We start from the raw sequence: 230,686 nt of genomic DNA, 5'->3' as shown, positions 1-230,686 counted from the left end.
ATCGTTATTATTAGATAACTTCCATTTTCCTTTGTGGGTTTTGTCACCAACAAGACTTTGAAAAAGATTATTATCTTCAAACACCTGATAAACCTGATCTGTTTTGTAGTATTCCTGAATATTTTTTTCTTTACCTTTTTGTGTCCATTTTACTAATTTCCATTTTCCAATAAGTTCAGTAGATGTTTGCGAATAGGAGGTAAGGCCATAAATGCAAAACAATAAAAGAATTAGTTTTTTCATAATTTTTTATTTTGATATGATTTTTAATTCAAAAATTATTTGATATTCTAAATTAAGAAAAATCCTTTTATCTATTAAAAAAAAGATGATTTTTTCTATTTAAAATTCCCATCTCATAAATGCTTCCATAGCAGCATAACCAGACAAACGTATTTAAATCTTAAATACTTTTTTATAAATCAAATATTTTTGACGTAGTTTTATACCTTGATTTGTCTAATCCTTTGGCATGCGAAAAAATAAAAATAAGATACCCGTTAATACTATGGATAATACCTTTAGTCTGGGTATTTCCATTGATAAAAACAGTATTGAAAAGTCTGATTTTAAAACTTCGAAACAGCAAGAAGAAGCAAATCAGGCGCATCGGGATGAAGGATATACATTTCATATCCTTGAAAAAGGCGAGGTTACAATAGAAATCGATTTTCAAACCTATTGTATTTCGTCTCCGGCAGTAGTATATCTTCATCCGGATCAGGTACATAGAATCCTGGATATTGATGATATTATTGTTTGTACAATGTCTATTAGCAGTGCAAATCTCAATGAAGGATACCTTAAGATATTAGAAGATCTTAGTCCAACGGCTCCACTATCCTTAAGCTGCGAAGATTCCTTAACCATATCGAGCATCTTTTTACTTTGTCTTACGTTTTACAGACAGAAGGAAAATAAAATGTATTATCCACTCTTAAAAGACAGTTGTAATACATTGGTTGGTTTTTTACTATCACAGTTTTTAAATATAAAAAAATTAGAAGATAATTTTTCAAGATTTGATAAAGTAGCCAAAGCTTTCAAAAAATTGCTTGAAAAAAATTACTCTACTTTAAAACGTCCCGGTCAATATGCTGCTCTACTGCACATTTCTACATCGTATCTAAACGAGTGTTTAAAAGAAAGTACCGGCTATTCTGTTTCGTACCTTATTCAGGACAGAATCATTTTAGAAGCGAAACGTCTTCTGTATCATACTGATAAGTCTGTAAAAGAAATTGCCTTCGAACTTGGATATGCTGATTATCCTTATTTCACGCGATTATTTTCTAAAGTAACCGGAATTTCGGCAATAACATTCAGAAGAAAAAACCACGATTAGTCCAATTATTGCTTTGGTTAACCATTTTTTGTATGCAGTAAATCGATGAGCTTTGCAGTGTAATAATTAATTAATAAAAAAAATGGAACCAAATAAAAAAGTGTTGATCTCAGGAGCAAGTTTTGCGGGGTTGACTACAGCGTACTGGATGAATAAATTAGGTTACAAAGTAACTATCGTAGAGCTTGGTGATGCGCTTAAAAAAGGCGGAACACCTGTTGATATAAAGGGTCAGACAGTGGAGATTGTAAAACGAATGGGACTTTTTGAAGAGATAAAGAAACAGCGAATTGGTCCTGAAAAGTGGGAGTTTAAAAATGCCAATGATCAAACAGGCTACAGCTTTATATTAAGGCAGCCAGGAGAAGAATTGCCTGAGGATGAATTTGAAATCGAAAGAGATTCATTACTGATCATGATGTATGAACAGATAAAAACAAATGTAGAGATCCTGTTCAATAACAGTATTGAGGCACTATATGAAACTCAGGATAATATCGAAGTATCTTTTAAAGATGGCGCTACAAATCAGTATAATTATGTCTTTGGATGTGATGGAATACATTCTGCCGTCAGGAAAATTTGGTTTGGACACGAATCAGAATACGCTCACTACTTAGGGCAGTATTTTTCTATTGCTGTGGTCGATAAACTATTGGTGGAGAATGGCACGTATCAAATGTATGCGGAACCAAATAAAGGTGCGGCGCTTTATGCCCACAGTAACAAGACGGATGTGATTTTTACTTTCAGGTCTGAAAATGAGATTGTGTATGATTTTCGAAATCAGAAAGAGAGCAAAGAAATTGTATCGAACCAAATGAAAAGTATGGGCTGGCGATCTGCAGAACTTCAATCGGAATTATTGAACTCCAATGCGTTTTATTTCGATAAATTCTGCCAGATAAAAATGCCGTCCTGGACAAAAGGCAGAGTTGCTTTGGTTGGTGACGCAGGATACTGCGCTTCGCCAGCTGCAGGAATGGGTGGATCATTGGCAATAATAGGAGCAACTGCTTTGGCTGACGCATTTTCTCTATATCAGGATGATTATCAACAGGCGTTTGATACCTACAACAAGGATCTCAGATCATTTATAGAAGAGGTACAGGCAGATGCTGTGCAGACTTTAGATAAATTACTACCGCGCAGTGAAGAGGAAGTAAAGACAATGTGGAAAGAGGGGATTTCATTTTGACTACACTTTTGACCAATCAGGCTAATTTTCTGTAAATGCACTCTTTTACCTTTGTTTAATAAAATTTATAAAGATGAAAGATAGTATAGAAACACAAAATCAGATCTTATCAGATCGAAAAATGAAGGCCATTTTGCAGTATGAATTTGGAGGTCCTGAAGTAATGAAATATGAAGAAACTCTAATACCGGACTTAAAACCGGGAGAAGTCCGTGTTCGTGTGCATGCAATTGGTGTTAATCCGCCAGATTGGTATCTTCGTGATGGATATAAAATGCTGCCTCCGGAATGGCAACCTCAGGTAGCTTTTCCTGTAATTTTAGGTACAGATATTTCAGGTGTAATTGAGGCTTTGGCAGATGATGTGAATGAATTCTCTGTTGGTGAAGAAGTATATTCAATGGTTCGTTTTCCTAGTTACGGTCCTAGCAGAGCTTATGCTGAATATGTTACTGTACCAGCATCTGAAGTTGCCCGCAAGCCTTCCGGAATAAGTCATCTGGAAGCGGCAGCAGCGCCTATGTCTTTGCTTACAGCATGGCAGTTTATGATCGAACTAGGTCATAATGAACCAAATCCGCTTCAAGCTAATACGCATCAGCCGGTTCCTTTAAAAGACAAGAGAGTTTTGGTAAATGGAGCCGCAGGAGGAGTAGGTCATTTTGCTGTACAATTAGCCAAGTGGCAGGGCGCATATGTGATTGCGGTGGCTTCGGGAAAACATGAAGCTTTCTTGCGCGATCTGGGTATTGATGAATTTATCGACTACACCAAAACAAAACCAGAAGATACTGCCCGGAATATTGATTTGGTAATTGACGCTGTTGGAGGTCCAGCCAGTGACCGTTTTTTACGTACTTTAAACAAAAATGGCGCCTTATTTCCAATATTTCCACTAGGATTCTCGGGAAATGAGGAAGCCGAGGAACTTGGAGTTGTAGTATCGGCGACTCAGGTAAGATCAAGCGGCGCTCAGCTTGCAAAAATTGCCCCTTTACTATCAAATGGAACAATTCGTGTTGCTATTGATAGCATATTTCCACTAGCAGATGCCCATCTGGCTCACAAGAGGGCAGAACAAGGACATATTCAGGGTAAAATTGTTCTTACAATAGACTAAAGCAGCACAAATTTAAGGCTGTCCAACTTAAGGACAGCCTTAAAATTTATTGATTCACTTAAACCAATTACAATGCCTATAAAAGACCTTGCAGATAAGATTTTATTAAAGGAACTTATTGATAACATCTCCATTTATGGAGACAAAAAAGATTTTGACAAGCAAGTGCAGTTATTCTCCTCAGATGCAATATCGGAAACATTTATGAATGGTAAGTCCTTGCTGAAATTGAAAGGTAGAATTGAAATGAAAGCTGCTTTTGCGGAGTTTTTAAAAGACTATGATGTGGTTTATCATTTTAATGGACAGCAGAAACTCACTATAAATCAAGATAAAGCTACAGCTACAGGAGTTATTTATTGTCTGATCACGCTGATAGGAATTGAAAATCATAAAAAAATTAAAACCTCTATTGGAGCGACTTATCAAGATGAGTATGTTTTTGAAAACGGGCAATGGCTTATCGCAAAAAGAATTGGAAATTTTGAATGGCAGGATAAAATCGAAGTAGTTTAAGTATTTTTATAATTTGTAAATTAGCGGACTATGAAAGCAAAAGCAGAACCTGATTTTTTTAACAGTATTTCATCCTATTTACGAGCTTTGGGACTGCCTAAACCTTTGCATCCATTAATAGCACTTATAAAATATGATGGCGATACGGTAAGCCGCGAAAATGCAGGACGAAGTTTTCTTGTAGATTTCTATAAAGTTTCTTTTAAGGAGAATTTTACAGGTAATGTAAAATACGGGCAAGGCTATTTTGATTTTGAAGAAGGAGGTCTTGCTTTTTTTGCTCCTAATCAAGTGATAACCATGTCGACTGATGAAAGCTGTTATGAGGATGGCTATAACTTATATTTTCATGCTGATCTTATTAGAAATTATCAGCTGGGAAAAACGATACAACAGTACGGTTTTTTTTCCTATGCTGTAAATGAGTCACTTTTTGTTTCTGACAAGGAGAAAAAAATACTGATAGGACTTTTCGAAAACATTGCCGCAGAGCTCGATAATAACACAGATAATTTTAGCCAGAATGTTTTGGTCTCACAAATTGAGTTACTATTAAATTACAGCAACAGATTTTACAATCGGCAGTTCCTAACCCGTAGTGCTGTCCATAATGATCTGATCACTCAAATGGATATCTATTTGGCTGATCGATTTGCAGATCAGCATGCAGGAATACCTACTGTACTGGAGGCTTCAATACATCTGGATGTTTCTCCCCGATATCTAAGCGATATGCTAAAGTCCTTAACCGGATTGAGTGCCCAGCAGTATATACATAACAGGCTAATCGAAAAAGCAAAAGAAAAATTAGGTTCGACGAGGCTTACAGTAGCAGAAATTGCTTACCATTTAGGATTTGAACACCCGCAGTCTTTTAATAAACTCTTTAAGCGCTACACGGAAATGACTCCTCTTTCTTTCAGAAAAAAATTTTAACGGATCAATACTATTAAAATAACCTAAAAGACTGTCTAAATTCAAGCGGAGAAAAATTAGTTTTCGTTTTAAAAAGGCGGCTAAACGACTGAGGATGCTCAAAGCCTAATTCATATGCAATTTCTGCTACTGACAAATTAGAAGTAGATAATTTTTCTTTTGCCTTATCAATAAGTTTATTGTGAATATGCTGTTGGGCACTTTCTCCCGTAAAGGAACGCAGCATATCACTTAAATAATTAGCCGAGGTATTAAGTTTGCCTGCAAGATAATGAACAGTTGGAATTCCTTCTGTCAATGATTTTTGATTGTTAAAATGATCGTCTAAAATTTCTTCAAGTTTTTGAAGCAGAGTGTTATTAGCAACTTTACGAGTGATAAACTGGCGTTTATAAAAACGATTGCTGTAATTTAGTAATAATTCAATTTGCGCAACAATTACATCCTGGCTTAGATCATCTATTCTGCTGTTTAATTCATCATCAAGAATTTCAAAAATAGTCATGATAGTTGTTTTTTCCTTATCTGATAAATGAAGTGCCTCATTGGCAGAATAAGAAAAGAAACCGTATTCCTTGATTTTTTTTGCCAACGGATAAGACAGAAAAAAATCAGGATGAATAAGCAATAAATGACCTGAATTTGCTTGCTCTGACGGAGATTCAAATATTTGTCCCGGAGCGGTAAAAACCAATCCGCCTTCACCAAAATCATAGTAGTTTTGCCCATATTTGGCTTTACCGCAAAGAAGCGTTTTATAGGCAATTTTATAAAAATTTAAAACGATAGAATGGGGTAATCCATGTGCTTCAATTTTCATGTCTTTTATGTCAATAAAACTAATCATAGGGTGTAAGGGCTTTTTGAGCCCAAACACCTCATGAAAATTGGATAAAGATTCGAATTTGTATAAATTATTTTCTTCTTTCTTCATTTTACAAATTTACACTTTTTAGGTTTACTGTTTTTTACCAGAGAGTTTCTCGAGTTTCAGGATTATGCGTGCAGTTTCAAAACCAATACTTTTGTTGGCTCCTGTTATTAATGCTTTTTTCATTTTAAATTAATTTGATTCGTTATAAACCTTTGCAAAATCTTTAGCAAAATCTACTAGTTTTACTTTTCCTAAGGTTGGTTTATGAAGGTAATAATCAGCATACAGGCTTCCGTCTCTTTGTGCCGCCTGCATTTGCACAAATCCGTTAGCAATCCATTCATTTACTCCGGCTGATAGCATACCATCAAGAGTTTCATCATCTGAAATGACAGACCATTCTAAGTCTGGTTTACCAATCGCCTGACCAATAATTTGGGCAACTTCATTAGGCGACACTTCATCACTTGCCAAATAGCGAACCGTTCTGCCTTCAAAAGGCTTATCCATTTCTTCAGCAATAGCGTTAGCTATATCAAGAGGCGAAACCCAGGGCTCTTTTTGGTCGCCACCATAACTTTGAATTATTTTATCATGCGTTTTGATGGTCTGCATATACCTGAATATGTTATTGAAAAAGCCTACAGGTCTCATAAATTTAATAGAGACATTTTCTGGCAGTTGATTCAGGATGGTTTCAACAGTGTTATGAAGATACAGACTGCCAGTTCCTTTATTGGTATGGGCTCCAATACTGCTTAAGTGTACCACTTTTAGAACCCCGCTTTGTTCTAAAGCTTGTTTGTAGTTGTTTCCAATTTTTTTAAATGCAGCAACAAAATCTACATTTTGATCAAAGATGCTTCCTATTCCTTCCCATGCTTCCATTAGATAAACAATATCAGCACCTTTAAAAGTTTGAGTTAAAAAAGAAACATCCTGCATAGTACCAATTGCGGCTTTGGCACCAAGCGCCTCAATATCATTTTGTCTGTTGTTTTTGCTTGAGATAACCGTTACCGAATGTCCTTTTTGCACCAACTCAATAACTAATGGTTTTCCAATGTTTCCCAACGAACCTGTAAGTACAATATTCATAATTTTAAGTATTTGTTTGTTCAGACAAAGGTCATCATCAATACAAACAAACATTTAACTGAAATCAGGAATTTTGTAACCGAAATTAGGTTTAAGTTTTAATTATAAAAGTTTCTCTTTTAATTAAACGACTTTCTAAATTCTAAAGGAGACAGGTTCGTTTTCTTTTTGAATAAATTACCAAAAGTCTGTGGATATTCAAAGCCTAGTTGATACGCAATTTCACTCATCGATAAGTTGGTTGTAGATAATTTTTCCTTTGCCTTGTCTATTACTTTGTCCTGAATATGCTCTTGTGTACTTTTACCTGTCAAAACTTTGAGCACACTGCTTAAATAGTTAGGAGATACAGCTAGTTTTTCTGCCATAAATTGAACAGTCGGTATTCCTTTTAAGAGCAAATCATCGTTATTAAAATAAGCAATAAGAATATCTTCAAGGTCATTCAAAATTTGATGATTTATTTTTTTTCGCGTAATAAACTGACGATTGTAAAAACGATCAGCGTAGGTAAGGAGGGTTTCGATTTGAGTAATTATAATGGTTTCGGTAAATTTATCCAGATTGTTATGATATTCCTGCTCTATATTTTTGATTAGGTTTTCAACAATAGTTTCTTCTTTTTGGGAAAGATGCAACGCTTCATTTACACAATATCTAAAATACTCGTATTTTGCAATATTTTTTGCTAAGGCTGTATTCCATAAAAAATCCGGATGTATGAGTAGCATCCAGCCTGTACTTGTAAAATCGGTATCGGCCTCAAAAGAGAAAACCTGATTTGGAGCAATAAAAAATAAAATACCCTGATCAAAGTCATACGGTTGCTGGCCATACAAATAATTGATATTTCCTGTCAAATCCCGTTTTAAGGAAATCATATAGAAATCGAATACAACACTAATTTTACTTACAACCGGCTTAAAATTGTCCAGGTTTATTAAGCTGATTAGCGGATGTTGTGGCTTGGATATTCCTAGAATGTTATGATATTCGATAATCGTTTTAATTCTGTAGGGTGTAATTTTTTCCATGCTGTTATTTGATAAATGGTTTTCCCTGCAAGGCCTGAGCTAAAGTAAGGGTAACAAAAATAAAATACAGCCCACTTATTAAGTAGACCTCTTTTTTAGTGTTTGCCAATACAAATGTAAGAAACGGAATAATCTGCAAGGCGTGTATTCCTAAAAAATGAGCCACTCTCAAATCGCCATAATTTTTACTCCAATTCAAAATAGGGATTCCCTCAGTACTATCTTCTGCGCCAATGGTATGTTTAAAAAAGCTGATCATTGCATATCCCTCGAGCATAAATACAACCATTATCAGTAGACTTAACTTTATTGCGAGAATCATTTCATCACTTGTACTAAAGTGTTTTTGACTAAAAAAAAGAGTGATAATAAACAGCGTATGAATTAAAATGATCAGCAGCGACAAACCCATTAAGGCAAAAATAATTCTGTCCAATGGCGTATCTATGTTATAATGCGATTTTCTGCCACGTGATGCTTGCAGGGTAATCAGAAACAATTCAATAGAAAAAAATAGAATAAAACTCCAGCAATAATTAGTTACTTGTTTTTGATTATCTAAATACACTAAATACAAAGCCATTGTAAAAGCAAATATACCAATTGAAATGAAAAATTTGAACGGCTTTGTCCAGGCACTAATTCCTGCAACCTGGAGCGTACTGTATTTACTTACTACCAGACAAATAAATCCGCCAACAAAGCAAAATAGGGTGAAGGCTAATAATGATTCGGTTTTATCTTTAAAATATTCAAAAAAGGTATTCAACATGTTCCTGTTTTTTAGTGTCACAAAGTTGGGAAACATACCTAAAAAGGGTTTAACAAAATCTACTGTTGTTTTATGAATATATAAGGTTCCTTAAATTTAGTTAAGTAGTATATACTTTATGTCTCAATTTTTTTTAGGCTCTAATTATATAATATCAATTGTAAAAGATATAATTATTACGTAACAAGCTTACAGACATTTGTATTAAATAATATGGTCTTTTATAATTATTTAAAATTAGAAAATCATGGAGAGCAAAAATACTAAAAAACGCATCGCAATTTTGGGAGGTGGACCAAGCGGACTTTTTGTTTATAAAAGATTGGTTGAATCCGGATCAAATGATTTCGAAATTGAGATCTTCGAAAGAAAGGGAGAGCTTGGATCCGGAATGCCGTACAGCATCGAAGGAGCAAATGATGAGCACATTACGAATGTATCAGACAATGAAGTGCCGGAAATTGTTACCTCAATGTCTGATTGGATCTATACCGCACCTGCCGAATTACTGCAAAGATTTAATATTAAACCGGATCAATTTAACGAATATAAGGTTGTGCCGAGACTGTTTTTTGGACATTATCTTGCTGCACAATTTGAAATATTACTCAAAGCAGGATCAAAAGCAGGAATTGACACAAAAGTGCATTTTGAGAGTAGTGTTACCGATATTAAGTACGATTCTAAAAATGAAACTGTTACTGTTGAAACCTTAAATAATACTACTAAAAATAATACTACTAAAGAATTTGATTATGCTGTGATCTGCACCGGACACAACTGGCCGGTACGATACGAAGGCAAAGTATCCGGTTATTATGATGCGCCTTATCCGCCTCAAAAATTAGTGCAACATTTTAATCATCCTATTGCTGTAAAAGGCTCTTCTTTAACAGCGATTGATGCCATAAGAACACTGGCAAGAAATAACGGAAAATTTGAAAAAAGGTCCGATGATACACTTTATTTTGAATTAAATCCGGAAAGCCCTGATTTTAAAATAATGATGCATTCCAGAAGTGGTATGCTCCCTGCAGTTCGTTTTCACTTAGAAGATTCCCATCTTTCTAATGACTCTTTATTAACTAAAGAAGAAATAGAAGAACACAGAAAAAATAATGATGGATTCTTGTCGCTTGATTTTATTTTTGAAAAGGATTTTAAAGAAATATTTCGCGAGAAAGATTCTGAATTTTATCAGCGCATTAAAGATTTTTCAATTGAAGATTTTGTAGGCAATATGATGGAACTGCGGGAACGTCTTGATCCGTTTCAACTCTTAAAAGCGGAATATGTGCAGGCCGAAAAATCTATTAAAAGAAAAGAATCGGTTTATTGGAAAGAAATGCTGGCAGTACTGAGTTTTGCTATGAATCATCCCGCTAAATATTTTTCGGCAGAAGATATGCATCGGCTTCAAAAAGTACTTATGCCGCTTATTTCGATAGTAATTGCATTTGTTCCCCAAAAATCCTGCGAAGAATTGCTGGCATTGCATGAGGCTGGTGTACTCGATCTTGTTTCTGTTGGCGATGATAGTACAGTTGAACCGCAAAATGGAGGAGGAGTTCTCTATAATTTCACGGAGAACGAAAATAATAAGCAGTCCGTATATTATAAAACATTTGTAGATTGCGTGGGACAGCCGCATTTATCTTATCATGATTTTCCTTTTAAGAGTCTGCTGGCTCAAAAAGCAATTAGTCCTGCCCGTTTAAAATTTCAATCGGCTCAGGCAGGTCATGATGCCTATATGAAAGACTCCGAGGCAGTTGCGAAAGAGGAGAACGGAGATTATTTTTTAAATGTTTCGGGAATAGCTATAAATGACAATTTTCAAATTATGGATCAATACGGCGCTTACAATAATAATTTATATATTATGGCTGTGCCTTATATTGGAGGCTTAAATCCCGATTATTCCGGTTTGGATTTTTGTGAAGCCGCTTCTCTGCGCGTAGTTAATGATATTTTAGAAAAATAAACCATAATAGACTGAAAGGTTACAGTACTTATTGATTACCCACAAATTGCACAAATTAGCCCTAATTAATTTTTGAAAATTTGTGTAATTTGTGGTTCAATTATTTTTAGAAGCTAAAGCAAAACGGACTAAAGTTAGCTAGTATTAAACGATCTACACTTTTATGCATTGGGATGAACGCAGTTTTTCCAGTATTCAATGGCTGTATTGATTATTAGTTTTGTTTTATGATAGTCATTTTGTTTTTTAAAAAAGCCCTGAATACTAAGCGTCGTATAAGCCTCTTCAATCGCCTGATCTGATGCTGCCGTAGAATAAAAAATGAATGGGATACTCTTTTTTCTCAAAATTTCGTGAGCATCAATAAGACGTTTTAGTTCCAGTCCGTTCATGATGGGCATATTGATATCACAAAAAATAATCAACATTTTTTCATCAGTTTCAGCCAGGTAAGAAAGTGCTTCGGCTCCATTTACTTTCCATACAATTTTGTTCGTATAGCCAAGAGAGGTAATTACATCTTCCAAAATCTCCTTGTCATCAATATCATCTTCTACTATAAGGATATTTGAGTTCTTCATTATTTGATTAATTTAAATTGCCTAAATATATACCTTTTTTTAAGTGTTTTAATGATTATGAGAGAATTTATTGCATTATAATGTTGGGATATGCTGCACAAATCATAATCTATGAGCTGCTGCACTATAACGCCAGTCCAGTGCCAGATCGGTACATAAATAACTTGCTACATTCTGGCGTCCGCGGTTGCTCATAAAACCTGTTAATTTAATTTCGACCATGTTAGCATCAGTTTCATTATCCGTTATTCGTAAATCTGTTTTAAACCAAACTATTGCTGTTTTCATAAGCTATTTATATTTTTCAGATAATAATCGGCTTGTTTTAATAAGGCTGTTTTATCTTCGGGTTTCATTTTATGCCATACTTTATACATCATACCAATTCTTGGATTTTTAGCCAGTTTATCTTCATGTTTGTCGTAAAAATTCCAATATAAACTATTAAAAGGGCAGGCTTTATCGCCTGTTTTTTTTGCTTTATTATAAAAACAGGTACCACAATAATGACTCATTTTGTCAATATAAGTGGCCGAACTTACATACGGTTTTGTGCCCACAATTCCACCGTCTGCAAACTGGCTCATGCCTCGTGTGTTGGTAATTTCGACCCAATCCAGCGCATCGATATAAATGCCCAGATACCACGCATCAACCTCGTCAGGATCAGTACCGGCAAGAAGCGCAAAATTTCCGGTAATCATAAGACGCTGAATATGATGTGCGTAAGCAAAAGTTAAAGATTGTGTTATGGCGTTTTTTAAGCAGTTCATTTTTGTTTTCCCTGTCCAATACCAGTCTGGTAGTTTTTCACGATGGTTAAAAAAGTTCAATGCCGCAAATTCAGGCATTTTGAGCCAGTAAATACCACGCATATACTCCCGCCAGCCAATAATCTGGCGTACAAAACCTTCCAATTGATTGTAGGCTATAATTTCCGGCTCCTTTTGCCACGCTTCAATTGCTGCCTGAATAACTTCGGCAGGAGAAATTATTTTTGTGTTTAACGAAAAAGACAATCTCGAGTGATACAGCGACCATTCGTCAGGAGCCATAGCATCCTGATAAGAACCAAATAAAGGCAGACATTCGGTAACAAAAAAATCAAGCATTTCCAGAGATTGTTTGCGATTTACAGGCCAGATAAAATGAGCACTGTCAATGGTTTCCATAGTTTTAATATCGGTTTTTAAAATCTCCTGTTCGATTTCATACACATTATTATTAAAAACTAAAGGTGGAGTAGGTTTATGATTTTTAGGCAGTTTTTTTCGGTTTTCTTCGTCATAATTCCATTGGCCTGTAGTTGGAGTATCTCCCGCCATAAGCACGTGATGTTTTTTTCGCATGGCGCGGTAAAAATTTTCCATGAGGAATGTTTTTTTTCCTTCAAAGAATTTGCCCAACTCATCCCGCGTACTAAAAAAATGCTCAGTATCATAAACGTTAAAAGGAATAGAAAGCTGGGAACAAAAGTTTTTCAATAGCAAATCGACCCGATATTCATCCGGCAATTGATGCTCAAAAGTTGTATAATGCTCTTTTGAAATAATAGCAGACAAATTAGCTTCCAGAGACTGCAGATTATGGTTGTCGTTTAATTTTAGATAAATACAATTATGGTTTTTACCTTTTAAATCTTTAGAAAACTCGCGCATTGCGGCAAAAAAACCTGCTATTTTTTGAATATGATGTGTGGCATAATCGGTTTCTGTTCGAATTTCCATCATGATATACGTGACCGAATCGTCTGTTTTTTCAAACCAGGAATGATTACAGTTCAACTGGTCACCAAGAATCAGCCTTAAAGTTTTATGCCCCATATTATTTATTCATTCTGCATTTGTCACTGCAATATTTAACTTCATCCCACACTTTTTCCCATTTCTTCCTCCATGAAAAAGGACGATTACAAACCGGACAAATTTTAGTGGGCAGATTTTCTTTTTTTACTTTTCGCATTAGAATTACTGCTATATCAATTACTGGACTTTAATTTCTTCTTTTTTTCGGATACTCCAAATAGCGACGCTGGCCTTTTTTCTAGTCTCTTCAATATCTACTATCGGAAACGGATAATCCTTTCCAATCTCACACTGGTACAATTGCTGATCAATCAAACCTAATTTCCACGGCTCATGAAGTAAATGCGGCGGAATATTAGCTAATTCAGGAATCCATTTTTTAATAAAAATTCCTTCGCTGTCATGTTCTTCAGAGTTTTTAATAGGATTATAAATTCTAATAGTTCCGGTGCCAGTCACGCCCGCCTGCATTTGTAACTGTGGATAATGAATTCCGGGTTCATAATCGAGAAACTGCCGTGCTAAAAAATGAAGTTCGCGCCAGTCCTGCCAGAGATTAAAAACAAAAAAAGAAACCACCAGAGCGCGCATTCTAAAATTGATAAAACCCGTTACGGCTAAACACCTCATGCAGGCATCAACAATAGGAACGCCGGTTTTTCCTTCCTGCCATGCTTTTATATAGATTTCGTTTTTAGGTTTTACGAGTGCATCAAAACTGTGATCTATGTTTTCAAACTCAATTCGGCAGTCGCTTTCAAATTTCTGCATAAAATGACAATGCCAGTGCAGTCTTGAAACAAAATTAAGCATCGCTTTTTTATTGGATGATCCTTCATAAAACTGATTGGTATAATGATACACCATGCGCATGCTGATGTTTCCGTAAGCCAGATAAGGAGAAAGTCTGCTGCAGCTTTTTCGGCTTAGACTGGGTTTAGAAATATGTTTGCTATAATTTAAATGTCGTTCTTCGGCAAAACTTTTCAAATAGCGCCACGCCCAATATTCGCCGCCTTGCTGAAAGTTTTCATTGCGTTCAGTAAGAGCTTTAGAAAGTGTTTTTCCTTTTAAATTTTGATAAAAATCAGCATTTAAACTTTCAAAAGTAATCGTATTCAAATCAATTATTTTAGGAGTTGCGCGCATTACTTTCTCCCAGCGTTCGTCCCAGTTTTGTCTGGATCGCAGTTTCCGGATTACGCCATGCAACTGCGATTGTTTCCACGATATATTGTGATTTTCAAAAAAAGACTGCATCGCAATATCGCGGTCAAATGTGATTTTAGTGCCAATTTCCTGATGCGAAAAAACGGTTTTAATGTCATAAATACTGTATAACTGCTCAAAAACAGACTGAACTTCATGATGAAAATAATAAAGCTGTGCTCCAAGCGGCTTTAGTTTACTCTGCATTTCTTGCAGAGATTCATAAACAAACCTCCAATGACGAACATCAGCATCATCGTACGCCATTACAGAAGGCTCAAAAAAATAAACCAAAAGCAGCGGAATATTTTCTTGTTGCGCCATAAAAAGAGGTTCATGATCTGTAAAACGCAGATCACGTTTGAACCAAATAATATTTATCTCTTTTTTATTCAATTTTTAGTAATGATGTAATTTCCTTATCAGGTTTTGCATACGATAATCGGTCGAGTTGTATCGTTTTATGATAACTGGCTAAACCGGTTATGGATGCCCATGGTTTTCCAGCCTGCCAAATCATCTGCTTTTATTACCGGCGCACCAACACTCGTGGCATACGGCAAGAGGCGCGCATTATAACCATACTCCTCAGAAAATACGATATTATCCGGTTTATCTTTTTTCATTAGCTGCAACTATTTTTCTCATCGTTTAGAGATTTTATTATTTGAAATGGCTCTTTGTCTGCTGCATTTAAAACGATCGATTTCCGCAGGGCGTTTTGCTGCATGCTTCGTTTTGCAATTCTCAACACGTTTGCGCCATAATTTATAACTGCCAAATTTCAGTTCTTTTTTCATTAAAGTTTTTACATCAGCTTCTGATAAATTAAATTGAAATTTTATGGCATCAAAAGTGGTTCTGTCTTCCCACGCCATTTCAATGATGCGATCCAGTTCAAGCACAGAGAAGTTACTATGTTTTACATTCATATAAATAATTTGTTAAGACAATTAGAAAGGAATAATTGTAGTGCTAAAGTACTTAATTAAATTTATTTTGTTTAACCTTATTCAATAAAAGTTAAACAATTTGCAAGATTTAAACCAGCTTATTATTAAAGTTAATTAGTAGATTGAATTTTAATTTAAAGAAAACATATTGGAGGCTACTCCAGACAGCTATAGCACCAGCCTTGGCAGGAATATAATAAACATCTGGTAATCAAATACTAATGGTTTTTTTAGATAAAACGGTCTGATTTATTTAAATAAAACCAAAAACGATGTATTTTTGCTGCAATTAAAAAAGCAGACAAATCATTTGAAAAGGTTTTTCATCATATTACTTTCCTTGCTGATCATGTTGCCATCCTTTGGCAGCCTGTTTGTATATGGTTTTTTTAAGATGAATCAAAAGGAGATTGCTCAGACCATCTGCGTACAGCGAAAAATGGTTTTTAATACCTGTAACGGACGTTGTGAACTTCAAAAAAGTCTAAAAAAATACGATGACAACGAAAAGAAAATGCAGAACAACCTGAAAGAAAAAACAGAGTTGGTTTACATTTTACATACTTCAAATAACACTTTCAAATTAATTGCACCTATCGGAATTAAAGCAGACTTTCCGGCTAGATTCGACAATAAACCTGTTTCTGTTTCAACCCAGACTTTTCGTCCCCCTTCTCTTTTTATATAAATTCTAATTTCAATTTCAATTCGTATTGAAATCATTTTCATTGTTGTGTAACAATGAAAGAGTGCTTGCACTTTAATAAAATTACAATTATATAAAATTACAAAATGAAAAAAGGGATATTTTTTGTGGTAGCTTTAGCTACTTCACTACAAATCTATGCACAAAAAAAGGACAGCACAGCCAACAAGTATACCATAATGGACGAGGTAATTATTGAAGGAGTCAGAAAGTCCAAAGATGTTTCGAGTGAATTAGCTTCGAAATTGTCACTCAAGAACTTAGAAAATCCTCAGGTGACCGCTTCGGTTTCCCCCCAACTTATTAAAAACAGAAATTTTTACACCCAGGATCAAATGCTGCAAAATGCCACTGGTGTTGCTCCTAGTTGGGCGGGAATTTCACCTTATTATTCCATTCGGGGATTTCGTACCCGTTCCAGCTTCAGAAATGGTGTAAACGGTTATGTGGCCTCAGATATGGATCCGGTCAACATCGCGCAGTTAGAAGTGATCAAAGGACCAAGTGCCGTAATTTTTGGAGGAGGCGGTTCTACTATGATTACTTTTGGCGGACTGATTAATCGTGTTACCGTTAAGCCTCAGCATACCACTTTTGCCGACATTAGTGTAACAGGCGGATCTTACGATCTGCAGCGGGCCACCCTTGATATCAACAGACCTCTTGACAAAGACGGTAAGGTTCTTGCCCGATTAACCGGCGCTTATACCTACAAAGGTTCTTTTCAGGACCAGGGTTTTTCAAAAACATTTTTTTTAGCTCCCAGTATTTCTTACAACCTTAGCGATGACTTAAAAATTCAGCTTGATGCCGAAATTTTAAATAAAACCGCTACGAACAATCCGCTGTATCAAGTGGCTTTAGGGACTGCTAAATCGGCTGATGAACTCCATTTAGATTATTACCGTTCTTTCAATGACAACTCGGTTACGCTCCATAATAAGGCGGTAAATATTTACGGAAAAATTATTTACAGGCTTTCAGAAAATTGGAAGTCGGAAACCAATTTAATTTCAGTTAATAATAAAACTCCGGGCGATTACATCCGGCTCAGATTAGATGATGACAGTAAAAATGTGACACGAAGAGTGTACAGAATGTATCCCGAAACGATTACCAGCCAGCAAATCCAACAGGACTTTGTAGGGAATTTCAAAATAGGCAGTATGAAAAACCGACTAATTGCAGGGGTTGAATATTATCATTATCTCTACGGTATTGCCAGTAAATCGATGAATTTTACTAAAGTTTCGGCTACTGCTCCAGATCCTGAAAATGCTTATTTTAATAATGAATATATTTCTGGTCAATTGGCTTCAAAACCGTATGGGGAGAATTATGAGGCAATTCAGGATCATTATTCCCTATATTTTTCAGATGTTATTAACCCGTTGGAGAATTTGAGTGTAATGCTTAGTGCCCGAATCAATTATATCAATAACAAAGGTACAGCCGATTTATTAACAGCAACAACTTTGGGGGATTATACACAAACGGCTGTTTCTCCAAAATTGGGAATCAATTATCAGATTATTCCGGAAAGAATAGCATTGTTTGCTAATTATATGAATGGTTTTCAGCCGCAGGCACCGCAATCAGTAAACGGGCAGATGACCAATTTCCAGCCCGTTTATGGAAATCAATGGGAATCCGGAGTTAAAGTTTCCTTGAAAAAGAACCTGTTGGATGCCGTTTTGAGTTATTATAATATTGATATAACCAATGTGGTCAGACAGGACCCAAATGATGTGGCTTCCTATTTGCAGAACGGCGAGCAGCGCAGTAAAGGTTTTGAAGCAGATTTAGAATCCAATCCAATCAAAGGACTGTTTTTGCATGCAGGTTTTGCTTATAATGACAGTAAACTTATTGTTTCGGATGTGCTTACTCAAGGTTTGAGACCTGTAGATGCCGGTCCTAAACTTTCCGGAACCTGGTACGTTAATTATGCTCCACAGTCAAAAGCTTTAAATGGTTTTTCGTTAGGTATAGGCGGTAGTCATTATGGTAAAGATTTGATGATTAATAACATAAATGGTTCTTTTTACACCAACCCTTATACGGTAATCAACTCGGTTATAAGTTTAGAGAAAACACGTTATGTATTTTCGCTTTCTGCCAATAATTTACTCAATGAGCACTATTGGTATGGCGGTCGTGGTATGATTACTCCCGGAACTCTTCGTCAGGTGGTTTTAGCTCTAAAATTAAAATTGTAATACTGTAATTCAGAACTTCCAGTGAAAAAAATTACAAAAACCTCATTTAAACTGCACAGTTACTTCGGATTGTTTTTTGGGGTGCTGTATCTGTTTTTTGGAATTTCGGGCGCTTTGCTTGTTTTTAAAAAAGAGATAGAATATTTCAATAATCCGCCAATGCATTACTGTGTTAAGGGCAGTAAAACCATTTCATTAAACGAGATGTATCATAAAGTCGCTGAGAGGTATCCTGACGCGCGGCAGATTATGCTGCATACTTTTCCGAGAAATAATTGTGACACCTATGAGTTTATGATTTTTAATTATCAGGATAAGGTGAGCGATAATTATCTCTATTGCTGTATGGTAGACCCTTATACGGGAAAAATTGTAAGAGAAGGCAGTTTTGGCTCTTTTCAATCCCCTTTTTTCCGCTGGCTTTATCTGGCACATTATTCACTTTTAATTGATAAACCAGGCAGACTTATAACAGCCATTGCCGCGATTGCTTTACTCTTAAACTTAATTACGGGTTTGATCATTTATCGTAAAAAAATATTTGCTGTACTTGTTTTTAGAGAGAAGTTAAACCGTAAATCTGCCAGAACCCTTTCTTCTTCACTGCACAGGATTATTGGTGTGTGGACTCTGGCGTTTAATTTCATTCTTTTTTTTACCGGTTTCTGGATGAATAAAAGCCTTTTTTTGCCTGCTGAATGGGAACTAATTCCGAAGAAAGAACAAAATTATCAGGCAAAGGCAAATATTGATCACGTTTTAAAGCATGCCCGGGGAATTCCGAATTTCAATCCAATTGCCGTAAAAATAGCTGCTGATAAAAAAACTGACATTATAGTAAGCGGTGAGTTTTCTGATACTGAAAACCCACTGTAATTTGGTAAAGGTAGCGACGTTTATTATGACAGTGATAATGGAAATTGGATAAAAACAATAAGGATTGAAGAGAAACCATTTTCTGACCGGTTTTACTGGATAATGAAACAGCTTCACAGGGGTGATTATGACAGTTTTTGGATTAAAATTTTGTATGTAATTGCCGGATTTAGTCCTGCAATACTTTCTATTACGGGATTTATTCTTTGGAAAAGAAAAGGGAGAAAAACAAATACCTAAAAAACATAAATGATACAATGTCTGTTTTTTGGTGTTTTTAAAACGGGTTTAAATTATGCTCTGGAACTAGCTATAATTAGTTATTAGATTTCATCGCTTTTTATTTCATATTTTCTATTTGTAATGAAATGAATTCTTTAAGGATTAATTATTCAAAATCAAAAACTATCTCCATTTTATTAAATTTATGTTTTTTAGTTTTTCCTTTTCTTAAGTTGAAATACATTTCCTTCCGGGTCATTTCCGTCACAAAGCCAAAAGTTATAATCTTCAAAAGTTTTTAGTTCTCGCATAGGAATATTTTTTTCAATAAACTCTTTTCGAATCACTTCTAAGTCGTCGTCAATCTCAAAAACGATTTTAGTATTATTGTCAAATCTGTGATTGGCGTCAATTTGTTCCATGTATTTTTTGCCAATTTTATGAAACCCAATATTTATATTCCCTGCGTTGAGTAAAATCCAGATCTCATCTTCTTCAACAACTTTCAAATTGAAGTTTTCGACATAGAATTTTTTAAGAATTTGAATCTCTTTTACATATAGAATTATTGTGTCAATTTTTGCATTCATATTAGTTATTGAATTTGTTGTTGTATTACATTGAGCTAGTTCAAAAATTGTTCCCGATATTCTGTTGGAGTTAATCCGACTTCTTTTTTGAATAATCTTGAAAAATAGGGTGGGTTCTCAAACCTTAATTGATAAGCTGTTTCTGCTACAGTATTGTCTGTGCTCACCAATAGATTTTTGGCCTCAGTAACCAAAGAAATATGAATATGCTCTAAAGCTGTTTTGCCTGTTTCCTGTTTTAATAAATCACTTAAATATCTTGCAGATAAAGATAATTTTGATGCCATATATTTTACGGTCGGCAATCCTTCTTTTTGAAGCTTTCCGCTTTCAAAATATAATTTAAGAATCTCAGTAAATTTGGTAATAATTGTTCCTGATAGCGAGGTTCTGTTTAAAAACTGTCGTTTGTAGTAACGCTGTGAATATTTTAGAATTGAATCGATATGAGTGAGCATGATATCTTTGCTGAAGTCGTCTTGATTGTTGTAATATTCCAATTTTATTTTATAGAATAAATCCCAGATAGTTTCTTCTTCTTTAGGCGATAAATGCAAAGCTTCATTAACTTCATAATCAAAAAAGCCATATTTTTTAATTTCGGAATATAGGTTTGTATTTACTAAAAAATCTTCATCGATATAAATCATAAAGCCTTTTTCGGTAAGTTCAATGTCACTCATTGTAATTTTCTGACCAGGTTTTACAAAAGCCATAGAGCCATTGTCATGATCATACTTTGTCTTTCCGTATAAAATAGTACCTGATTTTACTTTTTTTAAAGCTATTTTATAAAAATCCATTGTGAATTCTGTTTCAGCAAATGTGCATCCTTTCAACTCTTCAAAAGTTACCAGCCCCAGCAGGGGATTTTCTGGAGGCGGAAATCCGTTTGAGGTATAAAGCTTGCTTATCGTTTTATAATTTTTCATGCTTAACAATTTTAGGCATTATAAATTTACATTTAAAAAGTTTATGTGTCGTAAGCAATTTAAATTTCTTCAAGATAGGTCAATTCTGGTGGTGCAATCAGTTTCCCATTTAGAAAACTAAAAAAGCGTTTCACATAATCCTGTTCCAGATGCCAGTCATACAATTCTTTTGATGTATAAATGGCAAAAATTACTATGGTATTGGGCTCATCGGTTTTTCGCATCAGCACAAAATTCTCACATCCTTCTTCGAGTAAAATAGGAGCTTTTGTTTCAATTGCAAGCAGAAGCACTTCCTCGATGAATTCCGGATTAATTTTAAGTGCGGCATTTGTTATAATTTTAGTCTTCATTTTTTTCTTTTTTACTTAACAATTTTGTGGTTTCCAAACCAATTCATGAACTACTCAGATTGCTTTTATTATTTGATGCTTTTTAAGATTGAACTTTCAAACATTTTTGGAGCAAAATGCTGAAGAAACACTATCATACCAGACATTTTGCCAACCGGATTGCTAAATTTTGGTTCTTTTGTTCCAATTAGTTTGGTGATAATTTTTGCCACTGCGTCTGGGGATTCTGCTTCGTCTAAACCTTTTTGAGTAGCAGCATTGACTTTTTTTCTGTAAATATTGTAATCTGGAATATTTCCTGTTGAAGAAATGGCATTGTGCCCAAGATTGGTTTTAAACCAAACAGGTTCAACAACACTAACTTTAATATTAAAGGGATTTAGTTCGAAGCGAAGCGATTTGAAATATCCTTCAATTGCGTGTTTTGAAGCAGAATAGTAAGATAAATTTGGAGGTCCAATCAAACCAACAATAGAGCTTACGGTTATAATTTGTCCAAATTTTTGTTTTCTAAAATACGGCAATAATGCATTGGTAACCTTAACAGTTCCCCAAAAGTTGGTCTCAAATTGTTTTCTGGCGACATCTATAGGAGTTTCTTCTGCAATACCAGTAATCATAAAACCTGCATTGTTTACCAGTACATCGAGCTGTTTTGTTTCGGAAGACAGTTTTTCTTTAAAGGCAACAATTGAATTATCGTCATCTATATCCAGACGCAGCAATTTAAAAGGTACTTTATATTTTTCAGGTTCACGACTGGTTCCAATTACATTAAATCCTTTCTTGTGAAGATCGTTTGCCAACATCAATCCAAAACCTGATGATGCTCCTGTGATTAAAATTGTTTTGCTCATTTTTATTTCTTTATATGATTAATAATGAGGCAAAGTTAGCGTAGGAGTTCCTGTTACTGCTTATACAAAAGTAGGAAGACGTGATACATTTTTACGTCTATTTTTAAAGTTTGACTTTTTATAAAAAATGCAATGAATTGTATAGTATTGATCAATATTTTTTGTTTTAAGGAAACAAGAAGTTTCTCCCCAATAAAAACAAAATTAGTGTATTTTTGCATTTATAAACAAATTGACATTCTTGAAAAAGTATATTATCATACTACTTTGCGGTATTATTTTTTTGCCTTCCTTGGGTAGTATTTTTGTATATGCTTCATTCAAACTGAATCAGCAGGAAATTGCCAGAACAATTTGTGTACAGCGCAAACAGATTTTTAACTCTTGTAATGGTCGATGTGAACTTCAGAAGAGCCTTAAAAAATATTCTGATAACGAAAAACAAATGCAGGACAGTCTTAAAGAAAAATTAGAGATTGTCTATATCTGCAACTCTCAAGTAAACTTTACTTTTGTATCTCCTGTAGGATATCACAAAAATGTTTTTGCTTTTTTAAGCAGCAAACCAATTAAAATTTCCTCTACTACTTTTCGCCCGCCCGCCACTATTTTATACACCTAAAATTCTTTTCAAATTCATTAAGAAAAATTTGTCATTGCCTTTTGCAAAGTCATGTCCTTCATCAATCTATAGCAACAGTTTTATTTAACGCTGTTTGTTACTGGCTTGGCAATATCCTTATTTGAATACCAACAGAATTTTATTGATCAATCTTCATTGAAATTATACCTGCAAAAAAAGTCAGCAGTTTACAACATAATCTGCTGGATTAAATACTAAAAATATGAAAAAAATAGCTTTGATTCTTTTGCATTCTCTACTGGTAATATCATGTGAGAAAGCACAGGAGAAACTTCCAATATTAGGAAATCCGATAGTAAAAGGAAATGAAACGCAGTACCCGCGTATAAAAGACTTTTCGTTTATTAATCAGGATAGTCTGCAGATCAACAACAAGACTTTTGATGGCAAGATTTACATAGCCGATTTTATTTTTCTTTCCTGCCCTTCAATCTGCCCGAAAATGAACACACAACTTAAAAAAGTCTACGATGTTTACAAAACGAATGATAAGGTATTATTTCTTTCTCATACCATTGATCCTGATCATGATACAATACCGCGCCTTAAAGCTTATACGGTCGATAATGATATAAAAAAGAACTGGCATTTTGTGACTGGAAACAGAGACAGCATCTATAAAATTGCAACCGAAAGCTACTTTGCAACGGCATATCCGGATAAAAATGAGCCGGGAGGTTTTGTGCACAGTGGCGGATTTCTGCTTATTGATAAAAACAGGCATGTTCGCGGGGTCTATGATGGGACAAATCCAATGGAAACAACAAGACTAATTGCCGATGTAAAAACTCTTTTAGAAGAAAGTGAAGCCAAATAATAATTTACTAATGAAAAAAAGTATCACTTTATTTATTCTCATGCTGCTAGTGTTTCAAAATACCGGCAGTATCTGGATTATAGGTGATTTTTATATCAATAGGGATTATATTGCCAAAAATGTCTGCATCAACAGGTTTGATTCCATTCCGGTTTGTAATGGAAAATGTTATCTCGATACTAAATTAAAAGCTAATGATAAGCAGGAACAGAAATTGCCAACAATAACTTACAAAGAAGTTCAGCTTTTTTTTGAAAGTCCTCTTGAATTTTTATTCACACGGATACATTTTGTAATCAAAAAGAAATATCCGTTACTGCAGGCGTGCGGTCAAAAATCTAATTATGTTTTTTCGATTTATCATCCTCCCAGATGCGGTTAATACTCTCGTTTTAGTATTAATCATAAAATCAAAAAAATGCAAATATCAGAAATACCCGAGCGCGGCCTGAGTTTATTCACAGGTGATGAGAGTCATTTCTGGATGGATAACATGGCTAATCTGCTGCAAAGGTTTCCTTTATTGGAATACCCTCACAGGCAAAATTTCTTTATGCTTCTCTTTATAGATGACGCAGAAGGAGAAATTAGTATTGACAATCAAAAAATCCGTCTTGATAGCGCAAAAGTCATCGCTATAAAACCACGTTGTATAAGCTTTATAGACATTAACAGAAAAGCCAAAGGAAAAATAATATGTTTCACGGAAGATTTTTTTTCGCTGCGTTACAACAATAATATTTTAGACCAGTTTTCATTTCTGCACGATACTTCAAAGTTATTTGTCAGGCTTAGTGAAGAGGAAGCAAACAAATGGGAATATCTGCTTGAAATATTTTTCAAAGAGTTCAGTCTCCATAGAAAAGAATCGGTAAAAGTACTCCGATCTTATCTCAATATTCTGCTTTTTGATTTGGAACGGCTGTATGATCCCTCGGGATTTGTTGTAAACAATTCGCCTAAACAGCAAAAGGTAAAAGAATTTGAAAAACTCATTGACAAAGATTTCAAATTGAAAAAAATGCCTGCCGCCTATGCAGATCTGCTCCATGTAACGCCAAATTATCTGAACAAGATATGCAAGGAAGTAACCAATTATACAGCAGGTGACCTGATACGAAAACGTATCGTGATAGAAGCACAGCGGCTGATTCATTTTACCAATTATTCTATAAATGAAATTGCAGATCAGCTGGGTTTTGAAAATGCGTCCTACTTTGTTACTTTTTTTAAAAGACAGACTAGTAAAACACCCGAACAGTTCCGCAGATTATCGAATCAATAAAAATAAAACATATAATCGTCAAAAATAATATTATGAAAAAAATCCTTCTAATTGTTACCATTACAGCGGTGTTAAGCTGTAATAAAAAAGAAGAAAAATTACATCCTCATGATCATCCTCATACGATGGAATCAGAAACAACGTATAAAGATCCTAAAAACCCGCTCAATAAATTAACCTATGCCAGCAACATAGACTTTAGCTGTAAGATGGATGTCAGCAAGTATGGCGTTAGTGATACTGTTACTTATAAAGGGAAATTATACGGGTTTTGTTCGTCGCTCTGTAAAGATGACTTTATGAAAAAACCAGATGAATATCTGGCTAAAAACAAGAAGTAATTTCCCCTGAGAATTGCACAAAAAAGAAGGCTGAAAAATCAAATTTTTTCAGCCTTCTTAATTTATATGGACTATTTACTCTGGTTTTATTTATTCGTTTTCGTCAGGTCTAAGTTTAAATTAGTATGCAATATTATGGCAGTTTGTAAAACGGTGTTCGGCATGCCTGTTTAATATTTTTTAATACTTATATATAACAGGAAAAGAGGTTATTTCCCTGCCTGAAGAGCCTCTAAATTTAAATTTTACTTTGTTATTGTTGATATGTATTGGTTTAAAATGAGTTGTACTCTGACAATTTCAAACTAATGATGTATTTAGCAAATCTGGAAGATTGAAAAACTAAATTGAAAGGAATAAAATGCAGTATAAAAAGTAAAATTAACAAATCTTAAAGTACCGTTTTTTGAAACTTCCTGCTTTTTTGTTTTTAGCAATTTCTGGATTACTGACCGAAATTTGCAGAATAAAAACAGAAAATAATTTATGGACTTTCCAATTTTTCATTTAGACTGGCTCAACAATAGGATGCTTATCGCCATCATTGCCATTATTCACGTGATGATTAATCACGGTTTAGCTGTTGGTTTTATGCCTCTTATAACCTGGCTGGAACAAAAAGGCGTTAAGAACAGCGGCAGGGAACAAATTACCAATTTAGACTGGGACAACAGAATCTATAATATGATGAAAGTTGCGTTTATCATCACCACAACATTAGGTGCTATGACCGGAGTTGGAATCTGGTTCTCGGTTGCGCTTGTCAGTCCCACATCTATAGGAAGTTTAATCCGGGTTTTTTACTGGGCATGGTTTGTTGAATGGCTGGTATTTGTTACCGAGGTAATTTTGATTATGATTTATTTTTTGACATGGAAGAGCAGCAATACATCTCTAAGAGCTAAATTATTGCACATTCGTTTTGGATGGTTCTTAAGTTTGTTTTCCTGGATTACTATGGCAATTATTGTTTCTATTTTGAGCTTTATGATGGATCCCGGAAACTGGAATACACATAAGAGCCTGCTTAATGGTTTTACCAACCCAATTTATCTGCCTCAGCTATTGTTCAGAACGCCAACTGCTATGCTTGTGGCGGGAAGTTTTGGAATGATGCTCGTTACTCTGTTCTTTAAAAAAGGGACAGAAATAAGGTTTAAAGCGGTTAAATATGTTTCAAAATGGATTATTCTCTGGGCTCCAATTTCGCTTCTGGGAGCAGTAATTTACTATCGTGCTATTCCCGAGGCCATGACCGCCAATATGAGTACGGCTGTAGGAACGATGGATTTCAATAAGTATTACGATTTAATGAAATACTTCATATTATTTGGAATTTCCTCTTCTCTCATAATGGCAGTTTTAGGATTATTTAAAGCCAGATGGATTAAAAGTTATATGGTATTGTTTCCCGTAGTTATGGCTTTTGGATATCTTGGATTTTTTGAAAGAGTGCGTGAATTTGTCCGAAAACCTTATGTAATTGGAGGTTATATGTATTCTAACTTATTATTAGAAGAAGATTATCCTGTTTACCAGCAATACGGACTTCTTAAAAATGCTACTTACACCACAGTTACCGAAATAACTCCTGAAAATAAAATTGAAGCTGGCAGAAATGTTTTTGCAATTGCCTGCAGCCGCTGTCATACAACTCAGGGAGTCAATAGTGTGGTTGATGTTTTTGAGCGCATGTATGGAGTTGGAAAACCGTTGGATATTAATTCCATGGCATCCTATATACCCAATATGCATAACGGAAGAACCTATATGCCTCCTTTTCCAGGTACTCAAGAAGAAAGTGAAGCCTTGGCTGCCTACATCCGTAATATTCAGGAAACAGGAGATGTTCTCGAAGGAGCACAGTCAGAAGGTGTAGAGGTAAGTGCACTACAAGATGCACAGGCAGTTTTAGCAAATAAAAAATAACAAAAGTTTCAAAATGATCAATTTATATATTGCGTTGTCAAACAACGTTCCGGTTCCAAAAGATATTCCCTTGCCGCTGCCTATGCCTGAATGGTTTTTTGTAGTTGTTCTGGTACTGTCATTCCTGCTTCATATCCTTTTTGTTAACCTGATGCTTGGAGGTTCAATTCTAGCTTTGATTGCTCAGATTAAAGGTCTTAAAAATAAGGAATACGACATACTTGCCCATGAAATAGCCAAAACAATAACGGTCAACAAAAGTATAGCCGTCGTACTGGGTATTGCACCGCTTTTGAGTATTAATGTATTGTATACCATCTATTTTTACTCGGCAAACGCACTTACAGGCTTGATGTGGATTGCGGTTATACCGCTGGTAACAGTGGCGTTTCTACTTACTTATCTACACAAATATACTTGGGAGACACTGGAGAATCACAAAGCGGTTCATATTTCGATTTTGGCTTTGGCAACCGTTATCTTCTTGTTTATTCCCTTTATATTTTTGACTAATATTAATTTAATGCTTTTTCCTGAAAAATGGGGAGTAGTCAAAGGCTTTGTTGATGCATTGTTTCTACCAAATGTTTTGCCAAGGTATCTGCATTTTATTTTGTCCTCACTGGCTGTAACAGGATTGTTTCTATTTTGGTACAACAGCCGCAAGAGTTACCCATTTGAAGCTGTATATCAAAAGTTTACCCGATATGATATTCAAAAGAAAGGCTATTCGCTTGCGCTGACAGCCTCCATTTGCCAGTTTATAATTGGTCCGCTGGTATTGCTGACACTTCCTTCCAAAGGCATGGGGTGGAACCTGATTCTGATTATTTTCTCTGGAGTTGCTTTTGCTGTTCCCGCCATGTGGTTGATATGGAAAAGACTGACCGGGGAAAAGGAAAACATTGAAAAAGATTTTTATAAAATAGCCATGCTGCTTGGAATAACGGTTTTGTGCATGGGATCGGGTAGGCAGATATACAGAGCTAATGCCCTGAAAAAACATCAGGAGTTGGTAAAAATTAAAACAGACGAATTTCAAATTTTGAAAAAGAAGGCTGTAGCCAAAATGAAAGCAGAAGAAGCCGGAGCAGCTTCAGCAGATATGACAGAAGCAGAGAAAGGACAGAAGGTATTTGGCCAGTATTGCGCTTCCTGCCATAAAGTGGATGAAAAACTAGTGGGACCGCCAGTTTTAGAAATGGCAAAAATTTATAAAGGTAATGCGACCGATTTGCAGAAATGGATAAAAAATCCGGGTAAAAAACGTCCTGATTATCCACAAATGCCAAGTTTTGAATCTCAGCTGGATCAAAAGCAGTTAGATCAGCTTGCGGAATATATCCTGACAATTAAATAAATATAAAACGATTTACATGATACGAGTATACTATCTATTTCCAGTAATTGTTTTTTTGTGCCTTTTGGCTGCAATATACAGGAAGAATCAATCTGAAAAAGAAATTAAAGAAACTCAAAACAGCAGAGTTGAAACTGTTCAGAAAGTATCATCTGCTGCGGAAGACAGTAATAATTAACAGCATTTTTAACTTTTAAAAAAAAATAATATGATACAAGTTTTTTCGATTATGATTTTAATTTTTGTACTTCTTGCAATTGTTTTTCTGATAAAAATAAAATCGGTTACACTGCAGCTTGTTAAGTCAAAAGAAGTGAATAACAAAGAAAACCCACTAGAAAAGGATTATCAATTTATAAAGGGACTGTATTAGTTAAAAAGTGTCCACCAAAAGAAGTTTCTTTTAAATTTTGATAGTTTGGAGCCCTGTTGATGCTGACACACACAGGGCTTCTTTTTTATTTATAATATGACTGTCAATCTGAATAGCTTTAGCTCAGAGCCGTAATTTATTACTGCTCATTTTTTTTGGTTTGAAGTAATTTGTAAATGAAGTTGTAAATTTGCTTTAATTATAACAGTATAACAAATGCTAAAAGCAATAGAAACGGATTTCAATAGGTTGACTAATTAAAAAAAATGGAAACAGTTAAATTTCATAAAACAGAATGTGGTGTTAAAGTGCTTCTCAATATATTGCATGGCGATATACTGAGTAAGAGGTGTTTGGATAGAGATACTTACAATACTGAGTTGTTATGCTTTAAAGGAAAGTTTAAGCTATAATAATTTCAATACATTAATCTGCTTTAAGGCAGTTAAATTTTTAATATGTTAAAAAAATACAAATCCAATAAGATATATTACCAAAGTACAATAACACTTGCAGGACCTGTTGTAATTTCACAATTAGGCCATACCCTGGTGCAGACTCTTGATACCGTTATCATAGGGCATTATGCAGGAACTATATCGTTGGCAGCAGTCTCACTGGTTCATTCTGTTTTCATGGTAGTTTTAGTCATTGGATTGGGTGTTGCCTATGGATTAACACCTTTAATTGCGCAAGAAAATGGGAAATCAAATTTTAAGGAATGCGCTGAGCTTCTTTCAAACAGCTTATGGCTTAATGTTGCAGCGGCTATTTTTCTTTTTGTAATAGTATATTATGGCTCTATGTTTGCCATGCAGCATGCAGATCAGGATCCTCAGGTGGTAGAAACGGCAAAACCTTATTTACTTATTTTAAGTTTATCTATTCTGCCTTTAATGGTGTTTCAAACCTTTAAACAATTTGCAGAAGGGCTGGGTTTTACAAAACAAGCAATGTCTATAACAATATGGGGAAATGTACTCAACGTAATTATTGCAGTTATTCTGGTAAAGGGAATGTTTGGAATTGAGCCAATGGGAGTTCAAGGGGTAGGAATTGCAACATTGATAGATCGGGTTTTAATGATGCTGGTCATGATGTGGTATGTGCTTCGTTCAGAGAATTTTAGGGTTTATATAAAGCATTTCTCTGTTAAGTTTGTTGATTTTTCAAAAATTATAAAAGTGGTAAAAATAGGATTGCCTGTGGCGATGCAATATGTTTTTGAAATTGGAGTATTTGCAGTTGCGGCTTTAATGGCTGGTAATATAGGTGCAACGGAACAGGCTGCTCATCAGACAGCAATAACCCTTGCAGCAATGACTTACATGATGGCAGGAGGAATTGCATCGGCGGCAACTATTAAAGTCGGAAATAGTTTTGGAAATAGAAACTATAAAAGACTTCAGAAGTTTGCTTATGCATCTTATCATTTAGTTATCATTTTTATGATGTTCTTCGCTGTAATTTTTACACTCTTTAATCAATATTTACCTTATTTAATAACAAATGACGCAAGTGTTGTAGCGCTGGCAGCACATTTATTGATAATTGCTGCGGTATTCCAGCTCTTTGATGGTACACAGGTTGTTGGACTGGGAACACTAAGAGGAATGGGAGATGTAAACGTTCCTACTTTGATAACCTTTATTGCCTATTGGCTTGTTGGTCTGCCTGCGGCCTATATTTTAGGAATTCATTTCGATGCAGGAGTAAAGGGAATCTGGTATGGTTTGACTCTGGGGTTGTTAACATCATCTGCCTTACTGTATTTAAGATTTCGATATGTAATAAATAAAGTTTTGGAAAAATAATTTATAAGTCAATATAGATTTCTTAATTTAATCATTAAAGTACAAAGTCTGCTTAGAATTTAAGAATATTAAAAAAGGCCCATTTCTAACGAAATGGGCTTTTCAGTTTTTGACCTCAACGGTACAAATTCCTATACATTTTATCGAAGATTTGAAGAGATTGGCGCACTATATTTAGTATCTGTCCTTCATTGACTTTATGAATTTGGTTTGAATTTTCCTTTGGGGGATCCAGGCAAAATTGAGCAAGAAACGGATTTTTAATAAGAGGAACAGAATATAAATTTGTTTTGATTTAAAATATAAAAAATATGAAAAAATTTAAAATTGTTCCGTTGTCTAAAGAGTTTGTAAGCCAAATTCGGAAAACAAATATTGATAATTTTGGTAATCAGGTTTACGAGCAATTAGCAACGGGAAAAGGACCATGTCGAATTTCGTTGAAACCATTTAATGTCGGTCAGGATATTCGTTTGGTTTTATCATATAGTCCGTTTTCAGAAAACAATGCTTTTAATCAATCCGGACCTATATTTATTCACAAAAACGAAGTGGAGCAATATTCGGATATTTACAATTTCCCTAAAGAATTAAAAGCAGATAAAGAAAATTTTCCTTTATCGCTAATTGGTTATAGCAGAGAACAAAAAATGATTTTTACTAAATTAGTTGGCGACAATGATATCGATTTGCTAATTGCCGACATCTTTGAAACAAAAAGTGATGTTGAATATCTTCACGCAAGAAATTCAGAAGCTTGTTGTTTTATTTGTAAAATCGAAAGGGTGTAGTCTACGCTGACTTTGCGCAATTTTTTTGTTCCTTAGAAATTATAAATCTGATAGAAGTCTATACAACTCCAAATCAATCATATTTAAGTTCTCTACAGAAAAATTATCTGTTTTCCTCATTATTACATTTGTATAAAGATTAATTATCTTCAATAACACATTAAAAAAGAATGATTATCTGATTTTGATTATTAATTAAAATAATTCATCTTTTATTTTGAAATTTGCAAGGTAAAAAAACTAAACAATCTCATCAAATGAAAGCGAACATACAAGAAGATACAATATTGAACGAAAAGAAAGATATTGAAAACACCCGGAATACAATCAGGAATGATTTTGCATTCACATTAAAGAGTATTTATTTTAATGAAAGCTATATTCCATCCAACAGTACACGTGCAACAACCAACTTTGCTAATTTGGCAAGAGGAGCGAGTCGTCAGGAAAATTTACGCAACACTATTAATATGATTAACAATCGTTTTAATGCGTTGGCCAACTGGGATAATCCTAATAACGATCGCTATTCTGTTGAATTAGAAATTGTTTCTGTTTATATAGATATTGATGGCAGCGGTAAAACATTCCCATCCATTGAGATTTTAAAAACGCATATTATCGATCACAAAACAGGTAAACGCATTGAAGGCATTGTTGGAAATAATTTTTCTTCTTACATACGCGATTATGATTTTAGCGTATTGCTTTTAGAGCTTAACAAGGACAAAAATAACTTTAGCATTCCTGATAATTTTGGTGAATTACACGGTAATATATTTAAGCATTTTGTAAATTCAGAAACTTACAAAAAAAACTTTATCAAACCACCCGTTATATGTTTGAGTGTATCAGATAGTAAAACGTATCATCGTACAGAAAACCACCACCCGATATTAGGTTTTGAATATCAAACCAACGATTCTTCTTTAACAGAGCAATATTTCAAAAGAATGGGCTTGCAGGTTCGTTGTTTTATGCCGCTTAATAGTGTTGCCCCTTTGACGTTTTATTTCTTTGGCGACTTACTAACGGATTATACAAATCTTGAATTAATTAGCACCATTAGTACAATGGAAACGTTTCAAAAGATTTATAGACCCGAAATTTATAATGCGAATTCTGTCGCACCAGTTTGCTATAAGCCTAGTTTGAAAAACCAAGACTATTCTTTAACAAAAATTGTATACAACCGAGAAGAGCGCAGTCAGTTAGCAATTGAGCAAGGTAAATTTGCAGAAGAGCATTTTATTAAGCCTTACAAAAATGTATTAGAACAGTGGTCTGCCAATTTTGCTCTTTAATTAATACAACAACACATTAAAATTATTTTATTATGAAGAAATTATTATTACCCACCTCAATTGTTGGAAGTTTACCAAAACCTGCCTGGCTTGCACCACCTGAAAAGCTTTGGTCGCCTTGGAAATTAGAAGGAGACCAGTTATTTGAAGGGAAACAAGATGCTTTGCGTATTTCTTTGCAGGAGCAGCAATTGGCAGGGGTTGATATAATTAGTGATGGTGAGCAAACCCGTCAACATTTTGTAACGACTTTTATCGAGCATTTAAGCGGTGTAGATTTTGAAAATCGTAAAATTGTAAAAATTCGGGATCGTTATGATGCGAGCGTTCCGGTTGTTGTAGGTGAAGTTGCACGTCAAAAATCAGTTTTTGTTGATGATGCCAAATTTTTACGTAAACAGACTAATAAGCCTATAAAATGGGCATTGCCTGGTCCGATGACAATGGTAGATACCTTATACGATGACCATTACAAAAGCCGGGAAAAATTGGCGTGGGAATTTGCAAAAGCGCTCAACGAAGAAGCAAGAGAACTTCAAGACGCAGGAGTAGATATTATCCAGTTTGATGAACCTGCATTTAATGTGTTTTTTAATGAAGTAAACGATTGGGGAATGGCAGTATTAGAAAGAGCCATTGAAGGTTTAAAGTGCGAAACTGCTATACATATTTGTTACGGTTATGGAATAAAAGCTAATAATGATTGGAAAAAGACATTGGGTTCAGAGTGGCGTCAATACGAAGAAATTTTTCCGAAAATTCAAAATTCTAAAATTGATATTGTGTCATTAGAATGTCATAACTCAAATGTGCCTTTTGATTTAATGGAACTTGTTCGCGGTAAAAAAGTAATGGTCGGTGCAATTGATGTGGCAACCAACACTATTGAAACACCCGAAGAAGTAGCTGCTACCCTTCGTAAAGCGCTGGAGTTTGTAAATATCGAAAATCTTTACCCTTCTACAAACTGTGGTATGGCTCCATTATCTCGAAGCGTAGCTAGAGGTAAGTTAAGTGCTTTAAGCGCAGGAGCAGAAATTATACGCAAGGAACTTTCTATTTAGTACCAATGTATTAATTAGAAAATCGGTTCTTTTTTTGACTTCCTCTGTCCGTAGAGTTTAGCAGATTGACTCTACGGACTAACAAATAAATCTGGAGAATCCGCCTCGGATTGCTCTTTCAAACTTCTTTTCGTCGAGCCATACCCTGAGCGATGATGCTGGCAGCAATCAGTTGCAAGGCATGATAAAGCATAAGTGGCAACAATACGATGCCAGTGATGGTACTGTGCTGAAAAAGCACTTTTGACATCACGGTGCCGTGTACCAATGACTTTTTAGATCCGCAAAATAAGACCGTAATACGATCTTCATCTGAAAAACCAAGCAAGCGACTGAGTAGTCCGACACAAAGGAATACGGTAAAAAACAAGACCATCATTCCTGTGGCGAGTCCGGCAAGTTCAATTGCGGTGAAGCTTTCGAAAAGATGCTGGGAGAATGACTTACAAAACGACGTGTAAATGATGGTAAGGATGATTGCCTGATCGAAATATTTGAGCTGTTTCTTATATTTTTCAGCAATGGCGCCAAAACGGGAGTTCAGGCTGATGCCAATGATGACAGGCAACAAGACTTGAAGAACCAACTTTATAACGATATCAGTGATATCAAAATTGCCTGTTGCAGAAGCTATGAACAGCCCAACCCAGAGTGGCGTAACAATTACTCCGATCAAACTGGAAATGCTCGCATTGAAAATGGCTGCGGGAATGTTGCCCTTGGCGATAGAAACCATAACTACCGCAGAGGAAACTGTGGATGGTAAAGCTGCCAGAAAAAACACACCCAACCAAAGCAACTCGAAGCCGGCGTTGATAAACAAGGGACGAAACGCCAAAACGATGAGCGGAAAAAACAAAAAGGTTGTTAACTGGACTACAATGTGCATTTTCCAGTTGGCAAGCCCGGCTTTTAGTTTCTCAACACTCAGTCGCAAGCCATAAAACAAGAAAATAAACGACACGCCTACATTGGCAATGTCCTCCAGCGAAACAGGTTCTTTGACCATACCTGGCTTCGGCAAAAAATAAGCCAGCAGAATCATGGTGCCTATCATTAACAGGAAACCGTCGAAACCTGCTTTACTTAATACTTCTAATAACTTTTTCAATGTACTTTTAATTTTAATTTTTAGATTTATATACGGCAAAAATAAGTTTTGAAGGTCATTAAATCTTTGATATAGTTAAAATAAGGTTTTTGTATTGTTTTTTGTTATATTTGAAGATTATTATTCTTTTTTGTAAATTAATTCAACCTTTTTTAAGTAAAATATTCTATGGAGCAGATAGACGACATTGATCTTCAATTACTAAATATACTTCACGATAATTCTAAATACACGGTAAAAGAGCTTGCTAAGATGGTAAATCTTTCGGCATCGCCAGTTTTTGAACGAATTAAAAGATTGGAAAACAACGGTTATATTAAGAAATATATAGCACTCCTTGATGCAGAAAAATTAAACAGGGGATTCATTGTTTTCTGTAATATCAAACTTAAACAGCACGATCGTAATATTGGGAATCAGTTTGTTAGTGATATTATGAAAATAGAAGAAGTTGTAGAATGTTACAATATCTCAGGGGATTACGATTTTTTAATGAAAGTTTCTGCCAAAGACATGAAGCATTATCAGGATTTTGTGTTTAATAAATTGGGATCAGTTGAAAGCATAGGGAGTACCCAAAGTACCTTTGTTATGTCGGAGATAAAAAATCTCTACGGATAATAGTATTTCAATATTTTCCGGGCGATCCAGAAAATGCTGGTCTAATGTGTACGTTTCAGGTGCAATAAGCGAATCGTCTGAAGCGCCTTCATGATACTGAAACCAAGTAGATTCTTTAGAAACAAAATCCTTAAGCGCATCTACAAAAAAATTAGATCCTATTATGTACTTTACCTTAAAAAAAAAAAAATCTCAAAATTAAATTGTGCACAATTTAATTGTTCGTTATATTTGCAATGTTACTAGGATTCAAAAAATTTAAGGATCAGATTTTTAATTTATAAAATAAGAAAGAATGTCGTTAATAGAAGATTTAAACTGGAGACATGCCGTAAAAGCATACGATTCAACAAAAAAAGTATCAGAAGAAGATTTAGATAAAATTTTGGAAGTTGCTAGATTAGCGCCAACTTCATCTGGTTTACAGCCTTTTCGCGTGATTGTGGTTGAAAATCAGCAATTGAAAGAGAAGATGGTAAATGGGGCATTAAATCCGGAAGTTATGAGAGATTGTTCTCATGTATTGGTTTTTGCTGCATGGGAGAGTTACTCTAATGAGAAAATCGACAAAGTTTATGATCATCATACAGATGTAAGAGAATTGCCAAGAGGTCGTTTCAATAGTTACACAGATCAGATCAAACAAATCTATGGAGCCCAAACTCCTGAGCAGCATTTTGCACACACAGCAAGACAATCTTATATCGCATTAGGATTGGCAATGGCTCAGGCAGCTGAACTTAAGATTGATTCAACTCCTGCTGAAGGTTTTAGCAATGAAGTAGTAGATGAGATTTTGAATCTAAAGGAATTAGGTTTAAAAAGCGTTACGCTTTTATATCTGGGTTACAGAGACACCGAAAAGGACTGGCTTTCTCAAATGAAGAAAGTAAGAATTCCTATGGAGGAATTTATCATCAGAAAATAGTTTTTACTTTACTTTTTGTTAATAGATTATGGAAGATCATCACCCGCTCATACTGGGAAACCAGCTTTGTTTTCCGCTTTACGTTATTTCAAAAGAAGTTATCGGTTTGTACCGGCCATTTCTTGATGAACTTGATATTACCTACCCGCAGTATCTTGCGATGATGGTACTTTGGGAGAAAGATGGTTTGACTGTAAATCAGGTTGGCGAAAAACTGTTTCTTGACAGCGGTACGTTAACACCGTTATTGAAAAGACTTGAAGTTAAGGGTTTTATCATCAGAAAAAGAAAAAAAGAAGACGAAAGAGTCGTTGAAGTTTTTTTAGCGGATAAAGGAAGAAATTTGCAGCAAAAAGCATGTGAAATTCCTGCAAAAATGAAGGAAAAATTAAATTTAACAACAGAAGATTTATTCGAACTCAAAGAAACTGTTCAGAAAATTTTAAATAAAATTCAAAAATAAAATGAAAACATTATATACAACAAGCGTTACTGCAAAAGGCGGAAGAAACGGACAGGTAAAAAGCGAAAACGGAATTTTGAACCTTGAGGTAAGAATGCCGAAAGCTTTAGGCGGAACCAATGATGATTTTACCAATCCGGAAATGCTTTTCGCAGCAGGTTATGCAGCGTGCTTTGACAGTGCACTGAATTTGATCATTGGTAAATCAAAAATTCAAACTGGTGAAACTTCGGTAGCGGCAAAAGTAAGCATCGGACAGAATGAAGATGGTGGTTTTGGTCTTGCAGCAGAACTCGATGTCAATATTCCGGGAGTTTCTATTGAACAGGCTCAGGAATTAACAGAAAAAGCGCATCAGATCTGTCCTTATTCAAATGCGACAAGATCCAATATTGAAGTTAAGTTATCGGTGACCAATAGCTAAGATTAATTTCTTTAAATTATATAAATCTGCCTCTTTCGATGCAGATTTTTTTATGTTTGATTTTAAAAGTGACTTTAAGACCTGTTTATGCGATATATTATTTTTAGCATTCTCATTCAAAAAGCTAAATTTGCAAGTAAAAAATAATAGGTTAAATTTTAAAGAAATCATTCAATGAAACTTAAAATGACAAAAAAAAGTAAGGTTCAAAGCGTTCCTAAATTTATGATTGAAAAGCTTCGCTTTAATTCTATATTTTTCGTCAGTGGTTTGCTGTTTAATATTACATGGTGCATCTCTTTATTAATTACGCATTCTATAGAGTTTTACATCATTGGGTTTTCTGCTTTTTTACTGATTATAAATGGGTGCTGCGAGATTTTTTTCTCTCTTGCCAATAAAACAAAATTAGAGGCATGGGGATTGTTCATACAGTCCGGAATATTTACAATAATTACTGGAATTTTAATTTTATTTGATCTTGTGAATATTCTAAATATAAATGAAGTTCTTTTATCTTACTTTTTTATAGCCGGTTTCTTTAATCTTATCCTGGCAGGTTCACTGGTACAATACGGAATGATAGACTGGAGCCGTTTTAGGCATTTAAACTGGGTTGTAATTATAGTATCGGCATCAGCCTTATTGATGCTGGTAAGTGATTGGGGAAATACAGATATACTTCTTGGTATTACTTCTGTTTTGTTTGGATGCGGAAGAATGATCTTAACGGCTAATTTTTCAGAATTAAATACCTTTCCGGACAAAGTAAGCAGGGAGATTTATCAAAAAATTGATGGTGTGAAAAACGAATATTTTGAAGCTTTGGAGAAGAACTGGGATGCTGACAAAAATCTATTTCTTTAGGGATGATTTTTAGTATTTTTAAGAATTTTATAAGATTAGACAGATTAAATAGCAATAATTAGGTACAAAAAAAATCCCATTTCGTTAGAAATGGGATTTTTTGTGCCCCTTACTTAACAATTTACAAACTTTTAACTTTTCTTGAAAATTTGGTATTTTGGTTTTTCGTAATCAGTTATGTCCAAAATAATATCATAAACGCCTGTTAAAATTTCAATATTATTTCCTTTTGGCATTATTCCGTCGCTCATATCTTTTCCAAAATTTAAAGTCCAATCGTCATTAAATCGAAATTTAAGCTCTCCTGTTTTTAAAGTCACATTTTTAATTGTCCAAATTCCTTTTGTTTCAGTTTCAAAAAGTTTTGCATCAGGACCGTCCCAGCCTTTTTCTGTGGCAGTTCCTACAATTCCCCAAGAAGGAAATATTTTTGTTGCTTTTTTTAGTTGATTTCCTACATGAAAACTTAATGACTCTATTTGTGAAGTCTTGTTTCTTTCAAAAATTACATCACCCATTAATTCTTCAGCATAAAATAAATTTTCTTTTACAGGATATAGAATAGTTGTGGGCCCGTTTCCACTTTGCAATTTTAATTTATTGTTTTCAACTGTAAGGTAAATTACAAAATTGTCTTCTACTTGATAAGTTCCCACATATTGCTTTAAAGTTTCTGAGCTTATGTTGGCTACAACTGGAATTTTATAATCTTTATCATATAAATTATACAAAGTTTTCATAATAGCATAAGTGGCAGTGTTTAAACCTCTTTCTGTATTTGTAAGCAGTATAATGCAGATATCATCTTCGGGGATTTGGACAAAATTGCTGCAAGAACCAGCTCCATAACCACTATGGCCAACTGTCATTTTTTTAAACATTGGCATTGTAATCCAGCCATAACCATAATTTTTTTTGAAAGGTGTATATGCTTTTTCTAAACTTTCTTTGGAGATAATTTTGTAATTTTTTAGTCCATTATAATATTTGTTTAAATCTTCAACAGTTGAGTATATTCCACCAGCAGCAAAAGGCATAGGTGGATCATAAACAATCGATGGTTTTTGTTCTTTTTCAGAAAAAACCTCATAGCCAATGACTTTATTTTCACTTTTTAGATTTTTAAAAGCAAAACCACTTTGCTTCATTTTCAATGGTTTAAATATGTATTTTTCAACTGCTTTTTCGTAACTTATTCCAGTAACTTTTTGAATTACATAGCCTAGAAAATAATATCCTGAGTTAGAATAACTCCAATCAGTTCCAACTGGAAAATCCAAAGGTTTTGTTTTTTGAAATTCAATAAATGATTTTTCCGTTTGGTCTTTCATATCATTTCCTCTGGTATAGTCATAAACTCCAGAGGTATGGGTTAACAAACTTTCAATTGAAATAGCACTTGCATCGGGATAATCTGGATAGAACTTTGAAAGTTTATCCTGTAATGAAACTTTTTTTTCTTCTACTAATTTTAAAATTACCGTTGCTGTAAAAGTTTTTGTAATAGAATATATTTGAAAAATGCTGTTAGGGTTATTTTCCTTTTTTAAAGCTACATTTGATAATCCATAGCCTTTATCTAGTAAAGTTTCTCCTTTTTCAGAAATAAAAACAGAACCGTTAAATAGATTTTGTTGATTGTAAAATTCAAAAAGTTGTTCTAATTTTTCTTTCTTACTTTGTGCAAAACCCAATTGTGTTATAAATAATAAAATAAAAGTGATTGATTGAATTGATTTCATGTTTTTTTTGACTTTTTATTGAATTCTAACTAACGGTTTGCCCTTTGTGACAGTTGCGTAAATTTATAATAAAAGATTACATATAAAAATCCCTAACTGAATTTTCATGCAAAATTCAGTGCACAAGCTAAGCTAATACATCCAATAATATCACCCTCGCTCTCCGAAGTGTTCTCATGAAAAGCTGCGCAAATGTCTCTGACTTTGCGCAATTTTTTTTTGTTCCTTAGAAATTATAAATCTACTAGAAGTCTCCCGACTTTTTTACTGTTAGTTCTTATTATTGTCTTGGATTTTTTTTACATTCAGGAAAAATATTCTAAGAAAATTAGTTTTAAAGTCAGAGACTTTATGAAGTCTAGCTCTTTAAAATGTTCTCATGAAAAGCTGCGCAAATGTCTTTGACTTTGCGCAGGAACCAAAGATATTCTTTTGAAAAGGCAAAGGCGTAAATATTCTGTTTAGGCTTTAAAAATATTTTTAATATACTTTATCTTACTTTTCCGACTCTTGTAAATATAGTTAAGCTGACTTTTCTGCGACTAAAATAGGATCTAGTCCAAACACAAAAAAATAAGAATATTCATATATTCAGAGATTTTTTAAAAAAAATACGATTTTAATAATTTAGACTCTATTTGAATAAATTAAGTATAATTCTTACAATTTAAGTCTTTTTATTAAAAAAATAAAAATATATTTGGCATATAATTTAAGATTAATTTTTAAAAATATTCAGCAGCTGCGAATTGAAGGTTATTGTCTTTTTCCTAAAAAAAACAATTAAAGAATAGTGTTATATGCAGCACGATAAATAAGTGTAAGGTCAAAAAAATAACCGCTCAAGACCAAATGGGGTATAAAAACCAAAAATATGAGTACAGAAGAAAAAATGTTAGAAAATTTTCAAATTGAAGAACTTGAAATGCGTTACGAAATGGGCTGGCATGCCGCATCGGGAGAATATCCAGATGGTTCAGGAAATGTTGAGTATAGCAACTGGTATGGAGTAGGCGTTGGAGTAAGTTTCTAATCAAGTTTCATAGTCAAGTTTAAAAATTAAACTTGACTATGACCTCTTAACAATTTATAAATGAAAAAACATAATTTAAGCGTATTATTTATACTGCTGCCTATAATATTATTTTCGCAACAAAACTCTGTATTGTGGAAAATTGAAAAAGACTCTGTAGCATCGTACATCTTAGGAACCCAGCATCTTTTTGGAGGAAGTTTCATTGAGAATGATTCTGATATTTTTAATGCTTTAAAAAACAGTGTCTTGATTGTTACAGAAAATATAGATTCTCCATACACAATTGTTGAAAAAAGAAATTCGTTTAATTATATTGAGAAATTATCCTCTAGAGAAAAATCTAAATTAAATGAAATTCTGTATGAAAAAAAGAATATAAATAAGCTTACTTTAAAAGAATTGATAGGTCAGACCGATAAATATTGGGGACGTTTTTCATGTCTTGATGCTGGTGAAAAAAAAGATACTGTTTTGATGGACGAATTTGTGAAAAAATACGCCAGAAATAATCAAATCAAGCTTGAAGGACTTGAAACTGTTGAGCAGACTTTAGATGCAATCGAAACTTTTGTTTATCCAAATTTTTCAGAAAAACAATTAATATCAATTCTTAGAGATAAATTGGATAAGTTCTCTGATAATAAGAGCAATAAAAATTGTGCAATTGAAGAGGAGTATAGAACTAAAAAATATTCTTTTGACTTTAGCAAAAGTATTAATGTGCCTATTATTACCAGCAGAAATCAAAATTGGCTTCAGAAAATACCAAAACTTTTGGAAGATAATAAAAAGGTCTTCATAGCAGTTGGGGCAGGTCATTTGAATTTCAAAAACGGTCTCATAGAAGGACTTAAAAACCTTGGATATAAAGTTACACCCGTAAATCTGCAATGATGTTTTCAAATTTTTTTTTAGGAGCAATTATGCTGGTCATGAGCTCCAAGAATCTATATTCCCAAACTAATGACACAGTTTCTAAATTTAAGAAACCAAAGTACAGTTTTGTGGAAACTAATATCGATACCATCATTAAAATGAATAAATCATTAAAATGGACAAGTAAAAGAGCTGTAAAAACTGAATCTTTTTCAATTTATAATAAAACGACAAAATCTAATGATTTCTATATTTTAAACGCAGATAAATCTAATTATACTAAATCTGATATTTTAATAGAAAATAATTTTAGGAATAACAAAATTGATTCTTTCAACCCTTCTGGTGCCTCTAACATTCAGTCAGGTGTTTTGATGGGTATGTTTAACTTATTCACAAAAAAATAGCAGATGCAAGAATTTTATTTAAGTCAGTTCCAAGATTATGTAAAGAGCTTAAATGTTTCTAAAAATATTGAAAATGAAATCTTAGATCTTGAATTCATTAAAAAGAATCCTTCTTTTTATATATACTATCCGAGCTTATTTTCGGGAATGATGAAGATGTTTGATCAGGAGAAGATAAATAAGCTGTCAGCAGCTGGTTATTTTTATTATCAGTCTTCAATTATAATGGATACCATAATTGATGAAAAGCAAACTGATAAGTTTCCAATTGCATTAGTATGTCAGGAAGAAACCATAAAACTTTTAACTGAAATTTTTACAATTAAATCTGTTTTCTGGAATTATTGGAATACCCGTAAAAATGAATTTTTTAATGCTGTTTTACTGCAGCAGAAACTTTATAATAAAACAGAAGTTAATTTCTCTGAATATGAAGTATTAGCAGATTATAAATCTGCTTTTGGCAAAATCGCTGTCGATTCTATATTTGTTTTAACAAAACAAGCAGATGAAAGAAAATATAAGATTATATTAAAATCTCATAAATATTTTTCTGTTGGTTTTCAGCTTTTTGATGATATTAACGATTTTAGAATAGACTTTGGAAACAAGCAGTTTAATTGGGCTGTATATGAATTATCTAAAAAAATTGAGTTTGCAGATTACGGTAATGATCCTGTAAAACTCAATAAAATACTTTACATTAAAGAAATTGGACAAGGAATCTTAAGAAAAGCAATAGAATATTTTGAAACTGCTGAAAATCTTGTTTATAATTTAGAAAATAGTAAATCCTGGCTCAATGTAATTCAACAGATGAAGAACAAGGTAATACTGCAGCTTGATGCTACAAATGATTATTTAAAACAGGTAAAGTCAATACAATAAATGATTATGTCTACAAACCAAGATGATCTTATACCAGTTTTATCTGCAGATATCGAGATAACCGATTTCTCTAAGTCTAATTATGTATTAAGCAATAAGAAACACAAGCATTATCTTAAGATATCTAAAGAGGTGAAAGATTTATTATCTTTTATAGATAATAAGAAAAATATAGACGAGATTACACAGGAATATAATTCTTGTTTTAACACAACGATAAAATCAGATTTTACTTATAGTTTAATTTATGTAAAATTATCAAGATACGGACTTCTTGAAAATTATGGAGAGATAAAAACTAACGGCAAGCCAAATTATTTAAAATTGAGTGCAATATTTTTAAATGAGAGGAAAGTAGGTAAAATAGTGAAATATTTTTATTTTCTTTTTAATTTAAAAACAGCATTTATTCTTTTAAGTTTCTCATTAATAATATCTGCTTGGAAATTAATATCTTTTCTGGATACAAATAAAGAGTTCAATATTCAGGTAGGCTTAGTATCATTAATCTTGTTGACTTTTGTAAGTGCTGTTTTTCATGAAATTGGACATGCAACCAGTACAAGCCTGTTTGGTTCTAAACACGGAGGCATAGGTGCCGGATTTTATCTTTTTTCCCCAGTACTTTATGCTGATGTCACAGATGTTTGGAGGCTGCCTAAAAAAAAACGGATTGTAGTTAACTTATCGGGAATATATTTTGAAATCTTATTCTGTGCGGTTCTACTTCTTATTAACCTTGTCTTGAAAAGTGAATTGCTTGAAATGCTGGCGCTTATTGTTTTTATAAAAACATTTTTCAATTTAAATCCTCTGGTGAGAAGTGATGGTTATTGGGTTATTACAGATCTGACAAATCAGCCTAATTTATTCAGAAATGCATACCAGAAAGTCAACAATTTGTCCCTGTTCATTTTGAGAAGAAGACCGATAACTTGGAATTATGTCGATTTTATAGTATTCATTTATGGTATTTTGAGCATTGCTTTTATATCCTATTTTATAATTTATGCAGTAATTTTGAACCCGTCTTCAATTTTATATTTCCCAAAGAATCTTTTGTTGTTTTTTCAAAATATATTCACATTTAATAGTGCAATATCGATACAGAAGATAACAGAGTTAATATTGCCGATGATATTTTTTTATTTTATTTTTAACTTATCTAAAAATGCTTTTAAAAATATTCTAATGATGAAAAAGACTAAATAATTTTTTAGATTTTTATGCTTCAGTTTAAATTCTTTGTTTGAAGTAATTATTCATAAAAAAAATCCCATTCGTCGCGACGAATGGGATTTTTTGTGACCCCAACGGGACAAATTTCAACATTTTTTTTGGATGATTTGAAGAAATTGGCTTATTATATGTAGTTGTCTGTCTTCCAGTGGCTTTATAAATTTGGTTTGGATGGACTGTTGGGGATTGAAGGAAGATGTAATTAATATTATAAATGATTTTGAAATTCTAAAAAGATACATTCTTAACTTTTTGCATCAAGTTTTACATACATTTAGTTATTAAATTTAGTTGTTTTAAACGTTTCGAGTAATAGCCTCATTCCTTTGTCGTTTTTAATTATTAAAACTAATATTATCAATTAAAAAAGATAATACGGGAATTTTAGATCCGCTAAATTTCTAATGGATATGAGTATCTAAGTTTAGAATGTTTTTTTTTAATTTTAATAGTTACAGCTTATTTTTACTTTGTATTTTTAATTTTTAGGGCATAAGTTGTTACTTCAGTGAAATTGATTTTAAATAGATATTTTTATATCCGTATTGAAATATACTTTAATTAAAAAATACAGCCAACTATAAGACATTTCGTTCAAATATTTAAAGTTGACTGTATGGTATTTTTTAAATTTTTATAAGTTTTCCAATTTCTTTATTTGTTCCTGAGCATTGCTGTTTTTTGGATTTAGCTGGAAAGCTATTTTATAATATTTAATAGCTTCTTTTTTATTTCCCAAACCGGCAAGCGTTTCTGCATAACTATCATTTGCGTTTGCGCTTTGCGGATAAAGATCAACATTAAGTTTAAAAATTTTCACTGCTTCGGTCTGTTCGCTTTCGCTCAATAATTTATAGCCATAATCATTTAATTCGTTTTCATTCAAAGTAAAATTAGCATCATTCTTTTTCAGATTTTCTGCAATTTTTATTCCATTGTTGTAGTTCTGTTTTATCAATTCTTTTCGAAGTTTTTTTAGAGAATTCGACCATCCAAATCCATTTGATTCCTTCATTTCGGGAATATAAAAACCAGCGATTTCATCTATGAAAAATTCAGGATTTGCACCTTGAAAATTCGTTAAAACAACGATAGAAAGATCATCTTTTGGATACACAAAAAATGCCGATCTCATGCCGCCAATGGGTCCAACAGCAGGATGTTCTTCTCTTGTAACTGTTGGCCAGCCAAGTGCGTAACCATTTACCAGTTTATTAAATCCGCGTGTGCGTCCGTTGTTTAAAACTGCAGGTTGCCACAGTAAGTCTAAACTTGATTTTTGTTTTAATAGTTTTCCGTTTTGCAAGGCTATAATCCATTGTGATATTTCTCCCGAAGTTGAAACTATTCCTGCACATGTTCTAAAGTATTCAGGAAATTTAAAATAGTTGTTTTTGATTTCATTAGTGGTAACCCATTTTCCGTTAACCACTTGCTGAGTTGTGTAAGCACCGGCCGCATTTGCAATTATATCATTAGAATCTCCAAAACGGGTTTGTGTCATTCCGGCAATTTTAAACTGGCGATCTTCAATAAATTTAGTAAAATGCATTCCACTTACTTTATTAATAATTCTGCCAATAATCACATAACCAGTCTGGTTGTAGCGAAAACGATCACCGGTCTTAAATTCCATTGGTAATGTTTTAACCTTTTCCCAAGAAGCATCTTCGGTATTGCCTAAGAAATTTTCTGTTGCGTCAATAATATTGGGAAGCCCGGAAATATTAGAAAACAATTGCTGAATCGTCAACGCTTTCCAGTCAGCTGCCAAATCATCTAAATATTTCGAAATAGGATCATTAATGTTTAATTTTCCTTCTTCCTGAAGCTGCATCACGGCAACACCTACAAATGCTTTTGTACAGGAATTTATAGCAAACATACTTTCGTTTGTAACATTTACAGAATTTTCGATACTTGCAAGTCCGTAATTGTTGCGTTTTATTATTTGTCCATTTTTAACGATGGCAAGCTGAAGTCCAGGTATATGAAGTTTTTCCATTTTATCCTTTAGAAAAAGATCGATGCTGTCTGTTTGTTGTTGCTTTTGCGAATAAGCGCTAAAACCTGTTATGCTTAATAAAAAAGATATTGCAAGATATTTAGAGAATAATTTTTTCATGATTTTTATTATTTTAATTATTTTTATAGAATTCATAAAGTCAGTTTTATTTATAAAATTTAAGATTCTGATTACATAGAATCCGGCAATCGGTCTGCCTCGTTTTTTTTGCGGTTGAAACGGTATATTACTGTTAGATTTACGTATCGTCCTTGCGATTTATATTCAGATAATAAATAGTATGAGGGAGTTGTGGTTTCTCTTTTTCTTATCTGAGAATCAAAAAGATTATTCACATTTAGCGTTACAGACATTTTATCATCCAGGAAATCTTTACTTAAACCCACGTTTGCATTATATTGAGCTTCGGTAAGCGTTTGAACGCCCTGACTTTTTCCACGATATCTAAAACTGAAATCTCCCGAAATAATTTTAGGAAACTTCAACACCGAACGAAAACTGGATATCCAGGTTTGATCTTCGACATTGTAAGCGATATTCTTGTAACTTCCTTCTTGTTTAAAGGTGTAATAATTAAAATCCATTGATAAACGCAGCCAATTTGTGGGATTATAAGTGGTAGAAACTTCGGCTCCATACCGATTTTCTGTTCCCAGATTTACAGGAGTATTGATAAAATAATTCTCATCAGTACGCTCTACGATATATTCAAAAAAATTCATTGTATGTTGATAGTAAACGGACGGATTGATACTGAATTTTCCCGGTTTTGCCAGAACTGTAAGCTCAAACGAATTGGTAAACATGGGGTCGAGATCCGGATTTCCTACGGTTAAATTTCGTAAATCTGAAAGTCCTGAAAACGGATTCAATTGCCAAAATCTTGGTCGGTTAATGCGTTTGCTGTAGCTTAATTGTACATCTGTTTTTGGTGTTAGATTGTAAACCAAATGAACTGTTGGAAATAAATTGATATAATTCTTCGAGTTATTAAAGGTGTTTTTCGTATCGGCAATTTGTATGTCTGATACTTCAGATCTTAGCCCCAATAAATAATTGAACTTCTTGATCTTGCCCGCAAACTGAAAATAAGCACTGTACAGATTTTCGTCATATTTTAGTTTATTCGTAAATTGATTTTGCAGCATATCATCAAGAATCGTATAATAATCGCTTCTTATGGCTCTCAAATCACTTCTAATTCCCATTTCTATTTTAGAATTTTCATTAATCGGATTTACAAAGTCTGATTTTATAAAAATATCATTGCTGCTCTCAATATCATTGGTATATAAATTAGAAACCGGCGATTGATCCGGATAAATTCGTTTTTGGTCAATATATTGATTTTCATCATCATTCCAGAAAACATATTGCAGGCTCGAAGTCCACTTTTTATCTTTTTTATCAAATGTTTTTACATAATTTAACTCTATAGCATTGTAAATCTGTGGTTCCACATATTTTTGAGATCTCGAAATTATACTATCAGTCTCATTGTTTACGTTTGAGTAGTTATAATTGTATTTGGTGTTTTCTCTGTTGGTATTTTTAGAGCGGTAATAACTTCCTGTCAGTGTATTTTTATCGTTTATATAATAATCTCCCCCAATGTAAATATTTGTGGTCGAATAGTTTCCTTTGTTGTCATCATACTGATTTAAAAAACTCGTAATTTCGTTATTTATGTTTCTCTGAAATTGTTTATTGTAACCATAAATATTCATTTCGCGATATCCCAAATTGGCAAAAAGGTTTATTTTTTCTGTTTTATAACTTACATTGGCATTGCTATTGTAATTTTCAGGATTTCCAATTCCAGCCTGGAGCGAACCATTAAAACCTTTCATACTATTTTTTTTCAAAACGATATTAATGATTCCGCCACCGCCTTGCGCTTCATAAGCCGCAGAAGGATTCGTGATGACTTCGATTTTCTCTATATTGGCAGACGAAATTTGAGACAAACCATTATTAGCGGTTAGCATCGAAGGTTTCCCATCAATTAAAACGGTTACGCTGTTATTTCCTCTAAGACTCACAACACCCGCAACGTCAACATTTACTGAGGGAACATTATTTAAAATGTCATTGGCAGATCCTCCGCGGGACAAAATATCTTTTCCCACATTAAATACTTTTTTATCCAGTTTTAATTCTACCGCTGATTTTTCGGCAATAACATTTACGGCTTCTAATTCGTTGATGTTTTCATCCAGAGAAATATTTTGAACTAAATCCTGATTCAGCTCAAATGTTTTGGTTATCTGAGTTTTATAAGCGATGAATTCGACTTTAAGCTGATAATTTCCTGAACTGCTTTTTAGGATATAATTTCCATTTTCATCAGATGAAACTTCTTTTGGTTTTTGAGAAGAAGAAACCAAGATAACAGTTACATAGGGCAAAGGCTGATTTGTTTTAGAATCGATAACTTTTCCTTTAAGAGTAAATTGGGTTGATTGTGCAAAAACAGAGAATCCGATAAGAAAGGTGATTAGCAATGTGAACTGTTTCATTTTTTGATTGTGTTTATAAATTTTGAGCAAAATTCTTTTTTTTTTACAATCAAAATTTACACACAGGGCATAAGGACTATTTTGAGCGATAAACAGTCAAATTGGGTATAAAAATGGTGTTTAGGAGTATTTTTTATGTGTTCGTATCCTTTTTTTCTTTGTTTGTCTACAGCTGTTTTGTCTTTAGAAATAAATAGTAACTTTGACCACATGACACCATTTGAGAAAATTATAAAATTCGCTACAGCCCACAGAATAACTACTCACGTTATTTTCTGGGTGTTTGTTTTTATTATGTTTTTTAGTAAAAATACTTCTTCAGACTCGGAAGGATTATGGATTGATGTATTGTACACAGTATATTATGAAATCTGTTCGATGATAGCAGCTTATTTTTTATCCTATAGAATCCTACCTCGCTTAATGACGCCGCAAAAACACAATTGGGTTTGGGCAGAACTTTTTTTGGGAACCTACATTATTTCTCTCGCTGCAAGAATAACGATGATTTATGGCATTGAACCTATTACCCGCACACCGCTAATACCTCAGGAATCTATACAAGAAATTCTCACAGATTTGCCAACTTTGTTTGTCGTCTATTCGCTGCATATACTTTCTTTATCAGTATTTTTTATTTTTATAAAACTCATAAAAGATCAGCACATCATTCAAAAAAGAGCTTTGGAACTGGAAAAACAAAAAGCTGAAACCGAATTGAAAATCTTAAAAGCCCAGTTAAATCCTCACTTTCTGTTTAATACGCTTAATAATATTTATTCGCTTTCGATTATAAATTCGCCAATTACCTCAAAATCAATTGCTGTTTTATCAGAGATATTAGATTGTATTTTATACAGATGCAACAGTACATGTGTTCCGGTTTCGCAGGAAATAACATTGATCGAAAATTATATCTCACTTGAAAAACTGCGCTACGATGAACGTTTAAGTGTGATTTTTAATCATGAAATCGATCAAAACGGATTAATTGCTCCGTTGATTTTACTTTCTTTGGTCGAAAATGCCTTTAAACATGGAGCAGGTGAGGATGTTGGGATTGCTCCAAAAATTGAAATTGATTTAAAATTGGTAAATGATAATTTTGAATTCAAGATTAGAAATACCATCAATAAAGAGTTTGAAGCAGAAAGCGGAAAAATTGGACTGAATAATATCATCCAGCAACTTGATAAAATTTATCCCGAACATTATACTTTTAATGTCACTAAAACCGATGATGATTTTACGGCAGAATTAAAAATAAATTTAGCACCAAAATATAACTTAGCCTAACTATTGATATGAAAATTAAGTGTTTATTAGTCGATGACGAGCCTTTGGCAATTAGTTTATTGCAAAATCATATTAGTAAATTAGACTATTTAGAAGTGGTGGCGACGTGTCCAAATGCCTTAAAAGCTGCCGAAGTTTTAAGAACAGCTGCTGTAGATTTAATGTTTCTGGATATTAAAATGCCACAAATTACCGGAATAGATTTTCTAAAGACATTGAGAAATCCGCCCGCAGTTATTTTTACAACCGCTTATCGCGAATATGCTCTGGAAAGCTATGAACTTGATATTGTAGATTATCTTTTGAAACCCATTACTTTTGATCGTTTTTTTAAGGCTACTGATCGCTATTTGCGAATTAGCCGTCCTATAAACAATAAGATCATTATGCCGGCGCAAGAGGATTTTATTTATATTAAAAATGGATCAAAGTTTAATAAAGTCAACATTGATTCTATTTTATATATTGAAAGCGTTAAGGATTATATTATTGTGCATCAAAAAGAAGGAATAAAACTAAACGCCAAATATAAAATTAGCGATATCGAAATGGAGTTGCAGGATAAAAACTTTCTAAGAATTCATCGCTCGTTTATTATCAATTTAAAAAATATTACAGCATTTACAGCTTATGATGTTGAAATTGGTAATCTAGAAATTCCAATTGGAGCAAGTTATAAAGAGTATGTTTTTAAAATGCTAAAGAACAATTGAATTTTTATTGACTGGGAAGCTTAATAGGGATTTATAGAAAAATTGGTCAGTCAAACTATATATAGATTAATAATTTTTTAGATAAAAAATGACGCCAATTGTCTTCAATTGGCACCATTTGGCGTTGTGACCCCGAGGGGACAAATTTCTATAAATTTTATGGAAGATTTGAAGAGATTGGCGTACTACTGGTAGGGCATGACTTTCAGTGGCTTGAGAAATTTGGTTTGGATGTCCTGTTGGGGATTGATGGAAAAATTCTTGTAGTTTAAATTATTTAATTGTCTTTTCATTTAGTTTTAATTGTAGTTCCTTTAACAGTAAATAAAATTAATTAAGTATAGTTTCGTCAAATAAAAATATTGGTAATAACCAAAAAAAACAGAAGCAAGGCGTAACTAAATAACTATTATATAGATTGATCTTTACAATTTTTTTTAACACGGCAATTTTTCAAGGAATAGTTCTTGGGGCAATTATTTTAAAATCACCACTATTTAAGAGCAATGCAAATAAATATTTAGCTTATGCAATATTTACACTTTCTCTTCTTATTGCTAATCTTGTTTTTGAAATAATAGATATTTACAGCATTGCACCGTTGCTACTATTTCTTGATGATATTGAATGGGCATTTCTCTTCCCTGTTTTTATCTTTATGTTTGTGATACATCAGGTAAATCATCCCATTAGAAATTCGAAAAAAATTAGATGGCTATTTGTACCTTTCATTTATTCAGCCTTGGCAAATATTATTTATGATTGTGAGGTTGTGGCGCATATTTTTAAAATCCCAAATGTTCTCAAAACAGGTATAGAAACTTTAAAAGACTTTGATTTTTTTATTATTCTGATATTTCTTCCTTTCATGGCTGTATATACTTTCAGTTTTATTAAGTTTTCAAAGGATAAGCAAGAAAGGAAATGGATAACTTTCTTGTGGTCTTTGGTTTTTACATTATTGCTTTCCTGGCTTATTGCAGTTCTCATAGCACTTTTTTTCGAATATGATCTTTCTTTTTGTATGCGGATTCTCGCCTTATTTGCTACATTTTTAATTCATTGTACAGCTTATTATGGGGTTTTTAGGTACAGATTGGCTGGTAATAAGCAAGGAGTAGAGGGATTATTAAGTAAAAGTGTTTCATTACTTTCTGACGAATTTCCTAAAGATATAATTCTTAAAAGAGAAACCGAAACGACTAATTTAGATTCATTTACAAAAGAAAACGTTTATTTTAAAAAACTGGAAACACTTTGTGAAGTCCATCAAATTTATAGGGACAGTACATTAAACAGGGAAAAAGTTGCAGAACAATTAGGCATAAGTGCAGGATATGTTTCTCAATTAATTAATGTGATTACAGGAGATAACTTCGCCAATTTTATAAATAATTACCGTGTAGAAGCCGTTAAGGAAATGATTCTTGATTCCGAGTTTGAAAATTACAGTCTTTTGGCAATAGGCTTAGAATCAGGTTTTACTTCAAAGACGACATTTTATGATGCTTTTAAAAAAGCAACTGGCATGACCCCAAACAGCTTTCGCAATATGAATAAATAAGTTCGGATTTCTCCATTTTTAAGGTATTCGGACTTTGCCATTTTTTATTTCATTTAGGTTTGCTCAAGATAATCAACTTAATCATCTCAACTTTATATGAAATTAAATCGACTCCTTTTTACTACTGCGATTTTGTCTGTGGTATCTGTTCAATCACAAACCATTCAAAAAAAGAACCAGCTGGAATTTTCAGTAGGAAATGATTTTGGTTTTTTAAAAAATCTTGAATTTGCACCAGTAGCAATGTATGAGTATGAAGGTCTGATTTATAAATTAGGCTATACTCGGACTAGTAAAAAACAAAACTTATTTGAAGTTAAACTGGACTATCTTAAAGCGGAATTAAAAACAGATTTATTATCCAACCTAAACACAGATTATTCTAAAATTGGAGTCGGTTTTTCCTATCTCAAACAAGTTTATAACAAAAATCAATTTGCTGTACAACTAGGTCTTCAATCGCAAACGACTACTTCTACTTATCTTAATGGTGATTATTCTCCGGCTCATAATGAGAATTATTTTACTTTTCATCAGGAGTTTGGAATCAAAGCCAGATTTAGCTATCAGTTGGATGACAAGCATTATTTATCAACAAAACTAACGCTTCCTGTAGTATTATTAAGAGCTAACAATGCCGATGGCAAATTTTATACTTTAGACCGTTATCAAAGTATTGTATGGGATTTAGAATATGGCTACAAGCTTTCTGATCATTTTGACGTAAAGGCAGCGTATAACTTTAATTACGCCCGACTCCAAGTGCCAAGTGCATATAGAGAATTGCAGCATCAAATAAATCTTGGTATTAACTATAAATTTTAATTATGAAAATTTTCAAATATACAGTTTACACTTTGCTATTCGCTATTGTTCTTTTACTGACTTCTTGTGTCGATACTCTAATGGGAGATGAAGGTAAACTCGACGAAGATATTTATTTAAATTATAAGACAAAAACAGTATTAGAGTTGCCTTTCGATGGCGAATGGTACATAGTAGCAGGAGGAAAATCGCTAGAAGAAAATCATCATTTTGCCCCAAATCGTCATCAGCGATACGCATTGGACATTGTTAGAGTAATCAACAAGAGAACAAATACGGGAGATGGAACCAAAAATGAAGATTATTACTGTTTTGGCCAACGATTAAATGCGCCTGGTGACGGAAAAATAATTGCTGTTGAAAACTCTATTGATGATAATGTTCCAGGAGTTAAAAACACTAAAAAAGTTTTAGGTAATTACATTATAATTGATCATTTGAATGGAGAATATTCTTTTATGCTTCATTTTAAAAAGAATTCTATAAAAGTGGCGGTAGGAGATAATGTAATCAGGGGCCAAGAGGTTGGTTTGGCTGGAAACAGCGGTAATTCTAATGGACCACATTTGCATTATCATTTGCAGACAACAGCATCTCTTTCAACAGGTATTGGGGTTCCTGTACAATTTATTAACTACTATGCCAACGATATTTTTACAGAAAGAGGTGAGCCCGTTACATCTCAAATAGTAAGAAAAAATTAAATAATAATATATCAATCTTTCCGAGTCTTGATAAATGATATAGAAATAATATTATTGAACCAAAAAAAGCCTGATTAATCTAGATTTATCAGGCTTTTACTTATTTTCGTATTGGGAAGCATTAAAATATCCAACCAATTTATGCTTGATTTCTATAAAGTTGCAATAAAAATTCGACTTTTTTTTAGATTGAATTATTGATTTTACAAACAGATAGTTATTTTATAAGTTTTATTAAAATCTATAGCCTGCACTTATTCCAAATTTTGCAACAATAGTATGGTCAGTCTTATTTGCATTGATTAATATACCGCCATAACCAACATTTGCTTCAATAAGAAATCCACTTTTACTGACCCATTTCCAGCCTCCGCCGGCACCGAGAGCAAAATTAATAACGTCGGGATTCTCGGTATATATTGAATGATCTTCTGAAGCGTACATTTTTTTGCCATCTGTTGAAGCCAGCATTGAAAATCCTTCAACAAACCAGCCTGATGCGTATTTTTTACCAAAATATCTTCTGTAATACGGAGATATTGAATAATTTAAATCTTTTTCATTTTTGGTATTATCAAATACATAATAAAAAGAAAGCCCTAAGGAGGAATTATGATTTAAATGTCTTTCGTAACTAACCTGAAAAGATTGCCATAAAGGAGCCAGTGCATTTATTTTAATTTCATTGTTTTTCTGATAAGGATCAGTTTCATTTTGAGCATTGACAGAATAAAAAGCAGACAAAATGATAAGTAATAAAATTTTTTTCATAAAAAGTGATTTGAATTATTTTGCTCCAAAATTCACTTAAGAAAAAATAGAAAAGGTTTCAAAAGCTCAAAAATGTATAAAATGGCACCTATTTACTGTTGTTTTTATATTCATTTGGTGTTTGACCGGTAATTTTTTTAAAAGCTTTATAAAAAGTTGTTTTTGAAGAAAAGCCAGATTCCAGTCCCATTGCCAACAAATTATAGTTTTCGTATTCAGAATTGGAGATCATTTCCTTTACAGCTGCAACCCGATATTGATTAATGTAATTGGCAAAATTATCCCCCGTTATCGTGTTTACAATTAGCGAAACATATCCCGCACTTATGCCTAATTGTTCTGCAACTTTTTCCCTGTTTAATTTACTGTCGGTATAAATGTGCTGTTCTTTAAAAAGAAGTTCCAGTTTTTGAAAATAAAGATTATCTGGCGTGATAGATTCCCTGTATTCTTCAACTCTTCGGTCTTCTGAGATTTGAGTATTACTATATGAAATAGTTAAATCCTGGTTTAGAAAATTATAGACAGCCTCTTTGTTTTTTGCAAGTTTGTATCTGTATATACCCATATAAGACGTCCAGTGAATTATGAATGTTGCAGCTAAAGCCAAAATGCTCATAGTGGCAGAAAGGTCAAATTCAATAAATAGGCTGGTTAGGTAGATAATAAGAAAAGCAAATATCGATGAAGAAATGATTGTTAGTAAGGTAATGATCCATTTTTTTTCCTGTGGGTCTTTTAAATGTCTTATCAAAAAATAAGAATAACAAAGAAGAAATGGAATAAATGTAACTGCTAGGATAAGATGAATTAGACCAAGTATTTTGAATATATAAATGCTTGACTCAGGAATAGTATAAATTCCTGCAACATGATCAAGATCACGGGCAATATTAAGGATGGCAGAAAAAGCAAATGGAGTGAAATATAAATAGATTTTTTGCTTGCTTTTTGCAATTTTATCAATCCGGTTTATAATAAACAGGAATAGAAATGGCGGTAATAGAAATATCCACTCGATGTTATCAATAAAGTGTAGAAAAGGATGGGCGGTAAGCACATCTTCAATCTCAAAAACATGATTTAGTAAAATAATTGAAAGTGCAAATAGTAAGTAGGCTAGATATTTATTTGAATTACTATTGAATATAGATGACTTTAAAATAATTAAGCCTAAGACGATTCCTTGAAAAATCGCAATATTTAAAAGTGTTGTATAAATCAATTTTTTTAAGATAAAAGTTATTTTTGGATTTGCTTTTGAATATTAAGGTATTTAGTTACTCTTCAAAACATAGCTAATTTCACACGAAATAGCAAAGCGAATTTATAGTAATGTAAATGATTTTCTTAACGGATTAAGAAATGATTAACTAAAGTTATTTATTAATTGTATAAAAAAAATTAAGGAATTATTTAAGATTTTGATTTGAGAAATAAACCAGTTTTCTGCGTCAGTTGAGTAACGAATAATAATTCAAGAAGGGGAGTCGGATGATGAGAAAAAAAAACAATTGTAAATATGAGTTGTATCTTGTTTTAGAGTGATTCTAAAAAAGAAAAAATGATTCAAAGTTACCTTATTTAATAGTGTAAACGAAAAAAAGGCGCCAATAATCTTCAATAGGCTCCTTTTGGCTGTGATGAGCCGTAAAGGAAATATTTCACACCATTTTATGGAGGATTTGAAGAGATTGTCTTGCTATAAGCAGGTGCTGTCTTTTATTGGCTGTAGAAATTTGGTTTAGATGTACTGTTGGGGATTGAAGCAAAAATGTATTTCGTTTTATATATGATTTTGCTATAAAATGTAATCTTATAATTTTACTTAACGTACTAAGAGACAGCCTTAACTTTTTGTGGCAAAAAAGGTATCAACTTCAAATTTTATTTTATTTAAATATTTGAATTAATGGAATACAAATATTTAAAAATTTGCTTGTCATTTTTAAACAATTTAGATGGTCGGAATGCTTTAGTACGGACGATCAATCGTATGGATTTTTCGGCACATCAGACCTAAATAAATTATATGTTATATATCACATATTAAATGGATAAATATCATTTTCTTGAACTTCCTTTTATTCTACTTTTATTGTTGTAGTAATTTCTTGTACATCAATTGCAAATGTCTTTTTGCGATTTATAATTCCAGAGTTTCGTAGTTCTAGATAATTTTTGGAGGGAACTGAAATTCTTCAGAGATAGCATTTATAAATATTTAATAAAAGGGAAAATTTAATGAATAAACAGATGAAAACAAAGTTCAGCATGCTGATTGTCATGGTCACACTGTTATATTGCTGCCAACAAAAGGATTGGACAGGTTCTAATGACAATGGTGTTGACACAGATTCATCTGAAACTTCAGAAGTCAGTAATAGGATGGTTAGAAAGTGGTTCTTATTAAATAGGGAATCAGATAGTATAATGGATTCGGCGAAGCTCACTATAGAGCAGCAGCGAAAGGAAGTGGAATCTCATCCGCCAGATGAGCGCGAGTATATTAATTCATCTATTAGGAAAGCTCAACAGCATCTTGATCAATTGAAGAAAAAAGTAAAATATATTAGAGGGTTTGCAATTCATATTGAAAAATATGATCCAGCTCTACAGTATACAATTGACTCATTAAAAGAAGACTATCTTCAGGAGAAATATAAGTTAGAAGATGCATTAAAAGATTTCTGATAATATATAATCATGTAATAAAGTTAAAAAGCAACAGTTGATGACTACTGTTACTATTTGCTATATTTATTTAATAACAAAAGCCCTATTACTATAGGGCTTTTGTTATTAAATATGATTTTATACTCTATTTATATTTAATATTGATGCTAATAATATCCGAAGTCATATTTGTCGTTCTGGTATAATGACCGTAACGAATCTCCAATGTATTCCAGTGTTTAAGACCAAATATTCCGTTAAGGGGCGTGAATTTCATTCCCATCCCAAAGAAACTACTATCGAACTTAGACAAATCATAGTTGCTGGTGTAATATTCGTCCGCTGCTGTATGTTCACCATACGGTTTAAAATACTTCGTTCCCGTTTGAGTATAATACCTGTAAAACGGACTTATCGAAAAGGCCTGAGTTAATTTTACAGGAATTTCAAGATCGGCAGTATGTGCTTTGAGGCTCCAGTCATCAGTATAATATCTGTAATAAGCACGAATAATTACGTTATCTCCAAGGAAATAACTGGCCCTGATTCCCAGTGGAATTTTGAGTCTTGTATCCGGCATTTTTTCCTGATGCACTGAACCATCTGCGAAATAAACCCTGTGAAAAGGAAGACTTAAATAACCGTTTTGACTAATCACATCACCTACAAGCATCACCTGCAGATTTTTATTTACAACCTGAGAATAACTTAAAGTTCCTGCAAAAGTATTTCGGTTGGCGCTGCCATAACCTTCGCCTCCAGAAGTACGAAGTTCAACAGGTTCAATTAATTTTAACTGATCGATAAAGGTTTGAAATTTAGCTGTAAATTCTCCATTGCGGTCTCTCGTTTTTTGCGAGAAGCTGATATTGCCTCCAAAAGACTGGTAATCAAATTCAGTTGATGATGAAACGCCAATACCCAATGTTCTTCCTTTTTCTTCGTTTTCTCTCAGATAAGTTAAAGAAGGGTAGAAGCGGTTATCAGAAGATGATGCAGATGAATTGGCGCTCAGATCAATCATATCTGATGATGCCGAGGTATAATGATCAATACCAGCTTCAATATCAAAAGTATGCTTGATTCCGGTCTGGCCGTATTTTACCAATTTTACATCGATGGTATTGGCAATATCGGTAAGATGTTCAGAACCAATTCCGCCTGTAACGGCAGAATTGTCTCCGTTTTGCTTATAATAACTGGAAACCAGATTTACTTCTTCCAGTTTTAATTTTTTACTTTTATAACTGGTAGAATCTGTAGGAACATTTTGTGCTCTTGTTTGAAATAATGCCAGTAAGGCAAATCCTGTAATGAATATTCTTTTCATTTTTTAATGGTATGAAAATTAGTTACAACCACAGCCGCCGCCGCTTTTTCCTGAATTTGCTCCGGAAGCTCCTTCTCGGTAGGATTGAAAACTAAGTTCTGTTTTTTCGATTTTTCTGTTAGAAAGTACCATTTCAGAATCGTTGATTTTCCCTTTCTGGTATTCTTTTACCGATGTGCAGGAGGTGAGTAGAATGCCCGTAAAAGCAATGCTGCAGAATAGTACGAGCGCTTTTTGTTTTGGCTTTTTCATTTCAGGTTAATGTTTTTTGAAGTGTAAATTTTGTTGTTGTCGTCGATTATTATACAATATAGATCTGCTATCTGATCTATTAAAAACAAGCCTGCTTTAATGCCCATAACCGCTATTGGTGTTGCCATTGCATCTGCAAATTCTGCGTTTCCGCTAATAATGGTCACACTTTTAATTCCGGTTATAGGCAATCCTGTTTTTGGGTCAATGGTATGTGAATATTTTTTGCCGTTAATGGTTGCGAACTTTTCATAATTCCCGGATGTTGCCACCGCTTTATTGGATATTTCCATATAAGAAAATGCTGCATTTGGAGCATCAGGATCTGCTACGCCAATGGTCCATTTTTTTCCATCAGGCTGTAATCCCCAGGCAGAGAGATCTCCGCTGGCATTAATAATGCCGCTTTGAACATTATGTTTTATCAGAACTTGTTTTGCCATCTCGGCGGCATATCCTTTTCCGATTCCGCCAAAACCAATTCGCATTCCTTTTTCTTTTAAAAATACGGTTGTGTTTTCCTTGTCGAGAATTATGTTTCTATAATCAATAAGGTGTACCATTTTGAGGGCTGTTTCGGCATCTGGTAACTGGGTCATTGTCTTGTCAAAATTCCATAGACTTTTATTGATACTTCCGTATGAAATATCAAAAGCCCCTTGTGTAATTCTTGAAATTCCAATACATCTTTCGATAAGATTAAAAACTTCAGGATCTACTTTAACCGCTTTAATTCCTGCATTTTCATTAATCAGATTGGTCTGGCTGTCGTCTTTATACGTAGTCAAAAGTCTTTCGATGCGTCTTATTTCTTCAATAGCAAGATTAATATTCTCCTTTCCTGTTTTCTCATTTTCGGCAACAACCGTAATGGTAAAGTTATTTCCCATGAGTTTAAGGGACTCGGAATACTTCTGTTTTTTCAGTATGTTACTTTTTGCTGTCACAGATCGCTTTTATTTCGGCAGTCCATTCTTCGGGAGTAGTTTCTGGTTTTCCGTGCCAGGTTTTGATTACTTTACCATCAGCATCAAGAAGCAGGGTTAGGGGGAAACTTCCTTCTTTATTGTAAATCTCGGCTAAATCCTCGTTTCGCTTTATTTGCTGGGGAGTTCCAATGTTTTTCTTCTTTCTTGGAAAATCAGCATTAACGAGTACCAGATTTTCATTTGCCATTTGGGTGAATGTTTGACTTTCAAGATAGTCTCTGCGTGTTACGATACAAGGGCCGCACCAGTCTGAACCGGAGAAGTTCAACAGAATTAATTCGTGCTTTTCCTTTGCCACTTTTTTGGCATTAGTAAAGTCAGGTTCCCAGTTGATGGGAAGCACTGTCATTAAAAGGAATAATGTAATTAGTTTCATTTTACGGATTTGTTTTTAGGTATATACGAAATAACGAATTGTTGGGTATCTTATTTTTTTTGCTTTCTTAAGATTCGATTAAATTTTAAATCAAAAAAACTATTTTCTAAGCAGTCTGGACACCAAAAATATAGCCCACCAATGCCGAGGCTGCCATGGCAAAGGTGCCCCAGATACAGATACGCAATACTGCTTTAAAAGTATGTGAACCTCCTGCTTTAGCGGCAAGTATTCCCGATAATGCCAAAAAGAGTATGGAGAAACCATACTGATAAAATACCATTTCTTTGATAGGGGCAAAAATAGCCACCAAAAGCGGCAATAAACCTCCAATGATAAAGGATACTGCCGATGCAAAAGCTGCAGTTAAAGGATTGGCCTGTGTGATTTCATTAATTCCCAGTTCGTCCCGCGCATGGGCTTCAAGGGCATCATGAGCCGTTAATTCGACAGCAACCTGCCTGGCCAGTTCTTTATTTAAACCTCTTTGAATGTAAATATCGGTGAGTTCTTCCAGTTCTTCTTCGGGCAAGGTATCGAGTGCATTTTTTTCTCTTTTTAAATCAGCTGTTTCAACATCAGCTTGGGAACTTACCGATACATATTCGCCTGCCGCCATGGAAAGCGCACCGGCAACTAAACCTGCTACTGCCGCAAGCAAAATAGGTTCTCTGGTTACACTCGCCGCCGCAACACCAATCGCTAAACTGGTGGTCGATAAAATTCCGTCGTTTGCACCCAGGACAGCTGCCCTGAGCCATCCGCTTCTGTTAATATAATGAACTTCAGTCTCCATAATTCTAATTTATTTTAGTTTAACCCAGTCCGGACTTTTAGAGATTTTTTCAGTACCTCCAAAATTAGTTTTTAGAAACTGTCTTATTTGTAATGCTGTTTTGTTTTGTGCAGCACTTTTCCAGTCATTCATATCATAGATATGAATCTGCTTTGCATTTGTGTTTGTAACAAATGAAATTCGGGATATTGAATCCTTATATTTCTTAATCTCATTTAACATTTCGCGATCAGGCAATACAACAAGTATGGTTTGCCAATCAAGAAAATTCTTAGGAATATCCTCACGGTCTTTAAATCCTAAAAATTTGAAAAAGGCTATTATCTTTTGGTCGTTAAGTTTGTTAATACCTAAATCTATTTCTTCCAGTATAGAATGAAGCTTTGCCTCATTGAGAATTACACCCATATTAAAAATGTTTGTTTTTTTATAAAATTAAATTAACCTACTATAAAACAATGTGTTAAAACCCGTAGAATGATTCTGAATTTTATAATACTATTTTAGGTCCGTAAATATTTAATGAAATAATCAGTTAGAAATTATCTAATTTCAGAATGTCTGATTTCTCCGCCTGTAGTTCCTGTTTGCTGACCAAAGTATAAAACTGCCAGAGAGTACACCAGTATAGCCAATGCAATATAATTAGCATACAATTTCTTTTTCCAATTGCTCCATAAAGCAACTATCGAACTTATGCCCAATACATAGGATAGTAAAGCAAATACCTCTGCTTTTTCTTCATGTTCATGGATTAAACTTTTAGAGATTCCGTCAATTTGTTTTACCACGTGCTCGGCGCCTTCGCCTGTTGCTATTGCTGCAAATGCTGTAATTGCTCCCAGTATAAAAATACAGTAAGCTGTTCTTTTTACAATTTCAGATTTTACTATAAATCCACCTATGAGAACTAGTAAACCCACAATAGGTATAATAATAGGCAAGTGGTTCAATATTAAGTGATAATGCGCTCCGTTCATAATGTTTTGTTTAAAGTATTAATTTTCTATTCTTCTTTGTTCTCCATTTCATCCGGGCAATGCGTTGGCTGAGCCCGATGCTGTTCCTCTCGGCATTGCTCTTGATAGACCAGTCGCGGCAATTGTAAAAAGCCCTGCGATGAGTTTATTGCTTAGGGAAAACGCAATTATTTTAACAAGCATAAGCTTTTTGTTAATCGTCGCTTTAAAAAATAAGCAATAGCAAAAACATGCGCCATTAGACGTGAGAGTTTTAAGCCGATAAAAAACGATTAACAGTCTCTGGGCGGCTGCCAGACAGAGGAAAGGGAAATGGAAGAATAGGCAAAAGAATACGTATATGAATTTTGTTTTTTATACGTAAAATTTACTTTTTGTATGGGTTTGTATTCTTGTATCAACGGATAAAATACAACAGAACTGATATTGGTGTGCGATTTAAAAGGGAGTTTCATATCCTTAGCATAATCGGCATCAAATACATCTGGTCCCTGATAATGAATGCACAAAAATTGAAGAACAGTTAAATTAGGATTTTGCTCTTTATGTTCCACATAATGTTCTACCATTACAGGCAGCTTTATAAGCTCTACCAATTGCGTTACGGACAAAAGGTAGACCGATAAAAATAATATGGAAAGATGTTTTTTCACAATTCAAATATAGCTAATATCTTGTAATATTTTCAGGTAACTACTTGTTTAGAAATGTTGTAAATAGTTAAGTCCTGCCAAAATACTTTTAAGTTTTACCTGCACAAAGATAAAAGGCTGTTTAAAAACAAAGAACAATAAAGGTATCAATGGAAGTTTATTCCTACTCACTAGAATGATTCTAAATGTTAAATTTGATTGTTTTTTTTACTTCAATTCACACTAAATTAGCCATTGCATAAAAGCAACTGTTAAAAAAAACTCCTTATTTTTTTATTTATCAGCTATTACAAGATTACATGCCCATTTGTATAGCATTACCAATAAACTTATCCTGTAGTAATTTAATTAGAAATATTATCCATGTATACTATAAATACGCAGCTGGCCTATTTTAAATACAACTTAGATTCTAAAAAGTTAATTGTAAATATTAAATGGTTTAAACTTGATAAGTTTAGCAGTTTAAATTTGCAAGCGCTTTCTTTTAATAAATCAGATCTTGAATTATTTAAGAGTTTTATAGATAAAAACCAACATAACTTTCCCGGTTCTTATTTTGTTGAACAAACCGCAAAAGAAGGATTTGATATGTTAATCAATAATGAATTATCTCAAAGTGCATTACCCTATTATCTTATTTTATCCAAAAATCCAAAGTTGAATTTGGGCAATTCGATTTATCAGGCTGAAATGATAATCTTGATGGATGAAAATTATGAATTCCCTGTTAATTATACTTTAGATTTTGACGTAATAGGAAAAATTGAAGTTTACAAACAGGTGAAAGAAGAGAAAATAAATTAAATCAAAATTTAGGTATTTGGATGCACTTTTCCAGTACCCAAGTATAGTATTGGCAGTTGATTTTGATTTATGACAGTCATTTTCTTTTTTTTTAAAGCCTGGCATACTAAGTGCAGTGTGAGCTTCTTCAATGGCGTTTTGCGTTGCTGCTCTTGAATAAAAAACCAACGGTATACTTTTTTTTCTAAGAACGGGATCAGCATCTATAAGCCGTTTTAATTCCAGTCCATTGATAATTGGCATGTTCATACCGCAAAAAATAATCAGCATTTTTATTGCTGGAAGATAAGTATCAAAGTGCTTCTGCTTTGTTAATTTTCCAAATGATTTTGCTCGTATTGCCAAGAGATACAATTACATCTTGTAAAATCTGCTTGTCATCTGATCATCTTCTACAATTAGAATATTACCGTTTCTCATTTTATTAATTTTAAGGGTATCTAAATGTATAGAGTTTTTTCTATATCCATAATTAGAGACCAAATGTTTAGAGTTGGGTCAGCAATTGTAATATTGTTTTTTTATGGATATTAAGTATTTATTTTTTAGGAGCTCTTCCCGCTATACGCTTCAATCTTTTGTGTCCGCCGCGGCGGACACAAAAGGATTTTCACTTCTATCGGGGCTATGGCTGCCCAAGAGCCCTGTTTTGTCTTAGAGAACTGCGCATTCAAACCCAACTGTTGTACTAATCAATACTCAATTTTCGTTTTTTTTTAATAGACATGCCACAATTCTTTCACAAAAATAAATAGGTTTTGCGGCTGCAGAAGCAGAAAATAGATAAAGAACCTAAACACAGGAACTTAACTTTTGTGACAAAAAGGGTATCAGCTAAATAATGATTCCAGCACATAATTACCTTGATGTTTCAATCATAATTGCTAATTTAAACTTAGTCATCTCAATATTATAATTTTGTTATCACTTTAATATATTAAATGTTTCTTATCACTTTTTGCATTGACAGAAATCATTTTTTCATGGTACTATTTGTCTCAATTTTGCTTAGTGATATAGTGATTATTATACTTTTAAAAATAAGTATATTAAAGCTTAATCCTGTAAAAATACTAATAAAAATCTAATGAAAAAAAGTAATGATATTTTACGCAAAGAAGTCATGGAAGCTATAAAATGGGAGCCTGTTTTACAATCTAGTAAGATACAGGTTAGTGTGCAGGATGGGATTGTTACTCTGGCAGGAACTGTCGAGAATTATAATCAAAAAAAGGAAGCTGAACACGCTATTAAGGATATATCAGGGGTTAAGACCATTATAGATGATGTAATGGTAGATCTTTCTTATTCGGCAATTAGAAATGACAAAGAGATTGCCAATTCAGTTATAAAAGCATTAAAGGAAAAATGGGTTATACCTAATCACACATTAAAAGTTACAGTCAAGGAAGGATGGGTTACCCTTGAGGGTGTTTTGCATTGGAATTTCCAAAGAAAGACCGCAGATAATGCTATTCGTTATCTGGAAGGTGTACGAGGAGTTATTGATAAAATAGTGATTGAGGCTGAAATAAAAAATCAACTGGAAAAGGAGATTGTAGAGAAAGCCCTTAAGCGAAGCTGGATACTTGATATCGGTAATATTAAAGTCAGAGTTGATGGCAACACGATATTTCTAAGTGGTATTGTCAGTTCAATTTTTCAGAAGGAAGAAGCAGAAAGGATTGCCTGGAATACAAAGGGAGTATGGCAAGTTGATAATGAACTATTTGTAGAGCTTGACTGATGTGAAATAGAATGATATTTTAATGTTTAGATAATAATAAATTCCTCAGCGTTTATTAAAGTGTGCATTTATAGAATTGAACAGCTGATTCAGGAACCTTTAAGATAAAAGTCGGTCATTTACATAATAATGAAATCTATATCGGTACAGGCAATGGACTATCAATTGAATAAAAAATGGCAGAAAATCACAAGGGAACTATTTTCTCTAAAACCGACGAAAATATTGAAGCAGAATTTAATGCCATATTACCAATTTAGAGATTTTTGTCCGATAATAGAAGTAATTATAATAGAGCGTTAAACCAAATAGCGTGATGAAAAAAACAGCTCAAAAAACACATCGTGCACTTCTCTCATTTTTGGGACTTACCGCTATGATTGGTGGCGGCGCATTAATTATTTCGCCATCAGGAAAACTTCTTGGAGGATTGCCGTTATCTATTTTAGAAAATTCACCATTTGCTGATTTTCTGATTCCAGGGATTATTCTATTTTTCGTATTGGGCTTTTTGCCACTTCTGATTGTAGTGGCTTTAGTCAAGCGACCTTTCATCCCGTTTGCGGAACATTTCAATTTTTTTAAAGACATGTATTGGGCCTGGACCTATAGTATTTATATCGCTTTGGTTCTCATTATTTGGATACAGACAGAAACCTTCTTTGTACAGGGTGTTGGCTGGTTGCAAATGTTTTATATGCTGTATGCCATTGCGATGATTATTGTTGCGCTACTGCCAGAAATAAGAAATAGCTATGCAAAAAACTTCTCCTTGCCGCCTAACGAAAACAGCAAAAAATGAAACTCTTACTTATTATTGGAGCAGTACTGCTGGTGATACTTCTGGGAAAAATAACGATGTCTTTAAAATTCAAAAAACAGGTGAAGACATTATATGCAAATGCATTGAATGTATCTGATAAAAGGTATAACCCGGGTCAATTAATTGGCCTGCCTAAACCAGTACAGCGCTATTTTAAATATGTATTGAAAGATACAATGCCGTATATAGTTTCAGTTAGATTAAAACATAAGGGTGTGTTTAAAACGAGCTTAAAAAGTGGGTTCATCAATATTAGGGGCGAACAATATTTTTCTGTTCAAAAACCACAATTTATATGGAAAGGCTCAACGCTGATCTTTACAGCAAGAGACAGCTTGATTGCCGACAAGGGAAATTTAAAAGTTTCATTATTCAATATTTTTACAGTGGTTGATGGCAAAGGCACAGGAATTAACGAAGGCGAGATGCAGCGCTGGCTGGCCGAAAGCGTTTGGTTTCCAACAAATTTGCTTCCTTCAGAAAATATAACATGGATCGCCATAGATGAAAATTCTGCGAAATTATCATTTCGCTACAAAGAAATTTCATTTGATTTTATCGTTATATTTAACGCTGTAGGCGAAATTGTTACGATGGAAACCCTGCGGTTCATGACCGGTCAGAAAAGAGAACCATGGCTCTGCAGAATGACAAATTACAAAGATATCAATGGGGTAAAAATCCCTTTTTCAGCAGAAGCAGTCTGGAAATTGAAAACAGGAGATTTTAGTTATGCAAAGTTTAAAGTCACAGCAGTACAATACAACCAAAACATTCCTAAAAGGATATTATGATTCAATAATTACAGAATACCATAAAACAATGTTCAAACATCAGGGAAACAAAAGAAACTTAAGGCACAATCTAAAAATAGCCTCTTTATTATCGTTTGTGGCCGGACTGGTGAATGTCGCTGGTTTTCTGGGAGTTCAAAAACTGACTACCAATGTTACGGGACATTTTGCTTTTTTTGTAGATGAGATTTTCAAACTCAATTTCAAACAGGGATTTGTATACTTTTTATATATTTTTTTCTTTTTCCTGGGCTCTTTTTTCTCCAGTCTGCTTGTAGAGTTTCTCCTTAGAAGAAATGAAAAATACAGTTATGTAATTCCAACAGCAATCGAAAGCGCTATTTTATTTGGTATCGCAGTTTTTGGCGGCAATTTAATTATACATAATCCTGATTTTATAGCCTATACGTTACTCTTTGCAATGGGGCTTCAAAATTCTTTAGTTACAAAAATTTCCAACGCCGCAGTGAGGACAACACACTTAACAGGGCTTTTTACAGATCTTGGAATTGAATTATCACAACTGCTTTTTTATCAGGAGGAACTTTTTCGAAAAAAACTCTTTATATCGATAAAATTGCGAATGACCATTATTAGTTTTTTCTTTTTTGGTGGTATTATAGGCGGGATATTTTATTCGAATATGGGATTACACGTTTTACTCATTGGTGTTGTCGCTTTGCTTTTAGGTCTCCTATATGACAGGATCAGATTTAATGCTGTTTTACTCGAAAGGAAGTACAGGCATCTGATACAATTTAAAGGCAAGTAACTCAGGCTTTGAATTCCTTAAAATTTCGTTTCCATAATTTTACCATTTCATACCAGATAACCGATAGAAAACCTACTCCAATTGCCATACACAGCGAAAGGAGATCAAGACGTTCAAATGCAAAGAATATTGCAAATGGTTTGATGTAAAGCAGCATTGCGGTAATGAAAATGGTAATACTTATAATTAATGGAACTAAATTATTTTTGTAACGCAAAGTGGTAAAAATGCAATAATAAAAAGAGCGGTTCATTAATGTCAAAAAGATATTAGCGGTTACCAGTACAATAAAAACCATAGTTCGGGTATGCTGCTCGTCATAACCGTTATAGACAGCGTATTGATAAGTAAATAATGTACCAATAGTGATTACCAATCCCTGAATAATACTGGTAGAGAGTTCCTTCCAGTTAAAAAATGTCGAAGTGAAAGGTCTTGGCTGCTGTGCCATGGTATTTTTTTCCATGGGTTCATTCTCATAGACAATAGAGCAGGTAGGACCCATCACCAATTCTAAAAAGATGATATGAACAGGGGAGAATATATTAGGATATCGCCAGCCAAGTGCCAGTGGAATAAAAACAGTAAATATGATGGGAATATGGATTGAAATAATAAACTGAATTGATTTTTTGATGTTGGCATAAATCTTTCTTCCCATGGCTATGGCGTGCACCATTTTTGAGAGATCATCATTGACCAGAATAAGTGAAGCTGCCTGCTTGGCAATTTCAGTTCCTTTTTTGCCCATTGCAATTCCGATATGAGCCGCTTTTAACGCCGGTCCATCATTTACTCCATCACCGGTCATGGCAACAATTTCCTTATTTGATTTCAGGGCATTGATGATTTTGAGTTTAGCCTCGGGAAACATTCGGGTAAATAAAGTAGTATCCCTGACACATTTTTTGAGTTCTTTTTTGTTAAGTTTCATCAGCTCATCTCCGGAGATGCTTTTTTCATATCCCTTAAAACCGATTTGCTCAGCTATAGATGAAGTAGTCAGGGCATTGTCACCGGTTATAATTTTTACATTAATTCCGGCTTTGTAAAAATGCTGTAAAACGAGTTTGATATTCTTTTTCGGGGGATCATAAAAGGCCAGCAGTCCAATGAATTCAAATTTAAATTCCTGTTGTGTTTTAGGGTAATGCTCAGAAGTCTGATGCGTTTCGCCCACTGCCAGAACTCGGTAACCGTCCTGGGATAATTGCTGAATTGCTTTTAGAATTATTTTTTTCTGGTCTGCAGTAAGTTCAGACACTTCCATTAAGGCTTCTGCACCTCCTTTAGCGGCAATAATATTAGTACCCGATTTATTTTCAAAAACGTGCGTCATCATGGGGGGCTTTCCTGACAAGGGATATTCATGCACCAATTCGAAATCAGGTCTCTGATCTTTTTCATTAATCTCTGCATAGGTTTCATGAAGAGCGATTTCCATCGGGTCAAAAGCTATGGGTTCGCTTGCCCACATGGACAGGGTAATTAACTTTTTTTCATCCTCAGATAAAGTGCCCTCTAAATCTGTAATTTTCCCTGATTGTAACGAAAAAATCTTAGCCAGACTCATCTTGTTTTCGGTAATGGTGCCTGTCTTGTCAATACAAATCACAGTGGCACTGCCTAATGTTTCTACAGTTTTCATTTGTTTGACAATAATCCCTTCTTTCATCATCCGCCAGGCGCCAATGGCCATAAAGGTGGTAAAAGCGATCGGAATTTCTTCAGGAAGGATGCTCATAGCCAGGGTAAGGGCTTTTAGCAGACTGTCGAATACCTTAAAGGAATGAAAGTAGTTGATTCCCCAAACAATCAAAAAAACGATGGCTCCTGCAATAGCCATTTTTTTTACGAAATTACCAATCTGAATCTCCAGAGGTGTTTTTTCTTCTTTTATTCCCTCAAGGCTTTTGCCTATTTTACCCAGTTTGGTTTCACTTCCAATGGCAGTGACCGCTGCAATGGCGAGTCCGCCAGAGACTGTTGTGCCTTGATAAATGCCATTGTCTTTGGCTTCTTTGTCTTTATTGACCGCCATGGATTCTCCGGTAAGGATCGATTCATTAACAGAAAAGTCATTGGAATTTAAGATGACTCCATCGGCAGCAATTAAAACGCCTTCTTCAACCAGAAGACTGTCACCAATGACAATCTCTTCTGTTTTTATTTCTACAGAATCGCCATTTCTTATGACTTTGCATTTGGGTTTGGTAAAATTTTTCAACTGCTCCAAAGCATTTCTGCTCCTCGCATTCTGGTAAGATGAAATAGCCGCAATCAAAACAATTGCTGAGGCTAAAAAGAAACCATCAGCCGTTTTTCCACTGATAAAATAAATACTTGATGCTACGAACAAAAGAATCATCATCGGTTCCTTGATCATTCGGATCATTGCAGCGATATAACGGTTTGTTTTTTTATACGAAGATACGTTTTGGCCGTATTTTTTCCTGGCCGCAAGTACTTGTGCAGTGGTTAAACCAGCTGTATTGAATTTGTTTGTAGTCATTATTTAACTATTTTTTACTTTCTGAAAACAAGTATAGGAGTATGGGTGTCAAAACCAAATTCCTTGGTTTTACTCGAAAGAAAGTGGCGTTCAAACCAGTCGCGGTTTTGTTTTGTAAACATGACAACAATTGAGGGTCTTATTGTTCTTATATCTACTTTTAAATGATTGAGCAGGGAATATTCGATATTTAATTTTTTAAAATTAAAAGAGACTTTATCCGATTGGTAGTTTTGGGCTATCTTATTGAAATCTTCCTTGAAATTACCCTGATCCAATAATTCGTTATAATGATACAATGCCACATCTGCAGCAAAAAGGGCTGCAAATTTTTTAACAAAAGGCAGTTCCACACCCAGCTTTACAAGATCTGAGGCGTATAATAAAAGATGTATTGCCTTCATGCGATAGTTATAAGGAATAACCAAAAGCGGAATAGGGGAAGTAGTAATCAATTTTGTGGCAGTAGTTCCTATTAATTGATTAAATATCCCTGGTCCGGATGTATTGATACAAATAAAATCGGCATGGCATTTTTGTGCATACGCAATAATGGCCTGGTCTACGTGAGTATGGTTCTCGGTTACAAATTCAGCCTTACCAGGCTCTTTTTTGGTTGTTTTGTAAATGGATAGGATGAATTTTTTAAGTTTATAATCCTGCGTGGTTTTTTTATAATAGTTGTCGATATTATCCTCAAAGGTTTTGGTATTTACACTATAGAATATGAGTTCACAGGGAGTCTGAGCAGCAAATTGAATCGCAAATCGTATTGCTGCCCTTGAGATACTCGAGAAGTCTGTTGTAACAAGTAATTTTTTCATGGTATTTATTTTAAAACTGAAATTTTCATTTGAAGGTTTATCTAAATTTATTTCAGTAGGTATTAGATTATTATTTTCCTATTTCAGTTTCATTTCATTTAGGTTCAGATTTAATTTTGTCCATTTTGTCTTATCCAAATGAAGCGTATCCAGATCTGTTGTCCATTCCATAAAAGGCGCTAAACGATAGATGCCTACAACACGTTTTTTATAGCCAAATGCAAACCGGTCTCCGCGAAGCTGATAATTAATTGTTTTAGCCGGATTCTCAATATTTCGGTAAAGTACTATTTGTGTTTTCCAGTCTCCGCCCCATGTAAAGAAAGCTTTGAGTCCGCATAAAATTCCAATGATTATAAAGACTAAAATAATGGACCAGTTGGTTTGGAGTTTTCTAAAGAATTGTCCGATAATAATTACCAGTGATGAGGCTGCAAAAAACAAAAAAAAGTAATGTACCCTATAATCATTGATATGAAACTGGGTATATCGGTTGAGTAGAATGATACTTATAGAGATTACAAAAATGACAGCAATGGCGGGATTCAGTTTTTTCATCTTAAGTGTGTGGTTTGTTATTTATGAATGTCATTTACTTTACGCATAAAATCTGCTGTTGCAGGGTCTGCTTGAGTTCCGTAACCATCTACAAGGGTGCCTTTTTCATTACTATTAGTCTCAATTGCGTACATAATCGAAGAGTCCTCAGGATTTGATTCGCCTTCAAAACGATAGAAATGGGCAATTTTTATTTCATTAGCCATAAAGTGATGGTCTGTTTTGAGTGAAACCAGACTTTTTCCATTCACCTCAAATTGGGATGTAAATCCCATGTTTTCAATTTCAGCCAGTACAGTGACCAGGCTGTCCATATTTACTTTTTCCATAATTCATGTTTTTTTTCCAGGGATTGTTCCGGGGCTATTGTTTAAGGTCTACATGTAAGTTGTTTTTAACCTCCAGTACACCAGGGGCTTTCCAGGCCAGACGGCTTGCTTCATTTTTTTGAAACCAGGATTCGACATTCCCTTTTAACGTAACAGAATTGTCCAGAACCTCCACTTTGATTTTGGTATTTCCTATAATTTTGTTTCGTTCTATAGCATCCTCAATGTCTTTTTTATTAATCCGGTCTTTGGATAAAGAGATGATCATAATGTTATTGATAATACCCTTGACACCAATGAGCACGCTTACAGCTTTTTTAGCTTCTTCTTTCTGGTAGTTCCATTCCAAGGATCCGGTAAGGGTTACCCAGCCCTTTTCGACTTTTACCTGCACTCTGTCATGTGGAATATCCCAATGCCATTTGAAAGCGTTTATAATTTCTGCGGCAATTTCGTTATCTGATTTTTGAGTTTTGTTGTTTAGCACAACTTCAATTTTTTCTACAACCACCTTTACGCCCGATACATTTTTAGCAGCTCTTTCTGCTTCTTCTTTTTTGGCATAACTATTTACGCAGCCCGTTAGGGTAACAATTCCATCGAAAGCTGTAACTCCAATTTCTGCAGCTGATAACAAAGGTTCCCAATTGATAGCTTCTATGACTTTTTGTTGTAATTCTTCGTTGGTTTTCATTTGCTTACTATATTTATTGAAGCAAAGTTGCACCTTATCAAAGTCTTAATAAATGATTCTCGACATTCTAAAAACTGATTCCAATTACATATCGGGATGAAATATATTAGTTGATTCCTTTTTTAAATGCTCAGCCTGCAAAGTCTAGTTGTTCTATTTCTTAGTTCTGATCTATGGCTCTTTTCATGTATATTTCTTCGCGATGACTCATTCTTATTTCTGACATGATCAGGTATACCGATAAACTAATGACAGAAGCAAAAAAGCACCATACCGATACGAGATAACTTTCATAAAAAACAGTTGTAATGATATAGGATATAAAGACCATAATTCCTAACCACCACATGCGTCTGATGTGTGAAAAGAAAGGCGGGAGTATTGTAGCGATGATATAAAGCAATCCACCCATTACCCGAAAGGATTCAGGATAAGTCTGGATATAGGCTATGTGATAACAATCAATCTCGGATCTGATATTAAAATGGAACAAACAGTAAGTAAGGTACATCGATACAAGCATCCCAATTGCCACAAGTATTCTTTGCATTTGCTTTCGGGATTGTTCTTTTTCCAAAAGCAGTATGGCAACCGGAACCCAGACGGGCCAGATAATTTGTGCGATAATCAGGTAAAAATAAGTGATGCCGGTTTGCAGGTAGGACCACTTCGTACTCGGAATGGACAGCCATAATAATCCCTCAGAGAACTGCTGTACGGCAAATATAAAGGGGATTAAGGCAAACATGGTTTGTGAGCGATGCTGTATTTTGTTTATACAGGCGACTCCAATAACGCTAAGTACAATCCCGGCACTAAAACTTGCTGTAGCAGAAAAACACATAAGATAATAGGTTAGGTTTATGACTTGGTTTTAGTTGGTTTGACTCTTCTGCCTACAGTATCCATAAGAATAGTAGCTGTTAAGGCTGCCAGTGCGATAAGTGCGAATATTGTTTTCATGCTTATAATTTTTAGAATGATTGAATTTTATAAGATTTAGTTTTTAAAACTATCTAGCAAATTTGGCCTAAAACAGCCAGTAGTGAAATGATTATCAACATTGCAATAAGTGATCTGGAACACTTTTTTAGACTATTTTTACCTTAGCTTTGATACTGGTTTTAAAGAAAAAAAATGGCACTATTAATCTTTGTCAGACACGGACAATCTGTTTATAATTTAGAGAACCGTTTTACAGGAATACTGGATATTCCCCTTACTGACCTGGGAAAAGAACAGGCGAAGCTGGCAGGTCAAAAACTGATCGGTTATGTTTTTGATATTGCCTATACTTCCATGCTTATAAGGGCACAGGAGAGCCTGCGGATTATCCTGAATGAAATGAAAGTGACGATTCCTATTGTAAAAAATAAAGCTTTTAATGAGCGTATGTACGGTACTTTGCAAGGACTCAACAAAGATGAAACAGCGCAAAAGTACGGTTTGGCCCAGGTGGATATATGGAGAAGAAGTTATGATATATGTCCTCCCGGAGGAGAAAGCCTGCTTGATACCTATAACCGCGTGGTTCCTTATTATAAAGCAGAAATAGAACTGAAATTAAAAATGGGACAAAATGTTTTACTGGTGGCCCATGGCAACAGTTTAAGATCCCTGATGATGTACCTTGAAAACATCAATCCGCTTGATATTGTCAAAGTAAACATCCCTACAGGCCAGCCCCGACTTTATGAATTTAATACAAAACTAGAGCTCTCGGAAGTGAAGTATCTTTAAATCATCGGAGTGATCAGATTTGTTTTTTACCAATATTTTTGGATAATGATTTACATGTTTTATACTCTAATAGGTTCTGAAAGATTGATTTTGTTTCTGTTTTTATAAAGCTGTTCCTTTTTGGCAGCATATTTTTCCATGGTTAAACGGGCCATTAAATAGCTTACTGTAGATTCTGCACCCTGATTCAGATTAATATAATTTTCTTCCAGACCATCATAACATCCTCCAGTGCATGGATTATAGATTATCTTCTGCAGATGATTGTTGCCTAAGAACCAGCTAAAGGCAGTTTCCATTTTTTCCAGATACGATGAATTTTTAAAAACAGTATTGAATCTCTCCAGGGCAAGAATCGTATAGGCAACATCAATAGGCTGTTCTCCGCCTATGGTTTCTTTGTTTTGCCTGCTCGAATCAAGCCATCCCTTATTGGATATTACTTTGATCTTGTTCTCGGTAAAAATGCGGGATAAAAGAAAATCAAAAGATTCTTTGGCAGCTTCCTTATATTGATATTCGCCCGTGGCTAAGTAGGCACAAAGAAGCGCTTCTGGCAGTATACTGTTGCCATAAGTCAGGTAGCTTTCAAACCATTTCCAGTTAGATTTACATTCGTGCCTGTACATTTTCACCAATCGATTCGAAAGCAGTTTTATAAGTGCAATATTTTCAAAATCTACAGCATTTTTGTTACGATAATAAACTCCTTTAATTACAAATGCCATTGCCCTTGTGGAATAGATTGTATTTACTTTTTGTAAAGCTGTCTTGATGGTCTTTGCGGCATCTGCTGTAAATCCGAGAGGAAAAATACTCGAAAGGGACAGCATGAAACCCAGAGCCCAGATTGCTCTTCCGTTGGAATCCTCCAGATTTTCGCTATTTTGGTTGGTAAATTCTTGATCTTTGCTGACATAGTTCAAAAAACTCCCATCTGGCTGCAGACAAAATTTGATAAAGCTGTAATATTTTTCAATGAGTTCTAAATCCTCAGGCTCCCTTTTCAATTCATAATGCTGGCAAATGGCTACCAGCGCCCGTGCGTTGTCATCTAAAGTATAGCCCGTATCGATATCAGGATGGTTAATTACTGAGAATTGTATCATGGCAAATGAAGTGGTCAAATTTTTGAAATGACTCAGATTTATTTCCGGGATTTTATAATGCAGTGCTATTTTTCCGGATATAATTTTTTTAAATAACCCTGCATGTGCAATTGCGGAATTCTCCCATGCCGTTGGTGCCATTTTGTGTATACCGTTGGCAGAGATATTTTTACGCAATTGTGGATTTTTTAAAAGCCTCATGACTTCTTCAGCCAATTGTATTGTATTTTCAAATTCAATGATAACTCCCGTTCCATCTTCAAGCACTTCAAGTGCATGCGGAATGGGGGTAGAAATAATAGGACACCCGCAGCTAATGGCATAGGAAAAAGTGCCGCTTACAGCCTGATGGGGATCATTGGAAGTAAAAAGATAAATATCTGTAAGCTGCAAGTATTCAAGTAATTCCTCTAAAGGCAAGTAGGCATTAATGAATTTTACATGCGCCTGCAGCCCTAAGATTTCGACTCTTTTTTTTAGAAAATCACGGTATTTTTCTCCTTCCTCTCTAACCACCGTTGGGTGGGTTTTGCCAATAATCAGAAATAAAACATCAGGATATTGGCTCGAGATAACCGGTAATGCATCTAAGGTGGTTTCAATCGATTTACCAGAACTCAAGAGTCCGAACGTAGAGATTACCTTTTTACCTGAAAGCCCGTATTTTTCTTTTAATATTTTTTTATCCCGATGTTTTACCAAATGCGTTCCATGGGCAATAACAGAAATTTTCCCCTTGTCAATGCCATAAACGCTCTCCAGCAATGTAGCCGATCTTTGAGTCATGACAATAAATCCGTCGATAAGGGTATCCATTTCGATAATATTTCTTTTTATATCCCCATTGGGGTGAGGCAGAACCGTATGAAGGACAATTAAAACAGGCTTTATTGAAGCGCTTAAAAATTTAATCAAATCAGTCTCATTATTTTTAAAGAGCCCGAATTCATGTTGTATTAAGATTAGTTTTACTGCTTTATCAGTATTGCAGTACTCAGAAAGCTTCAGGTAGGAAGCAGCAGAATCCGTTTTAAGAATTTGATTTACAGTATCACCATAAATATAGCTGTCATTGATGGATTCCAGGGCAGCGACCTTTATTGTAAAAGATTGCTCAAATTTATTGTTTAAAGCAGCAATTAAATCTTCAGAATAGGTTGCAATACCGCATTCCCGTGAAGGAAATGAGGTAATAAATAAAATTTCAGGAGTTTTTAGTTCTTTTTGATCCTCTGAAATAATTGTATTTATTTTATTTGCCATTAGGCCAATACTCTTGCGAAGGGGAGTCGTAATTATCATTTTTTTTAGTATTAAGCATTAATTCATTAACCAGACCTGATAAGCTGACCGATACGCAGGCTATTTGTTCATCTGCCGCGCCATAATAAATATATAAAGTATCGCTAAAGACAACTGTTCCGGTGGGGAAACACACATTATTTACTGCTCCTTCTAATTCCCAATCCTTTTTTGGGCTAAAAAGAGGATAGGGCAGGCGTGCTATTTCAATTTGAGGATTATCAAGATCCAGTAAAGCGGCACAGGCTGAATATACGTATCCATCGATGCTGTCCTTGACCCCATGGTAAATAATAAGCCATCCCTTTGGTGTTTCTATCGGCGGACATCCGCCGCCTACATAACTGGATTCATGATCGTATTTAGGTGAGAGCAGAATATGGTCATTAAAATTCATGAAGTAATTATTATAGAACGCGGCTGTTAGGCACTCAAGTGATGTAACAGCAACAATAATCTGGATTTCGGGTTTAATGCGGTGCATAAAACAGAATTTGCCGTTTATTTTTCTGGGAAAGAAAATAACGTTTTTATCCCACAGGAGTATTTTTTTTCCATCTTTTTCGACCATTCCATTGTGCTGGTTGTATCTGAAATATTTGCTGTTGTTTAAATTTTTAGCGTTTGTCAATTGATTAAACTCAGCATAGGTAATAGTGGGGACAATTATTCCTTTTTTTTCAAAATGGATTAAATCTTTAGAAATTGCCAGACAGCCTAACGCGTTTACGCCATCAAAAGCGGTATAGGTCAGATAATATATTTCTTCGATTTTTACTATTCTTGGATCTTCTAATCCGTGACTTTCGTAATCAAATTCAGCAATAATCATAGGTACAGTGTTCCTGTGAACAACGTTTAAGGGCCCCTCTAGTTTACAATAGCCTATAGTGGAATAATTACCATGGCTCACGGCCCGATAAAAAAGATGAACAGTATCTCCGTTTTTGATAACAGCCGGATTCATTACCCCCTCATCTTCAAATGCATGTTCGGTTTTCTCCAGTATAATCCCTTCTCTTTTTATCGATATCATAATGCTCATTTAAGTGTTTAAAGGATCTTCTGACAATCCTTATTTAATAGACAGGTTAATCAGCCCAAACTGCAAATAAAAATAGAGGACGTTGCCCTCTATTTTTTTAACCTTTATAATAAGGCATAATCATATTCCACAACAAGGTCATTGTCAATGGACCAGATCCCCGGAGTTTTCCAGACGATTTTCTCAGCTTGATCTTTTTGGTAAACAGAGTCAACAAAACCAGTTAATTTCACATTGGTGCCATTTACTGTAACTGTAATATCTTTAGCGTTGAGTGACCAGCTTCTTGCGAGCGCTTTTTCAACATCCTTTTTTTCAATGGCATCCTTGATATCGGATTTAATTTTGATCTCATTGGTCACCCCTTTTACTCCTGGCAGGAAGCTAATAGCAGTTTTGGCGTCTTGTCTCTGAAAATTCCAGGTTAGTTCGCCCTCAAGTGTAACCCAGCCGTCTTCTACTTTTACCTTAACATGATCTTCGGCAACTGACCAGTTGTCCTTTAAGGCTTTTAACACCTCAAAGGCAATATCATTATCTGTTTTGGTAAAGGTATTGGAGTATTTGATCTCTATTTCCTCGACAACGGCCTTTACCCCGGATACATTTTTGGCCGCGGTTTCAGCTTCCTTTTTTTTATAATATCCGTCTACAATACCCGTCAGGGTCACTACACCATCTTTTACGGTCACTCCAATTTCTGCAGCATGTAAAAGCGGTTCCCATTTGATGGCATTCTGGACGTCTTTTTGTAATTCTTCGTTGGTTTTCATAATGTATGTATTTAAAAATTTATAATTTATTTTTAGTTAATGCTTATTGAAAGAACTCTATTACCAATTTATCAGACTGGAAATACAATTCCCAGATAATACTGAATGCTCTGATAAAAGGCAATGGCTTTGATTACGATTCCATTTTCTTTGGCATAGCAGTTTATTTTAAAAAGTATATTTCCCATCTCAACTATTTTTAAAGTCAAATTTTTTAAAATGGTCGCGAACAAAAACCTCTTGCTGCTGAAGGTTCATTTTAGTGGTATTTTCAGCTTCTATTTTGATTTTGACAAAACTGTTGTCTTTTTGCAAAAAGTGCAGTAATTCCGTTTTTGCCGTAGTGGGGCCAAATAAGACCAGTTCATTATAACCAATGGCGAGAGTCGCAATTTTCTTAAAATAGGCCCTTTGTTTATCCTGCTCTTTATGGTGCATTTCACTTTCGCTTCTTTGCAGGGTTTCATGTTTGTCCTGAATATCAAATTCAGAGATCACAGTCTGGGTATCTTTATCATTATCGGTAAAATCGATTAAATTAGCGCAGGCATGATCCAGGTAAATGCCTAATTGATTTATAGTTTTCATTTTCTTTAATGTATATGTTTTAATGTTTTTTCTTCCTTACTGCATTGCTGCAGCTTCAATTTCCTCAGCAGAAATAGATTCTTCATCTTTCAAACCGTTTTCTTTAGGAATATGGATTCCCAGCACTTTTCGGGCATTTTCAATTTGAATTTTGGTGCCATGCACAAGGAGCATAAATTTGCCTGCTTTTATCTCTGTTTCGTATTTTAAAACATCATGATTTGAAATACCTAAACTCACCAATGCGGCAGCAATAACACTGCTTCCTCCCAATAATGCAGCACCTTCGAGTGCCCCAATAATAGCCGAAACAAGCGGTCCGGCAACCAGCAGCGGACCAAGTCCAGGAATAAAAAAGAAAGCAGATCCAAACAATAATCCCCAGAAGCCGCCCCAGAAGGCCCCAAAGCTTCCCCATTTTTTCATGCGGTCTCCCACAGTGTAATAACCCGTAACAGTTTCATCGGTATGGTAGTCTGTTCCTATGATGGAGAGTTTGGTCATATCAAATCCGCTTTTTTCGAGTTTTTTAATAGCTGTTTCAGCTTTAAGATGTGTGGCATAAAAGGCAGCTAATGTATTTGTGTTTTTCATGGTGATTGTATTTAATGTAAAATCCATTCTTATAAATTTTAAGCTCTCACAAGACCTTATTATATTTCTTCATTGCTGTACAAAGTTGAGGTAACAGGAAGCAATCTAAAATGACAGGCATCAGCAATAAAAATGATGTAGGGCACTTTTATTATTCACTGCTGATAATTTAATTCCATAATAGCGCGCAAAGCAATAAAAATTGGATTTATAAGTCCTCTTTGCTGTTAAAACAATGATAATGTGTTAATTATATTGTGAAATTCAGGAAGAATGTAATTTTCCATTTTTAAATAGCCGACCTTTATAAGGATCATCATAATTTGATCGATTTGATGATGGATAATGCCGCTCTTTTATATGCTCTTGTACAAAATGCTTTGGATGGCATCATTACCATAGACGACATTGGGACTATAGAAACGATCAATCCCGCCGGCTGTGTACTTTTTGGCTATCAGCAAGAGGAAGTTATTGGCAAAAATATTTCAATGCTCATGCCTTCACCGGACAGGGAAAGGCATAATAACTATTTGAGCAAGTACAAAACAACCCGAAAAGCCAGCATAATTGGTGTGGGGCGTGAACTCACAGGAATGCGCAAAGGAGGTGATCTATTTCCGATGAAACTTGGAGTTAGTGAGGTAAAATATTCAGGCAGGACTATTTATGCCGGTTTTATTCATGACCTGTCCCAGCAGAAAATAGAAGAGGAACGGTATAAGGATTATGCATCTCATCTGGAAGAACTTGTAGAGGAGAGGACAAAATCGCTTAACGATACAATTTTTGCCTTGGAAAAGGCAAAAGAAAAAGTGAGTATTTCCCTGGAGAAAGAGAAGGAACTCAGTAAATTAAAAAACCGGTTTTTATCGATGGCCTCCCACGAATTTCGCACACCGCTCAGCACCGTGCAGTTATCAGCCTCACTAATAGAAAAATACGCTATACCTTTTCAAAGCGAACCTATAGGGAAACATATTGCCAAGATTAAAAATTCGGTAAAGAGCTTAACGGCGATACTCAATGATTTTCTCTATGTTGAAAAATTGGAAATAGGAAAGATGAAGCCTGAGTTCACTTGTTTTGACCTGGTTAAATTCGGTGAGGAAATAACCGAAGAAATGCAGCTTCTGGCCAAACCCAGCCAAAATATTGTCTGTAAACATCTTGGAGATCAAACCATGATATACCTCGATGCTAATTTGTTAAAGAATTGTGCCATTAACTTAATTGGTAATGCCATAAAGTACTCCGGAGACAGCTGCTGCATTGATTTTACAACAGAAATTAATGATTTAGATTATATTATTTCAGTTCACGATGATGGAATCGGCATTCCTTTGGATGAACAAAAACATTTGTTTCAGGCTTTTTTCAGGGCGCACAACACCGGCAGTATCCCAGGCACTGGTCTTGGCCTGAATATAGTGAGCCGTTACGTTTCACTTATGAAGGGAACGGCAGAATTTAAAAGTAATGAACAAGAAGGAACATTATTCACCCTAACATTTCCCATATCATGAGCAAAGTACTGATTATTGAAGACCATAATGACATTAGGGAAAATATTGCTGAAATCCTTACTTTGGCAGGTTACACTGTTTATCAGGCTAATAATGGTAAAATAGGGGTTGAATCTGCGGTTGTCAACCTGCCCGATATTATTTTATGTGATATTATGATGCCCGAACTGGACGGTTACGGGGTATTGTATATGCTGAATAAAAATCCGAAAACAAGTACCATTCCCTTTATTTTCATAACTGCCAAATCAGAAAGAATTGATTTGCGAAAGGCCATGGAAATGGGAGCAGATGATTACCTGACCAAACCTTTTGACGATATGGAACTTTTACATGCCATTGAAAGCAGGCTCAACAAAAAGAATTCAGAAATGGATTTTTACAGTCACTCGCTCGGCCGTCTTGAAAGTTTGGTAGGGGACAAGGAAGGGCTTTCTGAGCTGAAAAAAATGATAGAGGAGCATGTTCACAGGCCTTTTAAGAAGAACCAGATTATTCATTATGAAGGGGATCGCGCTATTGGTCTTTATTTGGTGATCTCGGGTAAAATCAAAACCGTCAAGATGTCTGAAGACGGAAGAGAACTTATGACCGGTATGTACCATGCCAATGATTTTTTAGGCGTCAATACAATCCTCTCTGATGAGACCTACACCGATACCGCAACAGCACTGGAAGACAGTCAGGTCTGTTTTTTTCCAAAAGAACAGCTCGAAGAATTACTAAAATTATATCCTGATGTAGGGGAGAAATTCATTAAAATTTTATCGAATGAAATCAGGAGCAAAGACACACATTTGCTACAATTGGCGTATCAGTCGGTCAGAAAGCGCATTGCAGAATCCCTGCTGAGACTCTTTCGCCAGGAAGAAGCGGCAAAAGGGGACAGCATCAATGTAACAAGGGATGATCTGGCAGCGATGTCAGGAACTGCATCCGAAACCGTGAGCAGAACCTTAACCGAGTTTAGGAATGAAGGATTAATAGAAAAAAAAGGCAGCCAGCTTAAAATTCTGGATTATATGAAAATAAGCAAGATGAAAAATTAGTATAAAAGTAAAAATTCCAATGGGCCCTCCATTGAGATTCCCTAAAATCGCGGGACATAAGACTTAATTTTCGAAAAGTACTTTGGCCAGTGCATTGTCCCGATTATAAAGGTCATCGTAAAAGGCAATATTTCCATTGCCGTCAGCCCAAGCGGTAAAGTAAGCAATGTAAACCGGGATTTTATCCTGGAGCACATAGGTGTTTTCTTTTCCCAAATGCATGGCTGCATCTACTTTTTTGCTGCTCCAGCTGGCCTCTTTTTCCATAATGGCCAGTGCAAGCTCACGGGCTTTTTCAACCCTTACGCATCCATGACTAAAAGCTCTTTTGTCTTTATTGAAAAAGGATTTGGATGGCGAATCATGAAGGTAAATGTTATGGGAATTGGGAAACATAAATTTCACATAACCTAAAGCGTTACTGCCTCCTGGTTTCTGCCTTACCTGCCCGTCATGCCATTCCATATGCTGATTTTCAAGATAATTAGGATTCTTTTTTATATTGGGCAGTATTTCTTTTTTAAGGATACTGGTGGGAACATTCCAATACGGGCTGAAGGCTAAATAACTCATACTGCCACTAAATACTATGGTTTTATGAAATTCTTTTCCTACTACCACTTTAGAAACAAGAAAGGGCTTTCCATCTCGGTAATACAGTAATCTGAAAGAAGGTATATTCACGGCGATATATTCCTGCGCCGTATTTATTTTAGGACTGATCCAGCGGCATCTTTCCATATTAACCGAAATGGTTTTGATCCGGCTCGCTACAGGAATGTTAAGCATTTCAATAAGTCTGGGCGTGATCTTGCTCTCAAAGTCATGATTTTGACTGGTTCCATAAGCCGCAATGCCTTCAGTTATGGCTTGATCAAAAACAATAGACGCGTTATCCTCTGTGATAAAACCCTCTAAAAACAGCCTGTTTCTGAGCCCTTGTACTGTAGCGGAAGAATCACCCTTCTGAAGGGATTTGATTTCTTTTTCGAGTTTAACGACTTTCCAGCCGCCATTTTTTTCAATTTCAAGATATTTTTTCAAAGCCTGTTTTAGGGGATAATATTGATTGAAATACTCATGTCTGAATTCCTTTTTTGATCCAATTCCCTGTGCAAGGGTATCGAGGTATGCCGCATTTGAAGCATTCTCTCTGGGAAGGTACCAGCCTGTTTCTTCGCTTTTTCCTATGGTAAATCCGCTGAAAACTTTAGTAGTGTAGAAAAAATACATGCAGCTGATGATGAGCTCTGAATCGAGGTTTGGAATAGTGCCGGTCTGTTTTTCAAATATTTTATCCCATTCGGTTTCATAGGGTACCGCTACAGGAAGCCCTTCTTCTCTCATCTGCTGCACCTGTTTGTGCAGTACATAGGCAAATTCTATAAGCCCTTTCTTGTCATACCAAATATAATCAGTGTGCTTTTTGTAGAGCAGTTTTACCTGGGCCTGATACGGACTGAATTTAGGATAGGTCTCAAAAAAAGCAGCAATTTTTGTGGTGTCGATTTGCGAAGGATTTTCCTGAAACTGTTTTTGAATATGATCCATGGAAGCTGCAGGGGATATGATCCAGATACTGCACATTAAGAAAATCAATATGTATTTATATTTCATCGGGGAGGTATTAGCTTGTTTTTTTTGACACTATAATTTGAAAGTGGTAAGTCTTTAGTAAACCTGAACATAGCAATAATTACTGTTATGTTCAGGTTTTAGTCTATTGAAAGATATTTTAATTGGCTTTAATTTCGTCGGCCGCCATCTCTGTGAGTAATTTGTTTTTTTTTACCTCAGGCAGCATTCCATTGTCGCCTTTTTTTATTTTTGAAGCTTTTTTAATTTTCTTTCCCTTAAGACTTGCAGTGCTTTTTAGGATTCTCTTATTGATTTTTTTAGCGATCTTTTTGGCTGTATTGTCAATTGTTTTGAGAATCTTTTTTGTGTTTGATTTTGCGGTTAGTGCAGTAGTAATTGCAGTAGTAATTGCAGTTGTTATTTCAGCTGCCATTTTTTTTGAATTTGCTTTCATGATTTTAAATTTTATAGATGTTATCTTTGATCCTGATTTATTGAAATAAACAGGACTTGTTATATGGATACAAAATTGAGCTGAACTTTTGCCGTACAAAATGACACTGCTCATTTTCATTATTGATTTTAGACACTTTTCAAGAAGTGTGTTTTTGGCTATTGTTTAAAATCCCACCGTAGCTTCTAACATAAAGCCTTCGAACTTCCCGCCATGTCTGATATCGGCAGGCTGAAAATTTTTATATTTCTGATTTACATATTCGGCTTTCATCAGGATATTTTTTGTCATGAACCAGCCTGCAGAGGCTGTTACACGATTGATTTTTTGGTCATTTTGATTTTGCGGTGAATCAGTAAGCGTATTGTACCTTCCTGCAATCCAGAAATTCTCTTTTCCTGCAGGAAATCTGTAGATCAAATCAACAGCAGACTGCACAACCTGATGCGTATCTGTCTCAGTAATCTTTCTGCCTTTGGCAACTTCATAGGTTCCAAAAAGTTCTAAACCTTTAAACTTTAAAAAAGGGTTGAACATAAATGCTGTTACCTGCTGACTAAATTCGGGATTATAACGACCTGACCTGAAATTAGCAACTGCTGTCGCCTGCGTATTTTCCATGACATAGAAATAATGGGAACCGGTTCGGTCCCCTGCAAAAAGTGTATTGTTCAAAGCTCTTTGCACGTTGTAAAAGGAACCGGTAAGCCTAAGCCTTAAATCTTGGTCTATTTGTTTGTCATAACCGATCTTGCCATGTAATGCAGGTGTAGGCTTGTTAAGTTCACCTGTTGCAGCATCTATTTTAGTGGAAACCACCACAGTTGGATTTAAGGCTCCATTTGTCAGTCCAAGCATGACCATAAATCCTGAATTGTCATGGTAATATGCTTCACCTCCGATTTCAGTGGCAAATTCATCCATGATGTAGTTTTCAATAAAAGGGTTGTAGATGGCGTTTCCTCCGTCACTTCTCCTGTAGTGCTGATCCCCATAATCCACATCATAGGCACCTACTTTCAGGGTTACATATTTCATGGCCTGATCTATAAAACTGCTTTTTAGAAAGGAGAGTTTATCAAACTGAATATAACCGCCCTTTACCCAGGTTTCTTCATGGTGTCTTGAGGATAAATAAACAGTAAGGTTCATCCGGATTCCATCATCGAGCTGCGCATCGATATTCAGATTGGCCATAGCCAGATTGAACCCATTGGTAATCTCAATAAGTTCATTACTGTTTATGTTGTCAATCAGAACAGGGGATACTTTATTTTGATGGTTTAATCCCTGAAAATCCAATGTTAAGTTTCCGCCCATTTTTACTGTGAAGCCTTCAAAAGAGGAGCTGTCCTTCTTGGTAGTTTCAAAAACATTAAGTCCCCTTTGGTCGTTGTGCCTATAATACTGCATAGGTTTCTTTTGTGACTGTGCCATTGTTACCCAAAGACATAGTAATAGTATATTTTTCATATGATTATGATTTTTCAAAAAGGAAAGAGAATTCAAGCTTGATTGCATCACCGGTTTTCATGACTGCTCCCATAAATATGGGAGCAGTAACATTGTAGTCACTCATGTTTATGGGATAATTGCCATTACAACTGATGCTTCCGTCTTTATTTACAAAACAGTATAAATCAATTATAGCATCTTTGGTAAGCCCGGCAATGGTAAGTTTTCCGGCTGTTTTGATATGGAATTTAGAATTGTTTAAGCTCATTACTTCAGCAGAAACCTGTTTGTACAGGATTTCTTTAAACTGATCGGTTTTCAGGGCTTTGTACGCATTTTTGTCTAATTTTTTCTGTCCGCTTTTAAGGGTGAGCACCGGCAGGTTAAACGCAATGGCGCTGAGTTTTGTAATTTGATTTTCAGCACCGATTTTAAATGTTGCTTCTCCTGAAAAAACAGGCGTTTTCATCGTCCAGTCATGGAAGGTGGAGGTTCCCGATATTTTCATTTCATTAACTATGGATTTACCAATTTTGAAATGGGATTGTGCCAGAACCCTCTGGCTCAGTGCTGAGATTATGGTCAGCAGCAGTAGCGTGAATTTTATTTTAGTTTTCATGATTGTTCTTAATTTGTTAAAGCATTATTGTAAGTAGGAGCGAAGGAACCAGGCTATTTTCTCATGGCTCTCGGTTAGTGTGGTAACAAAATCATCTGTTTTACTGTCCATAGAAGCTGTTTCAAGAAGGGATGTATTTTTTTTTAGTACCGTAATGAGGTTTTCATGATCACCGAGCAATTCACTCAGATAACCCGCGCGATCATTTGTTTTTTTTCTTTTTTTATTGAAGCGCGTTACCTTCAAAAAAGCTTTCAGCATGGCATCTGCATAATGGCCTGAGGCATGAACACGTTTTTCAACTCGTTCAATTATGAGATCAATTTCGCCGGATTGCGCGCTAAAGAAGAGATATTTGTCCTGAAAATCAATTCCCTGAAGATTTAGATGTACGCTTTTGGTTTTGGTTAAAAGGATATACTCATCACAAAGTATACTTGAGAGTTTGCTCGAAAGGTTTCTGATATGGGCTCTTTTTGAAGTAGTGGTTTTCATTTTTGTTTTTTTTGCGGTGCTGCTTTTCAGGGCAAAGTTGAAGCTGTTACAGGTAAACCAAAATGACAGAAAACGCAGCAATAAGTGATGGTTGTTACTTATTGGTAAGGGCAATATCATAACTCGAGTCAAAGTCATAATAACTTGGACTTTTAAGCCAGTACGCCGCCATCTAAAATAATCTGGGTACCATTGCAATAACTCGAATCATCACAGGCCAGAAAAATAAATGTTTTGGCTACTTCCTCGGGCGTACATAACCTTTTGGCCGGAGTGCCATCGATCCAGGCCTGATGGACTGTTTGGGGCGCTGCGCCCAGTAAAGGTGTTTCTACATAATAGGGACAGATGGCATTCCCGCGTATATTTTGGGCGCCATATTGAACGGCGATATTTTTTGTTAATCCCAATACACCATGTTTGGCAACCGTATAAGGAACTAAACCGTGCTCGGCTTTTAATCCGCCCAAAGAAGACATGTTGACAATAACACCGCCGCCTTGTTTGAGAAACTGCTGCAGTTCGTATTTAACGCAATAGAACTGACCGGTAAGGTTCACGGCAATTAAGGTATCCCATACTGCTTCAGGCATATCATGAATTCCGGAATATACCCCGCCGATTCCTGCATTATTAAACGCCACATCAAGCCTGCCGTATTTCTCTACAGTGGTTGTAATGGCCTTTTTAACGCTTTGAACATCACTAACGTCAATTGGGACGAACATGCACGGAGCGCCCAGCGCTTCAATATCCAGAATCGTCTGACGATGGTCTTTTCCGGGAAGATCAGCAACTATAACTGTTGCGCCTTCGCGCGCCGCTTCCAGTGCAGAGGCTTTTCCTATTCCTGAATTACCACCTGTGATAAATACTACTTTGTTTTGAAGTCTTTTCATTTTTTCTTTGGATTTAGATTCTTAATTAGTACCTGATGCTTTTTGCAGTTCCAGTTCTTTTTTTGCCTCTTGTTTTTTCTTTTTTTTGAAATAGCCCCTCAAAAGGAAATTCTGCTTGGCAGCCTGTTCGATTTCAATTAGATTTTTAGAACCTGTTTGTAAATTTGTGAGGGTTGAATCTAGGGAGCCAGCTAATTTTTCATCGCTGATCAGCTTTGGCAAAATGCCTTTTCCGGTATTTAGCTTGGCGGTAAAAACATTTAAATCAGTGACACTTTTCTCAAAACCAGAAAGTGTTTTTTTTATGCTGTTGGCATAATAAGGATCAGTCATGAGTTTTGATAATGTGCCGTCCTTGTCGTTTATTTTTTTTGTAAAAACAGCAAATTCATTGGAACTCTCCTTTAGGTTTTTCATGGTAACATCGATGCTTTCTGCGAAATTCTCATCGGTTAATACTTTAGAGAGTGCGCCTTTTCCGTTATTGATTTTATAGCTGAATTCAGAGAGTTCTTTGGTGATGATCTGGGCATTATCAATGCTTTTTTTGAGTCCGGCAATCAGGTCTTCCATTCCAACGGCTTCACTGGACGCAATCATATCGCCGTCTTTTACCACTTGCGCTAGACTATTTTTAGGAGAAATCGTCAATACTTTATCACCCATTAGTCCGTCTGATCCAATACTTGCCCAGGCATCGGTTTTAATATATTGGTGTACTTCTTCCCTGATGATCATATCGACCACTACGGTAGAATCGGAAATAAAGGAGATGTCTTTTATAGTGCCGATAGTGATTCCGGATAAGAGTACATTATTGCCGTTTTTGAGTCCGCTGACATTTTTGAATTTTGCTTTTAAGTGGAAGGTGTCACCAAAAAGGTTTTGGCTTTTGCCAATGAAATAAACCGCAGCGAGAAAAATCGTCAGCGCGGCAATGACAAACAATCCCAATTTCCAGATATAGTCTGATTTTTTCTTCATGATGGTATTATTTAAGTTGACAGGCCAGGGCCTCTAAGGGTATTAATTGGCTGCAAAAAAGAATGATCTTACCCACTTATCGGTACTGTTTTCGAGTTCCTCGTAGCTGCCCTGTGCATGGATCAGGCCATCTTTGATAATAATGATGCGGTTTCCGGTCATTTTAGCGCAGATCATATCATGGGTAATGATAATGGAGGTTGTTTTGTATTTTTTCTGAACCGATAAGATCAGTTCGCTGATTTCCTGCGCCGTAATGGTGTCCAGTCCCGCAGTGGGTTCATCATAAAATATAATTTCGGGCTTGATAATTATCGTTCGTGCCAGACTAATGCGTTTGACCATTCCGCCTGACAATTCAGAAGGCATTTTATCAATAGCTTCTTTTAGTCCAACGCTGTCCAGGGCTTCAAGGATTTGCTGCTCGATGTCTTTTTCTGTCAGGTGTCGCGTATGGTGTTTGAGGGTAAAAGTCAGGTTTTCACGAACCGACATGGAATCGTATAATGCTCCATCCTGAAACATAAAACCTATTTTGAGCCTTATTTCATTGAGTTCTTTATAGGTAAGTTTTGTCATGTCTGTACCGAGGATTTCCATTTTGCCTTTGTCGGGATCAAGAAGGCCGACAAGGCATTTTATGGCTACTGATTTCCCTGAGCCGGAGCGTCCCAGAATTACAAGATCCTCGCCTTTGTTTACCTGAAAACTAATGCCTTTGAGCACTTTGTTTTTCCCAAAGGCTTTGTAGAGGTTTTTGATTTTTATGATGGGCTCTTTTTTCATGGCTTAAAAAAATAAATCGGTGATTTGAACGGCTAGCATATCGACAATAAAAATAGAAAGTGACGCTGTTACCACCGCTGAATTTGCGGCCAGTCCCACGCTTGCTGTCCCACTTGAGGCATTAAAACCTTTATAGCAGCCTATGACCCCTATAAAAAATCCAAAGAAGAATGTTTTTATCGTAGCGGGCATAAGATCCAGATAATCCAGATGTTCAATGACTTCTGAAAAGTACCTTCTCATTGTAATGGTATTGTGTATGTTATAGCCGATGTAACCTCCAAAAATACCCACCAGATCAGCAAAAATAACCAGCAGGGGCACCATTAGCGTTGCGGCCAATATTCGGGTAACCACCAGATATTTATAAGGATTTACAGCAGAGACTTCCATAGCATCGATTTGTGAGGAAACTTTCATTGAGCCCAGTTCGGCGCCAATGCCCGAGGCAATTTTTCCCGCGCAGATAAGGGCTGTAACCACAGGTGCTATTTCCCTGATCAGCGAAAGCGACACCATGCTTGGCAGCCAGGATTCTGCGCCAAATTTTGTCATGGTCGGCCGGGACTGAATGGTCAGTACCAAACCCATGATAAATCCCGTGATGCTTACAAGAGGAAGTGATTTGCATCCGATGGTGTAACATTGGCGCAGGAACTCATTGATTTGAAAGGGAGGGACGAAAATTTCCCTAAAAAAACGTCCGATGAACAATGAAAAATTTCCTGCCTGTATAAGCTGCTCTTTTATGATGGCTATCATTATAAGATTTGATTTAGGTTATAGTTTAAGAAACAATTTTATTGGGTTAAGACCTGATTTCCGAACAGGTGAATTTTCTTCTCTTGACCACTATAAAATTGAATTTCTACTGCTTTTACAGCATGTTGTTTTGTACTTTACCGGCAGCACTTTTTTCTAAGATTTAGTTTTTTATTCTCAGACAAAGATGCAATACCATGTTTCGTTTAGAAATGATGCATATCATTGCAGGAAGTGAGCGTTATTACATTTAGAAAATTTTTTAAAAAAAATCCCTGAATTACTAATTCAGGGAAGCTCTTTTACATTTATTATTTATTCAGACGGCTGCCTGCACTTTAAGCGGTGAAAGAATAGTTGTAATCGACTGTCAATTCATTTTTTACAAAGGCAACCCCGGGAGTATTCCAGGTAATTCTGGCCGCTTCTTCTTTTTGATAAAGCGAGGTAACATCTCCGGAAAGCGTTACCGTAGTTCCTGATACCGATACGGTAATATCCTTGGCATTAATGGCCCAATGGCGTGCCAAGGCGTTCTCTACATGTTTTTTCTCAATGGCACTGTTGGATTCTGACTGAACGCTGATGTTGTTTATAACACCTTTAACACCGCGAAGCTCTGTGGCAGATTTTCTGGCCAGCTCTTTTTGATAATTCCATCCCAGCTGCCCTTCCAGGGTAACCCAGCCGTCCTCAACTTTAACTGTCAGGTTATTATGAGCAAGCAATAGGTTTTCTGAAAAGGATTTTACCAGATCTGTAGCGATATCAGTATCATTTTTTATAAAGTGGCGCGCATCCTGTATCTCAATTTTTTCGACTACAGCCTTGACACCGCCTACTTTTTTAGCGGCATTTTCGGCTTCGGTTTTTTTATAATAATCATCTACAATTCCCGTAAGGGTCACAACGCCGTCTTTAACAATTACTCCAATTTCTGCGGCATGCAAAAGCGGTTCCCATTTAATGGCATCCTGTACGTCTTTTTGCAATTCTTCATTTGTTTTCATAAGGTAAATTTTTAAAATTTATTGGTTTTATTTTTTTAATACTAAAGATAGCCCCGGTCACTTACTTTTTTTTACGGACAGTTTTGAATTGATGGACCGCAGCAGATCATATTGTTTCTGCTGTACATCAAACAGCGTTTTTATTTCTTCTTCCAGCAGTAAGTCAACCTTTTGATTGAGGCTTCGGATCTGCATTTCTGCCTTTAGGTTGATCAGGTAATCATTTTCACTGCGTATCCGGTCTTTTTGCTCAAGCCTGTTCTGGCTCATCATGATAATAGGTGCCTGCAATGCAGCAAGACACGAAAGAATCAGATTGAGCAGGATAAAGGGAGAAGGATCAAATTCATAAATACCTATGGCAAGAATATTAAAGGAGATCCAAAGGATTAAGATGACAAAGAAGGAGATTATAAATTTCCAGCTTCCGCCAAATCGTGCCACCATATCAGAAATTCTTTCTCCCCTGCTAAGGTTTTCAATATCAGGATGGGAGAGCTTGTGTACAATAAGCTCTTCAGCTTCAATGGAATTGCGGACAATCTCATGAAGTTTTTCTATATGTACTTTTACATCCTGTGAAAAAGCATACTTATCCTTTGCTGTCATTGGTGTAGTATTATCTTGTTTGAAAACTGTTTTTTAAACTTTGTAACGATGGATATAGGTATTATTCGATTTAAAAAGGATCAGAGAGCGCGCTCACACGGATGAGTTTCTTATTCACAAATTCATTAATTCCAAGTTCAGATAATTCCCTTCCGTAGCCTGATCTTTTGGTTCCTCCAAAAGGCAGGTCGGCCTGTGTCCAGGTGGGGTGGTTGATAAATACCATTCCGGTATCAATCTGGTCTGCCACGCGTTTGCCGCGTTCTATGTCATTTGTAAAGACCGAACCGCCAAGTCCGAAAGGGCTGTCATTGGCAAGGTCAATGGCGCCTTGTTCATCTTTTACCCTGTAAAAAGAGGCTACAGGACCAAAGAGTTCTTCATGATAAGCGGCCATTCCGGGTTTTAGGTTTGTTAGTATCGTGGGTTCCATAAAAGCTCCCTCACGTTTCAGGCGGCTGCCTCCCAGTACGATTTTTGCCCCTGCATCTACGGATCTCATGACCTGATCGGCTAGCAGTACTGCAGCTTCTTCATTGCACAATGGCCCTAATTCTGTTGTTCTGTCCATAGGATCACCTACTTTCAGGCTGGCCATTTTTTGGGTGAATTTGGCCAAGAATTCATCGGCCACAGCCTCAACAACTATAAATCTTTTTGAAGCCACACAGCATTGTCCGTTGTTATTGATTCTTCCTACCATGGCCCAATGGACTGTTTTTTCAATATCGGCATCTTCCAGTACAATAAAGGCGTCGTTTCCTCCAAGTTCCAGAACCGATTTTTTAAGGTTTCGGCCAGCCTCTGCAGCCAGGCTTGCCCCGGCGGCTTCGCTTCCCGTTAAGGAAACCCCTTTAATCCTCTGATCTGAAACAAGCGCCGAAGCCCTTTTTCCGGAGATCAGAAGATTGGTGTACAGCCCCTTTGGGGCTCCGGCTTCATGGAAGAGTTCTTCGATGGCAATGGCACATTGGGGAACAATGGAGGCGTGTTTGACAAGCACGGTATTTCCCGCGATGATATTGGGACCTGCAAAACGGGCTACCTGATAGAAGGGGAAGTTCCAGGGTTCTACGCCAAATACCACACCCAGGGGCGTATAACGTATAAAGGCCTTACCATACTCAGGATCCAGATGTTTGTCGGAGAGGAATTCTTCCCCGTTCTCGGCGTAATAATCAATTATATTGGCGCTAAGGTCAATCTCGGCTTCAGCCTGGGAGATCAGTTTTCCCATTTCCAGTGTTATGGTCCTGGCGAGCTCCTGCTTTTTTTTGCGCAGGAGCGATGCCACTTTATGCATTAAATCAATTCGCTGGGTAAAGGACGTTTTTCTCCAGTCCTGGAAAGTTTCAGCTGCAGTTGCAACGGCTGCTTCCAGCGCTGTATCGGTCATTTCTTCAAAACTTTTGATAAGGGTATTGGTGTTGGGATCCGTTGTTTGTATAGACATGATATTTGTTTTAGATTATTTCACATTATTTTTAAAAAGGTCTTTGACCGCTTTGTCAAGTTCATCCATATCGTAGTTGAATTCCCGTTGGAAAGATTCGTTTTTGGACACAATGGAATCATCAAATTTGAGCATGCCGTTTTCGAATTCCGCGTTACGCTCGCGCAGCTTTTTCCTCATTGCTTTGAGCTTCTCGTGGTTCTGGTTGAGTTCATTTTTCAGCCTCAAATTTTCTTTTTGGTCCGCCGCGGTTATTTTTTTTTGAAATTCTCTGATCTGCTCATTTAATGCCTGTACATCTTTTTCGGATTTATTATTAAAGTTTTTCCACTCGCTGATTGTTTTTTCCTTTGCTGCATCCCTAGACTCTTTTGCAGCCTGCTGCAGCTCTCGATTGGCTTTATTGAGATTGTCTTTTGCATCGCTCAGGTCTTTTTTTGAAGCTGTATTACAGCTGCAAAGCATCAGTGAGATGCTCACTGCAAGGGTTGTTATAGTTGTTTTCATTAGTGTCGGAATTAATTTTTAAGAAATTTTCTTATTGCAAAGATGTGTTTAACGACGCAGTCACCAAATGATGCCCGGCACATTTGAAAGTGATCTCAAACACTTTTTTAATCCTGTACGTGCTAATTGGAAAAGTCTTTTTATTGGATTAGTCAGGAAGATTTTCTTTCGATGAAATGTTTTTTTCAATTTCAGTGATTTGGTTTTTCTCTTTTTTAATATCCTGTCTCAGAAGACCGAACAAACCCATATAAAAGTTAGCGATCCAGACCAGGGCAAACCCCGCAATGAGATAACCGGTCCAGTTCTGCATTAAAAGCTTATATCCAGTGGCAATGAGCGCCGCAATAGTAGCATAATGGCTGAAACAATATTCGCAGGTAAAAAGGTAAAAGAATTTTCGCTCTGCGATAGATCTGCCTGTTTTACTGCGCCGGGTACAGTAGTCCCTGGGTTCGCGCAATACCTCTTCATGGGTTACGGTCCAGGCCGCACATGCAATAGGCATGACCAGTATAAAAAGCCAGATGATCTGCATACTTACAGGTATCATAATCTTACGTATTAATTGGATGCAAATTTGTCTTTAATTTCAACTTTTCCCAATGATGCCAATCATTTTAAAAAGTGATTGATGGCTTTCCAATATGCCATTAGTGCCGCATTGATTTTTTTTAACTCAAAGCAAATTTTTATTGTCTAATCCATTGGTGTAGTGTAGCTGGATTTTTGAATTTTACGATTGTTGAAATGAAAGATCACATCACAAAATAAGGGGTAGTATTGGTCTCTACACAGGCAACTGCATAGAGGTAGAGTGAGGCCGACCAGCTCTGCCAGTCCTGACCCATGGGCTCGCCATCCTGTGCTTTGTACCATTCATTAAAACCATATTTGAGATCTTTGTTTCTTGATTTTTTAATCAGGTCGGTAAGCAGGAATAATTTTTCTTTGGCCAGCTCAGGTTTTCCTGCTTTTACAAGGGCTGCTATGTGAAGCGCTGAGATGAAAGGCCATATGCCACCATTGTGATAGTCACCCGGCAGGTTATAGTGCTCATACCTTGGTATCCAGTCCGGATCTTCAGGCAGGATATAAGGGAAGAAATTAGGGGCCAGTTGTAAGGCCAGATCTTTATTGTGTATCATAATCTCACATTGATTTTCTATCCATTTTACAATATGATCCGCCCTCTGCTCAGAAGCAAGTCCTGAGAGAACAGCCAGGCTGTTGCCCAGCAGGTCAAATCGTTCACTGTTGTATATTTTATAGGACCATAAAGCATAATAGGGCTTTTGCTTTAGCAGCATCCCTTCATGAAGATGAGCAGGAATTGTTGGGGTAGTAATGGTAAAATGCTCCATTGCGTTTTGCAGCCCGAGGGCTCTTTGGGTATGCCCCAGTATCTTAAGGCAGCTGTAGGTTAAGGTATTGACAAAAAGGCCGTACCCCAATACCCACTGCTCATCACGCCAGTCGCTTGTAGGCTGCTGGGCCACAAGATAATCATCGGATGGACTTTGGTATTCCATCCATGTTAATGCCTTTTGGACTGCGCGCTCCAGAAAATCCTTTTCTTCCGTTAATTCCCTGAAGATACCCACTGCCAGTAAAAATAATGGGGTGGTATCACTTGCTCCTCGATTATCAGGGTCATGCACTAAAGAAGGCATATGGCCTCTTAGGGACTGATTTTTGGAAAGTGTCTCGAGCGTTTTGCGCATGGCACTTATTAAGGTTTCGTTTTTTGATACGGCAACACCCAAAATACAAATCATCAGATCACGGGTGTAGGGCTCGGGATATCCCCATGCGGCAGTTCTCGGAAGCCCTTCAAAAGGGCCTTTTGCATTATGGAGCAATACTTCTAAGGCAGCACTCTTTGCCTTTTCTATTTCTGTCCAGTTTCTTTTTTCCATGAGCTGAGGGATTTAATATATTTGAAGTCTTTCATTGATGATTTTTATAAATTTCGCAGCCACAATCCTGTAGTCGAAATTTTCAACCGCGCGCTTCCTTCCGGCTGTTCCCATTTGGTCCCGAAGATCTTTATTATTCATTAATTTTATCAGGGCATCTTTGATGTCCGTTACATTGGCACGGTAATCCACTGTTCGGGGCTCATCAAATACGATGCGCCTGTTTTCCTCATATCCGGATTCAGATCCAAGGGTTACTTCATTGACTACTATTTTTTGTCCGATACCCGCCAGGCATGCAGTCTTGTTGTCTATCAGGGTATCAAGCATTCCCATTGCCTTGATTCCAATTACGGGTTTACCGCAGGCGCCTGCTTCCACCTGAGGCATCCCAAATCCTTCGAGCCTTGAAGGGGCTGCATAGATATCGCAGGCATTTAACAGATAGGGGATAAAATTTCTCGAGATAATACTGGTCTGGAATATGACGTTATTGCTGATCCCGAGCTGTTCGGCGAGTTTTTGGTCAAGGTTGCTCTGAAGGGCAGTTCTGGGCTGCGGCCAGACCTTGCAGACATATTTCCAGGGAGGCAGCTCTTTGCCCGCAATAGCCAGGGCTTCCATGACCTCACGGCCCCCTTTGGAGGCTGCGTCCCCGCCAATGGTTAGCAGGAGATGCTCATCGGGTGCTATTGCAAGGGCTTTGCGGGCTGCAAGTACCTTGGAATCGTTTTTAAGATAGGGCATAAAGGCATCGGTATCACAGCCAACAGGAAGGACCTCAATGTTATCACCGCTAATGCCATCCCTTACATACATTTCCTTTACCCAGTTCGAGGTGACCAGTATCAGCGGTAAGCCGTTGAGTACATTTTGGTAATTGGCAATATAGCCGTCGGCCACCAGCCAGGGTACGGCGGTAATGCCGTATTTCTGAGGATGCAGCACCAGCTGGGGGGTATGTCCCCAGTAGCCGGTGCCTACCACTACATCAGGTTTGAACCAGTTGTAGTACCACTGTTTTTCCAGTGCTGATTCAAGATGGACTGCATGCGCTTCAACACCGTTGGCCAAAAGCCCTTTATAGAGAAGATCTCCCTGTGTGGCCAGACCTCCGGGTGTTGGCGGATAGTCATATAATACAAGTACTTTCATTTTTTTGTTTCTTTAAGCCAGTTACGGGCGTCTTTTTTGTGGGTAAATTTCAAGAAGGCTTCAGTTTTCGGAGTTGTTTTTGCTTCCCAGCTATCAGGGGCAAAGCCATATATTTGGGTTATAATTTCATATTTTTTCTGCCATATAGCAGCCGGCAGTACCACTTGAAGGTCTGCCTGGGGGATGGCTTTAGGATAATATTGTTTATTGTGATCTTCATAGGCAAAGACCATAAGCTTCTTTGAAGCAATTTTTCCTTCACACCAAAGCCCCATTACGCAGCTGCCTATTTCCTCATGGCGAAGGTGCCGGGTATATTCTCCCTGTGGATTGTGGGAAAGGATCAGATCATACTCTGCTTTGGGCAATAACTGCAGTACAAGGCGGCTGATGTCCATTGGATCCTGAGGAGTCTGTTCTGGTCCGTCATCGAGATTTCCCATCACACCTCTGCAGCGTAATGCCTTTAAAGCCTTAAAAAACCGGGGAGCCCTATCTGGGTCATCTTGCCGGCAAAGGCATATAATAAAGCAATCCCAATGCGGGGTGTCGAGCAGTATCCCGCCTGCCCATAGGGTTTCATCGTCTGGATGTGCCACGATAAGGGCTACTTTCTTTTTCTTTACTTGCATCTCCATAGTTAGAGTATTAGGTATCTATGGGCAAGTTAAGGGGAAGTGCAAAAAGCAAAAATGACCAGCATTACCTTCTCAGGTGATGTTGGTCATTTTTTTAAACAAGCAATCAGTCTATTTTTACGGCCATAAAAATCAGTCCGTTTTGACCTGCAGTAACTGCTCTAATTGTTTTTTGTCTTTTATATAAATATTTCTTTTGTCCGTTTCAATACAGCCCTGTTCCTTAAATTGCTTAAGGCTTCTGCCCAGGCTTTCCTGTGAGGTCCCGATAAGATTTGCCAGGTCATCACGCGTGAGGTCGATGCCTTTTAGGGTTGTGGAATTGCGATTGAATTTGTTTTCTAACAGCAGTAAAAACAGTGCCAGGCGTGCATTTTGGTTCTTTTGTGCCAGTACTGCAATGATGTTGGCCAGGACACCAAATTCGTGACCGATATTTTTAATAAGGGTTTGTTGCAAGGCAGGGATTTCGCTCAGCAGTCTGAGAAAATCCTCCCGGGCAATGAAATGTACTGTTAAATCTTCCAGGGCCTCACAGGAGTCCTGATATCTTTCCTGTCCCAAAAGGGCATGGTATCCCAGTACGTCATCGGTTGTATAAATATAAAATATTTGCTCCTCACCGGTAAAACCGCGTTTGAATTTTTTGGCTTTGCCCTTTTTAATTTGATAGATACCAGTAGGGATACCGCCCTCAAAGAAAAGCATACTGCCTTTTTTTATCACAAGGGACTCCATTACATTTTCAACGGCCTGATTCTCGGGCTCGCTCAGGTTTTCAAAAAGGAGGTTACTCTGGAAATCGAATTGGGCAAAGAAATCTTTCATATGTCAAATATATAACATTTATTAATTTAACACATAACAAATGTTATATATTTACAAAACTATATCAGTTCTGTTTCTATAGAAAACTGAACCGGATAGTAAAGGTTAAATAACGAAAATAAAGTTGAATCAAGGAAAGTCTGCGTGGAACTTTTTTTCAAAAATTTACAAAATGATGAACGAAAATAAAATAAGTATTCAAAACGGGAGGCTCGTTGTGCCTTCCCATCCTATAATCCCTTTTATAGAAGGAGACGGCATAGGGGCGGATATTTGGAAAGCTTCAAGACTGGTGTTTGATGCTGCGGTTAAAAAGGCATACGGCACAAGCAGAAAGATCCAGTGGAAGGAAATATATGCCGGTGAGAAGGCTTTTGAAAAGACAGGAAACTGGCTTCCGGACCAGACTATTAAAGATATTGAGGAATTTCTGGTTGCCATTAAAGGGCCTTTGACTACCCCGGTTGGCGGCGGGATGCGATCGCTGAATGTTGCCCTGAGACAAAAACTGGATTTATATGCCTGCGTAAGACCGGTAAAGTGGTTTAAAGGGGTTCCCTCTCCGGTAAAAGCGCCTGAGAAAGTAGATATGATTATTTTCAGGGAAAATACCGAAGATATTTACGCCGGTATCGAATGGATGGCAGGAACGCCGGAACTCAAAAAGGTGAAGAACTTTCTAATTGATGAGATGGGTGTAAAGAACATTAGGTTTCCCAATACGGTATCCATTGGTATTAAACCGGTTTCCAAAGAAGGAAGTGAGCGTCTGATACGAGCGGCTTTCAAGCATGCCATTGATTTCAGGAAGGATTCCGTAACTATTGTGCACAAGGGAAATATCATGAAATTTACCGAGGGGCAGTTTAAGCAGTGGGGTTATCAGCTGGCCAAAGAGGAGTTTGGGGCCAAAGAGTATGAGGGTGGCCCCTGGCTGGTAATGGAAAAATATGGACATAAGGTGATTATAAAAGATGTAATAGCCGATGCGTTTTTGCAGCAGATTATCCTAAGGCCCGAGCAGTATGATGTCATTGCTACGCTAAATCTTAACGGGGATTACATTTCAGATGCCCTGGCCGCTATCGTGGGAGGAATAGGAATAGCACCCGGAGCCAATATTAATTACGCCACAGGGGTTTCTATTTTTGAAGCCACGCACGGTACTGCCCCTAAGTATAAGGATCTCGATAAGGTAAATCCTTCTTCTGAAATCCTTTCAGGGGTCATGATGCTTGAATATATGGGCTGGCAGGATGCGGCCGATCTTATCGTAAAGGGGCTAAAAGGCGCAATCGGGAATAAAATCGTTACGTATGATTTTGAGCGTTTGATGCAAGGGGCAACCCTGGTCAAATGTTCTGAATTCGGCCAGGCAGTTGTCGATAATATGTAAGTATGTTTCATTAGCTGCTTAATCCGGAGAGTTCTTAATTGGGCTCTCTTGATTATATTATTATAATTTACATGTACCATGAGAGAAACAACAAAATTATACAACATTTTTGCCTTAAAATGTCCTCGGTGCTATAAGGGGAATTTATTTATAAACCCGGGGCTTTTTGTTTTTAAATCTATTTTAAAAATGCCCGAGAGATGTGAGCACTGCAATCAGGATTTCCGGATTGAACCTGGATTTTATTCGGCTTCGCTATGGATTAGTTATCCGATAGTTTTAATCCTTTTTGTGCCCATGATTTTTTTTGGGTTTCTTTTGAAAGAGGCATACTGCCTTCCTTTGGAAATGATGCTGGGATTTTTTATTATTATCTGTTTTGCGCTGCAGATTCCCATAATGCGAATTTCCAGGGCGCTTCTGCTTCATTTTACCATTCATTATGTGGGCAGCGGGAATAAATAGGTTTTAAATACGGCAGAAAATGTAGTACAGCATAAGGTTTTAGCTGAATGTTTAAGGGGTAAAATTGTTTTTTATGAATAGTATAGTATTTATTTTTTAGGAGCTCTTCCCGCTATACGTTCCAATCTTTTGTGCCGAACACCGGCACAAAAGGATTTTCACTGCTATCGGGGCTAGGGCTGCTCAGGAGCCCTTTTTTGTCTTGGAGAACTGCACATTCAAACCCAGTTGTTGTACTTACTTCACCTTTTATACTGATGCAGTAAAACATAGCATACGGAGTACAAGCAGGTGCTGTATTTATATGACTTCATGATTTTGGTTTGGATGTCCTGTTGTGAATTGATATAAAATGTATTTAATTTTATATTTGATTATGCCATAGAATGTAATAATTTATTTATTCAAACTAAAAGGGGGATTTAATTTTTTGTAGCAAAAAAGGTCTTCACACCAAGTTCTCAGGCAGAGCCTCTCACCACAAAATTAAATTGCGTGCAGATGTCGCCTTCCTGTAAAACATACTGTCTTTTTCTGTAAAGCCTGGAATGAAACTTTTCTTGTACCAAAGATTTCTCCTGGTCATTTAATATATAACCTCTTTTTTGGAAGTAATCAAGTAAAGGTTCTACAGAGATTATTGATCCTGGTTTATTCATTGATTGTATTTAATAATAGTCGGTAAACTGCTATACAAATTATTTGAGATGTACAAATTTATGCATTTTTCAAACGCATTCTTGCTTTTGATCTAGTATATAAAAAACACAAGTGGATTTAATCTGATGATAAAGTTTTAATGAAGAACAAAGTGTTAAGATTAAGATAGTCTTTTGGTTTAAATAATTGATTATGAATGCTTTTTTTTATTTGAATTTAGAGAAAAGTTAACAGATACCCTATTAAGGAACCTCCTAAAACTATAAAAGCGCTGTTGATTTTCTTGTAATATATACTACAATAATACTTATCCAAGCTGGATTGCTTTTAAGGATTTTTTTGCCAGTGGAAAAATTACAGACAATATACTGGCAATAATAGCGGGTTTTATGCCGTATATAGAAGGTTTAACTTCTGGAATCTGACCGTATTCTTTATACAGCCAGGCGAAAAATCCTGATTATCGTAGGAAAAATAAAGCAGATTCCCGCAGTAATCAGGTCTTTCCATCCTGCTTTTTCATGTCCGATATGAATTGCCATTTCGGTGGGCAGTACACATGTTTTTATATTCTATTTTCTAGTTCTATATGCCAAAACCTTCAGGATCATTAAATATTTAATGTAAAATATACTATATTAGTACTTTATAATTTTTAACAACTTGTGTAAATATGAAAACTATAAAAGGAAAATTATTAATAATTGCAATTTTAATGAGTTCATTTTATGCAATGGCTCAAAAAACAATCCTCATCAATAACGTTCAGATTTTTAATGGCAAAGACGAAAAAACGATTACCGGAAATCTTTTGATTGTCGATAACCTGATCAGTAAAATTTCTACAGCAGCAATCCCTATAGATAAAAGCCAAAATGTGACCATTATTGATGGCAAAGGAAAATTTTTGATGCCGGGTCTTATTGATGCGCACACCCATATCATGATGGAATCGATGAACATTACAGAACTGATGAACAGCGATATACAATACATCACTGCAAATGCTATAAAATCTGCAGAGAAAGACCTTATGCAGGGTTTTACAACTTTCAGAGACCTTGCTGGTCCGGCAGGCGGTTTGCAAAAGGCGATAGACAGAGGTTTAATTATTGGTCCGCGTATTTATCCTTCAGGCGCGATGATTTCCCAAACCGGCGGTCATGGTGATTTTCTTAGTCCAAATGCAGTTCCAAGAGACATTACAGCAAGCCTTGATTTTACCGAACGCAATAATTTTGGTGTAATAGCCGATGGTCCGGATCAGGTATTGAAACGTGTGCGGGAGCAGCTTCGCCTTGGTGCTGTGCAAATAAAACTTGCTGCCGGCGGAGGTGTTTCTTCCACTTATGACCCTTTAGATGTATCTCAATTTACGGAAGCCGAAATGAAAGCCGCTGTTGATGCAGCACAAAACTGGGGTACTTATGTTACTGTTCACGCTTATACACCAAGAGCCATACAAACAGCATTGCGGGCTGGAGTACTTTGTATCGATCATGCCCAGCTTATTGATGACCAAACAGCAAAAATGGCAGCAGATAAAAAGGCTTGGTTAAGCCTGCAGCCTTTTATAGATGACGGCAAAAGTTTGTATGCTGAAGGCTCGCCAAACCGCATAAAACAACAAACGATGATGAGCGGTACTGATAAGGCCTATAATTTTGCAAAAAAATACAATATTAAAACAGCATTTGGTACAGATTGTCTTTTTGAGCCTGAGCATTCGGCTAAGAGGGCAGGTGATCTTGTAAAGTTATTACGCTGGTATAAGCCTTATGAAATATTAAAAATGGCTACTGCTGCAAATGCAGAATTACTTACTCTGAGCGGTCCGCGTAATCCCTATCCAAACAAATTGGGTGTTATAGAAGAGGGTGCTTATGCCGATATTTTACTGGTAGACGGGAATCCTCTTACCAATTTGAGTATATTGGAAGACTATGAAAAAACATTGCTGTTGATTATAAAAGACGGAGTTATTTATAAAAATTCACTTAACAAATAGTTTGGAAGCTTTGCTCAAATAGTATCAAAATTAGAATCTAAAGTTAGAGCCAGACAAATCTCCACAATCAATGACTTTGGTGGTTTGCTCAGAAGCCGGGGTCCTTGAAAAGTATTTTTTACATGATTTGAATAAGATTTCTAAAATAATCATTTATAATAAATAAAATCAAACTATGAGAAAACTATTATTTACAGTTTTGTTGTTTTCCATCTTTAGTTGTAAAAAGGATGTGACAAATCCCGCTGATGCCATCTATTATGGCGGAGAAATTTTAACAATGGAAGGGGATTCCCCGCAGTATGCAGAAGCTCTGGCTCTCAAAGATGGAAAGATCTTATTTGTTGGACCTAAATCAGAAGCTGAAAAATTCCACGGAGACAAAACAGTTATGAGTGATCTGAAAGGCAAAACAATGCTGCCGGGATTTATAGACCCGCACAGCCATTTTATGAGTTCTCTGGCTATGAACTCTCAGGCCAACTGCCAGCCATCACCTGCCGGTAATGGCAATAGTATCAAAGGGATTACAGATGCTTTGGTAAGGTTAAAATCAGATAAAAAAATACCTGATGGAGAAATAATTATCGGCTATGGATATGATGACAATGCGATGCCTGACGGTGTACTTTTAAATCGTGACGATCTGGATAAAGCCCTGCCGGATAATCCTGTTATAGTAATCCATGTCTCCATGCACGGTGTGGTGCTGAATTCCAAAGCAATGGAAAAATTTAATATCAGCTCGGATACTAAAACTGTTGAAGGCGGTGTAATTGTAAGGAAACCCGGCACCAATGAACCCTACGGCCTGATAATGGAAATGAGTTATCTGCCCATTTTTGCCGCTATGCCCAAGCCTTCAGTTGAGCAGCAGCTGGCACAGCTCAAAGAAGGGCAGCTGTTTTATGCCGCTGCAGGTGTTACCACAGCACAGGAAGGCGCAACCCACATGCCCGAAGTCATCTTGCTTAAACGTGGTGCACAAGAAAATAAACTTTTCATAGATGTGGTATCTTATCCTTTATTTACAGAAATGGATACTTTATTTAAAGTCTATAAGCCCGATGAATTTGGCAGATATAAAAATCATTTAAAATTAGGCGGCATAAAAATCACTGTTGACGGATCACCGCAGGGAAGAACTGCTTTTTTTACCACACCTTATCTGGCTGATGGACCAAGCGGCCAGAAAAACTGGAAAGGAGAACCTTCATTTAATCAGCAAACTGCTAATAAATTGCTTAAGCGTATCTACGATGCCGGCCTGCAGTCGATGTTTCATGCCAATGGGGATGCCGCAATTGATATGTGTATAAAAGCACATGAGTATGCTTCGGGAGGTGACTTTAGTAAAGATAGAAGAACCACTGTTATCCATGCCCAATTTGCAAGAAAAGACCAATTAAAAAAATTCTTGTATGAGAAACTAATTCCCTCATTTTATACAGAGCATACTTATTTCTTTGCAGATACACATATCAAGCTGCGCGGGATGAAACAGGCATCAGCTATAAGTCCCATGAAATCTGCTATAGCATTAGGCCTGCGCCCAACCAATCATACAGATTTCAATGTAGTGCCAATTGATCAGATGTTTGTGATATGGTCTGCGGTCAACCGTATTTCCAGAAACGGTGTTGTAGTGGGGGCAGGCGAAAGAGTTACCCCGTATCAGGCTTTGCAGGCCATTACAACTAATGCGGCTTACCAATATTTCGAGGAGAAAAGTAAAGGACAGCTCAAAAAAGGTATGCTGGCAGATCTGGTTATCTTAGATGACAACCCAACCAAAGTTGATGTTATGAAAATAAAGGATATCAAAGTACTGGAAACCATCAAAGAAGGAAAATCCATTTATAAAATGAAGTAATAGGAAGTAATATTGATAATCCTCTGCCTATTCTTTTCTTTATTTGTCTGGGTTCAAGAAAGGATCTCATGTCGATTTCTCCTCTCACCACCTGCCTAAGCTGCAATGATACGCGCGTAGTTTTGGACCAAAAAGCCCAAAACATTCTTCAGCAAACCCATGGCGCTGATTCGGGAAGTTTAAGAACCCTGTTTTTAGGGGACAGACCAGCCAATGAAGATAATTCTGTAACAGCAAAAGGATATTTCTTCTCTGTAAATTATCAGATCAAAAAAGTAGCTGCTGGAATAAATATCGAAGCATTTTTGATACAAACAGGATATAAAATAAGATTTTCAAATAGTATCCGCTGTCTGTCTCAGGGGCAGCGTTACGGTGAACTCAGCTCCGTTATCTTTCTGGCCCAGGGCGGTGATCGTACCATGATGCCTTTTGGCTATTTTTCTGCACAGTGCAAGTCCCAGGCCGTTGCCTTCATACTTGTCTTTGGAATGCAGCCTTTCAAAGGCAGTAAAAATTTTCTCGGCGAAAGCCTCATCAATCCCTATGCCATTGTCTTTGATTTTGATCTCTACCGAGTCCCGGCCTTCAATATTCACCACAGAGCAGGTTATGATGACCCTCGGCGGCTCATCTGCCTTGGAGAATTTCAGCGCATTTTGTATCAGGTTGTAGAAAAGCTGGCCAATTAGAATCGGCGCGCCTTCTATTTCCGGGAATTCACAAGTGATCAGTATGGCGCCTTTTTCTTTTATAAGGAGTTCCAGGTCTGTTTTTATGTTTTCAATCACTTCACTCAGATCAATTTTTTCAATAGGCTGCATGGTTTTGTCCAGTGTCGAATAGGCCAGTATCCCCTCTATCAGGTTGCCCATTCTTTGGGTAGACTGCTCAATTTTGCTGATATATTTTTTAGCATTTTCACTAAAGTGGATTTGCTTTTCATTTCTTAAAAGGGAGCTGAAGCTTTTAATTTTTCTCACCGGCTCTCTCAGGTCATGGCTCACTACATTGGCGAAATGCAAAAGGTCATCATTGGATCTTCTGAGCTCCTGCGTGCTTTGCTCCACCTTGTTTTTTAATTCCTCTTCAAAGGCTTTCTGCTCATGGATATCCTGGATAATGCCGATAATAGTGGAAGGGGTTTCATTCTCGTCCGTGATGATTTTACCATTGATCTTCACCCATTTAATACTCTGGTCCTCATTTACAATTCGGGCCTCATAGCACATTTTTCCTGTTCTCTGTGCCTGCAGGTGCGCTTTCTCGCGCAGTGCCTGATCCTCGGGGTGCAGTTTTGAGATGAGCTGTTCGTTGGCTATTTCCCCGTCGATAGACCAGATTGTATTGAAATTTCCGGAAGTTTTGATTTTCTTTGTGGCAAGGTCTATTTCATAGGTCCCCATGCCTGAGGAATCAATGGCCATTCTGAGCCTTTCCTCTGCGCTTTGGGTCTGTAGCTTTGCCAGATGCAGGTCCGTTACATCTGCTCCTGTGTTCATCACGCCGTAGATGTTAGCCTCTTTATCAAAAAGAGGAATAAAGTTGTAGTCAAAATAATAGGTTTTCAAGCCCCCATCAATTACAAGGTCTACTTTTTTGTCTTTGGCATGAAAGGGAATTCCGGTCTTGAGCACCTGGAGTGCCTGCTCAAAAAACGGCTGGTTTTGGGTTTCAGGAAGTACTTCAAGGTATGTTTTTCCAATAACCTGACCGCCTTTGCCCCAGGCTTGTATCATGGCGGGATTGGCCAGTTCTATTTTTAGTTCATCACCTGTATAAACGGCTATAGGCAGAGGAGCATTCTCCACAATGTCTTTCAATAGAAATATATTATCATACATCGTTGACGGGGTTTTATTTTTGTTCGAATGTATTTTAAATTATAACGTTTGGTGTTATAATAATTCAGGTGAATGTTTCATCATTCCAATATTGTAAAGGTTTATAAGTTGTAGATTTCAGGTTTTGAAAACACCATATCATTTTGTCACAAAATGCAAGGCGGCGGATTTACTTTTTATACAGCCTTCTTTCTGGCAGTTAGTATGGTGTGAATCTCAGTCTTGGTTTCTGATTTCCTGTATGCTGCTTTGAATACCTGAAGCTCTTCAAATTTATTTTGTACAAATTCTGTTTTTAAATCCTCTAAAGTATGAAAATAGAAGTAAATCCTTTCCCCGCTGCTGCCAGACTGAAAACCGGATCTCTCCGGGTCGCCTTCTACAAAACTCATATAAACCAGTCCATTATCACTGAGCAGCTTATAAGAGTCACTGATGAGTTTTTGAGAGTCAGCCTGCGATAAATACGGAAGGCAAAAGCCGCAGACTATGGCGTCATATTTTTCTTTGATCTGGTCAATTTTTCTGCTGTCCATTACCGAAAAACGGGCTGTCGGATTATTCTTTTTTGCAAGCTCTATCATTTTTGGGGCGATGTCAATGCCGAAAATATCAAAGTCCGGCCTTTTTGATAACAGGTACTTTGTAATATTTCCCGGACCGCAGCCAATTTCCAGAATTTTTGGTTCTGTTTTATCCATTGAATTACATACAAAGTCATAAGTGGCATTGTAGAGGTCAAGGTCCATAAACCTGTCCTGATACAGTGAAGCGATCTTGTTCCAGATTTTAAATGATTCTGTGTATGGGTCCATTGTCGTTGCTGTAATAAAAAATGAATCATAAAGTTGTGTAAGTATAAGTAGTTTACAGCTTTATCAAACTCTAGTATTTTCTGTTAAACTAAAATACGATTAAAAATGAAAATACACCAAATAGGTGATTTTTTTTTAAGTACAAGGCCACCATAAAAAACGCCTTAAATTCTTCAGGAGTTTTTGGGGGCGATGATTAGGGAGGATTATTTTTACTGTTTTTATCAGTGCGCGGCAAATTTCAAATTACGGGTTGTAAAGCTGTATTTATTCGAATTATGCGGCACAGGTTAATTGCTAAATACCGTATTGTTTATTTTCAGAAGGCCCTTCAGGGTTATGGAACTCTCATCTGTGTCTGGATCAAGGACAATGTACCCCTGATCATCCAGCAGGATCAGGGTATCTAGTATTTTTGCCTGGTATTGCCTTTGGGCAGTAATATTTTCGCTAAATGTTTTCAGGATATTATACTGGGGCATTACAAGGGATGCCAGATCTTCTAACGGGCAGGTGCCTGGGTAACTCCGGGCAAGCCTGCTTAGTATACTGTCAAAATAAACGGATGATTTTTCCAAGATATAATAGTTTAAACAATAACACAATAGCTTTGAATAAAGGTACAAAGATTTGATTATTATTTTAGGTATTTTACCTTACATCCGAGTTCAAATTAGTATCATTCTGCTGTTATTATCTATAAGGTCCTTTTCTATGTCCTTCCCGGTTATGTCTTTGGGGCCGCTTTGGGATTCCTTACGGGGGTTCTCCGGGTCATAAGGGCTGCTCTCTGGACCTGTGCTTTTTGGGTCTTTGATTTGGTTTTGAGAATTACGGTGGTCCTTGTGGTAATTTTTTGTTGTATCTTTTTCGGTTTGATATTATTTTTTTGGAGCTTTTTCCCGCTATCCGTTCCAATCTTTTGTGCCGAACCCCGGCACAAAAGGATTTCCACTACTATCGGGGCTAGGGAGTATTGCACAATGCTATTACAGCAGTTTGGGACTAAATTAAGATCTATTATTGGATTTTCCACCGGAGATATCAAACAGGCCAAACAACCGAGCCTTAGCGAATAGATAAAGTAAATCATCCCAAATACAAAACCAACCTTGCATTTAGCCAATTGCCCAAATCCGTTGTAGTAGCTATTGTCGATAGCTGTTTATTTAGGTGCTATTATGAATTCTTTCCAAAATTCCATTGTTTTCAAAAGTGTTTTTTCAAAATCGATATTCTTTTCTTTATCTATCTCTATAATAAAACGAGTTACATTAAAATCGTGTCTTGAAAAATCTGAACTACAAAAATCACCCACTTTGGTAATTGTTTTTTCTTTTCGGTTTTTATCTTTTAAAATGCAATGTTTAGTTCCATTTGTAATTAATCTCATATACTCTAATTCAGGACAAAGTTTTGTTAAGTATTGTTGATAAAGAATTATTCCTTGGACGAAATTGTCATTACCTTTTTTATCAACGCTAACTTTATCTTGAAATCGAATATCATTAATAAAGAATTCTTGAAAAGTCCAGTCAGTTAAATGCCAAGAGTTTATTGCACAATTTATTGCAAATCTCGATTTAAGAGGTTGCTTATCAAAATCAGAATATTCCTCGAGTAAGTTTTCAAATATTTTTTTTGAATTATTAAATTCAAAAGTTAGTGAAGGTTTAAATTCTGGTATCATTTTCGGTTTTTTTTGGTATAGTTTCGCACTACGTTCGGTACTACATCGAGTTTGGGACTAAATTAAGCCATTCTTTGGATTTGCCATCTGAACGATAGCGAACAGGCGTGCAAATCACCCCAAATACAAAATCAACTTTCCACTAGGCCAATTGTCCAAATGATTTGTAATAGCCATTAGAAGTAGTATTTTTAAACAGATGGAGAATGTTTATCCCTTAACTGTTCTTTTGGTTTTTTAAACTTCAGAATTTTATTAATTTCATCGTGAGATTTAGTTTTTTTATAAGTGCCAAAACTTAAAATATTATTGTTCATATATGAAAAATATTTTTTCTGATGAATGTCAGTATATAATATTAGATAAGCACTTTTATCAAATGTGTTTAATTCAATTTCAGTTGAATCTCCAAACAAACTATATCCGATTTCGTTTTTTCTCCATGTTTTATTCTCAAAATCAGGTTGGCTTAACATTCTAACATTTAGAGCTGGACCGCTCCCTACATTTTTGATATAATAGTTGCTGTTATAATTTTGTTCAATGGAAATTAGAGGAACTTGACGTAAAAAATCAATACGATCTTTAGATTTATTATATTTATAAACAAGTATAGTAAAGTAAATGAAAACACATAAGTTTATAAAAGTGAAAACTAAGTTTAAGTGGTCAATAGTTGTTGTTGTCATAAGCTTTTATTTCTAAAATATTACTGCTAATGTTGTAGTGGCTCTTACCAGCTGAACCGTTATCACCAATTATTCACTTCTTTAAATTTTTGATATTCTTCTTTGTTTTGCATAAGAAACAGCATAAAATCATCTAAGTTTATTTTACTTGAGCCAAAGCCCATATCTTTTCTGATTAATTTCATCATTTTAAAATATGTTTTAAAGTGGCTAACCCCAGGAGTTGGTCCTTGTAATTCTAATGTCCAAGCAGTATACGTTTTAAATATATTATCAGGTGCATAAAGAAACATTTCTCTCTTTGCAGTTAAAAGTCTTTTTAGAATATCTTCTTCTGTCAATGGTTTTTCGCCCATTTTACTAGCCATACTTAAGTCCACAATTAAATATACTATTTCAGAATATAATTTATATTTTTTTTCGGATAGCTGGCTTTCTATATCCTTAATTTTGTCTTTTTGATGTTGGACTCTCCAAATTAAAAAGGCACTTAAAGTTCCGAGAAAGGAAAGTAATATTTCTTTATAAGGGATTTTTTCATCGATTATTTCGATTTTATTCTTCTCACCAGTTTTAGAGATTTTAGCTTGTGCGGAAATATTGAAGTAGCAAAAGAGGAAAAGTATAGTGATGAATATTTTTCTCATATTTTTCAGTGTTGATTTTTGTTTGGTTTGCTAGTAACGTTCTGATACTACAGCAGGTTTGACTACATTATTTCCATTCTTTGGATTTGCCAAATATTACAAATACAAAACCAAATTCCCGTTAAGCCTAAAACCACAATCTCGCCAAACGGCTGTTGGGGTTCGGTATTTTGTCCAAATTTATATATTTTAAGTTTAACAATAATCAATTCATCTATCTAATCCTTTTATTAAGTCATCGAATAATTCTTCTAACTCTTCCGTTGGATGGAAACCCGTTTCTGCCTTTCCGTGTACAAATAAACCATCTTCATACGTTATTTCCGCAAGTGAATGAGGCAAATCTTTGTCAGAAACTTTTTCTGGAAGTTCAGCTACTGGTACGGGTTGCCATTCTCCATCTTTTTGTTCCCGGTATACATAAGCAGCCCTTGTCAGCACACATAGGATTCGCTTGTCTTTGGAAAACCCACTTTTAACAACTAAATATTCTCCGTTATGGTTTCGGAAGAAAATAGCTCCCTTGGTCAAACATTCATTATATGCTGTCAACGGGTCGCCCTCAAACACTTGTGGAGTGCTTGGATATTCATTTGGTTTGTCCTCAAAGTTGAAAACAATGCGCTGTGCTGCATTATGCGTTTTAGACATTATGTAATTAGGTCGTGTAACAGATGTATTTTCAACAATTTCTCGGCTGAAAATCCATTCTCCTAACGAACCTCCCTGCAGTGGTTTATCGCTTTTTGCCCAAGACAGCATTCGTTTTAAACTTACTTGAGCTTCTTCTGCTGAAACAGCACACATCCACTCATAGTTTGGGTCTGGAAATTTGTCACGGAATTTTGAAGGGTCGGCAAGAAACGCTTCAACACTTCCGCAAATAAGTTCAATTCGTCTGGCAGTAATAGGGTTCAGCAAGATGTTTTCTAATCTTGTTACCCAGCGTAGATTGGTTGGTCGATTATTTTGTTTGTTGGTGTCAATGTGGTCAACAACATGTTCTTTTGTTGGTGGCTCTCCGTGAAATGCAGTTGCAACTATTCTGTGAACACGAACCGAAGCAATTTCTAAATAACCCGTTTTGGTGTTTAGTTTTCCAAAAGTCCAACTCTTGTCGGTTGGCCGGGGTCGTTTTCCGCCAAGCGGATGACGTAATACTGCTCCGTTGTCACGAACAGAATAACGTTCAACTTTGTAAACGCATTCACTTTCTTGTTTAAAATCTTCCAAGTCAACCATATTTACTATTAAAATCGTTTGTCGGTTAGATGTTAGTTAATATTAGGGTCGTAATATGTTGACCGCTAACTAATTATACCGGCCATAAAATCCATTGAGCTTTTACGTGCTGTTTTTTTATGTTTCAAAAGTTATGTTTTTGATTAGAGCTCCTTTAGTGAAATCATCACTTCTTACTAAAACTTGAGCTTCAATTAAATTTGATTTTCTCTCCAATAAGATAATAGATTCTAGAAATACATTGTCATTAACGGAATTTTGTGGAAGTGTTAAAGCAAACTTCTGTTTTAATTGATTCCTCTCAACAATAAATTCTGTTTCATTTTCTCTTGAAGTAATGTACATATTACTTACAATGGGATTAAGATATACTGATGATAAAAAAGGACTTGATTTCTTTTGTAGATTCTCTTGTCTCTGGATTTCACGTAAAAAATCATCTTCTAATAAAATCTCATAATCTTGAGATTTTTTAAGTAATATTTCAACATCAATATCAATTGATTTATTTGATTTGTTTGTTATTTTTAAATCAAGATATTTTACATCCCATTTATTAATTTCTTTGTTTGATGGTTTCCCGATAACAGGCACAACATCAATATCNNAAAAGTTTCTTTTGATTTGTCTTCCTTTTCTTTTACACCAAGTATTATAAATTTATCATCGTCAGATAAGTGATTAGCAAAAGCAGAGAAATCTTTAAGGATCTCATTCTTTTTAGCGTCCTTTCCTAACGGATATTCAATCTTTTTAAAGTCTACTCTGTGACTTTCATTTTCATATTCAATAATTTCGACTATTTTTTGCACAATGTAGTTCTTTAAATATCATATAATGTTGTGGCTTTGCGACAGCTCAGGACACAGGAACGGAATTCGCTTGGCTAGGTTGGGGAATAAAGGTGCGAGATTTTTCGGTTAAACACAAATTTTCCAAATACAAAACAAACTTTACATTAAACCTAAAACCCCAATCTCGCCAAGCATCTATGTTGGTAGCTGGTGTTTATTGTTTTTACTAATCATCTTGCCAATAAATTACAACCTAATAAATTTTTTGTTCAAAGCAGAATTTAATATTTTATCATACTTACTACTTATAGTTAGACTACTCACTATTAATAATCCGCTTCTTTTATCAGTTTTAGGAACACTATCTAATTCGAATAATTTAATATGTTTCTTTCCTTTTCTTGACCAAGGTGCAGCTTTAATTAAAGCTCTACCATTATCTACAGCATAAACAATATGCTTTTCAATTTCATCTAAATATGGATGAACAATATTAAACTTGCATTTAGAATAATTTGTTGAAAATTTTGAAATAGTATTAAATTCACCTTTTAAATCAACATTGCAATGATGACAGGCAAGAACAAGATTAAGAGGTTCAAACATAAATGTTGGAAATGATACAGTTCCTTTAGGGGCAATATGTTCTCGTTCTAATCTTCCACAATGATCTTGATGTAAACCACAATATATGCAGTATTCTCCTTGTTTTTTTTCTAACTTCTCTTTTATTTTTGTAACAACTTTATTTCTATCAACTCTTCTTATAACACAACCTTTTTTTATCTTTCCGTCCCATTCACCACCTAATAAAGGTTTTAAACCATCAATGATTATTTGTTCATCAGCAGCAAAACTTATCGATTTCCCTTTAAGGTTTTGAAATAAAAAGGGACTACTTTTTTTCTTTGACATAAGCTTCAGCTTCCTTAATTATTAAATGAAGGGGGTCACCATCTTGATAATTAAATTGTTTGAATTTTTCTATGTAATTTTTGATTTTATTTAAATCATCAGAACGATTAGATATGAGTGAAAGCATTGTTTTTAAATCATATTCAAAATAATGATTTCTAACATTCACTACACCAAAAACTTCATACAAAATTGCTTCAGGAGACCAACCGTATGGAGTATGGTCTTTCAATTCAGCAGTGAATTTACCGTTCGTATTGTTTAAAACAACAACTGACCCAAAGTTTTCCTTAAGGTCTGATAACAAAAAGTGAGAATGTGTTGCTATCAAAACGTGACATCCAGTATAGCCTTTAAGAAAACTTTTTAACAAGTCAATGTATCTCATTTGCCAAGAAGGATGCAAACTTATTTCTGGTTCATCAATAAATATTATTGAATTGGACTTTAATTCTGGAATAGCCCGTAAAAATGTGAGAAGTAATCCTATTTCACCAGTACTTGATTCTTGAATATCATATTCTAAATTGCCTTTTTGTAATTTTATATATTCATAAGTCAAAACATTTAATCTTCGTAAAAGTGAAAAATAAGTATATTCATTTACAAAGGATGAATTAGTATTTGACTCATCAAGATATATTTCAAGATATTTTAATTGTTTTCTAGAAGAACTTTTAAAGTCAAAAAAGTTAGATTGTAAATATTCAAAAAAGCCAGATATGAATTCATCATTATTAGCATATTTCTCAATAACATTTGATTGTTGTCTATAGAAACCTTGCTTTGAGATTTCGAGGAGTCTATTTTTTAAATCTAGTGGTGAATTAAGATTTTCAAAAAGATTTGAAGTTCGACTATGATTTGAACTAAATGAACTTCTAAGTGAAATTTTAATTATTGGTTTTATCTTAAGAAAATCAAATAGTTGCTTTGCTTTTTTAACAAACGTTTCATCTTGAAGATTAGTACTAAAAATGTCCATTAAATCATTAATAATTGCACGTCTATGAGTACTAATACCAGTCATTCTAGAACCTACGTATGCATAATTTTTATCTGATTTAACTTGATGAGGAAATTTATCAAAGAGGCTATTCGAGATTGACAAAAGATTTATTTCATCTTGAATTTCGAATAAAGTTCCATAATCACGATTCCCAATAATTTTGTTTTCACCATTGAATAAGAGTTCAATTTCAATTTTCTCATCATTTCCTTTTAGTCTTTGATTACCTGCATGTCTTAAAGAATTCAAAATACCTACTAAAAACCTACTTTTACCAGCCGCATTATTTCCAATAATTACAGTAAAGAAATTTTTTTCTGCATTTGCTACAGATAAAGGACTGACTGGGAATGATTGTCCATTAATTATGCTATTTAATATTCTTACTCCTTGCATTATTATTTATAAGTATTATGTGTCTATTTACAGTATCAGTTACACTTGCTACCCACTAATCTATACCGGCCATAAAATGGCACCAACACAACTTTTTGTAGTTGGCTTTGTCAATTATTAAGGTTTTTTAGCGAATATAAGAATAAATACCAAATCTTTTTAGCTGTGCGGCAATAGCTGTCACTAAATATTTTTAGTCCGTGTCCTTTACAGTACTTCGTAGATTCAGGGGACAACTTTAGGAATTCACCCAGTGCATACTGCTTTTCTTCCTGACTGCTGTTTATCCACAGTATCCCAATTGCTTCCCCTTTGCTTTTTATCAAAGACCCTGTATGCTTCTGTTTATTTCAGGAGCAAAGGTAGTCCGTGTCCTTGAGCCAAAGCAAGGCCGGGCCTTTCAGGTCTTGCCAAAAAATCTCCACCCATCCGGGTTGTATTTTTTGCAAGAGCCTTGCTTTTGCCGGACACTCACCTTTTTATGCTCATGAAACAAAACATAGCATACTGCGGCTCTTTAGACGAATAAAAAAAAATGTCAGAAATGAGAATTGAAATATTGAAAAAAGCAATGATGAAACAAAACAGCGCCTGCTCTCATTGCCGAATAAAATTTCAAAAAAAAAAGAAAGTAAAAAAAGGTAAAAAGTAAAAATGCGGGGCGTGAAAAAGAAAGTAAAAATTTAAAAACTAGAAATCATGAACATTACAGGAAGAGTGACAAAAGATGCGAAAGTAAGCACCTTGTCAGACAGCAGACAGGTAGTAAATTTTTCAGTAGCCATAAACGAGAGCTACAAAAACAAAAAAGGCGACAGGGTAGAGCAGACTACCTTTTTTGAATGCGCCTACTGGATAAGCCCAAGGGTTGCCGAGTGGCTGACCAAAGGCACGGTGGTGGAACTTACAGGGATGGTAAGCGCAAGGGCGTGGAAAGGCAATGACGGGGAACCCCGAGCGGGGCTGAACTTCAATACCTCGAATATCAAACTGCACGGAGGCGGGAAGAAGTCCGAAGATGCGCAGGCAGTGACAACAGGGCAGAGTGCAGAGCAGGGAGAAAACAAAAAAGCTACCGTAAAAGAGCCTGAGGACGACATCCCGTTTTGAGCAGGCAGTAAAGAGTTCTAAACAATATTATTTTCAAACTTTTAAAATCAAATATCATGGCACATAATATCAATTACAACAGTCAAACAGGAAAGTATTCTTTTTTCAGCGTAAAGCAAAAAGCATGGCACGGGCTCGGGCAGATCGTGGAGCAGTACCCGACAAGCGCCGAAGCCATCAGACATGCAGGGCTTGACTATGAGGTGGCTAAAAGTCCATTATACACAAAAGCATCGGGCATTATCCAAACTGCGGGCGGTATTGAAATGGGCAGTACCGAACTGGCAGTACCTGACTGCTTTGCCACTATCCGCACCGACAGCAATTCCGTACTGGGTGTGGTAGGGAAAGACTACCAAATCGTGCAGAACCGTGAAGCTTTCAGCTTTTTTGATGCCATTGTAGGTGGGGGTGACGGCATACTGTACGAAACGGCAGGGGCACTCGGGCAGGGAGAGCGCATTTTTATCACGGCAAAACTCCCTGATTATATCAGGGTTGGAAACGGGGATGATGTGACTGAAAAGTATATTTTCCTGACCACCTCCCACGACGGGAGCGGAAGCATTACGGCGGCTTTTACGCCCATCCGCATCGTATGCCAAAATACCCTTAACGCTTCTTTGCGCTCGATGAGTAACGTGGTGCGCATCCGACATACATCAGGCGCTAAACAGCGCCTTGATGACGCCCATAAAGTAATGGGACTGGCGGACAGACTGAGCAATCAATTAGAAGGTATCTTCAATGATTGGGCTAAAGTGAAGATAACAGATACGCAGGTTAAGAAGTTGATTCAATTGGCATTATGTCCCAATACCGAAACACTCGCTTTAATTAAAAAAGGGGCTGAGGACGAAGTGTCTACCGTGTTTAAAAATACGGTAGATGATGCTTTTGCGTACGCCATGGCAAGCGAATCTCAGCAGATGGAAACCACAAAAGGTACGCTTTTCGGGGCATACAATGGCGTGACGGGCTACTATCAGAATGTGCGAAAATACAAAGACAATGAAGCCAAACTGCAGTCCATTGTAATGGGAGGCACAGCTCAGGGAAAAGCCCAAAAGGCATTTGAACTGTGCACGGCTTTTCAGGCAGATGGAGCAGAAATCCTAAACCTGAATTAGGAAGGCAGATAAACCAAAGGCTGTTGCAAACCGTGACAGCCTTTAAAATCAGGTTTTAGTGATGCGATAGCAGGGTTGAACATTCTACACAATTCAATAATATAAAAGCGCAGGAATTATGGCAAGGAAGGACAGCAACAATTTTGAGTTTATACTGTATCTCTATAATCAATTTGTCAGCAAACACCGCAGTATAGGCAAGGAAGCACGGGTGTATTGGCATATTTTGGACATGTATGTAGAACTGGGGCTTTCAAAAACAAGCCAGACAGCCGAAAAAAAGTACGCCCAAAAGCTTATAGCCATCATCAGGGAAGCAGTAGGGGACTGGAACACCCATCTGCTTATCTTAAAAGGGGAAGAGGGAGAAAAGGAATATCAGGAAAATATGAAAAGCTACATCGAACGCCTCTACAGGTTAGGGCATGATGAGCAGAGCGTTATAGAGTCAATCATTAAAAAATTAAAATTAAATTATGGAAACGACAACTAATTTTTTCAATCAGATAGCACAGTTGCAGATTATAGGCGATTTGCACATTACAATTGCCAAAGGGGCAGAGGACAGGCTTATCGTACTGGTTATGCTCCAAAACGAGACGTGTGGGGACAATGCCAAGCACAGCATACCTCCTTTGAACCTCAGGGGAACAGCCGAGGAACTCGACAGCGGTTTTTTTGAGAATATCACTACGCCCATGGAGTCCGCCTCGGATCTTATGGTTGATATGGAAGGCTATATGAAACAGCTTGAAGATACCAAAAAGCAGTCGGCTATGGAAAAAGAGAAAGCCGACAGCAAGAAAAAAGAGCAAGAAGCCAAGGATAAAAAGTTCAGCGAAGCTATGGCAAAGGCGGACGAACTGGAAAAGGAGGGGAAATTCCGTGAGGCATGGATAAAAGTGCCCGAAATACATGAGTTTCCCTTTAAGGCGGAGGAAATACGAAGACGCAAATCCGAACTGTCGGCAAAATTTGCGCCCGATCTGTTCGGCAGTACAACGGAAACCGCAAAGACCGAACCGTCCCGAGAGGCACTTTTTCCTGACTATGGCAATGCCAATGTGCAAGAGCCCGAAACGGAGGGGGAAGAAATTGACGCAGAGGACATGGAAAACTGGGAAGATGACCCCGAAGCAGAGGAGTAGGATATTAATCTAAATAATAATGAAATCATGTTACTAGCGACACAATTACAGCGGGTTTTTATACTCAAAGACAAGGGGCAGGAAATAAGGCTTTTTGACCCCGAGCCAAGATGGAGCACCGAAGCGGTACTGAATTTTTATGCCCCGACCTATCCGATACTGACCACCGCCAAAATATCAGCCCCTGTTATCAGGGATGATGCGGTGGAGTACCGATTTGAAACGGTAATGGGAACAAAAGGCTAACCAAAATTTAAAGCCATGAATTATGCAACAGACAATCATATCGGGAACAGTGCAACTGCCCGAGCGAAAAAGACAAAAACAGCTTCACGCACAGCTCGCAGGGTTTATGCATTGGATGCAGAGACCAAAAGATGCAGGCGAGGTGCAGAAAGACAAGCAAAGGTCAGTACCTGCGGGGATGCTACCGATGGTTTTCTAAAGGTTTCATTTCTGCCCAGACTACAAGAGAATAAAACGGTACAGGCTTGTCAGGATATTTCCAAAATGGAAAGCGATTTTTATGCCTCCCTTGACAGCCTAGCAGAGCATTACCATATTGTGCCGATGCTGACCCGTCATTTTGAATATCCCTATAATACGGCACTCGCTTTATGGGATTTGGAAGAGAAGCTAAAAAAAAGTGTGGGGAACTTTTCCGAACTGCGGGCAATTCAGTACAGCCACAGAACGTATCTTCTCAGCGAGGAAAAATACAGCACGGGCACAACTCTGTATTATATCCCTATAGAACCGATTTATCAAATGCTCAGAGAACCGAAGCACAAACAAAATGCGCACTTGCTTTTATCTGTCTGCTCGTATCTGTATCATATTGCCGATGTACCGTATTTCAGACAGCAGGGTAGTTATCTGTACTGGCTCTATGAGATGCACAGGGAATGGACAGCGCAGGACGAGGACAGGGATGAAAATGAGCGTTACGTGCGGGAGTTTGACAAGGCGGAACTTATCGGGGACTGTATCGAAAAGAAGATTTTCAACCGCATGAATTTAGCCGTGTTCGAAAAGCGTTTAAATAGCTTTAACAGCCTTGATCCCTTTGATAACGAATGTTTTCTTATAGCAAAAAAAGCTTTTGCATTATTTACCGACTATCCTAATGAGAGCATTTTTCGAAATGCACCAACACATTATGAGGAGGGAGACGAAGACACGGAAAGTGAGAGTATCGGGATGGAAAAGTACATTTCCTTTATTTCCGATACCAAAGGATGGCTTTATGAAAGCATTGAAGAGAGCATCAACAATGAGTTTAACGAGTATGGGACAATGGATGAGCCGACCATTTTAAAATGCTTTGACGGAAGTGAACCGACAGAGAACAGCCTTGATTTTGAAAGCCGATTGTTTGCCCTTTTGGATGAACTGTGCGCTTTACTGTATAACTATAAATACCACGAAAATGAATAATTTAATTGATATAACAGAGGATTTCGGGACGCTTTACCACCCGAAATCCGCCCTTGTTTTTTATGAAAGTAAAGGTTTAGATAAAGATATGTATGTAGAGCATTTTGATATGGATAAGAACGGTATTCCGATAAATGCCCATCCGCTTACAGAGAGGGAGGCGGGGGCGCTTGCTAAGGCGCTTACAACTGAAAAGCAGAAGCAAACCGCCTTTCTACAATCGGGCGGAATTCTCCCGACAAGCATTTTGCGTATCAATGCAAACAGGGATAAAGGCGCTGTGCTATGGTACACCAAATCCCAAAAAAGACCGCTTTATTTTATAGAGGGTTTAGGGATTCAGAGCGGTCAGGGGTTTGTGCCTCCCATGATCTGGCAGGCGGACAAAAACAGCCTGCGGGTATTTGCGCTTTTAAGTAACAGGAGACCTACGGAAAAAACACCGCTGTACTATGCACCATTTTTCAATATCTATGAGGATGGCAGGGTATGTATGGGTTCAGTCAGTATCGATATTAAAAACTCTGCATCGGTGGAGGAATTTACAAGGGCGTGGGAGGATTATTTCTTTAACAGCTACTTCAGCCACCTTATGAGAGAAAATAGCCCTGTAAAGGGTAATTGTGTCAGCCTGTGGAAAGACCTTGTCGCAACAGGCAGAGCCTTTCCAAAGGAAGCATTGAAAAGCAGTAACAAAACGCTTAAAAACCTATTATCATGAAACCTGAGAAAACCAAAATACACTTTACAGACCCTTACCTCATTAGCCCGACCAACCCAATTGCAGTAAACGTAATAGGGGCAGGCGGTACAGGTTCAAAGGTGCTTACTGCGCTTGTGGAAATGAACCACAGCCTTACAGCGCTCGGGCATGCAGGGCTGTCGGTGCGCCTTTGGGATAATGATATTATCACAAATGCCAACCTTGGCAGACAGCGTTTTGCGCCCAGTGAGGTCGGTCTTTACAAATCCGTGGCACTCATCAATAGAGCGAATCGTTTTACAGGCACGCACTGGAAAGCGGAAACCGTAAAATTTGAAAGGGACAGCTTTGGAAAACTGCCGACTAATGCAAAGGCAAGTATTTATATTACTTGTACGGACACTGCAAAGTCCCGTTTTGACATAGCCGATATTTTAAAAAACAGCAACCAAAGACATCACAGGGACGACCCCAAATACTGGATGGATTTTGGCAATAGCCAGTATACAGGACAGGTTGTATTATCGACTATTGGGGAAATCCCACAGCCCAAGTCCGAAAAATTTGAAACCGTGGAGCGCCTGCCATTTGTGACAGAGGAATTTGGGGAGCTTTTACAGGAATCTGAAACGAAGGACGACACGCCGAGCTGTTCACTTGCCGAGGCGCTCGAAAAGCAGGATTTGTTTATTAATTCCGCTTTGGCGCAGATGGGATGCTCGCTATTGTGGAATTTGTTTCGTGAGGGCATGACAGCAAACAGGGGATTTTTCCTCAATTTAAAAGATTTCCGGGCACAGCCCATTCCAAAGAATAATTGCTAATATCGCTGTGTTGAAACATTTAAATAAAACAAAATGAGCAAGATAGCGGACTTATATATCAGAGTGAGTACCGACGAGCAAGCAGAGAAAGGGTTCTCACAGCGTCATCAGGAAGAAATGCTAAGAAAATATTGCAGCATAAACCAAATACAGATACGTAATGTAATTTATGAAGATCACTCAGCGAAGACTTTTAATAGGCCTCAGTGGAAAAAATTTCTGGCTGATGTAAAAAAATATAAAAATAAAATTAATCTGGTTCTTTTTATGAAGTGGGACAGGTTCAGTCGTAATGCAGGTGATGCTTACCAAATGATCAATGTTTTAAGAAAACTGGGTATAGATCCTCAGGCTATAGAGCAGCCACTTGACCTGAGTGTTCCGGAAAACAAAATGATGCTTGCATTTTATCTGGCTGCGCCTGAGGTTGAGAACGACAGAAAAGCACTAAATACTTTTCAGGGGCTTAGACGAGGTAAGAAAGAAGGCAGGCATATGGGGATGGCTCCTTATGGATACGCCAATAAAGTAACCGAGGATGGGAAAAAATATATTGCCATTGTACCGGAGAAAGCGGCAAAACTTATTTGGATATTCGAACAGGTTGCAAGAAATGTTTTTAGTACTGAATCTATTTACCAGATGGCCAAGGACAAAGGGCTTATATTGTCCAAAAGCAACTTGTGGGTCATTCTTAGGAATCCACTTTACTGCGGAAAAATAGTTGTTCCTAAATACAGAGATGAAGAAGAAAGATGGGTAACTGGCCAACACGATGCCGTTATTAGTGATGGCTTATTTTATCGCGTACAAGATGTACTTGACAGTAAAGCGAGGACATATAGGCCAAAGATTAAGACAATTGAAAATTTCCCATTGCGAGGTTTCTTTCTATGTCCCGAATGCGGTCAGAAGTTAACAGGCAGCAAATGTAAAGGAAGGAATAAATATTACTACTATTATCATTGTCATAAAGATTGTAAATGGAGAGTTAACTCTGAGATTGTCAATAAAATATTTAAAGATAATTTAAACAAATTCAAACCTTTACAAGAGGTAAAGAAACTATATGCGGCAGTTTTGCTTGAAGGATACAGAGAACACACTGGATTAGTAGCTAACGAAAAAAAGAAGTCGCTTGAACAAATTGCAGCTTACGAAAAGAAATTATCAGTTGCCAGAAATTTATTAGTAAGTGAGAAAATTGATGCTGAGGACTATAATCTGATGAAGAATGAATACAATGAAATTATCAGTAATCTGGAAAAAGAGATGGGAAATGTAGAGGACGACAGAGGGAATATAGAGTATTTAACGAACTCAGGATTGGAAAACCTCCTAAAGCTTGGTGAAGCCTTTGATAATGCTAGTTTAGCCGATTCAAGGGAGATAATTGGTTTAATTTTTCCTGAAAATTTTACATTTCGAGAAAACAAAATTCAAACCGCTAGAATCAACGAAATGGTCAACTGTATATACTTGGTAAACAATAGATTACGGGCAAAAAAAAACGGGACAAAAGATGATATTTTTCTTTTGTCCCGAGTAGTGACCTCGACTGGATTCAAACCAGTAACCTCTTGAGCCGTAATCAAGTGCGCTATTCAGTTGCGCCACGAGGCCTTTTGTTTTCAATTAAGCTAAATTTTCGTAGCTTTGTTGAGCGCTTATTGCGGGTGCAAAGATAGAGATAAATGTGAGATATACAAGAGAAAAATAACATAAAAATAAAAAAAAATGCAGATTAAAAATTATATACGTGATATTCAGGGTTTTCCTAAAGAAGGAATTTTGTTTAAAGATATAACACCACTACTAAATGACCCAATTGCAACCAAAGAATGCCTTAATATTTTAGTCGAATCGTTGCAAGGGCAAAAAATCGATAAGGTAGTAGGAGCAGAAAGTCGCGGTTTTTTCTTCGGGATATTGTTGGCGCAGGAACTAAATGCAGGTTTTATTCCCGTTCGAAAGCCAAAAAAATTACCTTATGATACAATTTCGGCTTCGTATGAATTAGAATATGGTTCAGATAGCTTAGAAATGCATACAGACGCCATAAAAAAAGGAGACAGGGTTTTGATTCATGACGATGTTCTGGCAACTGGAGGCACCGCAAAAGCGGTTTGCGAATTAGTCGAGAAATTGGGCGGCGTAATTGTACAATGCAACTTCCTGATGGAATTAAGTTTCCTGAACGGAAGAGAAAAAATTAAGGGAAACCCAATTTTTGCTGCAATAACGTATTAATAAGATTCAGAATAATCAAAACAAGATTGTCTTAGTTTCTTTACACTAAGACAATTTTGTTTTTAATGGCATATAATACTAAACCTATACGGGTTTTGATTTCTAACTTGTCAAACAAACATTCCCGATATCCGTCGATTGTTTTGGGACTCAGACACATTTCTGAAGCAATTTCTTTATATGTTTTCTCCGTACAGGCATGTTTTATAAAAATGATTTCCTTGTCTTTTAAGTTGATTTTTGTCGAATCGCTGTTGGCTTTTTTAACCAGCACATCAGAAACTATTTCGGTAAAATAAAAACCTTTTTCGATAACCGATATAATGCCGTCTTTAAAGTTCTCCGGCGATGTATCTTTAAGCAAATATCCTTTTGCACCATTGGTTAGCATTTTTATAATAATTTCTTCGTCGTCGTTTACAGATAGTGCGATTACTTTAAGATCAGGTCTATTCTCTTTAATCCATTTCATGGTACTTACACCGTCTAAAACAGGCATATTGACATCTAATAATATTAGATCAACATCAGAATCGATGTTTTCCTGCAAGTACGAGATAAATACTTTTCCGTTTTCAAAGCGATTGATTACTTCAAAGTCTTTAAAGCTATTAATCAAAAGTTCGAGTGCTTGCGAAAAGAGCAAATGATCGTCTACAATAATAATTTTGTTTTTAGGTTTCATTGGGTTTCGTTAAGGGGTATTCTAAGGTTACGGTTGTTCCTGTTGTGTCTGATTTCATGATTAATGTTGCACCAATTAGTTTGGCTCTTAATTTCATGTTGTTCAATCCAATTCCGGAATTTGTTTTGAGCGGATCGTAACCAATTCCAAAATCTCTAAATCTTAAGCAAAATAAAGTGTCAGTGGTAGTAATAGCTACTTCAAACAAATCACTGTGAGAATGTTTCAGACTATTGTGTAAGGCTTCCTGAAAAATCCTGTAAATAAATAAATCGTGTTCTTCATTAATCTGTGGCATTCCGCCTGTAAGATGGTATTTGAACTGAATATTTTTAAGCTTTTTTATACGTTCCAAATCTTGTTTTATCGCTTCAATAAAATTGCTGTGCAGTAAATTGTCTTTATTGATGATTCGGGACAAAATTCTAATTTCATCCAGCGATTTTGCCAGGATTTCCTTAAGATCAATTAATTCGTTTCCCTGAATTGCTTTGCCGCTATTGATGTACATATTGAGCTGCATGATCCCAACAGATACAATCTGACCAATATTATCGTGCAGTTCCTTGCTAATTTCAGAAAGCGTCTGATCTTTAATTTCTATTCTGGTTTTTACCAATTCAGATTGAAAGTAAAGCTCAGATTCCATTTTCTCTACCAGATAATTGTTTTTTTTCTTTAAAAAATAAAAAAATATAACCAGTAAAGTGACCAGTAAACTAAAGAAAACGATCCCTAATGAAATTACTAATAATTGTATTTCTTTTCGCTCCATAAAAATCCAATGATAAAACAACTGTGTGTTAGAATATTTAAAATAAACAATACCAGACTAAATACTGATTCGTCATGTACGATTAAAAACCAGTTTATGGCAAGCATGAAAGGCAAAAATGGTACGTGAAAGATTAATATTCCCATGATGTACCAAAAATAAACGGACTTCTTGAAATTTAAGATCTGATCCGAATTAAAAATTTCTACCAAATATAAGCAAGATAATATCATAACTAGCAGAACACCAATAGCAAAGCTATAAATAAAGGAATGATTCATATCTTCTTTGAAGTATAAAAAATTCAGAAAGAATGAAAATATAAACAATATTAGAAATAGTACGGCGGATATTTTGTTGTTGTATTTTGATAAAAGACTTCGTAGCAATAGTATATAGGCAGAAAAACTGATGAACATATAAAAATTAAAAACATAATAATTTAATATGCCTGTCCATTCTGTAAAATGATAGCCAACTACCTCTGTCAAAGCAGAGAACCAAATTAAAGCAACTAAAAATTTAGCTCTTTTGCTCGGGAGCTTATGGAGAGAGATCAATCCAATAATTCCTGAGAATAAAGCTAAATAGACAATGTAAAATCTTAAAAATTCAAACATAATTTTTTAATATAATAATGTAGGTGGTCTTCCAATGCTGCCGTAGTTCATAGGTTCGATAGTTGCTATATCTGTATCTTCATTTTCACGAACCAATGCAAAAGTTTGTACTTCATTTGTTTTAGGTCTGATTTTTTTGCCTGTAGCGGTTAAAAACAACGTCATTAAACCTGCTTTTTCGGCATATTGTCTATCTTCCGGATATACCCCAAAATAAAAACGAATTCCGCTTACAGTATAGCCGGATTTCTCTCCTTTTGTTTTAATAAAATGAATATAGTTTTCAAGTTCTTCTATTGAAAACCAAACAGCATTTGCATCTTCTTTTTTAATATACTTTGAAATTATGCTGGCTCTGTACTTCATAAAATTAGTATGTAACTCTTTGCCGAACTTCTTTGTTATTAATTGAGTCGGTCTTCCTGGTATTTTTTCCATAATATTTAAAATTAAATAATTTATTGTTAATAGGTTAATTTATTGTTCAATAGTGTTTTAAACAAAACTACAGGGCAAAATTATTTTAAACGTATAAAGTTGACAAGGGGAAATACACCCTTTTTTCGCAGGGTAAATTTATTCAAAAAATAGGGTTAAAGTGCTGTTTCATAATAGTTTATAAAAAATGAATTTTACATCGTTCATTTTATGCATTTACAAAGTGGCTAAAATGAGCAGAACCATTTAATAAATAATAACTAAATTTTTTAATTATGTCACAACCAACCCCTCTGGGTTATCCTCATGCAGGAGCCGGAACAGTAGAAATTCTTTTAGAGAAAGAAGATGGAGCAGATTTTGCAGTCCTTTTTTCGCCAGATCCTAATAATATGTTATTAAGAGATGCTGGTTTACCCATGCAGTTTTACTATTATCCAAAGTATCCAAGACTTTCAAAACATCCTGATGGAAGATTTAAATTTGCAATGCAGGTTTTTAAATCAGAAGGAGATTCGTCTACTGTAATAGGTGCCGAAGGTCTGGAAGAAGAAGCGGGAGCTTACACCACATTGACCAGCACAATCGATTTGCCGGAAGCCTTGCTAAAAATTGCAATCGACAAACTAAAAACAAAGCTTCATACGAGTTATAACAATCAAAGAGAGTCAAAATTGTTTGGATTGTTCTCTTTTTTGAAAGGTGTAGACAGGGATTTTAATGAAACCAATGTAAGACCTATTCAGCTAACAGAAAATAAGATTGCGATGCAGGTGGTGGGCGAGAAATCACCAAACAATCCTTTTGGAGGAGCAAATCCGTGGACTTTTAACATTCAGGGAGAAGGAGCCGGAACTACTTTTGGACTTGGCGACAATGCATTTTCTATCTTAATGGGACGTTACAGCGCTTCGTTGGTCAAAAATGCATTAGAAGCAGGATCAAACAATTTGGTAGTCGAAAACAACATCAAATACAAAGGGTACATGCCAACAACGGTAATCAAAACTACGGTTGACGTTAAAAAAGTACACACTTATTTTTCGGCAAAAGTAAATGCCAGCTGGTCCTTTGCTGATGTAAACTGGGAGCATGAATATGAAAAAATCAAGACAGAAGGCGGAATTGTAAGTGAGATTATTACGGATAATCAATTTACAAATGAGGAAAGAAAAAAAGTAGAAGAAGCACTTTTGACCAAACAAAGAGATTTTGCTTTTCAAATGGTTCAAAAACAAATTTTTGACGCTCCTGAAAAACAATTTACACCAGCGGCAACTCCGGAGAAACCGGGAGGATTTTTTAGGATATTTTTCGGGATTGGCAGTGTTGGCGTAAGTTTAAAATCCGGGACACAGATTAGAGAACTAAAATTTACAGACGAAATAAAATTCTCTGCCATCGAAGTTTTAGATTCAAAAATTAGCGGAAACTTAACCCCATTAACCTTAAAATCCGGTGCTGCGGCAAAAGAAGATTTAAAAAAATACATCACTGAAATTCAGCTTGACGAAGATTTTTCAAAAGTTCAGGTAATCGCTTCTTTAAACGGAGGTTTGATCAAGCTCGACAAAGACAGCGATATTGTAAACGATAGTCCTGTAAGTCAGGTTTCTATAGAAGTTGGATATCCGGATTCTAAAGGCAAAATAATCTGGAAAAGTTCCGGTAGAATGATTGCTCCCGAAGGAACTCCGTATGTAAAAAATACCAGTAAGGCAGGTAAAGAAATTGATGCAATTTTTCCGGCAACCTGGAGTGATAAATCAAGAGAGAAAAATGCTTTTGTTTTTGACTTCGTAAAAAATAACGGATCATCAAAAATTAAAGTACGCCAGGAAGTAATGTACGAAAAAGACAAACGTATCAAACTAAAAGATACTGTAAGAGAATTTGAATTTGAAGGAACTAAGATTTTTATCCCGCTTCCGGTTCAAAACATGATCAATTATACGTTGTCTACAGAGCAGCTTTACGAATGCGATACGCTTGAAGTAACGCTTAAAGTAGATAAAATGTCAACTAAAAAATTCAAATTTACAGCTGACAATTTCGAAGATGCAATTCCGTACAGAGCCTGGTATGAACTGGATTATACGATTAAGCCAACAGAGTATAAGGTAAAATATACCTGTAGCGGAAAAATTGGTAAAAAAGCCAAAAAAGTATCTGTAACAACAGATTTTCAAAAAATCGATTATTTAGAAGGCGATGTTTTATTTGAACTTCCAACCGGAACTGCGGCACAAAATGCCGATATCGAAAAAATCAGAGCTCCATTTCAGGAATAACATTTTTTGAGACACGAAACAAAGGGACATTTTTTGTCCCTTTTGTTTTCTAATAATCATTAATCCTAAAACCGAATAATCATGCCAGATTTAAATACATTTAAACTCGAAGGAACAAGATTAGTTCCCATAAACAGATTTAACCTTGAACCTGCAAAACCCAGTAGTTCGTTTACAGTTGCAACAGTCAAAAAAGAACCTGAATTTAAAGTTATAGAACATCCCATCATTCATTCAATCGAAATAAAACCTATCCTAATTGGTTTTCCAATATTCGAAAGTTATTATCCTTTAATTGAAGGCAGTAACGCTATTACGGAGAACGATAACTTTAAGGATTATTTTAAAAATGAAATCACGTTGTATTTTCCTCAAATAGACATAGAACCCAATAATGGAACCTTGTTTTATTATGAAAATGTACTCGATAAATCAGGAAATAAAAGTGGACTAATGGGAAAAGTGACGCTTAAATACAGCATCAAAAATAAGGAACTAAAAACGAATGAAAAAAGCATTGCCTTAAATTTAAGAGAAGCCATTTTAAACCTAAAAGTAAATCATGATACCATAAAAATTAACGGAATTATAAATACTGTAACACAAGAAATTCAGTTTGATCTGATTGATGAAGCGGTAAAAATTGCGTTTATCAATTTGGTTTCAAACATAAATGATCTGAAAAGCAATGTTGATTTATTTTTTGACTTTAAAGGATATTCAAAACTAAAACGAAATTTTTTGTTTGCAAGAGATTTTTCGGTTATAAAAAGTCAAACTATTACTAAAAAAGACCTGGTTTCGACAAAATCGGTACTTCAGCCCAGAGCAACGCTTATCAATAATCCTTTAATGGTTAGGTCTGCAAGCATAAACAATGTTGCGCCCGCCAAAGTTATATCTCAAATACAACGGGATAATAATATAATTGCAGGTGATCAGGAAGAATTTGTAAAAAGTACTTTTTTATTAAAAATCAACAAAACCTTAAGTTATCCGCTTTCAAATACCGTGGCTACAAGTTTATACAAATCGATTGATGGTGGATTTATAAATAATCCGTTCAATCTAAACGAAGATTTCTCGCAGTTTAAACAAATATTTGTTTCTGGATTTAATTTTAGCAAACTGTCGATTTACAAATCTATGGTTCAGCCCAATACCTTTTTACTGATTTCGAAAATTTACAATCTGTCGAAAGATTTAAATACAATGAAACCCTGTATTTCGACCATTTTTCATGCATCTGAAGAAGGAACAAGTACATCTGAAGAGATTTCTAAAATCAGTTTTCAGTTTGCCATTGGCCCTGATCTTTCGGATTTTGATCTTGCCAAATTAAAAATCGCACTTCTCAACAATAATTTTATCGATGGCGATACAACCGACTATTTTGATAAAGTTCAATTTTTGTTTCCTAATGATATTGCTGCCGAATTTGAGGTAAGCGGGAATTATTTTTTGCAAAAATCAGATATTACAACAGATGGGAAACATTTTCTTTTCAATTTATCGACAGAGAATTTATCTGAAGCAAGCATACTGATTAATGCCTTAAACAATACTATAACACAATATGCCAACATTAATTTCAAACATAAAGAAATAAAAGACACGAGTGTGGTTGAGCTGAATATCGAAAATACAATTGGCGAAATTCTGGAAGCTTTGATTGATAATGCTGCCAGGAAAATACAAATCAACAATCAGTCTATTTCAAATTGCAAACTCAATTCGGTCTTGTTGGTATACAATCAAAATGCAACGTATCTAAACGGTACTTTTTTTAAAAATTATCCGGAATTAAGTAGCAATGATACTAAAACTTTAGATATCCCGGCTCTTAATCCATCTGTATTAGACAATTTGAAAAATGTCTATTTTGATTTTGAGAATATAGAAAATATTAGCTCAGAGTTTAATCAGGTTGTCTCTCAATCTACCAATTATAACCGATATATCCAGGTTGAGATAAAAAGTCAGGCTGCTACAACAAGCAGGATCACGATCGAACTTACGGTTCAGGAAACAGGGAGCAAATTTACTTTTGAACGGTTGAAACCTGAATTTTCGACTCCAATTCTCTTTAATTTTATTGTTAAAAATACTTTGAATAACAATACTTTAATTTCTTATAAAGTCAATTATTATGACAAAAATGATAATCTGACGAGTTCAAGAAATGATGTCTTTAACTTTTTGGCATCAGCAAAAATAATCATAAACAAAAAGTCATGAAAACGATCCGATTAGGTACAACAGCAAGTGAAGTTTATTATTTGAATGAGCTTCTCGAAAAACTAAAATACGAGGTGATTGTTTCTGATTATTTTGGTATTGAAACGGATAATGCGGTAAAGGAATTTCAGCTAAAAAACAATTTAGTTGTAGATGGTATCGTAGGTTTAAAAACGTGGTCGACTCTTGTCGAGAAAACTCAGGGAGGATTTTCGTCGAATGGTAAGTTACTTTCTGAGCAAAATCTTATTGATTTTTCAAACGAGCATGATCTCGAACTCGCCGTTGTCAAAGCGGTGAACGAAGTCGAAAGCGGAGGGAAGGGTTTTCTGGTAGACGGACGTCCAAAAATATTATTCGAAGGACATGTTTTCTGGAGAGAACTCGAAAAAAGAGCTATAAATCCAAGAGATTACAGCAATGCTGAGACTGAAAATATATTGTTTCAAAAATATACCAAAAACTATTATGTAGGTGGCACTGCCGAATATGTACGTTTAGAAAAAGCGATAAACGTTGCTCCTGACAAAAAGTTTAGCGATGCGGCAAAATGTGCTGCATCGTGGGGTTTGTATCAAATTATGGGGTTTAATTCGCTTGCTATAGGATATGAAAGTATAGACGGGTTTGTAGAAAAAATGTATCTCAACGAAGGCGAACATCTAAAAGCTTTTGGCTTGTTTTTGGTTAAGAACAATTTAATAGGGCTCTTAAAAAACAAAAACTGGGCAGATTTTGCTTTGAGATATAATGGAGCAGGATATAAAACCAATAAATACGATGAAAAATTGATGAAAGCCTATGCGAAGTATGAGGTTTAAACAAAAACAAAACCCGACAACTTCATAAAAGCTGTCGGGTTTGAAAATTTATGATGCAATAGATTTTATCTTAAAGTTGCTCCAAGTTCTGTCTCAAAAGTTTGTTGCAATTTCGACATGATTTTATCAATCTGAACATCTGTAAGCGTTTTTGTATGGTCCTGAATTGTGAAACTCAACGCATACGACTTTTTGCCTTCCGGAAGTTTTTCGCCTTCGTAAACATCAAATAAGTTAACATCTTTCAAAAGTGATTTTTCGGTTTGTTTGGCCAGATTAAAAATACTTTCATACGTGGTGCTCTTATCAATCAACAAAGCGAGATCTCTGCGAACTTCAGGATATTTTGGTATTTCAGAATATTTGATTTTTCCGGTGATAATTTTTAGAATCAGATCCCAGTTAAAATCGGCAAAATAAACATCTTGTTTGATCCCAAAATGTTTAAGGATCGATTTTTTTACCACACCCATTTCTACCAGAGTATCATTGTTGTAGCAAATTGCAGTTCCTTCTGAGAAAATATCTGTTTGTACCGGAGCATTCGAAATTTTATCAATTCCTAAACGGGCCAAAATCCCTTTTACATATCCTTTCAATAAAAAGAAGTCAGTAGATTTTTGAGGATTTGTCCAGCTTTCTTTGTTTCTGTTTCCTGATATCAACAAAGTCAAATGTTTGTGCTCTTCGTATCCGTTCAGGTATTTATGATATGATTTTCCGAATTCAAACAGTTTTAAATCGGCATTTTTTCTATTGATATTATACGATATCGCTTCCAGACCTGAGAACAATAAAGACTGACGCATTGTTGCCAAATCGCTACTCAACGGGTTTAGCATCGTAACATTGTGTTCTTCTTTTAAAACAGTCGATAGTTTGGCATAAGCCGCTGTTGTCAAAGAGTTTGCCATCATTTCATGAAATCCCTGAGAATTCAGTTGAGATGCAATTACGTTTTGTACCTTATAATCTTCGGTCCTTGGTGAGTTAGAAACGGTTGCATTGAATTTTTTAGAGAAATTGATGTTATTATAACCATAAACTCTCAAAATTTCTTCGATTACATCGATTTCACGTTGCACATCTACACGATAAGCAGGAATCGTAAGTCCTAAACCGGAATCAGATACACTGTTGACTTTTATGTCTAAAGAAACCAGGATTTTTTTGATGGTATCTTTTGGGATTTCCTGTCCGATAATTTTCGAAACATGGCTGAAATTCAATAAAACCGAAAAATCTTCTACTTTTTTAGGATATACTTCTACAACATCAGAAGTTATTTTTCCTCCTGCAACTTCCAGGATTAAAAGTGCTGCACGTTTCAGAGCATATTCTGTAATCGTTGGGTCGATACCTCTTTCAAATCTAAAAGAAGCATCTGTATTCAGCTGATGTCTTTTGGCTGTTTTACGAATACTTACCGCATCAAAATAGGCACTTTCGAGGAATATAGTTGTAGTACCATCTGAAACACCTGATTTTTTTCCACCAAAAACTCCCGCAATACAAAGCGGACCTTTTTCGTCGCAAATCATTAAGTCTTCTTTGTGCAAGGTTCTTTCGACATCGTCAAGGGTAACAAACTTAGTACCTTCAGGAAGTGTTTTTACGATTACTTTTCCGTTAATTTTTGCAGCATCAAATGCATGTAGCGGTTGTCCTAATTCATGCAGTACATAATTAGTAACATCGACAATATTATTTTTTGGTGTTATCCCAATAGCCTTCAAACGATCTTGTAACCATGCCGGAGATTCCTGAACAGAAATTCCAGAAATGGTAACTCCGCAATATCTTGGTGCCAAAAGAGGTTCCTCGACATTAACATCAATTTTGAGTGTGCGCATGTCTACTCTGAAATTACTCACAGATGGCGTGATCAACTCTACGTTTACACCACGTTGCAACATTCCGGCTCTTAAATCACGGGCAGTTCCGTAATGGCTCATCGCATCAGCACGATTTGGCGTTAATCCAATTTCGAATACCTCGTCGTTAGCCACCTGAAAAACGTCTGCCGCCGGAGTTCCCGGAACTAATGCAGCGTCCAGAATCATGATTCCGTCATGGCTTGTACCTAAACCCAATTCATCTTCGGCACAAATCATTCCGTGGCTTTCCTGTCCACGAATTTTTCCTTTTTTAATCGTAAATTCAACGCCGTCTTTATCATATAAAACCGTTCCTATAGTGGCTACAGGAACTTTTTGTCCTGCTGCAACATTCGCTGCACCACAAACAATTTGTATAGGAGTTTCTAAACCAATATTTACAGTTGTAACTTTTAATCTATCTGCATCAGGATGTTTCTCGCAAGTAAGTACATGCCCGACAACAACTCCTTCTAAACCGCCTTTAACTGATTGGTATTTTTCGACTACTTCTACTTCCAGACCTAAATCTGTTAGTAATTCTGAAGTTTGCTCAGAGGTCCAGTCTGTTTTAATAAATTGTTTTAACCAGTTGTAAGATATTTTCATGTTAACTTTTTTATTCTTAAATAAGGATACAAATATAAGGATTGCGTATTGTAGTAAGAAACAATTTATTTGGTTTTTTCGTGCTGTTTTTAATTTATACAAAAGCCATTGATAATGAGTATTTTATAATTTTAAAGCTACTATTTTGATAATTAAATATTAAAAGTTAGTTATAAAAACGAATATGTAATTTTTGTGCTATTACATGAATGAAAAGTGCTATTCTGTCTCAAAATATGAAAGTAAATTTGAAATGAATCAAAAAAAAATATTATGAGCACTACCACACAAAGACCTGAATTTAAGGCAAAATACGATAATTACATCAACGGAAAGTTTACAGCACCGGTAAAAGGAGAATATTTTGATGTTCTTTCTCCAATTGATGGAAAAGTATTTACAAAAGCAGCACATTCAGGCAAAGAAGATCTTGAGTTGGCTGTAGATGCTGCTTATGAAGCATTTAAAACCTGGGGGAAAACATCAGTTACAGAACGAAGCATTTTACTCAATAAGATTGCACAAAAAATAGAAGACAACCTTGAATATATTGCTACAGTAGAAACAATCGATAACGGAAAACCAATTCGGGAAACCCTTGCGGCAGATATTCCGTTAGCGATAGATCACTTTAGATATTTTGCAAGCGTAATTCGTGCCGAAGAGAGTTCAATTTCAGAACTGGATTCTCAAACTGTTTCTATCGCTTTAAGCGAACCTTTGGGTGTTGTTGCACAGATAATTCCGTGGAATTTTCCAATTTTAATGGCAGTCTGGAAGATTGCCCCGGCATTGGCAGCAGGGAATACCATTGTTCTAAAACCGGCAGAAAGTACGCCAATATCGATATTAGTTTTAATGGAGTTGGTGGGCGATATTCTTCCTCCGGGAGTTTTAAATATTGTAAACGGTTTTGGTGCAGAGCTAGGTCGTCCTTTAGTAACCAACAAAAAAGTGGCTAAGGCAGCTTTTACAGGTTCTACCACAACAGGCCGTTTGGTCATGCAATATGCTACAGAAAATATTATCCCGGTTACACTAGAATTAGGTGGTAAATCGCCTAATATTTTCTTTCCGTCAGTAGCAGATCACGACGATGATTTCTTTGATAAAGCCATAGAAGGAGCGGTTTTATTTGCCTTAAATCAAGGTGAAATTTGTACTTGTCCGTCGAGATTATTAATTCACGAAGATATTTATGATAAGTTTATTGCCAAAGTTATCGAAAGAACCGAGGCTATTATAGCCGGAAATCCGTTAGACAAATCGACTATGATTGGTGCGCAAACCTCTCTGGTTCAAAAAGAAAAAATCTTATCGTATATAAAATTAGGAAAAGAAGAAGGAGCGGAGTTGTTGACTGGTGGCGACGTAAATCATTTAGGAGGAGACCTTGAAGGGGGATATTATATCAAGCCAACCTTGTTTAAGGGGCATAACAAGATGAGAATTTTTCAGGAAGAAATTTTTGGGCCTGTTCTCGCAGTTACCACTTTTAAAACCACCGAAGAAGCAATCGAAATTGCCAACGATACAATGTATGGTTTAGGTGCAGGAGTCTGGACACGCGATGCACATGAAATTTATCAGGTGCCAAGAGCCATTCAGTCTGGGCGTGTCTGGATCAATCAGTACCATTCTTATCCTGCCGGAGCTCCTTTTGGAGGATACAAACAATCCGGAATTGGTCGCGAAAACCACAAAATGATGTTAGGGCAATATCGCCAGACAAAAAATATGCTGATTTCTTACGATAAAAAGAAATTAGGTTTCTTTTAATTTGTTATTCTGTTGGTTCGAAAAGGTAAGTTTTTTGACTTACCTTTTTTTGTACATTTAATTTAAAGAAAAAAGATCATGATAAAAAGACTTGACGCCACTGATAAAGCCATTGATTTAATAAAAATCCTTAAAGAAAAACACGGTGATTTGATGTTTTATCAAGCCGGTGGTTATTGTGAAGGAACACAACCACAATGTTTTGAAAAAGGAGGATATTATCAACGAATGGGAGATGTTTGTATTGGTACCATTGAAGATACAGAGTTTTGGGTCGATAAAGATTTATTCGAATATTGGAAACATGCTCATTTTACCTTAACTGTAATTGATGCTTTTGGAGTTGGGGGTTTTTCGCTGGAAACACCTTTAAAGAAAACATTTCAGATCGAATACAGAATTTTTACCAATGAAGAGGAGAAAGGATTTAGAACCGGTTATTTTTATTGAATAGAAGAGGGGAAAAGTTCAGAGGTTCAGAGGTTCAAAGGTGCAAAGGGACAAAGGTTTTTTTTGCAACGTTTTTTTTCGCAACGTTTATCGTAGAGGCGCACAGCAGTGCGTCTTTTTTTTGCGTAAAGATTATATTCACAATCTTGTCATTTCGACAGAGGAGAAATCACACAAGAAATTCCGTGTCTAAAAGAGTCAATCTTTGTCGATATGCATTTATTATTTCGCCATAGCCCGTTGTTTTAACCATGGGATTATTATTGTGGTTTTTTTGATGATGACAAGCATTGCGTTCCCATGGTTGAAACCACGGGTTATGTTTGAAGATGGGATTTGTATGTGTTATTTTGAGATAAAGGTTTTATGGTAGAGGCGCACAGCAGTGCGTCTACGTTCCAATTAGACGGACTGTATGTTAGACGCACTGCTGTGCGCCTCTACGATAAACGTTGGGAAATAAACGTTGCGAAAAAAACTTAGAACCTTAGTTTCTCAGAGCCTCAGAACCTCAATTAACATAAAGCAACTGATATTGTTTTGGTGTAATGCCTTCGTGTTTTTTAAACAATCTTATAAAGTAATTTGCATCTTCGAAACCGGACAGATAGCAAACTTCATTAATTTGTATGCCCGGATTTCGAAGTAATTTTTTAGCCTGTTTTATTTTTTCACTTAAGATATACTCAATCGGACTCATGCCTAGTTCGCGCTTAAAGAATCTATAGAAAGAAGCTGTACTCATGCAGGCTTTTTCGCTCAGGTTTTTCAGGTTTATATTTTCTTTTAGATTGAGTTTAATAAATTCGGTTACTTCAAAGATTGGAGTATTGGCTTGAACAGTAGTTCCTTCATCTATAGATTTTATAGTTTGAGTTTGTATAATCCTGATTAATAGTTCCTGCAAAGTCAGATCGGCTAGGGCATCTTTGGTAATCGATGTACCCATACATTCCTTAATAAGTTTGTTGATGGTTGTGGCAAGATCGACATTGTTATAGAAAAAATAATTCTCATAATTTAATTGCCAGTACACATCAGTTCCTTCTTTAGGGTATCGTTCGTTTAGAAAATTTAAAGTATCTGTTATCTTTGTTTTATCGATTGCCAGGGCCAGGCATTGGGTAGGATTTTCTCTGGAAGCCTCGGGAAAATCGATTTTCATTTCTACATTCGACGGAATCACAACGGTTTCTCCGGGCAGGTAATCAAATCCGGGTTCATCAAAAAGATGCATGATCTTTTTGCCCCTCAACATGCTGGTTACTACAAAATCATTAAATTTTAGTGGTACTAATTTCGATGATTCGTAAGTTTCAAAGATGTTTAACTCACAATGATTCAGGCTATAAGCAGTCCTGTTTTCGACAAGTGTTTTTAATGATTTTTCATTCGACAAATGGGGAGGACTGATTAAAGCACGTTGGTTGTTCATTGCGATTAAATTTTTTAGTGGCGACTTTAAATTTAATCAAAATAGTGATAGAATCCTCAGATTTAACGTTTTATTAAATCAGCTCTTCAATGTGTTTCTTAATATTTTCTGCGATTTTCTTTGTAGGCAAATCATTTTCATCATCTCCAAACGGATCTTCGATTTCTTCGGCAATAAGTTCTAAACTCGCCAATACATAAAATATAAAAACAACTACAGGCGCTACTAAATATCCCAAACTTACCGAGTATCCAAACGGTAATGTCATGGTATAAAAGAAAATGAATTTTTTTATAAAAGCACTGTAAGAGTAGGGAATAGGGGTGTTTTTTATTCGCTCACAAGCACCGCAGATATCTGTAAAAGATTGTAGCTCTTCGTTTAAAATAATGAGTTGATCTCCGGTTATTTTTTTTGAATCATACAAATCATTGATTTTATGAAACATCATTCTTTTTACCTGATTGGGCTTGTGTTTGTGATGGTCAATTTCTAAATCTACATCTTCAAAAAGCTGTTTGCTGGTTTCGGAATCATGAAGATGCCTGTGCAGGATTAGCGCATAAGTGGGAATGAATTTCCTGAAGAATTTTCGATCACTTTCATCTTTAAGCATTGCCGAAAGTTTAATAGCCAGATTACGGCTATTATTGACCAGACCTCCCCATAATTTTCGACCTTCCCACCAACGATCATAAGCAGTGTTTGTTCGAAAAACAAGCAATAATGAAATTACAAAACCCAACATTCCATGCATAATAGGAATGTTATGGATGTAGTCGTTTTTGCCTATTTTAAAATATTCAACTTCAAGGTAACCAACAGTTGCAGAGTAGATTCCGATAGCAATCATTACCGGAAATAATTTTCTTACGGTATCTGATTTATGAAAATGGAAAATAAAAGTAAACCAGTCTTTGGTATTATATGAAATCATTTGTATTCGTTTTGAAACAAATTTACTTTAAAAATTAATATTTCCGGCTAATTCTTTCAAGGCAATTTCAGATAATTTAGCGACATATTGTGCGTTGCTGTAACGTACTTTTGCGTTAACATAATTGAGCTGGGCAGTTCTAAAATCAAGTGTAGTGATAGTGCCTATTCTAAATTTATCTAACGTAATATCCAAATTTTGCTTGGCAATTGCTTCATTATCTTCTTCTAAACCTATTAATTCTAAGTTGGTTAAATACGTCTGAAAAGCAGTGCTTAATTGCGTATTCAAAACCATGTTTTGCTGCTCGATTGCAATTTGAGAATTTTCGATTTCCAGTTTAGCTACTTTTTCATTTCGATGCTGATTAAAACCATCAAATATATTTAGCGTTGCATTAAAGCCATAATTTAAACCTCTTGACGAAGCAGAACTTGTAAATCCTAAACTGGACTGACTGTCTGTAAAATTGTATCCTGAGGTTAAATTTACAACAGGATAACGGTCTGCTTTTACTTGCTTAAGCTGTAACTCGGCAATTCGTTTATTGATGATTTGCGATTCTAAAGCCGGATTTTGTTTTTGAGCCAATTCCATTAAATCAACCAAAACCAGTTTGTTATCAACCGTAACGACATTTGTAACTGTAAAATTTATTCTGGCATCACGGGCTAAATATTGATTCAGTAAAATTTTTGCATTTGCATAAGATTCCTTTTGTCTTAACAAAGCAACCTGATCAGAATTTAAATCGACCTGAGCATTTAAAACTTCTAATTTTGACGCTTTACCAATGCTAAAACGGTTTTGAGCTAAGGTTAATCTTTGTTTCGAAATTACGATTGTAGTATCTAATGCAGACAGTTGTTGTTGTTGTTGTACCAGATCATAATAGGCTGAATTTACCTGACCAATTTTGACCAAAACAATTCTTTTTAATTCAGTATCACCTAATTTTTGAAGTTCTTTTAGCTGATCTAGTTTGGCAAACATTTTCATGCCGTCAAATACAGTCCACCCTAAACTTACGCCGTAATTTAAGCTGTTATTTTTGGCATTTTTTAAAGAAGTCGAAGTTCCGTCCTGACGTGTTTGCGATGAGTTTTGAACACTGTTGTTGTCTGTTATCGAAGCAGTGGCAGTGGGCAGCATTCCTGCGTTTCCTACCGTTACATTTGTTTCGCTGATTTTCGAATTATTCTTGGCTATTTTAATTTCAAAATTGTTTTCTAAAGCTATTTTCATAGCATCTTCAATCGTTAAAACTTCTTGCGCATTTACTTTTGTAATGCATAAAAAGAAAAACAGCAAACTTCTAAATAAAATTTTAATATTCATATTGGTTTCTTTTACCCTGAATTCACAAATTGATTTGGTAAACCCATGAATTCAAGGCTAATAAATTATTTATTTACTTTCTTTTTCATATTCTTCAATATGGTCGAATTCCGGATAATGTTTTCGGGCTTTAGACCACATCAAATAAATAGCAGGAATTACAAAAAGCGTCAACGCTAATGAAAAAATAGTTCCTCCCACGATTACAACTCCCATTCCGATCCTACTGGTAGACGCAGCTCCAAGGGACATTGCAATTGGCAAAGCTCCTAATGCAATTGCCAAACTGGTCATTAAAATTGGGCGTAAACGTGCTTCTGATGCTTCGAGGATTGCTTCTAGTTTTGGTTTTCCCTGTTCTCGTAACTGATTGGCGAATTCTACAATCAAAATACCATTTTTGGTTACCAACCCAATAAGCATTACAGTACCAATCTGGCTAAAAATATTCCAGGTCTGGTTGAACAACCATAATGAGAATAAAGCTCCGGCAACTGCCATTGGTACGGTCAAAATAATAATCAAAGGATCGATAAAACTCTCAAATTGAGCAGCAAGAATCAGGAAGATTAACAATAAAGCCAGTCCAAAAGCAAAAGATGTATTCGAGCTACTTTCGACAAAATCTCTCGATTCTCCGCTTAAATCCGTTGTAAAACTTTCGTCCAGAACTTTGGCTTTAATTTTATCCATCGCTTCAATACCATCGCTGATGCTTTTGCCCGGCGCTAAACCTGCAGAAACAGTTGCAGACATATAGCGGTTGTTGTGATACAATTGTGGCGGATTACTTTGTTCCTCTACATTTACGACGTTGTCCATCTGGATTAGCTCTCCTTTTTTGTTTTTTACAAACATCGAAGTCAAATCCAAAGGTTTCGAACGGTCTTTTTGATCAAACTGACCAATAACCTGATATTGTTTTCCGTTTTTAATAAAATAACCAAAACGTTGTCCGCTTAGCGAAAGTTGCAAAGTCTGTGCAATATCAATAATCGAAATTCCTAAACTTTCGGCTTTTTCACGATCAATACTTACGTTGATTTCGGGTTTATTAAATTTCAGGTTGACATCGGTAATCGAGAAAACATCACTTTTACCTACTTCATCCATAAATAAAGGTATTTTTTCTCTTAATTTTTCAAAGTTTGGTGCCTGAATAATATATTGAATTGGCAGACCTCCACGTCTGTTTACGGCAATTGTAGGTTGCTGGATAACAGATGTTTTTGCATCAGGATATCTTTTGGTCATTTTGGTCAATTGATCTGCTATATCTTTTTGAGATCTTTTTCGTTCTTCGGGTTCTTTTAGCGAAAGCCTGATAAAACCGGTATTGGTTGCAGATGCTCCAAAACCCGGGGCAGTAATGATCAAACTTACTTTTTTTTCCGGAATAGAATCATCGACCAATTTTGCGATTTCCTGCATAAAACGATCCGTATATTCGTATGAAGAACCCTCTGGAGTTGTCATACGCATGGTTACAGAACTACGATCATCATACGGTGCAGTTTCTTTGGGAAGTATGGTAAAAAACAAATAGATTAATCCAAAACAAGCAATCAAAATAGGGAATGAGATCCATTTTTTCTCCATAAAACGAGCCAATGATTCTGCATATCCACTATTTAATTTTTCGAAAAAAGGTTCCGTTTTAATGTAGAATTTAGATTTTTTTTGCTCGCCGCCTTTCATCAAATAGGCATTTAGCATTGGCGTTAAAGTCAGTGATACAAAAGCCGAAATTAATACAGCAGCACCAATCACGACTCCAAATTCCCGAAAGAGTCGGCCTACGAACCCTTCTAAGAAAATGACAGGTAAAAATACGGCAGCCAATGTAACCGAAATCGAAATTACAGCATAGAAAATTTCATTAGAACCTTTGATAGCGGCTTCAATTGGCGACATACCTTCTTCGACTTTCTTAAAGATATTTTCGGTTACCACAATTCCGTCATCGACCACCAGTCCTGTTGCCAAAACAATCGCCAATAATGTCAATACGTTGATAGAAAAGCCAAAAAGCCACATGATAAAAAACGTAGCAATCAACGAAACCGGAATATCTATTAAGGGTCTGAACGCAATTGCCCAGTCTCTAAAGAACAAGTAAATAATGATGATTACCAAAATAATCGAAATACCTAAAGTTTCAGCAACCTCAAGTACTGATTTCTTTACGAAAATGGTATTATCAAGCGCAATATTTAGTTTGATATCTTTAGGAAGATCTTTCTTTAAAGCCTCGTATTTTTTATAAAATTCTGATGAAATATCCAGGTAGTTAGCACCGGGCATAGGAACAATTGCCAGACCAATCATTGGCAAGCCGGATTGGCTTAGTTTGGTTTCGATATTTTCAGGACCTAATTCAGCACCTCCAATATCGCTTAAACGCACAATTTTATCACCATCAGTACGAATGATGATATTATTGAATTCTTCGGGCTTAGAGAGATTTCCAACCGTTTTTACTGTTAATTCGGTATTATTTCCCGTTAGTTTTCCTGATGGCAATTCGACATTTTGTGCGTTTAGGGCCGTACGAACTTCGGCAACTGTACAGCCATAAGCCGTTAATTTTACAGGATCAATCCATAAACGCATGGCATAACGCTTTTGTCCCCAAATTTGAACACCACTTACGCCGGGAATAGTTTCTAATCGTTGCGAAATAACATTCTCGGCATAATCACTCAATTCCAATGCACTTCGGGTATCACTCTGAACTGTCATCGAAATGATGGCATCACTATCAGCATCTGCTTTTGAGACCACTGGCGGAGCATCAATATCCTGCGGTAAACTCCTGATGGCTTGCGAAACTTTGTCACGAACATCGTTTGCAGCTTCTTCGAGATTTTTATCCAGATTAAATTCGATCGTTATGTTACTACTTCCCTGATTACTCGAAGAGGTTATATTTCGAATTCCGTCAATAGCATTTACAGCTTTTTCAAGAGGTTCTGTAATTTGCGACTCAATAATATCAGAATTGGCTCCTGTATAGTTGGTTCTGATAGAAACCTGCGCCGGATCAATAGAAGGAAATTCACGAACACCTAAAAATGTATAACCAATGAAACCGAATAAAATGATTAAAAGATTCAGTACAATGGTCAAAACAGGTCTTCTTATACTTGTTGTTGATAAACTCATTATGATTTTAGATTTTAGATTGTTGATTTTTGAGTTCAGATATTTAGATTATAGAATAAAGAAAATAGATTTTCTAAACTCATAATTCATAATTTAAAACTCATAACTCAAAAACCTTTATTTTTTTACTGTAACTTTTATTGGAGCATCATTTTTTAAGGACATAACACCGCTGGTAATCACAGTATCTCCTGCTTTTAATCCTGACAGGATCAAAATAGAAGCATCTGTTCTTGTTGTAGCATTGACCATTACTTCTTTGGCTTTGCCCATATTGGCGATGTAAACTTTTTTGCCATCCTGTACCGGTACGATCGCTTCTGTAGGTACAACTATTGCATCTTTGATAATATTTAGTGGTAATTTTACATCAGCAAATGTTCCCGGAAAAAGCTTTCCGTCGATATTATCAGCGATGGCACGAATTTGCAAAGTACGGGTTGCAACCGCCACTTCTGGTTCGATAGCATATATTTTTGCCGAGTAAACTTTCTCTGATCCGGAAACGGTAAAATCAATAGAAGATCCCGTTTTTATTTGAGAAGCGTATTTTTCGGGAATAGAAAAAGTAATTTTTAATTTTCCGGTGTTTACCAATTTAGCCACTAAAATAGTTGGTGTAATGTAGGTTCCGGGAGATATAGAACGCAAACCAATTTTTCCTGAAAATGGTGCTTTTACAGAGGTTTTGGCAATTTGAGCTTTAATCAATTGACTCTGTGCTTGTGCCGAAGCATGATCTGCATTTGCAACATCAAATTCTTCCTGACTGATTGCCTCTTTTTGTAATAGTAATTTTGCTCTTCTTTGGTTTTCTGCAGCAAGACTTTCTTTAGTCTGAGCTTGTCTTAATTGTGCTTTTAGTTCAATATCATTTACCTTAAAAAGCACCTGACCTTTGTTTACATAAGTTCCTTCATTAAAATAAATACCCTCAACAATACCTGAAACTTCGCTGTGTAGTTCTATTTGTTCATTTGCTTCGATAGATCCTGAAAGGGATAAATTATTATCGAATGTTGCTGTTTTAACTACAATACCGGTAACTGCTGTTGGGGTGTCTTTGTCTCCAAATTTTTTAGAATCTTCGTTTTTCTTTTTGTTAGAAACTATTCTGTAGGTTATAAATCCTCCTATACAAATAATAAGTAAGGCGTAAATAAGGTTTTTTACTTTCATAAAATTGAGGTAAATGTTTTTTTTGGTATGAGTTTTTAGTAAGCTTACAAATTTAACTTTTTGAAACGAAAACAAAAGGCGTTAGGTTTTATTTAACACTTGCGTAATATTAATTTTAAACGTCTTTTAACAGCAATTGATGCAAACTTTTTGTAGTTGGACTTACCTGGCGTAAAAAGGTTTAAAAATGATTTTGATTTTTTTTATAGCAGACCACTATTTACATTTTAAAATTATAATTAGTGTCCTTAAAACGTGAATCTTATATGTTTTTGCCTACGTAGTTTTACGCTAAAGATTTATTTTATTCAGGTAATTTCGTACTTAAAATAAAATTTTGCTTTTTGTCTGATTTTTTTTGCATTTTATCGATTTTATTTGTAAACTTGATATGCTTAAACAAAATGATAGTTTTTTTGTGAGAATAGTAATGTTTTTGGAGGTTAAGCGTAAATATGTGTAGGTTTTTTATTTGCTTTTAAGTTAAAGTTATTCTGTATTAAAATAAAATATTTAACAGTTGTTTAAACAATTTTAGATTTTAACCCAAAAACTGTCTTTTATGCTAAAAAAATTACTTGTTGGCCTATGGATGTTATTATTGTGTGGTGCTATAGCTGTTTTATTCTGGCAAAACGAATATAAATACAGTTTACCAACACCAATTCCTAACGGGTATCATGCGATAGCCATGGGAAGTAAAATTGATTTAAAATGCTGCACTACAGACAGCAGACCTGTTTTTATTCACTTTTTTAATCCTGATTGTCCGTGTTCCCGCTTTAACATTCCTCATGTTAGCGGACTCATTAAAAAGTATGGTGACAGGATTAATTTTAAAATTGTAGTGCTCAACAAAGAGAAGAATTTTACAATCGAAGAGATTCAAAATAAATTTAATGCCAAAATCCCTGTTTATTTTGATCAGGCAATTGCCAAAAATTGTGGGGTTTTCTCAACGCCTCAGGCAGTTCTTATAGACGGTTCTCAAAATTTGTATTATCGCGGAAATTATAATAAAACAAGATATTGTACCAATGCAGATAGCAATTATGCGCAAATGGCAATTGATTCTTTGCTTAAACAAACCAAAACCCCGGCATTTGATGCTTTAGCTCTTAGAGCTTATGGATGTTCGTTGCCAAAATGTACTAAATAAATCTATTTCTTAACCTAATCAATGAATTTATGAAAACAAAAGCCAGTTTGAATGAACACGATTATCTGCATAATTTTGTGTCTACAATGACACAAAAATCAGATACAATTATTAATTACGTTCTTGTCGCTTATTTCCTTCTGGGGATTGCACTAGCGTTTAAGTATGATACATTTGAAATTGCTGCAGGAGTAGGAACTCTCAATCTTTTACTGTATTATTCGGCAAAATTCTTTTTCAAAAAATCAAATTTTTACCAATATGTTCTTTCGGTAATTCTGGCTGTATTTATGGCGCAGTACATTTACCAGATGCACGGTTTATTCGAAATGCATTTTACCGTTTTTATTGCCAGTACCATTTTAATTATATATCAAAACTGGAAACTTCAAATTCCGCTTACTATTTTAGTGGTCATACATCACGCAGCTTTGGCATATATGCAAAACTTTGTTTATACGGATCCAAAAGGATTGCAATTGTATTTTTCGCAGGTAAATTTTGATTTACAAACACTTCTTATTCACGTTGTTTTGGCAGCAGTAGTTTTTATAATGAATGGTTATTGGGCATACTACTTCAAAAAACACAGTCAGAATCACATTTCGAAAATTTCTGATGAATATGAATTGGAAAATATAAAATTAGCATCGGCAAAATACAACTCAATGTCGGCTACAAAAGATTACAATGATTTTATTCACAGAACAACACTGGATTTAAAATTACCTGTAAACTCTGTCCTAAAACTTATCGATGTATCAAAAGGACATACCGATAATGATAAACTGTTAAGCTATCTCGAAATGATGCGCGAAAGTGCAAAAAAAATTGACGATTTGGTAAATGACATTCACGTCAAGTCAACAAATACCAGAGGACAAGGCTAATTAAAACAATAAAAAAACTTAATCAAAATACTTTACAGGCCTCATTTTATATGCAAAATAAACTTGCATGTTAATTTAAAATACAAAATTTATGGATACCAGAATTAATCGCCCCACTCCATCAGATAGAGAAGTTGATTGGAATAAAACTAAAGTATTATTAAGTAAAACAGACACAAAGGGAACAATTTTATACGCAAACGAAGCTTTTATTGACGTTTCTGGTTATGATGAGCATGAGCTTATCGGGCAACCTCATAACGTAGTACGCCATCCTGATATGCCAAAAGTAATTTTTAAATTCTTGTGGGATAGTATTAAATCAAGCGAAAACATTCATGTCGTTATAAAAAACATGTCTAAAACAGGAAGATATTATTGGGTAGTTACCGATTTTAAAATTATTGCTGATGGCGATGGCGAAATTGCCGGTTATTTTGGTACAAGAAAAGCTGTTCCCGAAGAAATTATAGTAAAATTTATCGAGCCATTATATAAAAAACTGCTTCATATCGAAGAAGTAAGTGGCCTTGGAGCTTCAGAGGATTATTTAATAGGTTTTCTGGAAGAACGAAAGAAGACTTATATGGAATATATTGATCATCTTATTGCTACAGGAAAAGACGATAAAAATAAAATAAGCAAAGGACTTTTTAGTGGTTTGTTTGACAAGAAAACGCCACCCAAAAAATAAGGAACATCAAAATATATGCTTCATTGTATAAACTGAAAATTCAAACTAAAAATTTGTCCCCCAACGAATCTAAATCACCTTAGAAAAGGAATTGAATCTTTAGATTATTGCAGTGAAGTATATTTTTTTTATAAGGCTCAAAGTTGCAGAGGTTCAGAGTTGCAAAGGTTCAAAGGGACAAAGGTTCAAAGGGACAAAGGCGCAGAGCTGAAAGGTTTAGAGTTGCAGAGGTTCAGAGTTGCAGAGGTTTTTTAGAGGCGTATGGTAGCGTCTTTTTTTTTGTTCATAGATTTACGCCAGTATTGGCAAGATTCTGAGCTTTTGTTACTCCAGGAAAAAAAACTTTGTCCCTTTGCAACTCAGAACCTTTGAACCTTAACTAATATAATTCCAGATATTTTTTTTCTTTGTCATTTCGATAAAAACAGCTTTTAGTATGGCGTGTTCCGGTTTTTGTAAGGGGCCGTCTTCTTTTAGGACTTTCATGGCATAGTTTCGGGCAAGGCTCAAAATATCGCGGTCACGAACAATATCAGCAATCTGAAGGTTTAAAACACCGCTTTGTTGTGTTCCCATAAGATCTCCGGGACCACGAAGTTTAAGATCTACTTCGGCAATTTCGAAACCATCATTAGTCTTAACCATAGTTTCCATTCTGGTTTTACTGTCGGAACTTAACTTATGGCTTGTCATTAAAATACAATAACTCTGCTCAGCACCACGACCAACACGACCACGCAATTGGTGCAATTGTGATAATCCAAAGCGCTCTGCACTTTCTATAATCATTACGCTCGCATTGGGCACATTTACGCCAACTTCAATTACGGTTGTAGCTACCATGATATTGGTTTTACCTTCAGAAAAACGTTTCATTTCGGCATCTTTATCTGCTGGTTTCATTTTCCCGTGCAAAATAGAAATCGAATATTGCGGTAACGGAAAATCACGCGAAATACTTTCGTAACCGTCCATTAAATCCTTGAAATCCATTTTTTCAGATTCCTGAATTAATGGATATACAATATAAATTTGTCTGCCCAGAGCGATTTCGTCTCTTAAAAACTTCCAGACTTTCAGGCGATTACTATCAAATCGATGTACGGTTTGAATGGGTTTTCTGCCCGGAGGCAACTCATCAATTACAGAGATATCCAGATCTCCGTACAAACTCATTGCTAATGTTCGGGGAATAGGAGTGGCGGTCATTACTAAAACGTGGGGCGGAATCTCGTTTTTTTTCCACAATTTAGATCTTTGCTCTACCCCAAAACGGTGTTGCTCGTCGATTACTGCCAGTCCTAAATTCTTGAATTTTACCTTATCCTCCAGTAAAGCATGAGTGCCAATGAGGATATGTAAACTGCCGTTTTCCAGTTCTTCGTGTATAATTCTTCGAGTGGCAATTCTGGTAGAACCCGTAAGAATCTTTATATTGATGTTTAGAGTTTGGGCCAATTCAGATAATCCAATAAAGTGCTGATTGGCAAGAATCTCTGTTGGTGCCATCAAACAAGCCTGAAAACCATTATCGATTGCCAAAAGCATGCTTAAAAAAGCGACAATTGTTTTTCCTGAACCCACATCTCCTTGCAGTAAGCGGTTCATTTGGGCATTACTACCCATATCTGAACGAATTTCTTTTACAACTCTTTTTTGTGCATTCGTAAGCTGAAAAGGCAAATGATTTTGATAAAAGTCATTAAAAAATTCTCCCACTTTTGTAAACGGATGTCCTTTTATTTTATGTTTCCTAATCAGATTTTTGGTAATCAATTGCAATTGAATAAAAAACAGCTCTTCAAATTTCAATCTAAATTGTGCTTTTGCCAAAGCATCTGCACTTTTAGGAAAATGAATGTTGAATAAAGCAGCTCTTTTCGAAATTAGTTTTACTTCATCAATTAAATAAGGCGGAAAAGTTTCTGTAAATAAAGCTTGCGTTTCAAGAAACAATTGCTCCATCATTTTATTGATAGTCCGGTTCGAAATCCCTCTGTTTGTCAGAGTTTCGGTCGAAGGATAAACAGGCTGCATCGCGGAGCGAAGACTTTTTTCGTGCTCGGATAATAATTCGATTTCCGGATGTGCCATACTAAACTGACTTCCGTAAAGGGAACATTTGCCAAAAATCACACAAACTTCATTCAGTTTTAAACTCTCGCGAATCCATTTATGGCCCTGAAACCAATTCAGGTCAATTTGTCCCGTATCGTCTACAAAAGTAGCAACTAAACGCTTTTTATTTTTTGCAAATTCTACCGTTTTTATGTTGATTATTTTTCCAATAATCTGCACTTCGGCACTTGTATTCTGAAGTTCGTTGATCTTATAATAACGTGTTCTGTCAATATATCTGTTCGGAAAAAAATTAACTAAATCCCGGTATTTGTGAATACCCAATTCCTTACGAAGCAACTGACCACGACTGGGACCAACGCCTTTTAAGTATTCGATCGGGGTTTCAAGGAGATTATTAGACATTTTTAAGCAGATTATTAGATTTTTTGATTAGAGATTTATTAGGTGAAAGAGCATGGAAAATAGAAGAAAGAACAAAGAGAATAGAACAAAGAAAATAGAACAAAGAGTATAGAAGAAAGAAAATAGAAGAAAGAACATAGAAGAAAGAATAAAGAAGAAAGAATAAAGAAAATAGAAGAAAGAGTTCGATCTATAATATATGCTCTTTACTCTATAATCTTTACTCTATAATCTTTACTCTATATTCTATACTCTTTACTCTTTGTTCTATACTCTATTTTCTTTCTTCTATACTCTATTCTCTTTTCCTCTTCACTCTTTCCTCTTTCTCAAGCGAAGATAGATTTTAATTGGGAATTTTAAAAGTGTTATCTGTTTTCAAAAACAATTCTATAAAAGGATAATGATGCCTGGAGTAGTTTTATTTGCATAGGGGAAGCACTATTTTATTAAGAAGTAAAAATTATAAATTAAATTTTTATGTTATTTATTTGTAATTTGAAGCAACCATTTAACAAAAGAACAATCTATTAAGTACAACCAATCCTAAAAACCACTATAAAATGGAAAAAATCGGAATTATCTTTATGCTATTCTTAAGTGTTATTTCTTGCTCAAGCGACAATTCTCATGCAACTATAATTTCAGATTACAACGGAAAATGGCAATTAGTTAAGATGTCAGGTTCTTTTATTAACTCTGAAACAACAGGATCTGCGATGGAATGGCAGGAATCGTATGTTTTTAATACAGATGGTACATTTGTAAAAACAAGAGTTGCTGATAGTAAAACAGTAACTGCAAGTGGAACATTTAAAATTACAAAGGCTGATGACAGAACTCAGTTTGAGTTAACTTACAAAGAAAACAGCCCGATTATTGGTAGCTGTTTGGGAAATCCGAGTGAAAGTCTTTTTATTAACGAAGACAGTTTGCTGGTAAGCTCTTGGCAAGCATGTGATGGTCCGGGCCTGCAATATAAAAAAATGAAATAAAAAGCTGTAAGTTTGCACAGATATAAAAGAGTATTTAATTTTAAACCATTAGATACTCTTTATTTTTTATTTTAAACTTTAAAAATGACAACACATTTAGCACTTTTAAGAGGAATCAACGTTTCTGGTCACAATATGATGAAAATGGAAGCTTTGAAAACGATGTTAGAAAATATTGGTTTTCAAAACGTCCGAACCTATTTGCAATCCGGAAATGTTTTTGTTGATACAGAGGAAGAAAGTGCTTCGAAAGTTGCTTTTATGATCAAGCAAGAGATTTTTAAAGTTTTTGGACATGAGGTTCCAACGATTGTTATTACTAAAGAAGATCTGGAATTGTGTTTTAAAAACAGCCCATTTTTAAAAGAAAAAGAGGTTGATACCAAAAAACTTTATGTGGCTTTTGTTTCAGTTGCATTAAAAAGTGAAAATATAAACGACTTAAAAATTAGTCAGTTTAAACCTGATGAAGCAAGTATTGACGGAAACAGAATTTTTATAAAATATGCTGTTGGAGCTGGTAAAACGAGATTTGATCAAAAATATATAGAGAAAAAACTTAGCGTTACAGCAACTATTAGAAACTGGAACACGGTTACCAATTTGTTAGCGATGTATGCTCAATAATTAGACAATTATTAATCCCTCATCCATTTTAGCATAGCAGGAAATGCAGGTTTGCCTTCTTTAATCGCGCGATCTTCACTTAAACAAAGTCCAACCCATTCCAGAAAAGGTAAGCCAATATAACTTTGGGTACTAAAATTAGAAATAAACCAGTCTGATGCATTTTTATATCCATTGGGATGAAATACAAATTCAAGGGGTAATTGCAAATGATTTAATGCAGCAAAAGACCAGAGAATAGTTCCTATTTCTTCGGCTTGTGTTGGCCAGTCTGGAGACATCTCTTTTGTACCAACGACTTTTCGTTGTGCCGCAGTAGTAACAGCCAGATGTCCAGCTTCGTGCAGAATGTCTCCGGGATATAATAACTTATCAAAGTCGATATAAATACAGTTAGGTCCTAAACTCAATCCGGGCAGGAAAGTTCCCTCTAATTCTTTTTCGATTACAGCTATTCCTATTTCGTTCAAAAACGATAAGACTTTTTGTATTTCTAAACTTTCCTTCATGGCAATAGTAATAAGTTTTAAATAAAAATAAGATTTTAAATCGAAATAGTACTTGAAATGAAATCAAAAAGCAAGTTATTTAAAGGCAGGAAGTATGAGTGTTTTTTTTAAGAAAATTGTATCGACATTATGAACCGTTCCTTTTCGGTTTCCGCCGCCAAACGGATTAAACAATTCTATCGTTTTTTTGTCATAACCCTCTTTATAAACGGATTCATTTACCTGTAATGGCGGTGCTTCATAACCCAGAAAGGTTAGTTGGGAATAGCGCAATTCTTTTAATTGAAAATAACCATTTTTATCTGTCAGGCTTTCTCCAACAAGACAGTTTTCAATTGGTTTTCGATTCTCTAAATCATAGATGTACCCAATAATCTGTGGTCTTTTGCATCTGCTCACCAAACAACTCTGGCAAACAAATGCAATTGTAAGGCACAATAATAGAAGGCGTAATTTTTTTAAATAGGATGTTTTCATCTTTTTTCAATTAAATCACAATACCAAAATCCAAAATCAAAAGCGTCGCTATAGTTTGTATCGCAAGCTGTGGTTGTCGTTTGTTCTGTTTTAGGCTTTTCGTACTTTCGATATACCACTTCTCCAATTTCAAAATCAACAGGGTTTGAGAAAATTGGCCCGTCGAAAGTAAAAGTATGAAACTCGCCATTTTCGCCACAAACATCTACATTCTCCGGTAAATCATGAATAAAATCCTGATCCATTATTCGGCCAACAAAACTTTTATCAAGGTACTTTTCGTTTACGCAAACCACAATCGTTTTAAAACCAAGTGTTAGAAAATCCTGAATTAGATCTGATGTTGGAATTTTCCAAAGTGGAAAAATGCCTTCAAAACCTATTTTTGCCAATTGGTTTTCACGATATTTTCGTAAATCTTCCAGAAAAATATCACCAAAAACCGAATGTGTAATTCCTTCTTCCTTTATTTGAGTCAAAGTTTCAAACATTACATTTTCATAAACCTCCATTGTAGGCATTTCGGGGATCTGCATGATCCTTAGTGGCAAACCAATACTTTTTGCCTGTGCTTCAAGTAAAGCTACACGAACACCGTGCATCGAAATTCGCTGAAATTCTTGGTTTACACTTGTCAATAAATATTCGATTTTAAAATCAGGATTTTGTAATGTTTTGTATAAAGCCAAAGCAGAATCTTTTCCGCTGCTCCAGTTAAACAGTGCTTTTTTGGGTGTAGACACGTTGTTAGGTTTTTGTGTGGTAAACATACAAATTTCATTCGATTTGTTGGTGAAACCTTTGTAACTTTGGAATTTGCCTTCAAATTCATTTCAATGAAATATATTCTTCTATTCTTTACCAGTTTTGTTTTTGCACAACAAACCCAATTTGTCGACTTTAAATCGGTTAACGGACAATTAAAATTAAATGCTGCCCAGAAATTGGTTTCAGGAACTGTTGATTATCAATTTGAGGTTTTAAAACCTATTGATACGATTAAAATTGATGCTAAAAACATGGAATTCTCTCATGTTCAGATCGATAATAAAGACGTTATTTTTATCAATACCGGTAAAGAACTCCAAATTCTGAATAATTTTCAGAAAGGAGAAAATCATTTGACTTTTGACTATTCGGTGAAACCTAAACAAGCTTTGTATTTTGTAAATATTGAAAATACCGAAGTTCAAATCTGGACACAAGGACAAGGAAGATACACCAGTAATTGGTTTCCGAGTTTTGATGATGTGAATGAAAAAGTAATCTTTAGTTTAGGAATAACGTATGAAGCAGGATATCAGGTGATATCAAACGGAATTTTGAAAGAAAAGAAAACAGACGCAAATTTAGTGCATTGGCAATATCAAATGGAAAACCCAATGAGTTCTTATTTATTAATGCTTGCGATAGGCAAATATGATAAAAAAGAACTTAAAGCAAAATCTAAGATTCCGCTGGAATATTACTTCGAAAATAAAGATGCAGATCGTTTTGAGCCCACATATCGTTATTCGAAACGTATTTTTGATTTTCTGGAAAAAGAAATAGGTGTAAAGTATCCTTGGGGAATTTACAGAGAAATTCCGGTTCGTGATTTTTTGTATGCCGGTATGGAAAACACAACAACAACACTTTTTGCAACACGCTACGTTGTTGATTCAATAGGTTTTGCAGATCGAAATTATACGAATGTAGATGCACACGAATTAGCACACCATTGGTTTGGGGATTTAATTACGGCAGAAAGTAGTACACATCATTGGCTTCAGGAAGGTTTTGCGACCTATTATGCGGCATTGGCAGAAAGAGAGATTTATGGTGATGATTTCTTTTATGCTAAACTTTATGAAACGGCGCAACAAATAAAATATGCTTCAAGAACAGATACAATTCCGGTTTTGAATGCTAAGGCGAGTTCGTTGACTTTTTATGAAAAAGGGGCGTGGACATTATTTGTTTTGCACGAATCGATTGGCGATAAAGCGTTTAAAAAAGCGGTAAAGAATTATCTAAAAAAGTATGCGTACCAAACCGTAAACACACAAAATTTCTTTGATGAAATAAAAAAAGTATCTGATTTTGATCTGGATAAATTTCAGAAAACGTGGTTAGAATCTACTATTTTTGATACGCCAACAGCAAATGCACTATTAAGTAAAAACAAAGCAATTCAGGTTCGTTTAGAAGTAGATAAACTTAAGAAAACCCCTCTGGCAGAAAAAGAAGAATTCTTTCAAAACACGTTAACATCTGATGTTTATGAAACGGTAAAGGAAGCAATTGTAAACCAATTGGAAACTGAGAAATACGATGCCAAAAAAGCGCTGCTGTTAATCGCTTTACAAACTAATAATGTTCAGGTTCGTCAGGCTGTTGCAGGTTCTTTATCAAAAATACCGGAAGATTTTAGAACTCAATACGAAACTTTATTAGAGGATAAATCATATCAAACGCAAGAAATTGCTTTGTTCTATTTATGGAAAAATTTCCCGGCGCATCGAACAGAATATTTAGAGAAGTCGAAGCACTGGATTGGTTTTAACGATTATAATCTTCACACATTATGGCTTTCGTTAGCCCTTTCGACACCGGATTACAGTGCTGATTCTGAGGTTTTAGTTAAAGAATTAATCTCTTTTTCGTCGACTAAATATGAGGCTACAACGCGACAAAATGCGCTCGAAAAACTAATTGCGTTCAAAATTATTAACGATCAGGTTCTGAGTAATTTAGTCGCTGCAACAACACATCACATGTGGCAATTTTCTAAATACGGGAGGGATACAATCCGATATTTATTAAAAAATTCTGAAATGCGTGCTTCGTTTGAAAGAATTTTGTCTAATTTAAACCCCGATGAACAGTTTCAATTGAATCGTTTGTTGAAAGAGTGAGTATAGAGAATAAGAGTATAGAGAATAAGAGTAAAGAGTAAAGAGTAAAGAGTAAAGAGAATAGAGTAAAGAGTAAAGAGTAAAGAGAATAGAATATAGAAGCAAGATTATAGAGTAAAGAAGCTAGAGTAAAGATTTAAAACGAATTGGAAAAGTCTATGTTCTGGGCTCTAAAATCTTTTATCTCCTTCTAAAAAACCAAACAAAAACAAAACCTACAATATATTTATGAGAGCATTGGTTATTTCTGGCGGAGGAAGTAAAGGCGCATTTGCCGGTGGCGTAGCGCAGTATTTAATAGAAGAAAAAAATCATGAGTATGGTTTGTTTTTGGGCACTTCTACAGGAAGCTTACTTATCCCGCATTTGGCATTGGGTCATATCAAAAAAATCCACTCTGTATACACCAATGTCACCATGAGCAGTATTTTTAATATTTGCCCCTTTGTTGTTAAAAATAAAGATGGCGTAGATATCGTGACGATAAATCACTTTAATGTACTGCGTCAGTTTTTTAAAGGAAAACGAACTTTTGGAGAAAGCAAAGGATTGCAGAAATATATCAGGAATAATTTTTCGCTTTCGGATTTTAATAATTTGAAAAAATTAAAAAATGATGTTGTAATTACGGTAACCAATTTTACTAAAAATGAATCTGAGTATAAATCTGTAAAAGATTGTACGTATGAAGAATTTTGCGACTGGTCCTGGATTTCCAGTAATTATGTTCCTTTTATGAGTTTAGTCGAAAGAAATAATTACGAATATGGCGATGGTGGATTTTCTAGTTTAGTTCCTATACGAGAAGCTATTAATCGTGGTGCGACCGAAATTGATGTTATTATTCTGGAAACCGAAGTAAATATGGATAAAACCGTTATTGGTAAAAATCCATTTTCGCTAATGATCGATTTGTTTAGAATTGCTTTGGATCAGGTTGAAAAACACGATATTGCTATAGGAAAACTTATGGCAAATAATAAAAATGTAAAACTTAACTTATATTACACACCTACAAAACTCACCAATAATGCACTTATCTTTAATAAAGAAGTTATGAAAGAATGGTGGGAGCAAGGATATGAATATGCTCAGAATAAGTCTGAGATTATGAGTGATAACAGGTAATATTAGATCGTTGATTTTAGATTTTAGATTGTTTGAGCAACAAAAACGACTCACTTTAAAAAATCTAAAATCTAAAATCTGAACCCTAAATTAGGCTCTTACCACAATTCTGAAACTTCATTTTTTATATAGCCCAAAGCAGCATTACTAGGGGATTGTTTCTCTAATAAATCATTCAAAATTACTTCACGCAATTTATCCGCACTGTCAACGCGATCGCTCATAGCAGCTTTGCGAATAATTTGAATAGTTGAATTTTTGGCTGTTGTTATAATAGTCCAGCATTCATCAGACATATAAATTTGTTGTGTCAGATTATGCTCAAATTCATGCTCAATCTGGTCAATTAGAAAATTTTCGTAATCGTGTTTTTCGTTTGAGATCGGTGAAATTCTGATCAATAGTTTAGTCAGATTAATGCGCTCCAAAAATAAAGTCATACGCTCATAAGCCTGTAAACGTATTGGTAACGATTCTTTATGCGCCTCTCTGTTCAATAAAAAGTTGCGTTTTTTATCATTGTTTTTTATGTGTAGTTCAAAAAAACTGTAAGCCACACATCCCGTTACGATGGCTGGTAAAGTATAACTGGCTAATTCTATAATTCTATTAAAATCCATTTGGTTTAAATTTTCAACAAAAATATACTTTTTGATGAGAAATCCACTTTAATTTTATTGGAATAAACAAAATGGAACACTTACTTTTACATCTTGCTTTTTTATTTAATAAAACGCCTTTTTAATGGATTCGTATGTTATAGTATTTCTTTGTTTAGCTGCTTTTGCCGCAGGATTTATTGATGCAATTGTTGGCGGAGGCGGATTAATCCAGACGCCAATGGGATTAATATTATTGCCAAATTTACCCGTTTCAACAGTTGTAGGAACGCTAAAATTGCCTGCTTTTACCGGAACTGCTTTTGCAGCTTTTCAATATCTCAAAAAAGTAGTCATTCAATGGAAATTGCTTTTGATTATGATGTTTCTGGCTGTACCATCGGCTTTTTTTGGTTCTACTTTATTAACAATGGTTAGCAATGATTTTATGAAACCCCTTTTGTTGGTTGTTTTATCGTTATTGTTTATTTATACGTATGCAAAGAAAAACTTCGGACAACAGGTAGCCAAAGACCATTCGGCAACAACGCAGATAATTTATGCGGTTGTTATTAGCATAATCGTTGGTTTTTATGACGGATTTATTGGTCCCGGAACCGGAAGTTTTTTTGTAGTTGCTTTTATTGCACTTTTAGGGTTCGATTTTTTGCACGCTTCTGCAAATGCCAAAATGGTAAACCTGGCAACTAATTTTGGTTCTATTTGTTTGTTTATGATCAAAGGGAAAATCATTTGGTCAATCGCAATTCCTATGGCTATCAGTAATGGACTTGGCGGATGGCTTGGAGCCAAATTAGCGATTAATAAAGGAAATGGTTTTATTAGAGTTTTCTTTCTGATTGTTGTAATTGGGACTTTGATTCGATTTGCTTATGATGTGTTTTTCAAATAAAGGTTTTAAGTTTATCTATATAGGGAACAGGTTTATGTTGTAAGTATCAAATTACAAGCTATCTTTGTATCAAATATAGTAACTTAAAATATCATAAAATGATAGAAATAGTAGAAAATTACGAGAATTATATTAATAGTTTACCAGAATTGATTGGTAAGTCTTATTATAAGGCTGAGTTTTTTATGCAAAAATTAGGTTTGAAGCATGCTACATATTATAGAAAACTGAAATCTAAAAACTTTACTCATCAAGAGGTAAAATTAATTACAACTTTATTATTTCCTGAAGAAATATTGATGCAGGAGTTGCAAAAAAGTGAACAAGATATAAAAGCAGGTAGAACTATTAATTTTGAAGATTTTAAACAAAAATTAAAAACTAAGTATAATATCTAGCTCAGTTGGATTTCTATTGTTATCCCAGAATAAAGCAATGTATATTGTTTGCTTTTCAATTGCATAAAATAAATAAACTTTATTAGATATTAAAAATTTACGAAAGCAAGTTTTTTTATACTTAGAACCAATATGATTGTTTTGTACAATCATTTGTATCGTTGCAATAGTTTGGTTTGAGAACTTCGCTGATTTAGAATCGTTATACTTGCTAATAATTTGAAAAAAAGTTTTCTCGGCAGTTTCTGTTAATTCTACATTCATTTGTGAATTTAGTAATTTTTACAAATATACAATATTTTAAGGATTTTTCTTTCAAAAATAAAAACCCAAATACTTATCTCTAGCCCCGATAGAGGCGGTATCCTCGCAGTGAAACGGAGAGATAAAGCCCAAAGCGGGAACTATGTTTGATAAAAAGCCAGATGTTTTGCTTCAAAAAAAAGCTTAGAAACTTATAATCTTAGAAACTTGGTATCTTAGAAAAAGGTAGTAGCTTATTCAATCATTAATTCTTATTTTTGCATAATATGGAGAAAAATTTCATGCAAAAGTACATTGACCAGCTCAATGAAGCGCAACGACAACCCGTTCTGAAAAAAGACGGGCCAATGATTATTATTGCTGGTGCAGGTTCAGGAAAAACACGTGTTTTAACGATTAGAATTGCTTATTTGATGGCGCAAGGTGTTGACGCTTTCAATATTTTGTCCCTTACATTTACGAACAAAGCTGCTCGTGAAATGAAGCACAGGATCTCGGATATTGTGGGTGCATCTGAAGCTAAAAATCTTTGGATGGGAACTTTTCACTCGATTTTTGCTCGTATTCTTCGCGCAGAATCAGATCATTTGGGTTATCCTTCCAATTTTACTATTTATGATTCTCAGGATTCGGCACGATTGATTTCTTCTATTATTAAGGAGATGCAACTGGATCGTGATATTTATAAACCAAAACAAATTTTAGGTCGAATTTCTTCATACAAAAATAGTTTAATCACCGTAAAGGCTTATTTTAATAATCCTGAATTGGTAGAGGCTGATGCTATGGCTAAAAGACCGAGACTAGGAGAAATTTATCAGCAATATGTAGAACGTTGTTTTAAAGCGGGCGCCATGGATTTTGATGATTTATTGTTGAAAACCAATGAATTGTTGACTCGTTTCCCTGAGGTTTTGGCCAAATATCAGAATCGTTTTAGATATATTCTGGTTGATGAGTACCAGGATACCAATCACTCTCAGTATTTGATTGTCAGGGCTTTATCAGATAAATTTCAGAATATATGTGTGGTGGGTGATGATGCACAGAGTATTTATGCTTTTCGTGGTGCAAATATCAATAATATCCTGAATTTCCAGAAGGATTATGAGGGGGTAATAATGTTTCGTCTAGAGCAAAATTACCGTTCAACAAGAAATATTGTTGAAGCGGCAAATACCGTAATGGAACATAATAAAACAAAGCTGGATAAAGTTGTCTGGACTGCGAATGATTTTGGACAAAAGATAAAAGTACACCGTAGTTTGACGGATGCTGAGGAAGGTCGTTTTGTAGCCAGTACAATTTTTGAGCAAAAAATGCAAAATCAATTGCACAACGGATCATTTGCAATTTTGTACCGTACCAATGCACAATCACGTGCAATGGAGGATGCTTTAAGGAAACGTGATATTCCGTATAGAATTTACGGTGGATTATCATTCTACCAGCGTAAAGAAATTAAGGATGTTTTGTGTTATTTACGTCTGGTAATTAATCCAAAAGATGAAGAGGCATTAGTTCGTGTGATCAATTATCCGGCACGTGGTATTGGAGATACAACGGTAGAAAAACTGACTATTGCTGCGAATCATTACAAACGTTCGATTTGGGAAGTAATGGTCAATATTGATAAAATTGATTTGAAATTAAACTCAGGAACTAAAAATAAAATCAATGATTTTGTGACAATGATTCAGAGTTTTCAAGTGATTGATCAAAATCAGGATGCTTTTTATATTACTGATTATGTTACTAAAAAAACGGGTCTTGTTCAGGAGCTTAAAAAAGATGCTACGCCGGAAGGAATGGCAAAAATTCAGAATATCGAAGAGCTTTTAAACGGTTTAAAAGATTTTACTGAAGGACAAATAGAAATTGATGGTGCAAGAGGGGCATTGTCTGAATTTATGGAAGATGTAGCACTTGCGACCGATTTAGATAAAGATACATCTGATGAAGATCGTGTGGCGCTGATGACAATTCACTTAGCAAAAGGACTTGAGTTTCCTCATGTTTTTGTGGTTGGTATGGAAGAAGATTTGTTCCCGAGTGCGATGAGTATGAGTACCAGAAGCGAATTAGAAGAAGAACGTCGTTTATTTTACGTAGCTTTAACTCGTGCAGAGCATCAGGCATATCTAACGTATGCGCAATCTCGTTACCGTTGGGGGAAATTGACAGACAGTGAACCATCCCGATTTATTGAAGAAATTGACGGACAATATTTAGAATATTTAACTCCTGCAGAAACTAATTACAGATACAAATCACCAATTGATGGAGATATTTTTGGAGATATAGATAAATCTAAATTGCGTTTAGCAAAACCGATAGGGTCAACACCACCAAAACACGTTACAGATAATCAGCCTAAACCGGATTTGAGTATTCGTAAACTAAAACCAGTTACAGGAACTAATCCAAATAGTGCTGCACCAAATTTATTTGATAATAAGTTGACAATTGGAAATGTCGTAATGCACGAACGTTTTGGGAAAGGTGAAGTTGTCAATCTGGAAGGTGTTGGAGCTGATAAAAAAGCCGAAATAAAATTTGAAGTTGGAGGTCTTAAAAAGCTTTTACTTCGTTTTGCAAAATTGGATGTGGTAGGGTAGGAAAAGGGTATAAAAGAAAGAATATAGAAGAAAGAGGATAGAAAATGGATTTTTTTGCGAAAGTTAATTTTTTATTACTGGATTTGATTTTCGGCCTTAACAATTTTTAATTCCTTTCAGGAGAATAAGGATTTTCTAGTTTAAAACTAAATCTATTTTCAATTGAGAATTTTGTTATCTATTAAAAAAACATTAAAAGAATTAAAGATCAGTCTTTGTTCTATAATCTAATTTCTTTATTCTAAAAAAATGGCTGAGTTCATAAAAATATATCCCGATAAACCTAATGAAGCAGCAATTGCCAAAGTGGTAAAGGTACTTCAGAACGGAGGTTTGGTAATTTATCCAACTGATACTGTTTATGGTTTAGGTTGTGATATAACAAATTCGCGCGCTTTAGAAAAAATCGCAAAAATAAAAGGTGTTAAACTTGAAAAAGCTAACTTTTCGTTTATTTGTCATGATTTAAGTAATCTGTCAGATTATGTTCGTCAGATTGATACATCGACTTTCAAGATTCTAAAAAGGGCCTTACCTGGTCCTTACACTTTTATTTTGCCGGGAAATAATAATTTGCCAAAAGAGTTTAAAAAGAAAACTACTGTTGGTATTCGTATTCCGGATAATAATATTGCTTTAGAAATTGTTAGAAAATTAGGAAATCCAATAGTTTCAACCTCAATTAGGGATGAAGATGATGTGATTGAGTATACTACAGATCCGGAGCTGATTTTTGAAAAATGGCAAAATATTGTTGATCTCGTTATTGATGGAGGTTATGGAGATAATGTTGGTTCAACAATTATTGACTTATCAGATTATGAGCCGGTTATTATAAGAGAAGGAAAAGGAGATATAGATATCTTGTAAACATGTAACATTGTAGTTTTGTAAAAAAAAACTTAAATGATATAATATTCTAAAATAAATAACTAACTTTAGATTAGTTAAAATTTAGTTAGTTATTTTAAAATAATGCTATTCTTGATTTATATTTAATTGGTTATTAAAGAAGTTAAGAATACATAAAAGCAGGTCAATTGACCTGCTTTTTCTGTATAATAAAGTATTTAAAACCTTAAATTATTTTTGTTGTTTTTTCATTTCTTTTTCAATCATATCATAGAATTGATCGATTTTAGGCATAACAACAATACGAGTTCTTCTGTTACGAGCTTTATTCTCAGGAGTATCATTTGCTACTAAAGGCACGTATGAACTTCTACCAGCTGCGATTAATTTTGCCGGGTTAACACCAAGATCGTTTGTTAATACACGTACAATAGAAGTAGAACGTTTAACACTTAAATCCCAGTTGTCTAACAAAACTCCGTTGCTTTTGTAAGGAACATTATCTGTGTGACCTTCAACCATACATTCGAAATCTGGTTTGTCGTTTACTACTTTTGCAACTTTAGCCAAAACACCTTTTGCTGCATCAGTTACATCATAACTACCGCTTTTAAATAATAATTTGTCTGCAATAGAGATAAATACAACTCCTTTTTCTACGTTGATTTCGATATCCGGATCATTAATTCCAACAGCTCCTTTTAAACTTGTAACTAAAGCCAATGTAACACTGTCTTTTTTAGTTAAAGCATCTTGAAGTCTTGATATTTTTAAATCTTTTTCTTTTAAACTTTCTAAAGATTTCTCAAGATTTTCAGCTCCTTTAGTTGTTAGTACAGTTAAATCTTTTGAACTGCTTATTAAGTCTTGATTATGTTGTTTGTAGCTTTCTGCTGTAGCTGCTAATCCTGCTTTTTCTTCTAAACAAGCATTCAGTTTTACAGTGCAAGAGTTTAATAAATCTTGTGTTTCTTTGTTCTTAGCTTCTAATGCTGCGTATTGCTTTTTCGATACACACGAAGTTAAGGCCATTAATACTGTTAGTGCGATAACTATTTTTTTCATAGGTATTATATTTAATTAAACGTTGATTACAAATTTAGTTCTTAATATTTTGATTACTGTTAAAGATTTCCTTAAAAATGACCAATTTCTTGATGTAATACAAGTAAACGACACTTTTTACAGTATAGTATTTTTGTATTTGAAAATCTTTACGTTCTCTCAGATATTTTAAAGATATGCAATAAAATGAAAAATGTGCCTTTAAAATAGCAAATGTATGTTTGAATTTCCCCTGGGTTAAAAAACGAATCCCGGCGATACCATCTAAAACCATCCGGAAGAAAATTGTAAAAAATAAACCTTTTTTGGGTAAATTTTTGACAAGCATTAATAATGAATTTCTAAAATTCAAATAGGTTTTTTTTGGATTTCCCTGTTGCAAAGTAGCTCCTCCAACATGATAAACAGTTGATCCTGAGTTGTATTTAATAATATGCCCTTCGTTTGCAGCACGCCAGCATAAATCTATTTCTTCCTGATGCGCAAAAAAGGTTTCATCAAAGCCGCCTAATTCATGGTACACTTCACTTCTAATAAAAAAACAAGCTCCTGAAGCCCAGAATAATTCACAATTATCATCGTATTGTCCGTTATCTTTTTCGATAGTATCAAAAACACGTCCACGACAAAATGGGAAACCATATTTATCTATAAATCCACCGGCACCGCCCGCATATTCAAAGTATTCTTTATTTTTAAAATCAAGAATTTTTGGCTGGATAATAGCAGTTTGTTTTTCGTCATCAAAAGTTTTAATAATTGGATCCAACCAATTTTTGGTTACTTCAATATCTGAATTTACTAAAGCATATATTTCAGCATCGACATGTTGTAACGCATCATTATAGCCTTTTGCAAAGCCATGATTATCGCTGTTTTGAATTATCCTGATTGAGGGAAAATTTTGTTTGATAAAATTTACAGAATCGTCTGTTGAAGCATTATCAGCAACGTATATTTGAGTTCCTTCCGAAAACTGAACAACAGATGGTAAAAATTGCTCTAACAATTTTATCCCATTCCAATTTAAAATGACAACTGCAATTTTATCCAAAAGTAATTTTATTTATTTAATATTTTTTATTCGTTATAATCTGGTAAGTTTCTTAAAAACTGATATTTTTCGTTTTCAAAATCCATTTGGCAATAAAAATGATTCAGACCGTTTGTCACATTCAAAAACCGTGCCTGCATTGTCATATTATAACGGGCAATTTGATCAAAAGTTGCTTGCGAAATTTTTACGCTTGGCGCTTTACATTCTACTAATATATGTATAGAACCATCCGGATTAAAGACAACAACATCGTATCTTTTTCTTAATCCGTTGACTGTTAAAACTTTCTCGACGTTGATCAATGATTTAGGGTATTTTTTCTCTTCCATCAGATAATGAACGACATGCTGGCGAACCCATTCCTCTGGAGTGAGGATGATAAATTTTTTCCTGATTTCATCAAAAATAGACACTTTATTTTCGCTATTTTTGAATCGGAAAGTATAAGAAGGAAAATTTAATTGCTGCATGCGGCAAATATAATTTGAAAATTAGTCAATATGAAAATTAGATAATTATTTTTTTAAACTCCTTACTGGTACTGAACACTGAAAACTAAAATAAATGGACGAAGTTGTAAAAATTGTTAATGATATAAAAGCGGGAAATATAAAACCTATTTATTTTTTAATGGGTGAGGAACCTTATTACATAGATAAATTATCAGAATATATTGAGCAGAATGTGCTTTCGGAAGAAGAAAAAGGATTTAATCAAACGGTACTATATGGTAGAGATGTTTCTGTAGAAGATATAGTTTCAACTGCCAAACGTTATCCTATGATGTCTGACCGTCAAGTTGTTATTGTAAAAGAAGCACAGGATTTATCCAGAACAATTGATAAACTGGAATCGTATGTAAATAATCCTATGGAATCGACTGTTTTGGTTTTTTGCTACAAGTACAAAACACTTGATAAACGTAAAAAGGTTACTAAACTATTGGCTCAAAAAGGAATTGTTTACGAAAGTAAAAAGTTATATGAAAATCAGGTTGGCGATTGGATAAAACGTGTCCTTGCAGGGAAAAAATACACAATTGATCCAAAGGCAAATGCCATGCTGGTAGAGTTTCTGGGTACCGATTTGAGTAAAATTAATAATGAACTTGAAAAACTACAGATTATTTTGCCACAAGGTACTGTTATTACACCACAACATATCGAGGAAAATATTGGTTTTAGTAAAGATTATAATGTTTTTGAACTTAGAAAAGCAATTGGCGAACGCAATCAGCTTAAAGCCTATAAGATAGCAGAAAATTTTGCCCATAATCCTAAAGAATATCCATTGGTAATGACAACCGGATTGGTATTTGGATTTTTTATTCAGCTATTAAAATATCACGGACTTAAGGATAAAAATCCTAAAAATGTAGCTGCAGCAATTGGAGTAAATCCTTATTTTTTGAAAGAATATGATTTGGCGATTAAGAATTATCCAATGCGAAAAGTAAGCCAGATCGTAGGAGCTTTGCGCGATGTCGATCTAAAAAGTAAAGGTGTAGGAGCCAATGCTTTACCGCAGTCAGATTTATTAAAAGAAATGCTGTACAAAATATTTAATTAAGCCGTGAAAATTCACGATATTTGCATCTCTAAAAAATCTACTTAAAAAATAATAATTACACAATTATGGGAATGAATAAAAATACCGTTTTAGGATGGGCTACTTTTATAATGGTACTTATGGGATTGTTACTTATAGGTCTTGGCGCTTTTAGATACAGTGATGTTTCAGGCTGGGGATTTGTAGCAGTTGGAGTTGGTTTTTTTGCTAATGCCTGGGTTTTCAATGCTTTAAAAGGCAGGGTTTAATCTTATTCAATGTTAATTGCAATACAAATCAATAAAAAATAATTAATTAAAATTAAAAATAAATAGAATGTCAGACGATAAGAAAGTAATTTTCTCAATGCAAAAATTGAGCAAAACCTATCCGGGAGCAGACAAGCCAGTGCTTAAAAATATTTACTTAAGCTTCTTTTACGGTGCTAAAATTGGTATTCTTGGACTTAATGGTTCAGGAAAATCTTCACTTTTAAAGATTATTGCAGGAGTTGATAAAAACTATCAGGGAGATGTTGTGTTTCAACCTGGTTATACTGTAGGGTACTTAGAGCAGGAACCAATTCTTGATGATTCTAAGACTGTTATCGAAATTGTTCGTGAAGGAGCTGCTGAAACTATGGCAGTTTTAGAAGAATACAATCAAATTAATGATTTATTTGGTCTTCCGGAAAATTACGAAGATCAGGATAAAATGGATAAGTTAATGGATCGTCAGGCAGCTTTACAAGATAAAATTGATGCTCTTGGTGCCTGGGAAATTGATACCAAACTAGAAATCGCAATGGATGCTTTGCGTACGCCAGAAGGTGATACGCCTATTAAAAACCTTTCAGGTGGTGAGCGTCGTCGTGTTGCTTTATGTCGTTTGTTGTTGCAACAACCTGATGTATTGCTTCTGGATGAGCCTACCAATCACCTTGATGCTGAGTCTGTTTTATGGTTAGAACAACATTTAGCACAATATGCAGGAACTGTTATTGCAGTAACGCACGATAGATATTTTCTTGATAATGTTGCGGGTTGGATTTTAGAGCTGGACAGGGGAGAAGGTATTCCGTGGAAAGGGAATTATTCTTCATGGTTAGACCAAAAATCAACCAGAATGGCACAAGAAGAAAAAGTAGCTTCAAAACGCAGAAAAACTTTAGAACGCGAGTTGGACTGGGTTCGTCAGGGAGCCAAAGGCCGTCAAACGAAGCAAAAAGCACGTTTACAGAATTACGATAAATTATTAAACGAAGATCAAAAACAACTGGATGAAAATCTGGAAATCTATATCCCGAACGGTCCACGTTTAGGAACAAATGTTATCGAGGCTAAAAATGTTGCCAAAGCTTTTGGAGATAAATTGTTATATGATAATTTAAATTTTACATTGCCACAAGCAGGAATTGTTGGAATTATTGGGCCAAACGGTGCTGGTAAATCTACTATTTTCAAAATGATCATGGGAGAGCAAAAAACTGATAGTGGTGAATTTTCAGTTGGTGATACTGTAAAAATCGCTTATGTAGATCAATCACACTCTAACATTGATCCAAATAAATCTATTTGGGAAAACTTTGCTGATGGTCAGGAATTAGTAATGATGGGCGGTAAGCAAGTGAACTCAAGAGCTTATTTATCACGTTTCAACTTTGGTGGAGGTGAGCAAAATAAAAAAGTTTCAATGTTGTCTGGTGGAGAACGTAACCGTTTGCACTTAGCAATGACATTAAAAGAAGAAGGAAACGTACTTTTACTGGATGAGCCAACGAATGATCTTGATGTAAATACACTTCGTGCACTTGAAGAAGGTTTAGAGAATTTTGCAGGTTGTGCTGTAATTATTTCTCACGACAGATGGTTCTTAGACAGAATTTGTACACACATTCTTGCTTTCGAAGGAGATTCTGAAGTATACTATTTTGAAGGAGGTTTCTCTGAATACGAAGAAAATAAGAAGAAACGTTTAGGTGGTGATTTAACTCCAAAACGTTTGAAATACAGAAAGTTGATCAGATAATTTTCTAATATTTTTCAATTTAAAAATCCCAAATTCCAAATTGTAATAGATTTGAAATTTGGGATTTTTTTGATTAGAATTTAAAGAAACTTAGCCTTCAATTCCGGAGTAGGAATCATGCAGCTTTCTTTTTTGCCGTACCATTTATAACGATTTTTAGCAATATAATCGTAAATATAATTTCGAAGTTTTTCAGGGAAAATTCTAAAAATAGAAATTAAACTATAAAATCCATTCAGGTTTTTTGCAATTTCAAGAGCTGCCGAAGATTTATAATAATAGGCCACACCTGGATTATACAAAATGATGCTGTCAATTTTATTTTGATCAACACCTATATAGTTACAAATCCCGATTCCTAATTCTGATTGTAAAGCAACAAATCTAAAAATATCATTTTTATCCTTTTTTATGATAAACTGAATTGCACCATTGCATAAATTACAAACACCATCGAAGAGGATTATTTTTTTGTTCGTTGCTGTCTTTGCGAGGAACGAAGCAATTTCACTTTGTGTTTTCATGTATTATAAATTGCTTATTTTAGTTTGATTGCTTCGTTCCTCGCAATGACGTGTGTTATGTCTTTGCGAGGAACGAAGCAATCTCACGATGTATTTCTATACAGTAGTTACATAATCATTATATTTTCAATTTCTTCAAATAAATCTTTCCAAGTTGGATTAATTGATCGAATCAAATCGTTTTTGGCTTCTCTATAGCCTGCTTTAATTTGTTTTTCTCTTGTTATTCCATCTCCGATCCATTGAAATTGTTCGTAGTAAACCAAAATGTTTACATCATAACGAGCAGAAAATGATTTTGGATATTTTTTATTTTTATGTTGTAGAATTCTTTGTGGAAGATTCGAAGTTACACCAGTGTAAACTACAGTTTGATATTTATTGGTTATAATGTAAACAAAACCTGGCTTCATTTTTATTTATTTTTTAAATTTTCATTGCAAGAACAAAGCATTATTATTTACATACTGCATTTGCTCATATTAGTGAGGTTTCTTCGTTCCTCGCAATAACAAAACTAAAGAATAAAATTTAAATATAAGATTTTTACTACTATTACTTTTGTTTATTTAAAAAGTAAAATCAATAATTTTTATAAATCAAAAACGACTTTCATAAATTATTTTTAAGCCATTTTTATAAAATATCCATCTTCTTAATTGTCTTTTTAAAAATCTTTGTTAAAATCGCTTTATTTTAATTTTCAATGAAATTTAAGCTTTTTTAAAACTGAAAACTGCCACTGCAACTGAAAACTTATTTCTTAGCAGCTTCAACTAATTCCAATTCATCCAAACTTACTTTTGAAGTAAAGATGCCGTAATTTACAGTTGCTTTATTTTTTTCGATAGAATCAATACTGCCTACAGATCTCCCGTCGAGCATTCTTACTCTGTCACCAATTTTTAAGATTGGTTTTGGTTTTTCGATAACAGGTTTGAGTTTCTTTTCTTTTTTCTCTTTTCGGATTTCTTCAACCTGAACCGTTACTTCGGCAATAACTTCTTTTTTCTTTTCGATTATGGCTTTGGTTTCTTTTGGAGTTGCCTTTTTACGTTTTGAATTTTCAATTTCAATGATTTTCAAAAATTCGCCAATCAATTCTTTTTTGTTTTTATTGTTGAAATATTTCTCGGAGATATCCTCAATTTTTTGACCAATATAAATTGTCTTCTGGTTACTATCGTATAGTTCCTGATAGCTTTCCAGTTTTTGCTTGATTTTTACATTGATGCCTTCCATCTTTTTACTTTCTTCACGCGCTCTTGTTTCTTCTTCTTTTAGATTGATAGAAGTTTTTTCAAGCTTGGAACGTTCTTTTTGTAAGGTTGCAATAGTTTTATCAAAACGAACTTTCCCAACTTCAATTTTCTTTTTGGCGCGATTTATTAATCCAAACGGAATACCATTTTTCAATGCAACTTCAAAAGTAAAGGAACTTCCTGCCTGGCCTAAAGCCAATTTATACATTGGTTCAAGAGATTTTTCATCAAACATCATATTTGCATTTGTGGCAAAAGGCAATTCGTTTGCCAGAATTTTCAAATTAGAATAATGTGTGGTGATAATTCCAAAAGCTTCACGATGATAAAATTCTTCCAGGAAAATTTCGGCCAAAGCTCCTCCTAATTCCGGATCAGAACCCGTACCAAATTCATCAATCAAAAACATAGTTTTTTTATTGCACTTCTTCAGGAAATAATTCATGTTTTTTAAGCGATAACTATAGGTGCTTAAATGATTTTCGATAGATTGATTGTCTCCGATATCTGTTAAAATTCGATCAAACAAGAAAGTTTCGCTACGTTCATGAACCGGAATTAACATTCCGGATTGCAACATCAATTGCAATAAGCCAACTGTTTTTAGCGAAATTGTTTTTCCTCCGGCATTTGGACCTGAAATTACAATGATTCGGTTATCTTGCTTTAGTTCAATAGTCTGAGGGTGTGTAATTTCGTTTTTTTGTTTGTTATTCAAGTACAAAATCGGGTGATAGGCTTCTCTAAAAAATAACCTTCTTTCTTCTGTAATTGTGGGTAGGATTCCATTTATTCTGTTGGCATATTTTGCTTTTCCGGCAACAACATCAATATCACTTAAAAAATCCTGATACTCAATTAGTATTGGCAAAAATGGACGAATAGAATTCGATAATTGTTTTAAAATTCTGGTAATTTCTTCTTTCTCTTCATACTCTAAATTACTTAATTCACGAGAATATTGAAGTGTGGCTTCCGGTTCGATATAAGCGATACTTCCGGTTTTTGAAGTGCCTAAAATTGAACCTTTTACCTTACGACGATACATGGCTAAGACTGCCAAAACTCTACGGTTTTGAACAAAACTTTCTTTAATATCATCTAAGTAACCAAGACTATTATTGTGGGTAAGGGCAACTCCAAAACTTTGATTTACTTTGCCTCTCACAATATTCATATTCTGGCGAATACTCAATAAAGCCGGGGAAGCATTGTCTTTTATCTCGCCATATTTATCTACAATAGCATCTATTAAGGTAACAATATCTTTGGTATATTCTACTCTTGAAGCTCTTGCGTTTAAGTTGGGATAATAGTCATCGAATTTTTTAAGAAAATTCAATAAAAAATTTGATGTCGACGAAAGTGTCGCTATTTTTCTAAAACTGCCTACTTCAAGGAAACTGTCTTCAATTGCCAGAAATTTTATTTCATGCGTTATGGCGTCAAATCCATGATTTGGAATTGCGTTGTTATTTTCAAAAGACGAAACATACTCAGATGTTTGCATCAAAGCCTGCATCAAAGTTTCTTTGTCTCTAAAAGGTGTTATATGTAAAGCTTTTTCTTTTCCTATATCTGTATTACAGCCAGCTGAAATAGTTTCGAGAACTGTTGGAAATTGTAAATCTTGTAATGTTTTTTCGGTAATGGATATCATTTAATTTCTTTAACAAAGTACACACAAAAGTACGAAAACATAATCATTGAATTCTATAAAGTTCAGGTCTAAATTTTATTGGGTGCTAAATATGATTTCAATAAAAAAATTCCGAGATTAGCATAAAAAAAGTATGGAAGTGAAAATGCATGATTCCTGGAAGCCAGTTTTAAAGGCAGAATTTGAGAAACCGTATTTCGACGAATTAATTGATTTTGTAAAATCTGAATATGCAACAAAGGTTTGTTATCCAAAAGGGAGTCAGATTTTTTCAGCTTTTGACCACTGTCATTTTGATCAGGTTAAAGTTGTAATAATAGGTCAGGATCCTTATCATGGTCCAAATCAGGCAAATGGCTTATGTTTTTCTGTAAACGATGGTGTTTCATTTCCACCATCACTTCATAATATTTTCAAGGAAATTGAAAGCGATTTAAGCAAATCGGTTCCTAGAACGGGTAATATGGAACGTTGGGCAGATCAGGGGGTTTTTCTTCTAAATGCTACTTTAACCGTTAGGCAATCTGAAGCCGGAAGTCATCAGGGCAAAGGATGGGAAAAATTTACCGATGCAGTAATTAAACAAATTTCTGCTGAAAGCGAAAATGTTGTTTTTTTACTTTGGGGAGGTTTTGCTCAAAAAAAAGCAACACTAATTGATTCTTCGAAACATTTGATTTTAAAATCAGGACATCCGTCACCTTTAAGTGCTAACAGAGGATTTTGGTTTGGTAACAAACATTTTAGTCAAACAAATGTTTTCTTAAAGTCAAAAGGCATTAAGGAAATCGAATGGTAACGAAAATATAAAATCATATAATTGATATAAGTCAAATATAAGATTGGTTTAAATTATAATTTCTACAAAAAAGAATCATTTCGNNCGAAATGATTCTTTTTTGTATTATTCGTCTAAAGGCTTTTTAACAATCTCGTCTAAAACAGCTTTATTTTCGTAGTTAATTACTTTTAAAATAATTTCCTGATTTTTAATTGTTTTTCCTTCAATGATATAAAGTTTTCCTTTTTTGAACGGAACATTACTTTGATCAAAATCAACATCTCCAAATTTCAAAGTATTTTTGATATCACTGGTATCGACCCATTTTTCATTTAAAGTCTGAATTGCTTTATCAGAATATTGAAACGGTTTAGTTCTTAGATTGTTCAAAACCCGGGCATTTGGAAAATAGTTACAACGGGTATCTTTTCCGCTAAAAACAAGGGCTACAAAAAAGCACCCCATTATAAGACCCACTAAATAATAAGCAAAACGATGTACGAACTTCATGAAATAATTTTTTTGCAAAGGTACATTAAAGTTCCCTTAAAATACAAGTAAATTAATGTCGTTATCAGGCAAATCAAACCATTCGCCAATTGCTTTATTGGTTAGGATCCCGTGATATAAATAAATTCCGTTTTTTAATCCTTTATTGCATCTGATAGCACTTTCTAAACCACCATCTTCTGCAATTTGAAGCAGGTAAGGGGTTAAGATGTTACTTATTGATAATGAGGCGGTTTTAGAATATCTTGACGGGATGTTTGGTACACAATAATGTAAAACATTGCTTTTGATAAAAGTTGGTTTTTCATGAGTAGTAACTTCAGAGGTTTCAAAACATCCTCCGGTGTCAATACTTACATCAACAATTACGGCACCTTTTTTCATGTGTTCCACCATAGTTTCTGTCACAATAATGGGACAACGCTCTTTGCCGCGCATCGCACCAATTGCGACATCACAACGTCTCAAAGCTTTTAGTAATGCTTTTTGCTGAACTGTAGAAGTAAAGATTCTCTGGTTTAAATTATTTTGTAAACGACGTAATTTAGTGATCGAATTGTCGAAAACTTTAACATTTGCGCCTAGACCAATAGCAGTCTTAGCAGCAAATTCACCAACTGTTCCGGCACCTAAAATAACAACTTCGGTAGGAGGGACCCCGGTAATATTTCCAAATAATAGTCCTTTTCCAAATTCATCCGTAATCATTAATTCGGCAGCAATAAGTATAGATGCTGTTCCTGCAATTTCGCTTAACGATTTTACAGCAGGATAAGATCCGTCTTCATCTTTAATATATTCAAAGGCAAGTGCAGTAATTTTTTTTTGCGCCAAAGCTTCAAAATAAGATCTCTTTTTTGTCTTTAGCTGAATGGCAGATATAATAATCGTTTCGGGATTAATCATCTCAATTTCAGCTAAGGTTGGCGGCTCAACTTTTAGTAACATTGGGCAGCCAAAAACTTTTTTGGTATCTTTTGTTACTTCAGCTCCGGCGTCTGAGTATTCTTTGTCTGAATAGCTGGAACTTTCTCCGGCCCCGGATTCAATCATAACCCGGTGACCTTCGTAAGTAAGTGAATTTACGGCATCCGGGGTCAGGCAAATACGACGTTCCTGGTAACTTGTTTCTTTAGGTATTCCTATAAAAAGTTCGCTTTTGAATCGGCCAATTTCAAGTTTTTCTTCTTGTGGCAACAATTGTTGTTTCGTAAATGGAGTTAAGGTGATTGACATGGGTTGTGCAAAAATTAAGAGTACAAATTACGTAAAAAGTTTTAAAGTAAGTTTATATATATGTTACAATAATTATAATTTTTAACAAGGTTTTTATAAAGCAATTTCAAGGGCATAATTAATACATTTAGTCATCGTAAGCATTAATATAAACTTTTGTAGGATAAGTAGTTGCGTGAAAAAAGGTAAAACGGGTATAAATAAAAGCATTTTCGGCAGATTCTTTTCCTGTCCAGTGTTTTCCGTTAATGCTAAATGTGATTTTGTTATGATTGGCATCAATTTGAGCAAAATAAAAATCTAAACTTTCCATTTCTTTTAGAATTTTTATAGTTTGAGGGTCGGCTACAAGATTATTTTTTGTTTCAAATGTATCTGATTTTGTTTGGTTCATCGCTACAATTAATTCTTTAATTGAAAAGTAATGCGTCATCAAAAAACCGGATAAATTAAAATAGATCCAATGTGAATAAAAACAAATAAGAATTGAAATAAAAATTCTGGCGAAAAGATTCTGTCGTTTGTAAAGCAAGATTAAAATAATCTCAATAGTCACGATTATTATCCCTGTTATTTGATTCCAGAAAAAGAAGGGCAGAATTAGCAGAACAGTTAAAAGAAGAAAAATAGTTTTCTTTAGCATTGAGTTATAAATAAGACATTATTTTCTCCTTTTTTAAGAAATTTTAAAAAGCCAAATTTCGTATATGGGGCAAAAACCCGCAGAGTTTTCATGTCAGTTTTAATTCTCTTTTCCCATCTGCCAATAACTCAATTGTAATAACAGAAGTTTCTTCAGGAAGTAAATTTATAATTTTTTCAGACCATTCTATAAAACACCAATTTCCGGAATACAAATAATCATCAACTCCCATATCAAGTGCTTCGGTTTCTTTGTTTAATCGGTAAAAATCAAAATGATAAACTATTTGATTGTTAATGGTATAGTATTCATTAACTAAAGAAAAGGTTGGGCTGCTGGTAGCGCCTTCTACACCCAGGTTTTTGCATAATTGTTTGATTAAAGTAGTTTTGCCAACACCCATTTCACCATTAAAAAGAATGATTTTCTTTGGGTTTTGTGCCAGGATTTGTTCTGCTACTTCTTTGATCTGATCTAATGAAAAAACGATATTCATTTTTTTTAAAGTTACAAAGGCTCAAAGAGGCAAAGGTTCAGAGGTTTTTCCTCTTTGAGGCTTTGGTTTATATTATTCTTTTTATGTTTTGTTTTGTCACGAATTTCGCTAATTAAAAAATATTTTAAAAATAAATTCGCGCTAATTAGTGAAATTCGTGGCAACTTTTTTACTGAAAACTGCGACTGAACACTCTTTATTTCGGATTAAATACCAGAAACGGAATAATCATTTCTTCTAATGAAATTCCCCCATGCTGATATGTATTTCTATAATAACTTACATAATGATTGTAATTATTTACGTAGGCTAAAAAGAAATCGTTTTTGGCGAATATAAACGAACTACTCATGTTTATGGCAGGCAAACCAATGTCTTTAGGTTCTTTTACCACATAAACGTCTTTTTGCTCGTAAGTCAGACTACGGCCTGTTTTATAGCGCAAATTTAAACTTGTATTTTTATCTCCAACTACTTTTGATGGATTTTTTACATTAATTGTACCGTGATCCGTGGTCAGAATTAATTTGAAACCTAAAAGTTGTGCTTGTTGAATGATTTCTAAAAGCGGAGAGTTTTTAAACCAGCTTAAAGTCAATGAGCGATAGGCTTTATCATCTGAAGCAAGTTCTTTTACTACATCCATTTCTGTTTTGGCGTGGGATAACATGTCTACAAAATTATAAACAACTGTTACCAAATCGTTGCCTTTTAAGGCTTTGAAATTTTCGGCTAGTTTTTTTCCGCCGGCATAATTGGTTATCTTAAAATAATCTTCTTTAATGTTTAAACCTAAACGTTTAAGTTGTGCTGTTAGAAACTCAGCTTCATACAGATTTTTTCCGCCATCTTCGACATCATTTTTCCAGTATTGCGGAAATTGTTTTTCCATTTCTGTTGGTAATAAACCAGAGAAAATAGCATTTCTGGCATATTGTGTTGCAGTTGGAAGTATAGAATAATAAGGAACTTCTTTTTCTAGTTTGTAATAATTTGCTACTACGGTTTCAAAAGATTTCCATTGGTCGTAACGTAAATTGTCAATTACAACAAACAAAATTGGTTTGTCTTTTTTCTTAAGTTCAGGAACTACCAATTCTTTGAACAGGGTATGGGACTGAATAGGTTTATCTGCTTTTGGAGCGAACCAGTCTTCATAATTTCTTTCAATATATTTACCAAATTGGGAGTTGGCTTCAACTTTCTGAGATTCAAGAATTTCGATCATTCCCTGATCGTTAATATTTTCTAATTCTAATTCCCAGAATATTAGTTTTTTATACAGTTCTACCCAGTCTTCGTAGGAATTGACCATTGCCATTTCCATCGAAATTTTTCTAAATTCTTTTTGATAATCTAAGGTCGTTTTCTCTGAAATCAATCTCGAATGGTCCAGATTTTTCTTTAAACTCAATAAAATCTGATTCGGATTTACGGGTTTTATTAAATAATCGGCGATTTTAGAACCAATGGCTTCTTCCATTATATACTCTTCTTCGCTTTTGGTAATCATAATCATTGGGATTGCTGATTTTTTTTCTTTCATTTCAGAAAGCGTTTCCAAACCACTCATTCCGGGCATATTTTCATCTAAAAAAACAATGTCAAAATTGTCTTCTTCAAATAAAGTTATGGCGTCCAAACCATTGTTACAAGTAGTTACAGCGTAGTTTTTTTTCTCAAGAAACAATATATGTGGTTTCAAAAGATCGATCTCATCATCGACCCAAAGTATTTTTATCTTATCCATAAACGTATTTAATTTTATTGCAATTTAGAGGTATAGAACTTAAAAAGTATTAAAAATAGTATAAATTTCAGAATTATAAATCGTGTTTTTTACATAAAAACTTTTTTCTAATTTAGTATTTGACTGAAAATCACAACATTTTAATATTGATTTTTAAATGAAAAACTCAAAAGTCTTTATAGTTATTTACTTATATTTGTTGACTTAAAAAGAACCAAATAGTGACTCATATCAATAAGTTAAAAATATTCAATGATCCCATTTACGGGTTTATTTCCATCCCGAACGAACTTATTTACGACTTAATTCAGCATCCGTATTTTCAGCGTTTACGCCGCATTTCGCAAATGGGATTATCGTATTTGGTTTATCCCGGAGCCAATCATACGCGTTTTCATCATGCTTTGGGTTGTATGCATTTAATGCAAAAAGCAGTAGAAACACTTCGTTTTAAAGGGGTTGCAATTTCGTCTGAAGAGGAGAACGCTTTATATATTGCCATTTTGTTACACGATATTGGGCATGGACCATTCTCGCACGCAATGGAAAAAAGCATTGTAGAAGATGTCAATCATGAGGCAATTTCGTTATTGTTTATGAATCAGCTTAATGAAGAATTTGACGGAAGATTGAGTTTGGCTATTCAGGTTTTTAAAGGTGATTATCATAGAAAATTCATGTTGCAATTGATTTCAAGTCAGTTAGATATGGATCGAATGGATTATTTGAAACGTGATAGTTTTTATACAGGAGTTGCAGAAGGAAATGTCAATTCTGAGCGTTTAATTCAGATGATGAATGTGGTTGATGGTGTATTGGTAATTGAAGAAAAAGGAATTTACTCGGTCGAAAAATTCTTGCTTTCGAGAAGATTAATGTATTGGCAGGCATATTTGCATAAAACAAGTTTGGTTGCGGAGTTAATTTTGATGAATGTTCTAAAAAGGGCTAAGGAATTAACATTAAAAGGAATTAGTTTGCCTTGCAGCGAGCCTCTTTTGTATTTTATGCAAAATAAAGTTGCTTTAGATAATTTTGATGCTCAGAAATTAGATTTGTTTTCTCAACTAGATGATTTTGATATCATTAGCGCTTTGAAGGCATGGCAAAAGCAGGATGATTTTATACTTTCTACTTTAAGTAAAATGTTGATTAATAGAGATTTATTAAAAATTAAACTGAGTGCCGAAAAAATTCCGGCGGAAGAATCTCAATCTTTGAAAGAAAAATTCGCTAACGATCATCATATTACGCAGTTAGAAGCCGGATATTTTATTTTTAGAGGAAAAATAAAAAACCAAGCTTATAGTAAAGAGGCGGAACCGATACGAATTTTGAAAAAAGATAAAACAATTGAGGATGTTGTAGAAGCGTCTGATCAGCTGAATTTGAAATCGTTATCTAAATTGGTGACAAAATATTACATCTGTTTTCCAAAACAACTTATCTAAAATTAACATTTAAAATCTATTTTTTATATTTTTGTCGCAATGAAATTTACAGCAGAACAAATAGCAGGAATTTTAGAAGGAGAAGTTGTTGGGAATCCCAATGCAGAAGTTTCTCGGCTGTCTAAAATAGAAGAAGGCGAGGAAGGATCGCTTACTTTTTTGGCGAATCCCAAATATATCAATTATATATACACTACAAAAGCATCCGTTACTATTGTTAATGATAGCTTTATACCTGAACAGGATATTACCACAACTTTAATAAAAGTCGAAGATGCTTATGCGTCCTTTTCTAAGCTTTTGCAATTTTACAATCAGGTAAAACTGAATAAGAACGGGATAGAAGCACAATCTTTTATGTCTGAAGGAACTAAATATGGTGAGAATTTATATTTAGGAAGCTTTAGTTATATAGGTCAAAATGTAGTTTTAGGCGATAATGTAAAAATCTATCCTAATAGTTTTATTGGCGATAATGTTGTTATTGGCGATAATGTATATATTTTTGCAGGTGCTAAAATTTATTCGGAAACTATAATTGGTAACAATTGTACGATTCATTCCGGAACTATTATAGGTGCAGACGGTTTTGGTTTTGTACCGGATGAGGAGGGTGTTTACAGTAAGGTTCCTCAAATAGGGAACGTTATTATAGAAGATAATGTAGATATTGGTGCAAATACAACAATTGACAGAGCGACTCTTGGTTCTACAATAATTAGAAAAGGGGTTAAATTAGACAACCAGATTCAGATTGCTCATAATGTAGAAATTGGTAAAAACACCGTGATTGCAGCGCAATCTGGTGTGGCGGGTTCTACAAAAATTGGAGAAAACTGTATGATAGGCGGGCAAGTAGGTATCGCAGGACACTTAATAATAGGAAACAATGTTAGGTTGCAGGCTCAATCAGGAGTAGCAAGAAACATTAAAGATGATGAAACATTGCAAGGATCACCATCACTTGGATATAGTGATTTTAATAAATCGTATGTCCATTTCAGGAATCTGCCTAAAATTGTATCCGAAATTGATGAATTAAAAAAACAAATAATAAACCCAAAAAATGGAAATAATGGTTAAACAGAAGACCATCAAAAATGAAATTTCACTAACAGGCGTTGGATTACATACTGGGAAAGAAGTTACAATGACTTTTAAACCAGCTCCAATTAATAATGGTTTCACTTTTGTAAGAGTAGATTTGCAAGGCCAACCAGTCATTGAGGCTGATGCTAATTATGTTGTTAATACACAAAGAGGTACAAATTTAGAAAAATTAGGTGTAAAAATTCAGACTCCTGAGCACGTTTTAGCGGCTTTGGTAGGATGTGATTTGGACAACGTTATTATAGAATTAAATGCTTCTGAACTTCCTATTATGGATGGTTCTTCAAAATATTTTGTTGAAGCAATAGAAAATGCCGGTATTGAGGAACAAGATGCTAAACGTAATGTTTATGTAGTAAAAGAAGTAATTTCGTTTACTGATGAAACTACGGGAAGCGAGATTTTGGTCATGCCAAGTGATGATTATCAAGTAACTGCAATGGTAGATTTTGGTACTAAAGTTTTAGGTACTCAAAATGCAACCATGAAAAGTATAGCCGATTTTAAAGACGAAATAGCTAATTCAAGAACTTTTAGCTTCTTGCATGAGTTAGAATCCCTTCTGGAAAACGGACTTATAAAGGGGGGAGATTTAAACAATGCTATTGTATATGTAGATAAAGAAATCTCTGAAGCTACAATGGAAAATCTAAAGAAAGCTTTTGGTAAAGACAAAATTTCGGTTAAGCCAAACGGTGTTTTAGATAATCTTACCTTACATTATCCAAACGAAGCTGCAAGACATAAATTATTAGATGTTGTTGGAGATTTGTCTTTGATTGGTGTTAGAATTCAAGGAAAAATTATTGCTAACAAACCAGGGCATTATGTAAATACGCAGTTTGCCAAAAAATTAGCAAAAATTATTAAAATTGAACAGAGAAATCATGTTCCGGTTTATGATTTAAATCTGGAGCCTTTGATGGATATTCATAAAATCATGGCTGTTTTGCCACACAGACCTCCATTTTTGTTGATTGACAGAATCATCGAAATGTCTGATAGTCATGTGGTAGGTATGAAAAATGTTACAATGAACGAAAATTTCTTCGTTGGGCATTTTCCTGAAGCTCCGGTTATGCCAGGTGTTTTAATTGTAGAAGCAATGGCGCAAACTGGTGGAATTTTAGTACTGAGTACTGTTCCGGATCCAGAAAATTATTTGACCTATTTCATGAAAATTGATAATGTTAAATTCAAGCATAAAGTATTGCCGGGTGATACCTTAATTTTCAAATGCGAATTGATTTCTCCTATCAGAAGAGGAATTTGCCACATGCAGGCAAATGCATACGCAAACGGAAAATTGGTAACTGAGGCAGAATTAATGGCTCAAATTGCAAGAAAACAATAATAATTAATCAATTTTATTGTTTACGTTTGTTGCCCAAATTAGATTATTTTAATTTAAAATATAAAACTCACAGATGAATCAACCATTAGCTTATGTTCATCCCGGCGCTAAAATCGCTAAAAATGTTGTAATTGAACCTTTTACAACAATTCACAATAATGTTATTATTGGTGACGGTACTTGGATTGGTTCAAATGTAACCATCATGGAAGGTGCACGTATCGGAAAAAATTGTAATATTTTTCCAGGTGCTGTAATTTCTGCGGTACCACAAGATTTAAAATTTGGAGGAGAAGATTCTTTAGCTATTATAGGAGATAACTGTACTATTAGAGAATGTGTAACCATTAATAGGGGTACAGTTGCTTCAGGGCAAACAATTTTAGGTAATAACTGTTTGGTTATGGCTTATGCTCACATTGCACACGATTGCGAAATTGGTAATAATGCTATTATTGTAAACGGTGTTGCTTTGGCAGGTCACGTAGTTGTTGGTAATCACGCAGTTATTGGTGGTTTGGCAGCTATTCACCAGTTTATTCATATTGGTGATCATGCTATGATATCTGGTGGATCATTGGTTCGAAAAGATGTTCCTCCCTATACAAAAGCGGCAAAAGAACCGTTATCTTATGTTGGAATCAACTCAGTTGGTTTAAGAAGAAGAGGTTTTAGTACGGAGAAAATTAGAGAAATTCAGGAAATATACAGAATCTTGTACCAAAAGAACTATAATACAACGCAAGCTTTAAGCATTATTGAAGCTGAAATGGAAGCTACTCCGGAGAGAGATGAAATTCTGGATTTTATCAGAAATTCGTCAAGAGGAATCATGAAAGGGTATTCTGGTAATTATTAATTTTAGAGTTTAGAGTTTAGATTTCTGATTTTAGATTTCTAGCAACAACATAAATTAAATAATTACAAGAAAATTAGAAGCATTACAAAACAATATAGAGTTTTTTAGGGAAATCTAAAATCTACACTCTAAAATCTAAAATAAAAACAAATGGCATCTACATCAGATATTAGAAACGGATTGTGTATCAAATTCAATCATGATATTTATAAAATCGTTGAATTTCTTCACGTAAAACCTGGAAAAGGACCAGCTTTCGTAAGAACAAAATTAAGAAGTTTAACTACAGGAAGAGTATTGGATAATACGTTTTCTGCAGGACACAAAATAGAAGATGTTCGTGTTGAGACGCATAATTATCAGTTTTTATATGCTGAAGGAGATGAGTTTCATTTTATGAACACGGAATCTTTTGAGCAAATTTCTTTGAACAAAAACATTTTGGATGCTCCTGGATTATTAAAAGAAGGAACAAGTGTAATGGTTCAGGTAAATACTGAAACTGATTTGCCTTTATCTGTAGATATGCCATCTTCTGTAATTCTTGAAGTTACTTATGCTGAGCCGGGAGTAAAAGGAAATACAGCTACAAATGCTACAAAATCTGCTACGGTAGAAACTGGTGCTTCTGTAAATGTTCCGTTGTTTATCAACGAAGGTGATAAAATTAAAATTGATACCGCTTCAGGTAATTATATGGAGCGTGTAAAAGAGTAGTTTTTACAAGTTTTCAGTTTTCAGTCGCAGTTATCAGTTTGTTGATATGGATTGAAAACTGAGACTGAAAACTGAGACTAAAAACTAAATAAATATATGAAATTTCCAAAGATTCATTCTTTACAAGAAATTGCAAATTTGCTTCAATGCGAATTTATTGGTGATCCAAACTTTCCGGTTTCAGGCATGAACGAAATACATGTCGTAGAATCTGGAGATATTGTTTTTGTCGACCATCCTAAATATTATGACAAAGCCTTACAATCTGCAGCAACTATTGTTTTAATTAATAAAAAAGTAGACTGTCCGGAAGGTAAAGCCCTTTTAATCTCTGATGATCCTTTTAGAGATTTTAATACCCTAACCAAACATTTTAGACCTTTTCAGGCAACAACAGTATCAATAGCGCTTTCTGCAACCATTGGAGAGGGAACTGTAATTCAGCCTAATTGTTTTGTTGGCAACAACGTAACAATTGGCAAAAATTGCCTTATACATCCTAATGTTACTATTTACGACCATACTGTAATTGGCGATAACGTAATGATTCATGCGGGAACTATTTTAGGAGCAGATGCTTTTTATTATAAAAAACGCCCGGATGGTTTCGATCAGTTAATTTCTGGCGGAAGAGTAGTTATAGAAGACAATGTTGGTATTGGTGCACTTTGTACAATCGATAAAGGTGTTACAGGTGATACTACTATTGGCGAGGGAACAAAACTCGACAATCAGGTACATGTTGGTCACGATACCGTAATTGGTAAGAGATGTCTAATTGCATCGCAAACTGGTATTGCCGGTTGTGTGGTTATAGAAGACGAAGTTACAATCTGGGGACAAGTTGGTACAACTAGTGGTATCACAATAGGAGCGAAGGCTGTTATTATGGGACAAACAGGTGTTACTAAATCTGTCGAAGGGGGAAAATCTTATTTTGGAACTCCTATCGAAGAATCAAGAGAAAAGTTGAAACAATTAGCTAATATCAAAAAGATTCCTGAAATTTTAAATAAATTGAAATAATATGTCTATTAAAGAATTTGTTCAAAAATTTTACAAGTCAGATGCCTTAATTGATAGCGAAATCATGAAAACCTACTTACATCCTGATGTAAAGTTGGATTGGAACAGCACTAAAGGATTGATTGAAATGGATTATAATTCGATGTTGGATATGGCGAATGAACTTAGTCGTGCCTATGTGCGATCAAAAGTAAGAATAAGCCACATTTTAGCCGAAGAAGATTTGGTTTCGATACGCTATTCTCATTTCGTAAAAACGATCGAAAATCCAAGAGAAGAGATGTTATTGGCGCATTTTGCTACAATTTGGCAAATAAAAGATGATAAATTATATCGGGGTTATCAAATGAGTCAATTTTCTTAATTTTTTTTGAAGACAAAAAGGTTAAAATACGTTACAAAACCTTACTTTTGCATCACAATTTTAAAAACTACATAAAATATATATCATGAGTGTTTTAGTTAATAAAGATTCCAAAATAATTGTTCAAGGATTTACAGGAAGTGAAGGAACTTTCCACGCTTCTCAAATGATTGAGTACGGTACTAATGTTGTTGGTGGTGTTACTCCGGGTAAAGGAGGAACTAGCCATTTAGATCGTCCGGTTTTTAATACAGTAAAAGATGCTGTTGAACAAGCTGGAGCTGATACATCTATTATTTTCGTACCACCGGCTTTTGCTGCTGATGCAATTATGGAAGCTGCAGATGCTGGAATTAAAGTAATTATTGCTATTACAGAAGGAATTCCTGTAGCAGATATGATTAAAGCAAATAATTATGTTAAAGAAAGAAATTCTAGATTAATAGGACCAAACTGTCCTGGTGTTATTACTCCGGGTGAAGCTAAAGTTGGTATTATGCCAGGTTTCGTTTTCAAAAAAGGAACAGTTGGTATCGTTTCTAAATCAGGAACGTTAACTTACGAAGCTGCTGACCAGGTTGTAAAACAAGGTTTAGGAATTACTACTGCTATTGGTATTGGTGGGGATCCAATTATTGGAACTACAACTAAAGAAGCTGTTGAATTATTAATGAACGATCCTGAAACTGAAATCATCATTATGATTGGTGAAATTGGTGGTCAATTAGAAGCTGATGCTGCTAAATGGGTTAGAGCTGATGGTAACCGTAAACCAGTTGTTGGTTTTATCGCTGGAGAAACTGCTCCTGCTGGTAGAACAATGGGTCACGCAGGTGCTATCGTTGGTGGTTCTGATGATACTGCTGCTGCTAAAAAACAAATTATGAGAGACAACGGAATTCACGTTGTTGATTCACCAGCTGAAATTGGTAAAAAAGTAAAAGAAATACTTGGATAATCTCCAGTATTCAAAATAAAAATTCCAAAAGAAAGTCTCAATATTTTGTTGAGACTTTTTTCCATTTTTAAAATGTTGGAAATATAATTAAAAACTTAGCTACTTACTCCCGATAGCTATCAGGATAGAAGCTTAAAACAAAAAATATGTACAAAGAATTAGAAAAGTTTAAAGTAAGCAATAGTTTTACTTTTACGATTGAAGACAGTTTAGAACAAGCTTGTAATGCTCCGGAAGGTGCAGGTGTTTTTGTTGTTTATGCTGTTGAAGGTGATGCAAAAGAATTAATTATGGTTGGTTCTACAGGAACTGTTCAGAATGATGGAACTTTAAAAAGCAAAAATGGTGGTTTATATGATAAAATTGTAAACGGACATCAATTTGCAAAAACAGGAAGAAAATATTCATGGCCTGCACAAATGAAGTTAGAGACAATCTCTGCTCTTGAAGTAGTTTGGTATGAAACTTTTAATGCAGATGTAAAAGCAATTCCAACAGCAGTTGAAGGACAAGTTTTGCAAAATTTCTTAGATGCAAATGCAAAATTACCAAGATGGAATGTAGCTTTCTAATAAAAAAGCTTTTTTAAAAGTAAAATCTGACAAAGGAACTTCGGCATTAAAATTTGTTAAAAAATAATTTTAAAAACGGTGGTGGTAAAATCTGACAAATGAAAATATCTTTTAATTAAGGATAATCTACATAAATACAGTTGAGCCCATGTCAGGGCAATAAAAGTGGCAGTTTTCTATATTAGGAGACTGCCATTTTTTTGTAAAAAAATTGGTTTTATTTGTTTGCTTTTATATATTTATCGCACAGAACTAAAGCATAATGTTAAAATAACGTATGCTTTATGTTAAAACCAAGTGCATATTTTCAAGAATTCTATCGCAAATTAATATGAAGCCCAAAACAATACAATTCAAAACTTTTGATGACATTACGCTTTGGAATAACTTGAAAAGTGGAGATGAAAAATCGTTCTCAATTTTATTCGAGAAATATTACTCAGACTTAGTCAATTATGGCAATTCACTTTCTCCTTTTACCGAAAAAGTCCAGGATTGTATTCAGGATGTTTTTACGGATATCTGGGTATATAGAAATGGGCTTCAAAGTACTGTCGTGGTAAAAGCTTATTTGTTATCAAGTGTTCGCAAGAGAATTGCCCGATTGCATGAACGCGATCATATTTTTCGTAAAGCTACAAGTACAGATTCAATAGCTTTTCTTCTTGAATTCTCTGTAGAACATGAGCTTATAGACGATGATTATGCTACCAAAGAAAAAGTTGTTCACTTAAACAAATTATTAAATGACTTACCGGCGCGTCAAAAAGAGGCGTTGTATTTGCGGTATCATCAGGGGCTAACAGTAGACCAGATTGCAGATATGCTGGATGTTAATTACCAATCTGCAAGTAACTTGTTGCACCGTGGTTTACTGACGCTTCGCAAAGAATGGAAAGGAAGCTTTTCGTTAATTATTCTGCTATCTTCAATCGCATGTTAAATTTGTTTTAAAAAAATGTAAAAAAAATCACAATTAGGTGAGTATATAATAAGAAAGTTGTCCTCTATGTTTTTGTAACCTTATTTTTAGATGCAAAAACGTAATAAATATACCGAAATTGAAGATTTTTTATCTGATGAATCATTCCAGTCCTGGATTTTATTTAAGATTGATGAGGATGGTTGGGAAGAGTGGACGTTAGAAAGCCGTCAGCGTGCTAAGTTGGTAGAAGATGCCAGATTACTGCTTTTGGCAATGAAAGTTCCTGATACAAGTCTGTCTACTTTTGATATTCACAATGCTTTGCAAAATACATGGATTAAAATTGAAGAAAAAGAAAATCAAAACAATTTTGATCAGGACTCCAAAGTAAAATTCTTTAGAAAATATTTTCTGCAATCAGTTGCCGCAGTTTTAGTTTTTGGCTTAGTATCAGTTTGGTTTTATAAAAATCAGATTAATCCGGATACAAAAGTAGTTACCTACAAAGAACTTATCGACGAAAATAGTGAAGGATTGGTGGAGCAAACCAACAATTCTGAAAAACCGCAAATCATCACATTGTCTGATGGCAGTTCGGTTTTATTACAACCCAATAGTAAATTAAGTTATCCTAAAATCTTTACCGGAAACGAAAGAAAGGTCTATTTGTCCGGCGAAGGTTTCTTTGAAATTAGTAAAAATCCTAAAAAGCCTTTTTTTGTTTACGCAAACGAGATTGTTACAAAGGTAGTTGGCACCAGTTTTAGAATAAAAGCTTATTCTGATCAGCCAAATGTAGAAGTCCTTGTGCGCACCGGTAAAGTGAGGGTAAAATCTAATGATTTAGTCTCAAAATCAGATCAGGAAGAAGTTATTTTATTACCCAATCAGGCGTTGCGTTTTTTGCGTAGTGATTTGAGCTTTAATAAAATCACCAATATTACACAGGACGAAGCACTGACCCGCAGTGTTGGTAATATTGAGCAATTGAGTTTTGAATTTACAGATATTCCGGTATCACAGATTTTCGAGACCATCGAACAAGCTTATCTGGTAGAGATTGATTATCCTAAAAATAAACTTAAAGATTGTCACCTCACAACATCACTCAGCGATCAGCCGCTTACAGAGAAATTAAAAATTGTTTGTAATAGTATCGGCAACAATACCAATTTTGAAATGAATGGAAATCAGATTATTATAACATCTGATGGCTGTAATTAATCTTGCTTTATAACTGTAATTATAAAGTTTGATTTGAACTTCTAACAAAAAAACAACCAGAAAAAATCCAAAAACCAACCCAATAATAAATGCCTATGTAAAATAAAGTGCAGAAAAAAGTGCCGAAATGCTGTAACATTTTCGACACTTAAGTTTAGTTGAATTTCTCTCTGTAAAGAGCAATTCATGATGTTTCTTAAAATACACACTAATCAGTATTAATCAAAACAATCCAAAATTATGAAAAAACCAGTTGTTAAACAACGATTACTCCATCGAATCATGAAAATAACACTATTTCAGTTTGTCCTGGCACTTGTGTTTTCAAGTGTTGCCATGGCAAATAATGTAAATGGGCAAAAGAAATTAGATACTAAAGTTACCATAAATGTTGCTAATTTAACACTAGATAACGCATTATCTAAATTAGAAAAGTCGGCTCATGTAAAATTTTCGTATAATTCAAGATTACCTCAGCTTGCTCAAAAAGTAAGTATAGATGCAGATCAGGAAGTTCTCTCGAGTATTCTTAATAGAATTTTAATACCCTTTAATATAACTTACACCGAAGTAAGCAATCAAATTGTTTTACAAAAAAGTGCTGCTACTGATCCTTTTACAAGTTCTGATGGCAGTAATTCTTTGTTCGAAATATTAACTGCCGGACCAATTATCAAAGGCTTGGTTACAGATGCTAGTGGTAGCCCGTTACCGGGAGCTACGGTTTTGGCAAAAGGAACTAAAATCGCTGTACTTACTGATTTTGATGGAAAGTTTACAATCGAAATGCCAGCAAACAGTGATGCTCTTGTAATTTCGTATGTGGGAATGGAGTCTAAAGAAATTAACACATCCAATACAAACCCTACGATTGTTTTAACCGAAGTAGGACAAAATTTAAAAGAAGTTGTCGTTACGACAGGTTACGAAAAAACATCTAAAAGAACTTTTACCGGAGCAATAAGCAAGATTTCGGGTGCCGAATTGAAAGTAGACGGAGTAGTAGATGTAAGCAGAATGATCGAAGGTAAAGCTGCCGGTGTTACGGTACAAAATGTAACAGGAACTTTTGGTACTGCACCAAAAATTACCGTTCGTGGATCTTCTTCTATTTTTGGAGATACAAAACCGTTATGGGTAATTGATGGTGTTGTTCAGGAAGATATTATCAATATATCGTTTGCAGATTTAGCTTCAGGAAATTCATCTACGCTGTTAAGTTCTTCTGTAGCAGGTTTAAATTCGAATGATATCCAGAGTATTGAAATCCTTAAAGATGCCTCTGCAACCTCAATCTATGGTTCAAGATCGTTAAATGGTGTTGTAGTTGTTACGACCAAACAAGGACGTAGAGATTCTCCTCTAAAAGTAAGTTACTCTGTCGAAAATACAGTAAGAAGTGTACCTAGTTATACTCAATATGATATCCTGAACTCTCAGGAGTCTATGAGTGTTTTTCAGGAAATGAAACAAAAAGGATATCTTGATCTGAGTTCTTCTTATACAGGTAGATTTGGAGGTGCATACAACATTCTTGCAAAAGAAATTAACCGTTATAATGAAACAAATGGTCAATACGGAGTAAAAAATGATCAGCCTTATATTAATCAATTCCTTAAAAAATATGAATTGGCAAATACAGATTGGTTCAGTGTTTTATTTAGACCATCGATTACTCAGAATCATTCTTTAAGTTTTTCCGGTGGAGGAAAAAACAATACATTTTATGCTTCTTTAGGCTATTATACAGATCCGGGATGGACAATTGCTGATAATGTAAAACAGCTGACATCAAACATCAAAGGAACTTTCTTTGTAAACGACAGATTAAATATTACACTCTCTACAATGGGTTCTATTCGTGATCAACAAGCTCCGGGAGCTTATGAAAGCAAACAGGATGTAGTGTTTGGAAAAACAACCAGAGATTTTGATATCAACCCATTCAATTATGTTTTAAGTACAAGCAGAACATTAAGACCTTATGATGATAATGGTAATTTAGAATATTATCAAAACAACTGGGCGCCAATGAATATTATAAACGAATTGCAAAACAATACTTTAGATATTAAGGTAAATGATATTCGTTTTCAGGTCGATTTAGATTATAAAATCAATAAAAATTTAACCTATAACCTTACGGGTTCTGCACGTTATGCCAATACATCAAGAGAGCACAAAATTTACGAAGGTTCGAATGTAGTAGGTGCTTATAATGCAGGAGTTGGAGACAATGTAAATACTCAAATACAAAAAGACAACGTATTCTTGTATCAGGATCCTAATGATCTTACAGCGCCAAAAGTGTCTGTGTTGCCAAGTGGCGGATTTTTAAGAAAATATACCAACGACATGACTTCTTACAACATTAGAAATAGTGTTACGTATAGAAATACAATTCAGGAAAAACATGAGGTAGAAGGTTTTTTTGGTACAGAGCTTAGATCTGTAGACAGAAACAATGATAATTTTACTGCGGTAGGTATTCAATATGACAAAGGGCTTACGCCTTTTATCGATCCAAGAATTATTGAAAAAATTGTAAACGGTGGAGATTCTTACTACAATTTTGGTGCAGAAAGAGAGAGAACAGTAGGTTTCTTTGGAAAAGTAGGCTATACTTATGATCGTCGTTATACAGCATCTGTTACAGGTCGTTATGATGGATCGAACAGACAAGGAGATACAGGTTCTTCAAGATGGTTGCCTACGTATACTGTAAGTGGAAAATGGAATGTAGCCGAGGAAAAATTTATGAAAAATGTTGAAGCAATCAACACTTTGGCCTTAAGAGCTTCTTATGGATTGACCGCTACTGCTGGTCCGGCAACAAATTCATTGGCTATTTATAAAAGTTTTATAACGGATCGTTTTAATCTTTCGGATAGAGAAAATGCAATCAATATTGAGGACTTAAAGAATAAAGATTTGACTTGGGAAAAACAATTTGAAACTAATATTGGGGTAGATATAGGCATGTTTAATAACAGGGTTCAATTGACTACAGATGTTTACAGACGTAAGGCATTTGACCTGATCGATTATGTAATTACTTCCGGTGTAGGCGGTCAATCTGTAAAACAAGGTAATAATGCTGATATGGAGACTAAAGGTCTTGAACTTGGTTTTACGACTCAAAATATTGTAACCAATGCCTTTAAGTGGTCAACAACGCTGAACTTTTCAGTTTACAATCAGAAAATTACAAAATTGGCAAACAAGCCATCTGCTTTTGATTTGGTAGATTCAAATGGAGGTAATACAGTAGGACATCCAAGAAACTCGATTTACTCGTACCAATTTACAGGATTAAACAATCAGGGATTACCAACTTTTAAATTGCAGGACGGAGCCGAAAGCAATATTACAGGAGCTGATTTTCAGGATACAAATGACGTTTCTAAATATTTGAAATATGAGGGATCTATTGAGCCTAATAAATCGATAGGTTTAGCCAATACATTTACCTACAAAAATTGGTCGTTGTATGTATTTGTTGTTGGATCTGGAGGAAACAAAGTTCGTTTGAACCCTGTTTATAGCAATGAATACAATGATTTAACTGTTTTTACAAAAGAATTCTCTAACCGTTGGATAAATCCTGGTGATGAAAAAGTTACAAACGTTCCGGTTATTGCTGATAAATTATTAAACAGAAATTACGGAGACAGAGATTTGCAGATTGCATACAATACCTATAATTTTTCTGATGTTAGAATTGCCGATGGTGATTTCGTAAGACTGAAAAACGTTTCGCTTAGTTGGGAATTCCCTAAAGATTTCAAGAAGAAATTAGGACTTAGCACCTTTACCTTAAAAGGATCTGCGGTAAATCCGTGGTTGATTTATTCAGATAAAAGATTGCATGGTCAGGATCCTGAATTTCGTAATACAGGAGGAGTTGCTTTCCCGATCACTTCTCAGTATACATTTACTTTAAATGTTTCATTATAATATACTTAATTATGAAAAATATAAAAATAGCACTTTCATTATTATTAGTGATTAGTATTAGTAGTTGCGATGATTTTCTTTCAGAAATTCCAGATAACAGAACTCAAATAGACACACCAGAAAAGATATCAGAATTATTGGTTACTGCTTATCCTAACAAAAGTTATGCACTACTGGCAGAAACAATGTCGGATAATGTATTTGACAGTGACACACAATCATCAGATGTAGACAATAAACAAAGCTACAATTGGGAGATGCAAACACAGTTTGGCCCGGATACCGAAGCAGATTTCTGGAACGCATCTTATGAAGCAATTGCAGCTGCAAACCAGGCATTGGTAGCTATTGACGAATTGGGAAACCCAACGACTTTGAACCCGCAAAAAGGAGAAGCATTGATAGCAAGGGCTTATTCTCATTTTATGTTAGTTTCGTTATGGTCCAATCGTTATGATCCTGCAACTGCCGCTACAGATTTAGGAATTCCGTATGTAACAAAACCGGAAGGAGCTTTGTTGGCCCAATACAAACGTAATACTGTAAAAGAAGTATTTGACTTTATCGAACAAGATATTACCGAAGGAATGAAGTATATCACAAACAATTATAAAGAGCCTAAATATCATTTTAATGTTGATGCGGCAAAAGCATTTGCAACGCGTTTTTATGTTGTAAAAGGGGATTGGGACAAAGTATTGGAATTTTCAAAAGACCTGGGATCAAAACCAACTACATTAAGAGATTATGTTGGTTTTAATGCAGCAGCTCCTGCTCAAAAGCCATTAGAATATTCAAAAGTAGAACAACCAACCAATTTATTAGTAGCATATCCTAACTCGACTGTAGACAGAGGGTATCAAAACAGATTTTATCTTGCTGATAACAGGGCAGATGAAATACTGGGAACAGACACTAACATTTGGGGCAAAAGCTGGTTGATATACACTTCGTCTTTTTATAAAAACAACGTTATCATACCTAAATTTTACGAATACTTTAAATACACAAACGTAACCGCCGGTATTGGACAAGCTTTTACAGGAGTAGTACTTTTAAGTAATGATGAGTTTTTCCTGAACAGAATAGAAGCCCATGTGATGAAAAATCAATTTGCTGAAGCAAATACTGAGCTACAATACCTTTTCTCGCTAAGAACAGAAGGATATAATGCGGCAACAGATAAAATAACAGAAGCAAACATAACAGCTAAATTCCCGGTTATTGCCAATGAATTTACTCCTTTTTATGCACTAACACCTTTGCAGGCATCTTATATAAAAGCGATTGCCGAGGCAAGAAGAAGAGAATTTATACAAGAAGGTTTGAGATGGTTTGATGTCAAACGTTTTAATCTTACAGTAGAGCACAATACCTACGAGGCAGGACAAGTAGCAAGAAAAAATATTTTGGTTAAAGATGACAAACGCAGAGCCTTGCAAATCCCGCAAAGAGCTTCAGACAATGGAATCGAAAAAAATCCCAGATAAAAATTTAATTTAATTATTATGAAAATATTAAAAAGATATAAAGCGATTGCGATCCTTGCAGGAGCGATGTTATTTGTTGCTTGTGCTCATGAAGATCAGCCTACAGAAACGCAGTTAGATTATTCGGTACGCAATAAAACAGAATTAGACAAATGGATTGATACCAGTTTTCTGGATCCTTATAACATAAAAATTTATTATGAGTGGAACCAGAATCTGGTCGATAATAACCGTTATTTATTTCCACCAACAGTCGAGAAAGTAAAACCGGCATTAGAAGTTGTAAAGAAAATCTGGATCGATAGTTACAGTACTATTGGAGGAGAGAATTTTGTAAAGAAAATTTCGCCAAGAGAGTTTGTACTAGTCGGAGGAACAAACCTAAATACAACCGGTACCATAACATTAGGATTGGCAGAAGGCGGACAAAGAGTAACTCTTTTTCAATTGGATTACCTAAATAGAAAAAGCAGACCCGATGTTACAGAATTTATTCATACCATACAACATGAGTATGTGCATATTTTAAACCAGACAAAACCTTTTGATGAGCAAGCATGGGCAAAATTGACTCCTTCAGGATATACCTCAAGCTGGTATACACAAAGTACCGCAAGCTCAAGAGCCTTAGGTTTTATAACCAGTTATGCGAGATTGAATATTTATGAAGATTTTGCCGAAACTGCTTCTACAATCTTAACAAGTTCAAAAGCAGAATATGATGCAATTCTGGCAGGTGTAACAGATGCTACTGCAAAAGCCAATATCAAGAAGAAAGAAGCAATCGTAGTACAATATTATAAGGATAACTTTAATATGGATTTTTATGCTTTAAGAGATGAAGCTCAAAAAAATACAGACATTGTTATCAACAATTAAGACACCAATAATGAGGAGTAATAATTAATATAGAATCAATATTATGAAAGTAAAACATATATATAAGTATCTCATGCTTGCTTTTGTGGCAATTGTGTTAGGTGCATGTACAAGTACAGAAGCAGATCAAAAATTTGACGAGAATCCCTTAGAGCGATTAAATGCTCAGAAAAAAGAATTGAATGATTTACTACTTTCATCAGCAGAAGGATGGAAAGCAGTTTATTATACAGACACTACGCAATTAGGAGGCTGGACCCATTTGTTTAAATTTCTGCCAGACGGAAAAGTAGATATGGCATCAGATTTTGACGATGATACAAGCGTTCACAGAAGTCAGTACGATGTACAGTTAGGTAGTACCGTGAGTTTAGTTTTTACAACAGCCAACAGAATACATCTTTTGTCAGAGTCTGATAACTATCCTACAGCGGCACTTGTAGGAAAAGGATATCTGGGAGATTTTCAGTTCTTTTATTATGGTCAGGAAAACGGAGAAATCATTTTTAGAACCAATAGAAATTTTAGAGAACTAAGATTTGTAAAAGCCAAAGCACAAGACTGGACAGACTTACCTAAAAACACGCCAATAATTGAAGCAATAGCTGGAGAAATTACAAGTCCGTTGTTTCGATTATTAGAAGTAAATGATGGATCTACTGTAAAACAATACGAGTTTGATTTTAATTCAGATGCTCGTTTTGGTACAGCAACTTCATTGGCCGTGGGATCAGACGAAGGTTTTGGTATGACTTTTTCGTATACACCAACCGGAGCTGTCGTAAAACCAGCTGTAGTCGTTAAAGGTCAGAAATTATCAAATTTCACGTATGATGCTGCAAGTAATACTTTTATTGCTACAGGAACAGGCGGAGTAAGTGCAACGATAAAATACACAAATGCACCACCAAGATTAACAGATGATTATAAAAAATTACTATCCGGACAACCACAGTTTGTAGTAGGATATATAGCATCGAATCTGTACACAGCTTCGACAACATCAGATTATTTTAGAGTGTTGATCAATAAGGCAAATGCTACCTTACCCGCTAATCAATCGATAAGCAGAGTACAAATTATATTTAATTCTGATTTTGGAACCTATATCGAATATCGTTTTAATGGAGGGAAACCTAGTATTTATCACAATTTGACCACCAGTTCAAATGATACAAACAAAACATTAATCTTAACACATGACTCCTGGGATAATGGTGCAGCTTTGATTCCGGCGCCGGCATTTTTGAAAGATCTGGACGCAGAATTTACAAATCCAGCTGGTTTATATGTCAAGAAAGAGAATTTTACCATTACATATTCTAATCCTGTTTATACAATTACAAGCAGTACAACAAGTTTTAGAATGACGACTTATCAGTTGTAATTATTTTATTTTTTTTATATTTTGGATGGAAGGCAGCTCAATTTGAGCTGCTTTTTTATTTTATTACTTTCCGACTTTTTTTGAAGTTCATTTTGAAAGAGAATAAAACCATAAAGTTTTAGCCAATAAACAAGATTTTTGAAAGGTTATTGCGATTGTTATTTTTTTAAAAAGGGAATTATCATATATTTGACAAGTCATTCATAGCCCTGTCCCGATGCTATTGGGAGAAGCAAAAATCTTATTGTAATTGTATTGAAACCGCAATAGATAGAAGCAAACCGCAGGATTAGCTACAAATAAATATTAACATTAATTTTGAATATGAAATTATTAGAAGGAAAAGTTGCCATCATTACAGGTGCTAGTCGTGGAATTGGAAGAGGAATTGCTGAAGTTTTTGCTAAACATGGAGCAAACGTTGCATTTACATACAGCTCATCTGTAGCATCTGCAGAAGCTCTTGAAGCTGAATTGAACGCTTTAGGAGTAAAAGCAAAAGGATACCAATCGAATGCTGCCGATTTTAATGAAGCACAAACTTTCGTTGATGCCGTTCTGGCTGATTTTGGAACTGTTGATATTTTGATTAACAATGCCGGAATTACCAAAGACAATTTATTAATGCGTATGTCTGAAGCTGATTTTGACCAGGTTATTGATGTTAACCTGAAGTCAGTATTTAATATGACAAAAGCAATTCAGAAAACTTTCTTAAAACAACGTGCAGGTTCTATCATCAATATTAGTTCAGTTGTTGGAGTATCAGGAAACGCTGGACAAACAAACTATGCAGCATCAAAAGCAGGTGCAATTGGTTTTACAAAATCAGTAGCATTAGAGTTAGGTTCCCGTAACATTCGTTGCAATGCAATTGCTCCCGGTTTTATCGAAACTGAGATGACTGCAAAATTACCGGAAGATGTAGTAAAAGGATGGAGAGACGGAATCCCATTGAAACGCGGCGGAACTACAGAAGATGTTGCTAACGCTTGTCTTTTCTTAGCTTCGGATATGAGTGCTTATATTACTGGGCAAGTATTAAACGTTTGCGGAGGAATGTTGACATAAGGAACTAAGGTTCTAAGTTGCAAAGGTTCAAAGGTTTTTTTATTGAAATCTTTAAATTATTAAATCGTTTCAATTATTAAATCATAAATATGACTACAAACACGATTCTATTATTATTACTTTCTATAGTAATAGCGGGCGGGTTGTCGTATTTTCAATATTTTTTTAAAGCCAAAAACAAATCCAATGTGATTTGGTTTTTGGCTTTTTTACGTTTTTTAGTTCTTTTTGGATTATTGGTTTTACTGATTAATCCAATAATGACTAAAAAAGCTCTTGAAATTACCAAAACACCTTTGGCAATTGCTGTCGATAATTCGAGTTCAATTGTAGTTTTAAAATCAGATAAAAAAGTCAATGAATTATACCAGAAAATAATTTCGAATCCCGCTCTTAAGGAAAAATTCGAAATTCAGTCGTATCAATTTGATGCTGATTTTAAACCATCTACTACATTTGATTTTAAAGGAAAACAAACTAATCTTGACGAAGTTGCCAGGAATTTAAAAAGCATTAACAAAAACCTGATTTTCCCAACAGTTATAATTACAGACGGAAATCAAACTACAGGAAACGATTATGTATACCGTTTTGATCCTGTTAATAAAGTTTATCCTTTGGTTGTAGGAGATACAACTACCTTTCTTGATTTAAAAATCAATCAGCTAAACGTAAACAAATACGCTTTTCATAAAAATAAATTTCCCGTAGAAGTATTTTTACAATATTCCGGAGATAAAAATACAATTGCTGATTTTGCCATTACCCAAGGGAATTCTGTAGTAGCCAAGGAGAAAGTTTCTTTTTCGGCATCCAAAAAAACAGCTACATTAAACTTGCTTTTACCTGCTGATAAAATTGGATTACAAATTTTTAAGGCCAGTATTTCATCCGGTTCAAAAGAAAAAAACAGCTACAATAACATCAAGAATTTTGCAGTCGAAATAATCGATCAAAAATCAACCATTGCAATAGTTTCTTCTATAAATCATCCTGATATTGCGGCATTAAAACGCGCTATAGAAGTTAATGCACAACGTAAAGTAATTTTGGTTAAACCAAATGATATTAGCCAGTTGCAAGAAGCTTCAGTATTGGTTTTATACCAGCCAAACAGCGCATTCAAAGCGATTTTTGACAACAATAAATTAGCCGGAACCAATACCTTCATTATTACCGGAACCAGTACAGATTTTAATTTTTTAAACCAGCAGCAAAATAGTTTGGTTTTTAAAATGAGTAATCAAAGAGAAGACTATTTATCAGAGTTTCAATCGCAGTTTAATTTGTTTGCGATAGATAATATAGGTTTTGAAAATTTTCCGCCATTACAAAATTTATTTGGCACCATTACAACAAACGGTAACGTCTCAGTGCTACTATCGTCAAAAATTAGAAACGTTTCTACAAATGCCCCGTTATTGGCTTTTGCCGAAAATCAAGGCAGGAGAACCGCTTTTTTGTTAGGAGAAAACAGCTGGAAATGGCGTCTGCAAAGTCATATCGACAATCAGTCATTTGAGAAATATGATGTTTTTGTAGATAAGATAATTCAGTATCTGGCGTCGACAACCTCAAGAAAATCTTTGGTGGTAACGCATGAAAGTTTTTATAACTCAGGAGAAGCAATTGTGATCAATGCACAATACTTTAATAAAAATTATGAGTTCGACGAAAAAGCAAGACTAACAATTACCGTTACCAATGCACAAACCAAGCAAGCCAAAAACTACGATTTGCTAAAAGGAAATAATTCGTTCTCTGTAAATCTGGATGGATTATCGACAGGGAAATACAATTTTACCGTAAAAGAACTTAATACGAATACAGCATATTCAAGTCACTTTGAAATCTTGGATTTTGATATCGAAAAGCAATTTGTAAATCCCGATGTTTCTAAACTAAAACAATTAGCATTGCAAACCAACGGAAAAGCTTTTTTTGAAAATCAGGCAGAAGATTTAATTCAGCAGCTTCTGGAAAATAAAGAATATAAATCGATCGAGAAGAATGTCTCAACCAAAACACCACTAATTGATTGGGTTTGGTTACTTATTTTAATCGCAGTTTTATTGACTACGGAATGGTTTGTAAGGAAATATAATGGGTTGTTGTAAATAGCTGCAAAGGTTCAGAGGAACAAAGGTTTAAAGTTTTTTAAATTGATTATTGTAACTTTTTTTTGCCACGACCCGAGCCTGAAAGAACGAACAGACGAAGTAATTTCACAAATGAGCACGAATTATTTTCAGTGAATAGCCTCCAGCTTTAGCTGGAGAAAATAAGAGAATAAAGAATTGGCTTTAGCCAAAGATTATAAGCAAATTTGGCTAAAGCCTTTTTAAGTGATTTATAAAAATTATCCCGCTAAAGCAGGAGGCAATCCATAAGATCTTATTAATTTAATTCATTGCAAAAACTTTAAGTTTTTGCTTAACATGAAACAAAAAAAATAACAATATGGATTTCAGGCTAAAAGTATTCTACACTGTTGCACTCCGCCTTAACTTTACTAAAGCGGCAACGGAATTGTATATCTCGCAGCCAGCCGTTTCTAAACACATTCAGGAACTTGAAGAAACCTATAAAACAAAGCTTTTTGAGCGAAACGGATCTAAAATTGCTTTGACTCCGGCAGGAGAAATTCTGCTAAAACATACCAAAAACATCTTCGAAATTTATCGTGAAATCGACTTTGATATGAGTTCTTTTATCAACGAACGTCAGGGTTTGTTGAGATTAGGGGCAAGCACGACAATTGCGCAATATATTATTTCGCCGGTTTTGGCCCGTTTTCATCAAAAACAAAAAGATATAAAAGTCAATTTGTTAAACGGAAATACAGAACAAATAGAAAACGCATTAATCAATAAAGAAATTGAGATTGGTATTGTCGAAGGACAATCTAAAAATCAGTCTATTAAGTACATTCCGTTTTTAAAAGACGAGTTGGTTTTGGTTTGTAATACTAAAAATCCCTACGCAAAGCAAAGCGAAATTTCGTTAGAAGATTTAAAAGCCATGAAGTTTATAACCCGGGAACGTGGTTCAGGAACACTTGAAGTTATAGAATATGCATTGAAACAACTTGACCTAAAAATCACCGATTTGCAAATCGAAATGCAATTGGGATCTACAGAAAGCATAAAATCATATTTGCTTAATTCTGATTGTTTTGCTTTTATGTCCATACATGCAGTAGGTAACGAGCTTAAAAATAATGAATTAACGGTCTTGGACGTAGCAGGTTTAGCAATAGACAGATACTTTTATATCATTACTTTGTTAGGGAAATCAGATTCGTTATCAGAGCTTTTTGTTCAAAATATTTCATCTTATTATAACTTAGAGTTATAGTCGATTGCTTTTTACGATTGGTGATTATGATATAAACGACAGACCTTTGTCAGGAAATATCAAACTCCTTATTTTGAAAACAAAACAACATACATCAGCACATTTATTTCAGGTTAACCTTTACATTCAGCAAGCACTCTTTATTTTAGTAATTGTACTGAGTATTACTTCACTAATTTCTCCGCCTGTTGCATTATTACTAGGCGTTATCATGGTCAATGTTTTTGGGAATCCTTTTGTCGAATTCAATAGCAAAGCAATTACCTATTTATTGCAATTTTCAGTAGTTGGTTTAGGATTTGGTATGAATGCTACCAGTGCACTTTCAGCTGGAAAAGAAGGTTTTTTATTGACAATATTTTCTATTTTCAGTACTCTGATATTAGGGACATTTTTGGGTAAATGGCTTAAAACCGATAAAAAAACATCCCATTTAATCTCTTGTGGTACTGCAATTTGTGGCGGAAGTGCTATTGCAGCCATTTCTCCCGTAATAAAATCAAATGACAATCAAACCTCAATTGCATTGGGAGTTATTTTTATCCTGAACTCGATCGCATTATTTGTTTTTCCGTTTATAGGTCATCAGCTTGATTTATCCCAGAAAGATTTTGGTTTATGGTGTGCAATTGCCATTCATGACACTAGCTCAGTAGTTGGTGCAGCCAATAAATATGGATCCGAAGCCTTGCAAATTGCTACAACCGTAAAATTAGCCAGAGCTTTATGGATCATTCCAATTTCGCTGTTGACAGCTGCAATTTTTAATAAAAAATCAGGAAATACCGGGACAAAAATCAAAATTCCTTACTTTATTGGCTTGTTTATAGTAGCAATGCTTTTTAATACATACGTTCCCGTAACGGCTATTGTTGCACCATACATTGTTAATATTGCTAAAATTGGCTTAACAGTAACCTTGTTTTTAATTGGCGCAACGCTTAATATAAATACCTTAAAATCAGTAGGAGTAAAGCCTTTATTACAAGGCGTTTTTCTCTGGATCTTTATTGCCGTTTTAGGTCTGGCTTCAATCTTATACTTTCATTAAAATAAAAATGAAGTTATTTTACGTTAGAAAATTTCGCAACAGCCTTGCCCACAATAGTATACCATTTGCCATTGAAAGAAAAATGCTTTTCGATTACAAAATTAAACTGCTTTTTTGTCTTCGCCATTACGCTAACTTCTTTAGGCACATCTACTTCGTAATCGTCCTCGGTATTTTTGGCTTTTTTATAGAAACCAGTTGTGGTTATCGTTATATCTCTAAAAAACTTTTTCTTGCCATCATTTACAACTGCATAAGCACTCGACCATTCTGTGCTGCCCTCACCATTATTTGAGAGTCTGTAATCACCCACCTCCATCAAAGATTGGTATTTTCCGTCGAAACCGGCAATAAGATAAAGATAACCGGTATAAGGAGCACCAGCACCACCATTTGCGTGTAGTAAAGTAAAAGCATATTGATCATCACCAATTAGTACCAATTTAGGTGCAGGAGCCTGAGCAAAAGCACCAAAAGCAGCAATACCAGGTTGAAAAGATCTCATTTGCCAGACATTCTCATTTTTTGCAAATTTTGCAACGCCAACTAAACCGCCAGAAAATCTACCCGTTTGAGAGCCGTCCTCATCATATACAGAATGGTTAAAAAACAACAGTCTAAATTCATTTCCTTTTGAATCTGTGTAATCAATATTATCAAGAATTCGGGTGGCAACACCTTGACTGTATGGAAATACCTGATCGCCTTCGACACCATTAACATCTGTGTACGAAGTAGTTTTGCAGCTTTTGCAATTCCAGCTAATAAAAGTATTGCGATCTGAAAGTTTGTATAATTTACCCGGAAACAATTTTTGCATTGTTTTTACAGCATCAAACGGATTGCTGACTTGCAATTGTCTTTTGGTATTTAAGATAGTATCGTTAACATTTTTAAGTTGTATAACATCCTGAGCAGAGCAAGTAGCGATAACCAGGAAATATAAAATAATAGATTTAGTCCAGTTCATTGTAGCGATTAGAATAGTTTAAAATTCAAATTTACATTCTTTTTCTTAGTATACTTAAAATTATTTCAGGTTTTTGAAAGCAATAATTGCAAAGGTTTAAGCCATCTTAGAGTGGTTTGAGGTTAATATTTTATCGATGTAAAAAACATCTGCAATTATGATTGTTTTATTATTTTAACATTTAGATTGTTGTAAGTTTATTTTAAATAGTTAAAAATGCGTTTTTCGTATTATAGATTGATAGAATAGCATCAGTTTTATCTTACCTAAAAATAAATATTTGCATAGTAAGATTTAATAACCACAAAACTTTATTAACTATTAAAAACCATTTTATGAAAAAACCACATTTTATTAAGCGAAGTTCAAAAACAGTAAATCTATTATTTTTAGCCTTAAGTATGACACTATTGGTGAGCTGCGAAAAAGCGGAACCAGCCAATACAAATCCGTTAGCAACAACAGAAACCGGAACATCAGAAATTCCGACTCCATCAAAATCAAATGCAACGGCAAAAACAACTTCTACTTTTGGAGACATTGGTAACGGTGTCAATTTGCAGCCTTCTTATTATAATGGAGGAAATTGTGATTTAGGCTGGAACCTTATGAAACAGAATACAAAAATAAAAACAGTCCGCATTGAAGTAGAGCCAGGTCAGGAAACAAATGCCAAAAGATGGATTGCAGAAGCCAAATCAAATGGTTTTACAGTAATTGTGAGTTATCATAAGTCGAGCGTATTGGGCTCTGACAGTACAGCTGAGTTAAATGCAGCCGCGACATGGTGGAAAAATAATTACAGCTCCTTGGGAGGTAATTTTATTGTAAACCTCTCCAACGAATGGGGAAGCCACAACATTACGCCAGCAGCCTATGCAACCGCTTACAATGCTGCCATTACCGAAGTTCGTAAAGTATACAGCGGTACAATTATTATTGATATTCCGGGTTGGGGGCAAGAAACTGCCACCGCGGCCTGTGCGGTAAAAGGATGCGCAACAGGACAAACAAAAATAACAGATACTAAAATTATACTTTCGGCACATATTTATCCCGGAGCTTACAATCAGGCAAAAGGGCGTTATATGAATACCTCTGATATTGATGATCTGGCATCGTCAGGAAGACCGTGTATGATAGGAGAATTTGGCAATAGTGGCGGATCTGGTGCAGATTGGTCCGGAATTGTTGATTATGCCAAAAACAAAGGATGGACCATTTTAGGCTGGGCATGGAACGGAGACGGAGGCCCGATGAATATGATTACACCTCAGTTCCAGTCCTATACCAGCGGAAGTGCCAAAACATACAATAAAGCGTCTTATTTTGATGTTGTTTACAATAAATTGTAAATAAAGATCTTTTTTACCGGAGCTATGTTTCTGTGTATTAAGTAAAAAGTTTAAGAATTATGCCTAATCATTTAAATTTACATAATCTTTATTAGTATTCTTTTGAATTATCCTTAAATAAAATAAATTTGCAGTTCAAATAAAATACAAATGAAAAACTTTAAAATGAAACCAAGACTAATTGCATTATTTGCATTAGCAATTGGTTTTTTGACATTATCCTGGGGAATCGTTGGTCACGAACGTATTAATAAAGCTGCTGTAATGGCTTTGCCAAATTCAATTCAGGTTTTCTTTTACAATCATATCGATTTTATTACACAAGAAGCTTCTGTGCCGGATATTCGTAAATATGCCTTGAATTATAAAGAAGAAAATCCAAGACATTATTTTGATATGGAAAACTTTGGTTCTGCTGACAGCTTACCAAAAACAATGGAAGAAGCAAAGAAAAAATACGATGCCAAGTTCCTGAACGAAAACGGAATTTTACCTTATTATATTGAAGAAATGATGGTTAAATTAACCAAAGCTTTTAAAGATAAAAATAGAGCAGAAATTTTATTTCTTGCAGCAGATTTAGGCCATTATGTAGGAGATGCGCACATGCCATTGCATACTTCTGCCAATCATGACGGACAATTGAGCGATCAAAAAGGAATTCATTCTCTTTGGGAAAGCAGGCTTCCAGAATTATTTGCTAAAAATTATAAATTAAATGTCCCGCAAGCACAATATTATGCAGATGTTCATAAAGCAACCTGGGATATGATTAATGATACACACAGCTTAGTGAAACCATTATTAGACATTGATAAAAAGCTAAGAACAGAAACTCCGGAAAATCAGGTTTTTAAGATGGATGCTGACGGAAAAGTATTGAAAAGCAAATACAATACAGCTGTTTTCTCTGATGAATATGCTAAGAAACTGCACAAAGACTTAAACGGAATGGTTGAAACTCAAATGAGAAAAGCCATTACTGCAACTGCCAGTTTTTGGTATACTGCCTGGGTAAATGCCGGAAAACCGGATTTAAGTGATTTAGATGCGCCAGCAGTTACACAAAGAAACAATCAGGCTTTAAGAGACGATCTAAAATTGTTTCAAAACGGAGATTTATTTGGAATGAGAAATCAAAACGACTAAAAAAGTTTTCAGTCTCAGTTTCATTTTACAGATGAAAAAAAGCCCCAATTCAATTGAATTTGGGGCTTTTTTAGTAAGTTCAAATGAAAACTTATTTCTGATATTTTTTATGTTTTAACATATCCGAAGCTGCCTGATAAAAAGAAATCGTCTCCTTTATCAAATCAGTTCTTTCTGTTTTCATCGGGATTTCATTGTAATCAATTTGATATTCAGGAGCAATACCTGGTTTTGTATTTATTTGCAAGTCAAATTGTTTTACCTGTTGTTTTGGTGATAAAATAGTCAGAACATTGTCTTTTATCAATCCCAAATCCTGATAAGTGGCAATAAATGCTCTTGGTTTATAATCCGGTTTTAAAACATCCTGCCCAAAAAACTTACTTTGATAGCTAAAATGTAATAATCCAAACAGAGTAGGCATAAGATCAATCTGCGACATTACCTGATTGTATTTTGCCGGTTTTAAATCCGGACTGTATATAAAAGCAGGAATTCTGTATTTGTCTAACGGAAGTTCCGTTTTTCCGGCACTAGACGCACAATGATCCGCAACAATTACAAAAACAGTATTCTTGAACCAAGGTTGTTTCCTGGCCATTTCGAAGAATTTTTGCAAGGAATAATCAGTGTATTTTACACCGCCATCACGGGATTTTATATCCCCCGGAATATCAATTTTATTATTAGGATAAGTAAAAGGCCTGTGATTACTAACCGTCATGATATGATTAAAAAACGGCTTGCTTTGTTTTGCTTCAGTATTCATGACTTTTATCGCCTTGTTGTACATATCTTCATCACAAACTCCCCAAACGTTCGAGAATGTAATCTCTTCAGGAGAAAAATTAGATTTGTCTACAATATCATAACCGTTTCCGGAATAAAAATCTCTCATGTTATCAAAGAAAGCATCGCCACCATACATGAATTTTACGTTGTAGCCTTTTTGATTAAAAATAGCTCCCGTAGAAAATTTATTTTTATTGTCTTCTCTTTTTAGTACACTTTCACCTGCTGTTGGAGGCAAACATAAAGTTACCGCTTCAAGCCCGCGAACAGTTCGATTTCCGGCAGCATACAAGTTTGTAAACTGCAAACTTTTTTGCGCAAGACTATCTAAGAAAGGTGTAATATTTTGCTCATTTCCGTACATTTTCATGAACTCAGCGCTATAACTTTCGATAGTAATTAAAACTACGTTTTTATGAATTTCTGTAGAATCACTGGTTATTTTTCGGTTTGTAGTTTGTCCTGTAATAGTAGGTAACTGTTGTTTTAAAAGAGAAAAAGCTTCTTCGTTTGACAACGTTTTATAAAATTTAAAGTAATCCAGTTTGTTGTTCTGGAAAGCAAGGTAAAATTTATACAAACCATTGGCTTGTAATTCGTTTACAAAAATATTTTTAGAATTTTCGGTCTTAGCCAAAGTTGGAATAGCAAACAAGGAGATAAAAAACAAAACAAAATAGATTCCGGTAATTTTTATTTTTTCCGTTAGAGATGGAATTTTATCGATATAGTTTCTCGAGTTTTTTAGAATAAAGTAAGTAAAAAATCCCGTTATCAAGAATAAAGCTGAAAATATTGGAACTACGGGATAAGACTGCATAATATTACCAATAACTTCATTCGTATAAATTAAGTAGTTTACTGCAATAAAGTTATATTTTACCCCAAATTCATTCCAAAAGAAATACTCGCTTATCCCATTTTGCAGGATTAATAAAACATACAAGAAAATTACAAAAGCAAACAGCCAATATCTAATTTTGTCCCTTAGTTTAGGAAGAAAAAGCAAAAGAGCAAATAATGCTGTTTTAAGCCCAACAAAAATTAATACAATTTCTGGTAAGGCACCACCATATTCATGTACAATACTCTTTCCCGATGCCAAATAAGCAAATATCGCAATAAGAACCCCTAAAATAATATAACCGGAAGGTTTACTGTATTTAGAATTCGAAATAAAAATCAAATACAGCCATAAAAATATACTCGCAACGATAAAAACAAAAAAATCAGAAATAAGACCTAATGTAAAGATTTTCAGGCCTTCAAAAAAAGTAAAAGAACTTTGTGTTATCGGATGAAAAAGCAAAACAATTCGTAATACAAAGCTTACAGCGAAATAGAATGCCGCAAGATTGTAAAATGGGGATAGTTTCTTATAAAAATTCATAGAGTTATATTTTTTTTGAGCAAAAATAATCGTTATAAATTAGTTCTGGATTAAGTTCTACTTTCAGGTTACTTAACATTCTCTTAATATTCGCTTAAGATGATTTTATTTGTGCTATTCTAATGGTTTTAAGCAATTTCTGAGATCAAAATTTTTATCTTTGAGCAACAAATATTTATATTTTAAACTAAATTAAGAAAAATAATGCACATTTTAATAGTCGAAGATGAATTAGGTATCATACAGTTTTTGCAACAAGGGTTGCAGGAAGAAGGGTATCAAATTACCACCGCCAATGATGGCTCAAAGGGTTTTGAATTGATTCAGGAACAGCACTTTGACTTGATTTTACTGGATTGGATGCTTCCTAAAATTAATGGTTTAGACCTGTGCAAAGCGATTAGAATTAAGGATCAAACAACACCAATTATTTTTTTAACTGCAAAAGATACCGTTCAGGAAACCATAGAAGGACTAAAAGCCGGAGCCAATGATTATATTAAAAAGCCCTTTAGTTTTGAGGAATTAGTAGAACGTATTAAAATTCATTTTAGAAATCAAAAACGATCTGAAATCCTGACTTTGGGAACGATTAAAATTGATTTATCAAAGCATATTGTTCTCAAAAACGAAGAAGAAATTGCACTTACCCAAAGAGAGTTTGAATTATTGACTTATCTTATCCAGAATAAAGGAAAAGTGTGCACCAGAAATCAGATTTTAAAAGATGTCTGGGAGATTAATTTTGAGTATGATACCGGAGTAATTGATGTTTTTATGAATGCCATTCGTAAAAAACTTAATCTAAAAATCGAAGAAGATTATATTAAAACAATTCGCGGTATTGGTTATATCGCTAACGACTTATAAATGTTACAATTATCCTTTAAAAACAGAATTGCATTAAACTATATTATCACGACGGGTTTATTGATTTTGGTCGTTTTTTCGGTTATTTATTCTATTGTAAAACATACCGTTTACAGTCATATCGATGAAAATATTCATGTCGAAATCAAAAATCATCTTCAGGAAATTAAAGAAGTCAGGGGCAAAGTTATCCTTATTGATGAAGAAGAATGGAACGAGCGAGAACATAATACGGTAGATGTGAATCCGGTATTTGTAGAATTTTTGGATTTAAATAAAAAGGTGGTCGAAAAAGCACCAAATTTAAAAACACAAACACTACAATTTAATGATTCAGTAGAAGATTTTGAATTATTTGATACTAAAATGGGGGATCATGCGATCAGGCAAATTCAGGTTCCGTTGCGTCTCAAAGACAAAAAAATAGGATATGTAATTGTTGCAATGTCATTGGCAGATTCAAAAATGGTGTTGAATAATTTGTTTGATATTATGTGTTTGTCGTTTCTGGGGATTTTAATATTACTGTTTTTTATAGCAAGATTTTTTGCCGGACGAAGTATAAAACCCATTAATGCGATAATCAATACTTCGAAAATCATAACAAAAGATAATTTAAAAACACGTATTACGTTGCCCAAAACGCGGGATGAATTATACACACTTTCTAAAACTATCAACAACTTATTAAATCGAATTGAAGACGCAATAGAACGCGAAAAACAATTTACATCAGATGCTTCGCACGAGTTAAGGACACCGCTTACTGTAATTAAAGGAACACTTGAAGTTTTGATTCGTAAACCAAGAGATAATAAAGAATACGAAGAGAAAATAAATTATTGTATTAAAGAAGTAGATCATTTGAATATGCTCGTAGATCAATTGTTGTTAATGGCACGTTTCGAGAACCAGAAGAAGAATATAAATACAGAAACAGTCTATCTAAATGCGTTGATTTTGGATGTTGTAACCTTGAATTCAGAGAAAATAAAGAACCAAAATATCAAAATTAACTTTGATGCACAGGAAGATTATCAAATTCAATCGGATAACTTTTTAGTCATTACAATTTTAAGGAATATCATTTCGAATGCAATAAAATACAGCAATATCAATGGCGAAGTTTCGATATTACTTTCGAATCAGAATGAAAAAATAGTTTGTAAGATATCAGATAACGGAATCGGAATTGCAAAGCAGGATTTAGAGGCGATTGTTATTCCTTTCTTTAGATCAAACTCAACAGAACATCCTGAAATAAAAGGTACAGGATTAGGATTGTCTATTGTAAAACGGGTTACAGAATTACTTCATATTAAATTTAAAATTGATAGCGAAATAGGGGTAGGAACTACTGTTGTACTTACTTTTAATGAAGATATGAAATCGTTATAGTAAATTTAAATAACGTAATAAAAAGGGTACACTTACTTTTTTTTAACAATAAACTATCGTTAAGTTAAATTAAAAATTGCTTTTTTATGAAATTAACTAGTATATTTGCAACCGAATCAAAGAATAAAAAATAAACAAATCATGATTTCTATTCAATTACATCATCATCATTTTCATTATTGCTCTCAGGCGATGTGTTAATGGTATGCATGTAAATCATCATATTTTAAAACCCGTTTGAGTACATCAAACGGGTTTTTTTAATTCCAATTCTTTGTACTCAGACTATTAATCCAAGAAAAACTAAAAAATGAGTACATTAAAAATTGCAATTCAAAAATCAGGTCGTTTAAACGAAGACAGCATTCAAATCTTAAAAGATTGCGGTATTTCTATCAACAACGGAAACGATCAGTTAAAAGCCGAAGCTTCAAATTTTCCTCTGGAAGTTTTATACCTTAGAAATTCAGACATTCCACAATATTTAATCGACGGAGTTGTTGATCTTGCTATTGTAGGCGATAACCTATTGGTAGAAAAAGGAAAACATATTGAAGTGATTCAAAAATTAGGTTTTTCGAAATGTAAAGTTTCTGTTGCCGTTCCTAAAACTTTCGAATACAATTCGATTCAGGATTTAGCAGGTTTACGTGTAGCAACTTCCTATCCTAATACGGTTAACGAATACTTTGGCTCTTTTGGATTAAAAGTTGATATTCACCAAATTTCCGGCTCTGTAGAAATCGCACCAAATATTGGTCTTGCAGATGCTATCGTTGACATTGTTTCAAGTGGAAGTACTTTGTTCAAAAACAACTTAAAAGAGGTGGAAGTAATCCTGAAGAGCGAAGCCGTTTTGGCCGTTTCTCCAAAAGTTTCATCAGAGATTCAAAAACACATCGATACCTTAAAATTTAGAATTCAGGCAGTTTTAAGAGCAAGAAGCTCAAAGTATATTTTGATGAATGTGCCAAACGATAAAATAGATGAAATTGGTAAAATTCTACCAGTTTTACGAAGCCTTACCGTTTTGCCATTGGCACAAGAAGGTTGGAGCAGCGTGCACTCAGTAATAGATAAAGATACTTTTTGGGATGTAATCGATAAATTGAAAGAAGCCGGCGCCGAAGGAATTTTAGTATGTCCAATCGAGAAAATGGTGCTGTAAAGAAAATTTCAACTCAGATTAAATTCCAATAGAAAAATTGGAACTTAATTAAATATTTTATTATGAACAAAATAGACAATCCAAAACCAGATACCTGGTCAGAAATATTAAAAAGACCTACCAAAACAATCGATGATATCGAGGTTACGGTAAAAGAAATTTTTAAAGAGGTTCAGAAAAAAGGAGATGAAGCCGTTGCAAAATACACTTCGATTTTTGACGGAATTACTTTAGAAAATTACGAAGTTACTACAGAAGAAATTCAGGAAGCTGTAAATTCAATTTCGACCGAATTAAAAGATGCGATTGAGTTGGCAAAAGGGAATATTTACAAATTTCACACCGCTCAAAAAACAGAAAGAATTTCGATAGAAACTACAGCTGGTGTAAAATGCTGGCAGGAAAAGCGACCAATTCAGAAAATTGGTTTATACATTCCGGGCGGAACAGCACCTTTGTTTTCGACTGTTTTAATGCTGGCAGTTCCAGCTGAAATTGCAGGATGCAAGGAAATTGTTTTATGTTCTCCACCGGATAAAACCGGAAAAATAAATCCAGCAATTTTATATGCTGCTAATTTATGTGGTGTAACCAAAATTCTAAAAGTAGGGGGAATCCAGGCGATTGCAGGAATGACATTTGGTACAAAATCGATTCCTAAAGTATATAAAATTTTTGGTCCTGGTAATCAGTTTGTAACAGTAGCAAAACAGTTGGCAACACAATTTGGGGTAGCGATAGATATGCCCGCCGGACCATCAGAATTATTGGTTGTAGCAGATGATACCGCAGTTCCGGCTTTTGTAGCTTCAGATTTGTTATCTCAGGCAGAACACGGAACCGACAGTCAGGTTATTTTAGTTTCGACTTCAAGAAAACTAATCGATGCTGTCGAAAATGAAATTCAGATTCAGCTCGATCAGCTTCCCAGAAAAGCTATTGCCAAAAAAGCTATTGAAAATTCGAAACTAATTTATGTAGAAAACGATCAGATTGCATTAGAATTAATCAACGAATATGGACCGGAACACTTTATAATCTGCTCAGAATTTGATGATTTCTATTGTAATGGCATACTAAACGCAGGTTCTGTTTTTATTGGAAATTATACACCGGAAAGTGCTGGAGATTATGCATCGGGAACCAATCATACCTTACCAACAAACGGATACGCAAAGAATTATAGCGGAGTAAATCTGGATAGCTTTATGAAAGCAATGACTTTTCAGAAAATATCAAAAAAAGGAATTCAAAACATTGGCAAAGCAATCGAAATTATGGCTGAAGCCGAAGGTTTGCAAGCGCATAAAAATGCTGTGACGCTTCGCTTAAAGAGTTTGGAAGAAAGAGAATAGAGGAAAGAGAATAGAGGAAAGAGAATAGAAAAAAGAAAAAAGAGAAAAGAGTATAGAATAAAGAGTATAGAATAAAGAGTATAGAATAAAGAGAAAAGAGGAGAGATTTTATAGAGTTAGATTTGAGTCTATATTCTATACTCTTTATTCTTTAATCTTCTCCTTAAAAATAAAAAAATGAAATTCGATATAAATACTATAACACGTGAAAACGTAAAAACATTAAAACCATATTCGTCTGCAAGAGATGAGTTTGAAGATTTTGATACTGCCGAAATGATTTTTTTGGATGCCAATGAAAACCCGTTTCAAAATGGTGTAAATCGTTACCCTGATCCGCAGCAAAACTCCGTAAAAGCGATTTTGGCAAAGAATAATAAGGTAAAAGCATCTCAGATTTTATTAGGAAACGGAAGTGATGAAGTTTTGGATTTGCTTTTCAGAGCTTTCTGTGAGCCAAAAACGGATAATATTATTTCGTTGCCGCCTACTTACGGAATGTACGGCGTTCTGGCTAACATCAACGCGGTAGAAAACAGGGAAGTTTTACTTTCGACAGATTTTCAGCCAGAGGTCGGGAAGATTTTAGATGCTGTTGATGACCATACAAAAATTATCTTTTTATGCTCACCAAATAATCCAACAGGGAACTCTTTTTTGGATGAAAGCGTAGTAAAGTTGCTTCAGAATTTTAAAGGTTTGGTGGTAATTGATGAAGCCTATATTGATTTTTCGGATAAAGAAAGCTGGTTGACAGAAATCGATGAATACCCCAATTTGGTAATTACTCAGACTTTGTCAAAAGCGTATGGTCTGGCAGGAATTCGTTTAGGAATTTGTTATGCTTCCGAAGTTGTAATTTCGGTTTTAAACAAAATAAAACCTCCTTATAACGTAAACGAATTAACACAGCAAAGAGCAATAGTCAGACTGAATGATTCTGACAAGATAAAACAGGAGATAGCCTCTATTGTTGAGCAAAGACAAGAGTTGCTTAAAGTATTACTTGAAGTTGGTTTTGTAGAAAAAGTGTATCCTACAGAGGCGAATTTTATATTGGTAAAAGTAGATGATGCTAATAAAAGATACGATCAATTAATTGCAAAAGGAATTGTAATTCGTAACAGAACAACTCAGCCTTTATGCGAAAATTGCCTCCGATTTACGATTGGAATTCCGGAGGAAAATGCAGTTTTGATTAAAGAATTGAAGTTATTGAAGTAAAAATATAGGCCACAGATTGCACAGATTGAACGGTTTTTTTCACGCAGATTTTGCTGATTAAAGCAGATTTAATTTTGATTTCTAATTAGGAATAAATCTGCGTGAATCTGCTCAAATCTTTTAAAATCTGCGTTAAACAAGAATTAGTAAAAATTCGTGCAATTCGTGGCAAAAGAAAAATCCATTTAATCTGTGCAATCTGTGGCAAAAAAATAATTATGAAAAAAGTACTTTTTATCGATCGTGACGGAACGATTGTTTTAGAACCTGAAAATTATCAATTGGATGCTTTGGAGAAAGTAGAATTTTATCCAAAAGCTTTTCAATATTTGGCTAAAATCGCCAATGAATTAGATTACGAATTGGCGATGGTAACGAATCAGGACGGACTAGGAACGGATAGTTTTCCGGAAGATACATTCTGGCCAACCCAAAATTTTATCTTGCGGGCTTTTGAAAACGAAGGTGTTTTATTTGATGATATTTTTATAGACAGATCGTTTCCGGAAGATAATGCACCAACACGCAAGCCCAGAACGGGAATGTTGACAAAATATTTGAATAATCCCGACTATGATCTGGCAAATTCATTTGTATTAGGAGATCGCCTGACTGATGTAGAATTGGCAAAAAATCTGGGAGCAAAAGCGATTTTTATCAATGATAATGACGGAATAGGCAGTAACGAAATAGCATCGAAACGGGAAGAATTAGATCAAACGATCATTCTTCAAACCACGAGTTGGAAAACAATATATGAGTTTTTGAAACTAGAAGCACGTTCAGCTTCGATAACGCGTAAAACGAATGAAACGGATATTTTTATCGATTTGAATCTTGAGGGAACGGGAAAAAGCAAGATAGAAACCGGAATTGCATTTTTTGATCACATGTTGGATCAAATTGCACGTCACGGTCAAATGGATTTAGAAATACTTGTAAAAGGGGATCTCGAAGTCGATGAACACCACACAATCGAAGATACGGCTATTGCTTTGGGAGAAGTTTTTGCCAAAGCATTAGGAAACAAATTAGGGATCGAACGTTACGGTTTTTGTTTGCCAATGGACGATTGTTTAGCACAGGTAGCGATCGATTTTGGAGGAAGAAACTGGCTGGTTTGGGAAACGGAATTTAAACGCGAAATGGTTGGTAAAATGCCAACAGAAATGTTTTATCATTTTTTTAAATCGTTTTCTGACGGGGCAAAAGCAAACATCAACATAAAAGCCGAAGGAACGAACGAACACCATAAAATCGAAGCCATTTTTAAAGCTTTTGCAAAAGCGATAAAAGTAGCCGTAAAAAGAGATACAGAAAAAATGATTTTGCCAAGTACAAAGGGAATGCTTTAATTGAGTGTAAAGGCAAAAGTCATAAAGTTCTAAGGTTTAAATTATGAATATTTTAGAGAGACTTTAAGGCTTTTGATTTTACAACATTAAGACTAAATAATAAATGAAAATAGTAATTATAAATTACGGCGCAGGAAATATTCAGAGCATTATGTTTGCGATTGAAAGACTTGGTTTTAAAGCTGTTTTGAGTAACAATCGTGAAGAAATTCTGGCGGCAGACAAGGTAATTTTCCCCGGAGTTGGCGAAGCCAGCTCAGCGATGAAAAAACTAAAAGAAAGTGGTTTAGACAGTTTGGTTCCCACTTTAAAACAGCCCGTTTTAGGTATTTGTTTAGGAATGCAGCTAATGTGTAACTTATCTGAAGAAGGAAATACCAAAGGTTTGGGAATTTTTGATGTTGATGTAATTAAATTCACATCCAAAGTAAAAGTCCCACAAATGGGGTGGAATCAGATTTATGATTTAAAATCGGATTTGTTTGAAGGAATTTCAGAGAACGAATTCATGTATTTGGTACATAGTTTTTATGCTCCTGATTGTGCCGAAAGCATTGCGACAAGCAATTATGAGTTAGAATATGCATCGGCGTTGCAGAAAAACAATTTTTACGGAACGCAATTTCATCCGGAGAAAAGTGGTGCGATTGGAGAAAAAATATTAGAGAATTTCTTAAAATTAAAAAGTTGAATAATTTAAAGGTTTAGCTTAATCTTTAAATTATTGAATTTTTAAATCTTTTAATAAAAAAATAAATGAGAATAATACCAGCCATAGATATCATTGACGGAAAATGCGTTCGCTTGTCCAAAGGTGATTATGATACCAAAATAATATACAATGAGAATCCGCTTGAAGTAGCAAAATCATTTGAAGCACACGGAATCGAATATTTGCATTTAGTAGATCTTGACGGAGCAAAATCGAGTAAGATTGTCAATTATAAAATCCTGGAACAAATTGCGACACAAACCAGTTTAAAAATTGATTTTGGAGGAGGATTAAAGTCAGATGATGACTTGAAAATAGCTTTCGAAAGTGGTGCAAATCAAATTACAGGCGGAAGCATTGCGGTAAAAAACAGAGCGATATTCGAAAAATGGATTTCAGAATATGGCTCAGACAAAATTATTCTTGGAGCTGATGCCAAAGACGAGAAAGTGGCCATTTCAGGTTGGTTAGAAGATTCAAATGAAGATCTGATTCCGTTTATTCAGGATTACCAAATCAAAGGAATCCAGTATGTTATTTGTACTGATATCGCAAAAGACGGAATGCTTGAAGGTCCTAGTTTTGATCTGTATAAGAAAATATTAAAAGAAGCAATTGGTGTAAAACTAATTGCCTCAGGTGGCATCTCTACTTTTGATGAGCTTCCTAAGTTAGCCGAATTAGGCTGTGAAGGAACCATCATAGGAAAAGCAATTTATGAAGGAAGAATTACTTTGAAACAATTGGAGAATTATATTTTAAATAAATAGATAATTTCGCAAAGGCACTCAAAGAAAGCGCAAAGATTCACGAAAATTTTGCGTAGCTCTGTGAGACTTCGTGAATCTCTGTGAAACAACTAAAAAAATGTTAGCAAAAAGAATCATTCCTTGTTTGGATATAAAAAACGGAAGAACCGTAAAAGGCGTTAATTTTGTTGACTTGCGCGATGCGGGAGATCCGGTTGAACTGGCAGAAATTTATTCGGCTGAAGGTGCTGATGAATTGGTTTTTCTGGATATTTCGGCTACCGAAGAACGTCGTAAAACCTTGGTAAACATGGTACGAAGTGTTGCAGAGAAAATTAATATTCCGTTTACGGTTGGCGGTGGAATTTCATCTGTCGAAGATGTAGAAATTCTCTTGAATAACGGTGCAGATAAAGTTTCTATAAACTCATCGGCAGTCAAGAATCCGCAATTAATTAATGATTTGGCTCAAAAATTTGGAAGCCAGTGTGTTGTTGTAGCCATCGATGCCAAACAAATTAACGGGCAATGGATCGTACATTTGGTTGGCGGAAAAGTACCAACAGAACTTAATTTATTCGACTGGGCGGTTGAAGTAGCCAAACGCGGTGCAGGTGAGATATTGTTTACCTCAATGGACAATGACGGAACCAAAAATGGCTTTGCAAACGAAGCTTTGGCAAAATTATCAACTTTAATTAATATTCCGATTATAGCCTCTGGTGGTGCCGGAAATATTCAGCATTTTGTAGATTCATTCAAGGCAGGAAAAGCTGATGCGGCTTTGGCTGCGAGTGTTTTTCACTTTAAAGAAATCGAGATTAAGACTTTGAAAGAGGAACTTAGAAGTAATGGAATTGAGGTTAGACTTTAGAAAATAGAGTTGAGAAGCAAGAGAATAGAAGCAAGAGAATAGAAGCAAGAATATAGAAACAAGAAATAAAAATATAGAATTAGGATTAAGATCTAAAAATCTGAACTCTAAAATCTAAAATCTAAAATAATTATGGACATAGATATAAAAAGTGCACACGGATTGATTCCGGCGATTATTCAGGATTCTGAAACAAAAAATGTTTTGATGTTGGGATATATGAACGAAGAATCACTGCAAAAAACAATTGAAACTCAAAAAGTAACTTTCTTTAGCCGCTCTAAACAAAGACTTTGGACAAAAGGCGAAGAGAGTGGTAATTTTTTGAACTTGGTAAGTATTAAAAATGATTGCGATGGCGATACACTTTTAATTCAGGTAAAACCAGTTGGGCCAACCTGTCATACAGGCGCTGATACCTGTTGGCAAGAAGAGAATTTAGCCAATTATGGTTTTATTTCGACCCTTGAAAGTACAATCAAAACGAGAAGAGAAAATGCCGATTCCGAGAAAAGCTATGTAGCTTCTTTATTTGAAAAAGGAATCAATAAAATTGCTCAAAAAGTAGGCGAAGAAGCTGTAGAAGTCGTTATAGAAGCCAAAGATGATAATGACGATTTGTTTTTAAGCGAAAGCGCTGATTTATTATTTCACTATTTGATTTTATTGCAGGCAAAAGGCTTCCAACTGAATGATGTTGTTGATGTTTTGAAGAAACGTCAGAAATAGCTTATTTTTTAAAGGCAAGAAGATAAAATTGCATTATAATTTATAGCTATTATAGTTTTAAACATAATGCAATTTTTTGTGTTTAATATTTTAAAAAAAAGTACATTTAATTTCTCTAAATATTCTTTTATGAAATTGTATATCTGTTTGTTGATGCTGTTAAATACTTGTTTTAATTACGCTTTTAAAAAACATGAAGTACCATATTCAATTGTTATTGCAAAGTCAGATTTAATAGTTGACGGAACAATTTCTAAAGTTTCAAAGAATGAATATGAATTTACAATAAGCCAGTTTGTAAAAGGGAAATCAGCCTTAAAAATCAAGGTTTCGATCTGGAAGGAATGGATTTGTGATCCAAGAATTAAAGAGCTAAAAACTGGTCAGAGATTAATTTTGTTTTTAGAAAAATTGCCTAATGATAATTTTAGCCCAATCAATGATAGTACCGGCGAGATATATGTAGATAATGATTCTTTTGAAAATATATTTCTACCAAAAGAATTTACTAATCCCAAAGTTTTAAAAGAGGGAATCTCAATGTTCTTACAAACTTATAAAGTGTATGGAGATTTAAATGATCGGTTTTTGCAAAATGTTTCTATTCAGTCCAATAAATCTATATTTGAAATTTATAAAATGAAAAAAAATAATAAGGTTTTTGATTTTTTAGTTGGTAATGATGTGCCTTATTCTGAAGTCAAATATAATTTGATACCACAGTTTATCAATTAAAGATTAAAAAAAAGAAGTCAGGAAAAAAACGGAATAAAAAATCCGCATAAATCCGTGCTTTCGCTTTAGCGAATCCGCGTCATCCGCGTGCCATTTCAACGTTACTCCACAAACTCAAAAACTGCGAATTCTTCCGGTTGATGAAACCCAAATTTTAAACTCTTATAAGGTTGTAAGGCAAGATATTCTGTTGTGTTACCGTAATCAATTCTAAAAGCATTTCCTCTCCATTTAGTTCCAACCTTTGGTTTACTGAAATTACCATTTTTAATAGTTTGTAAGCTCAAAAACGAAATCTTAATTTCGGTATTAAAACCTTCGGGAGTTATTTTGCTCACGGTTTCTAATCCTGAAATATCAAAAGCCATAGTAGTATCCCAGCCACCACAAGTTGGCGAAATACATTTTAGTAACATATCATAATTGGAAGAAAAAGCATTTACCCCAACTTCTATATAATTTTGACCATCGCCATCCGGATCGATAAATATTTCGACTAAATCATCTGTACTAAAAATAGGAGAATCCTTTTTTTGCACTTTTCCTATTATTTTAGAATCAGCAGAACGATAGGCAATGTAAAGATTTTCATCATTCCAAGAAAGGGAGACCGTCGTATTTTGAGTGGCTTTTTGACCAGAATTATGAATCACAAACGGACCAGAAAAAGGAGTTTTCCAATCGGATAAATCACCATCTACAGTTATTTTTTCATTTGTTTTATGAATCAAAATACTCTGCGAATAACTTGTTATCGAGCACATAAAAGCTAAAACACTTACGATTGGATTAATTTTCATAAATAGTATAAATAATTTCTATTGGCTAAAATACAGAAGAATAAATGAATTTTAACATTAAAATTTCCGAATCGGAATTGTAAAATCATTTAATACTTGATTCGAATGTTTACATTTGTTGAACTTTAAGCGGGTTAAAATACCTGAGTTGTTTCGATTAAAAAGAAAATATTTACTTCGTATGAAAAAATACTTTGGTGGCGTTTTTATCGCCTTTTTGTTTGGTTTTACTGCCAATGCACAAGGACTTCTCAATAAGTCTGAAACGGTTTTTACACATCAGGATTCTTTACGCGGAAGCATTACCAAAGAACGCGCCTGGTGGGATTTAAAATACTATCATTTGGATGTAAAAGTAAATCCAAAAGACAAAACGATTACAGGTTCGAATACAGTTCGATATACGGTTTTAACGGCGTATAATAAAATGCAAATTGACTTGCAGGAACCCATGCAAATTTACAAAGTAACGCAGGACGGCAAGGAATTGAAGTTTGAGAGAGAAGGAAATGCATTTTTTATTCAATTATCGGCTGCGCAAAAAGTTGGAGAGACCAAAGAGATCGTGATTTCATTTGGAGGAAAACCCAAAGAGGCAATCAAACCACCATGGGATGGTGGAATTACCTGGAAAAAAGACAAAAACGGAAAAGATTTTATTGCGTCTTCCTGCCAGGGATTAGGCGCCAGCGTTTGGTGGCCATGTAAAGATCACATGTATGACGAAGTCGAAAATATGTTGATTAGCGTAAATGTTCCGGGAGATTTGACAGATGTCTCAAATGGAAGATTAAAAAGCGTTAAAAAAGAAAAAGACGGTACAAAAACCTTTAATTGGTATGTTTCGAACCCCATAAACAATTATGGTGTGAACATAAATATTGGGGATTACGTAAATTTTTCAGAGAAATACAAAGGAGAAAAAGGCGATTTGGACTGTAATTACTATGTTTTAAGAGATAATCTGGCTGTAGCCAAAGAGCAATTTAAAGATGTGCCCAGAATGCTAAAAGCTTTTGAGAACTGGTTTGGACCGTATCCGTTTTACGAAGACAGTTATAAATTGGTCGAAGCGCCTTATTTAGGAATGGAGCACCAAAGTAGCGTAACGTACGGAAATGGTTTTAAAAACGGGTATTTAGGTCGTGATTTAAGCGGAACAGGCTGGGGATTAAAATTTGATTTTATAATTATTCATGAATCGGGACACGAATGGTTTGCAAATAATATTACATACAAAGATATTGCAGATATGTGGATTCACGAGAGCTTTACCAACTACTCTGAAAGTTTATTTTTAGAATTTTATTATGGAAAAGATGCTGCTGCAGAATATGTGATTGGATGTCGAAAAGGTATCCAAAACGATAAACCAATTATTGGTCATTATGATGTAAACAACGAAGGATCAGGCGATATGTACCCAAAAGGGGCAAATATGTTGCACATGATTCGTCAGGTTATAAATGATGATGCCAAATGGAAATCGATTTTAAGAGGATTAAACAGTACTTTTTACCATCAAACTGTTACAAGTAAACAAATCGAGGATTATATCAATACACAATCCGGAATTAACTTTAACAGAGTTTATGCGCAATATCTGACTACGACGCAAATTCCGGTTTTTGAGTATATTTTTAAAAATGGATCTTTTGGATATCACTGGACAAATTGTGTTTCTAAATTTGATATGCCGGTTAGAGTGACGTTAAATGGTGAAGAAATGTGGTTAAAACCAACTACAGAATGGAAATCTGAAAAAACTACGAATGAAAACAGATCGATAGTAGTCGATAAAAACTTTTATGTAACGAGTTCTAATATTGTTGAATAATTTCTTTTTAAATTTCAATATTTTAATACCGATAGTTATCGGGCCCAAATTCCAAATTGTTGGAGTTTGGGATTTTTTATGCTTACTAAGCCCTTAAGGTTTTTACCTCAAGGCTCGGAAATTCAGGATTCGTTTATTATATGAATTTTGTAGAGAAGTATTTTATAGTATTTTGTTTCGTTTGTACGAATATTACCTTTTTATTTTTAACTTAGACCGCAATCAACCGGAAGTAAATTATTTATTTCTAATGCGTTAAAGCGAAATCCGAAAAGCTAACAGAGTAGGAAAAAAACAAACCATGCTATTATGAAAAATTTAAAAAACCTAAAAAACATTGAAATTTTGACTAAGGACGTACAGAAATTTATAATTGGTGGCGGTCTTCCGTACGTGAACCCAACAATAGGTTTGTGCGATAGATTGTGTGGTGAAGCTGGTGGAGTTTTATCCAATACACCGGGTAGAGGAGATGTTTGCCTCGCAGGCACATCGACATGCTGTTATTGCAGATAGATTAAAACAAAAGGCTTCCAAATATTTGGAAGCCTTTTATATTAACGACTATTTAGTTTTGCTTTTTCTTTTATTATATCAGCAATTTTTCTATTCTCGATTTTGCTCTCAAGCCACGAAATAATATCCAGATATAAAAAAGCTCTTTTTTCGTATGTGTTTTTTTCAAGCTCTACAAAACGGGCATGCATTTTTTTGAATTCTTTTTTAATATCAGCAGGATAAAAATTATTCAGGTTTCTTAAAAATTTGATGATTTCTTTTTGAACTTCATGTAAGTCATTCATTTTCAATAAGAATTTGTAGGTGTTTTTAAGATGATTGTCCAGATAGTAATCTTTTCCTAACTCATAATGTGCTATTAAAGACAAAAGTCTTGCAAAACACATTAAATCTTCCCGCATGCTTAAATTCTTGTTATTGATAATTTTATCCAGATAAAAGATGCATTCTGTATATTTTTCATTTCCAAAATAAATGGAAGCAATTTTATAGAAAAACAACATTTCGTGATGCTCATCAAGATGTTCACTATGTATTTTTATCTTTTCTAAAATCTCTGGTATCAAATATTCGCTTTCATCAAATGTACCTTCAAGAATGTGCAAATTTAATTTATTATTGTAAACGTATAAAAAGGATAGCGATGCAATGTTATCATTTGCAGGGAATTTTTCATCCTGAATTGTTGCTTCTAAAAGCGACAGGTATTTCTTGAAATTCGATTTGTATTTCAGCATATACAAGGACTCCAGAAAATAATGATTTCCTTTTAAGAAAAATACCGGATTCTGATAAATCATATTGGGGTTATCGTAAAACAGTGTAACCCATTTATAAGCATATTTATAACTTGCGAGGAAATCCTGAACCAGAAAACTTCGCCATAGATTGGCATTGTAAAACCAATATTTTTCGCGGAAACCAAATTTGCTTTCGTCTAACTTTGCGATATGTTTGTTAAAATAATCATCGATATATTTATACTCCTCGTCATTTTTTACGTAACCTGTTTTTAGCATTATTCCGTATAGTTGTAGCGAAAGGTTTGATAATTTGCTCGATATTGTATTTCTGTAATTTAGTTCTTTTGCCTGAATGACCAATTCATCGGCACGACCCTGAATACTTCGCGTAATATATTGCGATTCGATCAGTTTTTCGAATTCAACAATTTCATACGCCATATATTTTTCGTCATTTTCAAGCGCAATAATTTTGGTTTTATCCAGAATTTTTAAACTCTGTTTATAAAGACCTTTATTATATAAGATTCCGGCAAAATCTATTTGTTCACGCAATTGATAACGGATGTTCTGGCTTGGGATATTTAATCGAATACTAACCAGGATTTGTTTGTACAGGTATGATTTTAAGTTAGATAGCTGTACTTTTTTTATGATCCCACTCTTTAGAATAAGTTTTTCATCATAGTTTTCAGATTTATCTAAAATATTAAACAATTCGATGAATTTAGTATTTGAACTTGTTTCTAACCGGCTTGCAAAAATCTTAAACTGTCTTTTTTCGGATTTAGAAAGTGATTTTATTAGTACAAATAAGAAATCTTTTTGATGGTTAGCCATTGTAAAATATAATAATATAACTTATTGATTATAAGTTGATTAATGCATTATAAATTGTGTTATGAACAGTATAATTTCATTAAAATGAATTTCGTACTGAAGAAGTACAATATATATTTGTTATCAAGATGTGAAATTACATTAAATAAATGAATATGAATAGAGAGAAAGTTCAAATTTTTGACACCACTTTGCGCGATGGTGAACAAGTTCCAGGATGTAAGTTAGATACTAAGCAAAAATTAGTTATCGCAGAACGACTTGATAAAATGGGAGTTGACGTTATCGAAGCAGGTTTTCCTGTCTCAAGTCCGGGCGATTTTTTATCGGTCTCTGAGATTTGTAAAATTGTAGAAAATGCAACCGTCTGCGGACTAACAAGAGCCGTAAAAAACGACATTGATGTTGCTGCAGCTGCCCTAAAGTATGCTAAAAGACCTAGAATCCACACAGGAATCGGAACATCTGAATCTCATATTCTCCATAAATTAAATACCACAAGAGAAGACATTATTGCCAGAGCAAAATTTGCAGTATCACACGCAAAATCTTATGTAGAAGATGTTGAGTTTTATGCAGAAGATGCCGGCAGAACTGATAACGCTTTCCTTGCAAAAGTTTGTGAAGAAGTGATTAAATCCGGTGCTACCGTATTAAATATCCCTGATACAACAGGATATTGTTTGCCGGAAGAATACGGTGCAAAAATTAAATATTTAAAAGAAAACGTAAAAGGTATCGAAAACGTGATCCTTTCATGTCACTGTCATAATGATTTAGGAATGGCAACTGCAAACTCTATCGCAGGTGCTATAAATGGAGCAAGACAAATAGAATGTACGATTAATGGTATTGGAGAAAGAGCCGGAAACACTGCGCTGGAAGAAATAGTAATGATTTTTAAACAACATCCTTACTTAAATTTAGATACCAATATCAACACAAGAGAGTTGAACGAAATGAGCCGATTAGTTTCTGAAAGTATGGGAATGATCGTGCAACCTAATAAAGCTATTGTTGGAGCTAACGCTTTTGCACACAGTTCAGGAATTCATCAGGATGGTGTGATCAAAAACAGAGCAACTTACGAAATCATGGATCCGCTGGATGTGGGCGTAAACGAATCTTCGATTATCCTTACAGCCAGAAGCGGAAGAGCAGCATTGGCTTATCGTGCTAAAAAAGTAGGTTACGAATTGACAAAAGTACAATTAGATATTGTATATGTTGAGTTCCTGAAATTTGCCGATATTAAAAAAGAAGTAATAGATGCAGATATTCATCAAATTATTGAAGCTTCGAAAATTGAAGGGGATTTGATTAGAAGTTAGTTAGCAAGATTTATAGAGAATAGAATAAAGAACAAAGAACAAGATGTTTTAACACATAGAAACATAGGTTTTAAATGTGTTAAAAAATAATTTCAACAAACGAAAAGAAAAAAAATAATAAAGATTTAAATACATAAAGAACGAGACGTTATGAATTTGAAAATAGCAGTATTACCGGGTGACGGAATTGGACCAGAGGTAATTTTACAAGCCAAGAAAGCTTTATACGCAATAGGCGAGGTGTACAATCACGAATTTGTTTTTGAAGAGGCGCTTATGGGAGCAATTGCCATTGACAAAACAGGAAATCCTTTGCCGGAACAAACTTTAAATCTGTGTTTAAATACAGATGCAGTTTTGTTTGGCGCTATTGGAGATCCTAAATATGACAATAACCCAAATGCAAAAGTTCGTCCGGAGCAAGGATTATTGAGGCTTCGTAAAGAGCTGGGATTGTTCGCTAATATTCGTCCGATAAAGCCTTATAAAGCGTTAATAGATGCTTCTCCTCTAAAAAGAGAAATTATCGACGGAGCTGATTTTACTATTTTCAGAGAATTAACAGGTGGTGCTTATTTTGGAGCAAAAACATTAAATGAAGAGGGAACACACGCTTCGGATTTATGCGAATATTCAGAAGAAGAAATTACCCGAATTGCACATTTGGCTTTTAAAGCGGCACAGAACAGACGCAAAAAACTTACGATGGTAGATAAAGCAAATGTTTTAGAAACCTCCAGATTGTGGAGAAAAGTAGTTCAGAAAGTGAGTTTGAATTACCCTGACGTTGCTTTAGATTTTTTATTTGTAGATAATGCCGCGATGCAGATTATTTTAAATCCAAAACAATTTGATGTGATTTTGACAGAGAATTTATTTGGAGATATTTTATCAGATGAAGCAAGTGTTATTACAGGATCTATAGGATTATTGGCATCTGCATCTCTGGGAGAAAAAAATGCTTTGTTCGAGCCCATTCACGGTTCTTACCCTCAGGCAAAAGGAAAAAATATTGCCAATCCTATTGCTTCAATTTTATCTGCTGCAATGTTATTAGAGCATTTTGGTTTGTTTAAAGAAGCAAATGTAATTTATCAGGCAGTCGAAAAAGCGATCGAATACAAAGTTGTTACAGTAGATCTAAAACCGGATTCAAAATTTGGTACAAATGAAGTAGGAGAGTTTGTTTCTAATTTCATTTTTAGCAAAGATGACTTACTGTATTTTAATAATGATAATGTTCATATCGGTCAATCGACAATTGTTTAGGTTTTTTATTAAAATATTAGAATAAATAACAAGAAGTATGTGAAATGTTGAGATTTTATTTTTTTAGTCCTGTAAGTTTTCATACTTTTGTGACACTAAAAAATAAATAATGCAAATCTCAATTATTATTACTTCTGTCTTTGTTGTCAATGTGATTATCACATCTGCGAAGGGAATGGTATAAATATAATTGAAAAACTATATTAGAAACCTTCCAAATACTGGAAGGTTTTTTTTTGAATAAAAATTAAAATAAATAATACAATAATGGAATTAAATAAGTACAGCAAAACCATCACTCAAGATCAAACACAACCAGCAGCGCAAGCAATGTTGTACGGTATTGGTTTAACTGAAGAAGATTTGAAAAAAGCACAAGTTGGTATTGTTAGTATGGGTTACGATGGTAACACGTGCAACATGCACTTGAATGATTTAGCAAAAGATGTCAAGAAAGGTGTTTGGGATGTAGATTTAGTTGGACTTATTTTTAATACTATTGGTGTTAGTGACGGAATTTCAAACGGAACCGAAGGAATGCGTTTTTCATTAGTTTCCCGTGATGTAATTGCAGATTCTATTGAGACAGTTGCAGGGGCACAATGGTATGATAGTATTATTGCGATTCCTGGTTGTGATAAAAATATGCCTGGAGCTTTGATCGCTATGGGAAGATTAAACCGTCCGTCTCTTATGGTTTACGGAGGATCAATTCATTCCGGAAAATGGAAAGGAGAATCCCTTAATATTGTATCTGCTTTTGAAGCTTTGGGGAAAAAAGTAAAAAACGAAATTACTCCGGAGGATTTTAAAGGTGTTATTCAAAATGCATGTCCGGGTGCTGGTGCTTGTGGCGGAATGTATACGGCAAATACGATGTCGTCTGCAATCGAAGCATTGGGTATGAGTTTACCATACAGCTCTTCGAATCCTGCTTTAAGTCAGGAAAAAAGAGACGAATGTCTTGCTGCCGGAGCCGCAATCAAGATTTTATTAGAAAAAGATATTAAACCCAAAGATATCATGACCCGTAAAGCTTTCGAAAATGCAATTACAATTGTTGCTGTTTTAGGAGGTTCTACAAATGCAGTTATGCACTTAATAGCAATGGCTCACGCTGTTGATATTAAAATCACATTAGATGATTTTCAGGCAATAAATGATAAAACACCAGTATTGGCAGATATGAAACCAAGTGGTAAGTATATGATGGAAGATATTCATGCTGCGGGAGGAATTCCATCTGTAATGAAATATTTATTGAAAGTAGGATTAATTCACGGAGATTGTTTAACCGTAACCGGAAAAACTGTAGCTGAAAACTTAGCTTCTACGCCGGATTTACAAGACGGTCAGGAAGTAATTCATGAAATTCAAAAAGCGTTGAAACCTACCGGAAATATTCAGGTTTTATACGGAAATCTTGCTTCTGAAGGTGCTGTAGCAAAAATTAGCGGAAAAGAAGGAGAATATTTCGAAGGTCCTGCTGTTGTATTTGAAGGGGAGTTTGAAGTAATTCCCGGTCTTGAAGCCGGAAAAATAAAACCAGGTAATGTAGTCGTCATCAGGTATTGTGGACCAAAAGGTGGTCCGGGGATGCCTGAAATGCTGAAGCCTACATCTGCGATTATTGGAGCCGGATTAGGAAGCAGTTGTGCTCTTATAACAGACGGCAGATTCTCTGGAGGTTCACATGGCTTTGTGGTAGGACACATTACACCAGAGGCTTATGATGGTGGTGGTATTGCCTTAGTAAAAGATGGAGATTTAATTGCTATCGATGCTGTAAATAATACAATCAACCTGAAAATATCTGACGAAGAATTTGCAGCTCGTAAAGCGGCGTGGGTTCAACCACCGCTAAAAGTTACAAAAGGAGTTTTGTTTAAATACGCAAGATCGGTTTCAAGTGCTTCTACAGGTTGCGTTACCGACAATTAATCGACAAAAAAAAATGAAATCTGAAATATAATAATTTCAATTTCTAAAAAATATAATTACCAAAAATGGGAAAGATAAAAATATCAGGCGCCGAAGCCGTTATTAGATGTTTATTAGCAGAAGGAGTAGACTTGGTTTACGGATATCCTGGAGGAGCCATAATGCCGGTTTATGACGAATTGTATAAATTTCAGGATCAATTACACCATGTTTTAGTTCGCCACGAACAAGGTGCCACACATGCAGCTCAGGGTTATGCCAGAGCTACAGGAAAAGTTGGGGTAGCAATTGCTACTTCTGGTCCGGGAGCTACAAACTTAGTAACCGGAATTGCAGATGCGCAAATCGATTCTACACCAATGGTTTGTATTACGGGTCAGGTAGGAAAACATTTACTTGGTTCTGATGCTTTTCAGGAAACAGATATTATCGGAATTTCAACTCCGGTTACCAAATGGAATTATCAGGTTACAGAAGCTTCGGAGATACCGGAAATCATTGCAAAAGCGTTTTATATCGCACGTTCCGGTCGTCCGGGTCCGGTATTAATCGATATTACTAAAAACGCTCAGTTTGATGAGTTCGAATTTAGTTATGAAAAATGTACGGCAATTAGAAGTTATGTTCCGGTTCCGAAATTAAAATTAGACAAAGTTGCCCAAGCTGCCGCTTTGATCAATACTGCCAAAAAACCTTTTATTGTTTTTGGTCAGGGAATTATTCTTGGTCAGGCCGAAGAGCAACTAAAAGCTTTAATCGAAAAATCAGGTGTTCCTGCGGGCTGGACTATTTTAGGTCTTTCTGCTTTGCCAACAGATCATCCGTTAAATGTTGGTATGTTAGGAATGCACGGCAATTACGGACCAAATATGCTTACCAACGAGTGCGATGTTTTAATCGCATTGGGAATGCGTTTTGATGATCGTGTAACCGGAAATCTAAAAACGTATGCCAAACAGGCAAAAGTGATTCACTTTGAAATCGACCCTGCCGAAATTGATAAAAATGTAAAAACCGAAGTAGCAGTTCTGGGAGATGTAAAAGAAGCTTTGAATGCTTTATTGCCATTAATTGAGAAAAATTCTCATGAATCGTGGCATAACGAATTTAAAGAATTGCATAAAATAGAAGTAGAAACGGTTATAAATGAGGAGTTAAACCCAACAAATAACAAAGGTATTTCGATGGGTGAAACCATGGAAATGATCAATAAACACTCAAAAGGTAATGCAATTATTGTATCAGATGTTGGACAACACCAAATGTTTGCTTGTCGTTATGCTAAATTTAATCAAACCAAAAGTAATATTACTTCCGGAGGTTTAGGAACTATGGGGTTTGCCTTGCCGGCTGCAATTGGAGCCAAAATGGGAAGACCGGATCGTGAAGTTGTTGCCATTATTGGTGATGGAGGTTTCCAGATGACAATTCAGGAATTAGGAACAATTTTTCAGACTAAAGTGCCTGTGAAAATTGTCATCTTAAACAATGAATTTTTAGGAATGGTACGTCAATGGCAGGAATTGTTTTTTGACAACAGATATGCTTCAACAAAAATGATCAATCCCAATTTTGTCGCTATTGCAGAAGGATATTATATCAAATCTAAAAAAGTAACCCAAAGAGAAGATCTTGACGCTGCTGTCGCAGAAATGATGGCATCAAAAGATTCTTATTTCTTAGAAGTTATGGTAGAGAAAGAGAATAATGTATTCCCGATGATTCCAACAGGAGCATGTGTTTCTGAAATTAGATTAAGTTAAAGAAAAAGTTTCAGGTTTCAATCCCGATAGTTTTCGAGATTGAAACAAGATAAACTTTAAACAAAAAAACATGGAAGATAAAACATTTACCATATCGGTATACTCAGAAAATAACGTGGGGTTATTGAATAGAATATCAGGAATATTCTTAAAGCGTCACATTAATATATTAAGTCTAAACGTTTCAGAATCAGAAATAGAGAATGTTTCAAGGTTTATTATCGTCGTAGATACAACGGAAAAATGGGTTAAAAATATTGTGGGGCAAATAGAGAAACAAATTGAGGTAATCAAAGCTTTCTATCATACAGATGAAGAGACTATTTATCTTGAAAATGCTTTGTTTAAAATTGCATCAAGTTTGCTGTTTGATGAAAAGCAAATTCAAAATATTATCAAAGACAGTCAGTCTACTATTGTAACTGTTTCTCGTGATTTCTTTGTAATTTCAAAATCAGGAAGACGCTCAGAAATCGAAGAATTGTACGAAAAGTTTAAACCTTACGGCATTATGCAATTTGTACGTTCCGGCAGAATATCAGTTTCTAAAGAAAAAATGGAAATTTCGACTTTATTGGAAACATTCAAATAATAACAATTAAATATCGGTTTTTTTTAAGACCGTAACATTTTATAAACGAATCAATTATTAAATTTTATTTCATTAAATATTTTAAAACAAAATGGCAAATTATTTCAATACATTACCACTTAGATTACAATTAGAACAATTAGGGGTTTGCGAATTTATGGATCAGTCAGAATTTGCAGACGGGATTTCAGCACTAGCAGGCAAAAAAGTTGTCATCGTAGGTTGTGGTGCACAAGGTTTAAATCAAGGTTTAAACATGAGAGATTCTGGATTGGATATTTCGTATGCATTACGTGCAGATGCAATTGCTGAAAAAAGAGCTTCTTATAAAAATGCTACTGAAAACGGTTTTACTGTAGGTACTTATGAAGAATTAATTCCAACTGCTGATCTGGTTTGTAACCTTACACCAGACAAACAACATACTGCTGTAGTTACCGCCATTATGCCATTAATGAAAAACGGATCTACTTTGTCTTATTCTCACGGTTTTAATATTGTCGAAGAAGGAATGCAGGTGCGTAAAGATATCACCGTAATTATGTGTGCTCCTAAATGTCCTGGTTCTGAGGTTCGCGAAGAATACAAAAGAGGATTTGGTGTACCAACACTTATTGCAGTTCACCCGGAGAATGATCCAAATGGTTTTGGTTTAGATCAGGCAAAAGCTTATGCTGTAGCAACAGGCGGACATAAAGCAGGTGTTTTGAAATCATCTTTTGTAGCCGAAGTAAAATCAGATTTAATGGGCGAGCAAACAATTCTTTGCGGATTATTGCAAACAGGTTCTATTTTATGTTTTGATAAAATGGTCGAAAAAGGAATTGATGCTGCGTATGCTTCAAAATTAATTCAATACGGATGGGAAACTATCACAGAAGCTTTAAAACATGGTGGTATCACCAATATGTTGGATCGTCTTTCAAATCCTGCAAAAATTGAAGCTTATGAAATTGCCGAGGAATTAAAAGATATCATGCGTCCGTTATTCCAAAAACACCAGGATGATATTATTTCCGGAGAATTTTCAAGAACGATGATGATCGACTGGGCTAATGATGATGTTAATTTATTAAAATGGAGAGCTGCTACAGGAGAAACTAATTTTGAGAAAACAGCTCCGCAAGAAGCTCCAATTTCTGAGCAGGAATATTTTGACAATGGTGTTTTAATGATTGCAATGGTGAAAGCGGGTGTTGAATTGGCTTTTGAAACTATGACTGAAGCAGGAATTATCGAAGAATCAGCTTATTATGAGTCATTGCACGAATTGCCATTAATTGCGAATACAATTGCAAGAAAAAAATTGTTTGAAATGAACCGCGTTATTTCGGATACAGCAGAATATGGTTGTTATTTATTTGACCATGCCTGCAAACCGTTATTAACAGAATATATGAAAACTGTTGAAACTAATATTATAGGAAAACCATTCTCGACTTCAAACGGAGTAGATAATGCTATTTTAATTGCGGTAAACAAAGAAATTCGCCAACATCCTATAGAAGAAGTAGGGGCGTGGTTGAGAGAATCAATGACGGCAATGAAAAAAATTGGATAATAAATTGGGAATTACCACAAAATCGATTGTGGGATTTGCACTGTATCTCTGTTTTACATAATATTTTTGAATTAGTAAGCACTTATTAAGAAAAAATGGATATAGATGCATATTGCATTCACTTAACTTCTTCAAGTAAGCAAGTTAAGTGAAGCTAATCCCTAATGAAGGGGTATGTTTAGTAAAATAAATATACTTGTTGAAGTTTCGTTTTAATTAATAAAGCTGCTGCTATTTCAAAAGAAAGTAAGGCTTTGTAATGCAGCATTACAAAATTAATTGTTATTGAAATTGTTAAAAATAAAAAGGCATGGTATTCATTTATCATGCCTTTTTTGTAAATATGCTTTTTTGCTTGAAAAAGTAAAAAAATGAATTATATCTATAAAAAATTGATATTTTTTTTAATATGTGTTTTTATTTGATATAATTTATGAATTAAATAATTTTAAGAATA

219 protein-coding genes, 1 tRNA gene and 2 pseudogenes (1 of these 222 cut by a window edge) are annotated in these 230,686 nt (G+C 34.9%); 121 read left to right on the top strand and 101 right to left on the bottom strand.

All coding sequences use genetic code 11. The features are described 5' to 3' along the window. Nucleotides 1-243, bottom strand: the 5' portion of a protein-coding gene (locus B0A64_RS09735; RefSeq protein ID WP_089479307.1) for a lipocalin family protein. It extends 120 nt beyond the left edge of the window; only the first 243 of its 363 coding nucleotides appear in the window; its start codon is at nt 241-243; the stop codon falls past the left edge of the window. 265 nt (nt 244-508) lie between these two features. Here B0A64_RS09735 and B0A64_RS09730 point away from each other — a divergent pair, with 265 nt between their 5' ends. The 5 genes from B0A64_RS09730 (at nt 509) to B0A64_RS09710 (ending at nt 5,115) form a co-directional block, all read left to right on the top strand. Then, nucleotides 509-1,345 (top strand): AraC family transcriptional regulator, encoded by an 837-nt coding sequence (locus B0A64_RS09730; RefSeq protein ID WP_089479381.1) that lies wholly within the window; start codon nt 509-511, stop codon nt 1,343-1,345. A gap of 82 nt (nt 1,346-1,427) precedes the next feature. After that, nucleotides 1,428-2,543 (top strand): FAD-dependent monooxygenase, encoded by a 1,116-nt coding sequence (locus B0A64_RS09725; protein ID WP_089479306.1) that lies wholly within the window; start codon nt 1,428-1,430, stop codon nt 2,541-2,543. 73 nt (nt 2,544-2,616) lie between these two features. Then, complete coding sequence (locus B0A64_RS09720; protein WP_089479305.1) at nt 2,617-3,663, top strand: NADP-dependent oxidoreductase; 1,047 nt, start codon at nt 2,617-2,619, stop codon at nt 3,661-3,663. A 72-nt stretch (nt 3,664-3,735) separates the two neighbouring features. Then, nucleotides 3,736-4,179 carry a nuclear transport factor 2 family protein gene (locus B0A64_RS09715; protein ID WP_089479304.1) on the top strand — a complete coding sequence of 148 codons (444 nt, stop codon included), beginning with the start codon at nt 3,736-3,738 and terminating at the stop codon, nt 4,177-4,179. 30 nt (nt 4,180-4,209) lie between these two features. Then, on the top strand, nt 4,210-5,115 hold the full coding sequence (locus B0A64_RS09710) for a helix-turn-helix domain-containing protein (protein WP_089479303.1): 906 nt from the start codon (nt 4,210-4,212) through the stop codon (nt 5,113-5,115). Nucleotides 5,116-5,128: 13 nt separating this feature from the next. Here B0A64_RS09710 and B0A64_RS09705 read toward each other — a convergent pair whose 3' ends face one another. From B0A64_RS09705 to B0A64_RS09690, 4 genes are all read right to left on the bottom strand, one after another. Beyond that, nucleotides 5,129-6,049, bottom strand: coding sequence for a helix-turn-helix domain-containing protein (locus B0A64_RS09705; RefSeq protein ID WP_089479302.1), 921 nt, complete (start codon nt 6,047-6,049; stop codon nt 5,129-5,131). 129 nt (nt 6,050-6,178) lie between these two features. Continuing rightward, entirely contained in the window at nt 6,179-7,087 is a 909-nt protein-coding gene (locus B0A64_RS09700) for an NAD(P)H-binding protein (protein ID WP_089479301.1), read from the bottom strand. 119 nt (nt 7,088-7,206) lie between these two features. Next, a complete protein-coding gene (locus B0A64_RS09695; RefSeq protein ID WP_089479300.1) occupies nt 7,207-8,121 on the bottom strand; it encodes a helix-turn-helix domain-containing protein in 915 nt (304 codons plus the stop codon). A 4-nt stretch (nt 8,122-8,125) separates the two neighbouring features. Beyond that, nucleotides 8,126-8,893 carry a hypothetical protein gene (locus B0A64_RS09690; protein ID WP_089479299.1) on the bottom strand — a complete coding sequence of 256 codons (768 nt, stop codon included), beginning with the start codon at nt 8,891-8,893 and terminating at the stop codon, nt 8,126-8,128. A gap of 247 nt (nt 8,894-9,140) precedes the next feature. Between B0A64_RS09690 and B0A64_RS09685 the strand changes: the two genes are divergently transcribed. Then, nucleotides 9,141-10,877 carry an FAD/NAD(P)-binding protein gene (locus B0A64_RS09685; RefSeq protein ID WP_089479298.1) on the top strand — a complete coding sequence of 579 codons (1,737 nt, stop codon included), beginning with the start codon at nt 9,141-9,143 and terminating at the stop codon, nt 10,875-10,877. Between the two features lie 161 nt (nt 10,878-11,038). On the opposite strand, the gene B0A64_RS09680 is transcribed toward B0A64_RS09685, so the two are convergent. From B0A64_RS09680 to B0A64_RS09650, 7 genes are all read right to left on the bottom strand, one after another. Next, the gene (locus tag B0A64_RS09680) at nt 11,039-11,458 is read right to left on the bottom strand and encodes a response regulator (RefSeq protein ID WP_089479297.1); all 420 of its coding nucleotides are present in this window, start codon (nt 11,456-11,458) and stop codon (nt 11,039-11,041) included. Between the two features lie 102 nt (nt 11,459-11,560). Next, nucleotides 11,561-11,746: an FAD-binding domain-containing protein gene (locus tag B0A64_RS25140; RefSeq protein WP_208863530.1), complete on the bottom strand. Its 186-nt coding sequence runs from the start codon at nt 11,744-11,746 to the stop codon at nt 11,561-11,563. Continuing rightward, nucleotides 11,743-13,281, bottom strand: a complete 1,539-nt coding sequence (locus B0A64_RS09670; protein ID WP_089479296.1) for a cryptochrome/photolyase family protein — start codon at nt 13,279-13,281, stop codon at nt 11,743-11,745. The genes B0A64_RS25140 and B0A64_RS09670 overlap by 4 nt, the downstream gene beginning before the upstream one ends. A 1-nt stretch (nt 13,282) precedes the next feature. Then, nucleotides 13,283-13,420, bottom strand: coding sequence for a DUF2256 domain-containing protein (locus B0A64_RS09665; protein ID WP_089479295.1), 138 nt, complete (start codon nt 13,418-13,420; stop codon nt 13,283-13,285). Between the two features lie 20 nt (nt 13,421-13,440). Then, nucleotides 13,441-14,868: a cryptochrome/deoxyribodipyrimidine photo-lyase family protein gene (locus tag B0A64_RS09660; RefSeq protein WP_089479294.1), complete on the bottom strand. Its 1,428-nt coding sequence runs from the start codon at nt 14,866-14,868 to the stop codon at nt 13,441-13,443. Between the two features lie 65 nt (nt 14,869-14,933). Continuing rightward, complete coding sequence (locus B0A64_RS09655) at nt 14,934-15,098, bottom strand: hypothetical protein (RefSeq protein ID WP_244285386.1); 165 nt, start codon at nt 15,096-15,098, stop codon at nt 14,934-14,936. A gap of 18 nt (nt 15,099-15,116) precedes the next feature. After that, complete coding sequence (locus B0A64_RS09650; protein WP_089479293.1) at nt 15,117-15,404, bottom strand: TIGR03643 family protein; 288 nt, start codon at nt 15,402-15,404, stop codon at nt 15,117-15,119. Nucleotides 15,405-15,819: 415 nt separating this feature from the next. On the opposite strand from B0A64_RS09650, the gene B0A64_RS09645 reads away from it, so the two are divergent. The 4 genes from B0A64_RS09645 (at nt 15,820) to B0A64_RS25750 (ending at nt 19,466) form a co-directional block, all read left to right on the top strand. After that, nucleotides 15,820-16,113, top strand: a complete 294-nt coding sequence (locus tag B0A64_RS09645) for a hypothetical protein (protein ID WP_244285385.1) — start codon at nt 15,820-15,822, stop codon at nt 16,111-16,113. 104 nt (nt 16,114-16,217) lie between these two features. Continuing rightward, the gene (locus tag B0A64_RS09640) at nt 16,218-18,350 is read left to right on the top strand and encodes a TonB-dependent siderophore receptor (RefSeq protein WP_089479292.1); all 2,133 of its coding nucleotides are present in this window, start codon (nt 16,218-16,220) and stop codon (nt 18,348-18,350) included. Between the two features lie 21 nt (nt 18,351-18,371). Continuing rightward, entirely contained in the window at nt 18,372-19,226 is an 855-nt protein-coding gene (locus B0A64_RS09635; RefSeq protein ID WP_089479291.1) for a PepSY-associated TM helix domain-containing protein, read from the top strand. A gap of 48 nt (nt 19,227-19,274) precedes the next feature. Then, entirely contained in the window at nt 19,275-19,466 is a 192-nt protein-coding gene (locus B0A64_RS25750; RefSeq protein ID WP_394338368.1) for a PepSY domain-containing protein, read from the top strand. Between the two features lie 194 nt (nt 19,467-19,660). Here the strand turns inward: B0A64_RS25750 and B0A64_RS09625 are convergent, their stop codons facing one another. The 4 genes from B0A64_RS09625 to B0A64_RS09610 form a co-directional block, all read right to left on the bottom strand. Beyond that, nucleotides 19,661-20,038, bottom strand: a complete 378-nt coding sequence (locus tag B0A64_RS09625) for a VOC family protein (RefSeq protein WP_089479289.1) — start codon at nt 20,036-20,038, stop codon at nt 19,661-19,663. Nucleotides 20,039-20,073: 35 nt separating this feature from the next. Continuing rightward, nucleotides 20,074-20,970, bottom strand: a complete 897-nt coding sequence (locus B0A64_RS09620) for a helix-turn-helix domain-containing protein (protein ID WP_089479288.1) — start codon at nt 20,968-20,970, stop codon at nt 20,074-20,076. Nucleotides 20,971-21,029: 59 nt separating this feature from the next. Next, nucleotides 21,030-21,323, bottom strand: coding sequence for a putative quinol monooxygenase (locus B0A64_RS09615; protein WP_089479287.1), 294 nt, complete (start codon nt 21,321-21,323; stop codon nt 21,030-21,032). A gap of 68 nt (nt 21,324-21,391) precedes the next feature. Further along, nucleotides 21,392-22,180, bottom strand: coding sequence for an SDR family oxidoreductase (locus B0A64_RS09610; RefSeq protein WP_089479286.1), 789 nt, complete (start codon nt 22,178-22,180; stop codon nt 21,392-21,394). Between the two features lie 241 nt (nt 22,181-22,421). On the opposite strand from B0A64_RS09610, the gene B0A64_RS09605 reads away from it, so the two are divergent. The 12 genes from B0A64_RS09605 (at nt 22,422) to B0A64_RS09555 (ending at nt 33,901) form a co-directional block, all read left to right on the top strand. Further along, nucleotides 22,422-22,802 (top strand): hypothetical protein, encoded by a 381-nt coding sequence (locus B0A64_RS09605; protein ID WP_244285384.1) that lies wholly within the window; start codon nt 22,422-22,424, stop codon nt 22,800-22,802. 223 nt (nt 22,803-23,025) lie between these two features. Next, nucleotides 23,026-23,640: an SCO family protein gene (locus B0A64_RS09600; RefSeq protein ID WP_089479285.1), complete on the top strand. Its 615-nt coding sequence runs from the start codon at nt 23,026-23,028 to the stop codon at nt 23,638-23,640. 10 nt (nt 23,641-23,650) lie between these two features. Continuing rightward, nucleotides 23,651-24,022: a hypothetical protein gene (locus B0A64_RS09595; RefSeq protein ID WP_089479284.1), complete on the top strand. Its 372-nt coding sequence runs from the start codon at nt 23,651-23,653 to the stop codon at nt 24,020-24,022. A 36-nt stretch (nt 24,023-24,058) separates the two neighbouring features. Further along, nucleotides 24,059-24,925 (top strand): helix-turn-helix domain-containing protein, encoded by an 867-nt coding sequence (locus B0A64_RS09590; protein WP_089479283.1) that lies wholly within the window; start codon nt 24,059-24,061, stop codon nt 24,923-24,925. A gap of 32 nt (nt 24,926-24,957) precedes the next feature. Next, entirely contained in the window at nt 24,958-25,266 is a 309-nt protein-coding gene (locus B0A64_RS09585; RefSeq protein WP_089479282.1) for a YHS domain-containing protein, read from the top strand. 486 nt (nt 25,267-25,752) lie between these two features. Beyond that, nucleotides 25,753-27,195 carry a c-type cytochrome gene (locus B0A64_RS09580; RefSeq protein WP_089479281.1) on the top strand — a complete coding sequence of 481 codons (1,443 nt, stop codon included), beginning with the start codon at nt 25,753-25,755 and terminating at the stop codon, nt 27,193-27,195. Between the two features lie 13 nt (nt 27,196-27,208). After that, nucleotides 27,209-28,555, top strand: a complete 1,347-nt coding sequence (locus B0A64_RS09575; RefSeq protein ID WP_089479280.1) for a c-type cytochrome — start codon at nt 27,209-27,211, stop codon at nt 28,553-28,555. Between the two features lie 16 nt (nt 28,556-28,571). Then, on the top strand, nt 28,572-28,733 hold the full coding sequence (locus B0A64_RS25135; protein ID WP_165769789.1) for a hypothetical protein: 162 nt from the start codon (nt 28,572-28,574) through the stop codon (nt 28,731-28,733). A gap of 653 nt (nt 28,734-29,386) precedes the next feature. After that, nucleotides 29,387-30,742, top strand: coding sequence for an MATE family efflux transporter (locus B0A64_RS09570; RefSeq protein WP_089479279.1), 1,356 nt, complete (start codon nt 29,387-29,389; stop codon nt 30,740-30,742). A 311-nt stretch (nt 30,743-31,053) separates the two neighbouring features. After that, nucleotides 31,054-31,533 carry a DUF1203 domain-containing protein gene (locus B0A64_RS09565; RefSeq protein ID WP_089479278.1) on the top strand — a complete coding sequence of 160 codons (480 nt, stop codon included), beginning with the start codon at nt 31,054-31,056 and terminating at the stop codon, nt 31,531-31,533. 257 nt (nt 31,534-31,790) lie between these two features. Beyond that, a complete protein-coding gene (locus B0A64_RS09560; RefSeq protein WP_208863529.1) occupies nt 31,791-32,837 on the top strand; it encodes a DUF1852 domain-containing protein in 1,047 nt (348 codons plus the stop codon). A gap of 32 nt (nt 32,838-32,869) precedes the next feature. Then, on the top strand, nt 32,870-33,901 hold the full coding sequence (locus B0A64_RS09555; RefSeq protein ID WP_089479277.1) for a methionine synthase: 1,032 nt from the start codon (nt 32,870-32,872) through the stop codon (nt 33,899-33,901). Between the two features lie 118 nt (nt 33,902-34,019). Here the strand turns inward: B0A64_RS09555 and B0A64_RS09550 are convergent, their stop codons facing one another. Beyond that, complete coding sequence (locus B0A64_RS09550) at nt 34,020-35,012, bottom strand: bile acid:sodium symporter family protein (RefSeq protein WP_089479276.1); 993 nt, start codon at nt 35,010-35,012, stop codon at nt 34,020-34,022. Between the two features lie 168 nt (nt 35,013-35,180). Between B0A64_RS09550 and B0A64_RS09545 the strand changes: the two genes are divergently transcribed. The 5 genes from B0A64_RS09545 (at nt 35,181) to B0A64_RS09520 (ending at nt 38,315) form a co-directional block, all read left to right on the top strand. Next, nucleotides 35,181-35,633, top strand: a complete 453-nt coding sequence (locus B0A64_RS09545) for an Lrp/AsnC family transcriptional regulator (protein WP_035644147.1) — start codon at nt 35,181-35,183, stop codon at nt 35,631-35,633. Nucleotides 35,634-35,928: 295 nt separating this feature from the next. Beyond that, nucleotides 35,929-36,561 (top strand): NAD(P)H-dependent oxidoreductase, encoded by a 633-nt coding sequence (locus B0A64_RS09540; protein ID WP_089479275.1) that lies wholly within the window; start codon nt 35,929-35,931, stop codon nt 36,559-36,561. Between the two features lie 28 nt (nt 36,562-36,589). Next, on the top strand, nt 36,590-37,024 hold the full coding sequence (locus B0A64_RS09535; protein ID WP_089479274.1) for a MarR family winged helix-turn-helix transcriptional regulator: 435 nt from the start codon (nt 36,590-36,592) through the stop codon (nt 37,022-37,024). A 1-nt stretch (nt 37,025) separates the two neighbouring features. After that, on the top strand, nt 37,026-37,448 hold the full coding sequence (locus tag B0A64_RS09530) for an organic hydroperoxide resistance protein (RefSeq protein WP_089479273.1): 423 nt from the start codon (nt 37,026-37,028) through the stop codon (nt 37,446-37,448). Between the two features lie 186 nt (nt 37,449-37,634). Further along, the gene (locus B0A64_RS09520) at nt 37,635-38,315 is read left to right on the top strand and encodes a hypothetical protein (RefSeq protein ID WP_123875901.1); all 681 of its coding nucleotides are present in this window, start codon (nt 37,635-37,637) and stop codon (nt 38,313-38,315) included. Nucleotides 38,316-38,446: 131 nt separating this feature from the next. On the opposite strand, the gene B0A64_RS09515 is transcribed toward B0A64_RS09520, so the two are convergent. Beyond that, nucleotides 38,447-40,057, bottom strand: a complete 1,611-nt coding sequence (locus tag B0A64_RS09515; protein WP_089479270.1) for a serine hydrolase — start codon at nt 40,055-40,057, stop codon at nt 38,447-38,449. Between the two features lie 874 nt (nt 40,058-40,931). Here B0A64_RS09515 and B0A64_RS25130 point away from each other — a divergent pair. The 5 genes from B0A64_RS25130 (at nt 40,932) to B0A64_RS09495 (ending at nt 44,476) form a co-directional block, all read left to right on the top strand. Beyond that, nucleotides 40,932-41,090: a hypothetical protein gene (locus B0A64_RS25130; protein ID WP_165769788.1), complete on the top strand. Its 159-nt coding sequence runs from the start codon at nt 40,932-40,934 to the stop codon at nt 41,088-41,090. Between the two features lie 60 nt (nt 41,091-41,150). Continuing rightward, a complete protein-coding gene (locus tag B0A64_RS09510; protein ID WP_089479269.1) occupies nt 41,151-41,987 on the top strand; it encodes a TraB/GumN family protein in 837 nt (278 codons plus the stop codon). Between the two features lie 110 nt (nt 41,988-42,097). Continuing rightward, entirely contained in the window at nt 42,098-42,376 is a 279-nt protein-coding gene (locus tag B0A64_RS09505) for a hypothetical protein (RefSeq protein ID WP_123875900.1), read from the top strand. A 3-nt stretch (nt 42,377-42,379) separates the two neighbouring features. Beyond that, nucleotides 42,380-43,264 (top strand): hypothetical protein, encoded by an 885-nt coding sequence (locus tag B0A64_RS09500; RefSeq protein ID WP_089479267.1) that lies wholly within the window; start codon nt 42,380-42,382, stop codon nt 43,262-43,264. 6 nt (nt 43,265-43,270) lie between these two features. Further along, complete coding sequence (locus B0A64_RS09495) at nt 43,271-44,476, top strand: peptidase, M50 family protein (RefSeq protein WP_123875899.1); 1,206 nt, start codon at nt 43,271-43,273, stop codon at nt 44,474-44,476. 661 nt (nt 44,477-45,137) lie between these two features. On the opposite strand, the gene B0A64_RS09490 is transcribed toward B0A64_RS09495, so the two are convergent. Both B0A64_RS09490 and B0A64_RS09485 read right to left on the bottom strand, forming a co-directional pair. Further along, nucleotides 45,138-46,628, bottom strand: a complete 1,491-nt coding sequence (locus B0A64_RS09490) for a serine hydrolase (RefSeq protein WP_089479377.1) — start codon at nt 46,626-46,628, stop codon at nt 45,138-45,140. Nucleotides 46,629-46,699: 71 nt separating this feature from the next. Next, nucleotides 46,700-49,048, bottom strand: a complete 2,349-nt coding sequence (locus tag B0A64_RS09485; protein ID WP_089479265.1) for a TonB-dependent receptor domain-containing protein — start codon at nt 49,046-49,048, stop codon at nt 46,700-46,702. 177 nt (nt 49,049-49,225) lie between these two features. On the opposite strand from B0A64_RS09485, the gene B0A64_RS09480 reads away from it, so the two are divergent. The 6 genes from B0A64_RS09480 (at nt 49,226) to B0A64_RS09460 (ending at nt 54,150) form a co-directional block, all read left to right on the top strand. Then, nucleotides 49,226-50,344, top strand: a complete 1,119-nt coding sequence (locus B0A64_RS09480; protein ID WP_165769787.1) for a sensor histidine kinase — start codon at nt 49,226-49,228, stop codon at nt 50,342-50,344. Between the two features lie 8 nt (nt 50,345-50,352). Continuing rightward, nucleotides 50,353-51,057, top strand: a complete 705-nt coding sequence (locus B0A64_RS09475) for a LytR/AlgR family response regulator transcription factor (RefSeq protein ID WP_089479263.1) — start codon at nt 50,353-50,355, stop codon at nt 51,055-51,057. A 98-nt stretch (nt 51,058-51,155) separates the two neighbouring features. Continuing rightward, nucleotides 51,156-51,329 (top strand): hypothetical protein, encoded by a 174-nt coding sequence (locus B0A64_RS25125; RefSeq protein WP_165769786.1) that lies wholly within the window; start codon nt 51,156-51,158, stop codon nt 51,327-51,329. A 146-nt stretch (nt 51,330-51,475) separates the two neighbouring features. Continuing rightward, nucleotides 51,476-52,621, top strand: a complete 1,146-nt coding sequence (locus B0A64_RS09470) for a helix-turn-helix domain-containing protein (protein WP_089479262.1) — start codon at nt 51,476-51,478, stop codon at nt 52,619-52,621. Between the two features lie 96 nt (nt 52,622-52,717). Next, nucleotides 52,718-53,446: a hypothetical protein gene (locus B0A64_RS09465; protein WP_089479261.1), complete on the top strand. Its 729-nt coding sequence runs from the start codon at nt 52,718-52,720 to the stop codon at nt 53,444-53,446. Between the two features lie 2 nt (nt 53,447-53,448). Then, the gene (locus B0A64_RS09460; RefSeq protein ID WP_089479260.1) at nt 53,449-54,150 is read left to right on the top strand and encodes a M23 family metallopeptidase; all 702 of its coding nucleotides are present in this window, start codon (nt 53,449-53,451) and stop codon (nt 54,148-54,150) included. A 234-nt stretch (nt 54,151-54,384) separates the two neighbouring features. Here the strand turns inward: B0A64_RS09460 and B0A64_RS09455 are convergent, their stop codons facing one another. Further along, nucleotides 54,385-54,921, bottom strand: a complete 537-nt coding sequence (locus B0A64_RS09455) for a DUF3575 domain-containing protein (RefSeq protein WP_089479259.1) — start codon at nt 54,919-54,921, stop codon at nt 54,385-54,387. A gap of 88 nt (nt 54,922-55,009) precedes the next feature. Further along, a complete protein-coding gene (locus tag B0A64_RS09450; protein ID WP_089479258.1) occupies nt 55,010-56,146 on the bottom strand; it encodes a helix-turn-helix domain-containing protein in 1,137 nt (378 codons plus the stop codon). 1,031 nt (nt 56,147-57,177) lie between these two features. Here B0A64_RS09450 and B0A64_RS09445 point away from each other — a divergent pair. Then, the gene (locus B0A64_RS09445; protein WP_123875898.1) at nt 57,178-57,615 is read left to right on the top strand and encodes a hypothetical protein; all 438 of its coding nucleotides are present in this window, start codon (nt 57,178-57,180) and stop codon (nt 57,613-57,615) included. Between the two features lie 127 nt (nt 57,616-57,742). Here the strand turns inward: B0A64_RS09445 and B0A64_RS09440 are convergent, their stop codons facing one another. The 8 genes from B0A64_RS09440 to B0A64_RS09405 form a co-directional block, all read right to left on the bottom strand. After that, nucleotides 57,743-58,927: a DUF3570 domain-containing protein gene (locus B0A64_RS09440; RefSeq protein ID WP_089479256.1), complete on the bottom strand. Its 1,185-nt coding sequence runs from the start codon at nt 58,925-58,927 to the stop codon at nt 57,743-57,745. Nucleotides 58,928-58,945: 18 nt separating this feature from the next. Next, on the bottom strand, nt 58,946-59,179 hold the full coding sequence (locus B0A64_RS09435; protein ID WP_072965097.1) for a DUF4266 domain-containing protein: 234 nt from the start codon (nt 59,177-59,179) through the stop codon (nt 58,946-58,948). Continuing rightward, on the bottom strand, nt 59,176-60,069 hold the full coding sequence (locus B0A64_RS09430; protein WP_089479255.1) for an FAD:protein FMN transferase: 894 nt from the start codon (nt 60,067-60,069) through the stop codon (nt 59,176-59,178). The genes B0A64_RS09435 and B0A64_RS09430 overlap by 4 nt, the downstream gene beginning before the upstream one ends. 40 nt (nt 60,070-60,109) lie before the next feature. Beyond that, nucleotides 60,110-60,544 carry a thioredoxin family protein gene (locus B0A64_RS09425; protein WP_089479254.1) on the bottom strand — a complete coding sequence of 145 codons (435 nt, stop codon included), beginning with the start codon at nt 60,542-60,544 and terminating at the stop codon, nt 60,110-60,112. Nucleotides 60,545-60,650: 106 nt separating this feature from the next. Beyond that, a complete protein-coding gene (locus B0A64_RS09420; protein WP_089479253.1) occupies nt 60,651-61,340 on the bottom strand; it encodes a VIT1/CCC1 transporter family protein in 690 nt (229 codons plus the stop codon). 9 nt (nt 61,341-61,349) lie between these two features. Beyond that, a complete protein-coding gene (locus B0A64_RS09415; protein WP_089479252.1) occupies nt 61,350-61,748 on the bottom strand; it encodes a hypothetical protein in 399 nt (132 codons plus the stop codon). Between the two features lie 134 nt (nt 61,749-61,882). Further along, the gene (locus B0A64_RS09410) at nt 61,883-62,320 is read right to left on the bottom strand and encodes a hypothetical protein (RefSeq protein ID WP_089479251.1); all 438 of its coding nucleotides are present in this window, start codon (nt 62,318-62,320) and stop codon (nt 61,883-61,885) included. 272 nt (nt 62,321-62,592) lie between these two features. Continuing rightward, on the bottom strand, nt 62,593-62,973 hold the full coding sequence (locus B0A64_RS09405) for a hypothetical protein (protein WP_123875897.1): 381 nt from the start codon (nt 62,971-62,973) through the stop codon (nt 62,593-62,595). A gap of 363 nt (nt 62,974-63,336) precedes the next feature. On the opposite strand from B0A64_RS09405, the gene B0A64_RS09400 reads away from it, so the two are divergent. From B0A64_RS09400 to B0A64_RS09375, 5 genes are all read left to right on the top strand, one after another. Continuing rightward, nucleotides 63,337-63,780 (top strand): hypothetical protein, encoded by a 444-nt coding sequence (locus tag B0A64_RS09400; protein WP_089479249.1) that lies wholly within the window; start codon nt 63,337-63,339, stop codon nt 63,778-63,780. A gap of 1,087 nt (nt 63,781-64,867) precedes the next feature. Then, nucleotides 64,868-65,527: a BON domain-containing protein gene (locus B0A64_RS09390; RefSeq protein ID WP_089479247.1), complete on the top strand. Its 660-nt coding sequence runs from the start codon at nt 64,868-64,870 to the stop codon at nt 65,525-65,527. 316 nt (nt 65,528-65,843) lie between these two features. Next, nucleotides 65,844-66,329, top strand: coding sequence for a hypothetical protein (locus B0A64_RS09385; RefSeq protein WP_208863528.1), 486 nt, complete (start codon nt 65,844-65,846; stop codon nt 66,327-66,329). Then, on the top strand, nt 66,326-67,144 hold the full coding sequence (locus B0A64_RS09380; protein ID WP_089479245.1) for a DUF6544 family protein: 819 nt from the start codon (nt 66,326-66,328) through the stop codon (nt 67,142-67,144). The genes B0A64_RS09385 and B0A64_RS09380 overlap by 4 nt, the downstream gene beginning before the upstream one ends. After that, a complete protein-coding gene (locus B0A64_RS09375) occupies nt 67,083-67,916 on the top strand; it encodes a YoaK family protein (RefSeq protein ID WP_317044997.1) in 834 nt (277 codons plus the stop codon). Before B0A64_RS09380 ends, B0A64_RS09375 begins: the two co-directional genes overlap by 62 nt. 1 nt (nt 67,917) lies before the next feature. Here B0A64_RS09375 and B0A64_RS09370 read toward each other — a convergent pair whose 3' ends face one another. From B0A64_RS09370 to B0A64_RS24915, 6 genes are all read right to left on the bottom strand, one after another. Continuing rightward, the gene (locus B0A64_RS09370) at nt 67,918-70,428 is read right to left on the bottom strand and encodes a cation-translocating P-type ATPase (protein WP_089479244.1); all 2,511 of its coding nucleotides are present in this window, start codon (nt 70,426-70,428) and stop codon (nt 67,918-67,920) included. Nucleotides 70,429-70,442: 14 nt separating this feature from the next. Next, entirely contained in the window at nt 70,443-71,252 is an 810-nt protein-coding gene (locus B0A64_RS09365) for a universal stress protein (protein WP_089479243.1), read from the bottom strand. A gap of 78 nt (nt 71,253-71,330) precedes the next feature. Beyond that, nucleotides 71,331-71,810 carry a hypothetical protein gene (locus B0A64_RS09360; protein WP_089479242.1) on the bottom strand — a complete coding sequence of 160 codons (480 nt, stop codon included), beginning with the start codon at nt 71,808-71,810 and terminating at the stop codon, nt 71,331-71,333. A gap of 17 nt (nt 71,811-71,827) precedes the next feature. Continuing rightward, a complete protein-coding gene (locus tag B0A64_RS09355) occupies nt 71,828-72,139 on the bottom strand; it encodes a hypothetical protein (RefSeq protein ID WP_089479241.1) in 312 nt (103 codons plus the stop codon). A gap of 34 nt (nt 72,140-72,173) precedes the next feature. Continuing rightward, nucleotides 72,174-72,833 carry a BON domain-containing protein gene (locus B0A64_RS09350; protein WP_089479240.1) on the bottom strand — a complete coding sequence of 220 codons (660 nt, stop codon included), beginning with the start codon at nt 72,831-72,833 and terminating at the stop codon, nt 72,174-72,176. Nucleotides 72,834-72,993: 160 nt separating this feature from the next. Next, nucleotides 72,994-73,677: a DUF6629 family protein gene (locus tag B0A64_RS24915; RefSeq protein WP_123875896.1), complete on the bottom strand. Its 684-nt coding sequence runs from the start codon at nt 73,675-73,677 to the stop codon at nt 72,994-72,996. A 293-nt stretch (nt 73,678-73,970) separates the two neighbouring features. On the opposite strand from B0A64_RS24915, the gene B0A64_RS09340 reads away from it, so the two are divergent. Next, on the top strand, nt 73,971-74,573 hold the full coding sequence (locus tag B0A64_RS09340; RefSeq protein ID WP_089479238.1) for a 2,3-bisphosphoglycerate-dependent phosphoglycerate mutase: 603 nt from the start codon (nt 73,971-73,973) through the stop codon (nt 74,571-74,573). Between the two features lie 59 nt (nt 74,574-74,632). Here the strand turns inward: B0A64_RS09340 and B0A64_RS09335 are convergent, their stop codons facing one another. From B0A64_RS09335 to B0A64_RS09315, 5 genes are all read right to left on the bottom strand, one after another. Then, nucleotides 74,633-76,945: a glycosyltransferase gene (locus B0A64_RS09335; RefSeq protein ID WP_089479237.1), complete on the bottom strand. Its 2,313-nt coding sequence runs from the start codon at nt 76,943-76,945 to the stop codon at nt 74,633-74,635. Next, entirely contained in the window at nt 76,935-78,029 is a 1,095-nt protein-coding gene (locus tag B0A64_RS09330) for a glycoside hydrolase family 130 protein (RefSeq protein ID WP_317044996.1), read from the bottom strand. The genes B0A64_RS09335 and B0A64_RS09330 overlap by 11 nt, the downstream gene beginning before the upstream one ends. A gap of 104 nt (nt 78,030-78,133) precedes the next feature. Further along, nucleotides 78,134-78,802, bottom strand: coding sequence for a BON domain-containing protein (locus B0A64_RS09325; protein ID WP_089479235.1), 669 nt, complete (start codon nt 78,800-78,802; stop codon nt 78,134-78,136). 189 nt (nt 78,803-78,991) lie between these two features. After that, nucleotides 78,992-79,390 (bottom strand): hypothetical protein, encoded by a 399-nt coding sequence (locus B0A64_RS09320; protein WP_089479234.1) that lies wholly within the window; start codon nt 79,388-79,390, stop codon nt 78,992-78,994. A 36-nt stretch (nt 79,391-79,426) separates the two neighbouring features. Further along, nucleotides 79,427-80,011 carry a general stress protein gene (locus B0A64_RS09315; protein WP_244285383.1) on the bottom strand — a complete coding sequence of 195 codons (585 nt, stop codon included), beginning with the start codon at nt 80,009-80,011 and terminating at the stop codon, nt 79,427-79,429. A 308-nt stretch (nt 80,012-80,319) separates the two neighbouring features. On the opposite strand from B0A64_RS09315, the gene B0A64_RS09310 reads away from it, so the two are divergent. After that, nucleotides 80,320-81,510 (top strand): PAS domain-containing sensor histidine kinase, encoded by a 1,191-nt coding sequence (locus B0A64_RS09310; protein WP_244285382.1) that lies wholly within the window; start codon nt 80,320-80,322, stop codon nt 81,508-81,510. Further along, nucleotides 81,507-82,559: a response regulator gene (locus B0A64_RS09305; RefSeq protein ID WP_089479233.1), complete on the top strand. Its 1,053-nt coding sequence runs from the start codon at nt 81,507-81,509 to the stop codon at nt 82,557-82,559. Before B0A64_RS09310 ends, B0A64_RS09305 begins: the two co-directional genes overlap by 4 nt. 63 nt (nt 82,560-82,622) lie before the next feature. Here the strand turns inward: B0A64_RS09305 and B0A64_RS09300 are convergent, their stop codons facing one another. From B0A64_RS09300 to B0A64_RS09215, 18 genes are all read right to left on the bottom strand, one after another. After that, nucleotides 82,623-84,146 carry a L,D-transpeptidase family protein gene (locus B0A64_RS09300; RefSeq protein WP_165769785.1) on the bottom strand — a complete coding sequence of 508 codons (1,524 nt, stop codon included), beginning with the start codon at nt 84,144-84,146 and terminating at the stop codon, nt 82,623-82,625. Nucleotides 84,147-84,294: 148 nt separating this feature from the next. After that, complete coding sequence (locus B0A64_RS09295; RefSeq protein WP_123875895.1) at nt 84,295-84,591, bottom strand: hypothetical protein; 297 nt, start codon at nt 84,589-84,591, stop codon at nt 84,295-84,297. A 165-nt stretch (nt 84,592-84,756) separates the two neighbouring features. Continuing rightward, nucleotides 84,757-86,064 carry a hypothetical protein gene (locus tag B0A64_RS09290; RefSeq protein WP_244285381.1) on the bottom strand — a complete coding sequence of 436 codons (1,308 nt, stop codon included), beginning with the start codon at nt 86,062-86,064 and terminating at the stop codon, nt 84,757-84,759. Nucleotides 86,065-86,068: 4 nt separating this feature from the next. Further along, nucleotides 86,069-86,665 (bottom strand): YceI family protein, encoded by a 597-nt coding sequence (locus tag B0A64_RS09285; RefSeq protein ID WP_089479229.1) that lies wholly within the window; start codon nt 86,663-86,665, stop codon nt 86,069-86,071. A 24-nt stretch (nt 86,666-86,689) separates the two neighbouring features. Next, the gene (locus B0A64_RS09280; protein ID WP_165769784.1) at nt 86,690-87,160 is read right to left on the bottom strand and encodes a Dps family protein; all 471 of its coding nucleotides are present in this window, start codon (nt 87,158-87,160) and stop codon (nt 86,690-86,692) included. 152 nt (nt 87,161-87,312) lie between these two features. Then, a complete protein-coding gene (locus B0A64_RS09275; RefSeq protein WP_089479227.1) occupies nt 87,313-88,059 on the bottom strand; it encodes an SDR family NAD(P)-dependent oxidoreductase in 747 nt (248 codons plus the stop codon). A 21-nt stretch (nt 88,060-88,080) separates the two neighbouring features. After that, a complete protein-coding gene (locus B0A64_RS09270) occupies nt 88,081-89,043 on the bottom strand; it encodes an MlaD family protein (RefSeq protein WP_089479226.1) in 963 nt (320 codons plus the stop codon). 42 nt (nt 89,044-89,085) lie between these two features. Beyond that, a complete protein-coding gene (locus B0A64_RS09265) occupies nt 89,086-89,829 on the bottom strand; it encodes an ABC transporter ATP-binding protein (protein ID WP_089479225.1) in 744 nt (247 codons plus the stop codon). Between the two features lie 3 nt (nt 89,830-89,832). After that, nucleotides 89,833-90,591 (bottom strand): MlaE family ABC transporter permease, encoded by a 759-nt coding sequence (locus B0A64_RS09260; RefSeq protein WP_089479224.1) that lies wholly within the window; start codon nt 90,589-90,591, stop codon nt 89,833-89,835. A gap of 338 nt (nt 90,592-90,929) precedes the next feature. Then, nucleotides 90,930-91,601 carry a BON domain-containing protein gene (locus B0A64_RS09255; RefSeq protein ID WP_089479223.1) on the bottom strand — a complete coding sequence of 224 codons (672 nt, stop codon included), beginning with the start codon at nt 91,599-91,601 and terminating at the stop codon, nt 90,930-90,932. A gap of 57 nt (nt 91,602-91,658) precedes the next feature. After that, nucleotides 91,659-92,210, bottom strand: a complete 552-nt coding sequence (locus tag B0A64_RS09250; protein WP_089479222.1) for a DUF1003 domain-containing protein — start codon at nt 92,208-92,210, stop codon at nt 91,659-91,661. 70 nt (nt 92,211-92,280) lie between these two features. Beyond that, a complete protein-coding gene (locus B0A64_RS09245) occupies nt 92,281-93,663 on the bottom strand; it encodes an NAD-dependent succinate-semialdehyde dehydrogenase (RefSeq protein WP_089479221.1) in 1,383 nt (460 codons plus the stop codon). Between the two features lie 15 nt (nt 93,664-93,678). Further along, nucleotides 93,679-94,170, bottom strand: coding sequence for a hypothetical protein (locus B0A64_RS09240; RefSeq protein ID WP_089479220.1), 492 nt, complete (start codon nt 94,168-94,170; stop codon nt 93,679-93,681). Between the two features lie 148 nt (nt 94,171-94,318). After that, the gene (locus B0A64_RS09235; protein WP_244285380.1) at nt 94,319-94,723 is read right to left on the bottom strand and encodes a hypothetical protein; all 405 of its coding nucleotides are present in this window, start codon (nt 94,721-94,723) and stop codon (nt 94,319-94,321) included. A gap of 205 nt (nt 94,724-94,928) precedes the next feature. Then, entirely contained in the window at nt 94,929-96,089 is a 1,161-nt protein-coding gene (locus B0A64_RS09230; protein ID WP_089479219.1) for a glycoside hydrolase 100 family protein, read from the bottom strand. 12 nt (nt 96,090-96,101) lie between these two features. Further along, nucleotides 96,102-97,244, bottom strand: coding sequence for a glycosyltransferase family 4 protein (locus tag B0A64_RS09225; RefSeq protein ID WP_089479218.1), 1,143 nt, complete (start codon nt 97,242-97,244; stop codon nt 96,102-96,104). Continuing rightward, entirely contained in the window at nt 97,241-97,882 is a 642-nt protein-coding gene (locus tag B0A64_RS09220) for a PIG-L family deacetylase (protein WP_208863527.1), read from the bottom strand. Before B0A64_RS09220 ends, B0A64_RS09225 begins: the two co-directional genes overlap by 4 nt. Nucleotides 97,883-98,014: 132 nt before the next feature. Beyond that, nucleotides 98,015-98,710: a Crp/Fnr family transcriptional regulator gene (locus B0A64_RS09215; protein WP_089479217.1), complete on the bottom strand. Its 696-nt coding sequence runs from the start codon at nt 98,708-98,710 to the stop codon at nt 98,015-98,017. Between the two features lie 124 nt (nt 98,711-98,834). Here B0A64_RS09215 and icd point away from each other — a divergent pair, with 124 nt between their 5' ends. Continuing rightward, the gene (icd, locus tag B0A64_RS09210) at nt 98,835-100,106 is read left to right on the top strand and encodes an NADP-dependent isocitrate dehydrogenase (protein WP_262495532.1); all 1,272 of its coding nucleotides are present in this window, start codon (nt 98,835-98,837) and stop codon (nt 100,104-100,106) included. Between the two features lie 78 nt (nt 100,107-100,184). Beyond that, the gene (locus B0A64_RS09205; protein WP_089479215.1) at nt 100,185-100,571 is read left to right on the top strand and encodes a DUF983 domain-containing protein; all 387 of its coding nucleotides are present in this window, start codon (nt 100,185-100,187) and stop codon (nt 100,569-100,571) included. Between the two features lie 973 nt (nt 100,572-101,544). On the opposite strand, the pseudogene B0A64_RS25510 reads toward B0A64_RS09205, so the two are convergent. Beyond that, nucleotides 101,545-101,779 (bottom strand): annotated as a pseudogene (locus tag B0A64_RS25510) (chromate transporter); the annotation flags it as partial. Nucleotides 101,780-101,904: 125 nt separating this feature from the next. On the opposite strand from B0A64_RS25510, the gene B0A64_RS09195 reads away from it, so the two are divergent. Beyond that, the gene (locus B0A64_RS09195; protein ID WP_089479213.1) at nt 101,905-103,239 is read left to right on the top strand and encodes a metal-dependent hydrolase family protein; all 1,335 of its coding nucleotides are present in this window, start codon (nt 101,905-101,907) and stop codon (nt 103,237-103,239) included. Between the two features lie 175 nt (nt 103,240-103,414). Then, nucleotides 103,415-105,112 carry an amidohydrolase gene (locus B0A64_RS09190; RefSeq protein ID WP_208863526.1) on the top strand — a complete coding sequence of 566 codons (1,698 nt, stop codon included), beginning with the start codon at nt 103,415-103,417 and terminating at the stop codon, nt 105,110-105,112. Nucleotides 105,113-105,447: 335 nt separating this feature from the next. On the opposite strand, the gene B0A64_RS09180 is transcribed toward B0A64_RS09190, so the two are convergent. From B0A64_RS09180 to B0A64_RS09125, 10 genes are all read right to left on the bottom strand, one after another. Then, nucleotides 105,448-106,956, bottom strand: a complete 1,509-nt coding sequence (locus B0A64_RS09180; RefSeq protein ID WP_089479211.1) for a PAS domain-containing sensor histidine kinase — start codon at nt 106,954-106,956, stop codon at nt 105,448-105,450. A 176-nt stretch (nt 106,957-107,132) separates the two neighbouring features. Next, nucleotides 107,133-107,771 carry a class I SAM-dependent methyltransferase gene (locus B0A64_RS09175; RefSeq protein ID WP_089479210.1) on the bottom strand — a complete coding sequence of 213 codons (639 nt, stop codon included), beginning with the start codon at nt 107,769-107,771 and terminating at the stop codon, nt 107,133-107,135. 290 nt (nt 107,772-108,061) lie between these two features. Beyond that, nucleotides 108,062-108,349, bottom strand: a complete 288-nt coding sequence (locus tag B0A64_RS09170; RefSeq protein ID WP_123875894.1) for a hypothetical protein — start codon at nt 108,347-108,349, stop codon at nt 108,062-108,064. A 587-nt stretch (nt 108,350-108,936) separates the two neighbouring features. Then, a complete protein-coding gene (locus B0A64_RS09160; RefSeq protein WP_089479207.1) occupies nt 108,937-109,461 on the bottom strand; it encodes a hypothetical protein in 525 nt (174 codons plus the stop codon). A gap of 191 nt (nt 109,462-109,652) precedes the next feature. Continuing rightward, on the bottom strand, nt 109,653-110,150 hold the full coding sequence (locus B0A64_RS09155) for a hypothetical protein (RefSeq protein WP_089479206.1): 498 nt from the start codon (nt 110,148-110,150) through the stop codon (nt 109,653-109,655). Between the two features lie 62 nt (nt 110,151-110,212). Continuing rightward, nucleotides 110,213-110,797, bottom strand: a complete 585-nt coding sequence (locus B0A64_RS09150; protein WP_089479205.1) for a hypothetical protein — start codon at nt 110,795-110,797, stop codon at nt 110,213-110,215. Between the two features lie 210 nt (nt 110,798-111,007). After that, entirely contained in the window at nt 111,008-112,030 is a 1,023-nt protein-coding gene (locus B0A64_RS09145; RefSeq protein ID WP_208863525.1) for an HNH endonuclease signature motif containing protein, read from the bottom strand. A gap of 126 nt (nt 112,031-112,156) precedes the next feature. Continuing rightward, nucleotides 112,157-112,633, bottom strand: a complete 477-nt coding sequence (locus B0A64_RS09140) for a hypothetical protein (protein ID WP_089479203.1) — start codon at nt 112,631-112,633, stop codon at nt 112,157-112,159. Between the two features lie 446 nt (nt 112,634-113,079). After that, nucleotides 113,080-113,748, bottom strand: a complete 669-nt coding sequence (locus tag B0A64_RS09130; protein WP_089479201.1) for an HNH endonuclease — start codon at nt 113,746-113,748, stop codon at nt 113,080-113,082. Beyond that, nucleotides 113,729-115,153 (bottom strand): AAA family ATPase, encoded by a 1,425-nt coding sequence (locus B0A64_RS09125; protein WP_089479200.1) that lies wholly within the window; start codon nt 115,151-115,153, stop codon nt 113,729-113,731. The genes B0A64_RS09130 and B0A64_RS09125 overlap by 20 nt, the downstream gene beginning before the upstream one ends. 699 nt (nt 115,154-115,852) lie before the next feature. Here B0A64_RS09125 and B0A64_RS09115 point away from each other — a divergent pair. The 9 genes from B0A64_RS09115 to B0A64_RS09075 all read left to right on the top strand — a co-directional run bounded on the left by B0A64_RS09115 (nt 115,853) and on the right by B0A64_RS09075 (nt 123,089). Further along, the gene (locus B0A64_RS09115) at nt 115,853-116,263 is read left to right on the top strand and encodes a single-stranded DNA-binding protein (protein ID WP_089479198.1); all 411 of its coding nucleotides are present in this window, start codon (nt 115,853-115,855) and stop codon (nt 116,261-116,263) included. 56 nt (nt 116,264-116,319) lie between these two features. After that, complete coding sequence (locus B0A64_RS09110) at nt 116,320-117,393, top strand: DUF932 domain-containing protein (RefSeq protein ID WP_089479197.1); 1,074 nt, start codon at nt 116,320-116,322, stop codon at nt 117,391-117,393. A 118-nt stretch (nt 117,394-117,511) separates the two neighbouring features. Continuing rightward, on the top strand, nt 117,512-117,886 hold the full coding sequence (locus tag B0A64_RS09105; RefSeq protein WP_089479196.1) for a hypothetical protein: 375 nt from the start codon (nt 117,512-117,514) through the stop codon (nt 117,884-117,886). Then, nucleotides 117,870-118,541 carry a PRTRC system protein E gene (locus B0A64_RS09100; protein ID WP_089479195.1) on the top strand — a complete coding sequence of 224 codons (672 nt, stop codon included), beginning with the start codon at nt 117,870-117,872 and terminating at the stop codon, nt 118,539-118,541. The genes B0A64_RS09105 and B0A64_RS09100 overlap by 17 nt, the downstream gene beginning before the upstream one ends. Nucleotides 118,542-118,568: 27 nt before the next feature. After that, nucleotides 118,569-118,787 carry a PRTRC system protein C gene (locus tag B0A64_RS09095; protein ID WP_089479194.1) on the top strand — a complete coding sequence of 73 codons (219 nt, stop codon included), beginning with the start codon at nt 118,569-118,571 and terminating at the stop codon, nt 118,785-118,787. 15 nt (nt 118,788-118,802) lie between these two features. Further along, nucleotides 118,803-119,978, top strand: a complete 1,176-nt coding sequence (locus tag B0A64_RS09090) for a hypothetical protein (RefSeq protein ID WP_089479193.1) — start codon at nt 118,803-118,805, stop codon at nt 119,976-119,978. Beyond that, nucleotides 119,971-120,699, top strand: a complete 729-nt coding sequence (locus B0A64_RS09085) for a PRTRC system protein B (RefSeq protein ID WP_089479192.1) — start codon at nt 119,971-119,973, stop codon at nt 120,697-120,699. The genes B0A64_RS09090 and B0A64_RS09085 overlap by 8 nt, the downstream gene beginning before the upstream one ends. Continuing rightward, nucleotides 120,696-121,505: a PRTRC system ThiF family protein gene (locus tag B0A64_RS09080; protein ID WP_089479191.1), complete on the top strand. Its 810-nt coding sequence runs from the start codon at nt 120,696-120,698 to the stop codon at nt 121,503-121,505. The genes B0A64_RS09085 and B0A64_RS09080 overlap by 4 nt, the downstream gene beginning before the upstream one ends. A gap of 33 nt (nt 121,506-121,538) precedes the next feature. After that, nucleotides 121,539-123,089 (top strand): recombinase family protein, encoded by a 1,551-nt coding sequence (locus B0A64_RS09075; RefSeq protein WP_089479190.1) that lies wholly within the window; start codon nt 121,539-121,541, stop codon nt 123,087-123,089. Here the strand turns inward: B0A64_RS09075 and B0A64_RS09070 are convergent. Then, nucleotides 123,055-123,128 (bottom strand) — tRNA-Arg (locus tag B0A64_RS09070). The genes B0A64_RS09075 and B0A64_RS09070 overlap by 35 nt on opposite strands. A 114-nt stretch (nt 123,129-123,242) precedes the next feature. On the opposite strand from B0A64_RS09070, the gene B0A64_RS09065 reads away from it, so the two are divergent. After that, nucleotides 123,243-123,755 (top strand): adenine phosphoribosyltransferase, encoded by a 513-nt coding sequence (locus tag B0A64_RS09065; RefSeq protein WP_089479189.1) that lies wholly within the window; start codon nt 123,243-123,245, stop codon nt 123,753-123,755. A gap of 40 nt (nt 123,756-123,795) precedes the next feature. Here the strand turns inward: B0A64_RS09065 and B0A64_RS09060 are convergent, their stop codons facing one another. The 3 genes from B0A64_RS09060 to B0A64_RS09045 all read right to left on the bottom strand — a co-directional run bounded on the left by B0A64_RS09060 (nt 123,796) and on the right by B0A64_RS09045 (nt 126,273). Then, entirely contained in the window at nt 123,796-124,440 is a 645-nt protein-coding gene (locus B0A64_RS09060; protein ID WP_089479188.1) for a response regulator transcription factor, read from the bottom strand. Beyond that, nucleotides 124,430-125,215 (bottom strand): sensor histidine kinase, encoded by a 786-nt coding sequence (locus B0A64_RS09055; RefSeq protein WP_089479187.1) that lies wholly within the window; start codon nt 125,213-125,215, stop codon nt 124,430-124,432. The genes B0A64_RS09060 and B0A64_RS09055 overlap by 11 nt, the downstream gene beginning before the upstream one ends. Before the next feature lie 626 nt (nt 125,216-125,841). After that, nucleotides 125,842-126,273 carry a hypothetical protein gene (locus B0A64_RS09045; RefSeq protein WP_089479185.1) on the bottom strand — a complete coding sequence of 144 codons (432 nt, stop codon included), beginning with the start codon at nt 126,271-126,273 and terminating at the stop codon, nt 125,842-125,844. A 275-nt stretch (nt 126,274-126,548) separates the two neighbouring features. Here B0A64_RS09045 and B0A64_RS09040 point away from each other — a divergent pair, with 275 nt between their 5' ends. From B0A64_RS09040 to B0A64_RS09030, 3 genes are all read left to right on the top strand, one after another. Next, entirely contained in the window at nt 126,549-128,564 is a 2,016-nt protein-coding gene (locus tag B0A64_RS09040; RefSeq protein WP_089479184.1) for a hypothetical protein, read from the top strand. 81 nt (nt 128,565-128,645) lie between these two features. After that, nucleotides 128,646-130,802 (top strand): hypothetical protein, encoded by a 2,157-nt coding sequence (locus B0A64_RS09035; protein WP_089479183.1) that lies wholly within the window; start codon nt 128,646-128,648, stop codon nt 130,800-130,802. Next, entirely contained in the window at nt 130,799-131,623 is an 825-nt protein-coding gene (locus B0A64_RS09030) for an N-acetylmuramidase domain-containing protein (protein ID WP_089479182.1), read from the top strand. Before B0A64_RS09035 ends, B0A64_RS09030 begins: the two co-directional genes overlap by 4 nt. A gap of 65 nt (nt 131,624-131,688) precedes the next feature. Here the strand turns inward: B0A64_RS09030 and pheT are convergent, their stop codons facing one another. Continuing rightward, entirely contained in the window at nt 131,689-134,109 is a 2,421-nt protein-coding gene (pheT, locus tag B0A64_RS09025; protein ID WP_089479181.1) for a phenylalanine--tRNA ligase subunit beta, read from the bottom strand. Nucleotides 134,110-134,382: 273 nt separating this feature from the next. On the opposite strand from pheT, the gene B0A64_RS09020 reads away from it, so the two are divergent. Continuing rightward, nucleotides 134,383-135,888: an aldehyde dehydrogenase family protein gene (locus B0A64_RS09020; RefSeq protein ID WP_089479180.1), complete on the top strand. Its 1,506-nt coding sequence runs from the start codon at nt 134,383-134,385 to the stop codon at nt 135,886-135,888. 78 nt (nt 135,889-135,966) lie between these two features. Next, nucleotides 135,967-136,342 (top strand): annotated as a pseudogene (locus B0A64_RS09015) (DUF779 domain-containing protein). 507 nt (nt 136,343-136,849) lie between these two features. Here B0A64_RS09015 and B0A64_RS09010 read toward each other — a convergent pair. The 5 genes from B0A64_RS09010 to B0A64_RS08990 form a co-directional block, all read right to left on the bottom strand. Further along, the gene (locus tag B0A64_RS09010; protein WP_089479178.1) at nt 136,850-137,773 is read right to left on the bottom strand and encodes an AraC family transcriptional regulator; all 924 of its coding nucleotides are present in this window, start codon (nt 137,771-137,773) and stop codon (nt 136,850-136,852) included. Nucleotides 137,774-137,846: 73 nt separating this feature from the next. Beyond that, nucleotides 137,847-138,710, bottom strand: a complete 864-nt coding sequence (locus B0A64_RS09005) for a bestrophin family protein (RefSeq protein WP_089479177.1) — start codon at nt 138,708-138,710, stop codon at nt 137,847-137,849. Between the two features lie 27 nt (nt 138,711-138,737). Beyond that, the gene (locus B0A64_RS09000; protein ID WP_089479176.1) at nt 138,738-140,048 is read right to left on the bottom strand and encodes a TolC family protein; all 1,311 of its coding nucleotides are present in this window, start codon (nt 140,046-140,048) and stop codon (nt 138,738-138,740) included. A 69-nt stretch (nt 140,049-140,117) separates the two neighbouring features. Further along, the gene (locus tag B0A64_RS08995; RefSeq protein WP_089479175.1) at nt 140,118-143,213 is read right to left on the bottom strand and encodes an efflux RND transporter permease subunit; all 3,096 of its coding nucleotides are present in this window, start codon (nt 143,211-143,213) and stop codon (nt 140,118-140,120) included. A gap of 117 nt (nt 143,214-143,330) precedes the next feature. After that, nucleotides 143,331-144,392, bottom strand: a complete 1,062-nt coding sequence (locus B0A64_RS08990; protein ID WP_089479371.1) for an efflux RND transporter periplasmic adaptor subunit — start codon at nt 144,390-144,392, stop codon at nt 143,331-143,333. Nucleotides 144,393-144,954: 562 nt separating this feature from the next. On the opposite strand from B0A64_RS08990, the gene B0A64_RS08985 reads away from it, so the two are divergent. The 3 genes from B0A64_RS08985 to B0A64_RS08975 all read left to right on the top strand — a co-directional run bounded on the left by B0A64_RS08985 (nt 144,955) and on the right by B0A64_RS08975 (nt 147,135). Beyond that, nucleotides 144,955-145,551: a peroxiredoxin family protein gene (locus B0A64_RS08985; RefSeq protein WP_089479174.1), complete on the top strand. Its 597-nt coding sequence runs from the start codon at nt 144,955-144,957 to the stop codon at nt 145,549-145,551. Between the two features lie 29 nt (nt 145,552-145,580). After that, nucleotides 145,581-146,441 carry a histidine kinase gene (locus tag B0A64_RS08980; protein ID WP_089479173.1) on the top strand — a complete coding sequence of 287 codons (861 nt, stop codon included), beginning with the start codon at nt 145,581-145,583 and terminating at the stop codon, nt 146,439-146,441. Nucleotides 146,442-146,532: 91 nt separating this feature from the next. After that, nucleotides 146,533-147,135 (top strand): PAS domain-containing protein, encoded by a 603-nt coding sequence (locus B0A64_RS08975; RefSeq protein WP_089479172.1) that lies wholly within the window; start codon nt 146,533-146,535, stop codon nt 147,133-147,135. A 375-nt stretch (nt 147,136-147,510) separates the two neighbouring features. Here the strand turns inward: B0A64_RS08975 and recG are convergent, their stop codons facing one another. Further along, nucleotides 147,511-149,619: an ATP-dependent DNA helicase RecG gene (recG, locus tag B0A64_RS08970; protein ID WP_089479171.1), complete on the bottom strand. Its 2,109-nt coding sequence runs from the start codon at nt 149,617-149,619 to the stop codon at nt 147,511-147,513. Between the two features lie 563 nt (nt 149,620-150,182). Here recG and B0A64_RS08965 point away from each other — a divergent pair. Further along, entirely contained in the window at nt 150,183-150,614 is a 432-nt protein-coding gene (locus B0A64_RS08965) for a hypothetical protein (RefSeq protein WP_089479170.1), read from the top strand. A gap of 84 nt (nt 150,615-150,698) precedes the next feature. Further along, a complete protein-coding gene (locus B0A64_RS08960) occupies nt 150,699-151,241 on the top strand; it encodes a DUF1697 domain-containing protein (RefSeq protein WP_089479169.1) in 543 nt (180 codons plus the stop codon). An 11-nt stretch (nt 151,242-151,252) separates the two neighbouring features. On the opposite strand, the gene B0A64_RS08955 is transcribed toward B0A64_RS08960, so the two are convergent. The 3 genes from B0A64_RS08955 to B0A64_RS08945 all read right to left on the bottom strand — a co-directional run bounded on the left by B0A64_RS08955 (nt 151,253) and on the right by B0A64_RS08945 (nt 152,997). Continuing rightward, the gene (locus B0A64_RS08955; protein WP_317044995.1) at nt 151,253-151,750 is read right to left on the bottom strand and encodes a hypothetical protein; all 498 of its coding nucleotides are present in this window, start codon (nt 151,748-151,750) and stop codon (nt 151,253-151,255) included. Between the two features lie 75 nt (nt 151,751-151,825). Next, the gene (locus B0A64_RS08950) at nt 151,826-152,227 is read right to left on the bottom strand and encodes a hypothetical protein (RefSeq protein WP_089479167.1); all 402 of its coding nucleotides are present in this window, start codon (nt 152,225-152,227) and stop codon (nt 151,826-151,828) included. Further along, entirely contained in the window at nt 152,224-152,997 is a 774-nt protein-coding gene (locus tag B0A64_RS08945) for a Dph6-related ATP pyrophosphatase (RefSeq protein ID WP_089479166.1), read from the bottom strand. Before B0A64_RS08945 ends, B0A64_RS08950 begins: the two co-directional genes overlap by 4 nt. Nucleotides 152,998-153,063: 66 nt before the next feature. Between B0A64_RS08945 and B0A64_RS08940 the strand changes: the two genes are divergently transcribed. Both B0A64_RS08940 and B0A64_RS08935 read left to right on the top strand, forming a co-directional pair. Then, entirely contained in the window at nt 153,064-155,124 is a 2,061-nt protein-coding gene (locus tag B0A64_RS08940; protein ID WP_089479165.1) for a M1 family metallopeptidase, read from the top strand. A gap of 228 nt (nt 155,125-155,352) precedes the next feature. Continuing rightward, nucleotides 155,353-156,252 carry a patatin-like phospholipase family protein gene (locus B0A64_RS08935; protein ID WP_089479164.1) on the top strand — a complete coding sequence of 300 codons (900 nt, stop codon included), beginning with the start codon at nt 155,353-155,355 and terminating at the stop codon, nt 156,250-156,252. 98 nt (nt 156,253-156,350) lie between these two features. Here the strand turns inward: B0A64_RS08935 and B0A64_RS08930 are convergent, their stop codons facing one another. Beyond that, nucleotides 156,351-156,872, bottom strand: a complete 522-nt coding sequence (locus tag B0A64_RS08930) for a DUF7935 family protein (RefSeq protein ID WP_089479163.1) — start codon at nt 156,870-156,872, stop codon at nt 156,351-156,353. A 124-nt stretch (nt 156,873-156,996) separates the two neighbouring features. Between B0A64_RS08930 and B0A64_RS08925 the strand changes: the two genes are divergently transcribed. Both B0A64_RS08925 and B0A64_RS08920 read left to right on the top strand, forming a co-directional pair. Beyond that, nucleotides 156,997-157,764 carry a sulfite exporter TauE/SafE family protein gene (locus tag B0A64_RS08925; protein WP_089479162.1) on the top strand — a complete coding sequence of 256 codons (768 nt, stop codon included), beginning with the start codon at nt 156,997-156,999 and terminating at the stop codon, nt 157,762-157,764. Nucleotides 157,765-157,862: 98 nt separating this feature from the next. After that, entirely contained in the window at nt 157,863-158,162 is a 300-nt protein-coding gene (locus B0A64_RS08920; RefSeq protein WP_089479161.1) for a hypothetical protein, read from the top strand. Here the strand turns inward: B0A64_RS08920 and B0A64_RS08915 are convergent. Next, the gene (locus B0A64_RS08915; RefSeq protein ID WP_089479160.1) at nt 158,139-158,426 is read right to left on the bottom strand and encodes a hypothetical protein; all 288 of its coding nucleotides are present in this window, start codon (nt 158,424-158,426) and stop codon (nt 158,139-158,141) included. The two genes, B0A64_RS08920 and B0A64_RS08915, sit on opposite strands and share 24 nt — an antisense overlap. A 281-nt stretch (nt 158,427-158,707) precedes the next feature. On the opposite strand from B0A64_RS08915, the gene B0A64_RS08910 reads away from it, so the two are divergent. Then, the gene (locus tag B0A64_RS08910) at nt 158,708-161,044 is read left to right on the top strand and encodes an ATP-dependent helicase (RefSeq protein WP_089479370.1); all 2,337 of its coding nucleotides are present in this window, start codon (nt 158,708-158,710) and stop codon (nt 161,042-161,044) included. 249 nt (nt 161,045-161,293) lie between these two features. Further along, nucleotides 161,294-161,914 carry an L-threonylcarbamoyladenylate synthase gene (locus tag B0A64_RS08905; protein ID WP_089479159.1) on the top strand — a complete coding sequence of 207 codons (621 nt, stop codon included), beginning with the start codon at nt 161,294-161,296 and terminating at the stop codon, nt 161,912-161,914. Nucleotides 161,915-162,127: 213 nt separating this feature from the next. On the opposite strand, the gene B0A64_RS08900 is transcribed toward B0A64_RS08905, so the two are convergent. The 3 genes from B0A64_RS08900 to B0A64_RS08890 are packed head-to-tail and all read right to left on the bottom strand — an operon-like array spanning nt 162,128 to nt 164,488. Next, on the bottom strand, nt 162,128-162,961 hold the full coding sequence (locus B0A64_RS08900) for an OmpA/MotB family protein (protein WP_089479158.1): 834 nt from the start codon (nt 162,959-162,961) through the stop codon (nt 162,128-162,130). Nucleotides 162,962-162,995: 34 nt separating this feature from the next. Then, nucleotides 162,996-164,015 carry a glycosyltransferase family 2 protein gene (locus B0A64_RS08895; protein ID WP_089479157.1) on the bottom strand — a complete coding sequence of 340 codons (1,020 nt, stop codon included), beginning with the start codon at nt 164,013-164,015 and terminating at the stop codon, nt 162,996-162,998. A gap of 26 nt (nt 164,016-164,041) precedes the next feature. After that, nucleotides 164,042-164,488 carry a type I restriction enzyme HsdR N-terminal domain-containing protein gene (locus B0A64_RS08890; RefSeq protein ID WP_089479156.1) on the bottom strand — a complete coding sequence of 149 codons (447 nt, stop codon included), beginning with the start codon at nt 164,486-164,488 and terminating at the stop codon, nt 164,042-164,044. A 94-nt stretch (nt 164,489-164,582) separates the two neighbouring features. Between B0A64_RS08890 and holA the strand changes: the two genes are divergently transcribed. From holA to ettA, 3 genes are all read left to right on the top strand, one after another. After that, nucleotides 164,583-165,587: a DNA polymerase III subunit delta gene (holA, locus tag B0A64_RS08885; RefSeq protein ID WP_089479155.1), complete on the top strand. Its 1,005-nt coding sequence runs from the start codon at nt 164,583-164,585 to the stop codon at nt 165,585-165,587. Between the two features lie 65 nt (nt 165,588-165,652). Beyond that, nucleotides 165,653-165,835 (top strand): CAL67264 family membrane protein, encoded by a 183-nt coding sequence (locus B0A64_RS08880; RefSeq protein ID WP_057122980.1) that lies wholly within the window; start codon nt 165,653-165,655, stop codon nt 165,833-165,835. Nucleotides 165,836-165,902: 67 nt separating this feature from the next. Next, a complete protein-coding gene (gene ettA, locus B0A64_RS08875; RefSeq protein WP_089479154.1) occupies nt 165,903-167,594 on the top strand; it encodes an energy-dependent translational throttle protein EttA in 1,692 nt (563 codons plus the stop codon). An 80-nt stretch (nt 167,595-167,674) separates the two neighbouring features. Here the strand turns inward: ettA and B0A64_RS08870 are convergent, their stop codons facing one another. The 3 genes from B0A64_RS08870 to B0A64_RS08860 form a co-directional block, all read right to left on the bottom strand. Then, on the bottom strand, nt 167,675-168,118 hold the full coding sequence (locus tag B0A64_RS08870; protein ID WP_089479153.1) for a thiol-disulfide oxidoreductase DCC family protein: 444 nt from the start codon (nt 168,116-168,118) through the stop codon (nt 167,675-167,677). 107 nt (nt 168,119-168,225) lie between these two features. Then, the gene (locus B0A64_RS08865; protein WP_089479152.1) at nt 168,226-168,531 is read right to left on the bottom strand and encodes a GIY-YIG nuclease family protein; all 306 of its coding nucleotides are present in this window, start codon (nt 168,529-168,531) and stop codon (nt 168,226-168,228) included. A 343-nt stretch (nt 168,532-168,874) separates the two neighbouring features. Continuing rightward, nucleotides 168,875-171,040 carry an endonuclease MutS2 gene (locus tag B0A64_RS08860; RefSeq protein ID WP_089479151.1) on the bottom strand — a complete coding sequence of 722 codons (2,166 nt, stop codon included), beginning with the start codon at nt 171,038-171,040 and terminating at the stop codon, nt 168,875-168,877. Nucleotides 171,041-171,173: 133 nt separating this feature from the next. Here B0A64_RS08860 and B0A64_RS08855 point away from each other — a divergent pair, with 133 nt between their 5' ends. Continuing rightward, complete coding sequence (locus B0A64_RS08855) at nt 171,174-171,839, top strand: uracil-DNA glycosylase (RefSeq protein WP_089479150.1); 666 nt, start codon at nt 171,174-171,176, stop codon at nt 171,837-171,839. A gap of 105 nt (nt 171,840-171,944) precedes the next feature. Here the strand turns inward: B0A64_RS08855 and B0A64_RS08850 are convergent, their stop codons facing one another. The 5 genes from B0A64_RS08850 to porX all read right to left on the bottom strand — a co-directional run bounded on the left by B0A64_RS08850 (nt 171,945) and on the right by porX (nt 176,456). Further along, nucleotides 171,945-172,331 carry a DUF4258 domain-containing protein gene (locus tag B0A64_RS08850; protein WP_089479149.1) on the bottom strand — a complete coding sequence of 129 codons (387 nt, stop codon included), beginning with the start codon at nt 172,329-172,331 and terminating at the stop codon, nt 171,945-171,947. Nucleotides 172,332-172,367: 36 nt separating this feature from the next. Beyond that, on the bottom strand, nt 172,368-173,567 hold the full coding sequence (locus B0A64_RS08845) for an alanine dehydrogenase (RefSeq protein WP_089479148.1): 1,200 nt from the start codon (nt 173,565-173,567) through the stop codon (nt 172,368-172,370). Between the two features lie 127 nt (nt 173,568-173,694). Next, the gene (locus tag B0A64_RS24900; RefSeq protein ID WP_165769783.1) at nt 173,695-173,961 is read right to left on the bottom strand and encodes a hypothetical protein; all 267 of its coding nucleotides are present in this window, start codon (nt 173,959-173,961) and stop codon (nt 173,695-173,697) included. A 337-nt stretch (nt 173,962-174,298) separates the two neighbouring features. Further along, the gene (gene tsaE, locus B0A64_RS08835) at nt 174,299-174,706 is read right to left on the bottom strand and encodes a tRNA (adenosine(37)-N6)-threonylcarbamoyltransferase complex ATPase subunit type 1 TsaE (protein WP_089479146.1); all 408 of its coding nucleotides are present in this window, start codon (nt 174,704-174,706) and stop codon (nt 174,299-174,301) included. A gap of 196 nt (nt 174,707-174,902) precedes the next feature. After that, on the bottom strand, nt 174,903-176,456 hold the full coding sequence (gene porX, locus B0A64_RS08830) for a T9SS response regulator signal transducer PorX (RefSeq protein ID WP_089479145.1): 1,554 nt from the start codon (nt 176,454-176,456) through the stop codon (nt 174,903-174,905). A gap of 221 nt (nt 176,457-176,677) precedes the next feature. Here porX and B0A64_RS08825 point away from each other — a divergent pair, with 221 nt between their 5' ends. The 19 genes from B0A64_RS08825 to B0A64_RS08735 all read left to right on the top strand — a co-directional run bounded on the left by B0A64_RS08825 (nt 176,678) and on the right by B0A64_RS08735 (nt 200,208). After that, entirely contained in the window at nt 176,678-177,907 is a 1,230-nt protein-coding gene (locus B0A64_RS08825) for an HD domain-containing protein (protein WP_089479144.1), read from the top strand. Nucleotides 177,908-177,946: 39 nt separating this feature from the next. Next, entirely contained in the window at nt 177,947-178,990 is a 1,044-nt protein-coding gene (gene lpxD, locus B0A64_RS08820) for a UDP-3-O-(3-hydroxymyristoyl)glucosamine N-acyltransferase (RefSeq protein ID WP_089479143.1), read from the top strand. Beyond that, the gene (locus tag B0A64_RS08815; RefSeq protein ID WP_089479369.1) at nt 178,983-180,371 is read left to right on the top strand and encodes a bifunctional UDP-3-O-[3-hydroxymyristoyl] N-acetylglucosamine deacetylase/3-hydroxyacyl-ACP dehydratase; all 1,389 of its coding nucleotides are present in this window, start codon (nt 178,983-178,985) and stop codon (nt 180,369-180,371) included. The genes lpxD and B0A64_RS08815 overlap by 8 nt, the downstream gene beginning before the upstream one ends. Nucleotides 180,372-180,444: 73 nt before the next feature. Beyond that, a complete protein-coding gene (gene lpxA, locus B0A64_RS08810) occupies nt 180,445-181,230 on the top strand; it encodes an acyl-ACP--UDP-N-acetylglucosamine O-acyltransferase (RefSeq protein ID WP_017497513.1) in 786 nt (261 codons plus the stop codon). A gap of 150 nt (nt 181,231-181,380) precedes the next feature. Next, nucleotides 181,381-181,947, top strand: coding sequence for an elongation factor P (gene efp, locus B0A64_RS08805; RefSeq protein ID WP_089479142.1), 567 nt, complete (start codon nt 181,381-181,383; stop codon nt 181,945-181,947). Nucleotides 181,948-182,043: 96 nt separating this feature from the next. Continuing rightward, on the top strand, nt 182,044-182,973 hold the full coding sequence (locus tag B0A64_RS08800) for a UDP-3-O-(3-hydroxymyristoyl)glucosamine N-acyltransferase (RefSeq protein WP_089479141.1): 930 nt from the start codon (nt 182,044-182,046) through the stop codon (nt 182,971-182,973). A 1-nt stretch (nt 182,974) separates the two neighbouring features. After that, nucleotides 182,975-183,337, top strand: a complete 363-nt coding sequence (locus tag B0A64_RS08795; protein WP_089479140.1) for a hypothetical protein — start codon at nt 182,975-182,977, stop codon at nt 183,335-183,337. Between the two features lie 85 nt (nt 183,338-183,422). After that, a complete protein-coding gene (gene sucD / locus B0A64_RS08790) occupies nt 183,423-184,295 on the top strand; it encodes a succinate--CoA ligase subunit alpha (RefSeq protein WP_047775108.1) in 873 nt (290 codons plus the stop codon). A 146-nt stretch (nt 184,296-184,441) separates the two neighbouring features. Further along, nucleotides 184,442-184,867 carry a hypothetical protein gene (locus B0A64_RS08785; RefSeq protein WP_089479139.1) on the top strand — a complete coding sequence of 142 codons (426 nt, stop codon included), beginning with the start codon at nt 184,442-184,444 and terminating at the stop codon, nt 184,865-184,867. Between the two features lie 331 nt (nt 184,868-185,198). Next, nucleotides 185,199-185,810 (top strand): RNA polymerase sigma factor, encoded by a 612-nt coding sequence (locus tag B0A64_RS08780; protein WP_089479138.1) that lies wholly within the window; start codon nt 185,199-185,201, stop codon nt 185,808-185,810. 90 nt (nt 185,811-185,900) lie between these two features. Then, the gene (locus tag B0A64_RS08775) at nt 185,901-187,016 is read left to right on the top strand and encodes a FecR family protein (protein WP_089479137.1); all 1,116 of its coding nucleotides are present in this window, start codon (nt 185,901-185,903) and stop codon (nt 187,014-187,016) included. Nucleotides 187,017-187,256: 240 nt separating this feature from the next. Next, nucleotides 187,257-190,973: a SusC/RagA family TonB-linked outer membrane protein gene (locus B0A64_RS08770; protein ID WP_089479136.1), complete on the top strand. Its 3,717-nt coding sequence runs from the start codon at nt 187,257-187,259 to the stop codon at nt 190,971-190,973. A gap of 11 nt (nt 190,974-190,984) precedes the next feature. Further along, entirely contained in the window at nt 190,985-192,463 is a 1,479-nt protein-coding gene (locus B0A64_RS08765; RefSeq protein ID WP_089479135.1) for a RagB/SusD family nutrient uptake outer membrane protein, read from the top strand. Nucleotides 192,464-192,481: 18 nt separating this feature from the next. Further along, entirely contained in the window at nt 192,482-193,342 is an 861-nt protein-coding gene (locus tag B0A64_RS08760) for a zinc-binding metallopeptidase (protein ID WP_089479134.1), read from the top strand. A 43-nt stretch (nt 193,343-193,385) separates the two neighbouring features. Beyond that, nucleotides 193,386-194,729 carry a DUF4302 domain-containing protein gene (locus B0A64_RS08755; RefSeq protein WP_089479133.1) on the top strand — a complete coding sequence of 448 codons (1,344 nt, stop codon included), beginning with the start codon at nt 193,386-193,388 and terminating at the stop codon, nt 194,727-194,729. Between the two features lie 324 nt (nt 194,730-195,053). Beyond that, nucleotides 195,054-195,800 carry a 3-oxoacyl-[acyl-carrier-protein] reductase gene (gene fabG, locus B0A64_RS08750; protein ID WP_089479132.1) on the top strand — a complete coding sequence of 249 codons (747 nt, stop codon included), beginning with the start codon at nt 195,054-195,056 and terminating at the stop codon, nt 195,798-195,800. An 89-nt stretch (nt 195,801-195,889) separates the two neighbouring features. Then, the gene (locus tag B0A64_RS08745) at nt 195,890-197,917 is read left to right on the top strand and encodes a hypothetical protein (protein ID WP_089479131.1); all 2,028 of its coding nucleotides are present in this window, start codon (nt 195,890-195,892) and stop codon (nt 197,915-197,917) included. A gap of 343 nt (nt 197,918-198,260) precedes the next feature. Further along, nucleotides 198,261-199,157 (top strand): LysR family transcriptional regulator, encoded by an 897-nt coding sequence (locus B0A64_RS08740; RefSeq protein ID WP_089479130.1) that lies wholly within the window; start codon nt 198,261-198,263, stop codon nt 199,155-199,157. A gap of 73 nt (nt 199,158-199,230) precedes the next feature. Continuing rightward, complete coding sequence (locus B0A64_RS08735) at nt 199,231-200,208, top strand: YeiH family protein (RefSeq protein WP_089479368.1); 978 nt, start codon at nt 199,231-199,233, stop codon at nt 200,206-200,208. Nucleotides 200,209-200,221: 13 nt separating this feature from the next. On the opposite strand, the gene B0A64_RS08730 is transcribed toward B0A64_RS08735, so the two are convergent. Then, a complete protein-coding gene (locus B0A64_RS08730) occupies nt 200,222-201,178 on the bottom strand; it encodes a hypothetical protein (protein ID WP_089479129.1) in 957 nt (318 codons plus the stop codon). A 335-nt stretch (nt 201,179-201,513) separates the two neighbouring features. On the opposite strand from B0A64_RS08730, the gene B0A64_RS08725 reads away from it, so the two are divergent. Together B0A64_RS08725 and B0A64_RS08720 are read left to right on the top strand one after the other, a co-directional pair. Continuing rightward, nucleotides 201,514-202,533, top strand: a complete 1,020-nt coding sequence (locus tag B0A64_RS08725; RefSeq protein ID WP_089479128.1) for a glycoside hydrolase — start codon at nt 201,514-201,516, stop codon at nt 202,531-202,533. A gap of 150 nt (nt 202,534-202,683) precedes the next feature. Next, complete coding sequence (locus tag B0A64_RS08720) at nt 202,684-203,682, top strand: zinc dependent phospholipase C family protein (protein ID WP_089479127.1); 999 nt, start codon at nt 202,684-202,686, stop codon at nt 203,680-203,682. A gap of 91 nt (nt 203,683-203,773) precedes the next feature. Here the strand turns inward: B0A64_RS08720 and B0A64_RS08715 are convergent, their stop codons facing one another. After that, on the bottom strand, nt 203,774-205,864 hold the full coding sequence (locus tag B0A64_RS08715) for an LTA synthase family protein (RefSeq protein ID WP_089479126.1): 2,091 nt from the start codon (nt 205,862-205,864) through the stop codon (nt 203,774-203,776). A gap of 204 nt (nt 205,865-206,068) precedes the next feature. Between B0A64_RS08715 and B0A64_RS08710 the strand changes: the two genes are divergently transcribed. The 11 genes from B0A64_RS08710 to B0A64_RS08660 all read left to right on the top strand — a co-directional run bounded on the left by B0A64_RS08710 (nt 206,069) and on the right by B0A64_RS08660 (nt 217,033). After that, the gene (locus B0A64_RS08710; protein WP_089479125.1) at nt 206,069-206,734 is read left to right on the top strand and encodes a response regulator transcription factor; all 666 of its coding nucleotides are present in this window, start codon (nt 206,069-206,071) and stop codon (nt 206,732-206,734) included. Beyond that, a complete protein-coding gene (locus B0A64_RS08705; RefSeq protein ID WP_089479124.1) occupies nt 206,735-208,132 on the top strand; it encodes a sensor histidine kinase in 1,398 nt (465 codons plus the stop codon). A 310-nt stretch (nt 208,133-208,442) separates the two neighbouring features. Next, nucleotides 208,443-209,300, top strand: coding sequence for an ATP phosphoribosyltransferase (gene hisG, locus B0A64_RS08700; protein WP_089479123.1), 858 nt, complete (start codon nt 208,443-208,445; stop codon nt 209,298-209,300). Between the two features lie 62 nt (nt 209,301-209,362). Continuing rightward, nucleotides 209,363-210,655: a histidinol dehydrogenase gene (hisD, locus tag B0A64_RS08695; protein WP_089479122.1), complete on the top strand. Its 1,293-nt coding sequence runs from the start codon at nt 209,363-209,365 to the stop codon at nt 210,653-210,655. Between the two features lie 177 nt (nt 210,656-210,832). Continuing rightward, the gene (gene hisC / locus B0A64_RS08690; protein WP_089479121.1) at nt 210,833-211,879 is read left to right on the top strand and encodes a histidinol-phosphate transaminase; all 1,047 of its coding nucleotides are present in this window, start codon (nt 210,833-210,835) and stop codon (nt 211,877-211,879) included. Nucleotides 211,880-212,097: 218 nt separating this feature from the next. Next, nucleotides 212,098-213,234: a bifunctional histidinol-phosphatase/imidazoleglycerol-phosphate dehydratase HisB gene (gene hisB, locus B0A64_RS08685; RefSeq protein ID WP_089479367.1), complete on the top strand. Its 1,137-nt coding sequence runs from the start codon at nt 212,098-212,100 to the stop codon at nt 213,232-213,234. A gap of 103 nt (nt 213,235-213,337) precedes the next feature. Continuing rightward, on the top strand, nt 213,338-213,925 hold the full coding sequence (hisH, locus tag B0A64_RS08680; RefSeq protein WP_089479120.1) for an imidazole glycerol phosphate synthase subunit HisH: 588 nt from the start codon (nt 213,338-213,340) through the stop codon (nt 213,923-213,925). A 65-nt stretch (nt 213,926-213,990) separates the two neighbouring features. Next, nucleotides 213,991-214,716: a 1-(5-phosphoribosyl)-5-[(5-phosphoribosylamino)methylideneamino]imidazole-4-carboxamide isomerase gene (hisA, locus tag B0A64_RS08675; RefSeq protein WP_089479119.1), complete on the top strand. Its 726-nt coding sequence runs from the start codon at nt 213,991-213,993 to the stop codon at nt 214,714-214,716. A gap of 97 nt (nt 214,717-214,813) precedes the next feature. Beyond that, nucleotides 214,814-215,569 carry an imidazole glycerol phosphate synthase subunit HisF gene (gene hisF, locus B0A64_RS08670; protein ID WP_089479118.1) on the top strand — a complete coding sequence of 252 codons (756 nt, stop codon included), beginning with the start codon at nt 214,814-214,816 and terminating at the stop codon, nt 215,567-215,569. A gap of 129 nt (nt 215,570-215,698) precedes the next feature. After that, nucleotides 215,699-216,298 (top strand): bifunctional phosphoribosyl-AMP cyclohydrolase/phosphoribosyl-ATP diphosphatase HisIE, encoded by a 600-nt coding sequence (gene hisIE, locus B0A64_RS08665; protein ID WP_317044998.1) that lies wholly within the window; start codon nt 215,699-215,701, stop codon nt 216,296-216,298. 129 nt (nt 216,299-216,427) lie between these two features. Further along, a complete protein-coding gene (locus B0A64_RS08660; RefSeq protein WP_123875892.1) occupies nt 216,428-217,033 on the top strand; it encodes a hypothetical protein in 606 nt (201 codons plus the stop codon). 101 nt (nt 217,034-217,134) lie between these two features. Here the strand turns inward: B0A64_RS08660 and B0A64_RS08655 are convergent, their stop codons facing one another. After that, a complete protein-coding gene (locus B0A64_RS08655) occupies nt 217,135-217,833 on the bottom strand; it encodes a carbohydrate-binding family 9-like protein (protein ID WP_089479115.1) in 699 nt (232 codons plus the stop codon). Between the two features lie 181 nt (nt 217,834-218,014). Between B0A64_RS08655 and B0A64_RS08650 the strand changes: the two genes are divergently transcribed. Both B0A64_RS08650 and B0A64_RS25120 read left to right on the top strand, forming a co-directional pair. Then, nucleotides 218,015-219,670, top strand: coding sequence for a M1 family metallopeptidase (locus B0A64_RS08650; protein ID WP_089479114.1), 1,656 nt, complete (start codon nt 218,015-218,017; stop codon nt 219,668-219,670). A 345-nt stretch (nt 219,671-220,015) separates the two neighbouring features. Further along, nucleotides 220,016-220,186: a hypothetical protein gene (locus B0A64_RS25120; protein WP_165769782.1), complete on the top strand. Its 171-nt coding sequence runs from the start codon at nt 220,016-220,018 to the stop codon at nt 220,184-220,186. Between the two features lie 41 nt (nt 220,187-220,227). Here the strand turns inward: B0A64_RS25120 and B0A64_RS08645 are convergent, their stop codons facing one another. Beyond that, a complete protein-coding gene (locus B0A64_RS08645) occupies nt 220,228-221,772 on the bottom strand; it encodes a hypothetical protein (RefSeq protein WP_089479113.1) in 1,545 nt (514 codons plus the stop codon). Between the two features lie 155 nt (nt 221,773-221,927). Here B0A64_RS08645 and B0A64_RS08640 point away from each other — a divergent pair, with 155 nt between their 5' ends. The 6 genes from B0A64_RS08640 (at nt 221,928) to ilvC (ending at nt 230,229) form a co-directional block, all read left to right on the top strand. Then, nucleotides 221,928-223,103, top strand: coding sequence for a 2-isopropylmalate synthase (locus B0A64_RS08640; protein ID WP_089479112.1), 1,176 nt, complete (start codon nt 221,928-221,930; stop codon nt 223,101-223,103). A gap of 150 nt (nt 223,104-223,253) precedes the next feature. Next, entirely contained in the window at nt 223,254-224,372 is a 1,119-nt protein-coding gene (leuB, locus tag B0A64_RS08635; protein WP_089479111.1) for a 3-isopropylmalate dehydrogenase, read from the top strand. Nucleotides 224,373-224,639: 267 nt separating this feature from the next. Then, nucleotides 224,640-226,313: a dihydroxy-acid dehydratase gene (gene ilvD, locus B0A64_RS08630; RefSeq protein ID WP_089479110.1), complete on the top strand. Its 1,674-nt coding sequence runs from the start codon at nt 224,640-224,642 to the stop codon at nt 226,311-226,313. 65 nt (nt 226,314-226,378) lie between these two features. Beyond that, nucleotides 226,379-228,076: a biosynthetic-type acetolactate synthase large subunit gene (ilvB, locus tag B0A64_RS08625; protein ID WP_089479109.1), complete on the top strand. Its 1,698-nt coding sequence runs from the start codon at nt 226,379-226,381 to the stop codon at nt 228,074-228,076. Nucleotides 228,077-228,146: 70 nt separating this feature from the next. After that, nucleotides 228,147-228,668, top strand: a complete 522-nt coding sequence (gene ilvN, locus B0A64_RS08620) for an acetolactate synthase small subunit (RefSeq protein WP_089479108.1) — start codon at nt 228,147-228,149, stop codon at nt 228,666-228,668. 91 nt (nt 228,669-228,759) lie between these two features. Beyond that, on the top strand, nt 228,760-230,229 hold the full coding sequence (ilvC, locus tag B0A64_RS08615) for a ketol-acid reductoisomerase (protein WP_089479107.1): 1,470 nt from the start codon (nt 228,760-228,762) through the stop codon (nt 230,227-230,229). The last annotated feature ends 457 nt before the right edge of the window (nt 230,230-230,686 follow it).

The organism is Flavobacterium araucananum (assembly GCF_002222055.1).
In the GTDB taxonomy this organism is placed as follows: domain Bacteria; phylum Bacteroidota; class Bacteroidia; order Flavobacteriales; family Flavobacteriaceae; genus Flavobacterium; species Flavobacterium araucananum.
This window is presented reverse-complemented; position numbering and strand designations above follow the sequence as displayed.

Excerpts from the sequence above, each read along its gene's own strand:
- B0A64_RS09730 (WP_089479381.1), top strand. The coding sequence starts at position 509 with ATGGATAATACCTTTAGTCTGGGTATTTCCATTGATAAAAACAGTATT.
- B0A64_RS09725 (WP_089479306.1), top strand. The coding sequence starts at position 1,428 with ATGGAACCAAATAAAAAAGTGTTGATCTCAGGAGCAAGTTTTGCGGGG.
- B0A64_RS09720 (WP_089479305.1), top strand. The coding sequence starts at position 2,617 with ATGAAAGATAGTATAGAAACACAAAATCAGATCTTATCAGATCGAAAA.
- B0A64_RS09715 (WP_089479304.1), top strand. The coding sequence starts at position 3,736 with ATGCCTATAAAAGACCTTGCAGATAAGATTTTATTAAAGGAACTTATT.
- B0A64_RS09710 (WP_089479303.1), top strand. The coding sequence starts at position 4,210 with ATGAAAGCAAAAGCAGAACCTGATTTTTTTAACAGTATTTCATCCTAT.
- B0A64_RS09705 (WP_089479302.1), bottom strand. The coding sequence starts at position 6,049 with ATGAAGAAAGAAGAAAATAATTTATACAAATTCGAATCTTTATCCAAT.
- B0A64_RS09700 (WP_089479301.1), bottom strand. The coding sequence starts at position 7,087 with ATGAATATTGTACTTACAGGTTCGTTGGGAAACATTGGAAAACCATTA.
- B0A64_RS09695 (WP_089479300.1), bottom strand. The coding sequence starts at position 8,121 with ATGGAAAAAATTACACCCTACAGAATTAAAACGATTATCGAATATCAT.
- B0A64_RS09690 (WP_089479299.1), bottom strand. The coding sequence starts at position 8,893 with ATGTTGAATACCTTTTTTGAATATTTTAAAGATAAAACCGAATCATTA.
- B0A64_RS09685 (WP_089479298.1), top strand. The coding sequence starts at position 9,141 with ATGGAGAGCAAAAATACTAAAAAACGCATCGCAATTTTGGGAGGTGGA.
- B0A64_RS09680 (WP_089479297.1), bottom strand. The coding sequence starts at position 11,458 with ATGAAGAACTCAAATATCCTTATAGTAGAAGATGATATTGATGACAAG.
- B0A64_RS25140 (WP_208863530.1), bottom strand. The coding sequence starts at position 11,746 with ATGAAAACAGCAATAGTTTGGTTTAAAACAGATTTACGAATAACGGAT.
- B0A64_RS09670 (WP_089479296.1), bottom strand. The coding sequence starts at position 13,281 with ATGGGGCATAAAACTTTAAGGCTGATTCTTGGTGACCAGTTGAACTGT.
- B0A64_RS09665 (WP_089479295.1), bottom strand. The coding sequence starts at position 13,420 with ATGCGAAAAGTAAAAAAAGAAAATCTGCCCACTAAAATTTGTCCGGTT.
- B0A64_RS09655 (WP_244285386.1), bottom strand. The coding sequence starts at position 15,098 with ATGAAAAAAGATAAACCGGATAATATCGTATTTTCTGAGGAGTATGGT.
- B0A64_RS09650 (WP_089479293.1), bottom strand. The coding sequence starts at position 15,404 with ATGAATGTAAAACATAGTAACTTCTCTGTGCTTGAACTGGATCGCATC.
- B0A64_RS09645 (WP_244285385.1), top strand. The coding sequence starts at position 15,820 with ATGAATCAAAAGGAGATTGCTCAGACCATCTGCGTACAGCGAAAAATG.
- B0A64_RS09640 (WP_089479292.1), top strand. The coding sequence starts at position 16,218 with ATGAAAAAAGGGATATTTTTTGTGGTAGCTTTAGCTACTTCACTACAA.
- B0A64_RS09625 (WP_089479289.1), bottom strand. The coding sequence starts at position 20,038 with ATGAATGCAAAAATTGACACAATAATTCTATATGTAAAAGAGATTCAA.
- B0A64_RS09620 (WP_089479288.1), bottom strand. The coding sequence starts at position 20,970 with ATGAAAAATTATAAAACGATAAGCAAGCTTTATACCTCAAACGGATTT.
- B0A64_RS09615 (WP_089479287.1), bottom strand. The coding sequence starts at position 21,323 with ATGAAGACTAAAATTATAACAAATGCCGCACTTAAAATTAATCCGGAA.
- B0A64_RS09610 (WP_089479286.1), bottom strand. The coding sequence starts at position 22,180 with ATGAGCAAAACAATTTTAATCACAGGAGCATCATCAGGTTTTGGATTG.
- B0A64_RS09600 (WP_089479285.1), top strand. The coding sequence starts at position 23,026 with ATGAAAAAAATAGCTTTGATTCTTTTGCATTCTCTACTGGTAATATCA.
- B0A64_RS09595 (WP_089479284.1), top strand. The coding sequence starts at position 23,651 with ATGAAAAAAAGTATCACTTTATTTATTCTCATGCTGCTAGTGTTTCAA.
- B0A64_RS09590 (WP_089479283.1), top strand. The coding sequence starts at position 24,059 with ATGCAAATATCAGAAATACCCGAGCGCGGCCTGAGTTTATTCACAGGT.
- B0A64_RS09585 (WP_089479282.1), top strand. The coding sequence starts at position 24,958 with ATGAAAAAAATCCTTCTAATTGTTACCATTACAGCGGTGTTAAGCTGT.
- B0A64_RS09580 (WP_089479281.1), top strand. The coding sequence starts at position 25,753 with ATGGACTTTCCAATTTTTCATTTAGACTGGCTCAACAATAGGATGCTT.
- B0A64_RS09575 (WP_089479280.1), top strand. The coding sequence starts at position 27,209 with ATGATCAATTTATATATTGCGTTGTCAAACAACGTTCCGGTTCCAAAA.
- B0A64_RS25135 (WP_165769789.1), top strand. The coding sequence starts at position 28,572 with ATGATACGAGTATACTATCTATTTCCAGTAATTGTTTTTTTGTGCCTT.
- B0A64_RS09570 (WP_089479279.1), top strand. The coding sequence starts at position 29,387 with ATGTTAAAAAAATACAAATCCAATAAGATATATTACCAAAGTACAATA.
- B0A64_RS09565 (WP_089479278.1), top strand. The coding sequence starts at position 31,054 with ATGAAAAAATTTAAAATTGTTCCGTTGTCTAAAGAGTTTGTAAGCCAA.
- B0A64_RS09560 (WP_208863529.1), top strand. The coding sequence starts at position 31,791 with ATGAAAGCGAACATACAAGAAGATACAATATTGAACGAAAAGAAAGAT.
- B0A64_RS09555 (WP_089479277.1), top strand. The coding sequence starts at position 32,870 with ATGAAGAAATTATTATTACCCACCTCAATTGTTGGAAGTTTACCAAAA.
- B0A64_RS09545 (WP_035644147.1), top strand. The coding sequence starts at position 35,181 with ATGGAGCAGATAGACGACATTGATCTTCAATTACTAAATATACTTCAC.
- B0A64_RS09540 (WP_089479275.1), top strand. The coding sequence starts at position 35,929 with ATGTCGTTAATAGAAGATTTAAACTGGAGACATGCCGTAAAAGCATAC.
- B0A64_RS09535 (WP_089479274.1), top strand. The coding sequence starts at position 36,590 with ATGGAAGATCATCACCCGCTCATACTGGGAAACCAGCTTTGTTTTCCG.
- B0A64_RS09530 (WP_089479273.1), top strand. The coding sequence starts at position 37,026 with ATGAAAACATTATATACAACAAGCGTTACTGCAAAAGGCGGAAGAAAC.
- B0A64_RS09520 (WP_123875901.1), top strand. The coding sequence starts at position 37,635 with ATGACAAAAAAAAGTAAGGTTCAAAGCGTTCCTAAATTTATGATTGAA.
- B0A64_RS09515 (WP_089479270.1), bottom strand. The coding sequence starts at position 40,057 with ATGAAATCAATTCAATCAATCACTTTTATTTTATTATTTATAACACAA.
- B0A64_RS25130 (WP_165769788.1), top strand. The coding sequence starts at position 40,932 with ATGAGTACAGAAGAAAAAATGTTAGAAAATTTTCAAATTGAAGAACTT.
- B0A64_RS09510 (WP_089479269.1), top strand. The coding sequence starts at position 41,151 with ATGAAAAAACATAATTTAAGCGTATTATTTATACTGCTGCCTATAATA.
- B0A64_RS09500 (WP_089479267.1), top strand. The coding sequence starts at position 42,380 with ATGCAAGAATTTTATTTAAGTCAGTTCCAAGATTATGTAAAGAGCTTA.
- B0A64_RS09495 (WP_123875899.1), top strand. The coding sequence starts at position 43,271 with ATGTCTACAAACCAAGATGATCTTATACCAGTTTTATCTGCAGATATC.
- B0A64_RS09490 (WP_089479377.1), bottom strand. The coding sequence starts at position 46,628 with ATGAAAAAATTATTCTCTAAATATCTTGCAATATCTTTTTTATTAAGC.
- B0A64_RS09485 (WP_089479265.1), bottom strand. The coding sequence starts at position 49,048 with ATGAAACAGTTCACATTGCTAATCACCTTTCTTATCGGATTCTCTGTT.
- B0A64_RS09475 (WP_089479263.1), top strand. The coding sequence starts at position 50,353 with ATGAAAATTAAGTGTTTATTAGTCGATGACGAGCCTTTGGCAATTAGT.
- B0A64_RS09465 (WP_089479261.1), top strand. The coding sequence starts at position 52,718 with ATGAAATTAAATCGACTCCTTTTTACTACTGCGATTTTGTCTGTGGTA.
- B0A64_RS09460 (WP_089479260.1), top strand. The coding sequence starts at position 53,449 with ATGAAAATTTTCAAATATACAGTTTACACTTTGCTATTCGCTATTGTT.
- B0A64_RS09455 (WP_089479259.1), bottom strand. The coding sequence starts at position 54,921 with ATGAAAAAAATTTTATTACTTATCATTTTGTCTGCTTTTTATTCTGTC.
- B0A64_RS09445 (WP_123875898.1), top strand. The coding sequence starts at position 57,178 with ATGAAAACAAAGTTCAGCATGCTGATTGTCATGGTCACACTGTTATAT.
- B0A64_RS09440 (WP_089479256.1), bottom strand. The coding sequence starts at position 58,927 with ATGAAAAGAATATTCATTACAGGATTTGCCTTACTGGCATTATTTCAA.
- B0A64_RS09435 (WP_072965097.1), bottom strand. The coding sequence starts at position 59,179 with ATGAAAAAGCCAAAACAAAAAGCGCTCGTACTATTCTGCAGCATTGCT.
- B0A64_RS09430 (WP_089479255.1), bottom strand. The coding sequence starts at position 60,069 with ATGGGAAATAACTTTACCATTACGGTTGTTGCCGAAAATGAGAAAACA.
- B0A64_RS09425 (WP_089479254.1), bottom strand. The coding sequence starts at position 60,544 with ATGAAACTAATTACATTATTCCTTTTAATGACAGTGCTTCCCATCAAC.
- B0A64_RS09420 (WP_089479253.1), bottom strand. The coding sequence starts at position 61,340 with ATGGAGACTGAAGTTCATTATATTAACAGAAGCGGATGGCTCAGGGCA.
- B0A64_RS09415 (WP_089479252.1), bottom strand. The coding sequence starts at position 61,748 with ATGGGTGTAATTCTCAATGAGGCAAAGCTTCATTCTATACTGGAAGAA.
- B0A64_RS09410 (WP_089479251.1), bottom strand. The coding sequence starts at position 62,320 with ATGAACGGAGCGCATTATCACTTAATATTGAACCACTTGCCTATTATT.
- B0A64_RS09400 (WP_089479249.1), top strand. The coding sequence starts at position 63,337 with ATGTATACTATAAATACGCAGCTGGCCTATTTTAAATACAACTTAGAT.
- B0A64_RS09390 (WP_089479247.1), top strand. The coding sequence starts at position 64,868 with ATGAAAAAAAGTAATGATATTTTACGCAAAGAAGTCATGGAAGCTATA.
- B0A64_RS09385 (WP_208863528.1), top strand. The coding sequence starts at position 65,844 with ATGAAAAAAACAGCTCAAAAAACACATCGTGCACTTCTCTCATTTTTG.
- B0A64_RS09380 (WP_089479245.1), top strand. The coding sequence starts at position 66,326 with ATGAAACTCTTACTTATTATTGGAGCAGTACTGCTGGTGATACTTCTG.
- B0A64_RS09375 (WP_317044997.1), top strand. The coding sequence starts at position 67,083 with ATGCAAAGTTTAAAGTCACAGCAGTACAATACAACCAAAACATTCCTA.
- B0A64_RS09370 (WP_089479244.1), bottom strand. The coding sequence starts at position 70,428 with ATGACTACAAACAAATTCAATACAGCTGGTTTAACCACTGCACAAGTA.
- B0A64_RS09365 (WP_089479243.1), bottom strand. The coding sequence starts at position 71,252 with ATGAAAAAATTACTTGTTACAACAGACTTCTCGAGTATCTCAAGGGCA.
- B0A64_RS09360 (WP_089479242.1), bottom strand. The coding sequence starts at position 71,810 with ATGAAAAAACTGAATCCCGCCATTGCTGTCATTTTTGTAATCTCTATA.
- B0A64_RS09355 (WP_089479241.1), bottom strand. The coding sequence starts at position 72,139 with ATGGAAAAAGTAAATATGGACAGCCTGGTCACTGTACTGGCTGAAATT.
- B0A64_RS09350 (WP_089479240.1), bottom strand. The coding sequence starts at position 72,833 with ATGAAAACCAACGAAGAATTACAACAAAAAGTCATAGAAGCTATCAAT.
- B0A64_RS24915 (WP_123875896.1), bottom strand. The coding sequence starts at position 73,677 with ATGTGTTTTTCTGCTACAGCAAGTTTTAGTGCCGGGATTGTACTTAGC.
- B0A64_RS09340 (WP_089479238.1), top strand. The coding sequence starts at position 73,971 with ATGGCACTATTAATCTTTGTCAGACACGGACAATCTGTTTATAATTTA.
- B0A64_RS09335 (WP_089479237.1), bottom strand. The coding sequence starts at position 76,945 with ATGGCAAATAAAATAAATACAATTATTTCAGAGGATCAAAAAGAACTA.
- B0A64_RS09330 (WP_317044996.1), bottom strand. The coding sequence starts at position 78,029 with ATGAGCATTATGATATCGATAAAAAGAGAAGGGATTATACTGGAGAAA.
- B0A64_RS09325 (WP_089479235.1), bottom strand. The coding sequence starts at position 78,802 with ATGAAAACCAACGAAGAATTACAAAAAGACGTCCAGAATGCCATCAAA.
- B0A64_RS09320 (WP_089479234.1), bottom strand. The coding sequence starts at position 79,390 with ATGAAAACTATAAATCAATTAGGCATTTACCTGGATCATGCCTGCGCT.
- B0A64_RS09315 (WP_244285383.1), bottom strand. The coding sequence starts at position 80,011 with ATGGATTTTACATTAAATACAATCACCATGAAAAACACAAATACATTA.
- B0A64_RS09310 (WP_244285382.1), top strand. The coding sequence starts at position 80,320 with ATGATGGATAATGCCGCTCTTTTATATGCTCTTGTACAAAATGCTTTG.
- B0A64_RS09305 (WP_089479233.1), top strand. The coding sequence starts at position 81,507 with ATGAGCAAAGTACTGATTATTGAAGACCATAATGACATTAGGGAAAAT.
- B0A64_RS09300 (WP_165769785.1), bottom strand. The coding sequence starts at position 84,146 with ATGTGCAGTATCTGGATCATATCCCCTGCAGCTTCCATGGATCATATT.
- B0A64_RS09295 (WP_123875895.1), bottom strand. The coding sequence starts at position 84,591 with ATGAAAGCAAATTCAAAAAAAATGGCAGCTGAAATAACAACTGCAATT.
- B0A64_RS09290 (WP_244285381.1), bottom strand. The coding sequence starts at position 86,064 with ATGAAAAATATACTATTACTATGTCTTTGGGTAACAATGGCACAGTCA.
- B0A64_RS09285 (WP_089479229.1), bottom strand. The coding sequence starts at position 86,665 with ATGAAAACTAAAATAAAATTCACGCTACTGCTGCTGACCATAATCTCA.
- B0A64_RS09280 (WP_165769784.1), bottom strand. The coding sequence starts at position 87,160 with ATGAAAACCACTACTTCAAAAAGAGCCCATATCAGAAACCTTTCGAGC.
- B0A64_RS09275 (WP_089479227.1), bottom strand. The coding sequence starts at position 88,059 with ATGAAAAGACTTCAAAACAAAGTAGTATTTATCACAGGTGGTAATTCA.
- B0A64_RS09270 (WP_089479226.1), bottom strand. The coding sequence starts at position 89,043 with ATGAAGAAAAAATCAGACTATATCTGGAAATTGGGATTGTTTGTCATT.
- B0A64_RS09265 (WP_089479225.1), bottom strand. The coding sequence starts at position 89,829 with ATGAAAAAAGAGCCCATCATAAAAATCAAAAACCTCTACAAAGCCTTT.
- B0A64_RS09260 (WP_089479224.1), bottom strand. The coding sequence starts at position 90,591 with ATGATAGCCATCATAAAAGAGCAGCTTATACAGGCAGGAAATTTTTCA.
- B0A64_RS09255 (WP_089479223.1), bottom strand. The coding sequence starts at position 91,601 with ATGAAAACAAATGAAGAATTGCAAAAAGACGTACAGGATGCCATTAAA.
- B0A64_RS09250 (WP_089479222.1), bottom strand. The coding sequence starts at position 92,210 with ATGACAGCAAAGGATAAGTATGCTTTTTCACAGGATGTAAAAGTACAT.
- B0A64_RS09245 (WP_089479221.1), bottom strand. The coding sequence starts at position 93,663 with ATGTCTATACAAACAACGGATCCCAACACCAATACCCTTATCAAAAGT.
- B0A64_RS09240 (WP_089479220.1), bottom strand. The coding sequence starts at position 94,170 with ATGAAAACAACTATAACAACCCTTGCAGTGAGCATCTCACTGATGCTT.
- B0A64_RS09235 (WP_244285380.1), bottom strand. The coding sequence starts at position 94,723 with ATGATACCTGTAAGTATGCAGATCATCTGGCTTTTTATACTGGTCATG.
- B0A64_RS09230 (WP_089479219.1), bottom strand. The coding sequence starts at position 96,089 with ATGGAAAAAAGAAACTGGACAGAAATAGAAAAGGCAAAGAGTGCTGCC.
- B0A64_RS09225 (WP_089479218.1), bottom strand. The coding sequence starts at position 97,244 with ATGAAAGTACTTGTATTATATGACTATCCGCCAACACCCGGAGGTCTG.
- B0A64_RS09220 (WP_208863527.1), bottom strand. The coding sequence starts at position 97,882 with ATGGAGATGCAAGTAAAGAAAAAGAAAGTAGCCCTTATCGTGGCACAT.
- B0A64_RS09215 (WP_089479217.1), bottom strand. The coding sequence starts at position 98,710 with ATGAAAGATTTCTTTGCCCAATTCGATTTCCAGAGTAACCTCCTTTTT.
- B0A64_RS09205 (WP_089479215.1), top strand. The coding sequence starts at position 100,185 with ATGAGAGAAACAACAAAATTATACAACATTTTTGCCTTAAAATGTCCT.
- B0A64_RS09195 (WP_089479213.1), top strand. The coding sequence starts at position 101,905 with ATGAAAACTATAAAAGGAAAATTATTAATAATTGCAATTTTAATGAGT.
- B0A64_RS09190 (WP_208863526.1), top strand. The coding sequence starts at position 103,415 with ATGAGAAAACTATTATTTACAGTTTTGTTGTTTTCCATCTTTAGTTGT.
- B0A64_RS09180 (WP_089479211.1), bottom strand. The coding sequence starts at position 106,956 with ATGTATGATAATATATTTCTATTGAAAGACATTGTGGAGAATGCTCCT.
- B0A64_RS09175 (WP_089479210.1), bottom strand. The coding sequence starts at position 107,771 with ATGGACCCATACACAGAATCATTTAAAATCTGGAACAAGATCGCTTCA.
- B0A64_RS09160 (WP_089479207.1), bottom strand. The coding sequence starts at position 109,461 with ATGATACCAGAATTTAAACCTTCACTAACTTTTGAATTTAATAATTCA.
- B0A64_RS09155 (WP_089479206.1), bottom strand. The coding sequence starts at position 110,150 with ATGACAACAACAACTATTGACCACTTAAACTTAGTTTTCACTTTTATA.
- B0A64_RS09150 (WP_089479205.1), bottom strand. The coding sequence starts at position 110,797 with ATGAGAAAAATATTCATCACTATACTTTTCCTCTTTTGCTACTTCAAT.
- B0A64_RS09130 (WP_089479201.1), bottom strand. The coding sequence starts at position 113,748 with ATGTCAAAGAAAAAAAGTAGTCCCTTTTTATTTCAAAACCTTAAAGGG.
- B0A64_RS09125 (WP_089479200.1), bottom strand. The coding sequence starts at position 115,153 with ATGCAAGGAGTAAGAATATTAAATAGCATAATTAATGGACAATCATTC.
- B0A64_RS09115 (WP_089479198.1), top strand. The coding sequence starts at position 115,853 with ATGAACATTACAGGAAGAGTGACAAAAGATGCGAAAGTAAGCACCTTG.
- B0A64_RS09110 (WP_089479197.1), top strand. The coding sequence starts at position 116,320 with ATGGCACATAATATCAATTACAACAGTCAAACAGGAAAGTATTCTTTT.
- B0A64_RS09105 (WP_089479196.1), top strand. The coding sequence starts at position 117,512 with ATGGCAAGGAAGGACAGCAACAATTTTGAGTTTATACTGTATCTCTAT.
- B0A64_RS09100 (WP_089479195.1), top strand. The coding sequence starts at position 117,870 with ATGGAAACGACAACTAATTTTTTCAATCAGATAGCACAGTTGCAGATT.
- B0A64_RS09095 (WP_089479194.1), top strand. The coding sequence starts at position 118,569 with ATGTTACTAGCGACACAATTACAGCGGGTTTTTATACTCAAAGACAAG.
- B0A64_RS09090 (WP_089479193.1), top strand. The coding sequence starts at position 118,803 with ATGAATTATGCAACAGACAATCATATCGGGAACAGTGCAACTGCCCGA.
- B0A64_RS09085 (WP_089479192.1), top strand. The coding sequence starts at position 119,971 with ATGAATAATTTAATTGATATAACAGAGGATTTCGGGACGCTTTACCAC.
- B0A64_RS09080 (WP_089479191.1), top strand. The coding sequence starts at position 120,696 with ATGAAACCTGAGAAAACCAAAATACACTTTACAGACCCTTACCTCATT.
- B0A64_RS09075 (WP_089479190.1), top strand. The coding sequence starts at position 121,539 with ATGAGCAAGATAGCGGACTTATATATCAGAGTGAGTACCGACGAGCAA.
- B0A64_RS09065 (WP_089479189.1), top strand. The coding sequence starts at position 123,243 with ATGCAGATTAAAAATTATATACGTGATATTCAGGGTTTTCCTAAAGAA.
- B0A64_RS09060 (WP_089479188.1), bottom strand. The coding sequence starts at position 124,440 with ATGAAACCTAAAAACAAAATTATTATTGTAGACGATCATTTGCTCTTT.
- B0A64_RS09055 (WP_089479187.1), bottom strand. The coding sequence starts at position 125,215 with ATGGAGCGAAAAGAAATACAATTATTAGTAATTTCATTAGGGATCGTT.
- B0A64_RS09045 (WP_089479185.1), bottom strand. The coding sequence starts at position 126,273 with ATGGAAAAAATACCAGGAAGACCGACTCAATTAATAACAAAGAAGTTC.
- B0A64_RS09040 (WP_089479184.1), top strand. The coding sequence starts at position 126,549 with ATGTCACAACCAACCCCTCTGGGTTATCCTCATGCAGGAGCCGGAACA.
- B0A64_RS09035 (WP_089479183.1), top strand. The coding sequence starts at position 128,646 with ATGCCAGATTTAAATACATTTAAACTCGAAGGAACAAGATTAGTTCCC.
- B0A64_RS09030 (WP_089479182.1), top strand. The coding sequence starts at position 130,799 with ATGAAAACGATCCGATTAGGTACAACAGCAAGTGAAGTTTATTATTTG.
- pheT (WP_089479181.1), bottom strand. The coding sequence starts at position 134,109 with ATGAAAATATCTTACAACTGGTTAAAACAATTTATTAAAACAGACTGG.
- B0A64_RS09020 (WP_089479180.1), top strand. The coding sequence starts at position 134,383 with ATGAGCACTACCACACAAAGACCTGAATTTAAGGCAAAATACGATAAT.
- B0A64_RS09010 (WP_089479178.1), bottom strand. The coding sequence starts at position 137,773 with ATGAACAACCAACGTGCTTTAATCAGTCCTCCCCATTTGTCGAATGAA.
- B0A64_RS09005 (WP_089479177.1), bottom strand. The coding sequence starts at position 138,710 with ATGATTTCATATAATACCAAAGACTGGTTTACTTTTATTTTCCATTTT.
- B0A64_RS09000 (WP_089479176.1), bottom strand. The coding sequence starts at position 140,048 with ATGAATATTAAAATTTTATTTAGAAGTTTGCTGTTTTTCTTTTTATGC.
- B0A64_RS08995 (WP_089479175.1), bottom strand. The coding sequence starts at position 143,213 with ATGAGTTTATCAACAACAAGTATAAGAAGACCTGTTTTGACCATTGTA.
- B0A64_RS08990 (WP_089479371.1), bottom strand. The coding sequence starts at position 144,392 with ATGAAAGTAAAAAACCTTATTTACGCCTTACTTATTATTTGTATAGGA.
- B0A64_RS08985 (WP_089479174.1), top strand. The coding sequence starts at position 144,955 with ATGCTAAAAAAATTACTTGTTGGCCTATGGATGTTATTATTGTGTGGT.
- B0A64_RS08980 (WP_089479173.1), top strand. The coding sequence starts at position 145,581 with ATGAAAACAAAAGCCAGTTTGAATGAACACGATTATCTGCATAATTTT.
- B0A64_RS08975 (WP_089479172.1), top strand. The coding sequence starts at position 146,533 with ATGGATACCAGAATTAATCGCCCCACTCCATCAGATAGAGAAGTTGAT.
- recG (WP_089479171.1), bottom strand. The coding sequence starts at position 149,619 with ATGTCTAATAATCTCCTTGAAACCCCGATCGAATACTTAAAAGGCGTT.
- B0A64_RS08965 (WP_089479170.1), top strand. The coding sequence starts at position 150,183 with ATGGAAAAAATCGGAATTATCTTTATGCTATTCTTAAGTGTTATTTCT.
- B0A64_RS08960 (WP_089479169.1), top strand. The coding sequence starts at position 150,699 with ATGACAACACATTTAGCACTTTTAAGAGGAATCAACGTTTCTGGTCAC.
- B0A64_RS08955 (WP_317044995.1), bottom strand. The coding sequence starts at position 151,750 with ATGAAGGAAAGTTTAGAAATACAAAAAGTCTTATCGTTTTTGAACGAA.
- B0A64_RS08950 (WP_089479167.1), bottom strand. The coding sequence starts at position 152,227 with ATGAAAACATCCTATTTAAAAAAATTACGCCTTCTATTATTGTGCCTT.
- B0A64_RS08945 (WP_089479166.1), bottom strand. The coding sequence starts at position 152,997 with ATGTTTACCACACAAAAACCTAACAACGTGTCTACACCCAAAAAAGCA.
- B0A64_RS08940 (WP_089479165.1), top strand. The coding sequence starts at position 153,064 with ATGAAATATATTCTTCTATTCTTTACCAGTTTTGTTTTTGCACAACAA.
- B0A64_RS08935 (WP_089479164.1), top strand. The coding sequence starts at position 155,353 with ATGAGAGCATTGGTTATTTCTGGCGGAGGAAGTAAAGGCGCATTTGCC.
- B0A64_RS08930 (WP_089479163.1), bottom strand. The coding sequence starts at position 156,872 with ATGGATTTTAATAGAATTATAGAATTAGCCAGTTATACTTTACCAGCC.
- B0A64_RS08925 (WP_089479162.1), top strand. The coding sequence starts at position 156,997 with ATGGATTCGTATGTTATAGTATTTCTTTGTTTAGCTGCTTTTGCCGCA.
- B0A64_RS08920 (WP_089479161.1), top strand. The coding sequence starts at position 157,863 with ATGATAGAAATAGTAGAAAATTACGAGAATTATATTAATAGTTTACCA.
- B0A64_RS08915 (WP_089479160.1), bottom strand. The coding sequence starts at position 158,426 with ATGAATGTAGAATTAACAGAAACTGCCGAGAAAACTTTTTTTCAAATT.
- B0A64_RS08910 (WP_089479370.1), top strand. The coding sequence starts at position 158,708 with ATGCAAAAGTACATTGACCAGCTCAATGAAGCGCAACGACAACCCGTT.
- B0A64_RS08905 (WP_089479159.1), top strand. The coding sequence starts at position 161,294 with ATGGCTGAGTTCATAAAAATATATCCCGATAAACCTAATGAAGCAGCA.
- B0A64_RS08900 (WP_089479158.1), bottom strand. The coding sequence starts at position 162,961 with ATGAAAAAAATAGTTATCGCACTAACAGTATTAATGGCCTTAACTTCG.
- B0A64_RS08890 (WP_089479156.1), bottom strand. The coding sequence starts at position 164,488 with ATGCAGCAATTAAATTTTCCTTCTTATACTTTCCGATTCAAAAATAGC.
- holA (WP_089479155.1), top strand. The coding sequence starts at position 164,583 with ATGGACGAAGTTGTAAAAATTGTTAATGATATAAAAGCGGGAAATATA.
- B0A64_RS08880 (WP_057122980.1), top strand. The coding sequence starts at position 165,653 with ATGGGAATGAATAAAAATACCGTTTTAGGATGGGCTACTTTTATAATG.
- ettA (WP_089479154.1), top strand. The coding sequence starts at position 165,903 with ATGTCAGACGATAAGAAAGTAATTTTCTCAATGCAAAAATTGAGCAAA.
- B0A64_RS08870 (WP_089479153.1), bottom strand. The coding sequence starts at position 168,118 with ATGAAAACACAAAGTGAAATTGCTTCGTTCCTCGCAAAGACAGCAACG.
- B0A64_RS08865 (WP_089479152.1), bottom strand. The coding sequence starts at position 168,531 with ATGAAGCCAGGTTTTGTTTACATTATAACCAATAAATATCAAACTGTA.
- B0A64_RS08860 (WP_089479151.1), bottom strand. The coding sequence starts at position 171,040 with ATGATATCCATTACCGAAAAAACATTACAAGATTTACAATTTCCAACA.
- B0A64_RS08855 (WP_089479150.1), top strand. The coding sequence starts at position 171,174 with ATGGAAGTGAAAATGCATGATTCCTGGAAGCCAGTTTTAAAGGCAGAA.
- B0A64_RS08850 (WP_089479149.1), bottom strand. The coding sequence starts at position 172,331 with ATGAAGTTCGTACATCGTTTTGCTTATTATTTAGTGGGTCTTATAATG.
- B0A64_RS08845 (WP_089479148.1), bottom strand. The coding sequence starts at position 173,567 with ATGTCAATCACCTTAACTCCATTTACGAAACAACAATTGTTGCCACAA.
- B0A64_RS24900 (WP_165769783.1), bottom strand. The coding sequence starts at position 173,961 with ATGAACCAAACAAAATCAGATACATTTGAAACAAAAAATAATCTTGTA.
- tsaE (WP_089479146.1), bottom strand. The coding sequence starts at position 174,706 with ATGAATATCGTTTTTTCATTAGATCAGATCAAAGAAGTAGCAGAACAA.
- porX (WP_089479145.1), bottom strand. The coding sequence starts at position 176,456 with ATGGATAAGATAAAAATACTTTGGGTCGATGATGAGATCGATCTTTTG.
- lpxD (WP_089479143.1), top strand. The coding sequence starts at position 177,947 with ATGAAATTTACAGCAGAACAAATAGCAGGAATTTTAGAAGGAGAAGTT.
- B0A64_RS08815 (WP_089479369.1), top strand. The coding sequence starts at position 178,983 with ATGGTTAAACAGAAGACCATCAAAAATGAAATTTCACTAACAGGCGTT.
- lpxA (WP_017497513.1), top strand. The coding sequence starts at position 180,445 with ATGAATCAACCATTAGCTTATGTTCATCCCGGCGCTAAAATCGCTAAA.
- efp (WP_089479142.1), top strand. The coding sequence starts at position 181,381 with ATGGCATCTACATCAGATATTAGAAACGGATTGTGTATCAAATTCAAT.
- B0A64_RS08800 (WP_089479141.1), top strand. The coding sequence starts at position 182,044 with ATGAAATTTCCAAAGATTCATTCTTTACAAGAAATTGCAAATTTGCTT.
- B0A64_RS08795 (WP_089479140.1), top strand. The coding sequence starts at position 182,975 with ATGTCTATTAAAGAATTTGTTCAAAAATTTTACAAGTCAGATGCCTTA.
- sucD (WP_047775108.1), top strand. The coding sequence starts at position 183,423 with ATGAGTGTTTTAGTTAATAAAGATTCCAAAATAATTGTTCAAGGATTT.
- B0A64_RS08785 (WP_089479139.1), top strand. The coding sequence starts at position 184,442 with ATGTACAAAGAATTAGAAAAGTTTAAAGTAAGCAATAGTTTTACTTTT.
- B0A64_RS08780 (WP_089479138.1), top strand. The coding sequence starts at position 185,199 with ATGAAGCCCAAAACAATACAATTCAAAACTTTTGATGACATTACGCTT.
- B0A64_RS08775 (WP_089479137.1), top strand. The coding sequence starts at position 185,901 with ATGCAAAAACGTAATAAATATACCGAAATTGAAGATTTTTTATCTGAT.
- B0A64_RS08770 (WP_089479136.1), top strand. The coding sequence starts at position 187,257 with ATGAAAAAACCAGTTGTTAAACAACGATTACTCCATCGAATCATGAAA.
- B0A64_RS08765 (WP_089479135.1), top strand. The coding sequence starts at position 190,985 with ATGAAAAATATAAAAATAGCACTTTCATTATTATTAGTGATTAGTATT.
- B0A64_RS08760 (WP_089479134.1), top strand. The coding sequence starts at position 192,482 with ATGAAAATATTAAAAAGATATAAAGCGATTGCGATCCTTGCAGGAGCG.
- B0A64_RS08755 (WP_089479133.1), top strand. The coding sequence starts at position 193,386 with ATGAAAGTAAAACATATATATAAGTATCTCATGCTTGCTTTTGTGGCA.
- fabG (WP_089479132.1), top strand. The coding sequence starts at position 195,054 with ATGAAATTATTAGAAGGAAAAGTTGCCATCATTACAGGTGCTAGTCGT.
- B0A64_RS08745 (WP_089479131.1), top strand. The coding sequence starts at position 195,890 with ATGACTACAAACACGATTCTATTATTATTACTTTCTATAGTAATAGCG.
- B0A64_RS08740 (WP_089479130.1), top strand. The coding sequence starts at position 198,261 with ATGGATTTCAGGCTAAAAGTATTCTACACTGTTGCACTCCGCCTTAAC.
- B0A64_RS08730 (WP_089479129.1), bottom strand. The coding sequence starts at position 201,178 with ATGAACTGGACTAAATCTATTATTTTATATTTCCTGGTTATCGCTACT.
- B0A64_RS08725 (WP_089479128.1), top strand. The coding sequence starts at position 201,514 with ATGAAAAAACCACATTTTATTAAGCGAAGTTCAAAAACAGTAAATCTA.
- B0A64_RS08720 (WP_089479127.1), top strand. The coding sequence starts at position 202,684 with ATGAAAAACTTTAAAATGAAACCAAGACTAATTGCATTATTTGCATTA.
- B0A64_RS08715 (WP_089479126.1), bottom strand. The coding sequence starts at position 205,864 with ATGAATTTTTATAAGAAACTATCCCCATTTTACAATCTTGCGGCATTC.
- B0A64_RS08710 (WP_089479125.1), top strand. The coding sequence starts at position 206,069 with ATGCACATTTTAATAGTCGAAGATGAATTAGGTATCATACAGTTTTTG.
- B0A64_RS08705 (WP_089479124.1), top strand. The coding sequence starts at position 206,735 with ATGTTACAATTATCCTTTAAAAACAGAATTGCATTAAACTATATTATC.
- hisG (WP_089479123.1), top strand. The coding sequence starts at position 208,443 with ATGAGTACATTAAAAATTGCAATTCAAAAATCAGGTCGTTTAAACGAA.
- hisD (WP_089479122.1), top strand. The coding sequence starts at position 209,363 with ATGAACAAAATAGACAATCCAAAACCAGATACCTGGTCAGAAATATTA.
- hisC (WP_089479121.1), top strand. The coding sequence starts at position 210,833 with ATGAAATTCGATATAAATACTATAACACGTGAAAACGTAAAAACATTA.
- hisB (WP_089479367.1), top strand. The coding sequence starts at position 212,098 with ATGAAAAAAGTACTTTTTATCGATCGTGACGGAACGATTGTTTTAGAA.
- hisH (WP_089479120.1), top strand. The coding sequence starts at position 213,338 with ATGAAAATAGTAATTATAAATTACGGCGCAGGAAATATTCAGAGCATT.
- hisA (WP_089479119.1), top strand. The coding sequence starts at position 213,991 with ATGAGAATAATACCAGCCATAGATATCATTGACGGAAAATGCGTTCGC.
- hisF (WP_089479118.1), top strand. The coding sequence starts at position 214,814 with ATGTTAGCAAAAAGAATCATTCCTTGTTTGGATATAAAAAACGGAAGA.
- B0A64_RS08660 (WP_123875892.1), top strand. The coding sequence starts at position 216,428 with ATGAAATTGTATATCTGTTTGTTGATGCTGTTAAATACTTGTTTTAAT.
- B0A64_RS08655 (WP_089479115.1), bottom strand. The coding sequence starts at position 217,833 with ATGAAAATTAATCCAATCGTAAGTGTTTTAGCTTTTATGTGCTCGATA.
- B0A64_RS08650 (WP_089479114.1), top strand. The coding sequence starts at position 218,015 with ATGAAAAAATACTTTGGTGGCGTTTTTATCGCCTTTTTGTTTGGTTTT.
- B0A64_RS08645 (WP_089479113.1), bottom strand. The coding sequence starts at position 221,772 with ATGGCTAACCATCAAAAAGATTTCTTATTTGTACTAATAAAATCACTT.
- B0A64_RS08640 (WP_089479112.1), top strand. The coding sequence starts at position 221,928 with ATGAATAGAGAGAAAGTTCAAATTTTTGACACCACTTTGCGCGATGGT.
- leuB (WP_089479111.1), top strand. The coding sequence starts at position 223,254 with ATGAATTTGAAAATAGCAGTATTACCGGGTGACGGAATTGGACCAGAG.
- ilvD (WP_089479110.1), top strand. The coding sequence starts at position 224,640 with ATGGAATTAAATAAGTACAGCAAAACCATCACTCAAGATCAAACACAA.
- ilvB (WP_089479109.1), top strand. The coding sequence starts at position 226,379 with ATGGGAAAGATAAAAATATCAGGCGCCGAAGCCGTTATTAGATGTTTA.
- ilvN (WP_089479108.1), top strand. The coding sequence starts at position 228,147 with ATGGAAGATAAAACATTTACCATATCGGTATACTCAGAAAATAACGTG.
- ilvC (WP_089479107.1), top strand. The coding sequence starts at position 228,760 with ATGGCAAATTATTTCAATACATTACCACTTAGATTACAATTAGAACAA.